This is a genomic window from Streptomyces sp. NPDC058092 (assembly GCF_042884935.1).
Taxonomy (GTDB): Bacteria; Actinomycetota; Actinomycetes; order Streptomycetales; family Streptomycetaceae; genus Streptomyces.
The window spans coordinates 1-230,686 of the sequence record NZ_JBHVSY010000004.1; the positions used below are offsets into that span (position 1 = coordinate 1).

The 230,686-nt window shown below is 69.7% G+C and carries 184 protein-coding genes, 1 tRNA gene, 2 rRNA genes, 11 pseudogenes and 1 riboswitch (1 of these 199 cut by a window edge); of the genes and pseudogenes, 136 read left to right on the top strand and 62 right to left on the bottom strand.

From position 1 onward, the window contains the following. The 3 genes from ACFVV1_RS08380 to ACFVV1_RS08390 form a co-directional block, all read left to right on the top strand. Positions 1-73 (top strand): 23S ribosomal RNA (locus ACFVV1_RS08380); the annotation flags it as partial. 77 nt (positions 74-150) lie between these two features. After that, positions 151-267, top strand: a 5S ribosomal RNA gene (rrf, locus tag ACFVV1_RS08385). A 226-nt stretch (positions 268-493) separates the two neighbouring features. Next, positions 494-566 (top strand) — tRNA-Thr (locus ACFVV1_RS08390). Between the two features lie 158 nt (positions 567-724). Here ACFVV1_RS08390 and ACFVV1_RS08395 read toward each other — a convergent pair. Continuing rightward, on the bottom strand, positions 725-3,340 hold the full coding sequence (locus ACFVV1_RS08395) for a SpoIIE family protein phosphatase (RefSeq protein ID WP_389986419.1): 2,616 nt from the start codon (positions 3,338-3,340) through the stop codon (positions 725-727). 413 nt (positions 3,341-3,753) lie between these two features. On the opposite strand from ACFVV1_RS08395, the gene ACFVV1_RS08400 reads away from it, so the two are divergent. The 8 genes from ACFVV1_RS08400 (at position 3,754) to ACFVV1_RS08435 (ending at position 17,632) form a co-directional block, all read left to right on the top strand. Next, a complete protein-coding gene (locus ACFVV1_RS08400) occupies positions 3,754-9,219 on the top strand; it encodes a HAMP domain-containing protein (protein ID WP_389986422.1) in 5,466 nt (1,821 codons plus the stop codon). A 244-nt stretch (positions 9,220-9,463) separates the two neighbouring features. Further along, positions 9,464-10,141 carry a two-component system response regulator gene (locus tag ACFVV1_RS08405; protein WP_389986425.1) on the top strand — a complete coding sequence of 226 codons (678 nt, stop codon included), beginning with the start codon at positions 9,464-9,466 and terminating at the stop codon, positions 10,139-10,141. Positions 10,142-10,426: 285 nt separating this feature from the next. After that, positions 10,427-13,210 carry a DNA translocase FtsK gene (locus ACFVV1_RS08410; RefSeq protein WP_389986428.1) on the top strand — a complete coding sequence of 928 codons (2,784 nt, stop codon included), beginning with the start codon at positions 10,427-10,429 and terminating at the stop codon, positions 13,208-13,210. A 203-nt stretch (positions 13,211-13,413) separates the two neighbouring features. After that, positions 13,414-14,214, top strand: a complete 801-nt coding sequence (locus ACFVV1_RS08415) for a helix-turn-helix domain-containing protein (protein WP_389986431.1) — start codon at positions 13,414-13,416, stop codon at positions 14,212-14,214. Positions 14,215-14,366: 152 nt separating this feature from the next. Beyond that, a complete protein-coding gene (rimO, locus tag ACFVV1_RS08420; RefSeq protein ID WP_383758914.1) occupies positions 14,367-15,851 on the top strand; it encodes a 30S ribosomal protein S12 methylthiotransferase RimO in 1,485 nt (494 codons plus the stop codon). Beyond that, positions 15,848-16,633 (top strand): CDP-diacylglycerol--glycerol-3-phosphate 3-phosphatidyltransferase, encoded by a 786-nt coding sequence (gene pgsA, locus ACFVV1_RS08425; protein WP_389986434.1) that lies wholly within the window; start codon positions 15,848-15,850, stop codon positions 16,631-16,633. Before rimO ends, pgsA begins: the two co-directional genes overlap by 4 nt. Then, positions 16,630-17,139: a CinA family protein gene (locus ACFVV1_RS08430; RefSeq protein ID WP_389986437.1), complete on the top strand. Its 510-nt coding sequence runs from the start codon at positions 16,630-16,632 to the stop codon at positions 17,137-17,139. The genes pgsA and ACFVV1_RS08430 overlap by 4 nt, the downstream gene beginning before the upstream one ends. A gap of 109 nt (positions 17,140-17,248) precedes the next feature. Then, the gene (locus tag ACFVV1_RS08435; protein WP_018105285.1) at positions 17,249-17,632 is read left to right on the top strand and encodes a helix-turn-helix domain-containing protein; all 384 of its coding nucleotides are present in this window, start codon (positions 17,249-17,251) and stop codon (positions 17,630-17,632) included. 860 nt (positions 17,633-18,492) lie between these two features. Here ACFVV1_RS08435 and ACFVV1_RS08440 read toward each other — a convergent pair. The 3 genes from ACFVV1_RS08440 to ACFVV1_RS08450 form a co-directional block, all read right to left on the bottom strand. Beyond that, positions 18,493-19,257 (bottom strand): SDR family NAD(P)-dependent oxidoreductase, encoded by a 765-nt coding sequence (locus tag ACFVV1_RS08440; RefSeq protein ID WP_389986441.1) that lies wholly within the window; start codon positions 19,255-19,257, stop codon positions 18,493-18,495. Positions 19,258-19,293: 36 nt separating this feature from the next. Next, complete coding sequence (locus ACFVV1_RS08445) at positions 19,294-20,094, bottom strand: DNA-formamidopyrimidine glycosylase family protein (RefSeq protein ID WP_389986444.1); 801 nt, start codon at positions 20,092-20,094, stop codon at positions 19,294-19,296. A 93-nt stretch (positions 20,095-20,187) separates the two neighbouring features. Next, the gene (locus ACFVV1_RS08450; RefSeq protein ID WP_389986447.1) at positions 20,188-24,867 is read right to left on the bottom strand and encodes a DEAD/DEAH box helicase; all 4,680 of its coding nucleotides are present in this window, start codon (positions 24,865-24,867) and stop codon (positions 20,188-20,190) included. Between the two features lie 81 nt (positions 24,868-24,948). Here ACFVV1_RS08450 and ACFVV1_RS08455 point away from each other — a divergent pair, with 81 nt between their 5' ends. From ACFVV1_RS08455 to ACFVV1_RS08465, 3 genes are all read left to right on the top strand, one after another. Next, positions 24,949-25,818 carry an AraC family transcriptional regulator gene (locus tag ACFVV1_RS08455; RefSeq protein WP_389986450.1) on the top strand — a complete coding sequence of 290 codons (870 nt, stop codon included), beginning with the start codon at positions 24,949-24,951 and terminating at the stop codon, positions 25,816-25,818. Between the two features lie 112 nt (positions 25,819-25,930). Next, a complete protein-coding gene (locus ACFVV1_RS08460; protein WP_389987302.1) occupies positions 25,931-26,713 on the top strand; it encodes an AzlC family ABC transporter permease in 783 nt (260 codons plus the stop codon). After that, complete coding sequence (locus tag ACFVV1_RS08465) at positions 26,710-27,015, top strand: AzlD domain-containing protein (RefSeq protein WP_266749078.1); 306 nt, start codon at positions 26,710-26,712, stop codon at positions 27,013-27,015. The genes ACFVV1_RS08460 and ACFVV1_RS08465 overlap by 4 nt, the downstream gene beginning before the upstream one ends. Positions 27,016-27,116: 101 nt before the next feature. On the opposite strand, the gene ACFVV1_RS08470 is transcribed toward ACFVV1_RS08465, so the two are convergent. Beyond that, positions 27,117-27,356, bottom strand: coding sequence for a hypothetical protein (locus tag ACFVV1_RS08470; protein WP_389986453.1), 240 nt, complete (start codon positions 27,354-27,356; stop codon positions 27,117-27,119). 264 nt (positions 27,357-27,620) lie between these two features. Continuing rightward, a complete protein-coding gene (locus tag ACFVV1_RS08475; RefSeq protein WP_389986456.1) occupies positions 27,621-28,535 on the bottom strand; it encodes a hypothetical protein in 915 nt (304 codons plus the stop codon). A gap of 79 nt (positions 28,536-28,614) precedes the next feature. Here ACFVV1_RS08475 and ACFVV1_RS08480 point away from each other — a divergent pair, with 79 nt between their 5' ends. The 6 genes from ACFVV1_RS08480 (at position 28,615) to ACFVV1_RS08505 (ending at position 33,435) form a co-directional block, all read left to right on the top strand. Then, a complete protein-coding gene (locus tag ACFVV1_RS08480; RefSeq protein ID WP_389986459.1) occupies positions 28,615-28,809 on the top strand; it encodes a DUF3046 domain-containing protein in 195 nt (64 codons plus the stop codon). Positions 28,810-28,990: 181 nt separating this feature from the next. Continuing rightward, entirely contained in the window at positions 28,991-30,163 is a 1,173-nt protein-coding gene (locus ACFVV1_RS08485) for an AI-2E family transporter (RefSeq protein WP_389987305.1), read from the top strand. A gap of 310 nt (positions 30,164-30,473) precedes the next feature. Further along, positions 30,474-31,601, top strand: a complete 1,128-nt coding sequence (recA, locus tag ACFVV1_RS08490) for a recombinase RecA (RefSeq protein WP_389986462.1) — start codon at positions 30,474-30,476, stop codon at positions 31,599-31,601. 3 nt (positions 31,602-31,604) lie between these two features. Next, a complete protein-coding gene (recX, locus tag ACFVV1_RS08495) occupies positions 31,605-32,333 on the top strand; it encodes a recombination regulator RecX (RefSeq protein WP_389986465.1) in 729 nt (242 codons plus the stop codon). A 162-nt stretch (positions 32,334-32,495) separates the two neighbouring features. Beyond that, positions 32,496-33,236 carry an iron-containing alcohol dehydrogenase gene (locus tag ACFVV1_RS08500; protein WP_389986468.1) on the top strand — a complete coding sequence of 247 codons (741 nt, stop codon included), beginning with the start codon at positions 32,496-32,498 and terminating at the stop codon, positions 33,234-33,236. Continuing rightward, positions 33,172-33,435 (top strand): hypothetical protein, encoded by a 264-nt coding sequence (locus ACFVV1_RS08505; protein WP_389986472.1) that lies wholly within the window; start codon positions 33,172-33,174, stop codon positions 33,433-33,435. The genes ACFVV1_RS08500 and ACFVV1_RS08505 overlap by 65 nt, the downstream gene beginning before the upstream one ends. Positions 33,436-33,682: 247 nt before the next feature. Here the strand turns inward: ACFVV1_RS08505 and ACFVV1_RS08510 are convergent, their stop codons facing one another. From ACFVV1_RS08510 to ACFVV1_RS08520, 3 genes are all read right to left on the bottom strand, one after another. Next, positions 33,683-35,266 carry an MFS transporter gene (locus tag ACFVV1_RS08510; RefSeq protein WP_389986475.1) on the bottom strand — a complete coding sequence of 528 codons (1,584 nt, stop codon included), beginning with the start codon at positions 35,264-35,266 and terminating at the stop codon, positions 33,683-33,685. A gap of 192 nt (positions 35,267-35,458) precedes the next feature. Further along, complete coding sequence (locus ACFVV1_RS08515; RefSeq protein ID WP_389986478.1) at positions 35,459-35,938, bottom strand: MarR family winged helix-turn-helix transcriptional regulator; 480 nt, start codon at positions 35,936-35,938, stop codon at positions 35,459-35,461. Positions 35,939-36,132: 194 nt separating this feature from the next. Continuing rightward, a complete protein-coding gene (locus ACFVV1_RS08520; RefSeq protein WP_389986481.1) occupies positions 36,133-37,587 on the bottom strand; it encodes an MFS transporter in 1,455 nt (484 codons plus the stop codon). A gap of 160 nt (positions 37,588-37,747) precedes the next feature. Here ACFVV1_RS08520 and ACFVV1_RS08525 point away from each other — a divergent pair, with 160 nt between their 5' ends. After that, positions 37,748-38,395 (top strand): TetR/AcrR family transcriptional regulator, encoded by a 648-nt coding sequence (locus ACFVV1_RS08525; protein ID WP_389986484.1) that lies wholly within the window; start codon positions 37,748-37,750, stop codon positions 38,393-38,395. 94 nt (positions 38,396-38,489) lie between these two features. Here ACFVV1_RS08525 and ACFVV1_RS08530 read toward each other — a convergent pair whose 3' ends face one another. The 9 genes from ACFVV1_RS08530 to ACFVV1_RS08570 all read right to left on the bottom strand — a co-directional run bounded on the left by ACFVV1_RS08530 (position 38,490) and on the right by ACFVV1_RS08570 (position 45,814). Further along, the gene (locus ACFVV1_RS08530) at positions 38,490-39,128 is read right to left on the bottom strand and encodes a hypothetical protein (RefSeq protein ID WP_389986487.1); all 639 of its coding nucleotides are present in this window, start codon (positions 39,126-39,128) and stop codon (positions 38,490-38,492) included. Positions 39,129-39,496: 368 nt separating this feature from the next. Next, positions 39,497-39,904, bottom strand: a complete 408-nt coding sequence (locus tag ACFVV1_RS08535) for a rhodanese-like domain-containing protein (RefSeq protein WP_389986490.1) — start codon at positions 39,902-39,904, stop codon at positions 39,497-39,499. Then, positions 39,901-40,422 (bottom strand): cysteine dioxygenase, encoded by a 522-nt coding sequence (locus tag ACFVV1_RS08540; protein WP_389986493.1) that lies wholly within the window; start codon positions 40,420-40,422, stop codon positions 39,901-39,903. Before ACFVV1_RS08540 ends, ACFVV1_RS08535 begins: the two co-directional genes overlap by 4 nt. A 103-nt stretch (positions 40,423-40,525) precedes the next feature. Then, positions 40,526-40,633, bottom strand: coding sequence for a putative leader peptide (locus ACFVV1_RS08545; protein ID WP_389986496.1), 108 nt, complete (start codon positions 40,631-40,633; stop codon positions 40,526-40,528). 11 nt (positions 40,634-40,644) lie between these two features. After that, the gene (locus ACFVV1_RS08550; protein WP_389986499.1) at positions 40,645-42,258 is read right to left on the bottom strand and encodes an FAD-dependent monooxygenase; all 1,614 of its coding nucleotides are present in this window, start codon (positions 42,256-42,258) and stop codon (positions 40,645-40,647) included. Positions 42,259-42,467: 209 nt separating this feature from the next. Next, entirely contained in the window at positions 42,468-43,379 is a 912-nt protein-coding gene (locus ACFVV1_RS08555; RefSeq protein ID WP_389986502.1) for an amino acid ABC transporter permease, read from the bottom strand. Beyond that, entirely contained in the window at positions 43,376-44,041 is a 666-nt protein-coding gene (locus ACFVV1_RS08560) for an amino acid ABC transporter permease (protein WP_389986505.1), read from the bottom strand. The genes ACFVV1_RS08555 and ACFVV1_RS08560 overlap by 4 nt, the downstream gene beginning before the upstream one ends. 72 nt (positions 44,042-44,113) lie before the next feature. Beyond that, positions 44,114-44,959 carry a glutamate ABC transporter substrate-binding protein gene (locus tag ACFVV1_RS08565; RefSeq protein WP_389986508.1) on the bottom strand — a complete coding sequence of 282 codons (846 nt, stop codon included), beginning with the start codon at positions 44,957-44,959 and terminating at the stop codon, positions 44,114-44,116. A 69-nt stretch (positions 44,960-45,028) separates the two neighbouring features. Next, complete coding sequence (locus tag ACFVV1_RS08570) at positions 45,029-45,814, bottom strand: amino acid ABC transporter ATP-binding protein (RefSeq protein ID WP_389986511.1); 786 nt, start codon at positions 45,812-45,814, stop codon at positions 45,029-45,031. A gap of 335 nt (positions 45,815-46,149) precedes the next feature. Here ACFVV1_RS08570 and ACFVV1_RS08575 point away from each other — a divergent pair, with 335 nt between their 5' ends. Together ACFVV1_RS08575 and ACFVV1_RS08580 are read left to right on the top strand one after the other, a co-directional pair. Next, on the top strand, positions 46,150-46,842 hold the full coding sequence (locus tag ACFVV1_RS08575; RefSeq protein ID WP_389986514.1) for a response regulator transcription factor: 693 nt from the start codon (positions 46,150-46,152) through the stop codon (positions 46,840-46,842). A 15-nt stretch (positions 46,843-46,857) separates the two neighbouring features. Then, positions 46,858-48,252: an ATP-binding protein gene (locus ACFVV1_RS08580; RefSeq protein WP_389986517.1), complete on the top strand. Its 1,395-nt coding sequence runs from the start codon at positions 46,858-46,860 to the stop codon at positions 48,250-48,252. Between the two features lie 33 nt (positions 48,253-48,285). Here ACFVV1_RS08580 and ACFVV1_RS08585 read toward each other — a convergent pair whose 3' ends face one another. Further along, positions 48,286-49,284, bottom strand: coding sequence for a TAXI family TRAP transporter solute-binding subunit (locus ACFVV1_RS08585; RefSeq protein ID WP_389986520.1), 999 nt, complete (start codon positions 49,282-49,284; stop codon positions 48,286-48,288). A gap of 181 nt (positions 49,285-49,465) precedes the next feature. Between ACFVV1_RS08585 and miaB the strand changes: the two genes are divergently transcribed. Both miaB and ACFVV1_RS08595 read left to right on the top strand, forming a co-directional pair. Beyond that, positions 49,466-50,959, top strand: a complete 1,494-nt coding sequence (miaB, locus tag ACFVV1_RS08590) for a tRNA (N6-isopentenyl adenosine(37)-C2)-methylthiotransferase MiaB (RefSeq protein ID WP_389987308.1) — start codon at positions 49,466-49,468, stop codon at positions 50,957-50,959. Positions 50,960-51,049: 90 nt separating this feature from the next. Then, positions 51,050-51,763, top strand: a complete 714-nt coding sequence (locus ACFVV1_RS08595) for a class III extradiol dioxygenase subunit B-like domain-containing protein (RefSeq protein ID WP_389986523.1) — start codon at positions 51,050-51,052, stop codon at positions 51,761-51,763. Between the two features lie 94 nt (positions 51,764-51,857). On the opposite strand, the gene ACFVV1_RS08600 is transcribed toward ACFVV1_RS08595, so the two are convergent. Beyond that, complete coding sequence (locus ACFVV1_RS08600; protein WP_389986527.1) at positions 51,858-52,130, bottom strand: antitoxin; 273 nt, start codon at positions 52,128-52,130, stop codon at positions 51,858-51,860. A 316-nt stretch (positions 52,131-52,446) separates the two neighbouring features. Between ACFVV1_RS08600 and miaA the strand changes: the two genes are divergently transcribed. The 6 genes from miaA to hflX all read left to right on the top strand — a co-directional run bounded on the left by miaA (position 52,447) and on the right by hflX (position 60,539). Beyond that, complete coding sequence (gene miaA, locus ACFVV1_RS08605) at positions 52,447-53,385, top strand: tRNA (adenosine(37)-N6)-dimethylallyltransferase MiaA (protein WP_389986530.1); 939 nt, start codon at positions 52,447-52,449, stop codon at positions 53,383-53,385. 107 nt (positions 53,386-53,492) lie between these two features. Next, a complete protein-coding gene (locus ACFVV1_RS08610) occupies positions 53,493-53,930 on the top strand; it encodes a hypothetical protein (RefSeq protein ID WP_389987311.1) in 438 nt (145 codons plus the stop codon). Between the two features lie 128 nt (positions 53,931-54,058). Beyond that, positions 54,059-54,931, top strand: a complete 873-nt coding sequence (gene dapF / locus ACFVV1_RS08615; RefSeq protein ID WP_389986533.1) for a diaminopimelate epimerase — start codon at positions 54,059-54,061, stop codon at positions 54,929-54,931. A 221-nt stretch (positions 54,932-55,152) separates the two neighbouring features. Beyond that, a complete protein-coding gene (locus ACFVV1_RS08620; protein ID WP_389986536.1) occupies positions 55,153-57,312 on the top strand; it encodes a RelA/SpoT family protein in 2,160 nt (719 codons plus the stop codon). 108 nt (positions 57,313-57,420) lie between these two features. Further along, positions 57,421-58,875, top strand: a complete 1,455-nt coding sequence (locus ACFVV1_RS08625) for a M1 family metallopeptidase (protein WP_389986539.1) — start codon at positions 57,421-57,423, stop codon at positions 58,873-58,875. 143 nt (positions 58,876-59,018) lie between these two features. Then, on the top strand, positions 59,019-60,539 hold the full coding sequence (hflX, locus tag ACFVV1_RS08630) for a GTPase HflX (RefSeq protein WP_389986542.1): 1,521 nt from the start codon (positions 59,019-59,021) through the stop codon (positions 60,537-60,539). A gap of 118 nt (positions 60,540-60,657) precedes the next feature. On the opposite strand, the gene ACFVV1_RS08635 is transcribed toward hflX, so the two are convergent. Both ACFVV1_RS08635 and ACFVV1_RS08640 read right to left on the bottom strand, forming a co-directional pair. Continuing rightward, entirely contained in the window at positions 60,658-61,080 is a 423-nt protein-coding gene (locus tag ACFVV1_RS08635) for a hypothetical protein (protein ID WP_389986545.1), read from the bottom strand. Between the two features lie 199 nt (positions 61,081-61,279). Next, positions 61,280-62,500 carry a trypsin-like serine peptidase gene (locus ACFVV1_RS08640; RefSeq protein WP_389986548.1) on the bottom strand — a complete coding sequence of 407 codons (1,221 nt, stop codon included), beginning with the start codon at positions 62,498-62,500 and terminating at the stop codon, positions 61,280-61,282. 329 nt (positions 62,501-62,829) lie between these two features. Here ACFVV1_RS08640 and ACFVV1_RS08645 point away from each other — a divergent pair, with 329 nt between their 5' ends. The 5 genes from ACFVV1_RS08645 to ACFVV1_RS08665 all read left to right on the top strand — a co-directional run bounded on the left by ACFVV1_RS08645 (position 62,830) and on the right by ACFVV1_RS08665 (position 71,097). After that, positions 62,830-64,209 carry a diaminobutyrate--2-oxoglutarate transaminase family protein gene (locus ACFVV1_RS08645; RefSeq protein WP_389986551.1) on the top strand — a complete coding sequence of 460 codons (1,380 nt, stop codon included), beginning with the start codon at positions 62,830-62,832 and terminating at the stop codon, positions 64,207-64,209. A gap of 29 nt (positions 64,210-64,238) precedes the next feature. Then, positions 64,239-66,128, top strand: coding sequence for an IucA/IucC family protein (locus ACFVV1_RS08650; RefSeq protein ID WP_389986554.1), 1,890 nt, complete (start codon positions 64,239-64,241; stop codon positions 66,126-66,128). Positions 66,129-66,172: 44 nt separating this feature from the next. After that, entirely contained in the window at positions 66,173-66,979 is an 807-nt protein-coding gene (locus ACFVV1_RS08655) for a GNAT family N-acetyltransferase (RefSeq protein WP_389986557.1), read from the top strand. A 78-nt stretch (positions 66,980-67,057) separates the two neighbouring features. Continuing rightward, on the top strand, positions 67,058-69,088 hold the full coding sequence (locus ACFVV1_RS08660; protein WP_389986560.1) for an IucA/IucC family protein: 2,031 nt from the start codon (positions 67,058-67,060) through the stop codon (positions 69,086-69,088). 38 nt (positions 69,089-69,126) lie between these two features. Then, a complete protein-coding gene (locus ACFVV1_RS08665; protein ID WP_389986562.1) occupies positions 69,127-71,097 on the top strand; it encodes an ATP-dependent DNA helicase in 1,971 nt (656 codons plus the stop codon). A gap of 109 nt (positions 71,098-71,206) precedes the next feature. Here the strand turns inward: ACFVV1_RS08665 and lexA are convergent, their stop codons facing one another. Further along, positions 71,207-72,001, bottom strand: coding sequence for a transcriptional repressor LexA (gene lexA / locus ACFVV1_RS08670; RefSeq protein WP_093898912.1), 795 nt, complete (start codon positions 71,999-72,001; stop codon positions 71,207-71,209). A gap of 603 nt (positions 72,002-72,604) precedes the next feature. On the opposite strand from lexA, the gene nrdR reads away from it, so the two are divergent. The 4 genes from nrdR to ACFVV1_RS08690 all read left to right on the top strand — a co-directional run bounded on the left by nrdR (position 72,605) and on the right by ACFVV1_RS08690 (position 78,674). After that, on the top strand, positions 72,605-73,117 hold the full coding sequence (gene nrdR / locus ACFVV1_RS08675) for a transcriptional regulator NrdR (protein WP_389986566.1): 513 nt from the start codon (positions 72,605-72,607) through the stop codon (positions 73,115-73,117). 159 nt (positions 73,118-73,276) lie between these two features. Beyond that, a complete protein-coding gene (locus tag ACFVV1_RS08680) occupies positions 73,277-76,171 on the top strand; it encodes a vitamin B12-dependent ribonucleotide reductase (protein WP_389986569.1) in 2,895 nt (964 codons plus the stop codon). Between the two features lie 1,409 nt (positions 76,172-77,580). Next, positions 77,581-77,793, top strand: coding sequence for a hypothetical protein (locus ACFVV1_RS08685; protein WP_389986572.1), 213 nt, complete (start codon positions 77,581-77,583; stop codon positions 77,791-77,793). Between the two features lie 119 nt (positions 77,794-77,912). Beyond that, the gene (locus ACFVV1_RS08690; protein WP_389986575.1) at positions 77,913-78,674 is read left to right on the top strand and encodes a GNAT family N-acetyltransferase; all 762 of its coding nucleotides are present in this window, start codon (positions 77,913-77,915) and stop codon (positions 78,672-78,674) included. A 410-nt stretch (positions 78,675-79,084) separates the two neighbouring features. Here the strand turns inward: ACFVV1_RS08690 and ACFVV1_RS08695 are convergent, their stop codons facing one another. Beyond that, positions 79,085-79,621, bottom strand: coding sequence for a TerD family protein (locus ACFVV1_RS08695; RefSeq protein WP_389986578.1), 537 nt, complete (start codon positions 79,619-79,621; stop codon positions 79,085-79,087). A gap of 152 nt (positions 79,622-79,773) precedes the next feature. Then, positions 79,774-80,730 carry a DUF1152 domain-containing protein gene (locus ACFVV1_RS08700; protein WP_389986580.1) on the bottom strand — a complete coding sequence of 319 codons (957 nt, stop codon included), beginning with the start codon at positions 80,728-80,730 and terminating at the stop codon, positions 79,774-79,776. Between the two features lie 89 nt (positions 80,731-80,819). On the opposite strand from ACFVV1_RS08700, the gene ACFVV1_RS08705 reads away from it, so the two are divergent. Further along, positions 80,820-81,425, top strand: a complete 606-nt coding sequence (locus ACFVV1_RS08705) for a YdbC family protein (RefSeq protein WP_389986583.1) — start codon at positions 80,820-80,822, stop codon at positions 81,423-81,425. A 113-nt stretch (positions 81,426-81,538) separates the two neighbouring features. On the opposite strand, the gene ACFVV1_RS08710 is transcribed toward ACFVV1_RS08705, so the two are convergent. Further along, complete coding sequence (locus ACFVV1_RS08710; protein WP_389986586.1) at positions 81,539-82,207, bottom strand: TetR/AcrR family transcriptional regulator C-terminal ligand-binding domain-containing protein; 669 nt, start codon at positions 82,205-82,207, stop codon at positions 81,539-81,541. 168 nt (positions 82,208-82,375) lie between these two features. On the opposite strand from ACFVV1_RS08710, the gene ACFVV1_RS08715 reads away from it, so the two are divergent. The 6 genes from ACFVV1_RS08715 (at position 82,376) to ACFVV1_RS08740 (ending at position 89,295) form a co-directional block, all read left to right on the top strand. Further along, positions 82,376-83,986: an ABC-F family ATP-binding cassette domain-containing protein gene (locus ACFVV1_RS08715; protein ID WP_389986589.1), complete on the top strand. Its 1,611-nt coding sequence runs from the start codon at positions 82,376-82,378 to the stop codon at positions 83,984-83,986. A 25-nt stretch (positions 83,987-84,011) separates the two neighbouring features. Beyond that, positions 84,012-84,671: a histidine phosphatase family protein gene (locus ACFVV1_RS08720; protein ID WP_389986592.1), complete on the top strand. Its 660-nt coding sequence runs from the start codon at positions 84,012-84,014 to the stop codon at positions 84,669-84,671. A 12-nt stretch (positions 84,672-84,683) separates the two neighbouring features. Further along, positions 84,684-85,586, top strand: coding sequence for an ADP-ribosylglycohydrolase family protein (locus ACFVV1_RS08725; RefSeq protein WP_389986595.1), 903 nt, complete (start codon positions 84,684-84,686; stop codon positions 85,584-85,586). A gap of 233 nt (positions 85,587-85,819) precedes the next feature. Next, entirely contained in the window at positions 85,820-87,577 is a 1,758-nt protein-coding gene (locus tag ACFVV1_RS08730) for a DUF4153 domain-containing protein (RefSeq protein ID WP_389986598.1), read from the top strand. A gap of 326 nt (positions 87,578-87,903) precedes the next feature. Continuing rightward, positions 87,904-88,614 (top strand): ribonuclease HII, encoded by a 711-nt coding sequence (locus tag ACFVV1_RS08735; protein ID WP_389986601.1) that lies wholly within the window; start codon positions 87,904-87,906, stop codon positions 88,612-88,614. 60 nt (positions 88,615-88,674) lie between these two features. Continuing rightward, positions 88,675-89,295 carry a hypothetical protein gene (locus ACFVV1_RS08740; protein ID WP_389986604.1) on the top strand — a complete coding sequence of 207 codons (621 nt, stop codon included), beginning with the start codon at positions 88,675-88,677 and terminating at the stop codon, positions 89,293-89,295. Positions 89,296-89,362: 67 nt separating this feature from the next. On the opposite strand, the gene ACFVV1_RS08745 is transcribed toward ACFVV1_RS08740, so the two are convergent. Both ACFVV1_RS08745 and ACFVV1_RS08750 read right to left on the bottom strand, forming a co-directional pair. Then, a complete protein-coding gene (locus ACFVV1_RS08745) occupies positions 89,363-90,001 on the bottom strand; it encodes a hypothetical protein (protein ID WP_389986606.1) in 639 nt (212 codons plus the stop codon). A 217-nt stretch (positions 90,002-90,218) separates the two neighbouring features. After that, positions 90,219-92,387 carry a RecQ family ATP-dependent DNA helicase gene (locus ACFVV1_RS08750; RefSeq protein ID WP_389986609.1) on the bottom strand — a complete coding sequence of 723 codons (2,169 nt, stop codon included), beginning with the start codon at positions 92,385-92,387 and terminating at the stop codon, positions 90,219-90,221. Between the two features lie 110 nt (positions 92,388-92,497). Between ACFVV1_RS08750 and ACFVV1_RS08755 the strand changes: the two genes are divergently transcribed. The 6 genes from ACFVV1_RS08755 (at position 92,498) to ACFVV1_RS08780 (ending at position 100,988) form a co-directional block, all read left to right on the top strand. After that, complete coding sequence (locus ACFVV1_RS08755; RefSeq protein WP_389986612.1) at positions 92,498-93,790, top strand: DUF4192 domain-containing protein; 1,293 nt, start codon at positions 92,498-92,500, stop codon at positions 93,788-93,790. Between the two features lie 652 nt (positions 93,791-94,442). After that, positions 94,443-95,207, top strand: coding sequence for an NUDIX domain-containing protein (locus ACFVV1_RS08760; protein WP_389986615.1), 765 nt, complete (start codon positions 94,443-94,445; stop codon positions 95,205-95,207). A 111-nt stretch (positions 95,208-95,318) separates the two neighbouring features. After that, positions 95,319-97,082, top strand: a complete 1,764-nt coding sequence (locus ACFVV1_RS08765) for an ATP-binding cassette domain-containing protein (protein WP_389986618.1) — start codon at positions 95,319-95,321, stop codon at positions 97,080-97,082. A 160-nt stretch (positions 97,083-97,242) separates the two neighbouring features. Next, positions 97,243-98,130: a FadR/GntR family transcriptional regulator gene (locus ACFVV1_RS08770; RefSeq protein ID WP_389986621.1), complete on the top strand. Its 888-nt coding sequence runs from the start codon at positions 97,243-97,245 to the stop codon at positions 98,128-98,130. Positions 98,131-98,454: 324 nt separating this feature from the next. Continuing rightward, the gene (locus ACFVV1_RS08775) at positions 98,455-100,002 is read left to right on the top strand and encodes an RNA polymerase sigma factor (protein ID WP_389986624.1); all 1,548 of its coding nucleotides are present in this window, start codon (positions 98,455-98,457) and stop codon (positions 100,000-100,002) included. A gap of 155 nt (positions 100,003-100,157) precedes the next feature. Further along, complete coding sequence (locus ACFVV1_RS08780) at positions 100,158-100,988, top strand: serine protease (protein WP_389986627.1); 831 nt, start codon at positions 100,158-100,160, stop codon at positions 100,986-100,988. A gap of 101 nt (positions 100,989-101,089) precedes the next feature. Here the strand turns inward: ACFVV1_RS08780 and ACFVV1_RS08785 are convergent, their stop codons facing one another. Then, positions 101,090-101,323 (bottom strand): hypothetical protein, encoded by a 234-nt coding sequence (locus ACFVV1_RS08785; protein WP_024489001.1) that lies wholly within the window; start codon positions 101,321-101,323, stop codon positions 101,090-101,092. A 436-nt stretch (positions 101,324-101,759) separates the two neighbouring features. On the opposite strand from ACFVV1_RS08785, the gene ACFVV1_RS08790 reads away from it, so the two are divergent. From ACFVV1_RS08790 to ACFVV1_RS08815, 6 genes are all read left to right on the top strand, one after another. After that, the gene (locus tag ACFVV1_RS08790) at positions 101,760-103,880 is read left to right on the top strand and encodes a type IIA DNA topoisomerase subunit B (RefSeq protein ID WP_389986630.1); all 2,121 of its coding nucleotides are present in this window, start codon (positions 101,760-101,762) and stop codon (positions 103,878-103,880) included. A 128-nt stretch (positions 103,881-104,008) separates the two neighbouring features. After that, entirely contained in the window at positions 104,009-104,527 is a 519-nt protein-coding gene (locus ACFVV1_RS08795) for a DUF1453 domain-containing protein (protein ID WP_389986633.1), read from the top strand. After that, positions 104,524-105,687 (top strand): sensor histidine kinase, encoded by a 1,164-nt coding sequence (locus ACFVV1_RS08800; protein ID WP_389986636.1) that lies wholly within the window; start codon positions 104,524-104,526, stop codon positions 105,685-105,687. The genes ACFVV1_RS08795 and ACFVV1_RS08800 overlap by 4 nt, the downstream gene beginning before the upstream one ends. Continuing rightward, positions 105,684-106,361 carry a response regulator gene (locus ACFVV1_RS08805; RefSeq protein ID WP_389986639.1) on the top strand — a complete coding sequence of 226 codons (678 nt, stop codon included), beginning with the start codon at positions 105,684-105,686 and terminating at the stop codon, positions 106,359-106,361. The genes ACFVV1_RS08800 and ACFVV1_RS08805 overlap by 4 nt, the downstream gene beginning before the upstream one ends. Positions 106,362-106,492: 131 nt before the next feature. Next, positions 106,493-106,936 (top strand): DUF485 domain-containing protein, encoded by a 444-nt coding sequence (locus tag ACFVV1_RS08810; protein ID WP_389987314.1) that lies wholly within the window; start codon positions 106,493-106,495, stop codon positions 106,934-106,936. Beyond that, positions 106,933-108,525, top strand: a complete 1,593-nt coding sequence (locus tag ACFVV1_RS08815) for a cation acetate symporter (protein ID WP_389986642.1) — start codon at positions 106,933-106,935, stop codon at positions 108,523-108,525. Before ACFVV1_RS08810 ends, ACFVV1_RS08815 begins: the two co-directional genes overlap by 4 nt. 47 nt (positions 108,526-108,572) lie before the next feature. Here ACFVV1_RS08815 and ACFVV1_RS08820 read toward each other — a convergent pair whose 3' ends face one another. Both ACFVV1_RS08820 and ACFVV1_RS08825 read right to left on the bottom strand, forming a co-directional pair. Continuing rightward, the gene (locus ACFVV1_RS08820; RefSeq protein WP_389986645.1) at positions 108,573-109,256 is read right to left on the bottom strand and encodes a response regulator; all 684 of its coding nucleotides are present in this window, start codon (positions 109,254-109,256) and stop codon (positions 108,573-108,575) included. Continuing rightward, positions 109,253-110,959, bottom strand: a complete 1,707-nt coding sequence (locus tag ACFVV1_RS08825; RefSeq protein ID WP_389986648.1) for an ATP-binding protein — start codon at positions 110,957-110,959, stop codon at positions 109,253-109,255. Before ACFVV1_RS08825 ends, ACFVV1_RS08820 begins: the two co-directional genes overlap by 4 nt. A 131-nt stretch (positions 110,960-111,090) precedes the next feature. Between ACFVV1_RS08825 and ACFVV1_RS08830 the strand changes: the two are divergent. Then, a pseudogene (locus ACFVV1_RS08830) lies at positions 111,091-111,252 on the top strand (LacI family transcriptional regulator); the annotation flags it as partial. 102 nt (positions 111,253-111,354) lie between these two features. Here ACFVV1_RS08830 and ACFVV1_RS08835 read toward each other — a convergent pair. Next, a complete protein-coding gene (locus ACFVV1_RS08835) occupies positions 111,355-112,668 on the bottom strand; it encodes a citrate/2-methylcitrate synthase (RefSeq protein ID WP_389986651.1) in 1,314 nt (437 codons plus the stop codon). A 134-nt stretch (positions 112,669-112,802) separates the two neighbouring features. Here ACFVV1_RS08835 and ACFVV1_RS08840 point away from each other — a divergent pair, with 134 nt between their 5' ends. Both ACFVV1_RS08840 and ACFVV1_RS08845 read left to right on the top strand, forming a co-directional pair. After that, complete coding sequence (locus ACFVV1_RS08840; protein WP_389986654.1) at positions 112,803-113,969, top strand: citrate synthase/methylcitrate synthase; 1,167 nt, start codon at positions 112,803-112,805, stop codon at positions 113,967-113,969. Between the two features lie 21 nt (positions 113,970-113,990). Continuing rightward, positions 113,991-115,112: a CobW family GTP-binding protein gene (locus ACFVV1_RS08845; protein WP_389986657.1), complete on the top strand. Its 1,122-nt coding sequence runs from the start codon at positions 113,991-113,993 to the stop codon at positions 115,110-115,112. Between the two features lie 53 nt (positions 115,113-115,165). Here ACFVV1_RS08845 and ACFVV1_RS08850 read toward each other — a convergent pair whose 3' ends face one another. Beyond that, positions 115,166-117,619 carry a DNA topoisomerase (ATP-hydrolyzing) subunit A gene (locus tag ACFVV1_RS08850; RefSeq protein ID WP_389986660.1) on the bottom strand — a complete coding sequence of 818 codons (2,454 nt, stop codon included), beginning with the start codon at positions 117,617-117,619 and terminating at the stop codon, positions 115,166-115,168. Between the two features lie 279 nt (positions 117,620-117,898). On the opposite strand from ACFVV1_RS08850, the gene ACFVV1_RS08855 reads away from it, so the two are divergent. The 4 genes from ACFVV1_RS08855 to ACFVV1_RS08870 all read left to right on the top strand — a co-directional run bounded on the left by ACFVV1_RS08855 (position 117,899) and on the right by ACFVV1_RS08870 (position 123,045). Next, positions 117,899-119,281, top strand: a complete 1,383-nt coding sequence (locus ACFVV1_RS08855; RefSeq protein ID WP_389986663.1) for a M16 family metallopeptidase — start codon at positions 117,899-117,901, stop codon at positions 119,279-119,281. Positions 119,282-119,307: 26 nt separating this feature from the next. Continuing rightward, positions 119,308-120,690: a M16 family metallopeptidase gene (locus tag ACFVV1_RS08860; protein WP_389987317.1), complete on the top strand. Its 1,383-nt coding sequence runs from the start codon at positions 119,308-119,310 to the stop codon at positions 120,688-120,690. Positions 120,691-121,089: 399 nt separating this feature from the next. Beyond that, positions 121,090-121,257, top strand: a riboswitch (cyclic di-AMP (ydaO/yuaA leader). 12 nt (positions 121,258-121,269) lie between these two features. After that, entirely contained in the window at positions 121,270-122,085 is an 816-nt protein-coding gene (locus tag ACFVV1_RS08865) for a M23 family metallopeptidase (RefSeq protein ID WP_389986666.1), read from the top strand. Positions 122,086-122,331: 246 nt separating this feature from the next. After that, positions 122,332-123,045, top strand: coding sequence for a GntR family transcriptional regulator (locus ACFVV1_RS08870; RefSeq protein ID WP_389986669.1), 714 nt, complete (start codon positions 122,332-122,334; stop codon positions 123,043-123,045). 155 nt (positions 123,046-123,200) lie between these two features. Here the strand turns inward: ACFVV1_RS08870 and ACFVV1_RS08875 are convergent, their stop codons facing one another. After that, the gene (locus tag ACFVV1_RS08875; protein ID WP_266749172.1) at positions 123,201-123,482 is read right to left on the bottom strand and encodes an HPr family phosphocarrier protein; all 282 of its coding nucleotides are present in this window, start codon (positions 123,480-123,482) and stop codon (positions 123,201-123,203) included. 172 nt (positions 123,483-123,654) lie between these two features. On the opposite strand from ACFVV1_RS08875, the gene ACFVV1_RS08880 reads away from it, so the two are divergent. The 11 genes from ACFVV1_RS08880 to ACFVV1_RS08930 all read left to right on the top strand — a co-directional run bounded on the left by ACFVV1_RS08880 (position 123,655) and on the right by ACFVV1_RS08930 (position 139,661). Continuing rightward, a complete protein-coding gene (locus ACFVV1_RS08880) occupies positions 123,655-126,627 on the top strand; it encodes a GNAT family N-acetyltransferase (protein ID WP_389986672.1) in 2,973 nt (990 codons plus the stop codon). A gap of 141 nt (positions 126,628-126,768) precedes the next feature. Next, positions 126,769-127,365 (top strand): DUF5998 family protein, encoded by a 597-nt coding sequence (locus tag ACFVV1_RS08885; RefSeq protein WP_389986676.1) that lies wholly within the window; start codon positions 126,769-126,771, stop codon positions 127,363-127,365. After that, the gene (locus tag ACFVV1_RS08890; RefSeq protein WP_389986679.1) at positions 127,365-128,552 is read left to right on the top strand and encodes an alkaline phosphatase family protein; all 1,188 of its coding nucleotides are present in this window, start codon (positions 127,365-127,367) and stop codon (positions 128,550-128,552) included. The genes ACFVV1_RS08885 and ACFVV1_RS08890 overlap by 1 nt, the downstream gene beginning before the upstream one ends. 221 nt (positions 128,553-128,773) lie before the next feature. Continuing rightward, positions 128,774-129,424 (top strand): thymidine kinase, encoded by a 651-nt coding sequence (locus tag ACFVV1_RS08895; RefSeq protein ID WP_389986682.1) that lies wholly within the window; start codon positions 128,774-128,776, stop codon positions 129,422-129,424. 94 nt (positions 129,425-129,518) lie between these two features. Beyond that, positions 129,519-129,902 (top strand): hypothetical protein, encoded by a 384-nt coding sequence (locus ACFVV1_RS08900; RefSeq protein ID WP_389986684.1) that lies wholly within the window; start codon positions 129,519-129,521, stop codon positions 129,900-129,902. A 135-nt stretch (positions 129,903-130,037) separates the two neighbouring features. Then, positions 130,038-130,532 carry a nucleotide exchange factor GrpE gene (gene grpE, locus ACFVV1_RS08905; RefSeq protein WP_389986687.1) on the top strand — a complete coding sequence of 165 codons (495 nt, stop codon included), beginning with the start codon at positions 130,038-130,040 and terminating at the stop codon, positions 130,530-130,532. A gap of 107 nt (positions 130,533-130,639) precedes the next feature. Then, the gene (locus ACFVV1_RS08910) at positions 130,640-132,214 is read left to right on the top strand and encodes an Hsp70 family protein (RefSeq protein ID WP_389986690.1); all 1,575 of its coding nucleotides are present in this window, start codon (positions 130,640-130,642) and stop codon (positions 132,212-132,214) included. A gap of 27 nt (positions 132,215-132,241) precedes the next feature. Next, on the top strand, positions 132,242-134,884 hold the full coding sequence (locus ACFVV1_RS08915; RefSeq protein WP_389986693.1) for a hypothetical protein: 2,643 nt from the start codon (positions 132,242-132,244) through the stop codon (positions 134,882-134,884). Then, entirely contained in the window at positions 134,881-135,969 is a 1,089-nt protein-coding gene (locus ACFVV1_RS08920) for an ATP-binding protein (protein ID WP_389986696.1), read from the top strand. The genes ACFVV1_RS08915 and ACFVV1_RS08920 overlap by 4 nt, the downstream gene beginning before the upstream one ends. A 5-nt stretch (positions 135,970-135,974) precedes the next feature. Beyond that, a complete protein-coding gene (locus tag ACFVV1_RS08925; protein WP_389986699.1) occupies positions 135,975-137,405 on the top strand; it encodes a hypothetical protein in 1,431 nt (476 codons plus the stop codon). Positions 137,406-137,408: 3 nt separating this feature from the next. Then, complete coding sequence (locus ACFVV1_RS08930; RefSeq protein WP_389986702.1) at positions 137,409-139,661, top strand: hypothetical protein; 2,253 nt, start codon at positions 137,409-137,411, stop codon at positions 139,659-139,661. 3 nt (positions 139,662-139,664) lie between these two features. Here the strand turns inward: ACFVV1_RS08930 and ACFVV1_RS08935 are convergent, their stop codons facing one another. Next, positions 139,665-142,274: an NACHT domain-containing protein gene (locus ACFVV1_RS08935; RefSeq protein ID WP_389986705.1), complete on the bottom strand. Its 2,610-nt coding sequence runs from the start codon at positions 142,272-142,274 to the stop codon at positions 139,665-139,667. A gap of 90 nt (positions 142,275-142,364) precedes the next feature. After that, entirely contained in the window at positions 142,365-143,228 is an 864-nt protein-coding gene (locus ACFVV1_RS08940; RefSeq protein WP_389986708.1) for a hypothetical protein, read from the bottom strand. Positions 143,229-143,280: 52 nt separating this feature from the next. Between ACFVV1_RS08940 and ACFVV1_RS08945 the strand changes: the two are divergent. Then, positions 143,281-143,645: pseudogene (locus ACFVV1_RS08945) on the top strand (thymidine kinase); the annotation flags it as partial. 44 nt (positions 143,646-143,689) lie between these two features. After that, on the top strand, positions 143,690-144,562 hold the full coding sequence (locus ACFVV1_RS08950; protein ID WP_389986711.1) for a PaaX family transcriptional regulator C-terminal domain-containing protein: 873 nt from the start codon (positions 143,690-143,692) through the stop codon (positions 144,560-144,562). A 20-nt stretch (positions 144,563-144,582) separates the two neighbouring features. Here the strand turns inward: ACFVV1_RS08950 and ACFVV1_RS08955 are convergent, their stop codons facing one another. Next, positions 144,583-145,368 carry a VOC family protein gene (locus ACFVV1_RS08955; RefSeq protein ID WP_389986714.1) on the bottom strand — a complete coding sequence of 262 codons (786 nt, stop codon included), beginning with the start codon at positions 145,366-145,368 and terminating at the stop codon, positions 144,583-144,585. A gap of 233 nt (positions 145,369-145,601) precedes the next feature. On the opposite strand from ACFVV1_RS08955, the gene ACFVV1_RS08960 reads away from it, so the two are divergent. After that, positions 145,602-146,429: a sulfurtransferase gene (locus ACFVV1_RS08960; protein ID WP_389986717.1), complete on the top strand. Its 828-nt coding sequence runs from the start codon at positions 145,602-145,604 to the stop codon at positions 146,427-146,429. A gap of 164 nt (positions 146,430-146,593) precedes the next feature. On the opposite strand, the gene sepH is transcribed toward ACFVV1_RS08960, so the two are convergent. Further along, on the bottom strand, positions 146,594-147,649 hold the full coding sequence (sepH, locus tag ACFVV1_RS08965) for a septation protein SepH (RefSeq protein ID WP_389986719.1): 1,056 nt from the start codon (positions 147,647-147,649) through the stop codon (positions 146,594-146,596). A 497-nt stretch (positions 147,650-148,146) separates the two neighbouring features. On the opposite strand from sepH, the gene ACFVV1_RS08970 reads away from it, so the two are divergent. After that, the gene (locus ACFVV1_RS08970; protein ID WP_389986722.1) at positions 148,147-149,172 is read left to right on the top strand and encodes a hypothetical protein; all 1,026 of its coding nucleotides are present in this window, start codon (positions 148,147-148,149) and stop codon (positions 149,170-149,172) included. Between the two features lie 13 nt (positions 149,173-149,185). On the opposite strand, the gene ACFVV1_RS08975 is transcribed toward ACFVV1_RS08970, so the two are convergent. Both ACFVV1_RS08975 and ACFVV1_RS08980 read right to left on the bottom strand, forming a co-directional pair. After that, on the bottom strand, positions 149,186-150,508 hold the full coding sequence (locus ACFVV1_RS08975; protein ID WP_389986725.1) for a D-arabinono-1,4-lactone oxidase: 1,323 nt from the start codon (positions 150,506-150,508) through the stop codon (positions 149,186-149,188). Beyond that, a complete protein-coding gene (locus ACFVV1_RS08980; RefSeq protein ID WP_389986728.1) occupies positions 150,465-151,712 on the bottom strand; it encodes an MFS transporter in 1,248 nt (415 codons plus the stop codon). The genes ACFVV1_RS08975 and ACFVV1_RS08980 overlap by 44 nt, the downstream gene beginning before the upstream one ends. Positions 151,713-151,865: 153 nt before the next feature. Between ACFVV1_RS08980 and ACFVV1_RS08985 the strand changes: the two genes are divergently transcribed. Then, positions 151,866-152,993: a ferrochelatase gene (locus tag ACFVV1_RS08985; protein ID WP_389986731.1), complete on the top strand. Its 1,128-nt coding sequence runs from the start codon at positions 151,866-151,868 to the stop codon at positions 152,991-152,993. Between the two features lie 33 nt (positions 152,994-153,026). Further along, positions 153,027-153,845: an inositol monophosphatase family protein gene (locus ACFVV1_RS08990; protein ID WP_389986734.1), complete on the top strand. Its 819-nt coding sequence runs from the start codon at positions 153,027-153,029 to the stop codon at positions 153,843-153,845. A 79-nt stretch (positions 153,846-153,924) separates the two neighbouring features. Here the strand turns inward: ACFVV1_RS08990 and ACFVV1_RS08995 are convergent, their stop codons facing one another. After that, complete coding sequence (locus tag ACFVV1_RS08995; protein ID WP_266749192.1) at positions 153,925-154,098, bottom strand: hypothetical protein; 174 nt, start codon at positions 154,096-154,098, stop codon at positions 153,925-153,927. A gap of 376 nt (positions 154,099-154,474) precedes the next feature. On the opposite strand from ACFVV1_RS08995, the gene ACFVV1_RS09000 reads away from it, so the two are divergent. The 4 genes from ACFVV1_RS09000 (at position 154,475) to ACFVV1_RS09015 (ending at position 158,040) form a co-directional block, all read left to right on the top strand. Beyond that, a complete protein-coding gene (locus ACFVV1_RS09000; RefSeq protein WP_389986739.1) occupies positions 154,475-155,128 on the top strand; it encodes a response regulator transcription factor in 654 nt (217 codons plus the stop codon). Positions 155,129-155,134: 6 nt separating this feature from the next. Next, positions 155,135-156,364 (top strand): sensor histidine kinase, encoded by a 1,230-nt coding sequence (locus ACFVV1_RS09005; RefSeq protein WP_389986742.1) that lies wholly within the window; start codon positions 155,135-155,137, stop codon positions 156,362-156,364. Between the two features lie 404 nt (positions 156,365-156,768). Beyond that, positions 156,769-157,065, top strand: coding sequence for a DUF4193 domain-containing protein (locus ACFVV1_RS09010; protein WP_003965732.1), 297 nt, complete (start codon positions 156,769-156,771; stop codon positions 157,063-157,065). Positions 157,066-157,077: 12 nt separating this feature from the next. After that, positions 157,078-158,040, top strand: a complete 963-nt coding sequence (locus tag ACFVV1_RS09015; RefSeq protein ID WP_389986745.1) for a hypothetical protein — start codon at positions 157,078-157,080, stop codon at positions 158,038-158,040. A 3-nt stretch (positions 158,041-158,043) separates the two neighbouring features. Here ACFVV1_RS09015 and ACFVV1_RS09020 read toward each other — a convergent pair whose 3' ends face one another. Further along, positions 158,044-158,499, bottom strand: a complete 456-nt coding sequence (locus tag ACFVV1_RS09020; protein ID WP_389986747.1) for a DUF3093 domain-containing protein — start codon at positions 158,497-158,499, stop codon at positions 158,044-158,046. A 58-nt stretch (positions 158,500-158,557) separates the two neighbouring features. On the opposite strand from ACFVV1_RS09020, the gene ACFVV1_RS09025 reads away from it, so the two are divergent. The 7 genes from ACFVV1_RS09025 to ACFVV1_RS09055 all read left to right on the top strand — a co-directional run bounded on the left by ACFVV1_RS09025 (position 158,558) and on the right by ACFVV1_RS09055 (position 165,374). Beyond that, positions 158,558-159,142: a PaaI family thioesterase gene (locus tag ACFVV1_RS09025; RefSeq protein ID WP_389986749.1), complete on the top strand. Its 585-nt coding sequence runs from the start codon at positions 158,558-158,560 to the stop codon at positions 159,140-159,142. Beyond that, positions 159,142-159,675: a dUTP diphosphatase gene (gene dut / locus ACFVV1_RS09030; protein ID WP_389986752.1), complete on the top strand. Its 534-nt coding sequence runs from the start codon at positions 159,142-159,144 to the stop codon at positions 159,673-159,675. Before ACFVV1_RS09025 ends, dut begins: the two co-directional genes overlap by 1 nt. Before the next feature lies 1 nt (position 159,676). Further along, positions 159,677-160,450, top strand: a complete 774-nt coding sequence (locus ACFVV1_RS09035; protein ID WP_389986755.1) for a DUF3710 domain-containing protein — start codon at positions 159,677-159,679, stop codon at positions 160,448-160,450. Positions 160,451-160,797: 347 nt separating this feature from the next. Further along, positions 160,798-160,887 (top strand): K(+)-transporting ATPase subunit F, encoded by a 90-nt coding sequence (gene kdpF, locus ACFVV1_RS09040; protein WP_037777601.1) that lies wholly within the window; start codon positions 160,798-160,800, stop codon positions 160,885-160,887. A 7-nt stretch (positions 160,888-160,894) separates the two neighbouring features. Continuing rightward, the gene (gene kdpA / locus ACFVV1_RS09045; RefSeq protein WP_389986758.1) at positions 160,895-162,559 is read left to right on the top strand and encodes a potassium-transporting ATPase subunit KdpA; all 1,665 of its coding nucleotides are present in this window, start codon (positions 160,895-160,897) and stop codon (positions 162,557-162,559) included. Continuing rightward, complete coding sequence (kdpB, locus tag ACFVV1_RS09050; protein WP_389986761.1) at positions 162,556-164,682, top strand: potassium-transporting ATPase subunit KdpB; 2,127 nt, start codon at positions 162,556-162,558, stop codon at positions 164,680-164,682. Before kdpA ends, kdpB begins: the two co-directional genes overlap by 4 nt. Before the next feature lie 23 nt (positions 164,683-164,705). Then, complete coding sequence (locus ACFVV1_RS09055; RefSeq protein ID WP_389986764.1) at positions 164,706-165,374, top strand: potassium-transporting ATPase subunit C; 669 nt, start codon at positions 164,706-164,708, stop codon at positions 165,372-165,374. Here ACFVV1_RS09055 and ACFVV1_RS09060 read toward each other — a convergent pair. After that, on the bottom strand, positions 165,349-165,936 hold the full coding sequence (locus ACFVV1_RS09060; RefSeq protein WP_389987338.1) for a hypothetical protein: 588 nt from the start codon (positions 165,934-165,936) through the stop codon (positions 165,349-165,351). The two genes, ACFVV1_RS09055 and ACFVV1_RS09060, sit on opposite strands and share 26 nt — an antisense overlap. On the opposite strand from ACFVV1_RS09060, the pseudogene ACFVV1_RS09065 reads away from it, so the two are divergent. From ACFVV1_RS09065 to ACFVV1_RS09085, 5 genes and pseudogenes are all read left to right on the top strand, one after another. Further along, positions 165,914-166,271 (top strand): annotated as a pseudogene (locus ACFVV1_RS09065) (ATP-binding cassette domain-containing protein); the annotation flags it as partial. The gene ACFVV1_RS09060 and the pseudogene ACFVV1_RS09065 sit on opposite strands and share 23 nt — an antisense overlap. 177 nt (positions 166,272-166,448) lie before the next feature. After that, entirely contained in the window at positions 166,449-168,992 is a 2,544-nt protein-coding gene (locus tag ACFVV1_RS09070) for an ATP-binding protein (RefSeq protein ID WP_389986767.1), read from the top strand. Positions 168,993-169,062: 70 nt separating this feature from the next. Beyond that, a complete protein-coding gene (locus ACFVV1_RS09075) occupies positions 169,063-169,755 on the top strand; it encodes a response regulator (RefSeq protein WP_389987320.1) in 693 nt (230 codons plus the stop codon). A gap of 229 nt (positions 169,756-169,984) precedes the next feature. Beyond that, positions 169,985-170,401 (top strand): OB-fold nucleic acid binding domain-containing protein, encoded by a 417-nt coding sequence (locus tag ACFVV1_RS09080; protein WP_266749209.1) that lies wholly within the window; start codon positions 169,985-169,987, stop codon positions 170,399-170,401. Positions 170,402-170,404: 3 nt separating this feature from the next. Next, positions 170,405-171,175, top strand: a complete 771-nt coding sequence (locus ACFVV1_RS09085) for a DUF3159 domain-containing protein (RefSeq protein ID WP_389986770.1) — start codon at positions 170,405-170,407, stop codon at positions 171,173-171,175. Positions 171,176-171,297: 122 nt separating this feature from the next. On the opposite strand, the gene ACFVV1_RS09090 is transcribed toward ACFVV1_RS09085, so the two are convergent. Together ACFVV1_RS09090 and ACFVV1_RS09095 are read right to left on the bottom strand one after the other, a co-directional pair. After that, the gene (locus tag ACFVV1_RS09090; RefSeq protein ID WP_389986773.1) at positions 171,298-171,975 is read right to left on the bottom strand and encodes a potassium channel family protein; all 678 of its coding nucleotides are present in this window, start codon (positions 171,973-171,975) and stop codon (positions 171,298-171,300) included. After that, on the bottom strand, positions 171,975-172,643 hold the full coding sequence (locus tag ACFVV1_RS09095; protein WP_072485889.1) for a TrkA family potassium uptake protein: 669 nt from the start codon (positions 172,641-172,643) through the stop codon (positions 171,975-171,977). Before ACFVV1_RS09095 ends, ACFVV1_RS09090 begins: the two co-directional genes overlap by 1 nt. A 328-nt stretch (positions 172,644-172,971) precedes the next feature. Between ACFVV1_RS09095 and ACFVV1_RS09100 the strand changes: the two genes are divergently transcribed. From ACFVV1_RS09100 to ACFVV1_RS09115, 4 genes are all read left to right on the top strand, one after another. After that, positions 172,972-173,637, top strand: coding sequence for a GntR family transcriptional regulator (locus tag ACFVV1_RS09100; RefSeq protein WP_389986776.1), 666 nt, complete (start codon positions 172,972-172,974; stop codon positions 173,635-173,637). 114 nt (positions 173,638-173,751) lie between these two features. Beyond that, positions 173,752-174,816 carry a 1-aminocyclopropane-1-carboxylate deaminase gene (locus tag ACFVV1_RS09105; RefSeq protein WP_389986779.1) on the top strand — a complete coding sequence of 355 codons (1,065 nt, stop codon included), beginning with the start codon at positions 173,752-173,754 and terminating at the stop codon, positions 174,814-174,816. Positions 174,817-174,929: 113 nt separating this feature from the next. Beyond that, positions 174,930-176,978, top strand: coding sequence for an APC family permease (locus ACFVV1_RS09110; protein ID WP_389986782.1), 2,049 nt, complete (start codon positions 174,930-174,932; stop codon positions 176,976-176,978). A gap of 152 nt (positions 176,979-177,130) precedes the next feature. Next, the gene (locus tag ACFVV1_RS09115) at positions 177,131-178,459 is read left to right on the top strand and encodes a class I SAM-dependent RNA methyltransferase (protein ID WP_389986785.1); all 1,329 of its coding nucleotides are present in this window, start codon (positions 177,131-177,133) and stop codon (positions 178,457-178,459) included. A 763-nt stretch (positions 178,460-179,222) separates the two neighbouring features. Here ACFVV1_RS09115 and ACFVV1_RS09120 read toward each other — a convergent pair. Then, entirely contained in the window at positions 179,223-179,819 is a 597-nt protein-coding gene (locus ACFVV1_RS09120; protein WP_389986788.1) for a TetR/AcrR family transcriptional regulator, read from the bottom strand. A gap of 147 nt (positions 179,820-179,966) precedes the next feature. On the opposite strand from ACFVV1_RS09120, the gene ACFVV1_RS09125 reads away from it, so the two are divergent. From ACFVV1_RS09125 to ACFVV1_RS09150, 6 genes are all read left to right on the top strand, one after another. Beyond that, positions 179,967-181,532 carry a class I adenylate-forming enzyme family protein gene (locus ACFVV1_RS09125; protein ID WP_389986791.1) on the top strand — a complete coding sequence of 522 codons (1,566 nt, stop codon included), beginning with the start codon at positions 179,967-179,969 and terminating at the stop codon, positions 181,530-181,532. Between the two features lie 32 nt (positions 181,533-181,564). Beyond that, entirely contained in the window at positions 181,565-182,758 is a 1,194-nt protein-coding gene (locus tag ACFVV1_RS09130; protein WP_389986794.1) for an acyl-CoA dehydrogenase family protein, read from the top strand. 23 nt (positions 182,759-182,781) lie between these two features. Beyond that, a complete protein-coding gene (locus ACFVV1_RS09135; protein WP_389986797.1) occupies positions 182,782-183,471 on the top strand; it encodes an aspartate/glutamate racemase family protein in 690 nt (229 codons plus the stop codon). An 82-nt stretch (positions 183,472-183,553) separates the two neighbouring features. Continuing rightward, the gene (locus tag ACFVV1_RS09140; protein ID WP_389986801.1) at positions 183,554-184,879 is read left to right on the top strand and encodes an MFS transporter; all 1,326 of its coding nucleotides are present in this window, start codon (positions 183,554-183,556) and stop codon (positions 184,877-184,879) included. Between the two features lie 64 nt (positions 184,880-184,943). After that, entirely contained in the window at positions 184,944-186,188 is a 1,245-nt protein-coding gene (locus ACFVV1_RS09145) for an amidohydrolase family protein (protein WP_389986804.1), read from the top strand. A 29-nt stretch (positions 186,189-186,217) separates the two neighbouring features. Continuing rightward, positions 186,218-187,483 (top strand): amidohydrolase, encoded by a 1,266-nt coding sequence (locus tag ACFVV1_RS09150; RefSeq protein ID WP_389986807.1) that lies wholly within the window; start codon positions 186,218-186,220, stop codon positions 187,481-187,483. Positions 187,484-187,757: 274 nt separating this feature from the next. Here the strand turns inward: ACFVV1_RS09150 and ACFVV1_RS09155 are convergent, their stop codons facing one another. The 3 genes and pseudogenes from ACFVV1_RS09155 to ACFVV1_RS09165 form a co-directional block, all read right to left on the bottom strand. Continuing rightward, positions 187,758-188,354: a family 1 glycosylhydrolase gene (locus ACFVV1_RS09155; protein ID WP_389986810.1), complete on the bottom strand. Its 597-nt coding sequence runs from the start codon at positions 188,352-188,354 to the stop codon at positions 187,758-187,760. A gap of 986 nt (positions 188,355-189,340) precedes the next feature. Beyond that, entirely contained in the window at positions 189,341-189,916 is a 576-nt protein-coding gene (locus ACFVV1_RS09160; RefSeq protein WP_389987323.1) for an ABC transporter permease, read from the bottom strand. Positions 189,917-190,042: 126 nt separating this feature from the next. Beyond that, positions 190,043-190,402: pseudogene (locus ACFVV1_RS09165) on the bottom strand (hypothetical protein); the annotation flags it as partial. A 703-nt stretch (positions 190,403-191,105) separates the two neighbouring features. Between ACFVV1_RS09165 and ACFVV1_RS09170 the strand changes: the two are divergent. Further along, positions 191,106-191,960: an alpha/beta hydrolase family protein gene (locus tag ACFVV1_RS09170; protein ID WP_389986813.1), complete on the top strand. Its 855-nt coding sequence runs from the start codon at positions 191,106-191,108 to the stop codon at positions 191,958-191,960. A gap of 117 nt (positions 191,961-192,077) precedes the next feature. Continuing rightward, on the top strand, positions 192,078-193,478 hold the full coding sequence (locus ACFVV1_RS09175; RefSeq protein ID WP_389986816.1) for a carboxylesterase/lipase family protein: 1,401 nt from the start codon (positions 192,078-192,080) through the stop codon (positions 193,476-193,478). Between the two features lie 39 nt (positions 193,479-193,517). On the opposite strand, the gene ACFVV1_RS09180 is transcribed toward ACFVV1_RS09175, so the two are convergent. Next, the gene (locus tag ACFVV1_RS09180; protein ID WP_389986819.1) at positions 193,518-194,702 is read right to left on the bottom strand and encodes a PucR family transcriptional regulator; all 1,185 of its coding nucleotides are present in this window, start codon (positions 194,700-194,702) and stop codon (positions 193,518-193,520) included. A 101-nt stretch (positions 194,703-194,803) separates the two neighbouring features. Here ACFVV1_RS09180 and ACFVV1_RS09185 point away from each other — a divergent pair. Beyond that, positions 194,804-194,998: pseudogene (locus ACFVV1_RS09185) on the top strand (RHS repeat-associated core domain-containing protein); the annotation flags it as partial. A 622-nt stretch (positions 194,999-195,620) separates the two neighbouring features. On the opposite strand, the pseudogene ACFVV1_RS09190 reads toward ACFVV1_RS09185, so the two are convergent. After that, positions 195,621-195,752 (bottom strand): annotated as a pseudogene (locus tag ACFVV1_RS09190) (hypothetical protein); the annotation flags it as partial. Between ACFVV1_RS09190 and ACFVV1_RS09195 the strand changes: the two are divergent. Continuing rightward, a pseudogene (locus tag ACFVV1_RS09195) lies at positions 195,752-195,829 on the top strand (VapC toxin family PIN domain ribonuclease); the annotation flags it as partial. The pseudogenes ACFVV1_RS09190 and ACFVV1_RS09195 overlap by 1 nt on opposite strands. A gap of 841 nt (positions 195,830-196,670) precedes the next feature. Beyond that, on the top strand, positions 196,671-197,357 hold the full coding sequence (locus tag ACFVV1_RS09200) for a hypothetical protein (RefSeq protein ID WP_389986822.1): 687 nt from the start codon (positions 196,671-196,673) through the stop codon (positions 197,355-197,357). A gap of 1,133 nt (positions 197,358-198,490) precedes the next feature. Here the strand turns inward: ACFVV1_RS09200 and ACFVV1_RS09205 are convergent. The 7 genes and pseudogenes from ACFVV1_RS09205 to ACFVV1_RS09235 all read right to left on the bottom strand — a co-directional run bounded on the left by ACFVV1_RS09205 (position 198,491) and on the right by ACFVV1_RS09235 (position 203,252). Further along, on the bottom strand, positions 198,491-198,895 hold the full coding sequence (locus tag ACFVV1_RS09205; protein ID WP_389986825.1) for a hypothetical protein: 405 nt from the start codon (positions 198,893-198,895) through the stop codon (positions 198,491-198,493). A 303-nt stretch (positions 198,896-199,198) separates the two neighbouring features. Beyond that, positions 199,199-201,493, bottom strand: coding sequence for a hypothetical protein (locus ACFVV1_RS09210; RefSeq protein ID WP_389986828.1), 2,295 nt, complete (start codon positions 201,491-201,493; stop codon positions 199,199-199,201). A gap of 13 nt (positions 201,494-201,506) precedes the next feature. Beyond that, positions 201,507-201,966, bottom strand: a pseudogene (locus ACFVV1_RS09215) (hypothetical protein). Between the two features lie 304 nt (positions 201,967-202,270). After that, entirely contained in the window at positions 202,271-202,405 is a 135-nt protein-coding gene (locus ACFVV1_RS09220) for a hypothetical protein (RefSeq protein WP_389987341.1), read from the bottom strand. A gap of 97 nt (positions 202,406-202,502) precedes the next feature. Then, positions 202,503-202,658: pseudogene (locus ACFVV1_RS09225) on the bottom strand (FtsX-like permease family protein); the annotation flags it as partial. Beyond that, on the bottom strand, positions 202,588-202,884 hold the full coding sequence (locus ACFVV1_RS09230; RefSeq protein ID WP_389986831.1) for a hypothetical protein: 297 nt from the start codon (positions 202,882-202,884) through the stop codon (positions 202,588-202,590). The gene ACFVV1_RS09230 and the pseudogene ACFVV1_RS09225, both read right to left, overlap by 71 nt. A 26-nt stretch (positions 202,885-202,910) precedes the next feature. Further along, entirely contained in the window at positions 202,911-203,252 is a 342-nt protein-coding gene (locus ACFVV1_RS09235) for an HTH domain-containing protein (protein ID WP_389986834.1), read from the bottom strand. 172 nt (positions 203,253-203,424) lie between these two features. Here ACFVV1_RS09235 and ACFVV1_RS09240 point away from each other — a divergent pair. Continuing rightward, positions 203,425-203,874 (top strand): annotated as a pseudogene (locus tag ACFVV1_RS09240) (LysR substrate-binding domain-containing protein); the annotation flags it as partial. Between the two features lie 509 nt (positions 203,875-204,383). Here the strand turns inward: ACFVV1_RS09240 and ACFVV1_RS09245 are convergent. Together ACFVV1_RS09245 and ACFVV1_RS09250 are read right to left on the bottom strand one after the other, a co-directional pair. Next, positions 204,384-205,070, bottom strand: coding sequence for a DUF4232 domain-containing protein (locus ACFVV1_RS09245; protein WP_389986837.1), 687 nt, complete (start codon positions 205,068-205,070; stop codon positions 204,384-204,386). A 271-nt stretch (positions 205,071-205,341) separates the two neighbouring features. After that, a complete protein-coding gene (locus ACFVV1_RS09250) occupies positions 205,342-206,031 on the bottom strand; it encodes a hypothetical protein (protein ID WP_389986840.1) in 690 nt (229 codons plus the stop codon). 294 nt (positions 206,032-206,325) lie between these two features. Between ACFVV1_RS09250 and ACFVV1_RS09255 the strand changes: the two genes are divergently transcribed. Both ACFVV1_RS09255 and ACFVV1_RS09260 read left to right on the top strand, forming a co-directional pair. After that, positions 206,326-206,907, top strand: coding sequence for a DUF4232 domain-containing protein (locus tag ACFVV1_RS09255; protein ID WP_389986843.1), 582 nt, complete (start codon positions 206,326-206,328; stop codon positions 206,905-206,907). A 688-nt stretch (positions 206,908-207,595) separates the two neighbouring features. Then, complete coding sequence (locus ACFVV1_RS09260; protein WP_389986846.1) at positions 207,596-208,441, top strand: lysophospholipid acyltransferase family protein; 846 nt, start codon at positions 207,596-207,598, stop codon at positions 208,439-208,441. 85 nt (positions 208,442-208,526) lie between these two features. Here ACFVV1_RS09260 and ACFVV1_RS09265 read toward each other — a convergent pair. Further along, positions 208,527-208,763: pseudogene (locus tag ACFVV1_RS09265) on the bottom strand (GNAT family N-acetyltransferase); the annotation flags it as partial. A gap of 389 nt (positions 208,764-209,152) precedes the next feature. Here ACFVV1_RS09265 and ACFVV1_RS09270 point away from each other — a divergent pair. From ACFVV1_RS09270 to ACFVV1_RS09285, 4 genes are all read left to right on the top strand, one after another. Further along, on the top strand, positions 209,153-210,460 hold the full coding sequence (locus tag ACFVV1_RS09270; RefSeq protein WP_389986849.1) for an LCP family protein: 1,308 nt from the start codon (positions 209,153-209,155) through the stop codon (positions 210,458-210,460). Between the two features lie 364 nt (positions 210,461-210,824). Continuing rightward, positions 210,825-211,514, top strand: a complete 690-nt coding sequence (locus ACFVV1_RS09275; RefSeq protein ID WP_389986852.1) for a 4'-phosphopantetheinyl transferase — start codon at positions 210,825-210,827, stop codon at positions 211,512-211,514. A gap of 108 nt (positions 211,515-211,622) precedes the next feature. Beyond that, a complete protein-coding gene (locus tag ACFVV1_RS09280; RefSeq protein WP_389986855.1) occupies positions 211,623-212,744 on the top strand; it encodes a P1 family peptidase in 1,122 nt (373 codons plus the stop codon). An 88-nt stretch (positions 212,745-212,832) separates the two neighbouring features. Beyond that, on the top strand, positions 212,833-213,399 hold the full coding sequence (locus ACFVV1_RS09285) for a hypothetical protein (protein ID WP_389986858.1): 567 nt from the start codon (positions 212,833-212,835) through the stop codon (positions 213,397-213,399). A gap of 232 nt (positions 213,400-213,631) precedes the next feature. On the opposite strand, the gene ACFVV1_RS09290 is transcribed toward ACFVV1_RS09285, so the two are convergent. Beyond that, entirely contained in the window at positions 213,632-214,516 is an 885-nt protein-coding gene (locus ACFVV1_RS09290; protein ID WP_389986861.1) for an SIS domain-containing protein, read from the bottom strand. Positions 214,517-214,701: 185 nt separating this feature from the next. On the opposite strand from ACFVV1_RS09290, the gene ACFVV1_RS09295 reads away from it, so the two are divergent. From ACFVV1_RS09295 to argF, 15 genes are all read left to right on the top strand, one after another. Further along, on the top strand, positions 214,702-215,502 hold the full coding sequence (locus ACFVV1_RS09295) for a DeoR/GlpR family DNA-binding transcription regulator (RefSeq protein ID WP_389986864.1): 801 nt from the start codon (positions 214,702-214,704) through the stop codon (positions 215,500-215,502). A 261-nt stretch (positions 215,503-215,763) separates the two neighbouring features. Continuing rightward, positions 215,764-216,936 (top strand): Gfo/Idh/MocA family protein, encoded by a 1,173-nt coding sequence (locus tag ACFVV1_RS09300; protein ID WP_389986867.1) that lies wholly within the window; start codon positions 215,764-215,766, stop codon positions 216,934-216,936. A gap of 375 nt (positions 216,937-217,311) precedes the next feature. Further along, positions 217,312-218,313, top strand: coding sequence for an MBL fold metallo-hydrolase (locus tag ACFVV1_RS09305; RefSeq protein ID WP_389986870.1), 1,002 nt, complete (start codon positions 217,312-217,314; stop codon positions 218,311-218,313). After that, the gene (locus tag ACFVV1_RS09310; RefSeq protein WP_389986873.1) at positions 218,285-219,214 is read left to right on the top strand and encodes a hypothetical protein; all 930 of its coding nucleotides are present in this window, start codon (positions 218,285-218,287) and stop codon (positions 219,212-219,214) included. The genes ACFVV1_RS09305 and ACFVV1_RS09310 overlap by 29 nt, the downstream gene beginning before the upstream one ends. Then, on the top strand, positions 219,211-219,423 hold the full coding sequence (locus ACFVV1_RS09315; protein WP_389986876.1) for a hypothetical protein: 213 nt from the start codon (positions 219,211-219,213) through the stop codon (positions 219,421-219,423). The genes ACFVV1_RS09310 and ACFVV1_RS09315 overlap by 4 nt, the downstream gene beginning before the upstream one ends. 104 nt (positions 219,424-219,527) lie before the next feature. Further along, positions 219,528-219,926, top strand: a complete 399-nt coding sequence (locus tag ACFVV1_RS09320; RefSeq protein ID WP_389986879.1) for a cell division protein SepF — start codon at positions 219,528-219,530, stop codon at positions 219,924-219,926. 202 nt (positions 219,927-220,128) lie between these two features. After that, a complete protein-coding gene (locus tag ACFVV1_RS09325) occupies positions 220,129-221,424 on the top strand; it encodes an AAA family ATPase (protein ID WP_389986882.1) in 1,296 nt (431 codons plus the stop codon). After that, positions 221,421-221,789 carry a nucleotide pyrophosphohydrolase gene (locus tag ACFVV1_RS09330; RefSeq protein WP_389986885.1) on the top strand — a complete coding sequence of 123 codons (369 nt, stop codon included), beginning with the start codon at positions 221,421-221,423 and terminating at the stop codon, positions 221,787-221,789. The genes ACFVV1_RS09325 and ACFVV1_RS09330 overlap by 4 nt, the downstream gene beginning before the upstream one ends. 124 nt (positions 221,790-221,913) lie before the next feature. Continuing rightward, entirely contained in the window at positions 221,914-222,486 is a 573-nt protein-coding gene (locus ACFVV1_RS09335; RefSeq protein ID WP_389986888.1) for a DUF6099 family protein, read from the top strand. 75 nt (positions 222,487-222,561) lie between these two features. After that, entirely contained in the window at positions 222,562-223,485 is a 924-nt protein-coding gene (locus ACFVV1_RS09340) for an LLM class F420-dependent oxidoreductase (protein ID WP_389986891.1), read from the top strand. Between the two features lie 70 nt (positions 223,486-223,555). After that, positions 223,556-224,536 carry a homocysteine S-methyltransferase gene (gene mmuM, locus ACFVV1_RS09345; RefSeq protein ID WP_389986894.1) on the top strand — a complete coding sequence of 327 codons (981 nt, stop codon included), beginning with the start codon at positions 223,556-223,558 and terminating at the stop codon, positions 224,534-224,536. 185 nt (positions 224,537-224,721) lie between these two features. Further along, positions 224,722-226,221 carry a 3' terminal RNA ribose 2'-O-methyltransferase Hen1 gene (locus ACFVV1_RS09350; protein WP_389986897.1) on the top strand — a complete coding sequence of 500 codons (1,500 nt, stop codon included), beginning with the start codon at positions 224,722-224,724 and terminating at the stop codon, positions 226,219-226,221. Next, a complete protein-coding gene (locus ACFVV1_RS09355; protein WP_389986900.1) occupies positions 226,218-228,800 on the top strand; it encodes a polynucleotide kinase-phosphatase in 2,583 nt (860 codons plus the stop codon). The genes ACFVV1_RS09350 and ACFVV1_RS09355 overlap by 4 nt, the downstream gene beginning before the upstream one ends. A gap of 176 nt (positions 228,801-228,976) precedes the next feature. Further along, on the top strand, positions 228,977-230,209 hold the full coding sequence (locus ACFVV1_RS09360) for an arginine deiminase (protein WP_389986902.1): 1,233 nt from the start codon (positions 228,977-228,979) through the stop codon (positions 230,207-230,209). A 109-nt stretch (positions 230,210-230,318) separates the two neighbouring features. After that, on the top strand, positions 230,319-230,686 hold the 5' end (the start) of the coding sequence (gene argF / locus ACFVV1_RS09365; protein WP_389986904.1) for an ornithine carbamoyltransferase. It continues 640 nt past the right edge of the window; the window shows 368 of its 1,008 coding nt (coding positions 1-368); its start codon is at positions 230,319-230,321; the stop codon falls past the right edge of the window.

Sequence of the window (230,686 nt, forward strand, 5' to 3'; positions counted from 1 at the left end):
GTTGATAGGCCAGATGTGGAAGCCCGGTAACGGGTGGAGCTGACTGGTACTAATAGGCCGAGGGCTTGTCCTCAGTTGCTCGCGTCCACTGTGTTTGTTCTGAAATAACGAACGGCCGTGTTGTTCCGGTGTTGGTTAATTTCATAGTGTTTCGGTGGTCATTGCGTTAGGGAAACGCCCGGTTACATTCCGAACCCGGAAGCTAAGCCTTTCAGCGCCGATGGTACTGCAGGGGGGACCCTGTGGGAGAGTAGGACGCCGCCGAACTCCTTTTACGGAAAGCCCCGTGCCCTTGTGGCACGGGGCTTTTCTGCGTTCACTGCCCGAGCCGCGCCGTCGCGCCCGGCTCGGGCAAGGCATGCCTGGCCGGCCTGTGCCGTAGTGGGAGAGAGGTCGCGGGACCAGTGAGACTCCGTCAGAATCCAGTGTGGGCAGTGGTTCTGAGCATCCCTGATCTCAGGGTATGCTTTACCTCGTTGCCACAGCGCAGCAGGCCCCAATAGCTCAGTCGGTAGAGCGTCTCCATGGTAAGGAGAAGGTCTGCGGTTCGATTCCGCATTGGGGCTCAGGCAAGATGAAAGGCCCTCACCATCCGGTGAGGGCCTTTCGCATGTCTCGATGCTTTTGTGCTCACTGCCCGGCGGCGTGGGGACGAACGCGATGCTCTGCTCTTCGAGGTCATGGGCCGAAGTGGCTCAGAGGCTCAGGCCCCGATGAAGTGCGGTCAGGTGGTGGGTGGTTCGGGGACGCGCATGGCGAGGATGGCCATGTCGTCGGCGGCCGGCTCGGCGGCGAAGCGTTCGACCGCGCGCAGAATGCGTGCTGCCACCGCGCCGGCCGTGAGTCCCGTGCAGGTGGCCAGCACGTCCGCCAGGCCGTCGTCGCCGAGCATGCGGGTGCCCTCACGGCGTTCCGTGACGCCGTCGGTCACGCACAGCAGGACATCGCCCGGGGCGAGGGTGACCGTCTGCTCGTACAGTTCGAGGTCTTCGATGACGCCCAGCAGCGGCTGAGGTTCGGCGGCTGCCTCGACCGAGCCGTCCTGGCGCAGGCGCAGCGGCAGGGGGTGGCCCGCGCAGACCACCTTCAGCAGAGCGCTGCCGTCCTCCTGCGGCCACAGCTCCCCGTACAGGAGGGTCAGGAAGCGGCTGCGGGCGCCCTCGTCGAGGATGGCGGCGTTGAGGCGCTCCAGGACGGCCGGGCCGCCGAAGCCCTCGCGGGCGAGGAGGCGCAGGGCGTGGCGGGCGAGACCCGTGACGGCCGCGGCCTCCGGACCCGTACCGCAGACGTCACCAATGGCGAATCCGTAGGCGCCGTCGCGGATCGGGAAGACGTCGTAGAAGTCGCCGCCGACCTCGTTGCCCTCGCCTGCCGCGCGGTAGATGACCTCGATCTCGACATTGGGGACCTCGGGCAGCCCTGGCGGCAGCAGGCTGCGCTGGAGGGACTGACTGATCGCCGTGCGTTCCGAGTAGAGGCGGGCGTTGTCGAGTGCGAGGGCGGCGCGTCGGGAGAGGTCCTCGGCCAGTTCCAGGATCTCCTGCCGGAAGTGGTCGTCGGAGGGCTTTCCGAGCGTGAGCATGCCGATGACACGGTTTCGGGCGACGAGCGGCAGGACCACGGTCTCTCCGCCCACCGCCGCGGCGGTGGCGAGCGTCGTATGGATGCCGGCGCCGAGCCCGCCGGGTTCGCCGAGGCCGAGCGTACGCATCGAGGCACGCAGGGCAGCCTGGTGGGCGGCCTCGGACGGGGCCGCCCAGACGCGGGCTCCCGGGGTCGGCACCGGGTCCGGAGGAGCGATCTTCGAGAGCAGGGCCTTGAGGCCGTCGATGCGCTCCTCGTCCTCGTGCAACACATAGGAGAGGTACGGCTCCGAGGACTGGTCGGCGATTGTGTAGACGGCGCACCAGGTGGCCAGGGTGGGGACCGTCATCTGGGCCATCAGGGCCAGGGTCTGGTCCCGGTCGAGGGTGCCCGCGAGCAGGTCGGAGGCCTCGACGAGGAAAGAGAGGGAACCGCGGCGCAGACGCTCCAGCTCGCCCAGGCGGGCCGACTCGACGGCCAGCGCGATGCGGTCCGCGGCGAACTGCAGGCGCAGGGCCTCCTCGTTGGAGTAGCGTCCGGCCGCTTCCGCAGCGACCCCCAGCGAGCCCGTGAGACGTCCTTCGACCTTCAGCGGGACGGTGACGACGGAGCGCATCCCGGTCCCGCCGAGCAGGGGGACGGCGCCGGGAACGTTGTCGAGGTCTTCGTGGACGGCGGGCATCCGGGCGGAGCCGTAACGTCCGGTGCCTGCCTCCACCGGGACCCGGGCGAAACGCTGGCGGGCGGAGGGCAGGCCGGTCGTGGCCCGTACCTCCAGTTCCGTTTCGTCGTCCGTCGCCAGCAGCAGGAAGGCCGAATCGGCGTCGAGCATGTCGCGGGCCCGTTCGACGGTGCGCTGGAGCAGGCCGTCGAGGTCGTCGGGGGCCGGGGAGCCGATGAAGATCTCGAACGGATCCGTCTTGTGGCCGTCGGCGTTGGCATCGGACACCGGTGCGCGGACCGGGGACTGGAGCACGGCGCGTTCGTAGTCGCGGACGAGCAGACAGACCGTGGACGGTTCGCCGCGGGTGTCGCGGACCCGGAGGTGTGAGGCGTAGACGGGGATGGTGCGGCCGTCGGCGCCCCGGATTCCGTAGCTGCCCTCCCAGCGCGAGAGCCGCAGTGCCTCGACGATTCCGGTGTTGGTGCCGGGCGTCTGCGGCCAGGCGGTGAAGTCGGTGAGCTGTTTCCCGGTGACCTGATCGGCGGTGAATCCGAAGAGGAACGCGGCGTCCTCGTTCCAGGCGGCGATGGAACCGGTGCTGTCGATCTGGACGACGGCCACTCGGACGCGCTCGTCCGCGACCGGGAGCAGCCCGACGGGGAGCAGGGGGCCGGCGGAGCGGATGCCCACCGGGCGCTCGGGAAGATCGAGCTGGAACCAGACGTGTTTGTGGGTGGGCGAATACTCGACGCCCCACCGGGAGGCGAGCGCAGCGCAGAGCAGCAGCCCGCGGCCGTTCTCGCGGTCCGGGCTGCCGAAGTCCAGCCTTGTGCTCTGGAGCGGGATCTCGCGTTCCGGATAGTGGTCGGAGACCTCGACCCGAACGCCGTCCTCCGTACGCAGGCACAGCACGTCCGCTGCCGTGCCCGCGTGCACCACGGCGTTGGTCACGAGCTCGCTGGTGAGGACGACGGCGTCGTCGACGACATCCGTGTATCCCCAGCCCTGGAGGGTGTCACGGACAAAGGCGCGGGCGGTCGCGACGGAGCGCCCGACCGGGTCGAAGGTGGCAGCCGCGCGCGCGGTGATCACAGCACTCCCCATATGGTGTCTCGTCGCTTCCCCGAGTCCTGTGCCCGTTTCTCGCCGCTTCGATTCGCCTGCCAGGCTAGACGCTCGGTCTCGGTACCGGGTACACGAGGGCCGACTTCGGGCAGCAACGACCAGTAACAGTCACAGGACCGTACAAGTGTGGGCTTCCCAACAGGGGTATGTGGAACAACCGTTGGAGGCTGCACCCCGATCAGGTCGGGCCTGGTACGTTTCAACGATTTGACGTCCGCATGGTCACCCGTCGACGGTGGGCAGTTGCGGTAGTCAATGAGGAACTGGGCAGGGTCCCAGTCAGGGCCCGAACGATACGGTCAACCCCTGCGGGAGGGATCACGGTGGAGTCTGGCGTGGCGGCGCGGGGAACAGGCACGCGCACAAAAGGCGGACAGCCCGTGAAAAAACAGCGCAATGGAACCATTGACGTCGACGCGGCGGCGCTCAACAGACTCATGGCGGGCCTGGTCGCGATGCGCGACGGGAACTTCCGCAGGCGCCTGACCGTCTCGGGCGACGGCGTGATGGCGGAGATCGCGGCAGTCTTCAACGAGGTCGCCGACCGCAACCTCCACCTCACCGGAGAGCTGGCCCGGGTGCGGCGGGTGGTCGGACGTGAGGGGAAACTCACCGAGCGGCTGGAGACGGGCGCCTGCGAGGGCTCCTGGGCCGCCGCCATCGACGCCTCCAACGAGCTGGTCGACGATCTGGCCCGGCCGGTCTCGGAGGTCGGGCGGGTGCTGTCGGCGGTCGCCGACGGTGATCTCGAACAGCGCATGGAGCTGCGGTCGCACACGGCCGACGAGACGGTACGGCCGCTGCGCGGCGAGTTCCTGAAGGTCGCCCGGACGGTCAACAACCTGGTCGACCAGCTGTCGGCGTTCACCGAGCAGGTGACGCGGGTCGCCGTCGAGGTGGGTACCGAGGGCAAGCTGGGCGGGCAGGCCCAGGTGCGCGGGATGTCCGGGTCGTGGAAGGACCTCACGGACTCCGTGAACACCATGGCGTACCGGCTCACGGCACAGGTGCGGGACATCGCCCTGGTGACGACGGCGGTCGCCAAGGGGGACCTGTCGCGGAAGGTCACCGTCCATGTGGCCGGCGAGATGCTGCAGCTCAAGAACACCGTCAACACGATGGTCGACCAGCTGTCGTCGTTCTCGTCCGAGGTGACCCGGGTCGCCCGAGAGGTGGGCACGGAGGGCGAGCTGGGCGGGCAGGCGACCGTGCCCGGTGTGGCCGGGGTGTGGAAGGACCTCACCGACTCCGTCAACACGATGGCCGGCAACCTGACCTCCCAGGTGCGCGGGATCGCCGAGGTGACCACGGCCGTCGCCAACGGCGACCTGTCACAGAAGGTGACGGTGAGCGCCCGCGGCGAGGTCGCGCAGCTGGCCGAGACCATCAACCAGATGACCGAGACGCTGCGCACCTTCGCGGACGAAGTGACCCGGGTGGCCAGCGAGGTCGGTGGCGAGGGGCTGCTCGGCGGCCAGGCTCAGGTGCCGGGGGCCGCCGGTACCTGGAAGGACCTCACCGATTCGGTGAACACGGTCTTCCGGAACCTGACGACCCAGGTACGCGACATCGCGCAGGTGACCACTGCGGTGGCCAGCGGTGACATGACGCAGAAGGTCACCGTCGACGTGGCCGGCGAGATGCTGGAGCTGAAGAACACCGTCAACACGATGGTGGACCAGCTCCAGTCCTTCGGTTCGGAAGTGACCCGGGTGGCCCGGGAGGTCGGCGTCGAGGGCCGGCTCGGCGGTCAGGCGGAGGTGCCGGGGGCGGCGGGGACCTGGAAGGACCTCACGGACTCGGTGAACACGGCGTTCCGGAACCTGACGGGGCAGGTGCGCGACATCGCGCAGGTGACGACCGCGGTCGCCAACGGTGATCTCTCGCAGAAGGTCACCGTCGATGTGGCCGGCGAGATGCTGGAGCTGAAGAACACCGTCAACACGATGGTGGCGCAGCTGTCGTCGTTCGCCGATCAGGTGACGCGGATGGCGCGTGACGTGGGCACGGAGGGCCGCCTCGGCGGCCAGGCACGGGTCGACGGCGTCTCCGGTACGTGGAAGGAGCTCACCGACTCCGTCAACTTCATGGCGGGGAACCTGACCTCCCAGGTGCGCCAGATCGCGCAGGTGACCACGGCGGTGGCGCGGGGCGACCTGTCGCAGAAGATCGATGTGGACGCGCGCGGCGAGATCCTGGAGCTCAAGAACACCATCAACACGATGGTCGACCAGCTCTCCGCCTTCGCCGACCAGGTGACCCGGGTGGCCCGCGAGGTGGGCACCGACGGGCGGCTCGGCGGCCAGGCACAGGTGCCCGGTGTGGCCGGTGTGTGGCGTGATCTGACCGATTCGGTCAACGGCATGGCGGGGAACCTCACCGCCCAGGTCCGCAACATCGCGCAGGTCGCCACCGCGGTGGCGCGCGGTGACCTGTCGCAGAAGATCGATGTGGACGCGCGCGGTGAGATCCTGGAGCTGAAGAACACCCTCAACACGATGGTGGACCAGCTCTCGAACTTCGCCGAGCAGGTGACGCGGGTCGCCCGCGAGGTGGGTACGGAAGGCATCCTCGGCGGCCAGGCCGAGGTGCAGGGGGTGTCCGGTACGTGGAAGGATCTCACCCAGTCCGTCAACGGCATGGCGAACAACCTGACCCTGCAGGTCCGTAACATCGCCGAGGTCACGACCGCGGTGGCCAACGGCGATCTCTCCAAGAAGATCACGGTCGATGCCAAGGGCGAGATCCTCGAACTGGTCACGACCGTCAACACGATGGTCGACCAGCTGCTGAACTTCGCCGACGAGGTGACGCGGGTCGCCCGCGAGGTGGGTACCGAGGGCATCCTCGGCGGCCAGGCCAGGGTGCGCGGTGCGACCGGTATCTGGAAGGACCTCAGCGACAACGTCAACCTGATGGCCAACAACCTGACCAGTCAGGTGCGGAACATCTCCCGGGTCTCGTCCGCGGTCGCCAACGGCGATCTGACGAAAAAGGTCACCGTCGAGGCGCGCGGCGAGGTCGCCGAGCTCGCCGACACCGTCAACACGATGGTGACGACGCTGTCGTCGTTCGCCGACGAGGTGACGCGGGTGGCCCGCGAGGTGGGTACGGAAGGTGAGCTGGGCGGCCAGGCACGCGTTCCGGGGGTCTCCGGTACGTGGAAGGACCTCACCGAGTCCGTGAACTCGATGGCGTCCAATCTGACCGGTCAGGTGCGGCAGATCGCCACGGTGACCACGGCCATCGCCAAGGGCGACCTCACCAAGAAGATCGACATCGACGCGCGCGGCGAGATCCAGGAGCTGAAGAACACCATCAACACGATGGTCGACCAGCTGTCCTCGTTCGCCGAGCAGGTGACCCGGGTGGCCCGCGAGGTGGGTACGGAGGGCCAGCTGGGCGGCCAGGCCCGGGTCCGGGACGTCGACGGCACCTGGCGCGACCTCACCGAGTCGGTGAACGAGATGGCCGGGAACCTCACCCGTCAGGTGCGGGCGATCGCGGCCGTCGCCACCGCGGTGACCCGCGGCGACCTCAACCTCAAGATCGATGTGGACGCGGCCGGCGAGATCCAGGCCCTGCAGGACAACATCAATACGATGATCGCCAACCTGCGCGACACCACGGCCACCAACAAGGAGCAGGACTGGCTGAAGGGTAATCTCGCCCGGATCTCCGGCCTGATGCAGGGGCGGCGCGATCTCGACGACGTGGCCTCGCTGATCATGAGCGAGCTGACGCCGGTCGTCTCCGCGCAGCACGGTGCGTTCTTCCTGGCCATGCCGACCGGTGACACCGACGCGGTGGGATCGGACAGCGACAAGGACAGCTCGTACGAACTCCGTATGAGGGGAAGCTACGGATATTCGGCGGGATCGATGCCGACATCCTTCCGGCCCGGTGAGACCCTTATCGGCACGGCGGCGGAGGAGAAGCGGACCATCCAGGTGGACAACGTTCCGCCGGGTTATCTGAAGATTTCCTCCGGGCTCGGCGAGGCGCCGCCTGCGCATGTGATCGTGCTGCCGGTGCTCTTCGAGGGGAAGGTTCTCGGTGTGATCGAGCTGGCCTCGTTCCAGCCGTTCACGCATATTCAGCGGGACTTCCTCAACCAGCTCGCCGAGATGATCGCGACGAGCGTCAACACCATCAGCGTCAATACGAAGACCGAGAAGCTCCTTGAGCAGTCGCAGGAGCTGGCCGCGCAATTGCGGGACCGGTCGCAGGAGTTGGAGAACCGGCAGAAGGCGCTCCAGGCCTCCAACGCCGAACTGGAGGAGAAGGCCGAGCTGCTGGCCCAGCAGAACCGGGACATCGAGGTCAAGAACACCGAGATCGAGGATGCCCGGCAGGTCCTGGAGGAGCGCGCCGAGCAGCTCGCGGTCTCGATGCGTTACAAGTCGGAGTTCCTGGCGAACATGTCGCACGAGTTGCGTACGCCGCTCAACTCGCTGCTCATTCTTGCCAAGCTGCTCGCGGACAACGCCGAGGGGAATCTCTCGCCGAAGCAGGTGGAGTTCGCCGAGACGATCCATGGGGCCGGTTCCGATCTGCTTCAGCTGATCAATGACATCCTCGATCTGACGAAGGTCGAGGCGGGCAAGATGGACGTCAGCCCGACCCGGATCGCACTGGTCCAGCTCGTCGATTATGTGGAGGCGACCTTCCGGCCGCTCACCGCGGAGAAGGGGCTCGATTTCTCCGTACGGGTCTCGCCGGAGCTTCCCGCGACCCTGCACACGGACGAGCAGCGGCTGCTCCAGGTGCTGCGTAATCTCCTTTCCAACGCGGTGAAGTTCACCGACAGCGGGGCGGTCGAGCTGGTGATCAGGCCGGCCGGCGAGGATGTGCCGAACGCCATCCGCGAGCAGCTCCTGGAGGCCGGCTCGCTGCGTGATGCCGACGCCGATCTGATCGCCTTCTCGGTCACCGACACCGGTATCGGGATCGCGTCCAGCAAGATGCTGGTGATCTTCGAGGCGTTCAAGCAGGCGGACGGTACGACCAGTCGCAAGTACGGCGGTACGGGGCTCGGCCTGTCCATCAGCCGGGAGATCGCCCGGCTGCTGGGCGGCGAGATCCACGCGGCGAGCGAGCCGGGCCGCGGCTCGACCTTCACGCTGTATCTGCCGCTGCACCCGAGCGAGTTGCCGCCCCAGGGGTATCCGCAGATCGGCCCGGGGCCGGGTGAGGCACATGGTGCCGCGGCCGAGGAAGTGCTGCTTGCGGAGGCCGGTCCGAGCGCTGACCCGATGGCCGCCGCGCAGGATTCGGCCGGTGTGCCGGGTGGCTCCGATGCCGTTGGTGGCGCCGGTGCCGCTGGTGCCGCCGGGCTGATGCGGCGTCGCCGCATGACCCTGTGGGGCGCCGAGCGACGGCCCGTGCTGCCGCCCCGCGCCGCCGATCCGCAGGAGCCGTGGGCGCTCGGCGGGCAGGCGGAACCGGAGGTGCGCAGAGCGTTCCGGTTCCACGGCGAGAAGGTCCTGATCGTCGACGACGACATCCGTAACGTCTTCGCGCTCACCAGCGTGCTGGAGCAGCACGGTCTTTCGGTGCTGTACGCCGAGAACGGACGCGTAGGCATCGAAGTCCTGGAACAGCATGATGATGTGACGGTCGTACTGATGGACATCATGATGCCGGAGATGGACGGCTATGCGACGACGACGGCGATCCGCCGGATGCCGCAGTTCGCCGGCCTGCCGATCGTCGCGCTGACCGCGAAGGCCATGAAGGGCGACCGGGAGAAGGCGATCGAATCCGGCGCTTCCGATTACGTGACCAAGCCTGTCGATCCTGATCACCTCCTTTCCGTAATGGAGCAGTGGATGCGCGGAGAGTGATCATTAGTTGCGAGAATTGCCGTGATTCGTTGATCGACTGTGCTCGCAGGAGTGTGAGAACGCGCTGTACGGGGAACCTTCTCGTCCCCCACCGCGTTTCTGCTGTGTGCACAGTGACATCGCGGTGACAGGGTGTGGTGACGGGCGGGGTGCAGCTACCATGACCGGCACAAGGACGGACGGCGTAAGGGAGTCGTCCCCTGGGGCGGCGCCCGGTGCAATTCCGGGGCGAGGAGGGCGGGCCATGATGCAGAAGGCCAAGATCCTCCTGGTCGATGACCGGCCGGAGAATCTGCTGGCGCTGGAGGCCATCCTCTCTGCGCTCGATCAGACACTGGTACGGGCATCGTCAGGGGAGGAAGCGCTCAAAGCGCTGCTCACGGACGACTTTGCGGTCATTCTGCTGGACGTCCAGATGCCGGGCATGGACGGTTTCGAAACCGCCGCGCACATCAAGCGGCGGGAACGGACCCGGGACATCCCGATCATCTTTCTCACCGCGATCAATCACGGTCCGCATCACACCTTCAGGGGTTACGCGGCGGGCGCGGTGGACTACATCTCGAAGCCGTTCGACCCGTGGGTGCTGCGGGCCAAGGTCTCGGTCTTCGTCGAGCTGTACATGAAGAACTGCAAGCTGCGCGAGCAGGCAGCGCTGCTGCGGCTCCAGCTGGAGGGCGACAGCAACGGCGGCGCGGGCCACGAGAAGGAGCCCGCAGGGCTGCTGGCCGAGCTCTCGGCGCGACTCGCGGCCGTCGAGGAGCAGGCCGAAGCGCTCTCCAAGCAGCTCGACGACGAGTCGACGGACGCCGCGGCTGTGGCCACCGCCGCCCATTTGGAACGCAAACTGACCGGCCTGCGCCGGGCACTCGACGCGCTGGAGCCCGGCACCGGAAGCGGTGCGACCGTGCTCCCCTCCTGACGTCGTACCGCGCGCGACCCACCACGGGAGCGGTCCGGCGGCCCGACCTCCGGCCGGAAACGGGTGGTTGCCCGGATCCTCGGCCCAACTGCCGTGCCGTCCCGGCTGTTCGACGGTTCGCCAGTTTGATGGGTCGGCCTCTTGGCGGGTCGGTGGGTCGGTCTGGGCGTCCGGTGGCGTGGAGGCGTGAGAGCGCGTCAGTTTCCGGCCTCTGTCCAGCGACACGGTCGGGTGAAGCGGCAGGCGCACGTGTTCACGGCCGTCGACACCGGTAACCTCGGCACCATGGCCTCACGTACGTCCGGCAAGGGTTCCCAGGGCACGGCGGGCACCGCGAAGAGCGTCGGCCGTACCGCGGGGCCGGCCAAGAAAGCCGCGCCCGCGAAGAAGAGCGCGCCCGCGAAGAAGACCGCCGCGAAGAAGACCGCGCCCGCGAAAAAGGCCCCCGCCAAGAAGGCGGCCGCGCCCAAACCGGTGCCGTCGCCCACCGGCGGTGTGTACCGCCTGGCGCGCGCCGTCTGGCTCGGCGCGGCCCACGCCGTCGGCGCGATGTTCCGCGGCATAGGGCGCGGCGCCAAGGGACTCGACCCCGCACACCGCAAGGACGGAGTCGCGCTGCTGCTGCTCGGTCTCGCGCTGGTCGTCGCCGCGGGCACCTGGTCGAATCTGCGCGGGCCCGTCGGCGATCTCGTCGAGATGCTCGTCACCGGAGCCTTCGGCCGGCTCGATCTGCTCGTGCCGATACTGCTCGGCGCCATTGCCGTGCGGCTGATCCGCTACCCGGAGAAGCCCGAGGCCAACGGACGCATCGTCATCGGACTCTCCGCCCTCGTCATCGGGGTGCTCGGACAGGTCCACATCGCGTGCGGATCGCCCGGCCGGGACGACGGCACCACGGCGATGCAGGACGCGGGCGGGCTCATCGGCTGGGCGGCCTCCAAACCGCTGATCTACACCATGGGCGAGGTCCTTGCCGTACCGCTGCTGTTGCTGCTCACCGTCTTCGGGCTGCTCGTCGTCACGGCAACCCCGGTGAACGCCATTCCGCAACGGCTCCGGCTGCTCGGCACCAAGCTGGGCATCCTCGACCCGGTGTACGACCCCGAGGCGGACGAGGAGAACGACGACGAGCGCTACGACGAGCAGTGGCGCGAGGCGCTGCCCGCCCGCTCCCGCCGCTCCTCCGCACGCCGTTCCGAAGCGCCCGCGGAGTACGACCCCGACCAGGCGGAGGGCGACGCGCTCGCCAGGCGCCGCCGGCCGCGCAGGCCCTCCGTGCAGCCCGCGATGAACCGCACGATGGACGCGGTGGACGTCGCGGCGGCCGCGGCCGCCGCGCTCGACGGGGCCGTGCTCAACGGCATGCCGCCCTCGCCGATCGTCGCCGACCTCACCCAGGGCGTCTCCGTCGAGCGCGAACGCCCGGGCTCTTCGGTGCCGGGCGCCCGGGAGGGCGAGCCCGCCACCGGGGGAGGGAAGCCGGAGAAGGGGGCGGCGCCCTCGGGCGGCGTACCCGATCTGACGAAGCCCGCGCCCGACCGCTCGCAGTCCCAGCCGCTGCCGGCCCGTGCCGAACAGCTGCAGCTTTCCGGCGACATCACCTATGCGCTGCCCTCGCTCGACCTGCTGGAACGCGGCGGGCCGGGCAAGACCCGCAGCGCCGCCAACGACGCGATCGTCGCGGCCCTGACGAACGTCTTCACCGAGTTCAAGGTCGACGCCGCCGTCACCGGCTTCACCCGCGGACCGACGGTCACCCGGTACGAGGTGCAGCTCGGCCCCGCGGTGAAGGTCGAGCGGATCACCGCGCTCGCCAAGAACATCGCGTACGCCGTCGCCAGTCCCGACGTCCGGATCATCTCCCCGATCCCGGGCAAGTCGGCGGTCGGCATCGAGATCCCCAACACCGACCGGGAGATGGTCAACCTCGGCGATGTGCTGCGCCTCGCGGACGCCGCCGAGGACGACCACCCGATGCTGGTCGCGCTCGGCAAGGACGTCGAGGGCGGTTATGTGATGGCCAACCTGGCGAAGATGCCGCACGTGCTGGTGGCCGGCGCGACCGGTTCCGGCAAGTCGTCCTGCATCAACTGCCTGATCACCTCGGTGATGGTGCGGGCGACGCCGGACGATGTCCGGATGGTGCTGGTCGACCCCAAGCGGGTCGAGCTGACCGCGTACGAGGGGATCCCGCACCTGATCACGCCGATCATCACCAACCCGAAGCGTGCCGCCGAGGCGCTCCAGTGGGTCGTACGGGAGATGGACCTGCGGTACGACGACCTGGCCGCGTTCGGGTACCGGCACATCGACGACTTCAACCAGGCCGTTCGCAACGGCAAGGTCAAACCGCCGGAGGGCAGCGAGCGCGAGCTCTCGCCGTACCCGTATCTGCTGGTGATCGTCGACGAGCTCGCCGACCTGATGATGGTCGCTCCGCGCGACGTGGAGGACGCCATCGTCCGCATCACCCAACTGGCCCGCGCCGCCGGCATCCACCTGGTGCTCGCTACCCAGCGTCCCTCGGTCGACGTCGTCACCGGCCTGATCAAGGCGAACGTGCCCTCCCGGCTCGCCTTCGCCACGTCCTCGCTGGCCGACAGCCGGGTCATTCTCGACCAGCCCGGCGCCGAGAAGCTCATCGGAAAGGGTGACGGTCTGTTCCTGCCGATGGGTGCCAACAAGCCCACCCGTATGCAGGGCGCCTTTGTCACCGAGGACGAGGTCGCGGCCATCGTCCAGCACTGCAAGGATCAGATGGCGCCGGTCTTCCGCGACGACGTGGTGGTCGGCACCGCCAAGAAGAAGGAGGTCGACGAGGACATCGGCGACGACCTGGATCTGCTCTGCCAGGCCGCCGAACTGGTCGTCTCCACCCAGTTCGGATCCACCTCGATGCTCCAGCGCAAGCTGCGGGTCGGCTTCGCCAAGGCCGGCCGGCTGATGGACCTGATGGAGTCGCGGAACATCGTCGGGCCGAGCGAGGGATCCAAGGCGCGCGACGTCATGGTGAAACCGGACGAGCTGGACGGGGTGTTGGCACTGATCCGCGGGGAAACCGCTTCGTAGGTGAAGTCGGGCAACCGTTTCGCCGGGTCGTACGTCAACTTGGAGGGAGGGACGGCAGGATTGTCCTTCCAGGGGTGGCCCGGAGCATCGGACAGCGTTCGAGTCCGATGGCGTACAAAGTCCTTCCTCCCGGTTGCCTCACCCTTTCGTACCCCCCCTAGACTGAACACCCAGCAGGTGGCTCACGCTCGAAAGGCGCCCCCGTGTCCATCGGCAACTCCCCCGAAGACGACCGGCCTTCGATCGGTCGAGTGCTTCAGCAGACTCGTATCGCCGCAGGTCTCACGGTCGAAGAGATCAGTTCGTCCACCCGGGTGCGCATCCCCATCGTGCACGCGATCGAAGAGGACGACTTCTCCCGCTGTGGCGGCGACGTGTATGCGCGCGGCCATATCCGTACCTTGGCGCGTGCCGTCGGGATCGATCCGGAACCGCTGGTTTCGCAGTACGACGCCGAGCACGGCGGCCGTCCCGCACCCACGCCCGCGGCGCCGCTGTTCGAGGCCGAGAGAATTCGTTCCGAACCCCGTCGGCCCAACTGGACGGCGGCCATGGTCGCGGCGATCGTCGCCGTCGTCGGTTTCGTCGGCTTCACCTTCTTCAAGGGCGGCGACGACGGCCCCTCGACCACGCAGGTCGCGGAGGGCTCGACGCCCAACACGAAGAGCCCCGAGCAGAAGACCAGCAAGCCCGTCGATCCCAAGCCGGTGCCTTCCGACGGTGCCATCGCCGCGGCACCCAGGGACAAGGTGACGGTGAAGCTCAGCGCCAGTCAGGGCAAGAGCTGGATCTCCGCCAAGGACCACAACGGGCGGCTGCTGTTCGACGGCCTGCTGCTCCAGGGCCAGTCCAAGACCTTCCAGGACCAGGAGCGGGTCGACCTCGTCCTCGGTAACGCCGGGGCCATCGAGCTCTTCGTGAACGGCAAGAAGGTCGAGGAGAAGTTCCAGCCCGGTCAGGTCGAGCGGCTCTCGTACACGAAGGGCGACCCGGCGGTCGGCTGACCCGTATACGTTCCCGAGCGGTACCGGCAGCGGTATCAGCAACACAGCGAGCGCCCGGCAATCCTGCCGGGCGCTCGCTGCCTTTGTTACTCGGTGTAACGGGGGAACCCTGCACGCCAGGGCGGGTGCCGGGACAAAGTAGTCTTGAGCCCATGCCCGAACGCCGTACCGTCGCCCTTGTCACTCTTGGCTGCGCCCGTAACGAGGTGGACTCGGAGGAGCTGGCAGGCCGCTTGGCAGCGGACGGCTGGGAGCTCGTCGAGGATGCCTCCGACGCGGATGTCGCCGTCGTCAATACCTGTGGATTCGTCGAGGCCGCCAAGAAGGACTCCGTCGACGCCCTGCTCGAAGCCAATGATCTGAAGGACCACGGCAGAACACAGGCCGTGGTCGCCGTCGGCTGCATGGCCGAGCGCTACGGCAAGGACCTCGCCGAGGCCCTGCCCGAGGCGGACGGTGTCCTCGGATTCGACGATTACGCCGACATCTCCGACCGCCTCCAGACCATCCTCAACGGCGGCATCCACGCCTCGCACACCCCGCGCGACCGCCGAAAGCTTCTGCCGATCAGCCCGGCCGAGCGGCAGGACGCCGCCGTGGCGCTGCCGGGACACGCACAGGAGGCCGCGCCCGCCCCCGCGCCCGAGGACCTCCCCGAGGGAGTCGCTCCGGTCTCCGGGCCGCGGGCGCCCCTGCGTCGGCGGCTGGGCACCAGCCCCGTCGCCTCGGTGAAGCTCGCCTCCGGCTGCGACCGCCGCTGCTCCTTCTGCGCCATCCCGTCCTTCCGCGGCTCCTTCATCTCGCGGCGCCCCTCGGACGTGCTGGGGGAGACCCGCTGGCTGGCCGAGCAGGGCGTGAAGGAAGTCATGCTGGTCTCCGAGAACAACACCTCGTACGGCAAGGACCTCGGCGACATCAGGCTGCTGGAGACGCTGCTGCCGGAGCTCGCCGACGTCGAGGGGATCGAGCGGATCCGGGTCAGCTATCTGCAGCCCGCGGAGATGCGGCCGGGCCTCATCGACGTACTGACCTCGACCCCGAAGGTCGCGCCGTACTTCGACCTGTCCTTCCAGCACTCGGCCCCCGGCGTGCTGCGGGCAATGCGCCGCTTCGGAGACACCGACCGCTTCCTGGAGCTGCTGGACACCATCCGTGGCAAGGCGCCGCAGGCCGGTGCCCGCTCCAACTTCATCGTGGGCTTCCCCGGCGAGACCGAGGCCGACCTGGCCGAGCTGGAACGCTTCCTCACCGGTGCCCGGCTCGACGCCATCGGCGTCTTCGGCTACTCCGACGAGGAGGGCACCGAGGCGGTCGGCTACGAGAACAAGCTGGATGCCGACGTCATCGCGGAGCGGCTCGCGCACATCTCCCAGCTGGCCGAGGAGCTGACCTCGCAGCGTGCGGAGGAGCGCCTCGGGGAGACCCTTCAGGTGCTGGTCGAGTCCGTCGACTCCACCGAGGACGAGCCGCGGGCGGTGGGGCGCGCGGCGCACCAGGCACCCGAAACGGACGGCCAGGTGCTCTTCACCGCACGCGAGGGCCTCGTGCCCGGCCGTATGGTCGAGGCAAAGGTGGTGGGCACCGAAGGAGTGGACCTGGTGGCCGAGTGTTCCGAACTCGTGGAGGCGGCCAGATGACGGGAGTCCCGGCATCCGCGGCAGGCGGCTCCGGTGCGAAGCCGGTCCGCGGCGGCAAGCTGGGCACTGCGGCCGTCAACCAGGCCAGTCTGTGGAACATCGCCAATCTGCTCACCATGCTGCGACTGGTGCTGGTGCCCGGTTTCGTGCTGTTGCTGCTGCACAACGGCGGCTACGACCCGGCCTGGCGGTCATTCGCCTGGGCGGCGTTCGCCATCGCCATGATCACCGATCTGTTCGACGGTCATCTCGCACGCACATACAACCTGGTCACCGACTTCGGGAAGATCGCCGACCCGATCGCGGACAAGGCGATCATGGGTGCGGCGCTGGTCTGCCTGTCGTATCTCGGCGATCTGCCCTGGTGGGTCACGGGCGTGATCCTCTTCCGCGAGATCGGCATCACGCTGATGCGGTTCTGGGTGATACGGCATGCGGTGATTCCGGCCAGTCGCGGCGGGAAGATGAAGACTCTGGCGCAGGGTACGGCCGTCGGGATGTACGTCCTGGCGCTGACCGGTCCACTTGCCACCCTGCGCTTCTGGGTGATGGCGGTGGCTGTCGTGCTGACGGTCGTCACCGGGCTCGACTATGTGCGCCAGGCTGTCGTACTGCGGCGCAAGGGGCTTGCGGCGGAGAGGGCCGCTGCGGAGGCGGAGGCGTCTGGGACGCCTGCAGGGGCTGACGGGGCTGACGGGGCTGAAGCGTCCGGGGCTGTCGAGGGCGCGCGGCCGGTCTCCGGGGCCTCGGGCGCTCATGGCCCGACGGAGGCCGAGCGGTGACTGCCGCGGCCCGGGTGCTGGAGCTGCTCGTGGAGCGCGGTGAGACTCTTGCCGTTGCCGAGTCGCTGACCGGCGGTCTGGTCGCGGCGGAGCTGACGTCCGTACCAGGTGCTTCGCACTCCTTCCGCGGGTCCGTGACGGCGTACGCAACGCCCTTGAAGCGCGAATTGCTGGGTGTGGACGGCGCCCTGCTGGCGGCGCGCGGTGCGGTCGATCCCGACGTGGCGCGGCAGATGGCGACAGGTGTGCGCCGCGTTCTCGGGGCAGACTGGGGAATGGCCACCACAGGGGTCGCCGGCCCCGAGCCGCAGGACGGCAAGCCCGTGGGCACGGTCTATGTTGCGGTGGCCGGGCCGGACGGCGCGGTGAATGTGACCGCGTTGCGGTTGAACGGCGGGCGCGCGGACATCCGTAGTGAGAGCGTACGGAGCGTGCTCGCACTGCTCTTTGCCGAACTCGGCAAGAATGCAAGGGCACAGGATACGGAACAGAACGGGGGGAATTGATGTTTGCAGCCCTGAGTGAACACGACATCGCTCCCCGCACGGCCGCGGCGCAAGGCGGTACGGTGGGGCGTGAAGGATGCGGCTACGCGGTCCGAGGAGGGAGCCACCGATGATTCTGCTCCGTCGCCTGCTTGGTGACGTGCTGCGTCGGCAGCGCCAGCGCCAAGGCCGTACTCTGCGCGAAGTCTCCTCGTCCGCCCGAGTCTCGCTCGGCTATCTCTCCGAGGTGGAGCGGGGGCAGAAGGAGGCATCTTCCGAACTGCTCTCCGCTATTTGCGACGCGCTTGACGTACGGATGTCCGAGCTCATGCGTGAAGTGAGCGATGAGCTGTCGCTGGCCGAACTGGCCGAGTCGGCAGCAGCCAGCGATCCGGTGCCAGTGCCGGTACGCCCCATGCTCAACTCCGTCTCCGTGACGTCGGTGGCAGGTGTGCCGACGGGACGGGTGACCATCAAGGCGCCCGCGGAAGCGGTGGATGTGGTCGCCGCCTGACCCACGTGGTCCGGTGTGAAGCGGAAGCCCCGGTCGGCCCCACAGCGGGTGGCTGGGGTTTTTGCGCGCCCTGGGGCGTGCTCGGGAAGGGGCGCGGTCCGTTCTGGATGCGGCCCGGGAGTGTCTGGGCGAGACTGCGAATAAGAGGCCTGGAGCAGGAGGTCAGGAGGACCACGGGTGGACCGACACGGTTCCGGGGTGGTCCGACCCGGTACGAGGCGGCCTCGCACGGTCCGAGGTGGTCTGACAACAGTCTGTCGTGACTCACCTGAAGTCTCTCGAAGCGGCCCAATGCGGGCCGCACTGGCCTGTACCGGGGTGCCTGAGTGCCCCCGGCTCAGGTGGAGCCGTGATCCGGAGCAAGCCCGGATCTGCCGGGTGGAGAGCGCACAACGGTCTGCGGCTGCGCATTGCGCGCCGGTGGTGCACCGGTGCGCCCTCCCGCCGGGCGAGCACGCCGGACTAGGTTCGGCCGGAGGAGGCAGCCATGGTACGGCGGTGGGTGCCGGCGCTTGTTCTCGGCGGGGTGTGGTGGTGGGCCGTGCTGCGGCTCGTGCTGGAACCGGCCCATGCGGGGCTTGTCGAGGGCGCGGTGGCGGCGGGCGGATGGGGGCTGAGTCTCCTGCCCGTGCATGTCGCCGCGACCGCTGGGCCGAAGGCGGCGAGCGGGGCGGATGCGGGACGGTGGTCCGCTCTGGCGTTGCGGTGTGCTGGACGGTGGTCCGCTCCGGGGTTGAGGTGTGCGGGTTGGTGGTCCGGTGTCGGGGTGCGGTGGCTGGGGCGGTGGTTCGCTGTTGGGATGCCGTGCGTGAGCCGGTGGTCCGCTGTCCTGATGCCGTACGTGGGCCGGGTCCGGCGTACTACCAGGGCATGGCTACGCCGCCGTTCGGGCGGAGGATCTGGCCGGTCATGAAGGCCGAGGCATCGGAAGCGAGATGGAGCACGGTGTGGGCGACGTCCTCGGGCTCGCCGACCCGGCCGAGCGGGGACATCCGCGCCATCGTTGCCTCTGCCCGGTGTTGCCGGTCCGCGTCGTGGCGGGCGGTCATGGGCGTACGGATCCAGCCCGGGGCGATGGCGTTGACGCGGATGGAACGCGGTCCCAACTCGGCCGCGAGGGTCTTCGTCAGCTGGACGACCGCCGCTTTGGCCGTGCTGTAGCAGAGCAGCCCCGGGCTCGCGGCGTCGACCGCTCCGGAGGCCATGGTGATCAGTGAGCCGGGTGCGCCGCGCGCGATCATGGTGCGGGCCACTTCCTGACAGGCGTACATAACGCCCTTGAAATTGACGGAGAGCACGCGATCGAGATCGTCGTCCGTAGTCTCCAGGACGCTGCTCGTATGCATGATTCCGGCGATGGCGGCCAGGATGTCGAGGTCGCCCGCGGCGGCCACCGCGGCCCTGACCCGACCGCGGTCGGTGACATCGAGGATGTGGACGCGGGATGTTCCACCCGCTTCGGCGATCAGGTCCCGGGTCTCCAGCAGGCCCTTCTCGTCGCGGTCCGCACAGTGAACGGTCGCGCCCGCCGCCGCGAGCAGGACGGCGCTCGCGCGGCCGATGCCGCCCGCAGCGCCGGTGATGAACGCGGAGCGGCCCGTGAGGTCGTACGCGGTGAGGGACATGACCGGACGGTACGACTGGATCTGACGGCCCGTCAACTAGCTTGTGGGGCCCGATTGGCAGCGCGGACACCAGTAGGCCGGGCGGGCGTCCTGGTCCGCTGTGCGGATGGGCGTGCCGCAGCGTAGGCATGGGCGGTTGGTCCTGCCGTAGACCCAGAGCCGTTCGCTCGGACCGTGTCTGCGGGGCGCGGCGCTGGTGGTCGTGCGCATCGGGCGGTCGCGGTTGGCTTCGAGGAGCTGCTTGGCCGTGGTGACGAGACGCGCGGCCGTGGGGGAGGCCAGGTCGCCGACGGGGAGCCAGGGGGTGGCCCGGGCGAGGAAGCAGAGCTCGGCCTTGTAGATGTTGCCGATTCCGGCCAGATTGCGCTGGTCCAGGAGGGCTTCGCCGAGGGGGCGGGCGGGGTCGCTGAGGAGATTGTGCAGAGCGGTGTCGGCGTTCCAGTCGGGGCCCAGCAGATCGGGGCCGAGATGGCCGACCGCCTGCTCCTCGTCCCGGGTGCGGAGGAGTTCGAGGACGGGGAGCCGGTAGCCGACGGCGGTGTGTTCCGCGTTGGCGAGGACGGCGCGGATCTGGTGTGCGGGGCCGCCGCGCCAGCGCTCACCCGGGGCGTAGACGCGCCAGGCGCCGTCCATCTGCAGATGGCTGTGGAGGGTCAGACCGCCCTCGACACGGGTCAGGAGGTGCTTGCCGCGCGAGATGACGTCCAGAACTGCCCGGCCGGTGAGGTCGGCGGTGGCGAACCGGGGGACGCGCAGGTCGGAGCGGGTGAGAACCCGGCCCGCTAGTGCGCTGTGCAGACGATTGGCGGTCTGCAGGACGGTGTCTCCTTCGGGCATGCCTCCATGATGCGGGGTCGGGTGGGGAGTGTGGGTGGTATGGCATGGTGCGAGCGGTCGCTTTGGCGTACGGGGGCAGGGCGCGCCGGTGGTTCAGGCGCGTAGGCGGAGTCCCCTCGGGGTGGCCAGGAAGCCCGCCGCTTCCAGCGTGCGGCCGAGCGGGGAGGTCAGGGACGAGGTGCCGTTGGTGCGCTCCACCGTGACCGTACCGAGTGCTCCCGCGCGGGCGGCTGCCGCCAGGGCCCCGGCTGCCGCGAGGAGTGCCGGGTCTTCGGGGTCGGTGTGCCAGGCCAGCAGCGTCTTGCCGCCGCGCTCCATGTACATCGCCAGTTCGCCGTCGACCAGCACCACCAGGGCGCCCGCCTTGCGGCCGGGCTTGTGCCCGGCGCCGTCCGGCGGCTCGGGCCAGGGCAGCGCCGCGCCGTAGGCATTGGCCGGGTCCGCAGCCGCGAGGATCAGGGCATGGGGTGCGGCGCCCGGCTCCGTACGGTCACGGGCGGTGGACGTGGCCCGCAGCCGGTCGACCGCGCCGTCCATCGCGAACTGGGCCGCTCCCAGGCCTTCGACGACATAGCCGCGCCGGGCCTGGCCGTTGTCCTCGAAGGCGGAGAGGACGCGGTACGTGGCGGAGAAGCCGCCCTCGACGCCCTCGGCCTGGACCGCACCGCGGGTCACCACCCCGTGGCGGTCGAGGAGCGTGCGCGCCAGGGCGTGCGCACGGTGCGTGGGGTCGGGTTCGGTGGCGGGCAGCAGGGACCAGCGGCCCGAGACAGTGGGCGGGCCGGTGCGGGACGCGGGCCGGGCGGCGGCGAGCGAGCCGTAACGCCCGCGCGGAATGCTCCGCTTGGCGCGGTGCGCGGTCGACCCCGCCGTGCGCCCGGATCCGAGGAGCGAACGCAGCGGGGCGAGCGTGTCATTGGTGAGCCGGCCGGACCAGGCCAGGTCCCAGACGGCATCGGCCAGTTGCGGATCGGTGCAGTCGGGGTGCGTGGTGGCGCGGACCTGGTCGGCGATCTGCCGGAAGAACAGTCCGTACCCGCCGCTCAGGGCTTTCAGGACGGATTCGTGCAACGCGCTGAATTCGAGCGGGTGCGGGGGCGGGAGGAGCAGGGGTGCGCTGTCGGCGAGGTAGAGGGACAGCCAGCCGTCCTTGCCGGGCAGGGCACCCGCGCCGGCCCAGACGACCTCGCCGGTGGTCGTCAGCTCGTCCAGCATCGCGGGGGTGTAGCCCGTGACCCGGCCAGGCAGGATCAGTTTCTCCAGGGCCGACGCCGGGACGGGCGCACCCTGCAACTGCTCGATGGCGCGGGCCAGTCCGTCGATTCCGCGCAGGCTGTTATTGCCCATGTGCTGCCACTGGGGAAGAAAACCGGCGAGGGCGGCGGGCGGCACCGGCTCCAGCTCATGGCGGAGCGCGGCGAGGGAACGGCGGCGCAGTCGTCGCAGCACGGTGGCGTCGCACCACTCCTGGCCGATGCCGGCGGGGTGGAACTCGCCCTGGACGAGCCGGCCGGTCGCGGCGAGACGTTGCAGTGCCCCGTCCGTGACCGCGGTGCCGAGGCCGAAACGGCCGGCGGCCTCGGTGGAGGTGAACGGGCCGTGTGTACGGGCGTATCGCGCGAGGAGGTCGCCGAGGGGGTCCTTCACCGGTTCGGTGAACGCCTCGGGGACGCCGACCGGGAGGGCGGTGCCCAGCGCGTCGCGCAGCCGTCCCGCGTCCTCGATCGCGGCCCAGTGGTCCGCTCCGCCGATCCGGACCCGGATGGCGCGGCGGGTGGCGGAGAGCTCCGGAGCCCATGGTGGCCGGGCGCCGCGCGCGGCCAACTCCCGGTCGGTGAGCGGTCCGAGAACCCGAAGAAGATCCGCGACCCCTTCGACGTCCTTGATCCGGCGGTCCTCGGTCAGCCACTGGAGTTCCTGTTCCAGCTCGGACAGGACGTCGGCGTCGAGCAGCTCGCGCAGTTCTGCCTGGCCGAGGAGCTCGGCCAGCAGGTGGGAGTCGAGGGAGAGGGCGGCGGCCCGCCGCTCGGCGAGGGGCGAGTCGCCCTCGTACAGGAACTGGGCGACATAGCCGAACAGGAGGGAGCGGGCGAAGGGCGAGGGTTCCGGCGTGGTCACCTCGACCAGCCGGACGCGGCGTGCTTCGAGGTCGCCCATGAGTTCCGTCAGCCCAGGGACGTCGAAGACATCCTGGAGGCACTCGCGGACCGCTTCCAGGACGATCGGGAACGAGCCGAACTCGGAGGCGACCTGAAGCAGTTGCGCTGCGCGCTGGCGCTGCTGCCAGAGCGGGGTGCGCTTTCCGGGGCTGCGCCGGGGCAGCAGCAGGGCGCGCGCCGCGCACTCGCGGAACCGGGAGGCGAACAGGGCCGAACCGCCCACCTGGTCGGTGACGATCTGACTGATCTCGCCCTGGTCGAACGTCACATCCGCAGCGCCGACGGGTGGTTGCTCGCTGTCGTACGAGGGGGCCGGCAGCGGTGTCGGATCCTGGGCGGGGTCCTGCGTCGGATCGAAGTCCAGGAGGTCCAGGCCCATCAGATCGGCATCGGGCAGCCGCAGCACTATGCCGTCGTCGGCATGCATCACCTGGGCGTCCATGCCGTACCGCTCGGCGAGGCGGGCGTTCAGCGCGAGCGCCCAGGGGGCGTGCACCTGCGCGCCGAACGGGGAGTGGACGACGACGCGCCAGTCGCCCAGCTCGTCACGGAAACGCTCGACGAGGATGGTCCGGTCGTCCGGCACGTGACCGCAGGCGCGGCGCTGTTCGTCGATGTACGACAGGGTGTTGTCGGCGGCCCAGGCGTCGAGCCCCGCGGCGAGCAGACGCTGTCGTGCGTCTTCCGGTGACAACCCGCCGATCTCGCGGAGAAACGCACCCAGCGCACGCCCCAGCTCCAGTGGACGGCCCAGTTGGTCGCCCTTCCAGAACGGCAGCCGGCCGGGAACCCCGGGCGCGGGCGACACCAGGACACGGTCGCGGGTGATGTCCTCGATCCGCCAGGACGTGGTGCCCAGCGTGAAGACGTCACCGACCCGGGACTCGTACACCATCTCCTCGTCCAGCTCACCGACGCGACCGCCGCCCTTCTTGGGGTCGGCGCCGGCGAGGAAGACCCCGAAGAGCCCGCGGTCGGGGATGGTGCCCCCGGAGGTGACGGCGAGCCGCTGGGCGCCGGGGCGGCCCGTGACCGTACCGGCCACGCGGTCCCAGACCACACGCGGGCGCAGCTCGGCGAAGGCGTCGGACGGATAACGGCCGGCGAGCATGTCCAGCACGGCGGTGAACGCCGATTCGGGCAGGGCGGCGAAGGGGGCCGCGCGGCGGGTCACGGCCAGCAGATCGTCCACCTGCCAGCTGTCCAGGGCGACCATGGCGACGAGCTGCTGGGCCAGCACATCGAGAGGGTTGGACGGGATCCGGAGCGCCTCGATGGAGCCCTCGCACATCCGCTCGGTGACCACGGCCGCCTGCACCAGATCGCCCCGGTACTTCGGAAACACCACTCCGGTGGAGACCGCACCGACCTGGTGCCCGGCCCGGCCGACCCGTTGCAGTCCGGAGGCGACCGACGGCGGCGACTCGACCTGGACCACCAGGTCGACCGCTCCCATGTCGATGCCCAGCTCCAGACTGGAGGTGGCGACCACAGCAGGCAGCCGCCCCGCCTTGAGATCCTCCTCGACCTGGGCGCGCTGCTCCTTGGAGACCGAACCGTGGTGGGCGCGGGCGAGCAGCGCGGGGGCGCTCTTCGCCGCGCCCGACTGGGCCATGATCTCGGCCGGGGAGTGTGCCTCCGGCAGCGACGGGTCGAAGGTGTGCTCGTCGAGCATGGTGCCGGTGGCCCGCTCGTACGCGATCTCGTTGAGCCGGTTGCACAGCCGCTCCGCGAGGCGGCGGGAGTTCGCGAAGACGATGGTGGAGCGGTGCTCCTGGATGAGATCGACGATGCGTTCCTCGACATGGGGCCAGATCGACGGCTTGTCCGCCTGGCCTGCCTGGTCGGGGTCGGTGGCGGGGGAGCCGCCGAGTTCGCCCAGATCCTCGACCGGCACGACCACCGACAGGTCGAACTGCTTGGTGGACGGCGGCTGGACGATCTCCACCTTCCGCTGCGGGGAGAGGAAGCGCGCCACCTCGTCGACCGGCCGGACCGTCGCCGACAGGCCGATCCGTCGTGCGGGCCGGGGCAGCAGCTCGTCGAGACGCTCCAGCGATACGGCGAGGTGGGCGCCCCGCTTCGTACCCGCCACGGCATGCACTTCGTCGAGAATCACCGTCTCGATGCCGGACAGTGCCTCCCTGGCCGATGAGGTCAGCATCAGGAACAGTGATTCGGGCGTGGTGATCAGGATGTCAGGCGGCCGGGTCGCCATCGAGCGGCGTTCGGCGGGCGGGGTGTCGCCGGAGCGGATTCCCACCCGGACCTCGGGCTCGGGCAGTCCCAGACGCACCGACTCCTGGCGGATGCCGGTCAGTGGTGAGCGGAGGTTGCGCTCGACGTCGACCGCGAGGGCCTTGAGAGGGGAGACGTAGAGCACGCGGCAGCGCTTCTTCGCCTCGGCCGGCGGCGGGACGGACGCCAGCCCGTCCAGCGCGGCGAGGAACGCGGCCAGGGTCTTGCCGGAGCCGGTCGGCGCGACGACCAGCACGTCCGAACCTTCGCCGATGGCGCGCCAGGCGCCTTCCTGCGCGGCCGTGGGCGCGCTGAAGGCACCCGCGAACCAGCTGCGGGTCGCAGGGGAGAACGAGTCGAGCGCAGAGCCGGCCATGTCCCCCATCGTGCACCCCGCCACTGACAACGGCCGTGACGACCACCGGCGACCACGTTCCGGAGCTGCGAGAATCTGCCCATGGTGGCCATACCCGAGTCGGGATCGGGGGAGTGGGCGAGGCACTGGCAGTACGCGGAGCTGCCCGACCTCGATCTGCTGCGTGCCCGGTACGTGCGCCACACCTTTCCGCGCCACAGCCACGAGGGCTATGTCTTCGGCACCATCACCCGCGGGGTGGAGGACGTCGGGCTGCCGGGAGGCACCGTCCACGCGGGCCCCGGCGACGTCGTCATGATCAATCCGGAGGTGCCGCACACCGCCCGCGCGGGGGTTCCCGAGGGCTGGGTGTACGCCACGCTGTACCCGTCAGCGCGGGTGATCAACGACATCGCGGCGGATACGACGAGTCTGCGTGGCACGGTCGGCTTCACCGAGACCAGCGTCGTCGACCCGTACGCGGCCCGGCTGATCGGCGAGGTCCACCGGGCCGCCGAGGAGGGCAACGCACTCGCCGCCGACACCGTCCTGCGGGTCATGGTCGTGCGGCTGCTCAGCCGGCACGGCAGTGTGCTGGCCCTCCGCGAGCCCCGCTCGGCGGGTGCACGGGATGCGGCGCGGGCCCGCGCGGTACTGGAGGGCCGCCTGGCGCAGCCGCCCACACTGGACGCGTTGGCCGCGGAACTCGGCACCAACCCGTTCGCGCTGCTGAGGGCCTTCAAGAAGCAGTACGGGATGCCGCCGCACGCCTGGCTCACCGATGCCCGGGTGCGGGCCGCGCGTCGGATGCTCGACGCGGGGACGGCGCCTGCGGAGGCGGCCGCCGAGGTCGGCTTCACCGATCAGCCGCATCTCAATCGTCACTTCACCCGGATCGTGGGGGTGCCGCCGGGCGCGTACCAGCGCGAACGTGCAAGAACGTACAAGACCGGTCGGGATCTGCCCACGTAGCGTTCCGGTCGTGGCAGAACAGACAACACTCCCAGAGGGCGCCGGCGAAGCGGCCGGCGCACCCCACGGCAGCACGACCGTCCCCGTAGTGCGGCAGGACGCGGCAGAGACGATGTCGGAGGCTGCCGGGGCGACATCGGACGAGGCCGCGGCGAAGTCGGACACGGCCGTCGTGCGCGACGCGCTCGGAGTCGGTATAGCCGTCGGGCTCTCCGGCTTCGCCTTCGGCGTGACCTCGGCCGGCTCCGGACTGAGCCTGTTGCAGACCTGCGTGCTCAGCCTCGCCGTCTTCACCGGCGCCTCGCAGTTCGCCCTCGTGGGCGCTCTCGCGGCGGGCGGCAATCCGTACACCGCGGCTGCCGGGGCCTTCTTCCTCGGCGTACGCAACTCGTTCTACGGCCTGCGGCTCTCGCAGCTCCTGGCGCTTCCGCGCGCGCTCCGTCCCTTCGCCGCCCAGTGGGTCATCGACGAGACCACCGCCGTGACACTGCCGCAGCCCACCCGGCGGGCCGCGCGGATCGGTTTCGCCGTTACCGGGCTTACCCTCTACGTGCTGTGGAACCTGACTACGCTGGTGGGGGCCCTCGGCGCCAAGGCGCTCGGCGACACCGACGCCTGGGGACTGGACGCGGCGTCGCCCGCGGTCTTCCTCGCCCTGCTCGCGCCGATGCTGAAGAGCACCACGGAGCGCATCACCGCCGGAATCGCGGTTCTGCTCGCGCTCGGACTGCTGCCCGTACTGCCCGCAGGCGTCCCCGTCCTGCTGTCCGCGCTCGCCGCACCCGCTGTTCTGTTTCTGAGCGGACGCCGGAAGGGAACGCACCGGGACGCGGAAACGAGCCGGTGCGACGCTGCGACGGACCGGTGCGACGCTGCGACGGAGGAGAGCCGATGAACATCTGGATCGCCATCGGGCTGACCGCCATCGGCTGTTACCTGGCCAAACTGCTCGGCCTGCTGGTGCCGGCCGGTGTGCTGGAACGCCCGCTTGCGCAGCGTCTCGCCGCGCTCCTGCCCGTGGCGCTGCTGGCCGCTCTCACCGCCCAGCAGACGTTCGGCGACGGGCAGCACCTGGCGCTGGACGCCAGGGGTGCGGGGCTGGCAGCGGCGGCGCTCGCACTGGTCCTGCGCGCGCCCTTCCTCGTGGTCGTAGGGGCCGCCGTGGTCGTCACAGCAGGGGTACGCGCCCTCGGTTAGACACTGCTGAGGTACGTCCGAGGCACGTTGGTAAGGGGCTCGGTCCTATAGAGCCGAGCCCCTTACACACGCGACACGCAAACAAGCACCCGTCGACCGGCTCAGTGCACCGCGAGGCCCATCGGCGCGGCCTCGGCCACGTCCAGCCGTGCCGCGTCCTTCTCCGGTCGCAGGAAGCAGACGGCGAGCACACCGGCCACCGCCACCAGCCCCGCCATCAGCGGATACGCCGAGCGGTAGCCCGTGGGCACGGAGACCGCCGCATCCACCATCCGGCCCGTGACCAGCGGAGACAGGATCCCGGCGAGGGCGTAGAAGAAAGTCGGCGCACCCAGCGCCACCCCGCGTTGACCGGCCGGTGCGATCCGGGCGGCGGCCGTCTGAGAGACGGTGCGGCCATCTGAGAGACGGTGAGGATCACATTCGTCAACGCCATTAGCCCGACCATCAGCGCGATCTTCACGCCGACCGATTCCACCTCGGCGAACACCGTGATCGCCAGAGCGGCCACACACATCAGGAGACCGCCGCCGAGTCCTACGGGCAGCCTCGGCGCAGTTCCGTACCGACACCGCCACGGACGCCGGCACGGTAGGCGCACGTTCTCAGTCCAGGCTGCGTCCATGGGCCCGCAGTGTCAGGAGCGCCTTGAGCGTCACGATGGGCCGTCCTTCCAGAGCCGTCCCCGGCGCCCACTGCCGCCAGTTCACCGGCCAACCGCCGTCCGCCTGCTGCTCGGCCGCGAGATGATCGAGCGAGCGGGCCAGCTCCTCGTCGGTGAACCAGCTGCGGGCGAGCGAATCGGGTGTGCGGGCGTAGTCGTACGGGAAGTGCTGCTCGCCCGGTGCGTATCCGGCAGCCACCGGGTACTCCGCGTACCGCTCCGGATCCAGTACGGCGAGCCGCTGCTCCCGCACCAGCCGCCCGAGCCGGTCGGCCGCCGCCTCCGCCCGGGCCCGGTCGGGGGCGCCGTCCAGGAAGGCGAGCGCCGCCTCGATCTCGTACGGATGCGACCGGTCCAGGGCGTCGACCGCCGCCCAGCAGAAGTCGGTCGCCCGGAACAGCCAGGCATGCCACACCGCATTGCGGTGCAGGAGCCCGACGACCGGGCCGGTGGCCAACAGCTCCGCCGGCGGGTCGTCGACGATCGGGATGAACGGTGCGGCCGGATAGCCGCGCTGTGACGGCAGGAGAGCGGGCAGCGCCCCCTCCTTCGTGGACACCGCGGTCAGGAAGCGGCAGATCCGCTCCACCCGCGGCCCGTCGCAGCGGCCGATGGAGTCGAGGACATTGAGCGCGTGGGCGGTGTGCAGTGGCTGACTGACGGGGCCACGCAGATCGGGTTCTAGAGCGTGCCCGTATCCGCCGTCCTCATTCAGATAGGCGGCGAGTGCGGTCTCCACGGCGTCCGCACTTCCTTTCAGGAAGTGATGCGCGAACCGCCGCTGTTCTAGGACACGGGCCGTGAGCCAGATGAACTGCTCGGCACGGTTGAGGGGACTTGCTCCGGTTCCAGCCATGGACCGACCGTAGGGCGGTAAGTGCTCTCGGCAGGGCGTAGCGGCCCGGCTGCACTCTCAGGAGCGGGATACTGAGGTCATGCGGTTGACGATTTTCTGGGAACGGATGGCGGACCACTTCGGCGCGGGGTACGCCGATTCCTTTGCGCGCGATCACGTGATGGCCGAGCTCGGCGGGCAGACGGTGCGCCAGGCGCTGGCCACCGGCTGGGACGCCAAGGACGTCTGGCGAGCAGTCTGCACGGCAGTCGACATCCCCGCAGACAAGCGCTGACCTCCGGCTCGTCAGCGGCCGGACCTGTGCTGTTGTCCGGGGCGGGCGGCTGCTTGTCACAGCCGTAGGCGAGACTGGAGCGGTGTCACCGACAGACGAGACAGCCCAGACCCAGACGCCGCTCACCCAGCCCACCCCGGCCGCCCCGTTGGCCGCGCCGTCCGGCACCGGGCCCGCCCGCATGCCGGCGTGGCTGCCGCGCGCGATGGTGCTCGCCCTGGCGCTCTACGCCTGTTTCAGGCTCGGCAGCTGGGCGTTCGACCAGCTCATCGGGCTACTGATCAATGTGCTGATCGCGTTCTTCGTGGCGCTTGCCATCGAGCCCGCGGTGAGCCGGATGTCGGCGCGCGGCATGCGCCGCGGCCTCGCAACCTTCCTGGTCTTCCTCGTGGTGCTGATCGCCGCAGCCGGTTTCGTCGTGCTGCTCGGCTCGATGCTCGCGGGCCAGATCGTCGACATGGTCGAGGAGTTCCCGAAGTATCTGGACTCGGTGATCAACTGGGTCAACCAGAACTTCCACACCGAGCTCTCCCGGGTCGAGGTCCAGGACAGTTTGCTGCACTCCGACTGGCTGCAGAAGTACGTCCAGAACAGTGCGACCGGAGTGCTCGACATCTCCACCACTGTGCTCGGCGGGCTGTTCCGTCTTCTGACGATCTTCCTGTTTTCGTTCTACTTCGCCGCCGACGGCCCCCGGCTGCGGCGGGCCCTGTGCTCCGTACTGCCGCCCGCCAGGCAGGCCGAGGTGCTGCGGGCCTGGGAGATCGCGGTCGACAAGACCGGTGGCTATCTCTACTCGCGCACCCTGATGGCACTCATCTCCGGGATCGCGCACTACCTCCTGCTGGTGATCCTCGGCGTGCCGTACGCGCCCGCGCTCGCCATCTGGGTCGGCTTGGTCTCCCAGTTCATCCCCACGATCGGTACGTATCTGGCGGGCGCCCTGCCGATGCTGATCGCGTTCACCATCGACCCTTGGTACGCGCTGTGGGTGCTCGGCTTCGTCGTGGTCTACCAGCAGTTCGAGAACTATGCGCTGCAGCCCAAGCTCACCTCCAAGACCGTCGACATCCATCCGGCGGTCGCCTTCGGATCGGTCATCGCGGGTACGGCGTTCATGGGCGCTGTGGGTGCGCTGATCGCGATCCCGGCCGTCGCCACGCTCCAGGCGTTCCTCGGCGCCTACGTGAAGCGGTACGACGTGACGGACGACCCGCGGGTGCACGGCCGCCACCAGCAGCGTGGTGAGACGGCGCTCACTCGGCTGCGCCGGTCCTGGCGGACCGCCGAGAGCAGCGAGGCCCGCGGCGGACAGGGCAGGACTCCGGAGCCGGAGGCTCCGGAACGCGCCTGACCGCCTCACCGGTGGGGCCGCCTCGGCGACAGCCCGTCATGCCGGCCGGCCGCCCGGGTCCTGGATCTGCGGACGGCCCCGTTCCCCTCTCATGGGCGTGCCGGTTCGGAATCCTTCAGGGCTGACCGGCCCGGCGCGGTGCGCTTGACAGCAAAATCGAACATCCATTCTCATGGGAATCTGGCCGGGTTTCCCCGGGCCCGACCGTGGAGTTGTCCACAGGCCGGGAGGACGTCGAGGCCCATTGTCAGTGGCAGGGGTTAGCGTCTTTGACGTGAAGCGATCGACTCAAGCAAATCGGGTGGAACCCATGGCAGGAACCGACCGCGAGAAGGCGTTGGACGCCGCACTCGCACAGATTGAACGGCAATTCGGCAAGGGCGCGGTGATGCGCCTCGGTGAGCGGCCGAACGAGCCCATTGAGGTGATTCCCACCGGGTCGACTGCCCTCGACGTGGCCCTCGGCGTCGGCGGCCTGCCGCGCGGCCGTGTGGTGGAGGTCTACGGACCGGAGTCCTCCGGTAAGACGACGCTGACGCTGCACGCCGTGGCGAACGCGCAGAAGCTCGGCGGCTCGGTGGCCTTCATCGACGCGGAGCACGCCCTCGATCCCGAGTACGCGAAGAAGCTCGGCGTCGACATCGACAACCTCATCCTGTCCCAGCCGGACAACGGCGAGCAGGCGCTGGAGATCGTGGACATGCTGGTCCGCTCCGGCGCCCTCGACCTGATCGTCATCGACTCCGTCGCGGCGCTCGTGCCGCGCGCGGAGATCGAGGGCGAGATGGGCGACTCGCACGTGGGTCTGCAGGCCCGCCTGATGAGCCAGGCCTTGCGGAAGATCACCAGCGCGCTCAACCAGTCCAAGACCACCGCGATCTTCATCAACCAGCTCCGCGAGAAGATCGGTGTGATGTTCGGCTCGCCGGAGACCACGACCGGTGGCCGGGCGCTCAAGTTCTACGCCTCGGTGCGTCTGGACATCCGCCGGATCGAGACGCTGAAGGACGGCACCGACGCCGTGGGTAACCGCACCCGCGTCAAGGTCGTGAAGAACAAGGTCGCGCCGCCGTTCAAGCAGGCCGAGTTCGACATCCTCTACGGCCAGGGCATCAGCCGTGAGGGCGGTCTGATCGACATGGGCGTGGAGCACGGCTTCGTCCGCAAGGCGGGTGCCTGGTACACGTACGAGGGTGACCAGCTCGGCCAGGGCAAGGAGAACTCCCGCAACTTCCTCAAGGACAACCCCGATCTTGCCAATGAGATCGAGAAGAAGATCCTTGAGAAGCTGGGCGTCGGAGTCAGGCCGGATGCCGATGCGGCCGAGACCGGTGCGGATGCGGCGGGCGGCGCCACGGCTCCGGCCGACAGCGCGAAGTCGGTGCCCGCTCCGGTCGGCAAGAGCAAGCCGGCCAAGGCCGCGGCGGCCAAGAGCTAGACCGTGACGCGTCGTACGGAGTGGCCGGTCAGCGCCGACGACCATGGCGTCCGTCCCGGTCCTGAATTCGCCGCCGGACACACGGCCGGGTCCGAGGGCGCGTACGAGCCGGAGGCCGGTCCCGGTCACGGCGGCTCGGGCGCCGGATTCGGCGAGGGGGCGGGTCGTCGTGCCCGCTCCCGCTCCAGGAGCAGCGGCTCCCCTTCCTCGTCGAGGGCCGAGAAGGGGGAGCCGCGAGACCCGGTCGAGCAGGCGCGCAACATCTGTCTGCGGCTGCTCACCGGGACCCCGCGCACTAGAAAGCAGCTTGCGGACGCCCTGCGCAAGCGGGAGATCCCGGATGAGGCGGCGGAAGAAGTGCTGTCGCGCTTCGAGGACGTCGGGCTGATCGACGACGCCGCATTCGCGGACGCCTGGGTGGAGTCCCGGCATCACGGCCGAGGGCTGGCCCGCCGCGCTCTCGTCCGTGAGCTGCGCACCAAGGGGGTGGACTCCGCAGTGATCGACGAGGCCGTCGGGCAGCTCGACTCCGATCAGGAGGAGACGACCGCCCGTGAGCTCGTCGCTCGCAAGTTGCGGTCCACTCGCGGCCTGGACCGCGACAAGCGGCTGCGCCGCCTCGCGGGCATGCTCGCCCGCAAGGGGTACGGGGAGGGAATGGCCCTGCGCGTGGTGCGGCAGGCGCTGGAAGAGGAGGGCGAGGACACGGAAGGATTGGACGAGCCCTTCTGACCGGCGGCTCCGACGGACGCTCGCGCGGGGTGGCGGACCGGCGGACGGAAATGACCACGACCGGGAGCGCCGCCGCTGCGGTGACCGTCCACGAGACGTTCCCTTCCCGGGTACTCCTGGGCCGCGGGGCACGACACGACACCTCGGCCGAGACCGGGCGGATTGGCGCCCGGCGGGTGCTGCTCGTCGCGAGCGGGGTCCCCCGGGGCGGCGGCCGACGAGCTCGCCGGGGCCCTGGGCACCCGCCTGGCGGGCCGTTTCGACCGGGCCGAGGCGATGCGGGTCGCCGGGGAGACGGCGACGGACTGCGTGGTGGCGATCGGCGGCGGCTCGGCCATCGGTCTGGCCAAGGCACTGTTGGTACGCACCGGAATGCCGCAGGTCGCCGTCCCGAGCACGTACGCCGGATCCGAGGTGACACCGGTCCTGGGCGAGACGGAGAACGGAGTGAAGGCGACGCGCCGCGATCCGTCGATCGAGCCCGGGACCGTGGTGTACGACCCGGAGCCGACGTCGACGATGGCGCCGGGACTCACCCCGACGAGTTCGCTGAACGCCCTGGCCCACGCGGTCGAGGCACTCTGGGCTCCGAACGCGACCGCCGTGACCGACGCGCTGGCGACCGAGTCGATCGACGGCATCCTCACGGCTCTGCGAGGGGTGCTCGACGCCCCGTCGGCGCCAACCGGCCGCGAGCGGCTCCAGCAGTCCGCCTGGCTCGACGGCCTCTGCCTGGCCCGGACCCGGACCCGGATGAGACTCCACCATCAACTGGCGCACGCGCTCGGCGGCACGTTCGACCTGCCGCACGCGGAGCTCCACGCCATGCTCCTGGCCCATGCTCCTGGCCCACGTCCTGGCCTTCAACCATCCCTCGGCCCCGAAGGCCGCCGCCCGCCTTGAGCGGATCACCGGCGACGACCCGGTCACCGTCATCGGCCGGCTCGCCCGCGGCCATGACGGCCCGACCACGCGCGGAACGCTGGGCGTTCCGCGCGACGGCCTGCGTGCCATCGCCGAACGGGTCGCCGCCCGGCCCTACCCGAACCCGTGCCCGCCGGAGGCCGGTGCGTTCGTCCGGCTCCTCGACGCCGCCTGGTGAACGACCGCGCGGGCCGGGACCATCGGGGTGGTCCGGGCCCGCGCGACGGTCCCGGAAACGGGAACCACGGGCGATGCTGATGCCCTGCGTATCCCGGATGTCCTGAGGGGCAGCGGTACGGCAACGAATACGCCTCGGGCGCGGAGTGGGCGAGGCGGCCGCGACGGTCCTGTCCGGCCTGCGTGAAGCGGCCGGCCGGACAGGGGACGGACGGTGCCTGCACGGGGCGGGCGCCGTCCGTCGGCGTTCAGTGCTGCGCGGCCGCCGAGACGCGACGGAGGCCGGCCGCCGCGATGACGGCGCCCAGCAGGCAGAGCACACCGGTGACGGTGACGGCTGTGTGTACACCGTTCATGAACGCCTGGCCGCTGCCTTCCACGACGGCAGCCCGGAGCCGGTCAGGTATGTCGGGCGAGACCGGAGCGACCCCCATCGCCACCGCGTCCTTGGCCTCCGCCATCCCGGCAGCCACACGCGCCGGGACGCCCGCCGCGGTCAGTTCTCCGGTCAGCGTCGAGCCGACCCGGCTGCTGATCAGCGAGACGAGTACGGACGTCCCCAGCGCGCCGCCGATCTGCAGGGCGGTGGCCTGGATGCCGCCCGCCACGCCGCCGTCCTCGACGGGGGCCTGGCCGACGATGGCGTCCGACGAGGCGGCCAGCACCATGCCGACGCCGAGGCCGAGCGCGACGAACGGCGGCCACATCGTGGCGTAGGAGGAGCCGGTGTCCCAGGTCAGCATGGTGAAGGCGGCGGCGGCCTGGAGCAGCATGCCCAGCGGCATGGAGAGCCGCGGCCCGAAACGGGCGGTCAGCGCCGCCCCGAGGGGAGAGGCCACCAGGGAGGCGAGGCTGAGCGGCAGCGTGCGCACACCGGCCTCGACGGGGGTGAAGCCCCGCACGTTCTGCAGGTAGAGCATCACGAAGAAGATCAGGCCGAGCATCACGAAGAAGTTGAGCGCGGTGATGACCGTACCGGTGGTCAGCGCGCGGCTGCGGAACAGCCGCATCGGCAGCAACGGGTGCGCGACACGGGTCTCGAACCAGCCGAAGGCGACCAGGATCAGCACACCCGCCCCGACAGACCCCAGGGTGCCCGCCGAGGACCAGCCCCACGTCTCGCCCTTGACGACGCCGAAGATCACGCACAGCAGACCCAGCGCCAGCAGGACGACGCCGGCGACGTCGAAGCGGTGCCGGCCGGTCGAGTTCTTGCTCTGCGGCAGCACAGCGGCGCTGACCAGCACCGCGATCACGCCGATGGGGGCGTTGATGTAGAACACGGACTCCCAGTTGACGTGCTCGATCAGCAGGCCCCCGACGATCGGCCCGAGCGCCGTCGAGACCATGGCCCAGATGCCCACGGCCATACCGAACTTGCGCGGCGGGAACACCGCACGCAGCAGGCCCAGCGTGTTGGGCATCAGCAGACCTCCGAAGAAGCCCTGTACCGCCCGGAAGGTGATGACGCCCTCGACGGAGCCGGACAGACCGATGGCGACCGATGCCAGGGTGAACCCGACGACACCGGTCATGTAGTACGTACGCCGTCCGAAGCGGTCGCCGAGCTTGCCGCCCAGAATCAGCGAGGCCGCCAGAGCGAGCAGATAGGCGTTGGTCACCCACTGCAGGTCCGCGGTGGACGCCTTGAACGCGCGGCCGATCTCCGGATTGGCGATCGCCACGACGGATGCGTCGAGCTGGACCATGAAGAGGCCGAAGGTGACCGCGAGGAGGGTCAGCCAGGGGTTGGAGCGCCTGCCGCGGGGCTGCGACGCCTCCGGTGGGGAGGCGGCGGGCAGGGACGAGTGATCCACGGTGGTGGACGGCATGGAAGTGCCTTGTCTGTCTGGAGTGCGGTGGGAACCGGAGTGCTACGGGAAGCAGGGAAGGGCGGGAGCGCGCCACGCCCGGCCCGCCGGGGCGGACGGAGCGGGTCTGTCTCCGGGCACGGGAGATCCCCACGGGCACGGAGACAGCCGTGCGCGCGGTCGGTCGCGTCCCCCGGCAGGGGGATCGCGGGGTTACTCGGCGGCGGGCACGGGGCGCAGATGACGCGTGAGCGACGTCAGCGCGCCGAGGGCCGAACCGAGTGCGTCCATCTCACCGTCGGTGAGGGACTGGAGAGCCTGGGACATGTGGGCGCCCTCGAGGCGCCGGACCTCGGCCAGCTCCCGCCGCGCCCTTGAGGTCGGATACAGATGGGCGATCCGCTTGTCCCCGGTGTCCTGCCGGCGCTCCAGCAGTCCCTGCTCGGTGAGCTGGGAGACGAGGGCGCTGACGTTGTTCGGCCGCATCAGCAGGGCGTCGGCGGCCTGGCGCACGGTGGCGCCCTCCTGCTGCGATACGAAGCGCAGCAGCGCGAGTTGCCCCTCGGGCGGCTTGGGCCGCGCGAAGTCCTGGGCGACCCGCCGGTCGAGAGCCCGGTTCAGCGCGGGCAGGCACGCCGTGAGCGCAGCGGCCACACGGTCGAGGTCCTGGGCGGACGCGCGGGAATCGGACATGGCTCGAATGGTAGATCTGAAAACATAGGTATGTCAAAGGATATGTCTGGGGCGCAGTCCTCGTGCGGCAACGCACGCTCCTGTTCCCCGGAGTTTCCCGGCCGGTGTGGCGGGTGGTACTCAGCGGCCGACGCCGCCCCGGCAGGCGTCGGCCCCCGGGGCGGCGTCGGCCGCCGAACGGGCCGGCAGCCGGATCAGACTTCGGCCGCGGCCTGCTCGGGCGCGGCGGCCTTGCTCCGGCCGTCGACGCCCGAGGCGGCGCGGGCGGCCGGGATGACGCTCGCGATGACCGCGGCGACCAGTGCGATGCCGCAGCCGATCACCAGGCCGGTACGGAAGCCGCTCTCGGAGGTGAAGCTGTGTCCGCCCATGGTGACCGTCATCTGGGAGAGGACCACGCCCATCACGGCGGCGCCGACCGACGTGCCCAGTGAACGCATGAGGGTGTTGAACCCGTTGGCGGCGGCGGTCTCGGAGAGCGGTACCGAGCTCATGATCAGCGCGGGCATCGATCCGTAGGCGAGGCCCACGCCGCTGTTGATGACCATGAGGGCCAGCATGAGGCCCCACGCGGAGCCCATGAGGACGAGCGACAGGCCGTACCCGGCGGCCAGCACCAGGACACCGCAGATCAGGGTGAACTTCGGGCCGCGGGCGTCGGTGAGCTTTCCGCCGAACGGCGAGACGATCATCATCATGATGCCGCCGGGCGCCATCCACAGGCCGGCGGCGAGCATCGACTGACCCAGGCCGTAGCCGGTGGCCTCCGGGAACTGGAGCAACTGCGGCACGACCAGCATGCTCGCGTACATGCCGAAGCCGACGAAGATCGAGGCGACGTTGGTGAACAGCACCCGGGGGCGGGCCGTGGTGCGCAGGTCGATCAGCGGCTCCCGCGTGCGCAGTTCCCAGGCACCCCAGGCCAGCAGGATCACGACGGCGGCGGCGAACAGTCCGAGGGTCGTCGCCGAGGCCCAGCCCCAGTTGGCGCCCTTCGACACGGCGAGCAGCAGGCAGACCAGTCCGGCGCCGAGTCCGACCGCGCCGAGGGCGTCGAAGCGCTGACCCTTGGCGCCGGCCGGGACGTCGGGGATGACGAACCAGATCGCGACGGCGATCGCCACGGCCAGGACGGTGGAGCCCCAGAACAGCACCCGCCAGTTGGCGTACTGGGCGACTGCCGCGGCGATCGGCAGGCCGAGCCCGCCGCCGATGCCCATGGAGGCGCTCACCAGCGCGATGGAGGAGCTGAGCTTCTCCGCCGGGACCACGTCGCGCAGCAGGGCGATGCCCAGCGGCACCATGCCCATGCCCATGCCCTGCAGTCCACGCCCGATGATCATGGGGACGATGGAGGAGGCGAGGGCGCAGACCAGTGAGCCGGCCACGAGCGGCACGGAGCACGCCAGGAGCATGCGGCGCTTGCCGATCAGGTCGCCGAGGCGTCCGCAGATCGGTACACAGATCGCCCCCGCCAGCAGGGTGACGGTGATCACCCATGCCGCGTTCGACGGCGAGGTGTGCAGGATCTGGGGCAGCTCCGCGATGAGCGGCGTGACCAGTGTCTGCATGATCGCGGCGGTGATGCCGGCGAGGGCCAGCGTGGCGACCACGCCACCGGCGCGGGCCGTGGGCTGGGGGGCGTCCATTCGGGACTCCATAAGTGAGGGGCTGCCGGGCATCATTCGCTCGCCCGGAGCCAAAAGTAAACATCTGCTTACATGGAAGCTAGGGCAGGGAGGGGAGTGAGGTCAACATCTGTTTACATGGTGGCGCGGGCGGTACCGTTCGAGCAGAGAGAGGACAGCCATGAAAGCCAGCAGTTCCCAGGCAGCTCCCGCGCCCCTGGCGCCGACGGACAACAGCCCGCCGCCCTCCCGGCGAGGTGCCGGCGCCAGGACCCGTGGGCTCCTGCTCGACGCGGCCCGCCGACGCTTCGCGTACGACGGATACGCGGCCACGACCGTGCGCGACATCGCTGATGACGCCGGTGTCAACGTCGCGCTCATCAACCGTTACTTCCAGTCCAAAGAAGGCCTCTTCGAAGCCTGTCTGAAGGCGGTCATCGACGAACTCGTCCACGCGGCGGGCACGGTGGCCGACCTGGCACAGATTCCGGAGATCATCGTCAGTCACACCGCGGGCGTGCTCGCCACGGACGGTCCCAGGGACGCACTCCTGCTGCTGCTGCGTTCCTCCGGCGACGAGCGCACCGAGCAGATGCGCACCGGCCTGCTGCGCACGTTCAGTGAGCGGCTCGCCTCGGCGGCCGGCTGGCGGCCCGAGGACCCCGACGATGACGGGCTCCTCCTGCGGGCCCAACTCGTTCTGTCCGTGGCCTTCGGCATCACGGTGCTGCGCGCCTCTCCCGGTCTGGAGCCGCTCGCGTCGGCCACATCGCAGGACCTCACGGGGCCACTGCGCGATCTGGTCGACGCGCTGCTCACCCGTCACTGAGGCGCGGCGCGGCGCCGCGTCCCGGTCACGGGCCGGGCCGCCGCCCTCGTACCCTCATCGAATGCCGCGCCCGGGGCGTCCGTCCGGTCGCGGATCACTGCCCGGCGCGGGCGGCGCGGGCGATGGTGGCGTCGATCAGCGCGAGCGCATCCGCGGCGGTGCGGCCGGGGCAGCGGTTCCACGGTCCGATCAGACCGGTCCAGCCCCGGGACCGGAGTTCGGCGACAAGCCAGGCGCCAGCCCGGTCCACGGTGTCGAGGGAGCCGTAGCCCAGGCGGTGGGCGGTGAGCAGAGCGCCGCAGACGCACCGGGCGCCGCGGGCGTTGCGGAGCCGGTACGGGGTGTTCTGCCAGCCCCACTCGGTCAGGATCTGCCGTGCGCAGGCGAGATGGGTGGAGGGCCGCACCTCGGGCTGCCCGATGCGCCGCCAGGAGTGGAGCCGGTCGGGGAGGATCGCGCCGAGCCGCCCGGGGAGGGGCCGCTCGCGCGGCGCGGCGGCCGGCAGGGCCCGCACGGACTCGGCGATGAGCTGATCGACCGGTACGGACAGCAGGTCGCGCCAGTCGGCCGGCTGACGGTCCGCCGGCCGGTCCGCGGCGCCGGGGGAGGAGGGGGGTACGGGTTCGGCGGCGGTGAGGTCCCAGCCGGTGACGATCTGCTGCCAGGCCTCGGTGTCGTGGAGGTGAGCGGCCTGGGCATCGAGCTGGTCAGGGGTCAAGGTGGGCGTCGGCATGGGTGCGAAGTCTCCGTCACGTCGGTCCTTGGCGTTGAGCCGAATGTCCGTCGGGTACGGAGATTGCTCCACCGGAGCGCGGCGTTCGGGTGTATCGAGGCGGATTCGGGGCACCGGCGAGCGGGCTGCGGGGCCCGGCCCCGCACCCGGGCGGTACCGAGTTCATGGAGCGTCAGGCATGCTCTACGACGGTGCGCCCGCCCGCAGCCCGGGCGGATGTTCCCGTACGACGCGTGCGGTCCGGGCACGCCCATAGCCGGAGGGGGCAGTTCTCAGCGCCGGAGTCGGCAGTTCTCAGCGCCGGAGTCGGCCGTTCTCAGCCGGATGCTCCGCCGCCGACCACGTCCGTCCAGCCGCCGGACCCGTTCTCAGGCCTCGACCGGAAGCCCCGCCGCACGCCACGCCTGGAACCCGCCGATCACATCGGTCGCCCGATGCAGCCCCAGCTGTCGCAGGGACGCGACGGCGAGGCTCGACGCGTAGCCCTCGTTGCAGACGACCACGACCTGGAGGTCGTGGCTCACCGCCTCCGGGGCCCGGTGGCTGCCCTGCGGGTCGAGCCGCCACTCCAGCTCATTGCGTTCGACGACCAGCGCCCCCGGAATCAGTCCGTCCCGTTCCCGCAGCTCCGCATAGCGGATGTCGACGAGAAGCGCCCCGTCCGCGGTGGCGACGAGCGCCTCCCGCGGGCCGACCCGGACGAACCCGGCCCGGACCCGTTCCAGCAGCTCGTCGATCCCGACCGGTGTCGTACCACGCCGAGGGCTGTCGCTCACTGCCAGTCCTCCGGCCGTTCGACCTGCTCGAGACGGAGTACCGCACCGGTGCGGCTGTAGCGCCGGATCTGCGGCAGCGGCGGGTAGTACGCATGGACGGAGACGGCGTGTTCCGCGCCCGATTCGTTCAGCACCTCGTGGACGTGGTGGCGGCCGAACGCCCTGCCCTGGCCGGTGGCCAACTGCCGGGAACGGTCGATGCCTTCGGTGAGTTCGAGCGTCTTCCAGCCGTCGGTGGGCAGCCGGGCGGCTAGCGACAGCTCCTTGAGGGCGCCGACCGCGGTGGTGAAGGCGCCGATCGAGTCGGCGTGGTCGTGCCAGCCGGTGCCGGTACCCGGCGGCCAGCCGATCAGCCAGGCCTCGCTGCCGCCCGGCCCTTCGAGCTGGACCCAGGTGCGGCCTTCGGGATCGAGAGGAAGTGAGGCGATGATCGCGGCGTCGACGGCGACACGGCGGACGAAATCGAGCAGCTCCGCGGCCGTCGGACCGGAAGCACCATCGGCGGCGGAGGAGGACATGCGTACAGAGGGTGACGAAGGGGCAGACACAGAGACCGTCCTGAGGGTTCGCGCGGACGCACGACCGTGCGGCAGAGCGCACGGCGTGGCAGGAAGAGGCGATTCAGCAGGACGGACGACACATGCAGCCCGCATAGCGGACGAGGTCCATATGGACCCTCCGCCACAGGCGCACATCGGTGTCGATCACGTTCCGGAGTACACCATGCACGTCCGCATCGGTCAATTGATGCCCGCAGTCTGGTCGGAGCGCACGGAGGCGCGCGCCGCCCCGCCCCGCACCGCGTCCGCCGCCGCGAAGAGCTCCCGGGGCCGTACCCCGCCGAAGGACGCCACGAGATGACCGTCCGGCCTGATCAGCAGCACGGTGTGGGCCGACGCCCCCGGATAGCTCTCGGTCACCAGCAGCTCGCCCTTCACCGGCAACGCGTCGACAGCCGCGACCAGCCGCGGCATGACGCCGGCGCTCATCCAGTGACGCCGGTCCCACACCCCCGTACCGGGCGCCACCAGGACCACCAGCAGATGCCCCTGACCCAGCCGCTCGCGCAGCCGCACGGTCGTGCCGTCCGGAGCCGTCACCCGCACATCGGTGACCGGCGCACCGGGGGGCGTACCCACGGAGGTGTGCGCCTCGGCGCGTGGGGGCGCAAGGGGTGAGTGCGAGTACGAGGGGGGCGCACCGAGGGGGCCACAGCCCAGATGTCCGTCGGTGAGCAGCGAGTCGTGCCCCCGTGCGCTCCCCGGGACCAGGGTCCGCAGACCTCCGCCGCCACGCAGTATCGGCAGCGACTGGTCCGCGGCGCGCAGCCGTGCGGCGACCGCGGCCCGGCGCTCGGCCTGGTAGCTGTCGAGCAGTACGTCGGAGGCGCCGTGGTGCCAGGCCTGGGCGAGTTTCCAGGCCAGGTTCTCGGCGTCCCGCAGCCCCTCGTCGAGCCCCTGGGTGCCGAGCGCGCCCAGCAGATGGGCGGCGTCCCCGGCCAGGAAGGCCCGGTCGGCCCGCCAGCGCAGGGCGAGCCGGTGGTGCAGCGTGTACACACCCGTGTCCAGCAGTTCGTACGGCGGTGTCTCGCCGCACCAGCCCGCCAGCGTGTCCCGGATCCGGGCGATCAGGGCGTCCGGCGTGACGAGCTCGCCGCGCGGCGGCAGCAGCCAGTCCAGCCGCCAGGCGCCGTCCGGCAGCGGCCGTGCGGTCACCTCGGCGCCGCCGGTCCGCCACGGCGGCAGCCGGTGCAGCACGGCCTGTCCCGGCCAGGGAAGCTCGGTGTGCAGCGCTGCGACGGCATGCCGTTCCACCGCCGTACGCCCGGGAAAACGGATGTCGAGGAGCTTGCGTACGGTGGACCTGGCGCCGTCGCAGCCCACCAGGTAACTCCCGCGCCACCAGGTCGGGTTCGGCTTCCTGGTGTGCACCGTGACCCCGGCCGGGTCCTGCTCCAGCGTGTCGATCCGGCTGTACGGGGCCACCTGGACCAGCTCCTGAGCGGCCACCGCGTCCCGCAGCCCGCGCGTCAGGACGTGCTGCGGCAGATGAGTCGGGGCAGGCAGCGGATCACCGTCGGGGGAGTCCACGCCGAGCGCCAGCTCACGCACCACCTGCTTGCGCCGCATGGACCGCCAGCCGGACCACCGGATGCCCTCGTGCCGCAGCGCCTTGCAGCCGAGCCGTTCCGCCAGGGCGGCGGTGTCCTCGCGCAGCACCACCGTACGGGCCGGACGCGTCTCGTCCTTGGCCGGGTCCTCGTCGAGAAGGACGGAGGGGACGCCCTGCGCCGCGAGAGCGAGCGACAGCGTCAGGCCGACGGGCCCGGCGCCGACGACGATCACCGGGTCCACGACGAGGCTCCTCGAATGCGTGCAGGCAATGCAGGCGAAGAGAGCCAAACGGGCTTAGGGGGCGGAGGAGATGTGGCGGCGGGGGCTCGGTGCGCGATCACAGAAGGTATGCAACCTACTGCCGGTGCTTGCGTCAAGCGACCCCGGAACGCGGCGAGGGGCGGTGGCGGATGTGCCACCGCCCCTCGGGGACGCAGATCGACGAGCCGTCAGACGGCGCGTCCGTCATCGACGACGAGCGCCGGAGCACCGATGGTCTCCAGGCCGCCCCCGGGCCCGGCACCGACCACGGCACCCGTGCCCTTCTTCGTGCGCCGGAGCCACCGCTCCAGCCAGCTCGCGAACGACGTGAGTGCGAAGTTCACGACGACGTAGAGCACGGCGACGATCGTGAAGCACGCGATGGTGTTCGCGCCGTAGTTCGCGCTCATCGGACGGACCGAGGACAGCAGCTCGGGGAAGGTCATCATGGCGCCACCGAGTGCGGTGTCCTTCACGATGACGACCAGTTGGCTGACGATCGCCGGCAGCATGGCCGTCACAGCCTGCGGCAGCAGCACGAACACCATGGTCTGGCCCTTGCGCATCCCGATCGCCTTGGCCGCGTCGGTCTGGCCCTGCGGCAGGGAGTGGATCCCGGCCCGCACGATCTCGGCGAGTACCGAGAAGTTGTACAGCACCAGACCGGTCACCACGGCGTACAGGGGACGCACGTCGGTGCTGATGTTCGTGTACTCGGCGTACACCGCGTTCGCGACGATCATCAGGATCAGCACGGGGATGGCGCGGAAGAACTCCACGACGACGCCGGCCGGCACCCGCACCCATCGGTGGTCCGACAGCCTGCCGATACCGAACAGGGCGCCGAGCGGCAGCGCGATGATCAGGGCGAAGAACGCCGCCTTGAGCGTGTTCTGGAGGCCCGGCCAGATGTACGTCTGCCAGGGCTGGGGGCTGGTGAAGAAGGGCTTCCACTTGATCCAGTCGAGCTGGTGCTTATCGGCGAGGCCGACGTACACCCACCACACCACGGCAGCGGCGCACAGGACGAACAGCAGCGTGTACAGGATGTTGCGCTGCTTGGCGCGCGGTCCCTGGGCGTCGTAGAGGACGGAAGTCATCGCTTCACCGCCACCTTCTTGCTCACCCAGCCGAGGATCAGGCCGGTCGGGAGGGTCAGAACGAGGAAGCCGAACGCGAAGACCAACGCGATCAGGACCAGCTGGGCCTCGGCCTCGATCATGCCCTTCATCAGGTACGCCGCCTCGGCGACCCCGATCGCCGAGGCGACCGTGGTGTTCTTCGTCAACGCGATCAGCACGTTGGACAGCGGGTTGACCACCGCGCGGAACGCCTGCGGAAGGACGATCAGACGCAGCACCTGCGTGAAGCTCAGCCCAAGGGCACGCGCCGCCTCCGCCTGGCCCACGGGGACGGTGTTGATGCCGGAGCGCACGGCCTCGCACACGAAGGCGGCGGTATAGGCGATCAGGGCGAGCACCGCGAGCCGAAAGTTGATGTCCTTGAAATCGCTGGCACCGAGGCTGATGTTCAGGGTCTGGAAGAGACCCAGCGACGAGAACACGATGATCACGGTCAGCGGAATGTTCCGGACCACGTTCACATAGGCGGTAGCGAAGCCGCGCATCAGGGGGACCGGGCTGACCTTCATGCCGGCCAGTAGCGTTCCCCATATGAGGGAGCCGAGGGCGGAGTACACGGTGAGCTGCACCGTCACCCAGAAGGCCCCCAACAGGTCGTAACCTTCAAGAAAGTCGAACACGATCTCCCGCGCTTCCGCGTGTAGGAGGGCATGGCGCGCCGTTCACGAACGGCGCACCCGGTCAACCCTGCTTCACTTGACGATGTTGCCGATCTTCGGGGCGGGGTCGTTCTTGTAGTTCGCCGGGCCGAAGTTGTCCTTCACGGCCTTGTCCCAGGAACCGTCCGAGACCATCTTGGTGAGCGCGTCGTTGATCTTCTTCTTGAGGTCGGCGTCGCCCTTCTTGAGGCCGATGCCGTAGTTCTCGTTGGTCATCTTGAAGCCGGCCAGCTTGAACTTGCCCTGGAAGTTCTTCTGCGCGGCGAAGCCGGCCAGGATGGAGTCGTCGGTGGTCAGCGCGTCGACGACCTTGTTCTCGAGACCCGTCAGGCACTCCGAGTAACCACCGAACTCCTGGAGGTCGGCCTTCGGTGCCAGCTTGTCATGGACGTTCTGCGCCGAAGTCGAGCCGGTGACCGAACAGAGCTTCTTCTTGTTCAGGTCCTCCGGGGACTTGATCGAGTCGTCGTCGGCACGGACGAGGATGTCCTGGTGCGCCAGCAGGTACGGGCCCGCGAAGTCGACCTTCTGCTGCCGCTCGTCGTTGATCGAGTAGGTGGCGGCGATGAACTTCACGTCGCCGCGCTCGATCGCCGTCTCGCGGTCGGCGCTCTTGGTCTCCTTGAAGACGATGTCCTTGGCGTCGTAGCCGAGCTCCTTGGCGACGTACGTGGCGACGTCGACGTCGAAACCGGTGTACTTGCCGTCCGGCGTCTTCAGGCCGAGACCGGGCTGGTCGATCTTGATGCCGATCGTGATCTTCTTGCCGCCGCCCGAACCGGCCGAGTCGCTGTCCTTGTTGTCGGAACCACAGGCGGTGGCGGTCAGGGCGAGAGCGAGCACGGCGGCCGAGGCGGCGGTGACCTTACGAAGCTGCATGGTGAAATTCCCTAGAATTGACGCGATGTGAGTGATCGGCCGGTCCGGGAACCGGCGGTGAAGGATCAGTCAGTGGTGAAGGATCTTCGACAGGAAGTCCTTGGCCCGGTCACTGCGCGGGTTGCTGAAGAACTGGTCGGGCGTGGCCTCTTCGACGATCTTTCCGTCCGCCATGAAGACGACCCGGTTCGCCGCCGAGCGCGCGAAGCCCATCTCATGGGTGACGACGACCATCGTCATGCCGTCCCGGGCGAGCTGCTGCATGACCTCCAGCACCTCATTGATCATCTCCGGGTCGAGCGCGGAGGTCGGCTCGTCGAAGAGGATCACCTTGGGGTCCATCGCCAACGCGCGGGCGATGGCCACGCGTTGCTGCTGACCACCGGAGAGCTGGGCAGGGTACTTGTCGGCCTGCGTCGCCACGCCCACCCGGTCCAGCAGCGAACGGGCCTTGTCCTCGGCGGCTTTCTTGTCCGTCTTGCGGACCTTGAGCTGGCCCAGCATCACGTTTTCGAGCACCGTCTTGTGCGCGAAGAGATTGAACGACTGGAAGACCATGCCGACATCAGCGCGCAGCCTGGCCAGCTCCCTGCCCTCCTCGGGCAGCGGCTTGCCGTCGATCGATATGGCGCCCGAGTCGATCGTCTCCAAGCGGTTGATCGTGCGGCACAGCGTGGACTTCCCGGACCCGGAGGGCCCGATGACGACCACGACCTCGCCACGGGCGATGGTCAAGTCGATGTCCTGGAGCACATGCAGCGCGCCGAAGTGCTTGTTGACGTTGCTCAGTACGACAAGGTCGTTCGCCGCGGGTGCGGCATCCTCGGCGCCCTTGGTCACTGAAACTCCGCTCATCGGCTTCATGCTCCGTCCTCCTCGGTTGGGAAGGACCCTAGTGACGCGGTGCGACCAGCGTCATTACATCTGAGCGGAAATTGAGGATAACGATCCGGCGGCAACCGGACACTCCGTGTGAACAGGGCGGCGGGTGCGGTACCCGGGGCGTACCGGGTGGATAACAGATGGCTCGATGCGATGGGCGGGCCCTTGACTGACGTACCCGTCATCGGAGTGGATGCCCTGGTACGCCATGACGTGAAACACCTCGGAACGGGGAAGTGACGCAGGGCATACGAGGAACCGCACCGACATCGCACCTTCGGGACATCGCACCTTCGGAAAGGGGGGTCATGAGACTGCTGCTCGTCGAGGACGACAACCACGTCGCGGCCGCCCTGTCCGCGATCCTTGCCCGGCACGGCTTCCAGGTGGTGCACGCGCGCAGCGGCGAGGAAGCGCTGCAGGCCCTGCTGCCCGCGGACACGGAGCCCTTCGGCGTCGTGCTCCTCGACCTCGGGCTGCCCGACCAGGACGGCTACGAGGTGTGCGGGAAGATCCGCAAGCGCACCTCGACCCCGGTGATCATGGTGACCGCGCGCGCCGATGTCCGGTCGAGGATCCACGGTCTCAACCTCGGGGCCGACGACTACGTGGTCAAGCCGTACGACACCGGCGAGCTCCTCGCCCGGATCCACGCCGTCAGCCGCCGCAAATCGGCCGGCGAGGACACCGTGCCCACGCCCGCCGCCGCTCTGCGCCTCGGACACGTCCACATCGAGCTGCCCACCCGCCGGGTCAGGGTCGACGGGTCGGAAGTCCAGCTCACCCGCAAGGAGTTCGACCTGCTCGCGCTGCTCGCCCAGCGCCCCGGTGTGGTCTTCCGCCGGGAGCAGATCATCAGCGAGGTGTGGCGCACGAGCTGGGAGGGGACGGGGCGCACGCTCGAAGTGCACGTCGCGTCCCTGCGTTCCAAACTGCGGCTGCCCGCACTGATCGAGACGGTGCGCGGGGTCGGCTACCGCCTCGTCGCCCCGTCCGCGTAGAGGCGTACGTCCCAGGTGCGCACCCGGCTGCTTCCCCTGCTCATCATTCTCATGGCGAGCGTGCTGCTCGCCCTCGGCTTCCCGCTGGCCGTCAGCGTCGCCGCCGCCCAGCAGCAGCGCGTCGTCATCGACCGCATCGACGACACGGCACGCTTCGCCGCGCTCGCCCAGTTCATCGCCGAGCGGACCCCCGGTCACGAGGAGCGGCGGCGCACCCTGCGCAGCGAACTCGACACGTACGCATCGGTGTACGGCATCCGCGCTGGTGTCTTCTACCGCGACAACGGCGCCATGGCGAAGGCCCCGGCCACCTGGCAGCTCCCGATCGAGGGGGAGGGGAGAGAGGCCTTCGGGGAGGCGCTCCTGGGGCGGCGCAGTCACGATCCGCCGCAGGTCTGGCCCTGGCAGCGCGGCAGGGTCGTCGTCGCCTCACCCGTCGTACGGGACGGCGATGTCGTCGCCGTCGTGGTCATCGACTCGCCCACCGACGAAATGCGTGCGCGCACGCTGCGCGGGTGGTTGCTCATCGCGGCCGGCGAAGTGGTCGCGATGCTGGTGGCGGTCGGTGCGGCGATCCGGCTCACCGGCTGGGTGCTGCTGCCCGTGCGGACCCTGGACGCGGCCACCCATGACATCGCCAGTGGCCGGATGAGATCCCGGGTCGTGGCTTCCGGGGGACCGCCGGAACTTCGGCGCCTGGCCCGTTCGTTCAACGAGATGGCCGACAACGTCGAGGATGTGCTGGAGCAGCAGCGCGCCTTCGTCGCCGACGCCTCGCATCAGCTGCGCAACCCCCTTGCCGCGCTGCTGCTGCGGATCGAGCTTCTCGCGCTCGAACTTCCCGAGGGCAACGAGGAGATCGCCTCCGTGCGTACGGAGGGCAAGCGCCTCGGTCAGGTCCTGGACGACCTGCTCGACCTGGCGCTGGCCGAACACGCCGCGGCCGACCTGCAGCTCACGGACATAGGCGCGCTCACCGCGGAACGCGTCGCGTCCTGGCGGCCGGTCGCCGAGGAGAAGGGAGTACGGCTCAGGGCGGACGGCTCGTCCGCCGTGACGGCCTGGGCGGACCCCATCGCACTGTCGAGCGCCCTCGACGCCATCATCGACAACGCCCTGAAATTCACCCCGGCCCACGAAGAGGTGCTCGTCACGGTCGCCGCCGGTCGCGATGACGTCACGGTCGTCGTCGCCGACCGGGGACCGGGCCTCACCGCACAGGAAATGGAGCGCGTCGGCGACCGTTTCTGGCGCAGCGCCCAGCATCAGAACGTGCAGGGTTCCGGCCTCGGGCTCTCCATCTCCCAGGCCCTCCTGGCCGCGGGCGGTGGCACCATCGGTTATGCCGCCCACGAGCCGCACGGGCTGCTGGTGACGGTGTCGGTGCCGCGCCAGGGCCCACAGGGCTGAGCGGGGGCGGGGAAGTGGCCGGCGGCACGGGGATCAGGGCTTGACCGAGCGGTAGTAGCGCTTGGCCCCCTCGTGCAGCGGCAGCGGATCGGTGTAGATCGCCGTGCGCAGATCCACCAGCTGGGCCGCGTGCACCTCGCGCCCGATCCGGTCCCGGCTGTCGATCACGGTCCGGGTGAACGCCTCGGTCATCGCCGGATCCGTACGGTCCGTGGTCACCAGCACATTGGCGACCGCCACCGTCGGCACCGCCTGTCCCTGCTGTGCCTCGTGGTACGCGTCGGCGGGCATCATGGCCGACCGGTAGTGGCGGGCGGACCCGCCCACGGCCTGAAGCTCCTTGATCAGCGCGGCCTCCAGCGGCACCAGCCGGATCGCGAACCGGTCCGACAGTTCCTGCACGGCGGAGGTGGGCAGTCCGCCGGACCAGAAGAAGGCATCGATTCGGCCGTTCTCCAGCTCCTTCGGCATGGTGTCGATGCCGTTGGGAACCGGCGTCACATCGTTCGCGGGATCGAGACCGGCGGCCGTCATCAGCCGGTCGGCGACCAGCCGTACGCCGGAACCCGGCTGCCCCACGCCGACGCGCTTGCCGACCAGGTCCGAGACCTTCCGCACCTTCGAGTCCCGGGGCACGACCAGCTGTATGTAGTCGTCGTACAGCCGCACACAGCCCCGCAACCGGTCGGCGCCGGGCCCGCCGCCATGCAGATAGGTGGCGAGGGCATCGGCCGTGGCGATGGTGAAGTCGGCCTTCCCGGTCGCCACCCGTGCGATGTTCTGCTGCGAGCCCTCGCTGGTCTGCAGCCGTATCGACACCCGGGGCAGGTCCTTGGCCAGGTCCCCCTTGAGCCGCTCGCCGTAGCGCTGGTAGACCCCGCTGCGTACGCCGGTGCTGAAGGTCAGCGTGCCGCTCGGCGCAGGTTCCCCGAGCGGGAGCAGCCACCACAGCAGCAGCCCGAGCGCGACGACGAGGGCGGCGCACGCCTGCAGGGCGCGCAGCCGGCCGATACGGGACAGTGCCTGGAGCATGGCGGCGATCCTGCCAGCCCGTCCCGGCGATGACCAGGGCAGGACCCCGGCGGTCCGGGGCCGCGGCCTCCGTACCGGGGCCGGGAGGCCGTGCCGCGGGCCGACGAGGTATTCATCATCGCGGCCCGGCCGGAGCCCTTACCCTGGACGGGTGAGCGGCAACGACGTGGCTGGTGGAGTAGTGGACGGTTTGAAAACGTACGAGGTGCGCACCTACGGGTGCCAGATGAACGTCCACGACTCGGAGCGGCTGTCCGGGCTGCTGGAGGACGCGGGTTACGTACGTGCCGCGGAGGGCTCCGACGGCGACGCAGACGTCGTCGTCTTCAACACCTGCGCGGTCCGGGAGAACGCCGACAACAAGCTCTACGGCAACCTCGGCCGGCTCGCCCCGATGAAGACCAGGCGGCCCGGCATGCAGATCGCCGTCGGCGGCTGCCTGGCACAGAAGGACCGCGACACCATCGTCCAGCGGGCCCCCTGGGTGGATGTCGTCTTCGGTACGCACAACATCGGCAAGCTGCCCGTGCTGCTGGAGCGCGCCCGCATCCAGGAAGAGGCGCAGATCGAGATCGCCGAATCCCTGGAGGCATTCCCCTCCACGCTTCCCACCCGTCGCGAGTCCGCCTACGCGGCGTGGGTCTCCATCTCCGTCGGCTGCAACAACACCTGCACCTTCTGCATCGTCCCGGCGCTCCGCGGCAAGGAGAAGGACCGCCGCACCGGCGACATCCTCGCCGAGATCGAGGCACTGGTCGCCGAGGGCGTCTCGGAGATCACCCTGCTCGGCCAGAACGTGAACGCGTACGGTGCCGACATCGGCGACCGCGAGGCCTTCTCCAAGCTGCTGCGCGCCTGCGGGAAGATCGAGGGCCTGGAGCGGGTCCGCTTCACCTCGCCGCACCCCCGCGACTTCACGGACGACGTGATCTCGGCCATGGCCGAGACGCCCAACGTGATGCCGCAGCTGCACATGCCACTGCAGTCGGGCTCGGACACCATCCTCAAGGCGATGCGGCGTTCGTACCGGCAGGAGCGCTTCCTCGGCATCATCGAGAAGGTGCGCGCCGAGATGCCGGACGCCGCCATCTCCACCGACATCATCGTGGGCTTCCCCGGCGAGACCGAGGAGGACTTCGAGCAGACGATGCACGCGGTCCGCGAGGCGCGCTTCGCCAACGCCTTCACCTTCCAGTACTCCAAGCGCCCCGGAACCCCCGCCGCCGAGATGGCGGGGCAGATCCCCAAGGAGGTCGTCCAGGAGCGGTACATGCGCCTGTCCGCCCTCCAGGAGGAGATCTCCTGGGAGGAGAACAAGAAGCAGGTCGGCCGGACGCTGGAGATCATGGTCGCGGAGGGCGAGGGCCGCAAGGACGGCGCCACCCACCGCCTCTCCGGCCGCGCCCCCGACAACCGCCTGGTCCACTTCACCAAGCCGGACGAGGACGTGCGTCCCGGCGACGTGGTCACCGTCGAGATCACCTACGCCGCCCCGCACCACCTGCTCGCCGAGGGCGCCCCGCTGGGCGTACGGCGGACCCGGGCCGGGGACGCCTGGGAGAAGCGCACCACCACCGAGGCCGCCAAGCCGGCCGGAGTGATGCTGGGCCTGCCCGGTATCGGCGCCCCGGCGCCCCTGCCGGCCGCGGCGGCCCCCGGCTGCGGCTGCGACTGACACCGGCGAGGGGAACGGGCCGCGGCGACGGCGCGGGACGGGCGACGGCGGGAGATGAGCGCGTCGCGCCCGACCAGTACGCTGCCCACCATGCTTGTCGCCGCCGCTGTCTGCCCCTGTCCGCCCCTGCTGGTACCCGAGGTCGCCGCCGGTGCCGCGCCCGAGCTCGACGCGCTGCGGGACGCCTGCGCCGACGCCCTCGGCGTGCTCGCCGCGGCCCGGCCCGACCTGCTGCTCGTGATCGGGCCCGCGGACCTCGCGGGCCGAGGACCGCACCCCGAGGGGGCCACCGGCTCCTTCAAGGGCTTCGGAGTCGATCTCGACGTGCGGCTCGGGCGCGATCGCGGAACCGTGGCGGACCGCCCCCTTCCGCCGTCTCTGGCCGTCGGCGCCTGGCTGCTCGCCCGTGCGCAGTGGGCCGAGGCGCCGGTCGAAGGGCTCGGTGTGGGGGAGCCGCTCGAAACCGACCGCTGTACGAGTACGGGGCAGGATCTGGCCGCCAGGGCGGAACGGGTGGCGCTGCTGGTGATGGGCGACGGCAGTGCCTGCCGCACGGTCAAGGCCCCCGGCTACCTGGACGACCGCGCCGAGGCGTTCGACGCGGCGGCCGCCCATGCGCTGGGCACCGCCGACCCCGGCGCGCTGATCGCGCTGGACGAGTCGCTGGCGTACGAGCTGAAAGCGGCGGGCCGGGCACCCTGGCAGGTGCTCGCGGGCGCGGGCGAAGGGGCGGGCCTGCGCGGACAGCTGCTGTACGAGGACGCTCCGTACGGTGTGGGCTACCTGGTCGCCACCTGGTCCTGACCGTCCGCCCGGGCCCGCACCCGGGCGGATACGGACGACGGCCGTGGAGCGTCGCCGCTCCACGGCCGTCCGTCGGACTTGGTTCGGTTGGTGTTCACGAGGTGGGCGGCGTACCAGGCGGCGTACCGCCTTCGTCGTGCTTGGCACCACCCTCGTCGTGCTTGTGGGTCAGGCGCTCGACCACGTCCTTGGCCTTCTTCGTGCCGGACTCGATCTTGTCGCTGTACTTGCCCTTGGTTTTTTGGTCGACCGTCCGTGCGGCCTTGTCGAGCCCTTGGTCGATCTTGCCCCCGTGCTGATGCGCGAGGTCGCCGACCTTTTCCTTGGCGGGGCTCAGCTTGGCCTTCAAATTGTCCAGGAAGCCCATCGGGCACCTTCCCTGCTGGGGGACTCGGTCGGGCGTCCTCCTGCGGCCTCGCTGCCGGCCGCCTCGCGGGGCAGCCCTGGGGGCGAACGGCAAACCGTAAAAAAACGCCCGTATTCACTTACGAATTCTACTGGTACCGCCGAAGATCCGCGCCGTCCGGAGCCGAGCCGGAGCCGAGCCGGAGCCGAGCCGGAGCCGAGCCGGGGCAGAGGCGGGGCGGAGGCGGGGCGGAAGCGGGAACGCCGGACGACCCCTGTTCGCAGCCCGTCACGTCACTCATTCGGGAAGAGGGCCGGAGGTTTGCGAGACTGGGGCGGTGAGAAGCTCAGCTCCCGCATCGCGGGTCATCACCGTCGTCGGTCCCACTGCAGCCGGAAAGTCCGATCTGGGGGTATTTCTTGCTCAGCAGCTCGACGGCGAAGTGGTCAACGCCGACTCCATGCAGCTCTACCGGGGGATGGATATCGGCACCGCGAAGCTGACGCTCTCCGAGCGCGGAAACGTTCCGCATCACCTGCTGGACATCTGGGACGTCACCGAGACCGCCAGCGTCGCCGAGTACCAGCGGCTGGCCCGAGCGGAGATCGACCGGCTGCTCGCCGCGGGCCGCACCCCCGTCCTGGTCGGCGGTTCCGGGCTCTATGTGAAGGGCGCCATCGACGCCCTGGAGTTCCCCGGCACCGACCCCGGCGTCAGGGCCAGGCTGGAGGAGGAACTGGTCGAGCGTGGGTCCGGGGCCCTGCACGCCCGGCTCGCCGCCGCCGACCCCGAAGCGGGCCGGGCCATCCTGCCGAGCAACGGCCGCCGCATCGTCAGGGCCCTCGAAGTCATCGAGATCACCGGCAAGCCCTTCACCGCCAACCTCCCCGGTAACGATGCGGTGTACGACACCGTCCAGATCGGCGTCGACGTGGCCCGTCCCGAACTCGACGAACGCATCGCCCTGAGAGTCGACCGGATGTGGGCGGCCGGACTCGTGGACGAGGTGCGGGCCCTGGAGGCGCACGGCCTGCGCGAGGGACGCACCGCGGCCAGGGCGCTCGGCTACCAGCAGGTGCTGGCCGCGCTGGCCCAGGAGTGCACCGAGGACGAGGCGCGCGCCGAGACCATTCGCGCCACCAAGCGATTCGCGCGCCGCCAGGACTCATGGTTTCGCCGCGACCCGCGGGTCCACTGGCTCAATGGCGCCGCGGAGCACCGCGGGGAACTCCCGCACCAGGCGCTGGCGTTGGTCGAACGAGCGGTTACAGCCTGATCACGTGATGGCATCGGGACGCCCTGCCCGTCATTTCGGCGACCGGGAGCGTGCCATCATCGAGCATCGATCGACCAGTGGAGTCCGAGTTGGGAGGGCGCGTGGCGATGGAGGCCGGCCCTCGCGACACAGAACAAGACGCACCGGACACGCTGCACGACGCAGGAAGCTTGAGCCCCGACGGGCCCGACGAGCTCGAAACGACCCCCGAGGTCGAGGTCGAGCTGCGGCCCGCGCGGCGTCTGCGCATCTGGCAGCTCGCACCGATCGTCATGCTCGCCGCCGTGGGATCGCTGATGTTCGCGTTCCCGCTGGCGTTCGAGTTCGGCGACGGCGGCGCGGTCGTCGCCATGCTGGGCCTGCTGATCAGCTGCTGCGCCGCGGGCTGGGGCATGATGGCCGCCCGCCGCGTGGGATACACCTGGCCCGGGCTGCCGCAGAGGGGCTCGGGCGAGAGATCCGACTGGCGCGTGATCGCCCTGTACGTCGCCGTGTGCGCCGCAGTGGTCGCACTGGCCATCTGGCGCGTGGCCCGGCTCCGCTGAGGGACGCTGCGGCTCCGTCGGTGGGAAGCGCGGCCGCTGTCCGGCGCTTTGTTCCCCGGCCTCTCCCTCATGCCCCGTCGCACGGCCCGGTTTCGTCGGCTGTCGCTGCTGCCTCGTACAGTTGCTCTGTGAGCACCTCGCAGATCGCCTTCCTCAAGGGGCACGGAACCGAGAACGACTTCGTGATCGTTCCCGACCCGGACAATGCCGTCGACCTGCCCATGCCCGTCGTCGCCCGCCTGTGCGACCGCCGGGCCGGTATCGGTGGTGACGGGCTGCTGCACGTCGTACGGTCCGCCGCGCACCCGGAGGCACGGGCCATGGCGGACGAGGCCGAGTGGTTCATGGACTATCGCAACGCCGACGGCTCCATCGCCGAGATGTGCGGCAACGGCGTACGGGTCTTCGCCCGCTATCTGCAGCGTGCCGGGCATGTCGAGGAGGGCGACCTCGCCGTCGCGACCCGCGGCGGCGTGAAGAAGGTGCACATTGCCAAGGGCGGCGACATCGCGGTCTCCATGGGGCGCGCGCTGCTCCCCGAGGATGGCGTCACGGTCAGCGTGGACGGCCGTGACTGGGACGCCCGCAATGTGAACATGGGCAATCCGCACGCGGTCGCCTTCGTCGACGACCTGGCGCACGCCGGTGATCTGCTCTCGGTACCGCCGTACAGCCCCGCGGCCGTCTACCCCGACGGCGTGAACATCGAGTTCGTCGTGGATCGCGGACCGCGCCACGTCGCCATGCGGGTCCATGAGCGCGGCTCGGGCGAGACGCGCTCCTGCGGTACGGGCGCCTGCGCCGTGGCCGTCGCCGCGGCCCGCAGGGACGGCGCCGACCCCGCGGAGACCGGTACTCCGGTCACGTACACGGTCGATCTGCTCGGCGGCACCCTCGTGATCACCGAGCGGCCCGACGGCGAGATCGAGATGACCGGCGCCGCCGTGATCGTCGCCGAAGGCGTGATCGACCCGGCCTGGCTCGAAACGTTGATCGGCTGAGGCCTTTCGTTTGGAGCAGGCCGGACCAGGGAGCGGTGCCGGGGCACGCGAGCCCGGCATGATCCAAACGAAGGGCCCTGGAGCTTCGCTCGAATGGGTGATCCGTTTCACGCTGAGCGAGAGCCGGACTCCGCCACGTGGTGGGCTCGGTAGCATCAAGCACCGGCCCGGAGGCGCGACCGCACCTTCCCACCGCCGGTCGACGTTGCCGGAGGTGCCCCATGAGTGCAGAGGCCACCAACCCAGGTGCTCCCATCCGCAGACGGGGCCGTCCCCGGATCGATTTCCGCAGGCTCGGCCGCGTCGCGCTGCTCGGCCCTGTCTCCCGCGACCGGCTGCCCGACGCGATCGGCCATGTCGCCGAGGCCCACCGGGCCCACCACCCGGATGCCGACCTCTCCGTCCTGCACCGGGCCTACGTACTCGCGGAGTCCTCGCACCGCGGGCAGATGCGCAAGAGCGGCGAGCCGTACATCACGCACCCGCTCGCCGTCACGCTGATCCTCGCCGAGCTCGGCGCCGAGACCACGACACTCACCGCCTCGCTGCTCCACGACACCGTCGAGGACACCGAGGTGACTCTCGATCAGGTGAGGGACCAGTTCGGCAAAGAGGTCTGCTACCTCGTCGACGGCGTCACCAAACTCGAAAAGGTCGACTACGGAGCAGCAGCCGAACCCGAGACCTTCCGCAAGATGCTGGTCGCCACCGGGGACGACGTCCGTGTGATGTCGATCAAGCTCGCCGACCGGCTGCACAACATGCGCACCCTCGGCGTGATGCGCCCCGAGAAACAGGCCAGGATCGCCAAGGTCACCAGGGACGTGCTGATCCCGCTGGCCGAACGGCTCGGCGTACAGGCGCTCAAGACCGAGCTGGAGGACCTCGTCTTCGCGATCCTCCACCCCGAGGAGTACGAACACACCCGCGCGCTGATCGCCGCCGCATCGGCACAGCCGGACGCCTCCGGCGCCGCGGCCCTCCAGAACCCGCTCGCGGCCATCGCCGAGAACGTCGGGGCGGTGCTGCGGGAGGCCGGTATTCCGGCAGAGGTCCTCATCAGGCCGCGCCACTACGTCTCCGTGCACCGGGTCAGGACCAAACGCGGCGAACTGCGTGGCACCGACTTCGGCCGGCTGCTGGTCCTCGTCGGGGAGGACGCCGACTGCTACGCCGTGCTCGGCGAACTGCACACCTGCTTCACCCCGGTGATCTCCGAGTTCAAGGACTTCATCGCCGCCCCCAAATTCAACCTGTACCAGTCACTGCACACCGCGGTCGTGGGCCCCGACGGGGCGGTCGCCGAAATCCTCATCCGTACGCACCGGATGCACAAGGTCGCCGAGGCCGGCGTCATCGCCCTCGGCAATCCGTACGCCGCGGACAGCGGCTCCGGGCCCCAGACCGCCGAACCCGCGGACGGAGAGCGCGCCGACCCGACCCGTCCCGGCTGGCTCTCCAGGCTTCTTTCGTGGCAGCAGTCCGCCCCGGACTCCGACACTTTCTGGACCACGCTCCGCGCCGACCTCGCCCAGGACCGGGAGATCACGGTCTTCCACACCGACGGCGGCACGCTCGGCCTGCCCGCCGGAGCCAGCTGTGTCGACGCCGCCTACGCGCAGTACGGGGACGAGGCACACAGCTGCATCGGCGCCCGGGTCAACGGCCGGCTCGCCACCCTCGGCACCGTCCTGAACGACGGCGACACCGTGCAGCTGCTGCTCGCCGAGGACGTCGGGTCCGGTCCCTCGCCCGACTGGCTCGACCACGCCCGCACCCCCGCCGCCCGCATCGCCATCACCGGCTGGTTCGACGCGCATCCCGAGGACGCCCCGAGTCCGCACAGCAGCAGGCCCGCGGCGCCCAGGCCGCCCGGACCACAGCTCCAGGCAACCGCCGACCCCGGCGGCGACAGGGCCGAGGCCCGCACCGCGAACGCCGTGGTGGACCGGCCGGACGCCACCGTACGTCTCGCGGGCTGCTGCACCCCCGTACCCCCCGACGCCGTCACCGGTTTCGTCGTGCGCGGCGGCGCCGTCACCGTGCACCGGCTGGAATGTCCCGCGGTTTCCCGGATGCAGTCCGTCGGTCGGGTGCCGGTCCCGGTGACCTGGGGCGACGCGGCCGGATGCCGGGTCACCCTGGTCGCCGAGTCCTTCGGACGGCCCCGGCTGCTCGCCGACCTCACCGAGGCGATCGCGGCGGCGGACGCGGCGATCATCTCCGCCACCGTCGAACCACCCAGCGAACAGCGCGTCCGCCACACCTACACACTGCAGCTCCCCGACGCCGCCGGACTGCCGGCGCTGATGCGCGCGATGCGTGAGGTACCCGGGGTGTACGACGTGAGCCGCGCCCAGCACCCGACAGCCGCCGTCTGACTCCCCGTACGGCTCCGCCGCGCAGCGCCATCTGCCACGGTGATCTCGTTCGAGTGGCGCGGCGCGCGCCGCACCTGCCCGGGTGGGAGTCGCTGATAGCGGTAGTTCATGCCGTTCATCTCCCGCCGTCTGCGGGCCGCTCTGCTGGCCACCGCATCGGCCACCCTCGTTGCCGCCGCCCTCCCCTCACCCGTGCCGCTCGGCATCGGCGATCCACTCTTCCCGCACCTCGGCAATCCCGGGTACGACGTCCTCGCGTACGACATCGGACTGACCTACCACGGCAGCAACAGCAAACCGCTGGACGCCGTCACCACAATCGACGCGAGGACCACCGAACCGCTGGACCGGATCAACCTCGACTTCACCCGGGGCACAGTCCGTACGGTCGAAGTCAACGGTCTGCGCGCCGACTTCGCCGTGGCGGACGAGGACCTGGTCATCCAGCCGCCCGGCCGGCTCCCGGCAGGAGTGCCGCTGCACATCACCGTCCGGCACACCAGCGACCCGCGCGGCGACCGAAACAGCGGCGGCTGGCTGCGCACCGCCGACGGACTGGCCATGGCCAATCAGGCCGACGCCGCGCACCGGGTCTTCCCGAGCAATGACCACCCCGCCGACAAGGCCTTCTTCACCTTCCGGATCACCGCACCCAAGGACCTCACGGTGGTCGCCAACGGCCTGCCCGCGGGCACGGTCCGGCACGGTGCCGAGACCACCTGGACCTACCGGACCGAACACCCCATGGCCACCGAACTGGCCCAGGTCAGCATCGGCCGTTCCACCGTCCTGCGACGCACCGGGCCGAACGGACTTCCGGTGCGCGACGTGGTGCCGAGCGCCGACCGCAAGCGGCTGGAACCCTGGCTGGCCAAGACACCCGCTCAGCTGGAATGGATGGAACAGCAGGTCGGCCGCTACCCCTTCGAGACGTACGGACTGCTGGTCGCCGCCACCGACACGGGCTTCGAGCTGGAGACCCAGACGCTCTCGCTCTTCGAACGGTCCCTGTTCACCCAGACGGCCTACCCCGAGTGGTACGTCGAGTCGATCATGGTGCACGAGCTCACCCACCAATGGTTCGGCGACAGCGTCTCCCCGCACGCCTGGTCCGATCTGTGGCTCAACGAGGGACACGCCACCTGGTACGAGGCCCGCTACGCCGAGGAGCACGCCGGCAAGTCGCTGGAAGGCCGCATGCGCGAGGCGTACATCAAGTCCGACGGCTGGCGCGCCGCGGGCGGCCCGCCGGCCCGCCCCGACATTCCGGCGCCCGGACAGAAGCTCAGCCTGTTCCGGCCGGTGGTGTACGACGGCAGCGCACTGGTCCTTTACGCGCTGCGCCAGGAGATCGGCGAGAGCGCGTTCGACCGCCTGGAGCGGACGTGGGTGACGAAGCACCGCGACTCGAACGCCGCCACTGCGGACTTCGTCCGGCTGGCGTCACAGACCGCGGGCCGCGACCTGACCCGGTTCTTCGACGGCTGGCTGTACGGCACGAAGACCCCGGCAATGCCGGGGCACCGGGACTGGCACAGCGCCAAGCCCGCCGGACAGCGATAAACCCGAGTGACGGGCCCCACGGACCATGCCACTATCGTCGGGTCGCCGCAGCGGCCCGACCGTGGATTCCCGACAGCGGGAATCATCGGGAGAGGTTACGCGTTGTGACTGATGTAACGGACTTCAATCGACGTAAGGATCCAATGACCTCCTCTTCTTCCCTTCCCCAGGACGCGCAGGAAGCGCAGAGCGCCACGGAGAATGTCACCGAGAGCCTCACCGAGAGCCTTCGGGCCGACGCCCTGATGGAAGAGGACGTCGCCTGGAGCCACGAGATCGACGGAGAGCGGGACGGCGAGCAGTTCGACCGTTCGGAGCGCGCCGCGCTGCGGCGTGTGGCGGGACTCTCCACCGAGCTCGAGGACGTCACCGAGGTCGAGTACCGGCAGCTGCGCCTGGAGCGTGTGGTGCTGGTCGGCGTCTGGACCTCGGGGACCGCGCAGGACGCGGAGAATTCCCTCGCGGAGCTGGCCGCACTGGCGGAGACGGCGGGCGCTCTGGTGCTCGACGCCGTCTTCCAGCGCCGCGACAAGCCCGACCCGGCCACCTACATCGGCTCGGGCAAGGCGCTGGAGCTGCGCGACATCGTCCTCGAATCAGGGGCCGACACCGTTGTGTGCGACGGTGAGCTCAGCCCCGGTCAGCTGATCCACCTGGAAGACGTCGTCAAGGTCAAGGTGGTCGACCGGACCGCCCTGATCCTCGACATCTTCGCCCAGCACGCCAAGTCCCGGGAGGGCAAGGCGCAGGTCTCGCTGGCACAGATGCAGTACATGCTGCCGCGGCTGCGCGGCTGGGGTCAGTCGCTCTCCCGTCAGATGGGCGGCGGCGGTTCCAGCGGTGGTGGTGGTATGGCCACCCGTGGTCCCGGTGAGACCAAGATCGAAACGGACCGGCGTCGGATCCGCGAGAAGATGGCGAAGATGCGCCGGGAGATCGCGGAGATGAAGACCGGCCGCGACATCAAGCGCCAGGAGCGCAAGCGCAACCGGGTGCCGTCGGTCGCCATCGCCGGCTATACCAACGCGGGCAAGTCCTCGCTGCTCAACCGGCTGACCGGTGCGGGCGTCCTCGTGGAGAACGCCCTGTTCGCCACCCTGGACCCGACCGTGCGCCGGGCCGAGACGCCGAGCGGCCGGATCTATACCCTGGCCGACACCGTCGGCTTCGTACGGCATCTGCCGCACCACCTCGTCGAGGCGTTCCGCTCCACGATGGAGGAGGTCGGCGAATCCGACCTGATCCTGCACGTGGTGGACGGCTCGCACCCGGTACCGGAGGAGCAGCTCGCCGCGGTGCGCGAGGTGATCCGCGAGGTGGGTGCGGTGGACGTGCCCGAGGTCGTGGTGATCAACAAGGCGGATGCAGCCGATCCGCTGGTGCTGCAGCGGCTGCTGCGCATCGAGAAGCACGCGATCGCCGTCTCGGCGCGCACCGGCGCCGGTATCGACGAGCTGCTCGCCCTCATCGATACGGAACTGCCCCGGCCCTCGGTCGAGATCGAGGCGCTCGTCCCGTACACCCAGGGTGGACTCGTCTCCCGGGTGCACGCCGAGGGCGAGGTGATCTCCGAGGAACACACGTCGGAGGGCACCCTGCTCAACGCGCGGGTCCATGAGGAACTCGCGGCCGAGCTCTCCTCGTTCGTCCCCGTGGCGCACTGACGGCAGCGCGGTACGGCTCAGTACGGACCGATGGCCCGTTCCCCTCGTCGGGAGCGGGCCATCGGGCGTTCGGCCATCGGGCGTTCGGGCTTCGGACTTTCAAGGATGCCGGTGGCTGTTACCGGCTGCCGAACTTCTCGCTCATCGTGGTGAAGACGTCCTGTGCGCCCTTGCCCAGACGGGGTCCGGCGAGCCAACCCGAAGTCACGGGGCCGATGGAGATGTTGGAGACCAGCCCGAGCTTGCCGTCGGGGCCTTCACTGAACCAGGTGTCCTTGTCCCAGTTCTTCCACTCGCCGTTCTTCCACTTCGCCGGGTCGACGCCATGCTTCTTCAACGTCTCGGCCAGACCGTCGGACAGGGAGCCGCCGGAGTCCTTGCCACTGGCGGAGCCGGCGGCGGGCTTGTCGGCCGCGTTGTCCTCGCTCGGACCACAGGCCGTGGCCGTGAGCGACAGCGCGGCGGCAAGGCCGGTCGCGGCGAGCAGCGGACGTATGGAGCGCGTGGAAAAGAGTCCCCCTGAAATCTCCAAGATTGCCATGAACGTGTCATGCGAGACCGCGGCCGGACCAATGGCCGCCGCAGACACAGGCCCACCCTATGACGGTGCGGTCCACGCTCCGTGTCACGCGGACACCGCCCACCCGGAGCACGGGAAGGGCCCCCGGCGGGCAACTGCCACGCCAGGGGCCCCGATGGACCGTCACCGTTACCCGGACCGGTCCGGGTAACGGTCCTCGTCACTGTCCTGCGTACTTCTTGCTGACCGATTCGTAGACGTCCTTGGCTTCCTTGCCGAACCGCGGCCCGGCCAGCCAGCCGGCCGTCACCGGGCCGATGGAGGTGTTCGAGACCAGCGCGGGCTTGCCGTCCTGGCCCGCCGCGACCCAGCCACCACCGGAGGCACCGCCGGTCATGGTGCAGCCGATGCGGTACATCGTGGGGTCCTGCGCGGTCAGCGAGAGCCGGCCCGGCTTGTCAGCGCACTGGAACGCCATCTGACCGTCGTACGGCGGAGCGGCCGGGAAACCGGTGGCCGTCATGCTGTCGATCTCCGGCACGGCCGGGGCCTTGAAGTCGACGGGCAGCGCGGAGCCGACCGTCTCCTCCAGGGACTTGCCCGTCGAGCCCTTCTCCGGCGTGACGTGCAGCACCGCGAAGTCGTACGGGGCGCCCTGCCCGCCGACCGAGGAGCCCTGCGAGATCCACTGGTCGGACGTCTGCGCCCACTGGCCCCACCACACGCCGTAGGGCGCGATCTCCTGCTTGGTCGCCTTCTTCAGCTCGGCGGTCGACAGACCGCTGTTGTTGTACGACGGAACGAAGGCGATGTTGCGGTACCAGCCGCCCTTCTTGCCGGCGTGCACACAGTGTCCGGCGGTCCACACCAGGTTGGACTTCCCGGGGTGCGCCGGGTCCTTCACCACAGTCGCGGAGCAGACCATGGAACCCTCGGGGCTGTCGAACAGCAGCTTCCCGGACTCCGCGGCGTTGGCGTGGTACGGCGTCCGGACGCCGGTGGCCTGGACCGGTGCGGGCGTCGGGTCCGTCACGCCCACATCGCCCGAGATGTCATTGTCGACCGGCTTCTCCGGCGACTTGTCGGCATCCCGCATCCGGTCCGGGTCCCAGAGGCCCTCGATGATCGGATTGACGTAGTCCTTGGCCTCGCGCAGCCACTTGTCCCTGTCCCAGTTCTTCCACTCGCCGTTCTTCCACTGGTCGAGGTCGATCCCGTGTTCCTTCAGCCGGTCCTTCAGATCGTCCGGAATGGTGATCTTGCCGTCCGAGGACTGGCCGGCCGGGCTGCTCGGCTTGTCGTCGGCATTGTTCTCGTCCGGCCCGCAGGCGGTGGCGGTGAGTGCGAGGACCGCGGCGACCGCGGCCACGGCGAGCGCCGAGGAACGCGTGCGGCCTGCGCTCCCCCGACGGGTGGTGGGAACTGGTCGAATGAGTCGCATGTGGTGATCCCCCTGGGACTTCGTAACTCAACGCTTCTGTACTGCACTTCGGCACTGCTCCGAGCCATCTGCTCCGAACGTCCGGCGGACATCCGGAAAACTGCCCGAGCCCTCCGTGCGGCCCCCACTATGCCGGTGCCGATGGGGACGGTACGCAGCAGGGCCACGGTTCCGCCCCCGCAAGGATCTTCGGATATACCCGTGATCCGCTGCGACCGGCGTCGTTGGTACGTGCGAGGGATTCGAGGACAGCGTTCATCCCCGCAGTCCGTCCGTACGCCGACGTACTGACGTGCAACGCAACTGTTACAGCAGGAGGACCAACAGCCGTGGCCGTGACCGAATCAGCTCCGGTGGCAGCACCGGCGGTGCACGAGGGGATCCTGCGCCGCCAGTCGCTGCGGGAATCCGCCGCCCGTACCTACGCGCGTTCACTGCCGATCGTGCCGGTACGGGCCCGTGGGATGACCATCGAGGGCGCGGACGGGCGGCGATACCTCGACTGTCTCTCCGGGGCCGGCACCCTGGCGCTCGGGCACAACCACCCGGTGGTCCTGGAGGCGATCAGGAATGTGATCGACTCGGGCGCACCGCTGCACGTGCTCGACCTCGCGACCCCGGTCAAGGACGCCTTCACCACGGAGCTGTTCGCCACCCTGCCACGGCAGTTCGCCGACAACGCCCGGATCCAGTTCTGCGGACCGGCCGGTACGGACGCCGTGGAGGCGGCGTTCAAACTGGTCCGTACCGCTACCGGCCGCAGCGGACTCCTCGCCTTCACCGGCGCCTACCACGGGATGACGGCGGGCGCCCTGGCCGCGTCGGGCGGTGCCGAGGACGTACGGGTGACGCGGCTGCCCTTCCCGCAGAACTACCGCTGCCCCTTCGGTATCGGCGGTGCGCGCGGCGCGGAGACGGCCGCCCGGTGGACCGAGAGCCTCCTGGACGATCCCAAGGGAGGCGCACCCGCGCCGGCCGGAATGATCCTCGAACCGGTGCAGGGGGAGGGCGGCGTGAACCCCGCCCCCGACGACTGGATGCGCCGGATGCGCGAGATCACCGAGACCCGGTCCGTCCCCCTGATCGCCGACGAGGTCCAGACGGGCGTCGGCCGCACCGGTGCCTTCTGGGCGGTCGAACACAGCGGGATCGTGCCCGATGTGATGGTGCTCTCCAAGGCCATCGGCGGTTCCCTCCCGCTCGCGGTGATCGTCTACCGTTCCGAGCTCGACACCTGGCAGCCGGGCGCCCACGCCGGCACCTTCCGGGGCAACCAACTCGCGATGGCGGCCGGTACGGCCACCCTTTCCTTCGTGCGGGAGAACCAGCTCGCCGAGCGTGCCGCGACGCTCGGCGCCCGGATGGTCGCACGCCTCCAGGGGCTGGCCACGGACCACCCGTCCATCGGAGACGTCCGCGGACGGGGCCTGATGATCGGAGTGGAACTCGTCGACCCGGAAGCCGCTCCGCAGGGCGGCAGCCCCGAGCCACCGCCCGCCCCGGCCCTCGCCGTTGCCGTCCAACAGGAATGTCTGCGCCGCGGGCTCATCGTCGAACTCGGCGGACGCCACTCGACCGTCGTACGGCTCCTCCCGCCCCTCACTCTCACCGACGAACAGGCAACAGCGGTCGTGGACCGCCTCGCCGACGCCCTGGCAGCCGCCGAGCGCCTGCCGCACCGCCGGAACACGACCGGGTCGATCCGCTGACCCCGGACACCATCACAAGGAAGACCGCCGTGAACCCCACACCCGCGCCCCAGGCCGACGGCCCTCCCCCCACCCAGCAGCGAGGACAGGACGCACACACCGGCAACCTCGTCGTCGAGCACACCACCGTGCCGCGCCAGAAGGCGGCACCGCACGACGAGCAGTACGCCCCGAAGTGCACGAACACCGGCGCGGCATCCGCCGACCTCCTCGACCATCCGGATCCGCTGCGCGCCGCCGACACGGCGGGTGCCGAGAATCTGCTCCGCTGCTGGGTCCGGGAGACCGACCTCCCCCGGCCGGTCGGGGACACCCTCCGGATCCCCCTCCCCGCAAGCGGAGCCGCGCTAATCGTTCCCGTCGTCTACTGGTCCGCCACGGGCTGGCACCGCTTCGGCACGCCTGCCCTGGAGGGGGCGCCCGAAGGAGCGCCGGCGGCCGATGCCGTCACGGTCGCCGCTCTCCTGGGCCGAGAGGCCGACCACCACGAAGGCGCCGACATGGTGGCCCGGGTCGCCGACTCGGTACGGCGGACCGCCGGCTTCATCGCCGAACGGCGCCGCACTCCGGACGCTCCGCCAGAAGCGGACTTCTTCCTCACCGCCGAGCAGTCACTTCTGCTCGGACATCCGCTCCACCCCACCCCCAAGAGCCGCGAGGGCCTCTCCGACTCCGAATCCCGCCGCTACTCACCCGAGTTGCACGGCTCCTTCCCGCTGCACTGGATGGCCGTCGACCGGTCCGTGCTGGCCACCGACTCCGCCTGGACCGACGGAGGCCGTCCCGTGCCGGCCACGGAACTGGTCACCTCCCACGCCGGCGGAATGCCGCTCCCCGACAACACCGCACCGATTCCGCTCCACCCCTGGCAGGCCCGTGAACTCGGCCACCGGCCCGAAGTAGTCGCCCTGCTCGGCGCCGGACTCCTTCACGACCTGGGTCAGCACGGGAAGCACTGGCACCCCACCTCCTCCGTTCGTACCGTGCATCGGCCCGGTGCCGAGGTCATGCTCAAGCTCTCCCTCGGCGTCCGCATCACCAACTCCCGTCGTGAGAATCTCCGCAAGGAACTCCACCGCGGAGTGGAGGTCCACCGGCTGCTCCGCAGCGGACTCGCCGCGCAGTGGCACGCCGTCCACCCGGGCTTCGACATCGTCCGCGACCCCGCCTGGCTCGCCGTCGACGGTCCGGACGGAGAGCCCGTCGCAGGCCTCGACGTGATGCTGCGCCACAACCCGTTCGGCCCGTACGACGACGCCGTCTGTATCGCCGCGCTCACCGCCCCGCGCCCCTGGCCCGGTCGGGCCGGCATGCGGTCACGCCTCGCCGAGATCGTTCTCTCCCTGGCCGCCGCCACCGGAAGAGCCGTGGGAGCCGTCGCCACCGAGTGGTTCCTGCGCTACCTCGACCGCGTCGTGCGCCCCGTGCTCTGGCTCGACGCCCACGCGGGCGTGGCGCTCGAAGCCCACCAGCAGAACACCCTGGTGCTGCTCGACCCGCACGGCTGGCCCGTCGGCGGCCGGTACCGCGACAACCAGGGCTACTACTTCCGGGAGTCCCACCGCGCAGCACTGGAGCACCGGCTCCCCGGCATCGGATCGGTCAGCGACACCTTCGTCTCCGACGCGGTCACCGACGAACGCTTCGCCTACTACCTCGGCATCAACAATGTGTTCGGCCTGATCGGAGCCTTCGGCGCCCAGCGCCTCGCCGACGAACACGTGCTCATCGCCGCGTTCCGCCGGTTCCTCGGCTCGGCCACCGACCTTGGCTCTCCGCTGCCCGCACATCTGCTGGACAACCCCCAACTGCGGTGCAAGGCCAACCTGCTGACCCGGCTGCACGGCCTCGACGAACTCGTCGGGCCTGTCGACACCCAGTCCGTGTACGTCACCATTGCCAACCCCCTGTATGTCTGAAGGACCATGAACGCCGCCTGAACCGCCGAGAGGAGAGCAACACCGTGGCTCCCGCCGATGCGCACACCGACGCCGGTCCCGGACCTGCCCCACAGACCGACACGGGCGCCGAGGACACCCTGGATCTGCCGCTCTCCGAAGAACTCCTCGCCGTGTTCGGGGAGGACGCACCGGCCACCGCCGCACAGCCGCTGCCGCTGAACGGGCCCGCGTCATCCGCACCGGATGACGCGGGCCCGGCCGCGGGCACGCAGCCGACCGTGAACAGGACGGCCTCCTCCGCTCTGCTCGACCACCCGGCCGACTGGGGACCGGTGGCCACCCCGGCCGGTGTGTTCCAACTCGTCCCCGTGCGGCTGGAACGCGACCTCGCCGTGATCAGCCGCTGGATGAACGACCCGGCGGTTGCCGCGTTCTGGGAGCTCGCCGGGTCCGAAGCCGTCACAGCCGCTCATCTGCGTTCTCAGTTCGACGGTGACGGACGCAGCGTCCCGTGCCTCGGCGTGCTGGCCGGCATCCCCATGAGCTATTGGGAGATCTATCGCGCGGATCTCGATCCGCTGGCGCGCCACTACCCCGCTCGCCCGCACGACACCGGAATCCACCTTCTCATCGGTGGCGTGAACGACCGTGGACGCGGCGTCGGTACGACCCTGCTCCGGGCCGTCGCCGACCTCGTACTCGACAACCGCCCCCTGTGCGCGCGGGTTGTCGCGGAGCCCGATCTGCGAAACACCCCCTCCGTCTCCGCCTTCCTGAGTGCCGGCTTCCGCTTCTTCGCGGAAGTCGAACTCCCCGACAAACGAGCTGCCCTGATGGTCCGCGACCGAACCCACCGTGCCCAGCTGTGAACGAACTGAACGCACTGAACGAACCGCTGCAACGCGTACACCGCTCGAACCCCATCGGTTCCACCCGGAGGAGTCCCCGTGCCGAAATATCCTGCGAGCCATGATTCAGCGGAGTCCGAAGCGCTGCCCAGCACGCCAGAACTGAACCGGACGGTCTGGGACGGAGCCGCCGCCCGACTGCTCGCGAAGATGCTCGGTCAATTCGCCTACGAGGAAGTCATCGAGCCACTCGGGCAGGTCGGCGGCGGCGATACGTACATCCTCACGCTCGACGACGGTGGAACGCTGAGTTTCAGAGCCCGGCGGGGTGTGTACGGCGGTTGGCACATCGCCCCCGAGTCGATCCTGGAGACGTCCTGGGGCGCCCGGGAGGCACCGGCCGGAGCGACAGGCGCGAGCGACCGGGACGCGCCGGCAGCACGGCCGCGCTACAGCGACCGGGAGGCACCCACAGAATCGACGCGCGACAGCGGCCGCGGCGCGCCCGCCGATCCGCTGCAGGACCGGAACGCCGTGCCCGTCCCCGTCCGCGGTCCGCGGCAGGACCGGAACGCCGACGCCGTCCCCTTCCGAGATCCGCTGCAGTTCCTCGCCCGCGCTCGCCACCTCCTCGGGATCGACGGCGCCACCCTCGGCCACCTCATCCGCGAGATCACCACCACCCTCGCCGCCGACGCCCGGATCGACCACACCGCGCTCTCCGCCGCCCGGCTGGCCGACCTCGACTACGCCGAGCTGGAAGGGCACCAGACGGGCCACCCTTGGCTCGTGGCCAATAAAGGGCGCCTCGGCTTCTCCGCCACCGACGCCGCCCGCTACACGCCCGAGGCCCGCAGGCCGGTCCGGCTGCCGTGGATCGCTGTTTCCACCCGGATCGCCGCCTACCGCGGAGTGCCCGGCCTGGCGGCTCCCGAGCAGTTGTACGCACAGGAACTCGACCCGTCGGTCCGCGACTCCTTCGCCGCCGTGCTCCGCACCCGCGACCTCGACCCCGACGGCTACCTCTGTCTTCCCGTGCACCCCTGGCAATGGGATGAATGGATCGTTCCGGTCTTCGCCCCGGCCATTGCCGCAGGCGACATCGTCCCGCTCCACGCCGACGCGGACCTCCGGCTTCCGCAGCAGTCCATCCGCACCTTCGCCAATGCGACCCGCCCCGACCGGCACACCGTCAAACTGCCCCTGTCGATCCTCAACACGCTGGTCTGGCGAGGCCTTCCGACCGAACGCACCCTCGCGGCCCCCGCAGTCACCACCTGGGTCCAGGGCCTGCGCGACCGGGACACCTTTCTGCGCGACACCTGCGGCGTCATCCTGCTCGGCGAGGTCGCCTCCGTGACCGTCGAGCATCCGCTCTACGACCACCTCCCCGAGACGCCGTACCAGTTCAAGGAGATCCTCGGCGCGATCTGGCGAGAGCCCCTCCAGCCCCGGCTCGCGCCGGGCGAGCGGGCCCGGACGCTCGCCTCGCTGCTCCACACCGATCCCCAGGGCCGCGCCTTCACGGCCGAGCTCGTCGCCCGCTCGGGACTGACCCCCACCGCCTGGCTGACCCGGCTCTTCGGGGCGCTGCTCCCGCCGCTGCTGCGCTTCCTCTACCGCTACGGCACCGTGTTCTCCCCGCACGGCGAGAACGCCATCGTCGTCTTCGACGAACAGGACGTACCGGTGCGCCTGGCGATCAAGGACTTCGTGGACGATGTGAACATCAGCTCCCAGCCGCTGCCGGAGCACGAGTCGATGCCGCAGGACGTACGCGACATCCTCCTCACGGAGGAGCCCTCCTTCCTCACCCAGTTCATTCACGCCGGACTGTTCATCGGTGTCTTCCGGTTCCTCTCCCCGCTGTGCGAGGAACAGCTCGGAGTTCCGGAGGCCGATTTCTGGTCACTCGTGCGGGCCGAGATCCTGCGGCATCACGCCCGTTTTCCCGAGCTCAAGGAGAGGTTCGAGTTGTTCGACATGCTGACGCCCCGCATCGAACGTCTCTGTCTGAACCGCAACCGTCTGCATGTGGACGGATACCGGGATCGCCCCCGGCGTCCGCACGCGGCGATCCACGGGACTGTTCCGAATCCGCTCCACCCCTCCGTCCGAGTCCGGGAGTGATCGCCGTTGTCAGTGGTGCCCCGTAGGGTGGTCGGGCTATGACGAAGCCATCCCTCCCCGAGCTCCTGCACGCCGCCGTGACCGCCGTCGGCGGTACGGAACGGCCTGGCCAGGCCGCCATGGCCGCGGCTGTTGCCGAGGCCGTCGACGACAACGCCCATCTGCTCGTCCAGGCCGGTACCGGCACGGGCAAGTCCCTCGGCTACCTGGTGCCCGCGCTGGCGCACGGGGAGCGCGTCGTGGTGGCCACGGCGACCCTGGCGCTGCAACGCCAGCTCGTGGAGCGCGACCTTCCGCGTACGGTCGACGCCCTGCATCCGCTGCTGCGCAGGCGCCCCCAGTTCGCCATGCTCAAGGGCCGGTCGAACTACCTCTGCCTTCACCGGCTCCATGAAGGTGTGCCGCAGGACGAGGAGGAGGGGCTCTTCGACCAGTTCGAGGCTGCGGCGCCATCGAGCAAGCTCGGTCAGGATCTCGTCCGCCTGCGGGACTGGTCGGGCGAGACCGAGAGCGGCGATCGTGACGACCTCACCCCGGGCGTCTCCGACCGTGCCTGGGCGCAGATCTCGGTCTCCTCCCGCGAATGCCTGGGCGCAAGCAAGTGCGCGTACGGCGCGGAGTGCTTCGCGGAGCTGGCCCGTGAGCGTGCCAAGCTCGCCGACGTCGTCGTCACCAATCACGCCCTCCTTGCCATCGACGCCATCGAGGGCGCTCCGGTGCTCCCGCAGCACGAGGTACTGATCGTCGACGAGGCGCATGAGCTGGTCTCCAGGGTCACCGGAGTCGCCACCGGCGAGCTCACCCCCGGCCAGGTCAACCGTGCCGTGCGCCGAGCGGCGAAGCTGGTCAACGAGAAAGCCGCCGACGCCCTGCAGACCGCGTCGGAGGGCTTCGAGCGGGTGATGGAGCTGGCGCTGCCCGGCCGTCTGGAGGAGGTCCCAGAGGACCTCGGCTACGCACTGCTGGCGCTCCGCGACGCCGCGCGTACGGTGATCTCGGCCATCGGCGCCACCCGCGACAAGTCCGTCCAGGACGAGGACGCCGTCCGTAAGCAGGCTTTGGCTTCGGTGGAGACGATTCACGGCGTCGCCGAGCGCATCACCCAGGGCTCGGAGTACGACGTCGTCTGGTACGAGCGTCACGACCGTTTCGGCGCCTCCGTGCGGGTCGCCCCGCTCTCCGTCTCCGGACTGCTGCGCGAGAAGCTCTTCGCCGAACGGTCCGTCGTCCTCACCTCGGCCACGCTCAAGCTCGGCGGGGATTTCAACGGAGTGGGGGCGTCGCTCGGACTCGCTCCCGAAGGCACCGTGGGCGACGACATTCCGCAGTGGAAGGGGCTCGACGTAGGGTCGCCGTTCGACTACCCGAAGCAGGGCATCCTGTACGTCGCCAGGCATCTGGCCACGCCCGGTCGCGAGGGTTCCCGCACCGACATGCTGGATGAGCTCGCCGAACTGGTGGAAGCGGCGGGCGGGCGTACCCTCGGGCTGTTCTCGTCCATGCGGGCGGCCCAGGCCGCCGCCGAGGAACTGCGCGGCCGACTCGACAAGCCGATCCTGCTGCAGGGCGAGGAGACCCTCGGAGAGCTGATCAAGAACTTCGCGGCCGATCCCGAGACCTGCCTCTTCGGCACGCTGTCGCTCTGGCAGGGCGTCGATGTGCCCGGGGCCAGCTGCCAGCTGGTGGTGATGGACCGGATCCCGTTCCCACGCCCCGACGACCCGCTGATGAGCGCGCGCCAGAAGGCGGTCGAGGGGGCCGGCGGCAATGGGTTCATGGCTGTCGCGGCGACGCACGCCGCGCTACTGATGGCTCAGGGCGCCGGCCGACTGGTACGGGCCACGGGCGACAAGGGCGTCGTCGCGGTGCTCGATCCGCGGCTGGCCAACGCCCGGTACGGCAGCTACCTGCGTGCCTCGCTGCCCGACTTCTGGTACACCACCGACCGTAGCCAGGCGCGCCGCTCACTCGCGGCCATCGACGCGGCGGCCAAGGCCAACGGCCAGTAGCCCGTCCGCCCCGGGGCCCGGTGTCCGTGGGCCCGGGGCGGACGGTGGCACAGGCAGGCCCCGGGATCGGCGCAGTGGATCCCGGGGCCCGGTCGGAGTCGGCGAGCCTTCACACCCGCCGCAACACCGCCACCACCTTGCCGAGGATCGTCGCCTCGTCGCCAGGGATCGGCTGGTACGCGGAGTTGTGGGGGAGCAGCCACACGTGGCCGTCCTCCCGCTTGAAGCGCTTGACCGTGGCCTCGCCGTCCAGCATGGCTGCCACGATGTCGCCGTTCTCCGCGACGGGCTGCCGGCGCACGGTGACCCAGTCGCCGTCGCAGATCGCCGCCTCGATCATCGAGTCACCGACGACCTTGAGGACGAACAGCTCACCGTCACCGACCAGCTGGCGGGGCAGCGGGAAGACGTCCTCGACCGATTCCTCGGCGAGGATCGGGCCACCCGCTGCGATCCGGCCGACGAGCGGCACATACGAAGCCGCGGGCTTCCCGGTCGTATCGGTGGGCTGCGAGCTGGGCTGGTCCGAACCACGGACCTCGTACGCCCGCGGGCGATGGGGGTCGCGACGGAGGAAGCCCTTGCGCTCCAGGGCCATCAGCTGATGGGCGACGGAGGACGTGCTGGACAGGCCCACCGCCTGACCGATCTCCCGCATCGAGGGCGGGTACCCGCGCCGCTGCACGGAATCCCGGATCACCTCGATCACGCGCCGCTGCCGGTCCGTGAGCCCCGAGCTGTCCGCCCGGATTCCTGGAGGTCGGCCGGGCAGCGAGCGCGCTGGGCGCACGGGTTCCGGTCCCTCCGTGTTCGTGACTGAGTCATTCATGGCATGCACCGGCTCGAGTCGGCTCTGGGAGCGGTCCTGGGCAGTGATGGTGGCACTGTCTGCGGTGGTGGTCACGTCGGCCCCTCTCGAATGGTCTCCCTAGCTGGACAACGGTAGTAGCTTTCGAAAGGTTGCGCCAAACACACGTTCGAGTGAAAAACTAATAAAAGTCTGTCGTGTGTTCACTGCTGGGTGTATGCGCGACGCCGACGCGGCCAGGGCCCCGTTCGCGGCGGCCGGTCGGGCCGACCGTTTGGCCCGGGCCGTCGGCCCGGGCGGCGATTCAGGTCATTACGCTAGCGTCCGCCGGTGCGGCGTCGCCACGCGGGGTCGCCTTCCGGTCGTCGTTCGGGGCCGAGGAGGCTGTGGTCCGGTTCCGGCGGGGGCGTTGTCGGGGTCCGACAGGCGGGGCCCCGCAATCCTGGCAGCCGCGCGGTTCCCGTAACCTCGTGCTCGGCCGTACGCTGCCTGCTGGCCACCCGCGAAGCGCGACACGCGCTAGGGCCGAATGCGCGACCAAACCCAAGATCTAGTGGTTGGATTGCTCCAGCCGCCCAGAAGTTGTGGTCCCCGGTCCGCCGGGAGTGCGGCCATCGCCTATGCTTGAGACTGCTTCGAGGGGCCCTGACGGGCCTCGAAGAGGCTATTCAGTCGTGCTGTGAAGGAGGGTTGGGAGCCATGCACTGCCCCTTCTGCAGGCACCCCGACAGCCGGGTCGTCGACAGTCGAACCACCGATGACGGCACGTCGATCCGCCGTCGCCGTCAGTGCCCCGACTGCTCCCGCCGTTTCACGACGGTGGAGACCTGCTCGCTGATGGTGGTCAAGCGCAGTGGTGTGACCGAACCCTTCAGTCGTACCAAGGTCATCTCCGGCGTGCGCAAGGCATGCCAGGGGCGGCCGGTCACCGAGGACGCCCTCGCCAAGCTCGGCCAGCGGGTCGAGGAGGCGGTGCGTGCCACCGGCAGCGCCGAGCTGACCACCCATGACGTGGGTCTGGCCATCCTCGGCCCCCTGCAGGAACTCGACCTCGTCGCGTACCTGCGTTTCGCGTCCGTGTACCGGGCGTTCGACACACTTGAGGACTTCGAGGCCGCCATCGCGGAGCTCCGCGAGCGGCGGCCTCCCGTGGCGGAACGCGGGACCGGCGAGACCCTTGAGGTCCCCGTGCCCGCCGTCGCCGTCGACTGAACGACACCGGCCGATCGACACGGGTCCGTGGATCGGCGGCAGGCGGCTGTATAGACCTGCTCCGTGTGCTGTGCGCGGCACACGAAGCATCAGAGACAGACTGTGTCCCGGGAAGTTCTGGGCACTTCAGGGCGTTTTTGCCCACATATGGGAGGCGGCATGACAGAGACGGCGAGCGGCCCGGCACGAGGTTCCCGAGCCAAGGGATCCAAGTCGAGCAAGGGTCTGCGTATCGAGCGCATCCACACCACCCCCGGCGTGCATCCGTACGACGAGGTGACGTGGGCGCGCCGTGACGTCGTCATGACCAACTGGCGCGACGGTTCGATCAACTTCGAACAGCGTGGCGTCGAGTTCCCCGACTTCTGGTCGGTGAACGCGGTCAACATCGTCACCAGCAAGTACTTCCGCGGGGCCGTCGGCACCCCGCAGCGCGAGACCGGTCTGCGACAGCTCATCGACCGGATCGTGAAGACGTACCGCAAGGCCGGCGAGGAACACGGCTACTTCGCCTCTCCCGCGGACGCCGAGATCTTCGAGCACGAGCTGGCGTACGCCCTCCTGCACCAGGTCTTCAGTTTCAACTCGCCGGTCTGGTTCAACGTCGGTACGCCCCAGCCGCAGCAGGTCTCGGCCTGCTTCATCCTGGCCGTCGACGACTCCATGGAGTCGATCCTCGACTGGTACAAGGAAGAGGGCATGATCTTCAAGGGCGGCTCCGGCGCCGGCCTGAACCTCTCCCGTATCCGCTCCTCCAAGGAGCTGCTGTCCTCCGGCGGCAACGCCTCCGGACCGGTCTCCTTCATGCGCGGTGCCGACGCCTCCGCCGGAACGATCAAGTCCGGTGGCGCCACCCGACGCGCGGCCAAGATGGTCATTCTCGATGTCGACCACCCCGACATCGAGAACTTCATCGAGACCAAGGTGAAGGAAGAAGAGAAGATCCGCGCCCTGCGCGACGCTGGCTTCGACATGGACCTGGGCGGCGACGACATCACGTCCGTCCAGTACCAGAACGCCAACAACTCGGTCCGGGTGAACGACGAGTTCATGAAGGCCGTCGAGTCCGGCGGCAAGTTCGGGCTGCGTGCCCGGATGACCGGTGACGTCATCGAAGAGGTCGAGGCGAAGTCCCTCTTCCGCAAGATGGCCGAGGCCGCCTGGGCCTGCGCCGACCCGGGCATCCAGTACGACGACACGATCAATCAGTGGCACACCTGCCCGGAGTCCGGCCGGATCAATGGCTCGAACCCGTGCAGCGAGTACATGCACCTGGACAACACCTCGTGCAACCTGGCCTCGCTGAACCTGATGAAGTTCCTCAAGGACGACGGCAAGGGCAGCCAGTCCTTCGAGTCCGAGCGCTTCGCCAAGGTCGTCGAGCTGGTCATCACCGCGATGGACATCTCCATCTGCTTCGCCGACTTCCCGACGCAGAAGATCGGTGAGAACACCCGCGCCTTCCGTCAGCTGGGCATCGGTTACGCCAACCTCGGCGCCCTGCTGATGGCGACCGGCCACGCGTACGACAGCGACGGCGGCCGCGCTCTCGCCGGTGCCATCACCTCGCTGATGACCGGCACCTCGTACAAGCGCTCCGCGGAGCTCGCGGCGGTCGTCGGTCCGTACGAGGGCTACGCCCGCAACGCCGAGCCGCACCAGCGCGTCATGAAGCAGCACGCCGATGCCAACGCCGTGGCCGTCCACATGGACGACCTGGACAACTCGATCTGGGCCGCCGCGACGGAGGCCTGGCAGGACGTCGTCCGCCTCGGCGCGAAGAACGGTTTCCGCAACGCGCAGGCCTCGGTCATCGCACCCACCGGCACCATCGGTCTCGCGATGTCCTGCGACACCACCGGCCTCGAGCCCGACCTCGCCCTGGTCAAGTTCAAGAAGCTCGTCGGCGGCGGCTCGATGCAGATCGTCAACGGAACCGTCCCGCAGGCCCTGCGCCGCCTGGGCTACCAGGAGGAGCAGATCGAGGCGATCGTCGCCCACGTCGCCGAGCACGGCAATGTGATCGACGCCCCCGGTCTCAAGACCGAGCACTACGAGGTCTTCGACTGCGCGATGGGCGAGCGTTCCATCTCCGCGATGGGCCACGTGCGCATGATGGCCGCTATCCAGCCGTGGATCTCCGGCGCGCTCTCCAAGACGGTCAACCTGCCGGAGACGGCCACCGTCGAGGACGTCGAAGAGGTCTACTTCGAGGCGTGGAAGATGGGCGTCAAGGCGCTCGCGATCTACCGCGACAACTGCAAGGTCGGCCAGCCACTCTCTGCGAAGACCAAGGAGAAGGAGAAGGCCGAGGTCACGACCAAGGCCGAGGAGACCATCCGCAGCGCGGTCGAGAAGGTTGTCGAGTACCGCCCGGTCCGCAAGCGCCTCCCCAAGGGCCGTCCCGGCATCACCACCTCCTTCACGGTGGGCGGCGCCGAGGGCTACATGACTGCCAATTCCTACCCGGACGACGGTCTCGGCGAGGTCTTCCTGAAGATGTCCAAGCAGGGTTCCACCCTCGCGGGCATGATGGACGCCTTCTCCATCGCCGTCTCGGTCGGTCTGCAGTACGGCGTCCCGCTGGAGACGTACGTCTCGAAGTTCACCAACATGCGCTTCGAGCCGGCCGGCATGACGGACGACCCGGACGTGCGGATGGCGCAGTCGATCGTCGACTACATCTTCCGCCGCCTCGCGCTGGACTTCCTGCCCTTCGAGACCCGCTCGGCACTCGGCATCCACTCGGCCGAGGAGCGTCAGCGCCACCTCGACACCGGTTCGTACGAGCCCTCCCTGGAGGACGACGAACTGGACGTCGAAGGCCTGGCCCAGTCCGCCCCGGTGCGGACGGAGCCCCTGAAGGCGGTGGCCCCTGTGCAGGAGGCCGAGAAGCCGGCGCCGAAGACGGCGCACACCTCGGCGGAGCTCGTCGAGATGCAGCTGGGCATCAGCGCGGACGCACCGCTCTGCTTCTCCTGCGGTACGAAGATGCAGCGCGCCGGATCCTGCTACATCTGCGAGGGCTGCGGTTCGACCAGCGGTTGCAGCTGAAAATGAGCGGAATTGCGGCTGATGCAACATTGAGCATCCGCCGCTGAGGGCGCTGTGCTGCACTTGAGAGAGGGTGCCGACCATCGGTCGGCACCCTCTCCTGCGTCTTGGACCCGCGGAGACAAGGGGCGTCGCGTAAGCGATGCATCGATGTTGCGTTCAATGCATCGTGACGAGAGCAGCTGATCCACCAGTTTCAGCGTCCTTGGTGCGGCCTCTGGGGTCGTGCATCTCGATGCGGTTCCAGACGTGTTCGAGGCGATGTCGGACGGCTGGGCCATGCAGCAGCGGACCCGGTTCCTGAAGGCGCGGACGATCCAGTCCCGTATCGATCCCGTATGGTGCTTCGCGGTTTTCACCCACGAGTACCCGTGGCAGTGGCAGGCCGCAGAGGTCGAGGCGTTCATCGACCACCTGCGGTCGGGACAGCGGCCCATCGTGGTCTCGACTCGTGGTCTCGACCGCCCGGGGCTGCCAGAACGCCCTACGGCTGTTCATGGAGTACATCACCGACGCCCGGTATGCGTGGCCGCGCGAATGCGAAGACAATCCGTAGGCCCGGCAGTACGGCCGGTGCGGCGTCTTCTACGTCCGGCGGGGCAGGTCGTCCAAGGGCAGTCCGCCCCGGCGGGCCGTGCTCACCGTTCCGGAAACGGACTGGATCGTTTCCGTGCTGGAGCAGTGGCTCGATGAGGTCCGGCCCGTCTTCAGCCCGGGGAAGTTTCCGGTGATGTGGGTCACCGAGCGTCAGAGCCGCCTCCCATCGCCAGGCTGATCCGTCCTTACGCGTCCTGGCCGGTGCCGCGTCGGGCCCGTGGCCGCAGCAAAGGGCGGGCTTCCGCGCCGAGCGTCCGCAAGTCCGCCCGCTCCCGTATCCTCATCACCGTCAGGTTCCTGAACCGGCTCGACGAACAGCAGTTGAGCCTGGTCACGATCACACTGGCGCATATGGATGCCTGGCCGGACGCCGGTACTACCGTCCAGCTTCGCCGCCCCGACTTCCTGCACTGGGCCGATAGCCGCCGCCTCGCCCCGAAACTCCACGTTCCGTGGCTCGGCAGCCAGGAGGACCCCGGTGACATCCTCGATGGCCAGGAACGGTGGCGACTGCTCAGGCGCTGCCTCACCGAAGAGGCCATTCCGCTGCACCGGCGAGCCGCTGGCTCTCTCGTCCTGCTGTACGGCCAACGGCCACAGCACATTGTCATGCTCACCCGTTCCCTTGTCATGACACGCGGCGGGGACACGTACCTCACGCTCGACCGCCACCCTGTGCTGTTGCCGCCTCCGCCTCGGCGGGACTTGTCCAGTGGCTCGCCGAGGCTGAGCCGTTCGGCCGCCGCCCCGTCATCCGGGACCACGAATCGGGTGGTGAGCTGCTGTTCCTCGGCCTTCGCCCCGGATCGCGCATGGACTACGGCTGCCTCACCAACCAGCTGAACGCCTTCGGAATCCGCGTCCGACCGGCGCGCAACAGTGCCTTGTGCTCGTTGGCCGCTGATCTCCCCGCCCCGGTGGTCGCCGAGCTGCCCGGCGTCCGCATAACCACCGCAGTCCTCTGGGGCAGACTCGGAAAGCGGGGCTGGTTCACCTTCCTCGCGGCACGTTCCGACGACGGGTGACAGCAGCTCGACCCCTATGCGGATCCCGAAGGCGAAGTGGCCTGGGGCCCCTGGGAAGTGTCCCCCCCGTGGGGGTAATTCGAAGGCGGCCATGGTTCACGGCTGCATAGGCTCCCTCCATGCCGAGCTCAGAACTTCAGCGGGTCAACGCCTTCCTGTCCACCTTCGCCCGCCGCCAGGCCGCGCACATCGTCGACCTCCCTGGCGGGTTCGCTGTATATGACGACGCCTTCGCCCATTCCCGCGCGAACAACCAGGTCATTATCGACACGGCTGTCGATTCCGAGGCGCTGCCCGCCATCGCGGAGGAGGCACTGGGGCATCTGCCACACCGAATGATCTCCGTCCTTGACGACGAAGTCGGAAGGGCGTGCGCAGAGCCGCTGATCCGGGCCGGATACACCCACTCCACCTATCTGGTCATGCTGCACGCAGGCCCGGTGCCGGCCGGCAGACCTGCGGAGGAGATGGACCTCGACGCGATACGTACTCCACTCACCCGGCGATGGCGGGGCTTCCTTCCGGATGCCGACGACGAGGTCATACGCCACCTCGTGGACCGACGCGAGGCTCGCCGCCGCGGGGCCGACGTCGTTCACTTCCTCGGTGCCCGCACGGAGGAGGGCGAGGTCGCCTCATGGGCCGACCTCTATCTGGACCCGGCAACCGGCACAGCCCAGATCGAGGACCTGATCACCTCCGAGGCCCACCTCAGGCGCGGTTACGCCGACGCCGTCCTGACCACCGCCCTGCGCCTGGCCGCCGACGAGGACTGCGGTACCCGGTTCCTGACCGCCGATGCGGCGGACTGGCCGCGCCACTGGTACGAGCGCCGCGGCTTCTCCGTCATCGGCAACTCGCACTGCTTCGAACGCGGCTGATTGCGAGACAACCCGATTCCGTGCCTAGCCGTCTCCATCGACGATCCTGCGGGCGGGCCGAGAAACTTGCCGAGCAACTCGTGGCGGGCGACCCACGGCAGGCTGCCGAAGTCTGCGGTGGGTGGCCAGAGTTCGCAAGCCGGGCCGGCTACCCCTGGCCGCGGCGGCGGCGAGTCTGAACACGGGGAATAACGCACGCCGGTGATAAGCGATCTCCACCAGTACGCCGGGCGCCATCGCGTGGGGCACCCCGGCCGATCCAGCACGCGCGCCGACGTAGTGGGCGCGGCTAGCTGATCAGCGGCTCGTACGAAGGGGACCGACCAACGATCGGTCCCCTTCGTCGTGCCGCAGTTGCCAGGACCGGGACCGTTCGGCCGGATGCCGTGCGGACCGTGTCCCGCGAGGCGTCAGGCTCCGGGCTTACGGCTTCCCATCATTCCGGCGAACGAATCGGGGTCGCCGTCGAAGCCCCGGACCGTAGCGTGGAACTCCCAGACACCGGAGGCGCTGCGGACGAACTCTGCGACGGTTGCCGCGGTGGCGGCGCCGATCGCGGAGAAATCGTCCTCCGCCAGATTCGTGTAGCCCTCCCGGACCTGTACACCGGTATTCGCTATCTCGGCGAATGTCCTGTGGCCGTCGCGCTGCTGAATGGCGACTCCGACGACGACCCGGGTGTAGGCGGTCGACAACCGGCCCAGTTCCAGCGTCATCACCTCGTCGAAACCGAATCCCTGGCCGGTCCTGCTGTCGCGGTTGAGGGTGATGGTGCCGTCCGGCGAGCGGCTGTCGAAGTGCACGAGATACGCGGGACTGCCATACGGCGCATCCGCGAGGTAGGTCGCCGCGATGATGTCGAGGTCATGGGCCGGGGCACCCGGAGGACTGGGATCCCATTTGAGCCTGACTTCGACCTTCTTGATGTCCTTGTTGGGCGTGCTCATCGGACTTCCCTCCTTGGTTCGCCGCTGGGTCGTCGGGCCGTTCACCACTCGATCATGTCCGTAACGGACCGTGGATCCAACCGGCTTGGCCGGCGACGACGGAATCGGGCCACTGTATCGATCGACGGTTCGGCGTTCGCCGGTTCGCTGGTTCAGTGTGGAATACGGCGAGGCGGTCGCTGCCGGACCTCCTCGCGGAAGGCCTCGATGGCGCTGCTGACCTGACGGATGAGATGGGTGTGCTCGATGCGGTCGAGATAGAGGCAGTTGCGGGCCACTCCGTCCAGTTCGAAGGCGAAGCAGAGCGTCATCAGAGGGTTGATGAACAGTTCGCTGCCACGGGTGCGCGAGGTGAACTGCACGTCCCCGAAGGCTCCTTGGGCGGCTGCGGCAATCGACCCGTTGACGATGCTGGGGTGATCGGGGGTGTGGTGGTGCGCGTGCGCCACCGCGTCGACGAAGAGGGCGCCTTCTCGAGTATTACGGGATACGGAGAACGCGCCGAGGCATGAACCGTCGCGTTCGAGAGCGGCGATGTTCTCCAGCACGAGGCCGTGACTCACCCCGTGATACGCGTCGACGCCGAAGCCGATGGACACAACCAGGCGTTCCGGTACGTCGATCGGGGCGAGCGCGGCGACGCTGGCGAGGTCCTCCTCCGGAGTGCCGAGGCCGGATTCGTCGCCGTGCATCAGGATGTCCGTACCGCCGTCGACCAGGACGACCGCATCGATGTCGTACTTCTCGATCAACGCCCGGTAGGCGGCTCGCAGCGGTTGCACGCCCACTCGGGAGAAGGCATGCACATTGCTCGGGTAGCCGTGCAGGGCGAGCCACTGGGCGAGAGTGCGTTCCGGGAAGTAGGCCTGATGGAGGGCTGTTTCGGGGGTGATGACGGCGACGTCCGGCGCGAGCCAGGCATCGAGGGGCAGTCCTTCGAGAGCGCTGAAAGACAGATTGGCGAGTTGGACCTGCTTGCCCTGGTGGATCAGGGAGAGCGCGATGGGGAGTCCCGCATAGATGTCGAACCCGCCTCCGGCCCCCGCAACGAGGATGCGTTGCGCGGATTCGAGTCGGGAGAACAGGGGGTTGGTGTGCAGCGAGGCCATGGAGATCATTCTGCGTTTCACGGCGATTGGTTCGGGTGTACTCCATCAGAGCGTGACCCGCGCCATGTTCGGCACCGTACGATGGCGCGGTGCTGGTCAAGTGGATTCGTTGCACCGTGGTGGACCGTCGAGGTTTTGAACGGGGACAGCGAAAGTGGGCGGGGCTGCTGGGTGAGCCGGGATTCAGGGGACAGGGCGGCGGGTGGAGCCGAGGGCGTCCTGAAGTGGCGCATGTCTTCGCCTTCTGGGAGAACCGCGTCTTCTACGACTCGTTCATGGCGCGTGCCCACGACCGGCTGGCCGCCGAGCAGTCCGGCACGTACAGCAGCATCCAGGTCAAGCTGTTCGAGTACCGCTTCGATGTGAAGACCGGCTTCGAGCCGCGCTTCACCGATGCGGATGTCGTCAGGGTGGCGCACAGCAAGGTGCACGAGGACCGGGTCGAGCATTTCGCATTGATGCAGGAGAGGGTGTGGAACCCGGCGATGGCCGGATCTCCGGGGATGCTGCGGGGTGTGTTCGGGGAGGCGCCGGGGCACGAGTTCCTTGTGTTGTCCATGTGGCAGTCGAGCGCCGAGCGTGGCAAGTACCGGGCGGGGAGCATCGAGCGGCTGACGCAACGGGCGCAGACCGAGGACGATGTGGCGGCCGTGGCGGGAGACGTGGTGCAGCTCGAGCCGTCCTGGACGGTGTGATCGGCCGTACGGATGGTGCGGGGCGGCCGGGCGGGGCGGGCGATCGGCCGAGCCGGGTTCGATCGGATGACCGGTGCGGTCGAGGTTGTGCACGTGGGCGATTCGGCCGCTGATCAGGCGGGTTCGGCCGAGGTGGGCGGGGTGTTGAAGACGCCCGCTCGGGCAGCTGCCAGCGCCGCGTCCGCGGCTTGGTCGGCCAGCCTCTCGTCGATGGGTTCACGGGTGATGAACAGCCTGAAGAACAAGGGTGAGGTCACTGCCCTGACCAGCGCTCCTGCGTCCGTGCGCCGGTCCAGTTCGTCGCGCGCGACAGCCCGCGCGACGATGGCCTCGCAGCGGGTGAACCGCTCAGCATAGAAGCCGCTCAGCGCCTCGGCGGCGCGCCGGGACTGGAAGGCCGCGGCGATGAACGCGGTCGGCGCGGCCGCTGCGGCGGGGTCGGTGAAGGCGGCGGCTGTCGTGTGCGCCAGGGCGCGAAGATCTCCCGCCAGGGTTTCGGTGTCGGGCGGTGTCCAGCTGTTCTCGCCGGCCAGGTCCAGGGCATCCACGACCAGTCCTTCGAGGTTTCCCCAGCGGCGGTAGAGGGTCGTCTTGTGGATGCCGGAATGCTCAGCGATGTATTCGACGGAGAGGCCCGGGTAGCCATGTTCGACGAGCCCGGTGAGGACGGCATCCCGGACCGCCGCGCGGGTGCGAGCGGTGCGACCTCCGGGGCGACGGGTACCGGGGGCGAGCGGGGCTGCCGGAACGGCGGTCTCCGGGGCTGCTTTTCGTCCAGTCAATTGCTACTCCTGTTGCGTTAGTGCGTTCCAGTGTGCCACACTCATGCTTAATGCGACAGCGATTGCGTTTATGTACAGTCGCTGGGCGGCTCGGGGCTGTTCTCGGCAGTTCCCTGCTGGTCGGTGTTGTTTCCGCTGCCTGTTGGCTGTCCGAGTTCGGAGGTGCCCGTGCCCACACAGATTTCACTGCGCGATGTCACCGTGACCCGCGGTGAAAGGCTGCTGCTCGACGATGTCTCACTGACCGTGCGCCCAGGTGAGCGGATCGGCATCGTGGGGGAGAACGGCGCGGGGAAGACGACTCTGCTTGGCCTGCTCGCCGGCTTGGAACGGCCGGATTCCGGTGAGGTGTGCACGGCGGCCGACGGCGGGACGGGGCTGCTGGCGCAGACGCCAAGGCTGCCGCCGGACAGCACAGTCCAGGACGTGATCGACGATGCCCTTGCGGAACTGCGGACCATGGAGCAGAAGTTGCGAGAGGCCGAAGCGGAACTCGGTACGGCCGGCCGCGCCGCTCTCGCCGCCTACGGAGACCTGCTCACGGCGTTCGAACTACGCGGGGGATACGAAGCGGACGCGCGTGTCGACAAGGCGATGCACGGCCTCGGTCTGGCACGCATCGGGCCGGCCAGGCGGCTCGGCAGTCTCTCCGGCGGCGAGCAGGCGCGGCTCGGCATCGCCTGCCTGATCGCGGCGTCCCCCGAGGTGATGCTGCTCGACGAACCCACCAATCATCTGGACGGAGCCGCTCTCGACTGGCTGGAGGGCGCATTGCTGTCCCATCCCGGCACGGTGATCGCCGTGTCCCATGACCGGATCTTCCTTGAGCGCGTGACCACAGCGGTGCTGGAGGTCGACTCCGACCGTCGGACGGTCGTGCGCTACGGCGGTGGATACGAGGGATTCCGGACCGAACAGGCCGCCGCACGGCGACGCTGGGAGCAGTCCTATGCGCAGTGGTGCGAGGAGACGGCGCACCTGGAGGAGTACACATCGACCACCGCTCACGATGTCGCGGCCGGCCGCGACATCAAGGACAACAACAAGATGGCGTACGACCGGGCCGCGGGCCGGGTTCAGGCCTCGGTGTCCGGGCGGATCCGCAATGCCCGCAAGCGCCTGGAGCGGCTGAGGGAGGAGTCCGTCCCCAGGCCCCCGGACCCGCTGCGCTTCACCGCTCGGCCCACGGCAGGTGCGACCGAAGGGGAGCTGGTGTCCCTGACGGGTATACGGGTCGGTGATCGGCTCGCAGTCGACCGGCTCTCCGTGGCGGCGGGCGACAGACTGCTGATTCACGGCGGCAACGGAGCGGGGAAGTCGACTTTGCTCCGCGTCATGGCGGGCGTGCTCGAACCGGAAGCGGGCCGCGTGGTCCGGCGGGGCGGAATCGGCTACCTCGCGCAGGAGACACCTACGCACCGACCCGCGGAGCGGGTGCTCGCGACATTCGGCCGGGGCCTGCCACTCACCGACGACGAGCAGGCAGAACTGCTGCTCTCGTACGGACTGTTCCGGTCTCGGGATCTCCAGCTGTCGGTAGGATCGCTGTCCGCCGGGCAGCGCAGACGTCTCGCCCTCGCCCGACTGCTGGCCAGGCCCGCGGACCTGCTGCTGCTCGACGAGCCCGCGAATCACCTGGCCCTCGGACTTGTGCAGGAGCTGGAAGAAGCGCTGGCTTACTGGCAGGGCGCGCTGGTGGTGGTCTCCCATGACAGGGCGCTGCGCCGCCGCTTCACGGGCGACATCCGTCGGATGGAGTCCGGACAACTGCTCGAATGAGCCGCAGTCGATCTAGGGTCGGTACATGGCACGACCGCAACGCATTGTCCTCGTACGGCACGGGGAGTCCGAGGGCAACGCCGATGACACGGTGTACGAGCGTGAGCCGGACCATGCGCTGAGGCTCACCGCGACAGGGCTGCGGCAGGCCAGGGAGACGGGCGTGCGGCTGCGCGAGCTGTTCGACGGCGAACGGGTCAGCGTGTACGTCTCGCCCTACCGCCGCACGCACGAGACCTTCCGGTCCCTCGGGCTGGACCTCGAGCGGGTGCGGGTGAGGGAGGAGCCGCGGCTGCGGGAGCAGGACTGGGGGAACTGGCAGGACCGGGAAGACGTGAGACTGCAGAAGGCGTACCGGGATGCTTACGGGCACTTCTTCTACCGCTTTGCACAAGGCGAGTCCGGGGCCGATGTGTACGACAGGGTCGGGGCCTTCCTGGAGAGTCTGTACCGGAGCTTCGAAGCCCCTGACCACCCGCCGAATGTTCTGCTGGTCACGCACGGGCTGACCATGCGTTTGTTCTGCATGCGCTGGTTCCACTGGTCGGTGGCCGAGTTCGAATCGCTGTCCAATCCGGGCAACGGCGAGACCAGGGCACTGATACTCGGAGAGGACGGGCGCTACACCCTTGACCGGCCGTTCGAACGCTGGCGCACCCCTGAGCCGTACGGCATCACCGGATAGAGTGGAAGAGCGATGACAACCGCTGATTCTGCCTCCGAGCAACGTCTCGAACGCGCCCTGGCCAGCCTGCGTGGACTGGCTGTGGGAGACGCCCTGGGTTCCCAGTTCTTTGTGCCGGCCAACTATCCGCTGCTGAAGCAGCGCGGACTCCCACCCGGCCCCTGGCAGTGGACGGACGACACCGAGATGGCCTCCTCGGTGCTGGCCGTTCTGGTGAGGCACGAGCGAATCGACCAGGACGCGCTCGCCCGTTCCTTCGCCGACCACCACGACTTCGACCGCGGATACGGCCCTGCCGTGAACCGGCTGCTCCGGCTGGTGCGGGAAGGCGGCGACTGGCGGGAGCTGGCGTCCGCGCTGTTCAACGGACAGGGCTCCTGGGGCAACGGATCGGCGATGCGCATCGCGCCGCTCGGTGCCTGGTATGCGGACGACCCGGAGCAGGCCACACACCAGGCCGAGATCTCCTCGTACCCCACGCATCAGCATCGCGAGGCGGTCGTGGGCGCGATGGCCGTTGCGGCCGCTGCCTCGCTGGCGGCGGCGCCCGCGGGACCGCCCACCCCGACAGAACTTCTCGACGGTGTGATCGGGCTCGTACCGCGCAGTGCGGTCGGCGCCGGGCTGCGCCGGGCGCGCGACATGCTCGACTACGGCGATGCCGGGACGGTCGCCGCGGTCCTCGGCAACGGCCGGCGCACCAGTGCACATGACACCGTTCCGTTCGCCCTCTGGTCGGCGGCGCGAAGTCTCGGCGATTTCGAGCAGGCCTTCTGGGTGACGGCCCAAGCAGGCGGCGATGTCGACACGACCTGTGCGATCGTCGGCGGGATCGTCGCGGCGGGCAAGTCGGGCGCACCGCCTGCCGACTGGTCGGCACAGACGGAGGAGCTGCCGGACTGGCTCCCGCGGTAGGGCGAAGGGCGACGACGGCGGCGCCGACAATGCGGTGCGTCGATCGGACCGCGCGACTGTCACGGTACTGCCACAGCCCTTTCTCGCACGGCCGGTAACCGTAAGGGGAAGTTACTCTTTCGGCCACGTCGCCCTCGGTGATCATCCTGACGGGCGCGCACCGAAATGAGACGCCGGGGTGCCCCGCGCTGCCCAGTGGCGGTGCGTGCAGACCCCGGTGGGGGAGGGGTCCCATGTCCGATCACACGTCAGCAACACCTCGGCCGGAAGATGTCCCCGAGGGACCCGAGCGGTCTGAGGGGTCCGAGCTGTCGGAGCGGGCCGGGAGGTCCGGGACGGCCGCGATGTCGAAGGCTCCGATGCCGGAGTCCCGCGGCGCAGCCGCCGAGCCGCCGAAGGTGCCGGCCTACGCGCAACAGGATGGACAACAGCGCCCACCCAACCCCTGGCAGCAAGGCAGACCCCAGGCCTCGGCGGTCTCGCGACTTCGCCCGGCCAAGCCCGCCGCCATCCGGAGCGCGACACTCTGTTCCGTCCTGGGCACCGCGATACTGAGCGCCGTCCTGTTGGGTGACGGCCTCGGCCCGAACCTTCTGATCGTCGCGGTTCCCGCAGCGCTCTCGGCGTACTTCGCCGCACAGGCGGCCGGTCGCCGGCTCCGTCCATGGACAGCTGTCTGGGCGGTCGGCGGCCTTGCGCTCCTCGCTGTCCCGGCCCTTCGGGACGCCGGATGGCCCACCTTCCTGGCCGTCGTATCAGCTGTCGCACTGGGCTCACTCGCCCTGCACGGCAGTCGCAGCTGGCTCGGGGTGTTTCTCGGCTCACTGGGCCTGTTCAGCTCCATCGCCGACGGCCTGGCCTGGGGCCGGCGAGGAGTGCGCGAACGGATGGCAGGCTCCCGGGGCCGGCTCGGAGTCGTATTCCGCACCACTGGTGTGGCGGTCGTCCTGCTCATCGTGTTCGGGGCACTGTTCGCAAGCGCCGATGCCGCCTTCGCCGATGTGCTCGGCAACCTGATTCCGGATGTGTCGGTGGGCGACAGCCCCTGGCGTTTGTTCCTCTTCGCGATCGGCCTGGTCGGTGCGCTCGCCGCCGCGTACAGCGCAGCCGCACCGGTGCGGTGGGACGGCGTCACCGTTCGTCCGGGGAAGGCTCGCGGACGGCTGGAATGGGCACTTCCGCTCATCGTGCTGAATCTGCTGTTCGCCGTTTTCATCGCCATCCAGCTCACCGTGCTGCTCGGCGGATACGACAAGGTGATGGCCGAAACCGACCTGAGCTACTCCCAATACGCCCGTCAGGGTTTCTGGCAGCTTCTCTGGGCCACGCTCCTCACGCTGCTGGTGATCGCGATCGCCCTGCGCTGGGCTCCTCGCGGAGGGGGAAGCGAACGCACTCTCGTACGGAGCGTGCTCGGCACGCTGTGCCTGCTCACCCTCATAGTCGTGGCGTCCGCACTGAGGCGTATGGACCTGTACGTCGATGCGTACGGTCTGACACGGCTGCGTATATCCGTGGCTGCGGTGGAACTCTGGCTCGGCGTGGTTCTCGTCCTGATCATGGCGGTCGGCGTGTTCGGTGCCCGCCTGCTGCCGCGCGCCGTCGCCGCCAGCGCAGCCGTCGCCGTGCTCGCGTTCGGACTGCTCTCGCCCGATGGGCTGATCGCGGAGCAGAACGTTCAGCGGTACCGCAACGACCACTCGATCGACATCGACTACCTCCGGGGCCTCTCGGCCGACGCCGTACCGGCCCTGGACACGCTGCCCGAGCCACTGCGCTCCTGCGCCCTCAAGGACATCGAACGGTCGCTGCGATCCTCGGACACCCCGTGGTACGCCACCAGCTGGGGCGAGGCGCGGGCCCGGGACATTCTGAGAAAGCGGAGTTCGAACGACCTGGCACAGAGCTGCGACGCTTCGCGTACGAGCAGCGGTGGCAGCGACCGCGGCGGTGACGAAGACGATCAGTACGACCCCTACGACCCGTACTGATGTGAGCCGGGACGGACGGATCTGGCCCGACAGGTGCAGGCGGTGCACCGTTCCGCGCTGCGTTCCGTGCTTCACGAATGTGACGCAGGCACCAGGGAGCGCCTCCAGTCCGTGATCCTCAGCGGAGTTCTCCCGGCTTCGGCACAACGGTTCGCGAGCGCCGACTGCGTGCGTACGACTCGTTGGACGCGTGTACCGCAGCAAACTGAACACTGAAGGCCACGACCGTGCCGCAAGCCGTTCCGCGGCTCGGCGTGCGGCCGGGGCGGCCGGCGGGCGCCCCGGGGTGTTGTCGGCGTACCCATCGGCGTACGCTGACAGGCGCCATGCCGTACGAACCACCCACGCACACCGTCGAGCGCTCACTGCGCGCGACCACTGGTGCCAAGACCGTCGCCGGTGTCGACGAGGTCGGACGCGGAGCGTGGGCGGGACCGGTCACTGTGTGTGCGGCCGTCACCGGCCTTCGCAGACCTCCCGCCGGACTCACCGACTCCAAGCTGATCAGCCCCAAGCGCCGCGCGGAGCTCGCCCCGTTGCTGGAGCGCTGGGTCACCGCGTTCTCTCTCGGAGATGCTTCTCCGCAGGAGATCGACGGCTTGGGCATGACAGCTGCGCTCCGCCTCGCCGCCGTGCGCGCCCTCGAAGCCCTGCCGGTCCGACCCGACGCGGTGATACTCGACGGCAAACACGACTACCTGGGAGAGCCCTGGCAGGTCCGCACTGTGATCAAGGGCGACCAGTCCTGTATCGCGGTCGCGGCAGCTTCGGTGATCGCGAAGGTTCGACGGGACACGATGATGGCCGAACAGGGCGCGGCTTCCGGCGAGTACGCCGCCTTCGCCTTCGACGCCAACGCCGGCTACCCGTCGCCCGTGCACCGGGCCGCGCTGGAGGAGTGGGGGCCCACGCCCCTTCACCGCCTTTCGTGGTCCTACCTCGACGCGCTGCCCAGGTGGCAGCACCTCAAGAAGGTCCGCTTCTCCGCCGAGGCGGCTGCACTGGAAAGCGGGGGCCAACTCGGCTTCGACTTCTGATCGCGCACATGTACCCACCCGCTGACGCCTTGCGCGTCGGCGTTTGATAGACAACCACCCATGCCTCTCACCCCCGAGGAGCCTCAGATTCACGAGAGCGCCCAGGGTCCCCGCGTCACTCCGGCCACAGGCCGCACCGCGTCGACCCCCCGTCCTGTACCCGGTCCGCGTTCAGCGGCCATGCCGCGCCCGGGTCGCCCGGGACCCGGCCCCGCGAGGCCCGCGCCCCCGGCGCAGCGTCCGCACTCCACCTCCGGCCAGCCGCAGGCGGCCCGGTCGGAGAATCGTTCCGCACCGCAGATCCAGCTGATCCCCGCCTCGGCCGCCGGTGCGCTCGACGCCGCCGACGAAGCGGTGGATCTGCTGCTCGACTCCGGACGCGCACCGGGCGACATCCTGGTGCTCACCACCGGGGAACAGCACCCGTGGGCTGCGCATGAACTCACCTTCGGTGAGGCCGCCTACTGGGCGCAGCACGAAGCCGGCGACGATGTCTTCTTCGCCGGTGCCGCAGCCACGGAACGGCTGAAGCCCCGGCCCGTAGTGGTCGTCGCTGTCAACGGCGACGGTGGTGACGCCGTTGCCGGTGTGCTGTCCGGTGCCCGTGAACGAGCAGGTGCCCTGCTGATCGTGTGCGGGGACCCGCAGCGGATCAACGCAGAGCTCGGCGCCGGGGTCTGATCCGTAGAGGACAGAGGACCGTGGTGACCCGGCTGCCCGAAAGGGCGGCCGGGCCCGCGGCCACGGGTCAGCGTGCTGCGGTGCGCCGCAGCGCCTGAGCCGCACCGCCGCCGGTGCGCAGCGGGACCGGATTTGGGTCCAGCGACGTTTCGGCGAGCGCGGACGGCTGCGATGTGGAGTTGGGCCGACGGCCGCCCCGGCCCTCGCCCAGCACCTGCCAGCCGCCGCGGGTCAGCGTGATGTACGCACCGCACCGCAGACCGTGCAATGTGCACGCGTCCCGCAAACCCCACATCCATGCCCCGTCCTCCTCCGTCCAACGCTCGTCGCCCTCACGGCAGTAGAGCAGTACCGCGGTGCGGACAGGCGTGCGGCGGCGAAGGTCGTGCGGAATCACCCGGCGCATATGCGCCAGCAGCGCGTTGCGGAACTCCCAGCCGTCCGCGGTTGTGGAGCGGCGGGCGAACGAGGCGCTGGCGGTGAGGCGTTCCTCATGGTCGAGTACGGCGACGACAGCGGTTTCCGGTGCGGGCCGGTGCCGGGCGTGCAGGCCGCTGACCACCTCGCGGGGGTTGCGTAGCAACGGTATGCCCGCTTCTGCCCACTCGGCCGGTTCGAGCATCCTGGCAAGGCGGTTGGCGGAGTCGACGGATGCCGAAGACGCCGATATCGAAGTGGCTGCGGACGGAGCGAATCCGAAGGTCACGGTCCTCCCTTCGCATACGCGCCCACGGTGCGGGCAGGGTCGAGTGAGGGCGCACCGCGGCACAGCCCTTCAGGGCCGCGAAAGGGCCGCGCGGGGAGCGAGTCCAATTCTTCCTGGCGTATCGGCGGGCGGCAACGAGCAATTGGCGCAGCTGACGGGAATCAGCCGGAATGACTCTGATATCCCTGCCCATGCCGTGCTCGGATGACGCCTCCCTTTACGCCTGAACGGCGAGGACCAGCGGAAACACCCCCTGCGCCCCGGCCCGGCGCAGCAGTCGCGCCGCCACGGCCAGTGTCCAGCCGGTGTCCGAGAGATCGTCCACGAGCAGAACGGGACCGCCCGCCGTGGCCAAGGCGTCGGCCAGCTCGGGCTCCACGACCAACGCTTCATGCAGAGCCCGAACCCGCTGTGCGCTGTTGGTCTGCGAGATCCGTACACCATCGGCCGGCGCATAGGTGACACTGCCCAGCAGGGGCATCCGGCCGACTTCGGCGATGCGGCTGCCGAGCGACTGGATGAGCTGCGGCTTGCTGTGTGAGGCGATGGTGACCACTCCGACCGGCCGGGGTGCGGTGTCCTCACCCCCGGAGGCCCAGCCCCCGGGACCCTTGGCCCAGTCGGCCAGCACGCTCACGACCGCGTTCGTCACGTCGTCCGGCACGGGGGCGTCTGCCGTCTGCGCCGCCAGTATCGGACGCAGCCGGTTGCCCCAGCCGATGTCGGAGAGCCGACCCAGCGCACGGCCGGGGAACGACAGTTCTCCCGCAGGAATACGGCCCTTGAGGTCGACACCCACAGCGGCGAGACCGGTCGGCCACATCTTGCGGGGCTCCACCTCCACGCCGGGCCTGGCGAGTTCGCCCCGGGCACCGTCCAGTGCCGCACCGGACACGTGGTCGTCGAAGCGGGCTCCCGCGCAGTTGTCGCAACGTCCGCATGCGGTTGCATTCTCGTCGTCCAGCTGGCGGCGCAGGAACTCCATCCGGCAGCCGGTCGTCGTCGCGTATTCGCGCATCGCCTGCTGCTCGGAGGTTCGTTGGCGGGCCACCCAGGCATAACGTTCGGAGTCGTACACCCAGGGCTCACCTGTGGCGATCCAGCCGCCCTTCACCCGCCTGACGGCGCCATCGACGTCGAGAACCTTGAGCATGGTCTCCAGCCGGGTGCGTCTCAGGTCGACCAACGGCTCCAGAGCCGGCAGCGAAAGCGGACGGCCCGCCTGGGCGAGAGCATCGATCGTCCGCCGGACCTGCTCCTCGGGAGGGAAGGCAACCGATGCGAAGTACTGCCAGATCGCCTCGTCCTCCTTGCCCGGGAGCAGCAACACCTCCGCATGCTCGACGCCGCGCCCCGCGCGCCCCACCTGTTGGTAGTAGGCGATGGGGGAGGAGGGGGAGCCGAGATGAACGACGAAGCCCAGGTCGGGCTTGTCGAATCCCATGCCCAGCGCGGACGTTGCCACCAGGGCCTTGACGCGATTGGCAAGGAGGTCGTCCTCAGCCTGCTGGCGGTCGGCGTTTTCGGTGCGGCCGGTGTAGGACGCCACCGTGTGCCCGCACTGGCGCAGATACGTGGTGATCTCCTCGGCGGCCGCGACCGTCAGCGTGTAGATGATCCCCGAGCCGGGGAGCTCCTTGAGGTGATCGCCCAGCCAAGCCAACCGGTGTGCGGCATTGGGCAGTTGAAGGACGCCGAGGCTGAGGCTCTCCCGGTCCAGCGGGCCGCGCAGTACGAGAGCATCCGTACCCGCGCCGGTGCCCAGCTGCTCCGCGACATCTGCGGTCACCCGCGCGTTCGCGGTGGCCGTGGTCGCCAGCACGGGTACGCCGACGGGCAGATCGGCCAGCATGGTCCGCAGACGTCGGTAGTCGGGCCGGAAGTCATGGCCCCAGTCGGAAATGCAGTGCGCCTCGTCGACCACGAGGAGCCCGGTCGCGGCGGCAAGCCGGGGCAGGACCTGGTCCCGGAAATCGGGATTGTTGAGCCGCTCGGGACTGACCAGCAGCACGTCCACCTCCCCGGCCGCAACTTCGGCCTGGACGGTGTCCCACTCCTCGGTGTTGGACGAATTGATCGTGCGGGCGCTGATTCCTGCCCGGGCCGCCGCCGCGACCTGGTTGCGCATCAACGCCAGCAGCGGCGAGACGATCACGGTCGGCCCGCTGCCCCGCGCCCGGAGCAGCGATGTCGCGACGAAGTACACGGCGGACTTGCCCCAGCCGGTTCGCTGGACGACCAGGGCCCTGCGCTTGTCGGCGACGAGTGCCTCGATGGCCCGCCACTGGTCCTCCCGCAGCCGTGCAGCGCCTGAGGTGTCGCCGACGAGTCGGGCAAGTACGGAATCGGCCGAAGCCCTGAGCTCTGCGCGGTCTGCGTTGGTCATGCCCCCATGCAACCCGATGACTGCGGCAAACCGCGAACGACCCCGCACCCCTGTGGATAAAGTTATCCACAGGGGTCGCGGAATTTGGCCGCCCGCGGGACGGTCATGCCATGAACCAGCACCACGAATCCACCGGTCCGGTCGACGAGCAGCAGATCACCCTGCGGGGGCCTGCCGAGCTCGCCGACGCCCTCCCGTATCTCATGGGGTTCCACCCGAACGACAGCGTGGTCATGGTCGCCCTGCACGGCGGCCGGGGCCGCTTCGGAGGGCGGCTCAGGCTCGGCATCCCTCAGTCACCCCAAGAATGGGCGTCCGTCGCCGAGCAGCTTGCCGAGTGCCTGATCAAGGGAAGCGAGCGGCGTGGGGAGCGCCCTGACGCGATCGTCATTTTCCTCTGCCAGGATCCTGCCCAAGGCGAGAGCGGCAGCCAGACGATGGAGCGGCTGCGTCCCCTTGCCCAGCGCCTGCGTATGGCCTGCGGTGCCCTCGATGTACCCGTACTCGAAGCACTCTGCATCGCTGGCGGCCGGTACTGGTCGTACTGCTGCCCGGACAAGCGCTGCTGCCCGGCCGAAGGGAACCAGATGGCTCTGCCCGGCACCTCTGTGATGGCGGCCGCCGCTGCGTACGCGGGCATTCAAGTGCGCGGAACGCTGCGGGAGATGGAGGCCAGGCTCGAACCACTGAACACCGAGGCGGCGGCAGACCAGCAACGGGCACTCGACTCGGCCGGTGCCGACCTGCTGCCGAAGATCCTCGACGAGGCGGGACGCAAGGACGTGGCCCGGGAGACCTTGGGACTCGCCCGAAGGCTCTTGAAGCGTCTCAGGGAGGCGCCGGCGGCGGCGCCCTCCGCTTCGGACATCAATGACGACCGGGTGATCAGCAATGACGAGGCCGCTGCGGTGATCCTCGGACTGCAGGACCGGGAAACCCGCGACAAGGCCGCGGAATGGATGGAAGGACCCGAAGCCGATTCCGCGTTGCGGCTCTGGCGGGCGCTGTCCCGTCGCTGTGTCGCGCCGTACGAGGAGCACGCCGCGGCGCCGCTGACTCTGGCCGGGTGGGTCTCCTGGTCGACAGGTGATGAACCGGGTGCACGGGTCGCGCTGGGTCTAGCTCTGAGGGTGGATCCTGGGTACACCTTTGCCCAGCTCCTTCACGAGGCGTGCAACCAGGGTCTCGACCCGGAGACGCTGCGCCGCTGTCTCCGGGGCGAGCGCAATGTCCGGACGGGCCGGCGCCCACGCCCGGACCGGACGCGGCCCCGCACCGTACGCCCGACCGCCACTCGGCGCAGGAAGACCTCTTCTGGCTCCACTCGCCCCGAAGCAGTTGTTGCCCGACGCCGGTCCGGGCAAGTCTCCCCGAGCCGTCGAGGGTCCAGGAGTGGTCGATGACTGCCACCCCTCGTCGCTCTGCGACACCTCTCATCGGCGGTCCGGCACCGAGATCCCCGCTCCCCACCGTGCGGGGAGCGCAGGCCCGGAGGGTGTCGGCGTGCGCAGCTTCGCGGGCACGCTCCCGCCGGGTCACCCCGCACCGCCCCACGCCTGACGGCCGTGGGCCGTACTGGGGCGGGCGGTGCCGTGGTCGTTGCCGACGGCCCTCGGCCGGGGCTGTGGCCGGTCGGTGCTTCGTACGACACCGGCTTGAAGCGGCACGCAATCCACCGGGACGAAGTCGGTGTCCCGAGGGCTGACCGTGGTTCGACGCCCGTGCCGCAAGGGATGACGCAAGAGGAATCGAGGTGGTGCAGGACTCGGTGATCTCCCGGGCGTCGGTGGTCGGCGCCCGGCGATCCTCACCCATCGGCGACGCGGTCGCGAGCGGCCCAGTGCTTGCCGCCCGGACAGACCCGGGAGCGTTAGCCGGGGCCAGCCAGGACACCGGCTCACGACGGGCGAAGAGCACGGAGAAGTTCACGTTGAAAGTGGTCGTGCCGAAGTAGTCGGGCGCAGTAGGCGTGCCGAAGTGCGCGGCAATCGTAGTCATGCCTACGAGAACGGCGAAGGGAGTGTTTATCGTCAGGCAGACGACTATGATCACCGCATGCCGCCCTACGACCCGTCGACCTTCCCGCCCTTCGCTGTCACCGTCGACCTGGTTGTGCTCACGGTGCGCCGTCATGCGCTCTGTGCGCTGGTGGTGCGTCGAGGCGAGCCGCCATTCCAGGGGCGATGGGCGCTGCCCGGCGGCTTCGTCAGAGCCGATGAGGATCTCGGAGCCGCAGCAGCGCGCGAACTCGTCGAGGAGACCGGACTGTGCGCCCAGGACCCTGCAGCCCCGACGGTCGGCACCGGTGCCCATCTTGAACAGCTAGCCACCTACGGTGACCCCGGCCGTGACCCCCGGATGAGGGTCGTCAGCGTCGCTCACCTCGCCCTGGCCCCCGATCTGCCGGCGCCGCGGGCCGGCGGCGATGCGAACAGTGCGCGTTGGGCACCGGTCGAGGATTTGCTCGGGCCGGAGAGCGGGTTGGGTCATGAGAGCGAAGACCAGATCCCGCTCGCCTTCGATCATGCGCAGATCCTTGCCGACGGCGTGGAACGGGCGCGTTCCAAGATCGAGTACTCCTCTCTGGCCACCGCTTTCTGCCCGCCGGCGTTCACGGTCGGTGAGCTTCGGAGGGTGTACGAGGCGGTGTGGGGCGTCGTTCTCGACCCGCGGAACTTTCACCGCAAGGTGACGGGTACGCCAGGCTTCCTCGTGCCTGCCGGCGGAACGACCACTCGGCAGGGCGGTCGCCCTGCCCAGCTTTTCCGGGCCGGCGCGGCCACAGTACTCAACCCGCCGATGCTGAGGCCGGACGTCTGACACGGCGGAACGCCCGCAAGGTCGATGCTGCACTAAAAGTTGGATATGTCGCGTTATCTTGCTGCGGTACCGCCCTGCCGTCGAGCGGTCTCACCTTCCGCGAGAGAAGCGATGCTCCAGGCCATCGGACTCACCAGTGCTCCCCGCCGCGGCCTTCCGGCCGCCGTGCGCGACCTCACCTTCGAGGCCCGACCAGGCCACGTCACCGCGCTTCTGGGTGCCCCCGGCTCGGGTAAGACCTCCGCCCTCCGTCTGATGCTCGAACTCGACCCGGGGCGGGGGGTCACCTACTTCCGGGGCAGACCGCTGCACCGCATTCCGCACCCGGCACGGGAGGTGGGAGTGCTCCTCGGGGACGTACCGGGTCATCCCGCCCGCACCGTCCGCGGTCAGCTCCGTATGCTCTGCGCCGCCGCAGGTGTACCGGCATCCCGGGCCGACGAACTGCTCGAGGTCGTAGGTCTCGCCGGACTCCGGGATCAGCGTGTCGGCACACTCTCGCTCGGCATGGACCGCCTGCTCGCCCTGGCTTCGGCGCTGCTCGGCGACCCGCACACGCTCATCCTCGACGATCCCGCAGAAGGCCTCTCTTCGCGTGAGGAGTGCTGGCTGCACGGCCTGCTCCAGGCGCACGCCACCCAGGGCGGCACCGTTCTCTACACCACGGCCGATCCCAAGGAAGCCGCGCGGACCGCCGACCATGTGGTCACCATCGACGGCGGACGTCTCGTCGCCGACCAGAGCGCCGGCGCCTTCTCACAGACCCGTCTCCGCCCCCGGGTCGCGATCCGGACTCCGCACGCAGCCCGCCTCGCTGCCGTCCTCACCCGTGAGGCCCGAGCGGCCAGGCGCTCGGTCGAGGTGGTCGCCGAAGCAAGCTGCCGTCTCTCCGTCTACGGTTCCACCTGCGCGGAAGTCGGCGACGCGGCATTCCGGCACGGGCTCCCGGTGCACCAACTCGCCGACGAGGTGGCCGACGCCGGTCCCGCACATCCCGCAGAGCCCACGGATCCAGCAGACCCCGGCGAAAGGGAGACCGAACCGCTACCGGCCGCGCAGGCATCCGGCCCGGAGCTGCTCCCGCCGATCCGCCGCCGCTCGGCCCGCGGCCCGCTCCACCCGCTGCGATACGAACTGCGCCGCCTCTTCGGCGTCAGAACGACAACCTTGGTCATGGTCGCCGTTCTTGTCGCCTCAGTCGGGCTCTCCCTCCTCCTCGCCCGCTCCGGCCATGCTCAGCTGCCGAAGTTGCTGGCGGGCTGGCCGTCGCTGCTGCCGCTGCCACCCGCGGCAGTCGGGGCCGGACTGATCGGCGCCCTCTCCTTCGGCGACGAGTTCCGCTACCCCGCGCTTGCGGCGGGGCGAGGCACCGTCCCCCGGCGTCTGGGATTGCTTCTCGCCAAGCTGGTGGTGTCAGCAGGTGTCGCCCTGGTGCTCGCCGTGATTGTCGTGCTGGCGTCCGCCGAAACCATTCACCTGGTGTACGGCGACGATTTGATCAAGATGCCACCGAATTCGGCATTCCTGGGTGCGGGTTGGGCGGGACTGACTGTCGGCTGCGCCTGGGCGGGCCTCTTGGCCGCCGGAGTGTTCAGGGTGACGACGGCCGGAGTTGCCGCCGTACTCGCCGTTCCCGTACTCGTCGTTCCGTTTGTCCAGCATGTGCTGGCGGGGTCGGCCTCCCGTCCGGTCGCCGGACTTCCGGGCAGGCTTCGCGAGCTGGCGTGGCCGCGCTGGCCGTACGAGACGGATCGATGGGTGGCGGCTGTCGTGCGCGTGGTGGCACACCCCGTGGGTACCGCGCTGTCATTGTCGTTGTCGGCCCTGATCTGTGCGTATCTGTTCACCAGCCTTCGCAGCAGGGTTCGTTGGTGATCACGGGGTTGCATCGGACCGCTCCGGGCCTGGCAACTTCCTTGAAGGTGCCCGATTTCCACCAATAAGGCGTCAATTGGGGGGCGGGTGCCGATCACCCTTTCGTGTGCTTTTCACCAAAGACCTCAAGGGTCGGGTGAGCTGCGCCGACAAAGGATGCGTGAGTACCCTTGCGCACACCATGATGACCGCCGCCCGCTCCGCCGATTCCGGCCTCGCCGGCCCGGGTGAACTCGACCGCTACCCGTATGCGGAGGCGCCGGCCGGCGAACGTGCCCCTCTTCGCTCCTGGGACGGTCCCGATGCCGACCTCGGCCGGGCGGGCCGACGGGGCTCGGCCAGTCGGGGCCGCGGCCTCCACGGCCAACTTGTTCAGCAGCTGGGCCAGATGATCGTCTCCGGTGATCTGGGTGCCGACCGGCCCCTCGTGCCGGAAGAGATCGGTCAGCGTTTCGAGGTCTCTCGCACCGTCGTACGCGAATCGCTGCGCGTTCTTGAGGCCAAGGGCTTGGTCAGCGCCCGGCCCAACGTGGGTACCCGGGTCCGCCCCGTCAGTGACTGGAACCTACTGGACCCCGACATCATCGAATGGCGCGCCTTCGGCCCTCAGCGCGAGGACCAGCGCCGCGAGCTGGGCGAGCTCCGGTGGACGATCGAACCGCTCGCGGCCCGTCTCGCCGCAGGTCATGGTCGCGAGGACATTCAGCAGCGCCTCGGCGACATGGTCGAGATCATGGGCCACGCGCTCGGACAGGGGGATGGGATCACCTGCTCCCGGGCCGACGCGGAATTCCACTCCCTGCTCATCCAGGCAGCGGGCAATCGCATGCTCGAGCACCTCTCCGGCATCGTTTCCGCGGCGTTGCAGGTCTCGGGTGGTCCTGTCACGGGCTGCGACCGCCCCACCGAGGCGTCCCTCGGCCACCATGCACGCATCGTCGACGCCCTCGCATCGGGCGACTCGGCCGGTGCCGAGGCGGCCATGCGTCAACTGCTCGTCGTCCACCCCGAGGTGGAACGGGTGGTGCCCGCCCCCCGCGAGCACTGAGCGCAGCACGGCCAGGGTGTACGAACCACGTGTCGCCGGGCCCCCATGGTCCGGCGGCACAATTGTGGTGGGATGGTACCCATGGTCACGTTCGTCGCAAATGAGGTGTGACTCGGGCCACGCGGATTGGGCGTAACACTCCTCGAAACAGTGCGATGACTTAAGAGGTGACCGCCGCGGAAGGAATACAGCAGCCATTCAGTGCGCTGTGCAGTTCTGAGGCCAAACCCGCGCCGTCGGTACATTCCCAGCCCGGCGGTCGTCGGTTCCAGCCCTCTCAAGGGCCGGACCGGAAGCCGTTTCCATCGTTCCGAGAGGTTGTTCGTGTCGGCCAGCACATCCCGTACGCTCCCGCCGGAGATCGCCGAGTCCGAGTCTGTGATGGCGCTCATCGAGCGGGGAAAGGCTGATGGGCAGATCGCCGGCGATGACGTGCGTCGGGCCTTCGAGGCTGACCAGATTCCGCCAACCCAGTGGAAGAATGTTCTGCGCAGCCTCAACCAGATCCTCGAGGAAGAGGGTGTGACGCTGATGGTCAGTGCCGCGGAGCCGTCCAAACGTGCCCGCAAGAGCGTCGCAGCAAAGAGCCCGGTCAAGCGCACCGCCACCAAGACTGTCGCGGCCAAGACGACCGTGACCAGGACGGTCGCGGCCACTGCCGCCCCGTCGGCAGAGACCGTGGACGTGGTGGCTGACGACGCTACCGCGGCCGGCCCTGCGAAGAAGGCAGCAGTCAAGAAGACGGCTGCCAAGAAGACCGCCGTGAAGAAGACGGTGGCCAAGAAGGCAACAGCAAAGAAGTCCGGAAAGCAGGACGACGAGCTCCTCGACGGCGACGAGGCGGCCGAAGAAGTAAAGGCCGGCAAGGGCGAGGACGAGGAGAGCGAGGGCGAGAACAAGGGCTTCGTCCTCTCCGACGACGACGAGGACGACGCACCTGCGCAGCAGGTCGCCGTCGCCGGCGCCACCGCCGACCCGGTCAAGGACTACCTGAAGCAGATTGGCAAGGTTCCCCTCCTCAACGCCGAACAGGAGGTCGAGCTCGCCAAGCGCATCGAGGCGGGTCTGTTTGCCGAGGACAAGCTGGCGAACTCCGACAAGCTCGCGCCGAAGCTCAAGCGCGAGCTGGAAATCATCGCCGAGGACGGCCGCCGCGCCAAGAACCACCTGCTGGAGGCCAACCTCCGTCTCGTGGTTTCGCTGGCCAAGCGCTACACCGGCCGCGGCATGCTCTTCCTGGACCTGATCCAGGAAGGCAACCTTGGTCTGATCCGCGCGGTCGAGAAGTTCGACTACACCAAGGGCTACAAGTTCTCCACGTACGCCACCTGGTGGATCCGTCAGGCGATCACCCGCGCCATGGCCGACCAGGCCCGCACCATCCGTATCCCGGTGCACATGGTGGAGGTCATCAACAAGCTCGCCCGTGTGCAGCGCCAGATGCTCCAGGACCTGGGTCGCGAGCCCACGCCGGAGGAGCTGGCCAAGGAACTCGACATGACCCCTGAGAAGGTCATCGAGGTCCAGAAGTACGGTCGCGAGCCGATTTCCCTCCACACCCCACTGGGTGAGGACGGGGACAGCGAGTTCGGCGACCTGATCGAGGACTCCGAGGCAGTCGTCCCGGCCGACGCGGTCAGCTTCACGCTTCTCCAGGAGCAGCTGCACTCGGTGCTCGACACGCTCTCCGAGCGTGAGGCCGGCGTGGTCTCGATGCGCTTCGGTCTCACCGACGGCCAGCCGAAGACGCTGGACGAGATCGGCAAGGTCTACGGCGTGACGCGCGAGCGCATCCGTCAGATCGAGTCGAAGACCATGTCGAAGCTGCGCCACCCGTCGCGTTCGCAGGTGCTGCGCGATTACCTCGACTAGGTCGTAGGAGTACACGGACCAGGTCGCAGAAGAACACAGACCGAGGGCCCGGATCCCGCAGGGGAGCCGGGCCCTCGGCCTATCTGCGGGTGCGATCCATGGCAGGTCGGATGACTCTGGGTGGGAAATGGTTCACCACAGAGTCAGGAGTGCGCATGTCCCGTACCGTCTTCCACACCATGACCGGGGTGCTCGCCCTGGTGGCCGCCACGGCCGCGGTACCGCCCGGATCCTCCGCTCCGGCTGTTGCGGACAGCATCGTCATCGGTGGTCAGCCCGCACACGTCAAGGACAGCCCCTGGGTCGTGGCGCTGTCCAGTCGGGACCGGTTCGGAGACACGCGTGCCGGCCAGTTCTGCGGCGGCGTCGTGGTCGCGCCGAAGAAGGTGCTGACCGCTGCGCACTGCCTGAGCAGGGAGGCGCTCGGAGTCGATGTCGGCAAAGTGCGCGATCTGCGGATCATCTCGGGCCGGGACACCCTGCCTGGGACCGGCGGGAAGGAGGTACCGGTCGAGGCGGCATGGAGCAATCCGCGATTCGACCCCCTCACGAACGCGGGGGACCTGGCGGTGCTCGCTCTGGCCGACGCACTGCCCGCGACGAGCGTGATCCCGATGGCCGAATCCGGTGACACGGCATACGAGCCGGGTACGGGTGCCGTCGTCTACGGGTGGGGTGACACGACCGGTAACGGCGACTATGCGTCGTCACTCCGCGCCGCCCAGGTGAGCGTTCTGCCGGACAGCTTGTGCGCGCAGGCGTACCCGGGCGGCAGGGATGGCACGTACGACGCCTCAGCGATGCTCTGCGCGGGCGAACTGCGGGGCGGGTGCGACGCGTGCCAAGGCGACAGCGGAGGGCCGCTGGTGGCCCGTGGGCGGCTCATTGGGCTGGTGTCCTGGGGGGACGGTTGCGGAAGGGCGGGGAGTCCCGGCGTGTATACCCGGATCTCGGCCGCCATCGGCTGGATGCCGGACGGTAACTGAACGACAGCACCGCGTAGGTACGAGAACGGGCGGCTTCCTCTTGGGAAGCCGCCCGTCGGCCATTCCGGAACCTGGCCCTGGCTCGTCGTGGATGCGAGGTGTCAGTGTTGTTCCTCTTCGGCGGCTTGGGCCTGCACGGCCGTCAGCCGGTCCGTCTCATCCTGTATTTCCGCGGCGATCTTCTTGAGTTCCGGCTCGAACTTGCGACCGTGGTGGGCGCAGAAGAGCAGTTCACCGCCGCTGATCAGGACGACGCGCAGATATGCCTGGGCGCCGCAACGGTCACAGCGGTCTGCTGCGGTCAGCGGGCTCGCGGGGGTCAGAACAGTAGTCACGTCGCCTCTTCTCTAGCTCGACGAGCTGTCGTACCAGGGTCAACATCCAACCAGGCCGAAAACGTTCCCGCTCGTGGCTTTTCTTCGAAACTTCTTCTCGAGATGGCTGTCTGTTGCCGGTTGGCGGCGAATGTGCCGTATTGCGTAGCGCTACGGTTTCGCGTTGCTTGTCTTGTGTGGATCCTCCCGGCCGGCTTGCCGGTTTGTTCATGAGGACGTGCCCGGAGCCTAAATGGTTCATGCCTGGAAGGGAACGTGATGTGCGCGTCACTCCTACGAGGGATCGAACGTGTATGCGAGGCTGGACTAGTGTGAGGGTTCTCGGAGGGTGGCGTTACAACCGCTCTACCAGGCCTCGGTACCCTCTCAGCGGCGACCGAAGCCGAGCCCGTTACCCACTTGGGCCTCAAATGAAATTCAGCGAGGAGCGAACCGCGTGACCGCCGATACGTCCGTGCCGTCCACTGCGCTGCTGACCGGAGCAGACCGAGACGGTTCCAACTACACCGCGCGGCACCTGCTCGTACTTGAGGGGCTCGAAGCGGTTCGCAAGCGTCCCGGGATGTACATCGGGTCCACAGACAGCCGCGGCCTCATGCACTGCCTCTGGGAGATCATCGACAACTCCGTCGACGAGGCTCTGGGCGGCTACTGCGATCACATCGAGGTCGTCCTCCACGACGACAATTCCGTGGAGGTCCGGGACAACGGACGCGGTATCCCGGTCGATGTCGAGCCCAAGACGGGCCTGTCCGGTGTCGAGGTCGTGATGACCAAACTGCACGCCGGTGGAAAGTTCGGCGGCGGCTCGTACGCCGCGTCCGGCGGTCTGCACGGCGTGGGCGCCTCTGTGGTCAACGCGCTCTCCGCCCGGCTCGACGTCGAGGTCGACCGCAACAGCGCGACCCACTCGATCAGCTTCCGCCGCGGAGTCCCGGGCATCTTCACCGAGCAGGGGCCGGACAGCCCCTTCGACCCGGCCAACGGCCTGCTCAAGGGCAAGCGGGTACCGAAGGCACGCACCGGAACCAGGGTGCGTTACTGGGCGGACCGGCAGATCTTCCTCAAGGACGCCAAGCTCAACCTGGAGACGCTCCACCAGCGGGCGCGGCAGACGGCCTTCCTCGTCCCCGGTCTCACGATCGTCGTTCGCGACGAGCGTGGCCTCGACGGCCAGGGCAAGACCGAGGAGACCTTCCGCTTCGACGGTGGAATCAGTGAATTCTGCGAGTACCTCGCCCAGGACAAGGCGGTCTGTGACGTCATGCGTCTGACCGGCCAGGGCACATTCAAGGAGACCGTCCCGGTCCTGGACGAGCGCGGTCACATGACGGCGACCGAGGTCACCCGTGAACTCGTCGTCGACATCGCCATGCGCTGGGGCACCGGATACGACACGAATCTCAAGTCCTTCGTCAACATCATCGCCACCCCCAAGGGCGGCACCCATGTGACCGGATTTGAACGCGCCGTGACCAAGACGGTCAATGAGGCACTGCGGTCGGCCAAGCTTCTCCGCGTCGCCGAGGACGACATCGTCAAGGACGACGCGCTGGAGGGCCTCACCGCGGTCGTCACCGTACGGCTGGCGGAGCCACAGTTCGAGGGCCAGACCAAGGAGGTGCTCGGCACCTCGGCGGCCAACCGGATCGTTGCCGGCGTCGTTTCCAAGGAGCTCAAGGCGTTCCTGACTTCGACGAAGCGCGATGCCAAGGCCCAGGCCAGGGCGGTCCTGGACAAGGCGGTGGCAGCTGCGCGCACGCGCATCGCGGCCCGCCAGCACAAGGACGCACAGCGTCGCAAGACAGCGCTGGAGTCCTCCTCGCTGCCGGCGAAGCTCGCCGACTGCCGCAGCGACGACGTGGACCGCAGCGAGCTCTTCATCGTCGAGGGCGACTCCGCGCTCGGTACGGCCAAGCTCGCGCGGAACAGCGAGTTCCAGGCGTTGCTGCCGATCCGAGGAAAGATCCTCAATGTCCAGAAGTCGTCCGTCTCGGACATGCTGAAGAACGCCGAGTGCGGTGCGATCATCCAGGTCATAGGAGCCGGGTCGGGGCGAACCTTCGACATCGACGCCGCCCGCTACGGGAAGATCGTCCTGCTGGTGGACGCCGATGTCGACGGTGCGCACATCCGCTGTCTGCTGCTGACCCTGTTCCAGCGCTACATGCGGCCCATGGTGGCGGCGGGCCGGGTCTTCGCCGCCGTACCCCCGCTGCACCGGATCGAGCTGGTCCAGCCCAAGAAGGGCCAGGACAAGTACATCTACACGTACTCCGACAATGAGCTGCGCCAACGGCTGTTGGAACTGCAACGGAAGAACGTCCGGTACAAGGACTCGATCCAGCGTTACAAGGGTCTGGGCGAGATGGACGCCGACCAGCTGGCGGAGACCACGATGGACCCCCGGCATCGCACCCTGCGGCGGATCAACATCGGTGATCTGGAATCGTCGGAGCACGTCTTCGATCTGCTGATGGGCAATGACGTGGCACCGCGCAAGGAGTTCATCGCCAGCTCGGCCGCCACCCTGGACCGCTCGCGCATCGACGTCTGAGCGTCGCCGTCTCCACCCGTGGGTGGAGACGGCGACTCCACCCGTGATCAACCTCTGAGCCGATCCCCTGACCCGGTCGCTTCCGTAGCGTCGAAGGCGTTCAACCTTCCCGCGTCTCGGAGGCAGCCATGTCCGGGCTCGTCAATGTCCTGGTGATCGTCGCCGTCATCGCTGTTGTCGTGGTCCGCCAGTGCTCGGCACGGCGGATCTCCGATGGCAAGCGCTGCTGGATCCTGCCGGGCATTCTCCTCGTCGTGTCGCTGCGCGAGCACGGACTGGTGGATCCGCGTCACGAGGCGCTGTCGGTGGCCGTCCTGGGCGCGGAGCCGGCGGTGGGGCTGGTCACCGGGGCCGGCTGGGGCTGGACTTCGCGGCTGTGTCGCGAGGCGGATGGTTCGCTGTGGACCAAGGGAACAAAAGCCACCGTCTTTGTCTGGGCAGAGGGACTGGTGCTGCGTGCGGCTCTTTTCGGGGCTGCCGCGCTGGTGGTAATACATCAGGGCAGCGCCGCACTGATGTCCGCTCTCGCGGTGACGTTGGCGGCGCGCAGCCGGGTGTTGATGTGGCGGGCCGGGCAGATGCGTCCGGCGTACGGTGGTTCTGCCGACGGGATGTCGACGCGGCCGGCGTGGAAGGACCGCGTGTGACTGCCACGATCTGGACGAGCTGGCCGTCCCGGGAAGCTCTCTCCGCGAGGAATCGCACCCGCCCGCGGGCGTTGTTCGCCTGGTCCGTCAGGGCGGTTCTGCTCACCGCCATGCTCTGGGGCACATTCACCAGCGGACGGTTCGGGCCCGGGGAGGTGGCGCTCGGACTGGTGGGCGTTGTGGGCTGTGCCGTTGCCGCCTGGGCGTTCTTCCGGACCAGCCTGGAGCACCGGCTGTGGCCGTCGCTGGCACTTCTCGCGCTGCTGATGGTGGCGGCACTCGGGGCGCAGCAGGCCGGGGCCGGAGTGCCGGCGGTGATTCTGTGGTGCGGTTGTGCTGTCTCTGCTCTGGAGAGGTTGCCGCTCGCGGCGAGCCTCCCGGCCACGGCCGTCGCGCTCGGCGCGTACGCAGCTGTCAACGCCGACGGCTGGCTGAACACGGCCATAACGACAGGGGGCCTCTGTCTGGCGGGCTACGTTCTGCGACTGGACGCAGAGGCCCGGGGCAGTGCTCAGAGACTCCTCGCGCAGGAGCGGGCGGCCCGCGCGGCGGAGGCCGAGACGGCTGCCCTGGACGAGCGGGCCAGGATCGCCCGCGAAATCCACGACGTGCTCGCCCACAGCCTTTCGGCGCAGCTGGTGCATCTGGAGGCGGCGCGGCTGCTGATCGAGCGGGAACCCCCGGGGGAATTCCGGGACCGGGTACTGGAGCGGGTGGTGGCGGCACGTTCCATGGCACGTGAGGGGCTCACGGAGACCCGTCAGGCGCTCTCGGCGCTCCGGGGGGAGGCGTCCCCGGTGGAGGATTTCCTACGGCAGCTGGTGGCCGCGGAGCCCGCCGAGGTCAGCGTGGCGGGGGAACAGCGGACGCTGACCGCGGAGGCGTCGCAGACGGTCCGGAGGGTGGCGCAGGAGGCCCTGACCAATGTGCGCAAGCACGCGCCGGGGGCCAGGGTCCTCGTACGGCTGGAGTATCTGCCGGATGAGATCGCCCTGGAGGTCGCAGACGCGGGTGGACGCAGACCCGAGGACGAGCTCGCTGTCAGCGGCTCCGGATACGGTCTGCTGGGGATGAGGGAGCGGGCCGAACTCCTGGGCGGGACGCTGGAGGCCGGCCCCGGCGAGGAGGGTTTCGTGGTGACTCTGCGGGTGCCCGCGTGAACGCGCGGGTCGTGGTCGCCGATGACCAGTCGGTTGTCCGCGAAGGAATCGTGATGCTGTTGGGGCTGCTGCCCGGCATCGAGGTGGTCGGATCGGCGAAGGATGGTGAGGAGGCCGTCGCGCTCGTGGCCGAACTGGCACCCGACGTGGTTCTGATGGATTTGCGGATGCCCCGCTGCGACGGGGCGGAGGCAACACGGCGGATCCGCAAGGATTATCCGGGTACCCAAGTGGTGGTGCTCACGACCTTCGCGGATGACGACTCGCTCTTCCCCGCGCTGCAGGCGGGGGCTCGGGGCTATCTCACGAAGGACGCCGGGGGTGACGAGATCGTGCGGGCCATCCAGGCCGTGCTGTCGGGCGAGGCCGGACTCTCGCCTTCCGTACAGCGTCGTCTGCTGGAGCGCGTCACCACGCAGCCCCCGCCGCCCGGCCCGGGCCCAGAGCCACAATTGCCCGACGGTCTGACAGCACGTGAGGTGGAAGTACTGGTCCTGATCGCGGAGGGACTGTCCAATCTGGAGATTGCCCGCAGACTGCACATTTCGCAGGCCACCGTGAAAAGCCACATCAACAACCTCTTCGCCAAGGCCGGAGTACGCGACCGGGCACAGGCCGTTCGTTATGCGTACGTTCGGGGCCTCGCACAGTCGCCCGGGGCGACCTTCACCTGAAGAGGTGAAGACCGGCGAATGAAGTGCCCGGGATCTTCCCGATCTGCCCATTCTTGGGTACGCGGCCGAAGTGGTCCGTGGACAAGGGGAGTTGTTCGGTGGAGAAGGAAGCAGGGCGTGAGGCCGCAGCAATGCGGCTCGACGACCCGTGGTACGACGCGCTGGCCTCCGGCTGGGGCGAGCTGGATGGTGCGGGGAGCTTCGCTCCCGCCGGGCGTCCGGGGCCGGCTGACCCGCAGCGCGGCCACAGTGCGGCCGAGATCTATCTGGAGGTGCAGCGCAGCGAGGCATTCCAGGAAGTGCGCCGTCGGTACCGGCGGTTCGTCATCCCGGCCACCCTTGCTTTCCTCGTCTGGTACCTCGCCTACGTCGTCGTCGCGATCACCGCACCCGGACTGATGGCCCGTCCGGTGGCCGGAGCGGTCAATGTCGCGATGGTCGTGGGGCTCGGGCAGTTCCTCACGACGTTCCTTCTCACCGGGGCGTACGCGCGGCACGCGCGGCTGCGCAGGGACCGGGCCGCGCTCGATCTGCGGTGGGAGACACAGGAGATGACGCGGGGGATCGCGCGTTGAACGGGAACCACCAGACGCTGGCGCTCCTGCTGTTCAGCGCCTTCATCGCAGTGACGCTCGCCATCACCACGTGGGTGAGCCGTAACCGGCACGGTTCGGCCGAGGAGTTCTACGCGGGAGGTCGGCTGTTCTCTCCCATGGAGAACGGTTTCGCCATCGCCGGGGACTACATGTCGGCCGCGTCCTTCCTCGGCATCTCCGGGCTGATCGCCCTCTTCGGCTACGACGGCATGCTCTACTCGGTCGGGTTCCTCGTCGCGTGGCTGGTCGTCCTGTTGCTGGTCGCCGAACTGGTCCGCAACTGCGGCCGGTTCACGCTCGCCGACGTGGTTGCGGCGCGGATGGCGGAGCGCCCGGTCCGGATCGCCGCGGGTACCTCGTCCGTCACCGTCTCCGTGCTCTATCTGGTGGCACAGATGGTGGGCGCGGGAAGCCTGGTCGCGCTGCTCCTCGGCGGTACGAGTGGTGCCGCCCGTTCCTGGACCGTCATCGGTGTCGGGGCGCTCATGGTGATCTATGTGTCGCTCGGCGGGATGCGCGCCACGACCTGGATCCAGATCGTCAAGGCAGTTCTGCTGATGGTGGGTGCGGTCGTGCTCACCGTGCTCGTCCTGGTCCGCTTCCACGGCGACTTCAACGCTCTGCTCAACTCCGCCGCCGAACGGAGCGGGCACGGAAGCCGGTTCCTCTCGCCCGGCCTCCGGTACGGCGGAACCTGGACGGCACGCATCGACTTCATCAGCCTGGGCCTGGCCCTGGTACTCGGTACGGCGGGGCTGCCGCACATCCTGTCGCGGTTCTACACCGTGCCCACAGCCCGCGCAGCCCGCCGTTCGGTCGTCTGGTCCATCGGGCTCATCGGCAGCTTCTACCTGATGACGATCGCGCTCGGATTCGGGGCGGCGGCACTGGTCGGTTCGGCCGAGGTGCGGGCGTCGAATTCTGCGGGAAACACCGCGGTTCCACTGCTGGCCCTGGAGCTCGGCGGCGGCGAAGGATCCACCGGGGGGACGATTCTGTTCGCCGTGGTCGCCGCCGTCGCCTTCGCGACCATCCTCGCCGTCGTCGCGGGGATCACCCTCGCCTCGTCCGCCTCCGTGGCCCATGACCTCTACGCCTCGCTCAGGCGCCCGGGCTCCAAGCAGTACAGCGAGGTCACCGTGGCCCGGGTCGCCGCAGCCGGGATCGGCGTGGCCGCCATCGGGCTCGGCCTGGTCGCCCAGGACCTCAATGTGGCGTTCCTGGTGGGGCTCGCCTTCGCCGTCGCCGCTTCGGCCAATCTCCCGGTGCTGCTGTACTCCCTGCTCTGGCGGAACTTCACCACCCGCGGAGCGGTCTGGTCCGTCTACGGCGGGCTGATTCCCGCCGTGCTGCTCGTACTGCTCTCCCCGGTCGTCTCCGGCAGCCCGAACTCGCTCTTCCCCGGCGCCGACTTCCAGCTCTTCCCCCTGGAGAACCCCGGCCTGGTCTCCATTCCGCTGGGCTTCCTGGCCGGCTGGGTCGGCACGGTCACCTCCACCGAACCGCCCGACGCCGCCAAGCATGCGGAGACCGAGGTCCGTGCGCTGACCGGGGCGGGGGCGGTGTAGCCGCCTGCGCCGTACCGGCGGTGCCTTCGCCGTACCGGCCGGGGCTTTCAGGCCTGACCGCCGGTGGACCAGGTGTAGCGGTGTTCCGGGCGGCCCGTCTCGCCGTACCGCAGGGTCAGCCGCACTCTGCCGGTCCTTTCCAGCAGCTTGAGATAGCGCTGGGCGGTCTGCCGGCTCATCCCGGCGCTCTCCGCGATCTCCTGCGCGGAGAGCGGCCCCTCGGCGCTGCGGAGCGCCTGGCGGACCAGTTCCGCCGTGGTCGGTGAGTGCCCCTTGGGCAGGTCGGATTCGCCCGCCGCCCACAGGGCACCGAAGAGCCGGTCGACTTCGCCCTGCTCGGCCTCTCCGCCGCGTTCGAGGGTGTGGCGCAGCGCCGCGTACGCCTCCAGCTTGGTGCGCAGCCCGGCGTAGGTGAAGGGCTTCACCAGGTACTGCAGCGCGCCGTGTCGCATGGCCTCCTGGACGGTGGCGACGTCGCGCGCCGCCGTCACCATGATCACATCGGTGTGGTGACCGAGCCTGCGCAGGTCCCGCACCATCGGCAGACCGTTGCGGCCGGGCATGTAGTGGTCCAGCAGGACCAGGTCCACGCGCTGTTCCTCGATCGTCGCGAGGGCTTCGGCGGCGGAGTGCGCCAGGGCGGTCACCCGGAATCCCGGCACCCTGGAGACATAGGCCGCATTGACCTTCGCGACCCGGATGTCGTCGTCCACGACCAGGACCTCGATCACTGAGCTTCTCCCGCGATGCCGGTGTTCGGTTCCGTAGTTTCCGGTTCGGTCGTTTCCGGGTCGGTCGGTTCCGGGTCCGTCATGTCCGGATCGGCGAGGGCCTCCGGCAGTACGACGGTGAACTCGGCGCCGCCGTCCGCGGCCCCGTCGACCGTCACGCTGCCACCCTGCCGTTCCGCCAGCCGCCGCACCAGTGCGAGTCCCAGGCCGCGCCTGCCGTGGGCCGGGAGCTCCTTCGTCGACCAGCCCTCCGTGAAGATCAATGCGCGTTGCGAGGCCGGAACCCCCGGGCCGCTGTCACGGACCCGCAGCACCACCGTCCGGCCCTCGGCGTGGAGGCCCACCTCGGTCCGGGCGTCGTCCGTTCCGGCCGCCGCGTCCAGTGCGTTGTCCACGAGATTGCCGACGACGGTGACCAGCCCGCGAGGGTCCACGAGCCGGTCCGGCAGCAGGGTCCCGGGCGCCATGCGCAGGGCGACGCCGCGCTCCGCCGCAACCGTGGCCTTGCCGACCAGGAGCGCGGCCAGCAGCGGGTCACGCACCTTCTCGGTGACCTGCTCGGCCGTCGCCCGGTGGACGCCGACGACCTCGGCGACGTACTCCATGGCGTCCTCGTGCATGTCCAACTCCAGCAGCCCCAGGAGGGTGTGCAGCCGGTTGGCGTGCTCGTGGTCCTGGGCCCGCAGTGCGTCGATCAGGCCACGGGTGGAGTCGAGTTCGCGGCCGAGATGTTCGAGTTCGGTGCGGTCGCGGAGGGTGGCGACGGCGCCGCCGTCATCGGTCGGCATCCGGTTGGCGAGCAGGACCCGGGTGCCCTGCACCGTCAGCAGATCGTCGCCGAGCACCCGGCCGGCCAGTACATCCGCGGTCCGCCCCTCGCCGAGCACGGTGTCGAGCGGGCGGCCCGCGGTCTCGGGGCCGAGCCCGAGCAGCCGCTGAGCCTCGTCGTTCATGAGCCGGATGCGGCCGTGCACGTCGAGTGCTACGACCCCTTCCCGGATGCTGTGCAGCATCGCCTCGCGCTCCGCGAGCAGCGCGGAGATGTCGGAGAAGGCGAGGTCATGGGTCTGCCGCTGGAGGCGTCGGGAGATCAGGTAGGCGGCCAGCGCCCCGACCGCGAGCGCCCCGCCCGCGTACGCGAGCAGTCCGGGAATCGCCGCGAGCAGCCGGGCGCGGACACTGTCGTAGGCGATACCGACCGAGACCGCGCCGACGATCCGGTTCGCCTCGTCGCGCAGCGGTACCTTCCCGCGGGCCGAGCGGCCGAGTGTGCCGCTGTCGATCTCCATGACGTTCCGGCCCGCGAGTGCGTCGCTCGGGTCGGTGGAGACGACCTTGCCTATCTGGTCGGTTTCGGTGTGCGACCAGCGCACCCCGCGCCGGTCCATGACGACGACGTACTCGGCGCCGGTGGCGCGTCTGATCCGCTCGGCCGCGGACTGCACGGGACCGGTGGAGACCGGAGCCGTGGCGAGCAGCGCCTCGGCGATCTGCGGCTGGGCCGCCGTGCTCTGCGCGATGGCCAGTGCGCGCCGCATCGCCTGGTCGTCCAGCTGGGCGCTGAGGGGCGCCAGGAAGAGGCCGGTGGCGAGTACGGTGACGCCGGTGGCGATGGCGAGCTGCATCAGCAGGACCTGGGAGAAGACCCGCTGCGGCCAGCCGAGCCGGCGCGCTCTTCTGACGGCGGGCGGTGGGGCGCTCATCGTATGAACGGTAGAGGGCATTCCGGTGCTTTCCGAAATTCCCTCCGCGATTTCTCTGTGTGATTTCCCTCTGCTCTCCGGGACTCTCCTCGTTCTCACTGGCATGCCATCCACTTGCGTCTCTTGCGCGCATGACGCGACGACTTGCTCAGGCGGCGCAGAAGGTATACGAGCGCCCGACCCAGGTGCGCGGCGATCGGGCCCGGCTGGTCGGCCTGGTCCTGCGCGAGTTGCAGAGCCCGATCTTCCCCGCCTTCGCCGAGGTCGTCGGCGGCGCGTTCGCTCAGCAGGGGCGGCGCGTTCGCTCAGCAGGGCCTGAAGCTGCTCTCCGCGCAGATCGGGGGTCGTACGGTGCCGTCCGACGAGCTGTTCTGTCGCGACTTTGCGCCGACTGTCTATCGCAGTGGTTCTCCCGTGACGGTCGGGAGCGGCTGAGGGGGCCGGGGGCCTCCGTACTGGCCAGTGGGACGCATGCGCAGCGGCCTTTCCCCGTACTCCTCCAACGCATGCGCGATCCAGCCGGCCGTACGGGACACCGCGAACACCGTCTCGCCCGCCTCCGCGGCCATGCCTGAGGAGACCGAGAGCACGGCGAGCGCCAGGTCGACATTGGCGTGCAGGGGCGCGTGGCGGGCGGTCGTGGTGACGACGTCGCGTGCCGCGGCAAGCGCCGGAGCCGCCTGCGGAATGTCCGCGAGCAGGTCGAACAGCGTCCGCGCCCGCGGGTCCTCGGAGACGTAGAGGCGATGGCCGAGCCCTGGCACCCTGCGTCCGGTACGGAGATGGTCCGCGACCACCGGGACCGCGCTGCCCCGCTCCAGGACCTCGGTCAGCATCCGGTGCGCCAGACCGCTCGCTGCCCCGTGCAGGGGGCCCTCCAGGACTCCGAGGCCCGCGGAGACCACCGCGTACGGATGGGCGTGGGCGGACGCGGCGACCCTGGCGGCCAGTGTCGACGCCGCGAGATCATGGTCGATCAAGAGGGCGAGGGCGGTGTCCAGCGCGGCGATTGACGGCTCGTCGGCGGGTTGGGCGGTGAGCTTCGGCCACAGTCGCCGGGCCAGCCCGGCCCTGCTTCCGTCTGCCTCCTCGTCAGCCACATCGCCCGTCGACGATGTGCCGCCGGCCAGGGGCAGCGCTTCCACCAGGGTCGGGATCAGGCTCCGCGCACTGGCGAGCACCGCCCCGGGCGAGAGATCGAAGCGCAGCGGATCCGCGGTCGCCGCGGCGATCACGGCCACCCGCAGCCGGTCCGTGGAGCCGCTGTGCGCGGGCAGCGCGTTGACCGCCCGGCGCGCCGCGGCCAGTGCCTCATCGGGTGCGGTGAAGCGGATGCCGGGCCGCAGATCGCCGGTCCAGAGCCATTCGGCAACCTCCTCGTAGGCGTACCGCCTGGCCAGTTCGGTCGCGTCGACGCCACGGAAGTAGTACCGGTCGCCCTCGATCAGCGTGATTCCGGTACGGAAGACCAGATCGGCGGTGGGGGAGGGGTCCCGGCGCCCGGTGCGCCGGGCCAGCGCATCGACCTCCGCCGCGTCGAATGTGCTGCCGCGTCCGCCGGGAGCGCGCCTGCTGCTCAGTTGGCCCCGGCTGACGTAGGCGTACACCGTCTCGGGCTTCACTCCGAGCCGCTCGGCCGTCTCCCTGGTACTGAGCCGCTGCGCGGCCGTCGCGCCGGGGCCGTCACCGGATGCTGCTTGATCCTTCATGTCGCCAACCGTATCCATATTGATTCAATCAACATTGACAGCATTGAAGTCAACCATAGAGAGTCGAATCAATATTGATGAGCCGCCTTCGAAGCGTCTTCGACGCACCTTCGAGACGCTCACGGAGGAAAGAGATGCCGACCATGACCAGCGGAACCCGAACCCCGCTCGACGTACCGCGAGGGCTCGCGGGCGTCGTCGTCACCGACACGGCCCTCGGCGATGTCCGCGGACGCGAGGGCTTCTACCACTACCGGCAGTTCTCGGCGATCGACCTCGCACAGACCCGCAGCTTCGAGGACGTCTGGTACCTGATGTCCGAGGGCACACTGCCCGATGCCGCGGCCCGTGCCGAATTCGCCGCCCGCACCGCCGCACTGCGCCATCTGCCCGCAGAAGTCCGTGCGGCCCTGCCGGCCATAGCCCGCGCGGGATCCGCTTCCGGGCCCCTGGCCGGCCTGCGCACCGCCCTCTCGCTCCTCGGCGCCTCGGCCGGTTTCCGGCCGGTGTACGACATCGACGCCGGCCGGCGCCGGAGCGACGCCCTGGCCGCCTGCGCCGCCGTCCCCACCGTGCTCACCGCCCTGCACCGGCTCGGCCAGGGCCTCGAACCGGTCGAGCCGCGCGACGATCTGCCCCACGCGGCCAACTACCTGTACATGCTCACCGGTTCGGTACCGGACGCCGCACGGGTCAGGGCCGTGGAGCAGTACCTGATCTCCACCGTCGACCACGGCTTCAACGCCTCGACCTTCACCGGCCGGGTCGTCGCCTCCACCGGCGCCGATGTCGCAGCCTGTCTGGTGGCGGCCGTCGGCGCACTTTCCGGACCGCTGCACGGCGGAGCGCCCAGCCGCGCCCTCGACACCCTGGACGCCATCGGTACCCCCGGCCGCATCGACGGCTGGATCCGCGAACGGGTGCTCGCGGGCGAGCGGATCATGGGCTTCGGCCACCCCGTCTACCGCACCGAGGACCCCCGCTCACGCATGCTGCGGGGCATCGCCCAGGGCTTCGGCGGCCCGCTCGTCGACTTCGCCGTCGAGGTCGAACGGCAGGTCGAGGCGATCCTCGCCGAGCTCAAGCCGGGCCGTGAGCTGCACACCAACGTCGAGTTCTACGCCGGAGTCGTCATGGAGCTGTGCGGGCTGCCGCGCGAGATGTTCACTCCGACGTTCTGTACGGCGCGGGTGGTCGGCTGGAGCGCCAATATCCTGGAGCAGGCAGCGGACTCGAAGATCATCCGCCCGGCGGCCCGTTACGTCGGTCCGCCCCCACCGCAGCCGGTCCCGGCGCCCTGACGTCCCCGAGGAAGGTCCCTGTTGAATCCGTCGTACCCGCCCCGCAAGCAGCAGATCCCGGTCATCGTCCTTGCGGGGTTCCTGGGATCCGGTAAGACGACACTGCTCAATCACCTCCTCCGTAACCGCGCGGGAAACCGGATCGGCGTGATCGTCAACGACTTCGGCTCCATCGAGATCGACGCCATGACGGTCTCGGGGCAGGTCGGCTCGACGGTCTCGCTGGGCAATGGATGTCTGTGCTGCGCGGTCGACGTGAGCGAACTCGACACCTTCCTGGAGACGCTGACGCGGCCCGCCGCCCGCCTCGATGTGATCGTCATCGAGGCCAGCGGACTGGCGGAGCCGCAGGAGCTGGTACGCATGCTCCTGGCCAGCGACAATCCGGACATCGTGTACGGGGGTCTGGTGGAGGTCGTCGACGCCGCCGAGTTCGACGCCACCCGAATGCGCCATCCGGAGATCGACCGCCATCTCGCCGTTGCCGATCTTGTCGTGCTGAACAAGACCGACCGGGTCGGGAGCGAGGAACAGGCCCGAATCCGGGACGTCATCGCCGCGACCGGCGGCGCGGCGGCAGGCGGCAACGCGGCCGCCGTCATCTGCGCCACGTACGGACGCATCGACCCCGAGCTGCTCTTCGACCCGGCGCTGCGGCCGGACGGTGAGGAGAGGGAGCGCCAGCTCACCTTCGAGGATCTGCTCCTGGCGGAGCGGGCCGAGGAAGAGGCCGACGCCGGGCACGGACATCATTTGCATGCCGCGTACGAGAGCGTCTCCTTCACCTCGGACGTACCGGTGAATCCCCGCCGGTTGATGGAGTTTCTCGACTCCAGGCCGCAGGGTCTCTACCGGATCAAAGGGTTCGTCGACTTCGGCGCGGGCGACCGCGGCAACAGATACGTCCTGCACGCGGTCGGCAGATTCCTGCGGTTCGACCCGCGGCCGTGGGCACGCGACGAACCGCGCCTCACCCAGCTGGTGCTGATCGGCTCGGGCATCGACCCGGAGCAGCTGCACAAGGAGCTGGCCGACTGCCGCGAGAGCACCGCTCCGGCACCGGACACGACGCAGGACGCCGCACATGAGCGAAGCATGTGGGGCGTCCTGCGGTACGTACAACAGCCCGACGACGACGCATAGCACTGGGCCCCGTCGCCCGGCCGACTTCCTGCACCGCTGCCCGGCCGGGCCGGCTAGACGGGGCCGGCGACCACCGCGACCGGCTTGACCAGCGGCGTCCCCGAACCGTCGCGTCGCGGGTCCGGCTCCGGCAGCTCGGCCGGCGTGCCGTTCTGCTGCGCGGCCCGGGCAGGCGTCGCGCCCGCCCAGCCGAACACCAGAACGTCCTCGCCCTTGAGGAATCGCTGACAGCGCACCCCGCCGGTGGCCCGGCCCTTGCGCGGATACTGGTCGAACGGGGTGAGCTTGCACGTCAGCACCGAGTCGTCCAGCGTGCCGTGCGAGCCCGCCACCGTGAACACCACCGCGTCCACCGCCGGATCCACCGCGGTGAACGAGATCACCTCGGCGTCCGCCACGAGCTTGATGCCCGTCATGCCTCCCGCGGGCCTCCCCTGCGGCCGTACCTGCGCCGCCTGGTAGCGCAGCAACTGCGCGTCGGACGTGATGAAGACCAGGTCCTCCTCGCCCGTACGCAGTTCGGCCGCGCCGACGATGCGGTCACCGTCCTTGAGGGTGATGACCTCCAGCTCGTCCTTGTTGGCCGGATAGTCCGGCACCACCCGCTTGACGACCCCCTGCAGGGTGCCGATCGCCAGGCCGGGCGAGGCCTCGTCGAGCGTGGTGAGGCAGATGACCTCCTCGTCGCTCTCCAGCGTGAGGAACTCCGAAACCATCGCCCCGCCCGACAGACTGGGCGCCGCGTGGGTGTCCGGCAGCTGCGGCAGATCGATCACCGCGAGCCGCAGCAGCCGCCCCGTCGACGTCACCACACCCACATCGCCGCGGGCCGTCGCCGGCACGGCCGACACGATCACATCGTGCTTGGCACGCTTGGCGTCCTCGGCGAAGACGATCGGATCGTCATGGGCGGTACGGGCCAGCAGGCCGGTCGACGACAGCAGCACCCGGCACGGGTCGTCCGCGACCTCCAGCGGCACCGAGGCGACCTGCGAACCGGCCGACTCCAGCAGTACCGTACGGCGGTCGGTGCCGAACTTCTTGGCGACCGCGGCCAGTTCGGAGGAGACGAGCTTGCGCAGCTCGGTGTCCGAGTCGAGGATGGCGGTCAGCTCGTCGATCTCGGCGTTGAGCCGGTCCCGCTCGCTCTCCAGCTCGATCCGGTCGAACCGGGTCAGCCGGCGCAGCGGGGTTTCCAGGATGTACTGCGTCTGGGTCTCGCTCAGCGAGAAGTGCTCGATGAGCCGCTCCTTCGCCTGCGCCGAGTTGTCGCTGGACCGGATGAGCCGGATGACCTCGTCGATGTCGATCAGCGCGACGAGGAGTCCCTCGACCAGGTGCAGCCGGTTGCGGCGCTTGGTCCGGCGGAACTCGCTGCGCCGGCGCACGACCTCGAAGCGGTGGTCGAGGTAGACCTCCAGCAGCTCCTTGAGGCCCAGGGTGAGCGGCTGACCGTCGACCAGCGCCACATTGTTGATGCCGAAGGACTCCTCCATCGGCGTCAGCTTGTAGAGCTGCTCCAGCACGGCCTCCGGTACGAAGCCGTTCTTCACCTCGATGACCAGGCGCAGTCCGTGCGAGCGGTCGGTGAGGTCCTTGACGTCCGCGATGCCCTGGAGCTTCTTCGCCGAGACCAGGTCCTTGATCTTGGCGATCACCTTCTCCGGGCCGACGCTGAAGGGCAGTTCGGTGACGACCAGGCCCTTGCGGCGTGCCGTGACGTTCTCCACGGCGACGGTGGCGCGGATCTTGAACGTTCCGCGGCCGGCCGCGTAGGCGTCCTTGATGCCGCCGAGGCCCACGATCCGGCCGCCGGTCGGCAGGTCGGGACCCGGAACGAACCGCATCAGGGTCTCCAGGTCCGCGCCCGGATGCTTGATGAGATGGCGGGCGGCGGCGATGACCTCGCCCAGGTTGTGCGGCGGCATATTGGTCGCCATGCCGACCGCGATCCCGGTCGTGCCATTGACCAGGAGGTTCGGATAGGCGGCGGGCAGGACGACCGGCTCCTGCTCCTGGCCGTCGTAATTCGACTGGAAAGCGACGGTGTCCTCGTCGATCGACTCCGTCATCAGTGACGTCGCGTCGGCCATCCGGCACTCGGTGTACCGCATGGCGGCCGGCGGGTCGTCGTTGCCGAGCGAGCCGAAGTTGCCGTGTCCGTCGACGAGGGGGAGCCGCATGGAGAACGGCTGTGCCATCCGCACCAGCGCGTCGTAGATCGACGCGTCACCGTGCGGGTGAAGCTTGCCCATGACCTCGCCGACCACGCGGGCGCACTTCACATAGCCGCGCTCCGGGCGCAGGCCCATCTCGTTCATCTGGTACACGATGCGGCGGTGCACCGGCTTCATGCCGTCGCGGGCGTCCGGCAGGGCCCGTGAGTAGATCACCGAGTACGCGTACTCGAGGTAGGAGCCCTGCATTTCGTCGACGACGTCGATGTCGAGGATCTTCTCCTCGAAATCGTCCGGCGGCGGCGGGGTCTTCGTGCTGCGGCGGGCCATCGCTGCTGCGACTCCTTCACGGATTCTGACGGATTCTGTCCGGGCAACCTCAGGTTCTGACGCCGACCATTGTGGACCGCCGCACTGACATCGCCGACCTCGACCCGTCCCAAGAGGCGTTCCCGGCCCCTGCCGAGGGGTTTCACACCCCGTCCCGCAGGGGATGCGCCCCTCTTTCACGCGAACTTCCGCGGTATGGGAACTTCGGCAGGTGTCTGCGCGCTTGCTTACAGTGGCAGGTCTCGCAGGAAATCCATTATCGCGATCGAAGGGACGTACATGCCCATGGGTCACACGGCCACAGCCCAGGCCGGCTCCGGCGGCTTGTCAGCGACCGAGCACCGTCTGGCCAACGGCCTGCGCGTGGTGCTCTCCGAGGACCATCTGACCCCGGTTGCCGCGGTCTGCCTCTGGTACGACGTCGGCTCGCGCCACGAGGTCAAGGGACGCACCGGTCTGGCTCACCTCTTCGAGCACCTGATGTTCCAGGGCTCCGGCCAGGTGAAGGGGAACGGACACTTCGAGCTGGTGCAGGGGGCCGGCGGTTCGCTCAACGGGACCACCAGCTTCGAGCGCACCAACTACTTCGAGACGATGCCCACGCACCAGTTGGAGCTGGCCCTCTGGCTCGAGGCGGACCGGATGGGCTCGCTGCTCGCCGCGCTCGACGAGGAGTCCATGGAGAATCAGCGCGACGTCGTCAAGAACGAGCGCCGCCAGCGCTACGACAACGTCCCCTACGGCACGGCGTTCGAAAAGCTGACGGCACTGGCCTACCCCGAGGGCCACCCGTACCACCACACGCCCATCGGCTCGATGGCGGACCTGGACGCCGCGACCCTGGAGGACGCGCGCACCTTCTTCCGTACGTATTACGCACCCAACAACGCGGTGCTCTCGGTCGTCGGTGACATCGACCCCGAGCAGACGCTCGCCTGGATCGAGAAGTACTTCGGCTCCATCCCGTCCCACGACGGCAAGCAGCCGCCCCGGGAGGGCACGCTCCCCGAGACCATCGGCGAGCAGCTGCGTGAAGAGGTGCACGAGGAGGTCCCGGCACGGGCGCTGATGGCCGCCTACCGGCTGCCGCACGACGGCACCCGCGAGTGCGACGCGGCGGACCTCGCGCTCACCGTGCTCGGCGGCGGCGAGTCGTCGCGGCTGCACAACCGCCTGGTCCGCCGTGACCGTACGGCCGTGGCGGCCGGGTTCGGGCTGCTCCGGCTGGCCGGTGCGCCCTCCCTCGGCTGGCTGGACGTCAAGACGTCCGGCGGCGTCGAGGTGCCGCAGATCGAGGCCGCGGTCGACGAGGAGCTCGCCCGGTTCGCCGCCGAGGGCCCCACGCCCGAGGAAATGGAGCGTGCGCAGGCCCAGTTGGAGCGCGAGTGGCTGGACCGGCTCGGTACGGTAGCGGGCCGCGCCGACGAACTCTGCCGGTTCGCCGTGCTGTTCGACGACCCGCAGCTCGCCCTGACCGCCGTACAGCGGGTGCTCGATGTCACCGCTGAAGAGGTCCAGGCGGTCGCCAAGGCCCAGCTGCGCCCCGACAACCGGGCGGTGCTGGTCTACGAACCGGTCGAATCGGCCGAGCCCGCGGAATCACCGGACACCGATGAGACCGAAGCCGACGACACCGACGCGCACGAAGGAGCGGACAAGTGACCGACGCTGCCGCGACTGGAGTTTCGATGCAGTTCCACCCGCAGCCGGCCCCCGGCGTCGCCCGCCCGTGGGCCTTCCCCGCACCGAAGCGCGGCGACCTGCCCAACGGCCTCACGGTGCTGCGCTGCCACCGTCCCGGCCAGCAGGTCGTGGCGGTCGAGATCGTCCTCGACGCCCCGCTGGACGCCGAGCCCGAGGGCCTCGACGGCGTGGCCACGATCATGGCGCGGGCGCTGTCCGAGGGCACCGACAAGCACACGGCCGAGGAGTTCGCCGCCGAGCTGGAGCGCTGCGGCGCCACCCTCGACGCGCACGCCGACCACCCCGGCATCCGGGTCTCCCTGGAGGTCCCGGCCTCCCGGCTGGCCAAGGCGCTCGCGCTGGTCGCCGAGGCGCTGCGGGCGCCTGCCTTCGCCGACAGCGAGGTCGAGCGGCTGGTACGCAACCGGCTCGACGAGATTCCGCACGAGCAGGCCAACCCGGCCCGGCGTGCCGCCAAGCAGCTCTCCAAGGAGCTCTTCCCGGCCACGGCGCGTATGTCGCGCCCGCGCCAGGGCACCGAGGAGACGGTGGAGCGGATCGACTCGTCGGCCGTGCGTGCCTTCTTCGACGCCCATGTCAGGCCGTCCACGGCAACCGTCGTGGTCGTCGGTGACCTCACCGGCATCGACCTGGACGCCCTGCTCGCCGATACCCTCGGCGACTGGTCGGGCGACACCGCCGAGCCCCGTCCCGCCCCGCCGATCACCGCCGACGACAGCGGCCGGGTGGTGATCGTCGACCGTCCGGGCGCGGTGCAGACGCAGCTGCTGATCGGCCGGATCGGCCCCGACCGGCACGACAGCGTATGGCCGGCGCAGGTGCTCGGCACGTACTGCCTGGGCGGCACGCTCACGTCCCGGCTGGACCGAGTGCTGCGTGAGGAGAAGGGCTACACGTACGGGGTGCGGGCCTTCGCCCAGGTGCTGCGGTCGTCTGCCCCGGATTCCGCCTCGGGGGCGACCGGTGCCGCGATGCTCGCCATCAGCGGATCCGTCGACACGGAGTCCACCGGACCGGCACTGAAGGACCTGTGGACGGTCCTGCGAACCCTGGCCGCCGAGGGGCTGACCGATGAGGAGCGCGAGACGGCCGTGCAGAACCTCGTCGGTGTCGCACCGCTGAAGTTCGAGATGGCGGCCTCCGTCGCCGGCACCCTCGCCGACCAGGTCGAGCAGCACCTCCCGGACGACTACCAGGCACACCTGTACGCCCGGCTCGCGGAGACCGGCACGGTCGAGGCGACCGCGGCGGTGGTCAACGCCTTCCCGGGCGACCGGTTGGTCACGGTCCTCGTCGGTGACGCGGCGCAGATCGAGGCGCCGGTCCGGGCTCTGGACATCGGAGAGGTGTCGGTGGTCGCCGGCTGACGGGCGTACCTGTCGCGGACGCGGGAGGCGGCCGAACAGGCCGGCCGGCCCGTTGCCCACGATGACGGTTCACCTGTGACAGCCCACCGGTCGCCTGTCACATCCGGCCGGCACCGGCCCAGCACCCGCTGAGGCCCGGCCGGCACCGGACGCGCGGGCCGAGCACGGCAGCACCAACCGGTCCGCCGACCCGCCATATATCCACATACGGGACAAGAGGAAGACCCCTGTGAGCGAGATCTCGCCGGGGTCTTCCTTTTTGTCCGTTCTAGTGGAGAGGTTGCCTGTCTGCCCTGTGGGATGCGCTACAAAACGGCCTGTCCGTTTGGTGAATGAAAGTGACCCCGCTTAGCGTCGGCCGGGCTGTCCGTCACTCGTATGCCGCATCCGCGACGTACCGGACAGTCATCGCCGAGTCCCCGTCAGGCGCGAGCCTGGGGAGCCGGGGACCCACGAAGTCCCTGGGGTGAATCGGATGCCTGAGCCTCACCGAGGCCGGGGCGTCCGTAGGAGACCTTCCTGCTCCGAACCCGTCAGCTAACCCGGTAGGCGAGAAGGAAGGAAAGGATCAGCCACTTCATGGCGTTCACCCGTGCCACCGGGAAGCATCGTGCCCCGAGCCGACTGACGCGCAGGAGCGCGAAGATCGCCGGCGTCGCGGCCCTGGCCACCACCGGCGTCGTCGGCGGCGCGGCCTCGCCGGCCCTCGCCGCGGACACCGGGGTCACCTCCGTCAGCGAGACCGGCCTGAACCAGGTCATCGCCATCGACAGTGCCCTCGCCGACCAGATAGAGGCCCAGGCCGCCGCACAGCAGCACCAGGCCGATGCCGCGGCGAAGGCGAAGGCGGAGGCCCAGCGGAAGGCCGAGGCCGAGAAGCAGGCCGAAGCCAAGAAGAAGGCGGATGCCGAGGCCGACGCGAAGCGCGCGGCCGAGGCGCGCGCGGAGAAGGCGCGTGCCGCCCGGTCCGCCGAGCGCACCCGCCTGGGCGCCTTCCAGCTCCCGGTCGCCGGTTCGTACGTCACCACCGGCTACAAGTCCAGCGGCTCGCTCTGGTCGTCCGGCAGCCACTCGGGCATCGACTTCCACGCCGCGTCCGGCAGCTCCGTCGTCGCCGCCGGTGCCGGTACGGTCGTCGAGGCCGGCTGGGGCGGCGCGTACGGCAACAACATCGTGCTCCGGATGACGGACGGCACGTACACGCAGTACGGCCACCTCTCCTCGATCGGTGTCTCCGTCGGCCAGAGCGTCGGCGCGGGCCAGCAGATCGGCCTCTCCGGCTCGACCGGCAACTCCACGGGCCCGCACCTCCACTTCGAGGCCCGGACGACGCCGTCGTACGGCTCCGACATGGACCCCGTCGCATACCTGCGCGCCCACGGCGTCAACGTCTGACCGACGCCGCCCGTCCCACCCGCAGCACCTCTTCGAAGGCCCCGGCGCACACCGGGGCCTTCGCCGTGCCCGGCCTCCGCGCTTGCCCGTGGTACCGCCTGCAGGACCTGCCCGCCGAGTCGCCCCGTGGCCAAAAGATATTCATGAATTTCCACCCGGCATCGGAAATGCGGCCGCATTGCAATAGAGTCGCACAACAGGCGTCGGTCGGCCGCGTTTCGCGGGGATCAAGACGGAGGTTCGGACATGCGCATTCCCGCGCATTCGGTATGCACGGCAATCCGTGACGACATCGTCTCCGGTGTCTTCGAACGCGGCAGCCGGCTCACCGAGGAGTTGCTGGCGCGTCGTTACGGGGTCTCCCGTGTCCCGGTACGGGAAGCTCTGCGCACCCTGGAGTCCGAGGGCTTCGTGGTCACCCGGCGGCACGCGGGCGCCTGCGTCGCCGAGCCCACCCAGGAGGAGGCCGCCGACCTCCTGGAGGTCCGGATGCTGCTGGAGCCGCTGGCCGCCGCGCGCGCCGCGCAGCGCCGCACCGAGGCGCATCTCAAGGTGCTGCGCGGTCTGGTCAGGCTCGGCCAGGAGCGGGCCAGGCGGGGCGAGGGGGAGGATCTGCGCCCGCTGGGCGGCTGGTTCCACGAGACGTTGGCGCAGGCCTCCGGCAGCCCCGGCCTGATCGCGCTGCTCACCCAGCTCCGGCACAAGATCGCCTGGATGTACGCGGTCGAGCAGCCGGCCCGCCCGGCGGATTCCTGGGCCGAGCGCGGAGCCGTCGTGGACGCGGTGGCGCGCGGTGACGCGGCATGGGCCAGGGCGCTGACCGCCCAGCACGCCGAACGGGCCGCGGCCGCGCACCGGCTGCGCCGCATCGACCGGCCGGACCGTGCGCCCGCGGCCTCACGCACCGGCCGGGTGAGGGCCTCGCAACATTCCGTAAACACCACGGGCATCCGGCATTAACAATTACGCCGTATACAAAGAGTTGTCATTCCGTGGAGCTTTCTTCGGGCTGCCCGAATTATCTTCGCTCTTCATTTTTCACTAAGTTTCGCCCGGGAAAACGAAAGAGCCGCGGACCCGGTCAAGGGTGCCGCGGCTCTTTCGCAGGAAATGGGTCAGACGGTCTCCGGCAGCTCATCGAGCCCCTCGGCAACCAGCTTCGCCAGGCGGTCCAGGGCGGCTTCCGAATCGTCGGCCTCGGATGCGAGCACGATCTCCTCGCCGCCGTGCGCGCCGAGACCGAGCACCGCGAGCATCGAGGCGGCGTTCACCGGATTGCCATCGGCCTTGGCGATCGTCACGGGGACGCCGGAGGCCGTGGCGGCACGGACGAAGATGGAAGCGGGGCGGGCGTGCAGGCCCTCGGCCCATCCGACGTTGACGCGGCGCTCAGCCATGGTTCTGCCCTTCAGGAATCAATGGTTGTCTAGACCAGTCTCTCATGTGGTGCGCGGTGTTCCGGCCGACCCGCGGCAGGCCCGCAGCCCGTGCTGTACCGCGGCTCGGCCCCCTCAGACTGCCCCGGCCCCAGGACCTACGCGACCGCTGACGGAGCCGTAGTCTTTGCGCATGCAGCCCTCGTCGCAGCAGAGTCCGCATCACGTGTACCCCGACCACTGGGAAGCGGACGTGGTCCTCCGCGACGGCGGAACCGCGCGGATCCGGCCCATCACCACGGACGATGCCGAACGACTGGTCAGCTTCTACGAGCAGGTCTCCGACGAGTCGAAGTACTACCGCTTCTTCGCTCCGTACCCCCGTCTGTCCGACAGGGACGTGCACCGCTTCACCCATCACGACTACGTCGACCGGGTGGGGCTCGCGGTCACGGTCGGCGGCGAGTTCATCGCGACCGTCCGCTACGACCGGATCGATGAGCGGGGCAGACCCGCCTCCGCACCCGCCGACGAGGCCGAGGTGGCGTTCCTCGTCCAGGACGCACACCAGGGCCGGGGTGTGGCCTCCGCGCTCCTCGAACACATCGCCGCCGTCGCCCGCGAGCGCGGCATCCGCCGCTTCGCGGCCGAGGTGCTGCCCGCCAACACCAAGATGATCAAGGTGTTCCGGGACGCCGGGTACACCCAGCAGCGCAGCTTCGAGGAGGGCTCCGTCCACCTCACCCTGGACCTCGAACCCACCGCCGAGTCCCTCGCCGTCCAGCGCGCCCGTGAGCAGCGGGCCGAGGCGCGTTCCGTGCAACGGCTGCTCGCCCCCGGCTCCGTCGCCGTCATCGGTGCAGGCCGCACTCCCGGCGGGGTCGGCCGCACGGTCCTGCGCAATCTCCTCGGGGCCGGCTTCACCGGTCGTACGTACGCCGTGAACCGCGCCTTCGCCGCCGACCAGGGCACGATCGACGGGGTCCCCGCCCACCGTTCGATCGGCGAGATCGGCGAACCGGTCGACCTCGCGGTGGTCGCCGTCCCCGCCGACCGCGTTCCCGAGGCCGTCGCCGACTGCGGCGAGCACGGTGTCCAAGGGCTGGTCGTCCTTTCCGCCGGATATGCCGAATGGGGCGCCGAGGGCAGGGAGCGGCAGCGTGAACTGGTCCGCCAGGCCCGCTCGTACGGGATGCGGATCATCGGACCGAACGCCTTCGGCGTCATCAACAACGCCGACGCCGTCCGGCTGAACGCCTCCCTCGCCCCCGAGCCGCCCGCTCCCGGACGCATCGGTCTCTTCACCCAGTCCGGAGCGATCGGCATCGCGCTGCTCTCCGGGCTCTACCGGCGCGGCGCCGGCCTCTCCACCTTCATCTCCGCGGGCAACCGCGCCGACATCTCGGGCAACGACTTCCTGCAGTACTGGTACGAGGACCCGGACACGGATGTTGCCCTGCTGTACCTCGAATCGCTCGGCAACCCTCGCAAGTTCACCCGCCTCGCCCGGCGCACAGCTGCCGTGAAGCCCGTGGTCGTCGTGAAGGGCGCCCGGCACAGCGGCTCCACCCCGCCAGGCCATGCGGTGCCGGTCAGCCGGATCCCGGACGCGACGGTCTCCGCGCTCATGCGGCAGGCGGGCGTGATCCGCGTCGACACGGTGACGGAAATGGTCGACGCGGGTCTCCTCCTCGCCGACCAGCCGCTCCCCGCGGGCCCACGGGTCGCGATCCTCGGCAACTCCGAGTCGCTCGGCCTGCTCACGTACGACGCCTGCCTGACCGAGGGGCTCCGCCCGCGTCACCCCCTCGACCTCACCACCGCCGCGACCCCGCAGGACTTCCGGGACGCCCTGGCCGAGGCCCTCGCCGACGAGGGCTGCGACTCCGTGATCGTGACGGCGATCCCGTGGGTGGGCGAGGACGGCGAGGCGGAACCGGGCGACGGAGAGGTACTGGCGACCGCCCTGCACGCGGCCGCGGCCGCCGGTCCCGCCAAGCCGGTGGCCGTCGTCCACGTGGAGATCGGCGGCCTGGCGGAGGCTCTCGCCGCGGCCACCAGCACGGTCGCGCAGCCGCGCCCTTCGAAGCAGCCCTCCGCGGCCGCGACGTCGCCGCGCGCCGGAGCCGCCGCCACCTCGACCGGCGCCGCCCCGGCGCACACCCCTTCAGCGCCCGGCCCCGCCCCGGCGCACACCGCTTTCGCCCCCGGTGGCGGCGCGGTCACCGCAACCACGGGCACGGACAGCAAGGACGGCCCCGGACCCGCCCCCGGCTCCTGTCCCCGTACCGGCCGGATCCCCGCCTACCCCGCCGCCGAGCGAGCCGTGCGCGCCCTGGCCGAAGCGGTGAGGTACGCGCAGTGGCGACGACAGGCCGCCGTGCCCGGCAAGGTGCCCGAGTTCCTCGACGACACCATCGACGAACAGGGCGCCGCCGACCTGATCGACGCCCTGCTCGGCCCGGACCCCGACCCACGGGGCAGGCCGCTCGCGCACGACGAGGCGCGCGAACTCCTGGGCCGCTACGGCATCGCCGTACGGCCGACGCTTGCGGCCCCCGACTCCGAAGCCGCCGTCGCCGCGGCGGCGCGGCTCGGCTATCCCGTGGCGCTCAAGACCACCGCGCCCCATCTGCGCCACCGCGCCGACCTCGGCGGGGTCCGGCTGGACCTCGCCAACGAGAGCGCGCTGCGCCGGGCCTACGGCGAACTGACCGACCTGCTCGGCAAGCCCGCGGAACTCCGGCCGGTCGTCCAGGCCATGGCACCGCGCGGCGTCGACACCGTGGTACGGGCCACGATCGACCCGGCAGCGGGCGCCGTCGTCTCCTTCGGGCTCGCGGGCGCGCCCTCCGAACTCCTCGGCGACACCGCCCACCGCCTCGTTCCGGCCACCGACCGCGACGCCGCGGAGCTGATCCGGTCCATCCGGGCGGCCCCGGTGCTGTTCGGCTGGCGCGGCGCGGCACCCGTGGACACCGCGGCGCTCGAAGAGCTGCTGCTGCGGGTGTCCCGGCTGGTCGACGACCACCCCGAGGTGGTCTCCATCGCCCTGGAACCGGTCGTGGTCGCCCCCCAGGGGCTGACCGTTCTCGGCGCGAGCGTCCGGCTCTCGCCGCCCCCGGTCCGCACCGATCTCGGCCCTCGCCGCCTCCCCAACTACTGACCGGCCACCGACCGGAACGGCACCGCTTCGTCCCCGGCCGCCGGACGGGGACGAAAGCACCGGTCCCTTGTCCGCGCGGGCACCGGCCGCCCTGCCGGACATCGTCCCCGGCAGTCATCCGCCCCCCGTAGGATGGTCCACATGGCTAAGACCGGTACGACGACCCAGGGGCTGCGCGCGGCGATCGAGCGCAGTGGCTACTACCCGGCCCTCGTGGCCGAGGCGGTGGAGGCCGCCGTGGGCGGTGAGCCGGTCGCTTCGTACCTGGTGCACCAGGAGACCACCTTCGACTCCAACGAGGTGCGCCGCCACGTCACGGTCCTGGTCCTGACCGACACCCGCTTCATCGTCAGCCACACCGACGAGCAGAACGCGGACACCAGCTCCCCGACGCCGTACGCCACCACCTCCACGGAGTCGGTCAAGCTCGACCGGATCTCGTCGGTCGTGGTCAGCCGCGTTGTCGCCAACCCGGAGAAGTACGTACCGGGCACGCTGCCCCGCGAGGTCGTCCTCACCATCGGCTGGGGCGCGGTCTCCCGCATCGACCTGGAGCCGGCCGCCTGCGGCGACCCCAACTGCGAAGCCGACCACGGCTACACCGGCAGTTCCACCGCCGACGACCTGAGCCTGCGGGTCAGCGAGGCCGGTGACGGCCCGGACACCGTGCGCCAGACCCTCGCGTTCGCACAGTCCCTCTCCGAGGCCACGGCCGCGACCGCGGCGTCCGGCCGCTGATGGCCCAGCCGGCCTGGCAGGATCCCGTTCTGCTCCCCGTCGACACCGCCCCCGTCCCGGAGTACGGCAGCGGCTCGCTCTCCGATCTGCTGCCCACGCTTGCTGCCGGACAGGGCGTGCCCGGCTTCACCGCGGCGATCCCTGAACTCACCCCCGCCGACCGGAACTGCGTGTTCCTCATCGACGGGCTCGGCTGGGAGCAGATCAAGGCACACCCGGACGAGGCACCGTTTCTGCACTCCCTGCTCCCCACCTCGCGGGGCGGCACCGGCCGCCCGATCACGGCGGGCTTCCCGGCCACCACGGCGACGTCACTGGCCTCGGTCGGTACCGGACTTCCGCCCGGGGAGCACGGCCTTCCCGGTTACACCGCGCGCAATCCGGAGACCGGCGAGCTGATGAACCAGCTGCGCTGGCAGCCCTGGACCCCGCCGAAGGCCTGGCAGCCGTACCCCACCGTCTTCACGCTCGCCGACGCCGCGGGGGTGCGCACCGCCCAGGTCTCCGCCCCCGCCTTCGAGCAGACCCCGCTCACCAAGGTCGCGCTCAGCGGGGGCTCGTTCCTCGGCCGGCTGTCCGGCGAGGAGCGGATGGACGTCGCCGCCCAACGGCTCGCCGCGGGTGACCGGTCGCTCGTGTACACGTACTACAGCGAGGTCGACGGCAAGGGCCACCGCTTCGGGGTCGACTCCGACGCCTGGCGCGGGCAGCTGATGTACGTGGACGGCCTGGCCCGGCGCCTGGCCGAACAGCTCCCGACCCGCTCGGCGCTGTACATCACCGCCGATCACGGCATGATCGACATCCCCTTCGACGAGCAGTCCCGGATCGACTTCGACGAGGACTGGGAGCTGCGCGCGGGCGTCGCCCTGCTCGGCGGCGAGGGCCGGGCCCGTCATGTGTACGCGGTCCCGGGCGCCGAGAACGATGTGCTGACCGTCTGGCGGGAAGTGCTCGGCGAGCAGTTCTGGGTGGCGAGCCGGGACGAGGCGATCGCGGCCGGCTGGTTCGGCCCGAAGATCGACGAACGCGTACACGGCAGGATCGGCGATGTCGTCGCCGCGGCCCACGACGACGTGGTGATCACCGCGTCGGTCAATGAGCCGCACGAGTCCGCGATGGTGGGCATGCACGGCTCGATGACCCCCGTCGAGCAGCTCGTCCCCCTGCTCGAAGTACGCTCGTAGCCGCGTTTTCCCCGCCACAGTCCCCCTTGGACTGCTTTGCCCCGCCCGAAAGGTGCTCAGCCCCTCATGCCCGAGCTTGTGTTCTTCTCCGGAACGACGGACTGCGGAAAGAGCACCCACTCGCCGGGGTATTCGCCATGGCATGGACCCGTCACCTGGCGCCGGCCGGGTGGCGCGCTGTCTCTGGAACCCCACTCGCCGCGAAAGGCCGCACTCCGCTGATGTCCGAATTGGTGTTTTTCTCCGGAACTATGGATTGCGGCAAGAGTACTTTGGCACTCCAGATCGGACATAACCGCTCGGCCCGGGGGCTTCAGGGCGTGATCTTCACGCGGGACGACCGGGCGGGCGAGGGGAAACTGTCCTCGCGACTGGGCCTGGTCACGGGGGCTGTCGAGGCCACCGAGGGTATGGACATCTACGGGTATCTGGTCGATCAGCTGTCCAAGGGCGGCAAGGTCGATTATGTGATCGCCGACGAGGCGCAGTTCCTCTCGCCGGAGCAGATCGACCAGCTGGCGCGGGTCGTGGACGACCTCGGGCTGGATGTCTTCGCCTTCGGTATCACCACCGACTTCCGCACCAGGCTCTTCCCGGGCTCGCAGCGGCTGATCGAGCTGGCCGACCGGATCGAGGCCCTCCAGGTGGAGGCCCTGTGCTGGTGTGGAGCCCGGGCCACCCACAACGCGCGCACGGTGGCTGGGGAGATGGTGGTCGAAGGTGCCCAGGTGGTCGTCGGCGACGTCAACCGTCCGGTGGGCGAGATCGGTTATGAGGTCCTGTGCCGCCGCCATCACCTCCGCCGGATGACTGCTGCTTCAGCCCGCGCGGGCGCGCTGTCCCCCGACGTCCTGCCGGTCACATCCGCTTGACGGCGAGATTCCTCCTTCGGTTTCGGGTCTCTGCGGGCCCACTGTGCTTTACGCTCGACCCACGACCTGTGCGTTGGAAAAGGTGGAGGGCATCGTGGACCCGATTGCACCTGAACTGCTCATGGCCTTTGCGGGAGGCACCGCGGGCGCGGCGGGGGAGCAGATCTGGACATCGCTGCGAAACCTGGTCAGGCGGCGGCCGTCGGACGGAGAGCCGTACGGCGAGGGCGAGTTGACGGCCCTCGCCGAGGCGGCTGACAGCGCGGAGCGTGCCACGGCGTTGGCCGAGGTACTGGCTCTCCGCGCCCGGCAGGACCCCGCCTTTGCCGAGGCGCTCGCGGCCTGGCGTCGGGAGGCCGAGGCACTGGAGGGCACGCGGACCGGTGCGGGCGACGTGAGCAACGTGATCTCCGGGGGCACTCAGAGCAATGTCGTCCAGGCGCGGGATGTTCACGGTTCCATCAATTTCGGTGGCTGACGAGGTCGTGCATGGCTGGGTGGTGGTGCACGAGAGGACCGGGCGCGAGCCGGGCAACGCAGCTGTTCCGGCCCGGCAGGCGATCGCGACAGGTTCCACTGACGCGCCGTGCCCCTTTGGTCTACTGTGAGCGACGTGTCGGAACCTGTCGAACCCTGCGCGCATGCAGGCGAGTTCACCGCAGCACTCGCTCGTCAGCAACAGCTCGCCGAGCGTCGTGAGGAGATCGTCACAAGGCTGCACGACGAGGTCGAGCGGCTGCGCCGGGGCGAGATCGAAATGGCGCTCGATCTCGTGCGCCACTCCCTGATTCGGCTCCACGACCAGATCCTGCGCCAGGCCGAACACGTCACCGGCCCGCTCGGCGTCGACGAACTACGGGCCCTGCTGACCGCGCTGGCCGACGAGGCGGCGGACACCGTGGCCAGGACCGGCGTACAGCGGTACGTACCCCGGCCCGGCGCGGCATTCGACATGGCGTTGCAGCGTCCGGTGGGCCGCGCCGCCGCCGAAGGGCCGGAGGCGGACCGGACGGTGGCGCGCGTAGTGGCGGCCGGATTCGTTCAGGGGGAGCGGGTCGTTCGCAAGGCCGACGTCGTGGTTTCCCGGTGGGAGCCGGATGCGCCATGAACGTCTCCGTCTCCGGTGGGCTCAAAGGGCATGGCTTACAAGGACAACTGGCGAGACAACATACGGGACGGGCGCAACGCGCGGCCGTCCCGGCGGCGGGAGACCGTATGGCCGTATACGGCATCGACCTGGGGACCACCTACTCCTGCGTTGCACGGATCGACGACGTCGGCAGACCGACCGTACTGCGCAACCTCGAAGGGGCGGACACCACGCCGTCCGTCGTCTACTTCGAGAGCGCCGACAGCGTCGTCGTGGGACAGAGCGCCAAGGACGCCACCGTCCTCGACCCCGAGCACGTCGTGCAGCTCATCAAGCGGGACATGGGCGATGTGGTGCCGCGCGAGTTCCACGGCCGCACCTACACACCCGAGGAGATCTCCGCTCGCATCCTGCGCAAACTCGTCGAGGACGCCAAGGCCGCCGGCGGCGACGAGGCGCGCGACGTGGTGATCAGCGTGCCCGCCTACTTCGGGCTCGCCGAGCGGGACGCCACCCGTAAGGCCGGCGAGATCGCCGGACTGCGCGTCCTCGACGTGGTCGCCGAACCCATCGCGGCCGCGCTCGACTACGGGGCCCTGGAAGGAGACGAGGAGCGCGGGGACCGGGCCATCCTCGTGTACGACCTGGGCGGCGGCACCTTCGACACCACCGTGCTCACCCTGCGCGGGCGCGAGCTGACCGTGCTGTGCACGGACGGCGCGAAGGAACTGGGCGGCAGCGACTTCGACGACCGCATCGTCGTGCACTTGGTGGAGCGGTTCCGCGAGCGCTTCCCGGACGTCGACGACCCGCTGTCCGACCTCCAGTCCGAGACGCAGCTGCGCAAGGACGCCGAGGAGGCGAAGAAGGCGCTGTCCTTCCGCGAGCGCTACACCGTCCGCGTCATGCACCAGGGCAGGGTCGAACCGGTGGAGCTGACCCGGGGGCTGATCGAGGAGCTGACCCGCGACCTGCTCGACCGCACCGTCGACATCACCCGCCGCACCGTCGAACTGGCCGCGGAGCGGGGCGTATCGTCCTTCGACGATGTGCTGCTCGTCGGCGGCGCCACCAAGATGCCCGCCGTCGCCGCCGCCCTGCGCACCCAGTTCGGCTTCGAGCCCAGGCTGCACAACCCCGACCTCGCGGTGGCCCGCGGCGCCGCGCTCTACGCCCTCGACCGGGCCACGTACATCTTCTCCGGCGGCGAACTCCCTGCCGGCCAAGCACCGGACGTGTCGGAGACCGGCCTCACCCACCGCCCGTACGAAATCTCCACCGTCGCCTCGCGCGGCTACGGCATCCAGGTCACGGACATCGACACCGGCCGGGAGTACGTCACCCACCTCGTGCACGCCAACGACACTCTGCCTGCGTCGGTGACCGACGACTTCTACACCCTGCGCGACGGTCAGCGGGAGGTCCGGATCCAGGTAATGGAACAGGCGGGCGCGGTGGAGTCCGCGGAGCCGGAGCACAACACCGAAGTCGCGCAAGGCACGTTGAAGATCCCACCCGGCAAACCCGCGCGCTGGCCCTTCCAGTGCGTGTTCACGCTTGACACCTCCGGGCTCCTCACCGTCGTCGCCACCGAGCGGGAGACCGGCGAGCAGATCGAGATCTCCCTTCAGATCGGAGGTCTGTCCCAGGAGGCGGTGGACGAGGCGCGGGTTGCGATGAGCCGCCAGCGGGTCGGCTGATCGCGGGCAGGACGGGGGAACAAGGCCGTGGCCTTCGACGAGGAGCGCTACCGGCGCGAGGTGCTCGACGCCGGGTTGCCCGTGACCCAGGACCTGCGCACGCGCTACCAGCTGCCGCAGCGCCTCACCGGGCCCGCGGTCGCCGAGGCGGTCGCCGCGGTCCGCGCCTGCTGGCGCCGCAGCAGGTCTCGGCTCAAGTACCGTGCCGTCATCGAGCAGTTGGAGGCCGGGTACCTCATCCACCGGCCGCTGTTGGACGCGGCCGCCGCCGGCGACCCGGGACGACTGCGGGCTGCCCTCGCAGCGCACGGCCGACGCGCCGAATCCGAGCGGGCCGGGCTGCGCGCGGCCCTGGAAGAGGCCACGGGCGGACTCGGCATGCTCGCCGAGAGCACGGTCGCGGAGATCGCCGCCGCCCACCGGGTCCGCGAGGACCGGGTACGGGACCTGCTGCCTGTCCTCGGGCTGCGTATCGCCGAGCCCGACCCATTGCCCCGGTCGGTGCCGCACGCCGCGTATGCGCGCTGCGCCGGCCACCTGGAGGTGCTGGGGCTGCGGCACCTCGGCGACTTCCTCGCGACAAGCACGCCCGGCGGGCGGACCGAGCAGCCCGTACGCGTCTTCGACGCGCCCCCGGTCGACCCGCCGAGCGTCGAGGCGGCGGCGCGCCGCTGGGGACGGCTGCCGCACGGCGCCGCGCACACAGCGGCCCAGGCCGTGACCGCCGCCGTCCGTGGCGTGCTGACCGAGCAGGGTCCGGAGGGACTCGCCCGGATCCTGCTCCATGAACTGGCGCTGCCTCTGCGGACGCGGTATGCCGCCCGCGCGACCCCGGCCACGCTCCTCGCATACGCGGTGGGAGAGCTGTCCGTCGCCGCGGACGACGCGCGGCGACTGGTGTTCGCGGTGCTGCACGAGGCGGCCGGGGACCCGGTGTCGGAGCGGCTGCACCGGCTGGCCGCGGACGGGCGGCTCGCCGAGGCGGCGGCCGTGGCGGACCGGTTGCCGCCGGACTCGCTCGCCGAGGATGTGCGCACACTGGCCGAGCATGTGCGCGGGAAACTCGCCGAGGCGCGCGGCCTGGTGGACCACGCGCGCCGACTGCCGCCGGCCGAGGCGGACCGGGCCTGGGACCTGCTGGAACAGGCGGAGGAGGCAGTCCGCGATCTGCCGGGAATCGACGCTGTGCGCCGCGGCCTCGCGGTCTGCCCGGTGTCCGGCCTCACCGCGACCCGGGACGGCGAGGGCGTCACCGTCCGGTGGCGGCCCTCGTCGTCCACGACGGGCGAGCCCGAGTGCGTGCTGCTGCGCAGCGAGCAGCGCCCGCCACGCGACGCGGCCGACGGCACGGTGCTGCCGCTGACGTCGCCGCGTGCCACCTCGTACGTGGACGCCTCACCCCCGGCCTGCGTCCCGCTGTACTACGCGGTCGCCGTGCGCCGGGCCGCCGAACCCGGCAGCGCGCCCTCGCCGCTCACGGTGGGCGGGCCCGTCGTGCACTGGCCCGAGGTCACCGATGTCCACCTGCGCCCCGGGGACCGTCGGATCACCGCCGGCTGGACCTGCCCCGACCGTGCCCGGTCCGTCGAGGTCGTCCGCACCGCGCCGGATGGCGAGGAGGTGCGGGTCGCCGCCCGCCGCGACGGCTTCACGGACGGCGGGCTCGCCAACGGCACGACGTACGGCTACCGCGTCCGCGTCGCCTACCGCACCGACGACGGACTGCTCGTACGCACGGAGGGCGTCCGGCGCACCGCCACGCCGCTCGCGCCGCCCGAGCCGGTCACCGACCTGGACATCCGCCTCGTGGACGGCCACCTCCTGGCGCGCCTCGACCCGCCGCCCGGCGGCGAGGTGCGCCTGTACGGCTTCGACGACGTGCCTCCGTGGCCGGCCGGCACCCGGCTGCGCACGGCGGAGCTCCCCGGGGGTCCGATCGTGGCGCAAACTGCCGAGGAAGGGCTGCGGTTCGCGCCGCCGGGCCGGCCCACCGTGGTGCTCGCGGTCACGGTCGCCGGAGAACGCGCCGTCACAGGAGCACACGCCATGGCCGTCGCGTCGGCGCTCGGCACCCTCACGCTCACCCGGCACGGCGGCACGGACGTGGCCGTCGTCTTCGACTGGCCGCCGGACAGCGGCAACGAGGTCGAGGTCACCTGGCGGACCCCCGGCGAGGCGGGCGAGCAGCGGCGCGCCGTCACCCGCGCCACCTACCGGCACGAGGCGGGCGTACGGCTGCCGGTCGCGGACGGCGCCGGGGTGGAAGTCGAGGTGCGGCCGATCGCCCAGCTCGGCGGGCTGCCCGCATACGGCCCGCCGAGCGCGGCGGTACTGCCACCACGCGCCGACGTCGACTATCGGCTGGAGCGGAAGGGCCTGCCCGGACGTCGCACGGTAACCGCCGTGTTCACGGCGCGCACCACCGTACGAGCCGAGCGGCTGCTGCTGGTGCGGTCGCGCGGCCCGGTCTGGCCGCTGGAGCCCGCCGACGGGGACGTCCTCGCGGAAGCCGCCGACGTGACGCTCGGTCCGGGGCAGGACGCGAAGCTGTCGGCGCGCCTGGCCCGCGGCCCGGGCGGCCGGCTGCGCTGCTTCGCCGTCGGCGAGGCGCTCGTGCTGCGCGACCCGCCGCAGCACACGCTCAAGATCACCCAGAGGGAGTGGACATGAGAATGCCGTGGCGCCGCACCTGGGTGTGCCCGCACTGCTTCCGGAGTATCTCCCGAGCGCAGATCGCGTACGTCTGCGCGAGCGGCGCCGCCTGCGCCCAGGACCGGGGCCTCGCCTCGGCCAACCCACGGGCCGGTTCGGCGGTGTGCGGCACCTGCGGCCGCACCACCACCCGGCTGCGCTGCACCGCCTGCGCAGGCCGACTGCCTGAGGGCTATCTGAGCACTCCCGGAAAGCTGGTGGCGCTCGCCGGACCGGTCAGTTCCGGCAAGAGCACCTACATCGGCGTCCTCGTGCACGAACTGCTGCACCGCCTCGGCGCCGAACTCGACGCCGCGCTGCTCCCGTGCGACGACGACACGATGGCCGACTACCACGATCGGTACGAACGGCACCTGTACGAGGAGCAGCACACCGTCCCCAAGACCGCCGAGCATGACGCCGGCCGCCCCCTCGTGCACCGCCTCAGCCGCACCCGGCGGGGCCGTTTCGGACGTGCCGGCAAGCGGGTGCTGACCTTGGTCTTCCTCGACACCGCGGGCGAGCACTTCGCCTCACGCGACCGTATGGAGGCACAGATGCGCTACTTCGTCGCGGCCGACGCCGTCGTCGTCCTCGTCGATCCGCAGGACCTGCCCGGCGCGCCGGTGAAGGACGGCGACGGGGTGCCGGGCCGGTCGGGCGACGTACTCGCCCGGGTGCTGGGCCACCTCGGCGGCGGCGGGAAGGTGACCGTGCCGGTCGCGGTCGCCCTCACCAAGGCCGACCTCCTGTGGCCGCACCTGCCGGACAACTCCCCGCTGCACCGCACCCGCCGCCCCGGCCCCGTCTTCGACGCCGACGACCGAGCCGCCGTCCACGCCGAGCTGCAGGCCCTGCTGCGGCGCTGGCAGGAACACCAACTCGACGCGCGGCTCCACCAGTTCTGTACCGACTACCAGCTGTTCGCGCTGTCCACGCTCGGTACCGCGCCCCGGCAGGGCGGCGACCTCGGACTCGGTGGCCTCGTACGCCCGCACCGGGTGGAGGACCCCCTGATGTGGCTGCTGCACCGCTTCGGCGCCCTCGACCGGGGACGGGGGTGACGCGTATGGCAGGACAGGCCCACTACACGTCCGCCCCGCCCTCGTCCGACGCACCCCACGGCGGCTTCCGCTTCACCGCCGTCTCCCCGACGGCCCGCCCCGCACTCGATGTCCTGCGCCCGCTGACGGGGTACGCGCGGCCTCCGGGCCCGGACCGACACCGCCACTTCCCCGTGGCCTTCGCCTACGATCGGCCGGACGACGACGCGGCCGTGCTGACCCGCACGCGCTTCACCGGCCAGGACTACACCGGCCGCTGGGGCAACCACTTCTGCCACGCCTTGTACGCCACCCCCGACGAACTGGCCGGTCTGCGCCCCGTCGAGCTGTGGGACACACCCCACTGGGCCCCGACGCCGGCGCACGACGACGGCCAGGACCTGCCCGACGTCACCCAACTCGTCCCCGGCAGCGCCGTCGGACCCGACCGTGTGGCCCGCTTGCTGGCCGGCATCGGCGACCCCGGCGTCCGCCTCCTGGAGCGGCTGCTCACCGCGGCCCTGCGGGCGCTGGTCGGCGAGGGCCCCGGTGCCACCCTGGTCTCCGCGGATCCGGACCGTGTCGTCGACTGGATCGCCGCCGTCTCCTACACCCTGCCCGCCGGCCTGGCCGCCCGACTGACGTTCACGACCTACACCGCGCGGCCGGAGGACGACCACCGCCATCTGACCGGGACTGGGCCGGAGACCGCGGAGCGGGCACCGGGTCCGGTGTTCCACCTCGACCGACTGACCTGGGGCGGCTGTCCGGAGCCGAGCCCGACGGCACGGTTCCTCGCGGGCGCGTTGGCAAGCGGGCGCCTCGACGTCCTGGACGCCGTCGCACAACTGTGGGACGCGGGCCCCGCGGACGGCGTCGAGGGGGGCGTACGGCGGCTGCGGACCGGGTGCGCGCTGCTCGCGCCGGACGGCGATGCGGGGGCCTTCGGCGGGGAGGGCTCCCGGCTCGTGGGCTTCGTACGTGCCGTTGCGGAGCTGCGGCCGGAGGAGGCGCGACTGGCGCCCGAGCGCCTGACGGCCGCCGCCGCGTGCCATCTCGCCGACGGGACGGCACCCCTCGGCGACGTACGGGCCGCGCTCGCTCCGCTGCCCGAGCCGTACCGGCCGGCCGTCCTCGCCGGGCTGCTCGCCGCCCTCGAAGCCTCCGCCGAACTGCGGACCGCCGCCCTGGACGCGCGGGCGTGCGCCTCCCTCGCCTCCCTCGCGGACGAAGCACCGGACGTGCTCGCCGCCACCCCCGGCACCGCGCTGCACGTGCTGCGCCGGGCACCCGGGGAGCCGCGGCCGACCGCGCTGCGGATCCTGCGGCTGTACCGGCGGGGACTGTGGGAGGAGACGGAGACCTACGAGGCCCTGCGTGATCTGGTGCGGGCCGAGGAGCCGGAGCGGGCGCCACGGCTGCTGTGGCGACGCGGGTCGGCCCGGGAGAAGGAGTGAGCCGTGGCGAACCCTGTAATGCTGCTCCTGGCGATCATCCTGTTCGTCGTCCTGATCGTCGGCTACGGCATCTTCATCACTCTGCCCAAGCTGGTGTGGACCCAACTGCACACCGTCTGGCGGACCTTCGGGCGGGCAGCACACTCCCCACCCGACCCGCACGGCGAGCCGGCCACCCCCGTCTACCTCCGCGTCACCGCCCCGCGCGACCTGCGTGCGACCTGGTGGGACGGACTCGAGCGGCACGAACGGCTGATGGGCGACGCCGAGCGGTTCCTGGTCGACCGGGTGAGCGACGCGTTCCGCCGGTCGCAACAGCGCGGGACCGGCGGGCAGGGCTGCCTGATGCTCTTCCTGCGCCCGGCTTTCCTGCTGACGGCCGTCGCCGTCGTGCTGACCGCGACCGCGCTGAACATCCTTCCGTTTCTGTTCGCGCTGCTGGCGTGGGCGCTGGGCTGTTCACTGTGGACCCTGTGGTGGGTGGTGTGGGCGGCCGTCGCGCGGACGGGGCGCGCGCTGCGCAGCGGCCCGGCGCCGTGCCCGTACACCGGCTGCGGGCGCACCATCCACCGCCCGGTCCGGCTGTGTCCGACGTGCCGAGCCGGCCACCGGCAGCTGCTGCCCAACCGGTACGGCGCCTTCTCCCACCGCTGCCGTTGCGGCACCCGCCTGCCCGCCGTCCTCGGCGCGCGCCGCCTGGACGCGTGCTGTCCGCACTGCGGGAAGGCGCTGCCCGCCGGATATGAACAGGCGCGGGTCGTCGTGCTCGTCGGGGGCTCGGGGGCGCAGCGCGGCGGAGTGCACCGGCAGGGGCAGGCCGAGCTGGGCGCCACGCCCGGGGCCGAGCCGCCGCTCGTGCGCACCGACGGGGCGCCCGTCCTGTGGTACGACCCGCCTGGTGACGCGTACGGCAGTCAGGAGTCGGTGGCCGCGCTGGACGTCCTGCGCCGGGCCCACGGACTGCTGCTGGTGGTGGACGACCCCGCCGCGCACAGCGACGCCGTGTACGCCGTGACCCGGGTCCTGCACGTCCTCACCGCCCTGCCGGCACGCCGCCGTCCGCACCGTTTCGCACTGCTGTACACCCGAGCCGTACAGGGCGACGACACTGCCGTGCGCGCGCAACTGGACGCGGCCGGCGGCGGCCATCTGCTGCGCGCGCTCGACGCCACGGGCATTCCGGTGCGCTGCGTTCCGGCCTCGACTCTCGCGGGGACGCTGTGGTGGCTTGCCGGTACGTCCGGTACCGCGGGCTCCGGGGAGAGCATGGCGCCTCCGCCCGTGCGCCGACCCGAGAACACGACGTTCCGCTTCCCCCGGCACCGCGCCGCCCGCCACACCTTTCTGCTCACCCACCTCGCCGGGTACCTGGTCGTACCGCTCGCCCTGGCTCTCCTGCAGACGGGTGTGCTGCCGCCGGCCGCTTTCTTCGGTCTGCCCGGGACGTACGACAAGTGGCGGCATCCGCTGACCGGTTCGGTCCGCCAGATCGACCTCACCGCGGCCGCCACCCGGGACTGGCCGAAGCTCAGCGCCGGTTACTCGGCGCCGGGACATCCGCCGTCCGCCGCTCTGCCGGGCCACGCGGGCTACTGGTCGGTCAAGGGATCCCCGCAGAAGGACAACTGGCTGAGGATGGACTTCGGGATACCGCTGCCGCTGAGCGAGGTGTCGGTGGACTTCGACCCGGACAGCGTCAAGTCGTTGTTCGCGCCGGGCGTCGACGTGGAGGGCCAGGTCGGTGCCCGCACCATCGACTTCCGGGACATGCGCCGTCACGAGCAGAAGCAAGGTGCCTACTTCAAGAAGACGTACGGCTACGACATTCCCGTCCCGGACACCGTCGACTCCGTCCGCATCGGCCTGTACTCCCTATTTGACAAGGACAAAGACGACAAACAGCGGCTTCGCCTGCGCGAGTTCAACATCCGCTGGAGCAGCTCCGACGCCCTGCGCCTGCACCCGGCGGACGGCGGCCGGCTCGCCATGGAGAACGCCACCGCACGCGACCTCGCCATCACCATCCGGCCGCCCCTGCTGCCCGCGGGCTGGCAGGCCACCCTCGTCGGACGGCCGCCCCGGATGATCGGGGCCCACGACACGTACGAGGCACGCTGGCGGATCACGGCTCCCAAGGGGACCACGGGCCGCGCCCCCATCGCCTACGCCGTCGACATCAGCGAGGACGACCAGACGGTGACGGCACGCTGCCTGGCCCTCCTCACGGCGTCCGCGGACGCCGAGCCGCTCTGCTGAGGCTCAACGGCCACCGGACGGCGATGTCCAGCAGGGCCCCGCGAAGTCGGCCAGGACCGCGCCGAGTCGGGGATCCACACGCGACGAGAGGCCGAGTGGCAGGACGAGGAACCAACCCTCGCCCATGCGGGAGCGGCGGGGCGGGCGCGGGGCGCCGGCGAGCAGTCGGACCTGGAGTGCGTAGAAGCGCGCGTCCCGGCCCCGGACGATCGCGCGGCGCACGGTGATCTCCTCGACGTGCCGCCACTCGTAGGAGCGTCGCCTGCGCCCGATCACGGAGGTGACGCCGTCCCGGGTCAGCTCCAGCTCCAGTCGCTGCCGCGGCATGAGCAACCCGGCCACGGTGATCACGGCGCCGATCACGGGGAGGAAGAGCAGCGCCAGCCAGGCGGTGAAGTCCTGCCACTGGCCGCTCACGGTGAACCGCACGATGAAGACGCCCAACAGGGAGCCGAACACCGCCCAGTGGGCCAGTGGCAGCCTCCTGGACCGACCGCGGAGGTGGTAGCGGTCCGCGGTGCGTTCCACGGTGAAGTGGCCTGAGTCCGCGAGCGCGGGCATGCGGTCCGGCTCGGGGCCGGACGAACCGCCACCCTCGCCCCGCTCTTGAGCGCGCCGTCCCGCCAGATGCTCCTGGAGTCGCCGGTTGCGGAAGCGATAGGTGCCGCCCGACAGCTGGAGCAGGCCCGCCGTGCGCGCGTCCTTGAGGAACGCCATCAGGGACCACGGCACCCGTCGGGTCGCCGCGAGCGAGCACTTGGCGAGGATCCAGCGGCTCCACGGGCTGAGCAGCACGAACATCGACGAGGCACCCGCCCAGCCCCCGAACGCCGGCCACCACCCGTCGCTTCCGCCGAGCCAGAAGAACGAACCCGCACCGGCCCCGATCAGCGGGGCCACCAGCGTCAGCATGGTGACGAGGGCGGACTGTTCGCCGCGCAGGAGTTCGTCGGGAGTGGCGGCGTCCACGGTGTCGGCCGGAGCCGCGTACACGATGGTCAGCAGCGCGGGCAGCACGCCGCCGACCGAGAGCCAGACCAGGACGGGGTCCGGTGACACGAAGACGTACAGGGCGAGCAGGAGGACGACGAGCGCGGGACCGCCCACGAGCGCCGCAAGGCGGACCTGCGGACCCACCCGCGAATTACGGTCGAAGGAACGGAGGGCGTGGATGAACAGCAGAGGGTTGACGCTGCGCCGCGGCTCGGCGATCCGCTGCCCGAACCAGGAGGCGGTCACGGACCGTGCGATGGCCGCGAAGAGGACCCCGCCGGACACCTCCCCCGTCACGCTGAGGTCACCCAGCAGGGAATCCTCCGCGTAGCCGGACATGCCCGCCTTGATGACGAGGGAGAGCAGGATGCCGGCCGCAAGCAGCGCGGGCAGCGCGAGCAGTCGGGGCAGTGGCGCCGAGTGCAGCCGCCACCAGGCCAGTTCGGACTCCTCGCGACGGCTCAGCAGCAGCGCCAGGTACGAAAGCCAGGCACCGGCCCGTTCGGCGTCCCAGGTGCGGGGTGGGTGCAGCCGACCGGGGTTCGGGGGCCGCGGCGGAAACGCGGCGGGCACGATCCGGTCGAGCAGGTGTGCCTCGACGGCATCACGGGTCGGGAACCGCACCCGGTCCACCAACTCCCGTGGATCCGCCGGATGCTGCTCATAGGACCGGCGTACCAGCCACACCATCAGCGGACTGGTCAGGGCCCAGGCCACCGGTGCGGAGGGTTCCTTCTGAAGGGTCTCCAGCAGGCGCGCCCAGGCCGCTGCGCGGGCCGGTGGCCGGGCTCTGCGGAGGTAGCTCGCCACCTCGTCGGGGCGCAGCGGCAGCGACTCGATCACCGTCGCGTGCCGCAGACCCTTGCCCTCCTGGTCGAGGCGCTCGTACTCGGCCGTGCGGGACATCAGTACCGCGTCCTGCACGCCGTCGAGGCCGGCATTGAGCGCGTCGAGTACCTCGGCGCGGCGGTGTCCGGGCAGTTCGTCGAGGCCGTCGAGGACGGGCAGAACCCGCCGCTCAAGGACGAGCCGGCGGGCCGGGTGGACGCCGTCCACGGGCGGCAGACCGGGGTGGTCCTGGCGCAGCCGGTCCACCAGCCAATCGGAGAGCGACTGCCGCCGGGTGTCCCAGGACTCCAGCGACAGCACAAGCGGGACCGGCACGTCGTCCTCGCCCTGTGTGAGCCGCCGGGCGAGGAGTTCGAGGGTGAGCAGGATGGACAGCACGGTCTTGCCGGATCCGGCGGTGCCCAGCACGACCAGCCGCCGCCGCGGCCGGAGCCTGAGGAAGGTCCCGGCGATCGTGTCGGTCCCGGAGCCCGCGGGCACGTACTCCCCGGCGGACGCCACTCGTCGGCTGGGTGTCCAGCGCACGGGCAGTGGCTCGGGATCGGTCATGCCCCAGGCGTCGGCCTCGGCCCGCCACCGGTGCAGAAGACTGCGTGCGAGCCTCCGCTCGGCCGTGGCCAGCGGAGCGTTGTCATCGGGCGGCGGGGGCTCCACGCGCAGGGTCAGATTGAGATCACCTTCGAGAATCCCGATCTGGATCAGATACTCGGCTGTGCAATCGACCGCGGTGTTGGTGATGTGCGGCTCACCGGAGTCCATCTGCCTCGCCATGTACGCCCGCCCCCGTCGTCGCCCTTCCCGCTCCGCCTTCCCGGTCCGCTCCGAACACGGAGCCGAGCCAAGGGACTTCAGTCGCCCGGCTCAGGATTCCGTCGGGTCCCCGTGGAGACGTACCGTGCCGAGGATCTTCATGATCGTCGAGTCCGGCAGCTCGTTCTTCACGCCCGTGGCGCCGTAGAGGCTCCACGCGACGAAGTCGCCCGCGGAGTTCTTGAAGCCGAACGTGATGGCCTTGCCGTCGCTCGCGCACTTGCCCTTCTGGGGCGTGTTTCTGGACCGGGCCCAGGCGATGCTGCCCTTGATGCCGGACTTCGTCGTGTACGGCCTCGCCGCCTTGTCGTGGATGATGCTCTTCGTGTCCGGCTGCGTATAACCGCCGTACACCCACCGTTCCACCTGGCCCAAGGCGGCATCGCCGGTGCTCCTGGCGCCACTGGCACCCTTGGTGCCTGTCGCCGCCAGCGCGGTGCTCGTGCTTTTTACGCGCCCGTTCTTCATGTCGTTGGACACGCACCAGCTTTCCTGGAGGACTGCCGGTGCGCCCATGACGATGATGACCTTGCCCCAGTTGTCGGGGTCGCTGTAGTCGACCTTGCTGTCCTCGAAGCCGATCAGCAGACCCGGCGACTTGACGTCCCAGTCCGGCGGTACGTCGAAGGCCGTCCCCCGCTTGGGGTTGATGACGACCTTCCAGCCCGGGACGGTCGGCCTTTCGGTCTCGCTGCCGCGCGGGTTGTCGGACGCCGGCGCCGAGGCCGTCGTGCTCTTCGAGGCAATCGCCGGCGCTTTCGTGTTCCTGCTGCCGCCGTTGGCGTTGACGTCCCTGTCGCTGCCCAGGAGCAGGAAGCCCGTGACGCCAACGGCTACGACCACGGTCGTGGCCGCAGCGATCGCGGCGGCCTTCGCCCGGTTCCCGCCGCCCCCGGGCGGCTGTCCTGACCACATGGTCGGTAACCGTAGTCCCTGGCTTTCCTGAGGGGGAGCCCTTCGGCAGGTGATCGACCAACTCGCCCGTGTCGTCGACGACACGGGCATGGACGTCTTCGCGTTCGGTGTCACCACCGACTTCCGGACCAAGCTGTTCCCCGGATCCCAGCGGCTGATCGAACTGGCCGACCGGGTCGAGGCCTTCCGGGGCGAAGCTCTCCGCTGGTGCGGTGCACGGGCCACGCACCACGCCCGTACGGTCGGCGGTGAGATGGTCGTCGAAGGCGCCCACGTGGTCGTGGGGGACGTCGACCAGCAGGCGGCGAGGTCGGTTACGAGGTGCTCTGCCGACGCCACCACCAGCGCAGGACGACCAGCGCGAGTGCCCGCGCGGGCTCCCTCCCGCCGGATGTGCTGCCCGTCACCTCCGCCTGAACCCGTCCCTCCGGGCGTCCGGCACGGATGCTTAGGATGACGCTGTGAACACGGTGAGCGGAACAGAGGCCGAGTCCGAACCGGGCCCACTGGGCAAGGTGCAGCCGCGGCAGCTGATCGTGACGGTCTACGGGCTGTACGCGCGTGACACCGGCGGCTGGATGTCCGTGGCCTCGCTGATCCAGCTGCTCGCCGACCTCGGCGTCGAGGCGCCGACCGTACGGTCCTCGGTCTCGCGGCTGAAGCGTGCCGGACTGCTCGAGGCCGAATCGGTGTCCGGAGCGGCCGGGTACCGGATCTCGCCCGAGACCGAGCGGATTCTGCGCGACGGCGATCCGCGCATCTTCGCGGCCCGAAGGGCCACCGTGGACGAGGGCTGGGTGCTGGTCGTCTTCTCCGTACCCGAGTCCGAACGCGCCAAGCGGCACACCCTGCGCACCCAGCTGACCCGGCTCGGTTTCGGTTCCGTGTCCGCCGGCGTGTGGATCGCACCGGGACATGTGCACGGCGAGGCGGAGGACATGCTGGCCCGGCACGGGCTGCGCTCGTACGCCGACCTCTTCCGGGCCGACTATCTCTCCGTGGCCGGGGGCGGGAACGGGGACCTGCCCGCGAAGGTGCGCTCCTGGTGGGACACCGTCCGGCTGCAGCGGCTGTACGTCGCATTCCTCGCGGCACACCGTCCGGTGGCCGAGCGGATCGCGGGCGGCAGCCCGGTGACGGACCGCGAGGCGTTCACGACGTACATCAGGGTCCTCACCGACTGGCGCCGGCTCGTCTACCTCGACCCCGGTGTCCCGCGTGAACTGCTGCCGGCCGAGTGGAGCGGAGCCGAGGCGTCCGAGCTCTTCGACGAGCTGCACACCCGGCTGGCCGACCCCGCCCACCGGCATGCGGAACGGTCCCGGACCGGCTGACCGGCCCCGCGCCCGGTGGCTCAGCGAGCGGCCGACCGTACGATCGTGAACATCGCGCCCTCCGGGTCCGCCACGGTCGCCATCCGGCCGTTCGACCCCTCCCGGGGCGGCTGCAGAACGTATCCGCCGAACTCCACCACGCGATGCGCCGCCTCGTCGGTGTCGTCGACCTCGAAGTACGTCATCCAGTGCGGGCCGCGGTCGCGCGGCAGGGCGTGGCCGACACCGTGCAGCGAGGCCACCGGACGGCCGTGCAGATGGAGGGTCTGGTAGTCGAAGTCGGCCGAGACGACCGCCTCCGCCTCATAGCCGAAAACCGTCTGGTAGAACTTGCAGACCGTCGACGTCTCGCGGGTCACCAGCTCGTTCCACACCGGTGTGCCGTGGGTGCCCGCGAGCGCCGTGCCGAGGTGTGCGGCGGCCTGCCAGATTCCGAAGACCGCGCCGCTGGGGTCGGAAGCGATGGCGAGCCGGCCCGCCTCACCCGCTTCACCCGAGTCGAGTGGCCCGACGGCGACCGTGCCACCGCAGGAGCGGATCAATTCCGCCGTGGCGTCGGCGTCGTCGGTGGCCAGATAGGTCGTCCAGGCGACCGGCAGATGGCGGTCGGGCGGCAACTGCCCGATGCCCGCGACCACTTTCCCGTCGATCAGCGCGCGGACGTACGGACCCAGCTGGTCCGGGCCGGGCACGAACTCCCAGCCGAACAGCCGGGCGTAGAAGTCCTGGGTCGTGCTCAGCCCGTGCACGAGCAGACTCACCCAGCAAGGTGTTCCGGGCGCGCGCCGGGCGGCAGCCTCCGTCATCGTCACTCTCTCCTCGGACCATCGTGGTGGCCGTACGGGCGGAACGGGGCCGGTGTGCCGTCATGCGGTACAGGATGTGTACGCCCCGTGGAGATGTTTGCACCACCCGGCGCACGATGTGCCCCGGCCGCGCCGTGCCTTCCGGGATCTCGACGGCGGGGGGCCGATTTGGTGTGAAACGTCCGTATGGGTGTGGTTACGGGTGGGGAGGCTCCTGCGCGAGGATGGCACCCATGAAGCCCATCATCACTGCATCCGAATGCGCGAGCGAGTCGGCGGGGCCACGTCCGCCGGTGCTCCTGGACGTACGTTGGCAGCTGGGCGGCCCGCACGGCCGCCCCGACTACGAGGCCGGGCACATCCCCGGTGCGGTCTTTGTCGATCTGGACGCGGAACTCGCCGGTCCGGCAGGCAGCGGCGGCCGTCACCCGCTGCCCGACCCGGAGGAATTCGGTGCGGTGATGCGCCGGGCCGGTGTCTCCCGGGACGCTCCGGTGGTCGTCTACGACGGTGGCCAGGGCTGGGCGGCGGCCCGCGCATGGTGGCTGCTGCGCTGGACGGGGCACGAGGACGTCCGGGTCCTGGACGGCGGCCTCGCGGCCTGGCGGGGGGATCTCGAGACGGAGATCCCGACGCCGGCCGAGGGCGACTTCCGGCCGGTCCCCGGTGCGCTGCCGTTGCTGGACGCGGACGGGGCGGCGGCGCTGGCCCGCTCGGGGCTGCTGCTCGACGCACGGGCCGCGGAGCGCTACCGGGGCGATGTGGAGCCGATCGACCGGGTGGGTGGCCATATCCCGGGTGCCGTGTCGGCGCCGACCTCCGAGAACACGGGGGGCGACGGCCGGTTCCTGCCCGCTCCATCGCTGGCGGCCCGCTTCAAGGGCCTCGGCGCGGACCGGGCGCCGGAGGTCGGCGTCTACTGCGGCTCCGGTGTCTCCGGCGCCCATGAGGTGCTGGCCCTGGCCGTCGCCGGGATCCCCGCGGCGCTGTACGCGGGCTCCTGGTCCGAGTGGTCCGCGGACGAGTCCCGCCCGGTAGCCAAGGGTCCCGACCCGCAGTAACGGAGCCCGCACCGGCCACCGCGACCGGAACCGCCGTAACAGGATCCGGTCGCACGGGGTGCACGCGGTGCGAAGAGCGGTGCACCCGGCGCGCCGGACGCATACGGCACGAGGGCCCGTACGCAACGGCGTACGGGCCCTCGTCATGCTGCGGTCACCCCGCCTCAGTCCTGCTTCTTCCGGCGCGTACCGAAGACGATCTCGTCCCAGCTCGGTACGGCGGCCCGGCGGCCCGGCCGGACGCCGTCCGCCTCGGCCTGGCGGTCCGTCGTACCGGTCAGCCGGTCGCGATGACCGGCCACCGCCCGCGGCATCAGCACATCCGCATAGGCGGAACCTGCGGAGGCCGCCGCGGCCGGCGGCTCGTCGGCCTCCGGCTCCTGCGTGGCGGGCTCGATGGCGGGCGGCTCGGGCGGCGCGGGACGCTCCGGCACCACCATGTCGCCGCGGAAGCTCGGCACCGCCTCCAACAGGCTGGTCAGCGAATCGCGCTCACTGGCCGAGATGCCACCGATGTGCTCCTCCGGCTCGGGCATCGGGACCGGGGGGCGCTCCATCTGGCGGTCCAGGGCGCGGTCCAGTGGCCGGTCCCGGGGCAGCCGGGCGATCCGGGGCACGAACGGGAAGCTCGGCTCGGGCGCGGCGACGTCGTCGGTCTCGCCGATCAGCGACCGGGCCTCGTCGTCCACGGCCTGGACCAGCCGGCGCGGCGCGTCGTACGTCCAGCTCGCCGAGTGCGGCTCGCCCGCGACCCGGTAGACCAGCAGGACCTCCCAGGTGCCGTCGTCACGGCGCCAGGAGTCCCACTGGACGGTCTCCTTGTCGGCGCCGCGCAGCAGCAACCGCTCCTGCACCGCCTCGCCGAGCTGGGGGCCGGTGTTCTCGCCGGGACGGCGTACGGGAGTCTTCCGGGCCCGCTCGGCCATGAAGGCGCGCTCCGCGAGCACGGGGCCCTCGAAGCGGCGGACACGGTCGACCGGAATCCCGGCGAACTGGGCGACCTCCTCCGCGGAGGCACCTGCTCGTATCCGGGCCTGGATGTCGCGGGGGCGGAGGTGGCTCTCCACCTCGATCTCGATCTGGCCGAGCCGCGCGCGGTCGTTGCGCACGGCGGCTCGCAGCCGCTCGTCGATCGGAAGCGTGTACTCCGTGCTGTCCGCAGCCTTGAGCACCAGTCGTGTGCCGTCGTTGGAGACGGCCACGACACGCAGTTCGGGCATGGGGACCTCCCGGGTGGTGCCTGCCGACGTCACGTGCGTCGCTGCTTCCGCTAGTCGAGTGTGGCCTGCCCGGGTGCAGCCTGCCACAACATTGCCGTGTTGCCCGGCGTGTCGGGCGTGAGCCCTTGATCGCCGGTATGACACGGTGACCTATTGTGCAACACAAAGTGACCGATGGTCGCCTCGTGTAGCCAGTCCCCGTGCGATGCCGTGGCGCCGCCGGATCGAGTGCCTCCTTCGGCCCCCTCCCGAAGATCCCGGACACCCACATGGGAGTCCGGCCTCAGGGCTCGCCACAGTACTCCATTCGGGCCATGTGGGTGGACCGCCGCGCCGCCGAACTTCTCGTGAGGTGCGGGAGCCGAGTCGCCCGTACGGGTGCGGGGCGCCCTTCGTGCGTGTCCTGCTTCACAGAATCTCCCGAAGCGGAACTATTCACTTCGCTCACATGTCCCTTCCTGTTGCATGGTGGGAGAGATGTCAATCAAGGGCTGGAAATGGTGCAGAAGCCGGAAAGTGACATAGAACCCAAGGAAAGGCGTATAGATCTGAGCCTGCCTCAGGTGGCGGGCAGTGCCGTGGCGGCGGTCGCGGCAGCGGTGGCGGCCTCTCAGCTGGGCGTGTACGGAACGATCCTCGGCGCCGGAGTGATGAGCGTCGTCGCCACCTGCGGCGGTTCGCTCTTCCAGCACTTCTTCCGCCGCACCGGGGAACAGATCCGCGAGGTGACGGTCCAGGCGAAGCAACCGGGCCGTGAGGTGACCGTACAGACGCGTGGGACGAGCGACCCGCGTGCGGCGCAGGGGGCGCGACGACCACCGGCCGGAACGCCTGACGGAGCCATGGACGCGACCACGATGATGCGCGCCGTGGACGCCGCGACTGTGCGCGGCGAGACGGACGCCACGACCGTGCTGCGCAACGTGGCGGACGATCCGGACCGTACGCGGCTGCTGAGGCCGCTCGACGGGACGCGGTTGCTCACCACGGTCCGTCCGGAGCCGGACGAGGAGTTCTCCGAAGCCACTACCCACGGCACCCGTATCCGGGGCTGGAAGCGGTCGGCGCTCGGGGCGGCCGTGGTCTTCGCCGTGACGATGGCCGGGATCACCACGTTCGAGCTGGTCTCCGGCAATGACCTGAGCGGCGGTCAGGGAACCACCGTCGGCTCCGTCGTACGCGGGGAGCGGGGCACCGGGTCGAACGACCCGGCACCGTCGACCGGCACCGACCCCGGCCAGGAGCGGAGCCCGGGCCAGGAGAGCGGCGCGACACCCGGTACGGACTCACAGGGCGGGCAGAGCCGGAACCCGGACTCCGGTCAGGGCGACCGTTCCCCGGCCGATCCGACGCCCAGCCCCACGCCGTCCGGCAACACCGGACAGACGAACCCGTCCCCGGCGGCCACGCCGTCCCCGGCGGTGCCCGTCCCCGGCGCCAGCGCCGACCCGAACCCCACGGGTGCGGGCGTCGCCCCGGCGCAGGGAGACCGCACCACCACGGGCACGGGCACCGGACAGTGAAGGCCCGCGCCGCTCAGTCGCCCAGCACCCGGCGCAGATAGTCGTTGCCGAACAGCCGGTCCGGGTCCAGCCGGTCGCGTACGGCGGTGAACTCGCCGAACCGCGGGTACACCCCGGCGAGGTACTCGGCGTCGCGGGTGTTGACCTTGCCCCAGTGCGGGCGGCCGGCGTGGGCGGTCATGATCCGCTCGACGGCCGTGAAGTACGCCTGGTAGGGCGTGCCCTTGTACAGATGGACGGCGATGTACGCGCTCTGACGGCCCGAGGCCGTGGAGAGCGCGATGTCGTCCGCGGGGGCGGTGCGCACCTCCACCGGGAAGCTGATCCGCAGCGGCGAACGCTCCACCATCGCCTTGACCTCGCGCAGCGCCTCCACGGCGGCCTCGCGCGGCAGCGCGTACTCCATCTCCACGAAACGGACCCGGCGCGGACTCGTGAAGACCTTGTACGGGATGTCGGTGTACGTACGGGCGGACAGGGCACGACTGGAGAGCTTGGCGATCGACGGAATGGTGGCGGGGACCGTCCGACCGAGCGAACACGCCACCTGGAAGATCCCGTTGGAGAGGAGCTCGTCCTCGATCCAGCCGCTGACCCTTCCGGGCGGGGCGGCGGGGCCCGCGCTGCGGTTGTTGCGCTTGGTGTTGCAGTTGCCCGTGTGCGGGAACCAGTAGAACTCGAAGTGCTCGTTGTCGGCGACCAGCTCGTCGAAGCCGGCCGTGACCCGGTCGAAGCTCATCGGTTCCTCACGGGCCGTCAGCAGGAAGACCGGTTCCACGGCGAAGGTGAGCGCCGTGACGACACCCAGGGCGCCGAGCCCGATCCGGGCGACGGCGAAGATGTCGGCGTTCTCCTTCTCGGAACAGGTCAGCACCGTGCCGTCGGCCGTGACCAGTTCGAGGGCGCGGATCTGCGCGGATATGGACGCCGAGTCGCGGCCGGTGCCGTGGGTGCCGGTCGAGGTGGCCCCGGCGACCGTCTGCTCCATGATGTCGCCCATGTTGGTGAGCGACAGGCCCTCCCGTGCCAGGGCGGTGTTCAGCCGCTTCAGCGGAGTGCCGGCCTCGACGGTCACGGTCATCGCCTCGCGGTCGATCTCCCGGATGCCGGTGAGGAGATCGGGGCGGATCAGTACGCCGTCGGTGGCCGCCGCCGCGGTGAAGGAGTGTCCGGTGCCGACCGGCTTCACCCTCAGGCCGTCCTCGGACGCCCGGCGCAGCACTTCGGCGAGCTCCGCCACGGAGGCGGGGCGCGCGGTCCGTACCGGACGGGAGCTGACATTCCCCGCCCAGTTACGCCACGCGTTCGTCGTCGTCCGTGCGTCGGTGTCGGTCATCTTCCGCGCGCCCTTCCGTAGGAACCGGCCCGCCGAGCCGGCGATACCCCAGGAACGCCACCGCGGCCGCGAGCGCTCCCGCCACGGCGGGCACCGCGTACCCCGCCTCGGCTCCGGACGCGTCGACGACCCAGCCGGCGGCCGAGGAGCCGAGCGCGACACCGACGGCGAGCCCGGTGCTGGTCCAGGTCATGCCCTCGGTCAGTTTCGTGCGCGGTACGTGCTGCTCGACGAGGGCCATGGTGGTGACCATCGTCGGTGCGATGGCGAGGCCCGCGACAAAGAGCGCCACGGCCAGAAACGGGAGGCTCCCGGCCAGTTGGAGGGGGATCATACTCACGGCCATCGCGCACACGCCCACCAGCCACCGGGTGGACGCCTTCCCCTTGAGGCGCAGCAGGCCGAAGACGGCGCCGGCCAGGCAGGAGCCCAGCGCGTACACGGCCAGCACGAGGCTCGCCACGGCCTTGTGGCCCTGTTCCTCGGCGAACGCCACCGTCACCACGTCGACGGCCCCGAAGATCGCACCGGTCGCCACGAACGTCACCACGAGCACCTGGAGGCCCCGGGCGCGCAGCGCGGTGCCGTCGGTGTGCTGCTCGCGCGGATGCGGCACCGGCTCGGTGGCGCGCTGCGCGGTCAGCCAGAAGACACCGACCAGCAGGAACCCTGCGGCGAGAAGCGGCCCCGCCTCGGGGAACCAGGCGGTGGACAGGCCGATCGAGATGATCGGCCCGAAGATGAAGCACACCTCGTCGACGATCGACTCCCACGAGTACGCGGTGTGCAACTGCTGCGGCGAACCGCGGTAGATCTCCGCCCAGCGCGCCCGGATCATCGAACCCACGCTGGGAACGCAGCCCGCGCCCGCCGCGAAGACGAAGAGCGACCAGTCCGGCAGCCGCTGCTGCGCGCAGATCAGCAGACCGGCCACCGCCGCCAGCGCGACGAAAGCGGCGGGACGCAGAACGCGGCGTTGCCCGTGCCGGTCGACGAGCCGGGAGATCTGCGGCCCGATCACCGCCGCCGACATCGCCAGCGTCGCGGAGAGCGCACCGGCGAGCCCGTAACGGCCGGTGAGCTGCGAAACCATGGTCACCACGCCGATGCCCATCATGGACAGCGGCATCCGGCCGAGGAATCCGGCCGCCGAGAACCCCTTGGTGCCGGGGGCGGCGAAAATCGCGCGGTAGGGACTGGGCAAGGAAGGCTCCGGAACAGCGTGATCGCACGCGCCTGTAATGCGTGAATGTGGCCGGTACAGCTTACGGTCGGGGTGGCCGGTCCGACACCGGGGCCGGCCGGGGAACCGACGTCGGTGGGAGGGCTGTCCGAGGCGAGTGGCAGGATCGCTGTCATGTCCGATCTGCGCGATCCCGCTCCCTACGACGCCCTGCTGCTGCTCTCCTTCGGCGGCCCCGAAGGCCCGGACGACGTGGTCCCGTTCCTGGCCAACGTGACCCGTGGCCGCGGCATCCCCGAGGAGCGGCTGAAGGAGGTCGGCAAGCACTACTTCCTGTTCGGCGGCGTCAGCCCGATCAACGCCCAGAACAGAGCCCTGCTGGACGCCCTGCGCAAGGACTTCGCGGCACACGGACTCGACCTGCCGGTGTACTGGGGCAACCGCAACTGGGCGCCGTACCTCACCGACACCCTGCGCGAGATGATCACGGACGGGCACCGCCGCGTCGCCGTCCTCGCCACCAGCGCCTACGCCTCGTACTCGGGCTGCCGGCAGTACCGCGAGAACCTCGCCGAGTCACTGGCCACCCTGGAGGCCGAGGGCCTGCCCGTGCCCCGGGTCGACAAGCTCCGGCACTACTTCAACCATCCCGGTTTCGTACGGCCCATGGTGGACGGTGTCCTCGCCTCCCTGGCCGATCTCCCCGAGGACGTACGGGCCGGAGCACACCTCGCGTTCACCACGCACTCCATCCCCACCACCGCCGCCGACACCTCCGGCCCCATGGCGCAGCACGGCGACGGCGGCGCCTATGTCGCCGAGCACCTGGACATCGCCCGCCTGATCGTCGACGCGGTGCGCGAGGAGACCGGCGTCGAGCACCCCTGGCAGCTCGTCTACCAGTCGCGCAGTGGCGCCCCGCACATCCCGTGGCTGGAGCCCGACATCTGCGACCACCTGGAGACGCTGCACGGAGACGGCGTCCCCGCAGTGGTGATGGCCCCCATCGGTTTCGTCTCGGACCACATGGAAGTGCTGTACGACCTCGACACGGAGGCCACCGCGAAGGCCGCGGAGCTCGGGCTTCCGGTGCGCAGGTCCGCGACCGTGGGCGCCGATCCGCGGTTCGCCGCGGCCGTGCGCGACCTGGTGCTGGAGCGCGCCGCCACCGAACAGGGGCGTGGCGCGCAGCGGTGCGCGCTGGGAGCGCTCGGCCCGAGCCATGACCTCTGCCCGGTCGGCTGCTGTCCGGCCCGGGCCTTCAAGCCCGCCGCCGCGGGCGCCGACAGCCCGTACGCGTAGCCCCTGCCGTATGCCTGGAGACCCTGGAGCGCCGTGACCGACCCGAACCTGTCCGAACTGCTCGACCTCGCCCTGGAGGCCGCCCGCCGCGCCGGTGCGCTGCTGCGCGACGGACGCCCCGCCGACCTCGGGGTGGCCGCGACCAAGTCCAGCCCGATCGACGTCGTCACCGAGATGGACATCGCTGCCGAGAAGCTGATCACCGGCTTCCTGACCGAGCGCCGCCCCCAGGACGGCTTCCTCGGCGAGGAGGGGGCCAGCGCCGAGGGCAGCAGCGGTATCCGCTGGGTCATCGACCCGCTCGACGGCACCGTGAACTACCTGTACGGACTGCCCACGTGGGCCGTCTCCATCGCCGCCGAACGGGACGGCGAGCGGGTCGTGGGCGTGGTGGAGGCCCCGATGCGCGGTGAGACGTACCGGGCGGTGCTCGGCGGCGGCGCCCACGCGAAGGGCGGCGTGTACGGCGAGGGCGCCGCACTGCGCTGCCGGCCCGCGCCGCCGCTCGACCAGGCGCTCGTCTCGACCGGCTTCAACTACGTCGGCCACGTCCGTGCGCACCAGGCGGACGTGGCCCAGCAGCTGATCCCGCGGCTGCGCGACATCCGGCGCAGCGGTTCCGCCGCCGTGGACCTCTGCGATGTGGCCGCGGGGCGCCTCGACGGCTACTACGAGCGCGGGCTCCACCCGTGGGACCTGGCGGCCGGTGACCTCATCGCCCGCGAGGCGGGGGCGTACACCGGCGGCCGTCCCGGGCTACCCGCCGACGGAGACCTGACGGTCGCGGCGACGCCGGGTGTCTTCGAGCCGCTGCAGGCCCTGCTGGAGGAGCTCGGCGCCTGGCACGACTAGAACCGGTCGTCCGGGTCCTCCCGGCGCGCGAGAAGGGCCCCTGAGCCGTATCCGGCATCAGGGGCCCTTCTCGCGCGGCTCAGGCGCTGGTGGCGCCGATTTCGACGCCGTGCTCGGCGGCGAGGCGGTGCAGGTCGTCCAGCTCGCCCTGCTCGACATCCGCGAGGAAGTCGTCGCCCGTCTCCCGAGCTTTCGTGAGGTCGGACTCGGTGGTCTTGATGCGTTGCAGCAGACCGGCGGTGAAAGCGTCCATAATGCGCCCCCTCATCGTGGGTCGGTGGCACGGGGGTGTGCCCGGGTTTCCCTCCGCACGGAGGCGGTAGGGCGGGTGATCACGCGCTCTCCGGGGACGGAGTGGCCTGTGGCACGCCACATTCGAGGCGTGATCGCGGGTGTGCATGCGTCCTCCCCGGCACCAAGCTCAGAGAAACCTCAACTGGCCCGGAAATCCTGTGGATTCCCCGGGGCCCGGGCGGGCGAGCGTCGTCTTACCGCCGGTTTATACGCGTTGCGGGCAGGATGGAGCAGCACAGACCGATGCTGATGAGCGGCCCGCATCACGGACCGTGGGCACATCGAGACGTTCTGAAGTTACCTATGTACTGAAGTTTCTAAGGAAGGACAGCGCCGTGCGCGTACTCGTCGTGGAGGACGAGCAACTGCTCGCCGATGCGGTGGCCACCGGATTGCGCCGTGAGGCCATGGCCATCGATGTCGTGTACGACGGTGCCGCGGCCCTGGAGCGCATCGAGGTCAACGACTACGACGTCGTGGTGCTGGACCGGGACCTCCCCCTGGTGCACGGCGACGACGTCTGCCGGCGGATCGTCGAGCTGGGCATGCCCACCCGGGTGCTCATGCTCACCGCGTCCGGGGACGTCAGCGACCGGGTGGAGGGCCTGGAGCTGGGCGCCGACGACTATCTGCCCAAGCCGTTCGCCTTCAGCGAGCTCACTGCGCGGGTACGGGCCCTGGGCAGGCGTGCGACGGTGGCGCTGCCGCCCGTCCTGGAGCGCGCCGGGATCAAGCTCGACCCCAACCGCCGCGAGGTCTTCCGGGGCGAGACCGAGATCCAGCTCGCGCCGAAGGAATTCGCCGTGCTGGAGGTCCTGATGCGCAGCGAGGGCGCGGTCGTCTCGGCCGAGCAGCTGCTGGAGAAGGCCTGGGACGAGAACACCGACCCGTTCACCAATGTCGTCCGCGTGACCGTCATGACGCTGCGCCGCAAACTCGGCGAGCCGCCGGTGATCGTCACCGTGCCCGGCTCCGGCTACCGGATCTGACGGCCGATGCCCACCGTCCCCGCGCCGCCGACGACGCCCCCGAAGCCCACTTGGGAGCCCAAACAGCAGGAGCCGCCCTACTGGCTGCGCCCGACCATCCGGATACGGCTCACGCTGCTGTACGGCGGCATGTTCCTGATCGCGGGCATCCTGCTGCTCTCGATCATCTACATGCTGGCCGCCCAGGCCCTCCATGTGGGCAGCGAGCTACCGTTCAAGATCGTGAGCGGCCAGGTCACCAGCGACGTCTGCAACTTCAACGAGAAGTCCACGCCCGACGCCTTCAACGCGGCCATGAACACCTGCGTCAACCACCAGCGCCAGCGTGCGCTGGACACCCTCCTGAACCGGTCGCTGCTGGCCCTGGTCGGCCTCAGCGTCATCGCCTTCGCCTTCGGCTACGCCATGGCGGGCCGGGTGCTCTCCCCGCTGGGCCGGATCACCCGCACCGCCCGCCGGGTGGCCGGAACCGATCTGTCCCGCCGGATCGAGCTGGACGGGCCGGACGACGAGCTGAAGGAGCTCGCCGACACCTTCGACGAGATGCTCGACCGCCTGGAGCGGGCCTTCACCGCCCAGCAGAGATTCGTCGGGAACGCGTCGCACGAACTGCGCACCCCGCTCGCCATCAACCGCACGCTGCTCGAGGTCCATCTCTCCGATCCCCAGGCCCCGCCGGAGCTGAAGCAGCTCGGCAAAACGCTGCTGGCCACCAACGAGCGCAGCGAGCAGCTGGTCGAGGGCCTGCTGCTGCTCGCCCGCAGTGACAACCAGATCGTCGAGCGCAAACCCGTCGACCTCGCCGAGGTGGCCTCGCGCGCGATCGACCAGACGCGCGGCGAGGCCGAGGAGCGCGGCGTGGAGATCCGCGGCGAGCGGGCCCCCGCCGTCGTCCAGGGCAACGGCGTCCTGCTGGAACGGATCGCGCTGAACCTCGTACAGAACGCCGTGCGCTACAACGTCCCGGAGCAGGGCTGGGTGGAGGTCACCACCGAGCTGCAGTCCGGCCAGGCCGTGCTGGTGGTCTCGAACACGGGACCCGTGGTGCCCGCCTACGAGATCGACAACATCTTCGAGCCCTTCAGGCGGCTCCGTACGGAGCGAACGGGCAGCGACAAGGGGGTGGGGCTCGGCCTGTCCATCGCGCGGTCCGTGGCGCGCGCTCACGGCGGCCGTATCCTCGCAGAACCCCGCGAGGGGGGTGGTCTTGTGATGCGTGTCTCACTTCCGGCCTGACGGGCCGGGCGGAGCGATCCGCACGCGAATTGCTTTGTTCGCTTTGAGCGGAATTTTCGGGACCTGCGCCCAGAGCGGGCGTGTGTGATCGATCACAGGAGCGAATTCAGGCACGTCAACGCTCCGTGATCAGGGCCTTCACCGGAAAACCCACAAAAGTCGGGGTTTTCGGGGCCCGATATCACGGGAAGTACACGGGGTGGCGCCCGTGAAGCGCGAGACCGGGACCGTGTACGGTCCCCATCGCCACCCAAGCCGATCGCTCGCGAGCGGTCCTTTTGGGTGTCGATTGAGTAACAGACCTTGATGTGAGGCAAAATCTCCGCCTCGGGTCGGGCACAAGTCCGGCCTCTCACGCGTTACGAGCGCTGAGACACCGCAGACACCCAGAGGGGGAGAGCGACATGGCAACGGATTACGACACCCCACGCAAGACCGATGACGACGTCGACCAGGACAGCCTTGAAGAGCTCAAGGCACGCCGGAGCGACAAGACGGCGTCCGCCGTCGACGTCGACGAGTTCGACGCGGCCGAAGGACTGGAACTGCCCGGCGCAGACCTGTCCAACGAAGAACTGGCCGTAAGGGTCCTGCCCAAGCAAGCCGACGAGTTCACGTGCATGAGCTGCTTCCTCGTGCACCACAGGAGCCAGCTTGCACGCGAGAAGAACGGCCAGCCGATCTGCCGCGACTGCGACTAGGTCGAGCCGACCGTGGCAGGCGACACACCGTTCCGGAAGCGACGCTTGCGGCGCAAAAGGTCGTCGGAGGCGAATCAGGGCGGCACAGGCCCGGCAGAAGGCGTAGCAGCGCCTGCTGAGCGGGCCGCCCTGCCACCCTCCCCGGGTGAGCGGGACGGCGAGCGGGGCCGGTGGGCCTCGCTCGAAGCGGTCACGGCAGCCGAAGGAAAAGAAGAAGTCGACACGGCCGATGGGGCCGGACAGGTCGACAGGACGGAGCCCGTGACCGGGGCAGGCCGTCTGAGTTCAGTGAAACGGGGAGCACGCAAGGGCGGGGAGAGCGCCAGGGCCGCGATCGGTCATATCGCCGACCTGATCATCCAGAACGCTCCCCGCATCCCTGTGCGCGATCTCGCCACCCTGCGCAAGCAGTTCCCTGGCTTCGGGCCCGAGGAGCTCGCCGACAAGCTCATAGCAGGGGCGAGCAGAGCCACCGCAACCGTCGGCGCCGGTATCGGCGCGGCGGCCATGATGCCCGTACCGCCCGCCATGCTCGCCGAGCTGGCGGCGGAGATCAGCGGTGTGGCCGCGATCGAGATGAAGCTCATCGCCGAGCTGCACGAGGTCTACGGGCTGCGCCCACCGGGCGGGATCACCCAGCGTTCCGGCGCCTACCTCACGTCCTGGACGGAGGAGCGCGGCATCGACGTCACCCACCCGGCGACGGTCGACGCGGCGCTGGGCGGCCGGATGAAGCGTGAGCTGCGCCAGCAGATCGCGAAGCGCATGGTGCGCGATCTGCCGAATCTCGTCCCGTTCCTGGTCGGCGCCGCCGTCGGCGCGATGATGAACCGGCGCGACACCAGAAAGCTTGCCGAACGGGTCAGGAAGGACCTGCGCAAGCGCCAGATCCCCTGGGACCGGCTTCCGCAGCAGCCTCCGCCGGAGAGGCCGGGCCTCGGGCGGAAGGAACTGCCGGGCGAGCCGGAGCCCTAGGGTCTAAGCCCCTACCGCACTGAGCGCCGCGACCAGGGCCTGCGGCTCGCGGGTCGACAGATAGACGTACGGCGTCGGGTCCTGCGGGTCGGTGACCTCCACCCGGACCGCCGTCGGGATGTAGCTGCGCAGCAGCATGAACGCACGGGCGTCAGCCTTGTACGAGCGCCACGCGCGGGCCTCCTCCGCGTCCAGCACCTCGGCCTCGCCGAGCGCCGTCAGCGGGATCCGCGCGTCACCGGCCACCAGGGCACCCGCGACCACGCGGATCCTGGCCGAGCCGTACGAGCTCACCGCGACCGCCGACAGGGCCGTGCCGCCCACCAGGCCGGCCAGCAGCGGCAGGGTGCCGAGCGGGAGCAGCATCAGGGCACAGGCGATGCCGACCAGGAAGGCGATGAGCCACCACGAACGGGGCGCGGTCAGTCGTTCGTCGAAGGGCGGGGTGGAAGGCTGCATGAACCCAAGCTTGGCACGGCGCGACCCCCGGGTGGCCGCGCGGGTAAGGTCTGCGCCTGTGAGTGGAACATCTGCGGCTCTGAAGCCCCCGGTCGGCGCGGTGAAACCGGTCCGACACCCCGAAGCCCCGGCCCCCGGCGAACTCCTCGGCGCGCACTACGAACACTGTTTCGGCTGCGGCGAAGGACAGCGGCACGGGCTGCACCTCCAGGCGCGGGCCGGCGAGGGGGTCGGTGTCACCGCCGAGTTCACCGTGCAGGCCGCCCACCAGGGCGCCCCGGGCCTGGCGCACGGGGGCATTCTGACCACCGCGCTGGACGAGACGCTCGGCTCGCTGAACTGGCTGCTGCGGGTGATCGCGGTGACCGGGCGGCTGGAGACCGACTTCGTGCTGCCGGTCCCGGTGGACACCGTGCTGCACCTCGACGCCGAGATCACCGCCGTGCACGGCCGGAAGATCTACTCCCGGGCGACCGGCCGGATCGGCGGGCCGGACGGACCCGTGGCGGTCCGTGCCGAGGCCCTCTTCATCGAGGTCAAGGTCGACCACTTCATCGAGAACGGCCGTCCGGCCGAGATCCGGGCGGCGATGGCCGACCCGGACCAGGTCAAGCGCGCTCGCGCGTTCGAGGTGAACCCCTGATGCGCCGTCCCGTGGACGTACTGATCCGCCGTGTCGACCCGGAGGTGCCGATTCCGGCCTATGGGCACCCGGGCGACGCCGGGGTCGATCTGGTGACCACCGAGGCCGCCGAACTTGCCCCGGGCGAGCGGGCCGTGCTGCCCACCGGGGTGTCGATCGCGCTGCCCGACGGGTACGCCGCGTTCGTGCACCCGCGGTCCGGCCTCGCCGCACGCTGCGGAGTCGCACTCGTGAATGCCCCGGGGACGGTTGATGCCGGGTACCGTGGAGAGATCAAGGTGATCGTCATCAATCTCGACCCGCGCGAGCCCGTGCGGTTCGAGCGGTTCGACCGGATTGCCCAACTGGTCGTTCAGCAGGTCGAGAAGGTGCGCTTCCACGAGGTGGCGGAGCTTCCCGGCTCGGCTCGCGGCGAGGGAGGCTTCGGTTCCACCGGAGGCCACACTTCCGGTGATGTTGATGGCGTCAGGGGCGGGAATACCCAGGGCGGGAACAGCTACGCTTCGGTCGTACCCGACCGGGAAGGACAGTGACGTGTTCGGACGTCGCAAGAAGAGTGGTTCCGCCGAGGACGTGGCGGACGAAGCGCGCGAGGCCGAGCAGGTCGTCGACGAGCTCGATGACGCCGATGGGGCCGACAGCGGCTCGCGTCGGGTGAATCTCCCGCCGGCGCCGCGGCCGGACGGACCGTGGGACATCACCGAGGTCTCCCAGCCCGGCGAGGGCCGGGTCGACCTGGGCGGCATCTTCGTGCCCGGCGTCGAGGGCATGGAGCTGCGCGTCGAGGTGGCCGGTGACGCGATCGTCGCGGCGACCGTGGTGCTGCGCGACAGCGCTATCCAGCTGCAGGCCTTCGCCGCCCCCAAGAAGGAGGGCATCTGGGGCGAGGTCCGCGAGGAGATCGCCTCGGGCATCACCCAGCAGGGCGGGATCATCGACGAGGTCGAGGGCCCGCTGGGCTGGGAGCTGCGAGCCCAGGTCCCCGTACAGCTCCCGGACGGGACGAACGGCGTGCAGCTGGTGCGCTTCGTCGGCGTCGACGGGCCGCGCTGGTTCCTGCGCGGAGTGATCTCCGGCCAGGGCGCCGTACAGCCGGAGGCGGCGGGGCTGCTGGAAACGGTCTTCCGGGACACCGTGGTCGTCCGCGGCGAGGGCCCGATGGCGCCGCGCGACCCGATCGTCCTCAAGCTCCCCGACGACGCTCAGATGGTGCCCGAGGGCGTCCAGCAGGAGAGCCAGGAGAACTCGAAGTTCTCCGGAGGCATGGGCCAGCTCCAGCGCGGACCCGAGATCACCGAGGTGCGCTGAGCCGAGCCGGACAGCCGCCCGGTACAGCTTCAGGCCGGTGGGCCGTACCCCCTTTCAAGGGGGTAGGCCCACCGGCCTTTCCGCTGCCCCGGGCCGGTTCCGGAGAGCGCACAAAAGGGGCGCGTATGGGGCGCGTATGAGGCACGTATGCGGGCCGTCAAGGGCCCGGCGTTCCCCGTAAGGAAGCCATCAACGCAGGCCGCGACGCCTTTGACGCGAGGTTTGCTCATGAGGTCCGAGAATCCGTACCTCATCTAGGAGCACACGATGGCCGACGTGGCCTTCGTCGTCACCACGATCGCGGTGTTCGCGTTGGTGGCTCTCATCGCCAAGGGGGTGGCCAAGCTGTGACCGCCGAAAACGTCGTCGGCCTCGTCGTGGCCGTAGCCCTGCTGGGCTATCTCGTCCTCGCCCTCCTGTACCCGGAGAGGTTCTGAGCCCGATATGAGCCCCGTCCTTGCCGGCATGCTCCAGGTCCTCGCGCTCGTCGCGGCGCTGGGACTTGCGTACCGACCGCTCGGCGACCACATGGCCGGCGTCTACTCCTCGAAGAAGCACCTTCGCGTCGAGAAGTGGATATACAAGGCCATCGGCGCCAACCCCGACACGGAGATGCGCTGGACCGCGTATCTGCGCGGGGTCCTCGCCTTTTCCGCGGTGAGTGTTCTCTTCCTCTATCTGCTGCAGCGGCTCCAGGGTGCTCTGCCCGGTTCGCTCGGCTTCGCCTCGATCGACCCCGACCAGGCGTTCAACACGGCTGCGTCGTTCGTCGCGAACACCAACTGGCAGTCGTACGCGGGCGAGCAGGCCATGGGCCATGTCGTCCAGACCGGCGGCCTCGCGGTGCAGAACTTCGTCTCGGCCGCCGTCGGCATCGCCGTCGCGGTCGCGCTCGTACGGGGCTTCGCCAGGTCCCGTACCGGTGAGCTGGGCAACTTCTGGTCAGACCTGGTGCGCGGCACCGTACGGATCCTGCTTCCGATCGCCGTGGTCGGCGCGTTGGTGCTGGTCGCCTGCGGTGCCATTCAGAACTTCGCCGGCATCCATGAGGTCGGCCAGTTCATGGGCGGCTCCCAGCAGTGGAACGGTGGCGCCGTGGCCTCCCAGGAGGTCATCAAGGAGCTGGGTACGAACGGCGGCGGCTACTTCAACGCCAACTCGGCCCACCCGTTCGAGAACCCCAACGGGCTGTCCAACCTGTTCGAGATCTTCCTCATCCTGGTCATTCCGTTCGCGCTGACGCGGACGTTCGGCCGGATGGTCGGCTCGCTGAGGCAGGGTTACGCGATCCTGGCGGCGATGGGCGTCATCTGGCTGGGCTTCACCACTCTGATGATGTGGACCGAGTTCGCTCACCACGGACCCGCCTTCGACATCGCGGGCGGGGCGATGGAGGGCAAGGAGACCCGGTTCGGGATCGCCGGTTCGTCGATCTTCGCCGTGGCCACCACGCTCACCTCGACCGGTGCGGTGAACTCGTTCCACTCCTCGTACACGGGATTCGGCGGCGGGATCACGATGCTGGGCATGCAGCTCGGCGAGATCGCGCCCGGCGGTGTCGGCTCCGGCCTCTACGGCATGCTGATCATGGCGGTCATCGCGGTGTTCATCGCGGGTCTGATGGTCGGCCGTACGCCCGAGTACCTCGGCAAGAAGATCGGCACCCGCGAGATCAAGCTCGCGGCCTGCTACATCCTGATCACCCCGGCGCTGGTGCTCTGCTTCACCGCCGCGGCGATGGCCCTGCCCACCCCGCCCCACTCGATGCTGAATTCCGGTGCGCACGGATTCTCCGAGGTGCTGTACGCGTACACCTCGGGTGCGAACAACAACGGTTCGGCGTTCGCCGGGCTGAACGCGGACACGCAGTGGTTCAACACGACGATCGGACTCGCGATGCTGCTGGGCCGGTTCCTGCCGATGGTGTTCGTACTTGCGCTGGCCGGCTCGCTCGCCGAGCAGAAGCCCGTACCGGCGACCGTGGGAACCCTGGGCACGCACAAGCCGCTCTTCAGCGGGCTGCTGGTCGGCACGATCCTGATCATCACCGGGCTGACCTACTTCCCGGCCCTGGCGCTGGGGCCGCTGGCCGAAGGGCTGGCGTCATGACCACCCGTACGAAGCAAGAGGACTCGATGTCCACTGTCACCCCCACCCGGGCACCGCACCAGGACACGCCCACGGGTCACCAGAGCGAAGGACGCGTCGGCGGGGGCCTGTTCGACCCCAAGCAGTTGCTGAAGTCCTTCCCCGACGCCGTACGCAAGCTCGACCCCCGGGTGATGGTCAAGTCCCCGGTGATGTTCGTGGTGCTGATCGGTTCGGTGTTCACCACCGTGCTGGCCTGCCTGGACCCGGGCGACTGGTTCGGCTGGGCGATCGCCGTCTGGCTGTGGCTGACCACGATCTTCGCCAACCTGGCGGAGGCGGTCGCCGAGGGCCGCGGCAAGGCGCAGGCCGACACCCTGCGCAAGGCCAAGACCGACACCGTGGCCCGGCGGATGACCGGCAGGAACGAGGAGCGGGTGCCGGGCACCGAGCTGCGCGTCGGTGATCTGGTGGTCTGCGAGGCCGGCGACATCATTCCCGGCGACGGAGACGTCGTCGAGGGTGTCGCGAGCGTGGACGAGTCCGCGATCACGGGGGAGTCGGCGCCGGTCATCCGGGAGTCCGGCGGCGACCGCAGTGCCGTCACCGGCGGTACGAAGGTGCTCTCCGACCGGATCGTCATCAAGATCACCACCAAGCCCGGTGAGACCTTCATCGACCGGATGATCGCCCTCGTCGAGGGCGCCGCCCGGCAGAAGACACCCAATGAGATCGCGTTGAACATCCTCCTCGCGTCCCTCACCATCGTCTTCCTGCTCGCCGTCGTCACCCTTCAGCCCTTCGCGATCTACGCCGGCCAGAAGCAGTCGATGATCGTGCTGACCGCCCTGCTGGTCTGCCTGATCCCGACGACCATCGGCGCCCTGCTCTCCGCGATCGGCATCGCCGGCATGGACCGCCTCGTCCAGCGCAACGTGCTCGCGATGTCGGGGCGTGCCGTCGAGGCCGCCGGAGACGTCTCGACCCTGCTGCTCGACAAGACCGGCACCATCACGCTCGGCAACCGTCAGGCCGCCGAATTCGTTCCCGTCAAGGGCACGACCGAGGCCGAGCTGGCGGACGCGGCCCAGTTGTCCTCCCTGGCCGACGAGACGCCCGAGGGCCGCTCGATCGTCGTGCTCGCCAAGGAGAAGTACGGGCTGCGCGAACGCCACCAGGGCGAGCTGCGGCAGGCCGAATGGGTCGCCTTCACCGCCCAGACGCGGATGTCGGGCGTGGACGTCGACGGACGCAGGGTCCGCAAGGGCGCGACCGGTTCGGTCGTCGCCTGGGTCAAGGGGCGGGGCGGCAGTGTCTCGCCGGACGCGCAGGCGCTCACCGACCGGATCTCCGAGGCAGGCGGCACGCCGCTGCTGGTGGCCCTGGAGGACGAGCACGGCGCCCGCGTCCTGGGCGTCATCCACCTCAAGGACGTAGTCAAGGAGGGCATGCGGGAGCGGTTCGACGAGCTGCGCCGGATGGGCATCAGGACGGTCATGATCACGGGCGACAACCCGCTGACCGCGAAGGCCATCGCCGAGGAGGCGGGGGTCGACGACTTCCTCGCCGAGGCCACGCCCGAGGACAAGATGGCCCTCATCAAGCGGGAGCAGGCGGGCGGCAAGCTCGTCGCGATGACGGGCGACGGCACCAACGACGCGCCCGCGCTGGCCCAGGCGGACGTCGGCGTGGCCATGAACACCGGAACCTCGGCCGCCAAGGAAGCCGGGAACATGGTGGACCTGGACTCCAACCCGACCAAGCTGATCGAGATCGTCGAGATCGGAAAACAGCTGCTCATCACCCGTGGTGCGCTGACGACCTTCTCGATCGCCAACGACGTCGCGAAGTACTTCGCGATCATCCCGGCGATGTTCGCGGTGGTCCACCCGGGCCTGGACAAGCTCAACATCATGCAGTTGTCCTCGCCCCAGTCCGCGATCCTGTCCGCCGTCGTCTTCAACGCGCTGATCATCATCGCGCTGGTCCCGCTCGCCCTGAAGGGCGTGCGCTACCGGCCCAGCAGCGCCGACTCGATGCTCCGGCGCAACCTCGGGATCTACGGGCTCGGCGGACTGGTCGCCCCGTTCATCGGCATCAAGATCATCGACCTGATCATCTCCCTCGTCCCCGGGCTGAACTGAATTTAGGAATCGGCTGACCTGCCATGAACAACTCCGTAGCAAACACCGCCCGGTTGCTCTGGGCCGGGCTGCGTGCCCTGCTCGTCCTCACCGTCGTATGCGGCGTGCTCTACCCGCTCGCCGTCACCGGGGTCGCCCAGGGCATCTTCCCCGACAAGGCCAACGGCTCCGAGATCAACGCGAACGGCAAGGCCGTCGGCTCCGAACTCATCGGCCAGCGCTACGACCTGCCGCTGAAGGAGGGGCAGCAGACCGCGGCCCCGGACCTCAGGTGGTTCCAGCCGCGCCCGTCCGACGGCCTCGGCACCAACAGCGTCAACACCCGGTACAAGCTGATCCTCTCCGGCGCGACCAACCGCTCCGGCGACGACAAGGAACTCATCGACCGGGTCACCGCCGCCAAGGCCGCCGTCGTCAAGGACAACTCCGTCCCCGGCCACCCCATCAGCCCTGCCGACGTGCCGGCCGATGCCGTCACCTCGTCGGGCTCCGGCCTCGACCCCGCCATCTCCCCGGCGTACGCAGAGCTCCAGGTGCGCCGCGTCGCCGAGCGCAACCACCTCGGTGTCGCCCAGGTGGAGAAGCTCGTCGAGCAGCACACGGACGGCCGGATTCTCGGTTTCGTGGGAGAGCCGCGGGTCAACGTCCTCCAGCTCAACATCGCGCTCAAGCAGCTGGTGAACAAGGGCTGAGAACCTCCAGGAGGCTCGGGGAGCCTGACGACACCTCGGTGCCGTCAGGCTCCTTCGGCGCTTCTTCGGGCTTCCTTCGGTGTTGGTTCCGCGCGCCCGTCCGGGCGGCCGGCGAGCCCAGGCTGCCCGGGTAGAGGTACTTCTCCGACGGGATGACCGTGCCGTCGGCCCAGGCCCCGAAGAGGCCCTTGAGGTCCTTGCCCGAGACCTTCGCCGCCAGCGCCTCGAACTGCCGGAACGAGGCGTTGCCGTACGCGTGGTCACGGGTCCAAGTCCTGAGCGTCCGGAAGAACGCGTCGTCACCCACCGTGCGCCGCAGGGCGTGCAGCAGGGTGTCGCCGTCCAGGTGGCCTGTGCGCGCCGGGTCGTAGGCGATACGGACGTCGTGGTGCGACACGTCGTAGCCGGAGTTGCCGTCGTCGGGGAAGTACGGGTCGCCGACGCCCGGACCGCCGATCGCGGCCGAGGCGGGGACGGCGGTCAGCGCGACGCCGCTCACGGCCGCGGCCACCAGGGCGGCAGGGGTTCTGCGGCGTCGGGGCGTGCCCGTGCGGTTGCGCACGGCGGACCCGCGCGAGCGTGAGGACCGGGTGGCGCTGCTGCTGTCCATGGTCGCCCTCGCCGACCATGCCGCTCAGTGCCCCGGAGATCTCTCCGGCGGCCGGCAGCAGCGCGTCGCGATCGCCCGCGCACCGGTTAATCGCCCCGCGCTGCTGATCGCGAACGTCTGACGGGGCAACTCGACGCGGAGACCGGGCTCGCGGTGGTGGAGCTGCTGCGGGCGGTGGTACGGAGCGAGGGGGCACCGCGCTGGTCGCGAGGCACGACGCGCAGCTGCTGGGGTCGGCGGACCGGGTGCTGGAGCTGAGCGACGGGCACATCGTCGAGCACGAGTAGCGGGGAGAGGGCGACGCCGCCCCGCCGGACCGGCCCGCCGGGCCCCGGTCCGGGCGTCAGAATCCTGTCAATTCGGTCCCTCACCGCACCCCCCGTCCTATATGCCGGGAATCCTCGGGGTAGCTTCGAACCGGCTGCCGCATCGGCCGCAGCCGGTTCAGAGAAGACAATGGGGCCATGGCACGCGGCAAGCTACGGATCTACCTGGGTGCGGCACCCGGCGTCGGCAAGACGTACGCGATGCTCTCCGAGGCCCACCGACGCGTGGAGCGGGGCACCGACTGCGTCGTCGCCTTCGTCGAACACCACGACCGCCCGCGCACCGAGGTGATGCTGCACGGCCTGGAGCAGATCCGGCGGCGCGAGATCGAGTACCGCTCCGCCGTCTTCACCGAGATGGACGTCGACGCGGTACTGGAACGCGCCCCGGCCGTCGCCCTGGTGGACGAACTGGCGCACACCAACGTGCCGGGCTCCCGCAACGCCAAGCGCTGGCAGGACGTCGAAGAGCTCCTCCAGGCCGGCATCGACGTGATCTCCACCGTCAACATCCAGCACCTGGAATCACTCGGCGACGTCGTCGAGGCCATAACCGGCGTACGGCAGCGCGAGACCGTCCCCGACGAGGTCGTCCGCAGGGCCGACCAGCTCGAACTCGTCGACATGTCGCCCCAGGCGCTGCGCCGCCGGATGGCCCACGGCAACATCTACAAGCCGGACCGGATCGACGCGTCCCTGTCCAACTACTTCCGCCCCGGCAACCTGACCGCCCTGCGCGAGCTGGCCCTCCTCTGGGTCGCCGACCGGGTCGACGAATACCTTCAGCAGTACCGCGGCGAGCACAACATCCGCACCACCTGGCAGGCCCGCGAACGCATCGTCGTCGGACTCACCGGCGGTCCCGAGGGCCGTACGCTCATCCGCCGCGCGTCCCGGATGGCGGCCAAGGGCTCCGGCAGCGAGATCCTCGCCGTCTACATCGCCCGCAGCGACGGACTGACCTCCGCCTCGCCCAAGGAACTCGCCGTCCAGCGCACCCTCGTGGAGGACCTCGGCGGCACGTTCCACCATGTCATCGGCGACGACATACCGTCGGCCCTCCTCGAATTCGCCCGTGGGGTGAACGCCACGCAGATCGTCCTCGGCTCCAGCCGACGCAAGGCCTGGCAGTACATCTACGGACCGGGCGTGGGCGCCACGGTCGCCCGCGATTCCGGCCCCGACCTGGACGTCCACATCGTCACCCACGAAGAGGTCGCCAAGGGCCGCGGGCTGCCCATCGCGCGCGGTGCCCGGCTGGGCCGGGTCCGGATCATCTGGGGCTGGCTGGTCGGGGTGGGCGGCCCGGCCCTTCTCACGCTGCTCCTGACCGGCCTGGACAGCGGCCCCGGGCTCGCCAACGACGTCCTGCTCTTCCTCTTCATGACCGTGGCGGCGGCCCTGATCGGCGGGCTGCTGCCGGCCCTCGCCTCGGCCGCCGTGGGCTCGCTGCTGCTGAACTACTGGTTCACCCCGCCCACCCATACGCTGACCGTCCAGGATCCGGAGAACTTCGTCGCCATCGTGATCTTCTTCGCGGTGGCTGTCTCGGTCGCCTCGGTCGTCGATCTGGCGGCCCGCCGTACCCACCAGGCCGCCCGGTTGCGCGCCGAATCGGAGATCCTCTCCTTCCTGGCGGGCAGTGTGCTGCGCGGCGAGACCACCCTGGACGCGCTCCTGGACCGGGTCCGCGAGACCTTCGGCATGGAGTCCGTCGCCCTGCTGGAGCGGCAGAGCGACGTCGATCCGTGGACCTGCGCCGGGAGCGTCGGGCCGGCCCCGGTGGCCCGGCCGGACGACGCCGACGTGGACATGCCCGTCGGCGACCACATGGCGCTCGCGCTCTCCGGCCGGGTGCTGCCCGCCGAGGACCGCCGGGTGCTCGGCGCGTTCGCCGCCCAGGCCGCCGTCGTACTGGACCGGCAGCGCCTGGTCGGCCAGGCGGAGCAGGCCCGGCGGCTCGCCGAGGGGAACCGGATCAGGACCGCGCTCCTCGCCGCCGTCAGCCACGACCTGCGTACCCCGCTCGCCGCCATCAAGGCCGCCGTCAGCTCTCTGCGCTCCGACGACGTCGCCTGGTCCGACGAGGACGAGGCGGAACTCCTGGAGGGCATCGAGAACGGTGCCGACCGCCTCGACCACCTTGTGGGCAACCTCCTGGACATGTCCAGGCTGCAGACCGGCACCGTCACCCCGCTGATCCGCGAGATCGACCTCGACGAGGTGGTCCCGATGGCGCTCGGCGGCGTCCCCGAGGGCAGCGTGGACCTGGACATCCCCGAGACCCTGCCGATGGTCGACGTCGACCCCGGGCTGCTGGAGAGGGCCGTCGCCAACATCGTCGAGAACGCGGTCAAGTACAGCCCTTACGGCGAACGCGTCAACGTGGCCGCCAGCGCGCTCGGCGCCCGTGTCGAGCTACGGGTGGCCGACCGCGGCCCCGGCGTCCCCGACGACGCCAAGGAGCGCATCTTCGAGCCCTTTCAGCGCTACGGCGACGCCCCGCGCGGCGCGGGCGTCGGACTGGGCCTCGCCGTCGCCCGCGGCTTCGTGGAGTCCATGGGCGGCACGCTGGACGCCGAGGACACCCCCGGCGGCGGCCTCACCATGGTGCTGACGCTCAAGGCGGCATCGGGATACGTTCCGGTCAGCCCCGACCTGTCCGCGCAGGTCACCTCATGACCTCGCAGGCCACCTCATGATCTCCGCAGCGTCCCGGGAGATCGCCGTACAGCAGAAAGGCAGGGCCCCCATGACCCGGGTGCTTGTGGTCGACGACGAGCCGCAGATCGTACGTGCCCTCGTGATCAACCTGAAGGCACGCAAGTACGAGGTGGACGCCGCGCCCGACGGCGCGACCGCCCTTCAGCTCGCCGCCGCCCGTCACCCCGATGTCGTCGTTCTCGACCTCGGACTGCCCGACATGGACGGCGTCGAGGTGATCAAGGGGCTGCGCGGCTGGACCCGGGTGCCGATCCTGGTGCTCTCCGCCCGCCACACCTCCGACGAGAAGGTCGAGGCCCTGGACGCCGGAGCCGACGACTACGTCACCAAGCCGTTCGGCATGGACGAGCTGCTGGCCCGGCTGCGCGCCTCCGTCCGCCGCGCCGAACCGGTCGGCCAGAACGGCTCCGACGACACGGTGATCGTCGAAACCGAGGGGTTCACCGTCGACCTGGCGGCGAAGAAGGTCCACCGCGAGGGCCGCGACGTACGGCTCACCCCCACCGAGTGGCACCTGCTGGAGGTCCTGGTCCGCAACAGCGGCCGCCTCGTCAGCCAGAAGCAGCTGCTCCAGGAGGTATGGGGGCCCTCGTACGGCACCGAGACCAACTATCTCCGGGTCTACATGGCGCAGCTGAGGCGCAAGCTGGAGGCCGACCCCTCGCACCCGCGGCACTTCGTCACCGAACCGGGGATGGGCTACCGCTTCGAGCGCGGCTGAACGGGGAGACCGTACGGGCCGGGCTCCGCGACCCTGGCGACCGGCCCGTACGGGAACCCCTGTGAGTGACCCGTTCGGGAACCCCTGTGAGTAACCCGTTCGAGAATCCGGGTAGGCGACCCCTTCGAGAACCCCTGTGAGTAACCCGTTCGATGACCCCTATGAGTGACCCGTCCGAGTGAGACCCGGGACACCCGCTCGGAGCACAGGAGACCGGTACCCTTCGGGTATGAGTGCTGTTCCTCGATTCGAGAAGCCCGGCAAGGCGGCGAAGCCGTCCGGCCGCTTCCGGCGGATGCTCGACCGTCTGTCCAGCTCCCAGGAGGACCTGGAGTCCGAGGAGCTGCAGGAGGACTCGCAGGCTTCGGGGTGCACGCGGATCTCCGAATGCACCGACCGGCAGATCGTCAAGGTCACTGGTACGTTGCGGACCGTCACCCTGCGGCCGCGCGCCGGAGTGCCCGCCCTGGAGGCGGAGCTCTTCGACGGGACCGCGCCGCTGGACGTGGTCTGGCTGGGCCGGCGCTCCATTGCGGGCATCGAACCGGGCCGCAAGCTCATCGCCTCGGGCCGGATCGCCATGAGTCATGGACGCCGGGTGCTGTTCAACCCCAAATACGAACTCCGACCACTCGGCAAGGAGTAGCCGGTGACGTCTCTCGACAAGCCGACGTCCGACACGGACCGCACCACCCGCACCGACCAGCAGGAGGCCGACGCGAAGGCGGTCACCGAGGCAGCGCTCTTCGAGGCGTTCGGCGGTGTCCGGGGAATGGTGGAGACAGTCCTTCCCGGGCTGCTCTTCGTCACGATTTTTACGATCAAGAAGGATCTGCACATCTCGGCCATCGCGGCCCTGGTGGTGTCCCTGGCCCTCGTCGCCGTACGGCTGATCCGCAGGGACACCGTCAAGCACGCCTTCAGCGGTGTCTTCGGCGTGGCCTTCGGTGTGGTCTTCGCGATGATGACCGGCAATGCCAAGGACTTCTATCTGCCGGGCATGCTCTACACGCTCGGTCTGGCCCTCGCCTACCTGATCACCACCCTCGCCGGGGTGCCCCTGATCGGTCTGATCCTGGGGCCGGTGTTCAAGGAGAACCTCTCCTGGCGCAGCAGGAACCCCGGCCGCAAGAAGGCGTACGCCAAGTCCAGCTACGCCTGGGGGCTGATCCTGCTCGCCAAGTGCGCGATCCTCTTCCCGCTGTACTGGTGGGCCGACACCACCCAGCTCGGCTGGATCCTGGTCGCTCTGAAGATCCCCCCGTTCCTGCTCGCGGTCTATTTGACCTGGGTCTTCCTCGCCAAGGCGCCGCCGCCCATCGATGTGTTCGCCGAGATGGAGGCAGCGGAGCAGGCCGAGAAGGCCCGCAAGGCGGAAGCGGAAGCGGCCGCCGCCGCGGCACCGCACCAGGAGTACTGAACCGCCCAGGACCCCAGGACAGCAGGACAGCAGGACAGCAGGAAGGGGCCCGGAACCGTTTCGTACGGTTCCGGGCCCCTTCCGTCTGCTCGCCGCCCTGTGCCGGTCAGCCGGTCAGCCGGTCAGTCGTCCGAGTCGCCCCGGCGCACCGACAGCAGGTCCTCCAGCTGTTCCTCGCGTGCCTGTGCGGCAACGAACAGCAGCTCGTCACCGGCCTCCAGCGTCTCGTCGGTGCCCGGCGTCAGAACGCGCTGCCCGCGGATGATGGTGACCAGCGAGGTGTCCTCGGGCCAGGCCACTGCGCCGACCTGGGTGCCGGCCAGCGCCGACTCCGGGGGCAGCGTCAGCTCGACCAGGTTGGCGTCGCCGTGGCTGAAGCGCAGCAGCCGGACCAGGTCGCCGACGCTCACCGCCTCCTCGACCAGGGCCGACATCAGGCGCGGCGTGGAGACCGCCACATCGACGCCCCAGGCCTCGTTGAACAGCCACTCGTTCTTCGGGTTGTTGACCCGGGCGACGACCCTCGGTACGCCGTACTCGGTCTTCGCGAGCAGCGAGACGACCAGATTCACCTTGTCGTCGCCGGTCGCGGCGATCACGACGTTGCAGCGTTGCAGCGCCGCCTCGTCGAGCGAGGTGATCTCGCAGGCGTCCGCCAGCAGCCACTCGGCCATCGGCACCCGCTCCACCGAAATGGCCGTCGGCGCCTTGTCGACGAGCAGCACCTCGTGCCCGTTCTCCAGCAGCTCGCCCGCGATGGAGCGGCCCACCGCACCGGCCCCGGCAATCGCGACACGCATCAGTGACCGCCCTCCTCAGGACCTTCGGCGAAGGCCGCCTCGACCTTCGCGATCTCGTCCGTACGCATCATCACGTGGACCAGGTCGCCCTCCTGCAGCACTGTCTGCGAGGTGGGCAGTATGGCTTCGCCCAGCCGGGTGAGGAACGCCACGCGGACGCCCGTCTCCTCCTGCAGCGTGCTGATCTTGTGGCCGATCCAGGACGGGGTGGTGTGCACCTCGGCGAGCTGCACACCGCCGCTCGGATCCCGCCACAGCGGCTCGGCGCCCGAAGGCAGCAGCCGCCGCAGCATCTGGTCCGCGGTCCAGCGCACGGTGGCGACCGTGGGGATGCCGAGACGCTGGTAGACCTCGGCGCGCCGGGGGTCGTAGATCCGCGCCGCGACATTCTCGATGCCGAACATCTCGCGGGCGACCCGGGCGGCGATGATGTTCGAGTTGTCGCCGCTGCTCACCGCGGCGAATGCACCGGCCTCCTCGATCCCCGCCTCGCGAAGGGTGTCCTGGTCGAAGCCGACACCGGTGACGCGCCGCCCACCGAATCCGGATCCCAGGCGCCGGAACGCCGTCGGGTCCTGATCGATGACGGCGACCGTGTGCCCCTGCTGCTCCAGGGTCTGCGCGAGAGCGGCTCCTACTCGCCCGCAGCCCATGATGACGATGTGCACCTTGCGCCTACCTCGCAGTCCTGGTCGTCCGGCTGACCTGCGAAAACACCCTGCTCACACTTCTTTCTCAGCTTGCCGGGCAAACAACGGGGCAACGGTCTGTCCCGTTGCCCAGGATGAGCTTATGCGGCCGGGAGTGCGAGGCCTCATCCGAGTGCGCTTTCGCCGCGCCCGTGCTGCGGACGGGATGCGGGCGCGACGCGGACGGGATGTGGACGGGATGCGTCCGCGATGCGGACGGGGAGGCCGCTGAGTGGAGCCGACCCGGTGGGGTCTCCCTGGACCGACTCTTGAACGCGACGAGTACAGACATCTAACATGTCAGTTCATGGAGACCTTGCGCCCCGTCCGACGAACCCTGCTGCGGGACACCGCGTACGAGGCGATCCGGGACGCCATCGTCCGCGGCGACATCCCGCCCGGTGCCCCCGTCCGCGATGCCGACCTCGCCGAACGCCTCGGCCTGTCCCGGGCCCCGGTCCGCGACGCGCTGTCCCGGCTTTCCGGGGAGGGCCTCGTCGAGTCCAAGCCGCAGAGCTACACCCGGGTGACCCGTCTGGTGCCGCGCGACGTACGGGACGCGGCGGCGGTCGTACGCGCCATGCAGGAACTGGCCGCCAGGACCGCCGTGCCCCGCCTCACGGATCCGGACATCGCCGCGATGCGGGAGGCGAACGACCGCTTCCGGGACGCGACCAGCCGCGGCGACGTGGCGGACGCGCTGCGCGCCGACGACCGGCTCCACGACGTCCTCGTCACCGCCTGCGGCAACCGCGCCGTGGCCGCCACCGTCGAGCGCTACACCCCTTTGATACGGCGCCTGGAGTGGCGGCAATTCGGCACGGCGAGCGCGGCGCACGGCTCGGCGGAGCTGCACGACCGGCTGATCGAGGCGTGCGTGGGGCGCGATGCCGACGGGGCGGCCCGGATCACCGCCGAGATCTGGCGGGCACTCGAAGAGCTCGCCGACGACCCGTCCGCCGAGAGGCTTTAGGACCACCGGTCCGAGCTCCAACCGGACGCACTGCCCTGCCCGCAGACGAACCGACCACCACCGTCACCTCCATCACCTCCATCACCACACCGACCCCCGATCAAGGGAGCTCCCGTGACGCCCACAGCCCCGTCCTCCCCCTCTTCCTCCCCGTCCTCCATCTCCTCGTACGACCGCTACCCCCTCCTCTTCGGTCCCTCTCCCGTCCACCGCCTGGACCGGCTCACCGACCACCTCGGCGGCGCGGCCGTCTGGGCCAAGCGGGAGGACTGCAATTCCGGCATCGCCTACGGCGGCAACAAGACCCGGAAGCTCGAATACCTCGTGGCCGACGCCCTGGCGAAGGGCTGCGACACGCTCGTATCGATCGGCGGCGTCCAGTCCAACCACACCCGCCAGGTCGCGGCCGTCGCCGCCCGCGCCGGCCTCAAGTGCGTACTCATCCAGGAGAGCTGGGTCGAGTGGCCCGACGCCGTCTACGACAAGGTCGGCAACATCCTGATCAGCCGCCTGGCCGGTGCCGATGTCCGCCTGGTGCGTGCCGGGTTCGGCATCGGTGTCAAGGAGAGCTGGGAGCAGGCGCTGCGCGAGGTCGAGGAGAGCGGCGGCAAGCCGTACGCCATCCCCGCCGGCGCGTCCGACCATCCGCTCGGCGGTCTCGGCTTCGCCAACTGGGCCTACGAGGTCGCCGAGCAGGAACGTGCACTCGGCGTGTTCTTCGACACCGTGGTCGTCTGCTCGGTGACCGGCTCCACCCAGGCAGGCATGGTCGCGGGCTTCGCCGCGCTCGAAGAGGCGGGCGCCCGTCCGCGGCGCGTGCTGGGCATCGACGCGTCGGCCGAACCCGCTCGTACCCGTGAGCAGATCGCCCGGATCGCGGCCGGCACCGCACGGCTCATCGGGGTGCGCCGCGAGCTCACCGTGGACGACATCGAGCTGGACGAGCGCTACCACGCGGGCACGTACGGCATCCCCGACGACACCACCCTCGACGCGATGCGGCTCGCCGCCCGTACCGAGGGCATGGTCACCGACCCCGTGTACGAGGGGAAGTCGATGGCGGGGACGGTCGACCTCGTGGCGCGCGGCGAGATCGCCCGCGATTCCACCGTTCTTTACGCCCATCTCGGCGGCCAGCCCGCGCTCAACGGTTACAGCGCCCTGTTCGCGGACGCCTGAGTGCAAGGATTTCGTTAAGGATTTCGTGGCTTTCTCGGCCGAGCGCAGGAGATTGCGGGGCCACGCGGCTGGTGGGTCTGCGGCTTCCATACGGAACGCTTACGATCCTCTGCGTGTCCAAACTGACCGACCTGCCCAAACGGATCCTGATCGGACGGGCGCTGCGCAGCGACAAGCTGGGAGAAACTCTCCTCCCCAAGCGCATCGCACTTCCCGTCTTCGCATCCGACCCGCTGTCATCGGTGGCGTACGCACCCGGAGAAGTTCTCCTGGTGCTCTCCGTCGCGGGCGTGTCGGCCTACAACTTCAGTCCCTGGATCGCGCTCGCCGTCGTGGTGCTGATGTTCACGGTCGTCGCCTCGTACCGGCAGAACGTGCACGCGTACCCGAGCGGTGGTGGTGACTACGAGGTCGCCACCACCAACCTCGGGCCCAAGGCCGGTCTCACCGTGGCCAGTGCGCTGCTGGTCGACTACGTGCTGACCGTCGCCGTGTCGATCGCCTCCGGGGTGGAGAACCTCGGGTCCGCGATCCCGTTCGTCGTCGAACACAAGACGGCGTGCGCGATCGCGGCCATCGTGCTGCTGACACTGATGAATCTGCGCGGCGTCAAGGAGTCCGGCAAGCTCTTCGCCATTCCCACATACCTCTTCGTGGCCGGCGTCTTCATCATGATCATCTGGGGCGCGTTCAGGGGCCTGGTCCTCGGTGACACCATGCACGCCCCGACCTCGGGTTACGAGATCAAGGCCGAGCACCAGGGACTGGCCGGCTTCGCACTGGTCTTCCTGCTGCTGCGGGCCTTCTCCTCCGGCTGTGCGGCCCTCACCGGCGTCGAGGCGATCAGCAACGGCGTGCCCGCCTTCCGCAAGCCGAAGAGCAAGAACGCCGCGACCACGCTCGCGATGATGGGCCTGCTGGCCACCACCATGTTCTGCGGCATCATCGGCCTGGCCATGGCCACCGATGTGAAGATGGCGGAGAACCCGGCCAAGGACCTGATCAACAACGGTGTCCCGGTCGGCTCGAGCTTCGTCCAGGACCCGGTGATCTCCCAGGTCGCGGCCGCCGTCTTCGGCGACCACACGTTCTTCTTCGTTGTCCTCGCCGGGGCCACCGCACTCGTTCTCTTCCTGGCCGCCAACACCGCGTACAACGGCTTCCCGCTGCTCGGCTCGATCCTCGCCCAGGACCGCTACCTGCCGCGCCAGCTCCACACCCGCGGTGACCGGCTCGCCTTCTCCAACGGCATCGTGCTGCTGGCGGGAGCCGCGATCCTGCTCGTCTGGATCTACGGAGCGGACTCGACCCGGCTCATCCAGCTCTACATCGTCGGTGTCTTCGTCTCCTTCACCCTCAGCCAGACCGGCATGGTCAGGCACTGGAACCGCCACCTGGCGACGGAGAAGGACCCGGCCAAGCGCCGCCACATGATCCGTTCCCGTGCGATCAACACCTTCGGAGCCTTCTTCACCGGCCTGGTGCTCGTCGTGGTTCTCGCCACCAAGTTCACCCACGGCGCCTGGGTCGCGTTGCTCGGCATGGTGATCTTCTACGGGACGATGACCGCGATCCGCAGGCACTACGACCGGGTCGCCGAGGAGATCGCGGCGGAGGAGACCCCGCTCGACGAGACGATGCGGCCCTCCAGGGTCCACTCGATCGTCCTGGTCTCCAAGCTCCACCGGCCCACGCTGCGCGCCCTCGCCTACGCCAAGCTGATCCGCTCCGACCGCCTGGAGGCGCTCTCCATCAGCGTCGACGCGGCCGAGACCAAGGCACTCAAGGAGGACTGGGAGCGGCGCGGCATCGACATCCCGCTGAAGATCCTCGACTCCCCGTACCGCGAGGTGACCCGCCCCGTCATCGACTACGTGAAGGGCCTGCGCCGGCAGAGCCCGCGCGACGTCGTGAGCGTGTACATCCCGGAGTACGTGGTCGGCCACTGGTACGAGCATCTCCTCCACAACCAGAGCGCCCTGCGCCTCAAGGGACGGCTGCTGTTCACCCCGGGCGTGATGGTGACCTCGGTCCCGTACCAGCTGGAGTCCTCCGAGGCGGCGAAGAAGCGCGCCAGGAAGCGCGCCGAGTGGAACGCACCGGGCTCGGTGCGCCGCGGCCCCGTGGAACGCAGGCCCAAGGAACCCGCGAACAAGGGCTGACCGCGTCAGTCGTGGCCGGCGCCAACCGCGGCCGACCCGCCACATGGGCTGACGGCGCCCGCCCGCTTGTGGTAAACGGCCGGACGACACCCACGTAGACTCGTGGGTTGTTGTCCGGCCGTTTTTCCCTTGATCTCTGGAGCCACCCCCTCATGCAGAACGAACCCACGTCGTCGCTGGTCGGGGAGGAGTACGAGGTCGAGGTCGGGCCCGTCGCACACGGCGGCCACTGCATCGCCCGCACCTCGGAGGGCCGGGTCCTCTTCGTACGGCACACGCTGCCCGGCGAGAAGATCATCGCCAAGGTCACCGACGGCGAGAGCGACTCGCGTTTCCTGCGCGCCGACGCGGTACGGATCATCGAGGCGTCCAAGGACCGCGTCGAGGCGCCCTGCCCGTACGCGGGTCCCGGCAAGTGCGGCGGCTGCGACTGGCAGCACGCCAAGCCCGGCGCCCAGCGCAGGCTGAAGGGCGAAGTGATCGCCGAACAGCTCCAGCGCCTCGCGGGCCTCACCCCCGAGGAGGCGGGCTGGGACGGCACCGTCATGCCGGCCGAGGGCGACAAGCTCCCCGCGGGTGAGGTCCCGGCCTGGCGCACCCGGGTCCAGTACGCCGTCGACGAGGACGGCCGCGTCGGCCTGCGCAAGCACCGTTCGCACGACGTGGAGCCCATCGAGCGCTGCCTGATCGCGGCCCCCGGCGTCACCGAACTCGGCATCGAGAAGCGGGAATGGCCCGGCATGGCCTCGGTGGAAGCCATCGCCGCCACCGGCTCCCACGACCGCCAGGTCATCCTCACCCCGAGGCCCGGCGGCCGACTGCCCCTCGTCGAACTCGACAAGCCCGTCTCGGTGATGCGCGTCGACGAGCGCGACGGCGGCGTCCACCGGGTGCACGGCAGGGCCTTCGTCCGCGAGCGTGCCGACGACCGTACCTACCGCGTCGGCTCGGGCGGCTTCTGGCAGGTCCACCCCCAGGCCGCCAACACCCTCGTCCGCGCCGTCATGCAGGGCCTCCTGCCCCGCAAGGGCGACAGCGCGCTCGACCTCTACTGCGGCGTCGGCCTGTTCGCGGGCGCCCTCGGCCAGCGCATCGGCGAGAAGGGCGCGGTCCTGGGCATCGAGTCCGGCAAGCGCGCCGTCGAGGACGCCCGGCACAACCTGAAGGACCTGGAGCGGGTCCGCATCGAGCACGGCAAGGTCGACCAGGTCCTGCCGCGCACCGGCATCACCGAGACCGACCTGATCGTCCTCGACCCCCCGCGCGCAGGCGCCGGCAAGCAGACGGTCAAGCACCTGACCGGCCTCGGCGCCCGCCGCATCGCCTACGTCGCCTGCGACCCGGCGGCCCTCGCCCGCGACCTGGCGTACTTCCGCGACGGCGGCTACAGGGTGCGGACGCTGCGGGCGTTCGATCTGTTTCCGATGACCTCGCACGTGGAGTGTGTGGCGATTCTTGAACCTGCCACAAAAAGCCTCTGACCTGCTGGTTCTTCTTGTTCCCAGGTTCTGGGCGGGTGGGGCCGACCTGTTTCCCGGGGTGCAGGACGTGAACGATGTGGCGAGACTGGGAACGGGCGGCTGACCTGCGGTTCTTTGGACGGTGTACAGCATGAGGATGCCTTGCCCCTCACTCCGAGAGTGTGGGCGTCAAACGTGCTGACGCTCGTTTGACGCCGGTTCCGACGAGGCGTCAGGTATCCCCGCCCGTACCGAGCGGGGACGGCCGAGCCGCTCGGGGGCGGATGCTCAGCTCCTGAGCCGCAAACGCTGCCCGCTACGGTTTTCTGGTGCCGGTCGGCGGAGCCTGGAGCTCGCTCCTGTAGTGGCCGGTGGTGTGGTCCGCTGCGGACAGATGACCACCGACGCCACCCGCTCTCCGGCCCGGCACGGAGTCGAGGTGGGCGTATACCCGCGTACCACACCGGATCAAGGGGGACATGGGCAGCGCCGTCGGTACCCAGTCCGTCCGCGAGCTGCCCCGGGGGACGGACGTGGTGAACGCCACGACATATGGCCACATTGCTGCCATAGGTGCGTACGTGCGATCAGCAAGATGAGAAGTTCGCCTGGGCAACTGGCGCCGCCGTGGTGCAGACCTACCTTGCGTCTTCGGTGCCAGGATGCGTACCAACCGTCGTTTCCCGCCCACAAAGCCCAATCGAATGCTTGATCTGTCGGCTGCCCGGGTGGGTGGTTCTGCCATCGGATGCCAGCAGCGCGGGAGACCCGCACCTGCGCTTCCTCAGGTCGGCGCGTCGAAGCCGCTGGCCCAGTACCGGCCGTGCAGACCCAGGTCGAGCAGCATGCGTACGACGTCTTCGGCCGGCATCGGCGGTGTCTCCTGCTCCGCCCACCACCGCAGGACGGCGATTTGTTCGCCCACCCAGACGCGGGCGAGGAGACCGGGGTCGATTCTCGGTTCGACCGCGTTGCGTTCTGCGCGGTCCCGGAACTCCTCGGCGGTCGCGTGCGCGAGGGTGTCCATGAACATCTGGAGCGGCTTGCCGTCGCCTTCGCCGCGCAGAACGATCCGGTAGACGTCGCGCTCGTCGCGGGCGTGCCGCAGCATCTCCAGGACGGGCTTGCCGGTGAAACCGACCGGGCTGTCTGCCATCGCGGGGCGCAGCCGCTCGGCGAGCTCGTCCAGGAGGTTGCCGGTCACCCGTGCGAAGAGATCCTCCTTGTCCCGGAAGTGGCTGTAGAACGTGGCCCGGCCGACGTCGGCGCGCTCGGTGATGTCCTCCACCGTGAGCGGGCTGAAACCGCGCTCCAGCACCAGCTCCACCAGGGCCGCACTCAAGGCCCTGCGTGTGCGCCGTGTGCGCCTGTCCTCGGCCATGGGCCCCCCTCGTCGCTCTGTGCCGTTGATCGCGGACGAGTCTAGGCGACTCTTGACACCTCACATGTTACCGAACAAGCTGTCTGGAAACGTTCAGCCTGTCTCCAACTGGTGGAGGCGTGCTGTTCCCGGCTCTGGAGTACGTCCATGAACCTCGGCACCTATCTCGCCCGCAGCGCCAGCTACTGGCCCGACGAGACCGCACTCGTCTGCGGAGACCGCACCTGGACCTTCGAACAGTTCGACCATGCCGCCAATCAGCTGGCTTCCGCGCTGATCTCCCGCGGCTTGCGTCCCGGCGACGCCGTCGCCTCCCTCGCCTGGAACCGGGGTGAGCTGGTGGAGGTCGAGTTCGCCCTCTACAAGGCGGGGCTGATGCGGGCGCCGATCAACGCGCGACTCGGCCGCGGGGAGATCGCCCACATCCTTCGCTATGCCCCGGTACGGATGCTGATCTTCGATGCCGCGCACCGCGAGGACGCGCTGGCCGCGATCGCGGAGGCGGGGACGGACTGCGTACCGGTACTGATCGATGCCGCTCCGGCCACCGACCATGATGTCCTCACCTACACCGACCTGCTGTCCGAGGGCGCCCCTGTTCCGGTTGCGGTCGAGGTCTCCGAGGACACCGCTGCGGTCCTGAACTTCACCTCTGGTTCCACCGGCGCCCTCAAGGCGGCCGTGCAGACCGTCGGGAACCGGCTGGCGAACATGCGCAAGCAACTGATGAGCGACGAGTCGCGGCCCCGCCCCGGCACCCGGTATCTCGCTTGTGGCCCGATCACCCACGCCACCGGAATGGGCCTGCTGGCCGGCGTCTTCGGAGGTTCGACCACCTACGTCCTGCCGGCCTGGAGCGCCGAGGCGTTCCTGGACGCGGTCGAGAAGGACCGCATCACCGCCACCTTCCTCGTCCCGGCGATGCTCAACATGGTGCTGGCCCACCCTGGGGTAGCTGATCGCGACCTGTCGAGCCTGACCAGCGTCCGTATCGGCGGCGCCCCCGTATCGCCCCAGCGGCTGCGGGACGCCGTCGCCCTGTTCGGTCCGGTCGTCGCGCAGGGGTACGGCCTGGGCGAGACCACCAGCGTTGTCGCGGGACTGACCGGCGCCGAGATCGCCCGGGCCGTCACCGACGACCCCGAGCTGCTCCAGTCGTGCGGCCGGGCCTCGTACGACACCGAGATACGGGTTGTCGACGAGGCCGGCCAGGAACTCGCACCGCGCGCCGTCGGCGAGGTGATCGTCCGCGGTCCCGACTGCGTCCGCGAGTACTGGCAGGAGCCGGAGCTGTCGGCCGAGGCTTTCCGGGGCGGCTGGGTCCACACCGGTGACCTGGCCTGGATGCGCGAGGACGGCTTCCTCTTCATCGTCGACCGAAAGAAAGACATGATCATTTCGGGTGGCTTCAACATCTACTGCACCGAGGTGGAGGGCGCCCTGTACGAACACCCCGCTGTCCGGGAGGCATGCGTCATCGGCATCCCCGACGAGAAGTGGGGCGAAGCGGTGAAAGCTGTCGTCGTTCCGCACGAAGGGCGAGGCGCGACAGAGGAAGAGCTGATCGAGTTCTGCGCCCGGCGACTGGACCGCCTCAAGAAGCCCCGGACCGTGGACTTCGTGGCCGAACTGCCCCACAACCGCAACGGCAAGCTCGACCGCAAGGCCGTCCGTGAACCGTTCTGGGCCGACGCCGCCCGCCGCGTGAACTGACCCGCCGCCCCGGAACGAGGAGAAACCCCCCCATGACGTTTTCCCTGCGCCCCACCTACGACGACCCGCACCTGGCTGCCCTCGTAGACAAGCTCCGCAACTACCTGGAAGGCGAGCTCGCCGACTACGAGCGCGACCGCGGCATCACCCCTGCCACCAGGCTCACCCGCGCCGACCTTGAACCCGTCTGGCAGCGCAGTCGCGAACTCGGCTTCTACGGCATCCACCTTCCCGAGGAGCACGGCGGCCAAGACCTCACGTACACGCAACTCGCCGCCCTCAAGGAAGAGATCGGGGCGAGCGGCCGGGTTCTGGGCCACAGCGTGCTCGGCGACATGGGCGGACCCCTGCGCGCCGGGGACATCCTGCAGCACGCCACCGAACGGCAGCTGAAGACCTACTTCCTGCCGGTGGTCCGAGGTGAACGCGCCTGCTGCTTCTCGCTCACCGAGACCGACGCAGGCTCCGACGTCCGGTCCATGCGCACCACTGCCCAACGCGACGGCGACAGCTACGTCCTCAACGGCCACAAGGTCTTCTCCTCCGCCGGCCCCTTCGCGGACTTCGCCATCGTCGTCGCCCGCATGGCAGGAACCGGCGAGGCCGAGGGTGACAAACCGCTCTTCTCGGCCTTCCTCGTCGACCTGGACAGCCCCGGCTGCCGGGTCGAGGACGGAGCCACGCCCATGTCCGGCGAGCACATCGAGAGCGACATCATCCTGGAGAACTGCCGCGTCCCCGCAGAAAACCTGCTGGGGGAGGAGGGCAAGGGCATGCGGATCGCCCTCGGCAGGGTCACCGTCAACCGGCTCCTGCACTGCCCCACCGCCCTCGGAGCGACCAGGCGGGCCCTCGACCTCACTCTGGAGCGCACCCGCCACCGCAAGGTCGCCGGCCAGCCGCTGCTGATGCTCCAGGCCATCCAGCACAAGGTCGCCGACATGGCCACCGAGCTCTACGCCGCCCGCTCCATGACCTACGCCGCGCTCGCGGCTCTCGACCAGGGCGCGGATGTCCGCACCGAAGCCTTCATGTGCAAGCTCTTCGTCGCCGAATCCGCCTTCCGCATCCTCGACGAGGCCGTACAGATCCACGGCAAGGAAGGACTCACCCAGGGCAACGAGATCGAGTACCTCTTCCGCAAGATCCGCATGTTCCGCATCCTCACCGGCACATCCGAGATCCAGCGCAACGGCATCGCGCACAGCCTCGCCTTCCTCGCCTGACACCGTCGAAAAGGATGTCCCCCATGACCACCCGGTGGAAGAAGGTCGGCATCGTCGGCGGGCTGGGACCCCTGGCCTGCGCGTACTTCTACGCCCGCCTCGTCGAACTGACCCCGGCCGACGGCGACAGCGGGCACCCCGAAGTGATGCTGCTGTCGAGCCCGGACGTTCCCAGCCGACTTGCTCACCTGTTGGAGGGCGGACTCAGCCCGGTCCCGGCACTTCAACGCGTCGCCCGACGGCTCGAGCGGGCCGGGGCCGAGGTGATCGCCGTTCCGTCTCTCACGACCCAGGCATTTCTCGACGAGATAGCGGCAGCGGTCGCCATCCCGGTGCTCGACATGCTGACGGCGGTAGCTGAGCAATTGCGCACCGCCGGCGTACAGCGACCTGCTCTGGCCGTCACCGACGGCACCCGCAGAGCCGGCCGTCTCCACCAGGCGCTGACCGCTGCCGGTCTGACCCCCGTCTATCCCGACCGGCACGACCAGGCGCGAATCCAGGAGTGCGTGACGCTGGTCAAGGCGGGCCGATCCTGTACGGCCCGGGTGCGATTGCGTTCCCTCGCGTCCGCTCCCTGGGCGGCGGCCGGGGACGCCTTCGTCATCGGTTGCACGGATCTGTCTCCGCTGCTGTCCGACCTTCCGCCAGGTGGCCATGACGTCGGTGACCTCTACGCCCGCGCCGTCCTGGCGCAGGCGGCCACCCCTTGAAACCACGGTTCGTGAAGCATCTCCTGTCCACCCTCACCAGCTCGGTGGCCTGACAAGGGCTGCATTCATTGAGAGGGATCCCATGACCACGGACACAGCTGTCGCGTCCTCCCCGCTCGGCCGAGGCAAACGCAGGAAGAACCTCACGTTGCTGACTGCGTCCACCGCCATGGACAACGCCGAGAGCAGCGTGGTGACCGTCTTGTTCCCCCTCATGCGTGAGGCGATGGGGCTCACCTCGTCGGCCCTGGGCACCATCGTCGCGGTGGGCAAGGTGGTCGGTATGGTCTCCGGCGTCCCCTGGGTCTTTCTCGCTCGGCGGTACTCGCGCAAGGTGGTCCTGGCCACCTGCTCCGGTTTCTGGGGCCTCTGGGTCATAGCCGCGGGTTTCTCCACCTCCTTCACGCAGTTCGTTCTCCTCTACGCCATCGCAGCAGCGGGCTTCGCCGGTGCCGGCCCCATCGCGCTGGAGATTCTCGGGGACATCTACGGCGACAGCCGTCGCGGCGGCGCGACCGGACTCATGTACGGCGGCGTCGCCCTCATCGCGGGCGTGAGCGCACCGCTCTTCGGCCTGCTCTCCCACAGTGCCGACGGATGGCGTTACGGGTACGTAGCCTCGGGCGCGATATGTCTGGTGGTCGGTCTGCTCGTCCTGATGCTGCTGGACGACCCCGACCAGGCCGATGACGAAACCCGCCCCGCTCTGGACGCCGTCGAGCGCAGAGCCCGATCCGTGCGCAGTGGTCTGCGGGAACTGTTCGCCACCGGGACTTTCCGCCTCATCCTCGTGCAGCGACTTTGCTCCGGCCAGAACGTCATCATGAGTTTCGGCGTGGTCTTCCTGGTCGAGGAACGCGGCTTTTCCACAGCGACCGCCTCAGTCGTCGCCCTTCCGTTTGCCGTCGGCTACCTCACCGGCACCGTCCTCGGCGGCCGGATCAACGACCGCGTGCACCACCTCCGGCCCCACAGCGGACGGATAGTCATGCTTCAGGTCAGTCAACTCGCCTTTGCCGTGGTCGCGTTCGCGACCACCCAGGTGGCCTGGGGCGGCGGCATCGCGGTCTACGCTGTGCTCTTCGCGCTTCTCGGCCTTCTCCAGGGCCAGGTCCCGATCGTCAACCGCCCGCTCATCATGGCGGTCGTCCGCCCCGAACTGCGCGCCCTCGCCTTCGCGGTCTCCGTCACGACCGTCGAAGCTCTCGCTTATGCCGGCTACGCGCTGCTCGTCGGCCACCTCGGCGACACCATTGGGCTGCAAAAGGCCCTGCTGGCCATCACCGTCCTGCTGACCGCCGCCAACGGGCTGGCCTCAGCAGCCCTTTACCGGCCCTACGCCCGGGATACAACCGCCATCGCCGTGCCGCGAACCACCAGCCTCAGTCCACGACCGCCCTCTCTATGAGTGCAACTCTCCCAGCAACCCGTCTGACCACTCGCACAGCGCATCGAAGGAAGTTCCAGTCCCGATGAATGACAAGACCTCGCACGACCTCGTCATCCGCAACGGCCAGCTCATCGACGGTACCGGCACCGCGCCCGTGCCGGGTGCCACGGTCCACGTCGTCGACGGCCGCATCGCCTGGGCGGGCCGGGAGAACGACGCGCCTCGGGCGCCGGGAGGAGCGGCCGTGATCGACGCCCAGGACGGCACGATCCTGCCCGGCTTCATCGACTGCCACGTGCATCTCGCCGCACCCGGCGGCGAGACGAGCCGCGTAGCACTCGCCGCGATGCCGACCTCCCTGCGCACGTATCTCACCACCCCGAGGCTTCTTGCCACGTTGATGTCGGGCGTGACCACGGCCCGAGACCTGGCGGGACTCGACGCGGGCTTCAAACAGGCGGTGGAGCGTGGCCTCGTCGTGGGCCCGCGTCTGCACGTTGCCGTGGCCATGATGTCGACCACCGGCGGCCACGGCGACTTCCGGATGCCCACCGACAACGGTCTGGTCGAAGCCTCCGTCAGCCGTATCGCGGACGGTGTGGCCGAATGCCGCCGCGAGGCACGAGACCTCCTCCGGCAGGGCGCCGACCTCATCAAGATCGCGGCCACCGGAGGAGTCGGCAGCCCCACCGACCAACCGGACGACGAGGGCTTCACCGAAGAGGAGATCCGGGCCATCGTCGGGGTGGCCCGCGCCCACCGCGGCAAGCGGGTCGCCGCCCACGCGCAGGGGCGCGGCGGAATCCTCAACGCCCTGCGCGCAGGCGTCGACAGCATCGAGCACGGCTACCAGCTCGACGACGAGATCATCGACCTCATGCTCGCCCGGGGAACCTACCTCGTGCCCACCCTCTCCACCGCCACCCACACCTTCGACCCGGCCACCACACCGCCGTGGACCCTGGCGAAGAAGAAGCAGTGGCAGGGACACGCCCTCGCCTCGGTTCCCCGGGCCATCGAGCGCGGCGTGAAGATCGCCATGGGCACGGACTGCGGTATCGCCGCACACGGAAACAACCTCCGAGAACTCGGCCACCTCGTCGACCACGGCATGGCACCCATGGATGCGATCCTCGCCGGTACATCGGTCGCCGCCGAACTCCTCGGCCTCTCGCACGAGATCGGAACCCTCGAAGCCGGCAAGCGCGCCGATCTCGTCATCGCAGCCTGCGACCCGCTCGCTGACATTCATGCACTGGGCGACGCCACGAACATCCCCGTGGTCGTCAAGGACGGCGAAGTCTTCAAGAACACCCTCGACCACTGACCCTGCGAAGCACACTGGAGAACGCGCCCATGTCCCTCGCCCGCACCGCCCTGGAACTCGCAGCAGCGCACGACTCCGCCGCCACCCACCACCTCTACCGGGATCTGCACGCACATCCGGAACTGTCGGGAGCCGAACACCGGACCGCAGCCCGGGTCTCCACGGAGCTCCGTGCCGAAGGTATCGAGTGCACGGAGGGAGTCGGCGGGACCGGGGTCGTCGGAGTGCTGTCGAACGGCCCGGGACGCACCGTACTCATCCGTGCCGATATGGACGCACTGCCCGTCACCGAGAACTCGGGCCTCCCTTATGCGTCCACTGTCGGCGGGGTCATGCACGCCTGCGGCCACGACGCGCACACCGCCATGCTGGTGGGCACCGCCCAAGCCCTGGCGCGCGGTAGACAACACTGGAGCGGAACCGTCGTCTTCGTCGCCCAACCCGCTGAAGAAACCGGCGAAGGAGCGCTGGCCATGCGCGACGACGGACTCCACGAGCGATTTCCCCTCCCCGACGTCCTCCTCGCCCAGCACATCAGCGCCGGCCCCATCGGACTCGTCGCTCACGTGGAGGGCCCTGTCCTCGCGGCGTCGGCCTCCATCGACATTGTTGTCCACGGGCGCGGCGGTCACGGCTCGCGCCCCGACACCACAACAGATCCCATCGTCATCGGCGCAGCGATCGTAGGTCGGCTGCAATCCATCGTCGCCCGCGAGATCGCGCCCCGGGAGACGGCCGTCGTCACGGTCGGCCGCTTCCGCGCCGGCACCGCCAACAACGTCATCCCCGCTACGGCCGAACTCGGACTCACCGTGCGATCAACTTCCCGCGAGCTGCAAGAGCAGATCCTCGCGGCGGTTCGACGCATCGTGCGCGCCGAATGCGAAGCAGCCGGCGCGACCACGGGACCCGAGATACGCATAGTGAAGTCGATGCCCGCGACCGTCAACGATGCCCGGGTGGCCCGGAGTGTGGCGGACATCCACACACGCATGTTCGGAAGCACTCGGATCATCGACCCGGGCCCGGCGATGGGAAGCGAGGACTTCTCCGAACTCGCGCTCACCCCCAACGGGCAGGCCATTCCCTACCACTACTGGTTCCTGCCCTCCACGCCCATCGCCGTCTGGGACGCAGCCCCCGGGCAGTCACCCATGGCGAAGTTCGGCAACGTGCCCAGCGCCCACAGCCCGAACTTTGCGCCCGACCCGGCGGTCCTCGACCACGGAGTCGCTGCAATGACGGGAGCCGTCCTGGCCGAGCTCACAGCCGACCCCGCCTTGAAGGCCGTCTGACCTGCAACTTCGTGGGGAGGCGCGCGCATGGGTAAACGCCGTCGCGGCCTAGTTGGAAGCTTCTCGACGCTTGGCTCTGGGTCAACTGCATGGCTCTGCCCACCATGGTGGTCGCGGAGGGATCTCGGTAGCGCGGACCGCGCGCCGGGGACCTCAGTTGTCGGAGCCCTCGGTGTGCTTCGGATCGGTAGACAGCGGTGAGGCCGCAGGCGTCCGGCGCGACTCAGTGCACCAGGGTGGTCCGTTCAGCGCGGGGTACGTGACCAACCCTCCCTCAGAGCCCCGGGCACGACCTCGCCGACCGGCCCTGACAACTACCCAGGCTCTCCCGCAGGTGCCAGTCCTCTCCCGTGGTCACGACACGATCGCGTCCCATGGCGCCGAGCCATGCGGCTGAGGGCTTGGGTGTCCGGGCGAAGGTCTCACGATCGACAGCGATCAGCCCGAAAGTAGGGGTGAAGCGACCCCACTCGTAGTTGTCCAGGGCGCTCCAGTGGAAGTAGCCGCGGACGTCGATGCCGTCGTCCATGGCGCTGGTGAGGGAGTCCAGAGCGCCTGAGGTGTACTGGATGCGGCGGGTGTCGTCGGCGGTGGCGATGCCGTTCTCCGTGACGATCAGCGGGACGCCGGGGGCCAGGGCGGCGCTGTCAAGCACGGCCTGGGGATAGAACTCCCGGCCCGAGAGGGTGTTTTCGGCTTCCTCGGGGACGGGCAGTGGGCCGTCCGGGCCGATGCGGGTGCGGGTGTAGGACCGCACGCCGAGCCAGTCGTCGCCGCGAGCCGCCTCCAGGAAGACGTCCTCCATCCGGTGGCGAATGGGTGCGGCGATCGCCTCCGCCCCGGGAAGCGGCTCGTACGCCTGATTGGCCACGGACCATCCTGTACGCACCTGCGGGGCACGGGACTTGACCGTTTCAACGGCGCGCGCATGGGTCCGTATCAACGCCTCGGATGTGGCCCCGTCCGGCAGTGGTGTCCCGGTTGCGGGCAGTGGCTCGCGGGAGAGCGAAGGGCCACGTCACGTGTCTCGGCCGGAGCGAGGGGGTACCGTGCGCTCACTCACACGGATGCGACCGGGAAGGCGGGCGCGGCGGAAGTCGGGGCCGTGCGGCAGCCGAGTTGTTCGCTGTCATGCTCCGGCGATGCCAGGCCCCGTGTTGACCGTGACGCTCATTTGACGCTCCAGGCCCCGAGATAGAGCCTCCGGATCCGAAAAGCCAGCTCTGACCTGCGGTTTCCTTCGCCCCGTTCGCTGCGACATCTTTCCGATGACGCACCATGTGGAGTGCGTGGCGATTCTGGAGCCGGCCGCGAAGGGCGTCTGACCTGCTGTTTCCTCTGGTTCTTCAGGCTGCTGGAAGGCCGCCGACCTGTTTCCGCGTGTGCACGACGTGGAACGTGTCGGGGGACCAGGGAGAGGGATTGACCTGCGGCTTCGTGAACGTCGTGCGAGACGGTGGACGCGTTGTCCCTACTCCGCGGGGCGTATGGGAAACCGTCCTGACGCTGGTTCCGACGGAGCGTCAGACGAGTAGCCCTCTGGTCCGCATGGTCGTCTGCCGCCCATGCCGTCTTTCCCCTGGGCAGATGGTGTCAGCGGAAGAGATCGGCGGGGCAGGGCTCAGCGACCGATCGTGCCGCGAGCGGCATGGACTCCGTTCTCGACGATTCCTCTGAGCCAAGAAAAGTCGTTCACAGCCACCCGCACCGCTTCCCGCTGCCGGCCCCCGTCCGGGCCTCCCGAGTCCCTCTCAAGAGGACCTGCCTGGACGGGGGCCTCGTCGCCTGTGCCTGTACGGGCAGCCCGACCCCGCGGGCCTGGCGGATCGGCCCCAGCGGCTCGCGCTCCGCCGGACGCTATTCGGTGCGCAGCGCCGTGGCCGTACGGGCCCTGGCCGCCCAGCCGGCCGGGATCAGCGCGCCCAGCACCGCGATCACGACCCCGCCCAGTCCCAGCAGGAGCAGCTGAACAGGCTCGTACACATCGAGGACCGGCGACGGCAGACTGGTGCCTACGGCACGCCCCATCACCGGCATGACGAGGCTGTGCAGCGCGTACCCTGCCGGCGCGCCGATCAGCTCGCCGATCACGCCGATCGCGGTCACCGAGGAGAGCACGAGGCTCATGGTCTGCCGCGGCGACATGCCGATCGCCTTGCAGACGCCCAGGTCGTGGATGCGTTCCCGGGTGTCCAGGACTACGGAGTTGAGTACGCCGAGGCCGGCCACGGAGACCAGCATCAGGGTGAGCAGCACCGCCATCGCGGACATGATGAGGATGACGCCCTCCTGCCCCGAGGGGGCGTTGGGCGTGGCGTCGCCGCCCAGCGGCTGTACGACCGCGGCGACCCTCTCGGCGTACTCGTCGCCGGAGACGCCGGACTTCACCTCGACGAGGAAGGTACTGGGCTCGGCCGACGCGAAGTCGGCCATGTCCGCGTGGATCTCCAGCTCGCTGCCCGAGGTGTCGAAGGACTCGCCCACGATCCGCAGGTTCGCGGTTTCCTTCTCGTAGGTCACCCGCACCGTGTCACCGATCTTGGTGCTGGTCCTGTCCAGGGGGAAGGCGCCTTCCCACACGACGCGTACGGTGCGACCGACGAGGGTGCGCAACACCGGCCACATCTGGAGGAGCAGATCCCGGTTGAGGTAGTGGGGCAGATCATCGCGCAGGCCCTCGTGCAGGACGGTGCGGTACAGGCCCATGCGCTGGCGAGGCTTGCTCATGTCGTACGAGGTCAGCCCCGACCACGCCATGTGCAGCGGCAGCTCCACGACCCCCTGAGTGGGGCCGTGCAACTCGTCCAGCGACTGCGGCAGACGCCGCCGGAACTTCTCCCGGTACAGCGCGAGGTCCTCGGCGACTTTGCCCGAGATGTCCATCGGCGCAGGTGCGGGATGCTGTGGGCCGGAGGGCATGACTCCATCATGGCGGCCGGAGAAGGTGGTGCGGGTCATGATGTGCGAGCCGGTGTGCGGAGTGAGCGTAAGCGGGCTCGGGCAGAGAGAGCTGGTCGGGGCAGCCTGATTCCGCACCGAGGAGGGAGGGACAGCCTGTTCGTCATGATGCTCGTTTGACGCCATGGTCGCCCGCAGGCGGGACAGCGAGCCGGAAAATGGGCTCTGACCTGGTCTTTTCCGAGACTCGCTCAGGACGACATTTTTCCGATGGCCTCGCACGCGGAGTGCGTCGCGATCCTTGAACCGGTGCGGGAAGACGCCTGACCTACGGTTTTATTGGTGTGCATTATGTGCGCTGTGGGTGTTACGGGCGATATCTTGACGCTGAAATGACGCTCGTGGCGCTCATGTGACGCTCGTTCTGATGGAGCGTCACATGATTGACCGTGCAGGTCATGCGGGGCGGACGGTGCGCGGGGCTTTCTCCGTTCCCGGCGTTCTCCTCTCGGGACCGGGCGGCGGGCTCTCTGTCGTAGCGGCGGAACCGAGCATGGCACCCTCACTGCGCTCAGGCCTCTCGGCATGTTGCACAAACTCCGACGTCGCTGCTTGCCGCGATTGCGCAGAGACGGGTCTCGAACCGTGCTTCAGGATGTGCGATCAGACAAGGCGTGAGCCGGATGAAACATCCAGTTCACCGTGACGACGTCGGGAGTCCGCTGTGCTCTGGAGAAAACTGCTCGTCCCCCTGACCTCGCTCCTGCTCCTGCTGACGGCCTCTGCCGGCACGGGAGCGGCCGCGGCGTCCACCGGTTCCCCCGCCGGTGCCAGTGCCGAGGCGGCCGCGGCCGACTACGGCGCTCCCGGCCCCTACACCACCGCGGTGGAGGTCGGGGTGGTGACCACCCTGTACTACCCGCGTGACATCGCGACCAGCGACCGCCGCCACCCCGTGATCGTGTGGGGAAACGGCACCTTCGCCTTCCCGGTCGTCTACCGCGACCTGTTGCTCCACTGGGCCAGTCAGGGCTTCATCGTCGCCGCCGCCAATACCCCGCAGTCCAACCTCGGCATCTCCATGCGCGCCGGGATCGACCTGCTCACCCGTCGCAACGCCGACCCCGGCAGCCCCTTCCACGACCGTGTCGACCTGGAGCACATCGGCGCGTCCGGTCACTCGCAGGGCGGCGCCGCCGCCATCGTCGTCGGCGCGGACCCGCGCATCGACACCATCCTGCCCATCCAGCCCGGGCCGCTCGCCGACATCGACGACGTACACGTACCCGCGCTCCTCCTGGCCGGGCAGAAGGACAGCATCGTCTTCCCCTTCCTGGTCAAGACCTTCTACAACGACGCCGACCACATACCGGCCATCTACGGGGAACTGCGCGGCGCCGATCACCTCACGGTCGTGGGCGACCCCGGCCCGTTCGCCGCGCCCACCACCGCCTGGTTCAAGGCACACCTGATGGGGGACCAGACGGCGCGTGCACAGTTCTTCGGGGCCGGCTGCGGGATCTGCACCGACAGCGGCACCTGGTCCGACGTCCGCCGCAACGGCCTCGCAAACCGGTGACCCGCTCCCGGAGATCCCTTCCGCCGTGACCGGCGGCCGTCCCGATCCACGCCGCCCGCCCCTGACGCTCCCGCGACCAGGGGCGGCCGGCCCCCGTTCGCACATGGAAGGACCGCCATGGACCTCATCGCGACCACCGGGCAGGGCAAGGTCCGAGGCCGTTTCCACAACGGGATCGCCACCTTCCTCGGCATCCCCTACGCCGCCCCGCCCTTCGGCGCCCACCGCTTCCGCGCTCCCGCCCCGGTCGAGTCCTGGGAAGGGGTACGAGACGCTCTGGAGTACGGGCCGACCGCCCCCAAACGCCCCTACCGCCCGCCCCTCGACCGGCTGATACCCGATCCGAGCATCGCCGGGGACGACTGTCTCAACCTCAACGTCTGGACCCCATCCGTCGGCGAGGGCCGGCTGCCCGTCATGGTCTGGATCCACGGGGGTTCCCTGCGCAACGGCTCGGCGAACCTGCCGCTCTACGACGGGGGCGCCTTCGCGCGCGACGGGGTGGTCCTCGTCTCCGTCAACTACCGGCTCGGCGTCGAGGGGTTCGGGGTCTTCCCCGACGCCCCCGTCAACCGGGGCCTCCTCGACCAGATCGCAGCCCTGATCTGGGTCCGCGACAACATCTCCGCCTTCGGCGGAGATCCGGCGAACGTCACCGTGTGCGGGGAGTCCGCCGGCGCGATCAGCGTCGCGGCCCTCATGACCAGCCCCGGCGCGGCCGGGCTGTTCCACCGGGCGATCCTGCAGAGCGGCCCGCCGCACACGATGTCGCGCCGCGAGGGCGCGAAGACCGTACGGTCGATGGCGAAGAGACTGCGGATCCCGGCCACCGCCGAGGCGTTCGCGGCGGTGGACCGAGACCTGCTGCTGGACGCGCAGGCCGCCGTCGTCGACCGGTCCGACCCCATCGGCGGCGGTCCCGGCTTCCACATCGTGGTCGACGGCGACGTGGTGCCCGCCGCCCCGCCCCTTCCCGAGGCCGACCTGCTGCTGGGCTGCAACCGGGAGGAGTACCGGCTGTGGTTCGTACCCGGCGGAACCGTGGACCGGATCAGCCGGCTCACCCTGCGGCTGGCACTGCTGAAGATCCGTGTCCCGCAACGCGTGGCACGCCTGTACCGAGCCACCCGGCCGCACGCCAAACCCGGTGAGATCCTGGGAGAGATGGCCACCGACCTGCTGCTTCGGGGGCCGCTCAACCGCCTCGCCGACTCCCGGCCCGCCCGCACCTTCGTCTACGAATTCTGCTGGCGCTCGCCCGTGATGGGACTCGGCGCGTGCCATGCGCTGGAACTCGGCTTCGTCTTCGACAACCTGCGCGCCGCCGAGGACCTGACCGGGCCCGGCGCGCCCCAGCCACTGGCCGACGCCATGCACCGGGCCTGGGTCGCCTTCGCCACTACCGGACAGCCGGGCTGGTCCGGCTGGAACGCGGACCGGCCCGTCATGGTCTTCGACCACCCCGGCGCCGGCCCGGTCCTCGCACCCCGGCACGAGGAACTCGGCGCCTGGCTCTGACAGATGACAGGCCGAGCGCTCGCCGACGCCGGCCGTGGTTCATCCGCTTTCCGCTGCTCCTGCGGATCCCTGCCATCCGGTGACCCCGCGGTGATCCGCGGGCCCGGCCAGGTCCCTGGCGACGAGCGCCGCCTGGATCAGCCGCGCCTGCGCGGGAACCGCGAGGTCGAGGCCCGTCAGCGCGCTCACTCGCTGCAACCGGTAGTCCAGGGTGTTGCGGTGGACGCACAGCTCCAACGCCGTCTGGCGGCGGTTGAGCCCCCGCTCCACGAACACGCGCAGCGTCTCAAGCAGGTACGGATGCTCCTCCAAGGGGTCGAGTTTGGCCGCCAGCCGCACCAGGCCGTCCCCGGGGCGCGCGAGCTGGTGCTCCAGCAGCACGTCGTCGAGGCGGTAGCACCCGGGCGGGCGTCCCAGGCGCCGGACGAGATCCAGCACGCGGCCGGCCTCCTGCGCCGCCGAGGAGATGGCCGCCGGTGCGGAGGAGCGGGCGGCGGCGGCGCGCACGGGCTGCCCCACGTCCTTCTCCAGCCGGGCCACCAGGCCCGGCACGTCGGACCTGCCCGGCAACAAGGCGATCCGAGCGACGTGGTCCATCAGCACAGGGATCCCGGTGAAGGCGTCGAGCGAGGACTGCACCAATCTGCTCGGCGGGTCGGACTCGAACGCGAAGGCAACCACCTCGTACTCACCCACCACGGCCACCCGCGCCACGCCCGCCAGCTCCTCGTACGGCCGTCCTGCCAGCAGGGCGCCGAGCAGGGCCCGCCGTACGCGCTTGTCCTCGCTGTGGAGGTCCTCCTGGGCGTTCTGGTGGGCGAGGACGACCGCGGGCAGCGCGGCGTGCAGGCAGGCGAGCAGCTTGCCGCCCGCCCCGGCCAGCTCACCGGGCTCCGCGACCTCGGTCAGCGTCTGCCACCACACCTCGGCGCCGATCAGGTACGCGGCGATCACCGCCTCCAGGGGGACGCGCTCCTCGGCCCGGCGCGCCGACCACTCGATGAGCCGGGTCAGATCGCCCGGCCCCATCGGACCCCCGCCGCCGCCGTCGCGCAGTGCCCTGAGCAACAGCGCGTGCACCGCCGCGATGGACCGCGCCACCTCGCCCTGGAGGGTGGCGCGGGGCAACGCCCCGTAGAACGGCGCCTCCGCCGCGCAGCGCGCGACCACGACGGCCGTGAGGTCACCGACCCGGGCGGCCATCCGGGCGTGCAGGTCCGACATCGGCGCATCGTCACACCGCCCCGGCCGTGCCGTCAATCGGAGCCCCGGGTCCGGCGGCGCGGGCAGTGCGTCGGGCGTGTCCCCGAACCGCTCCCGGCCGCCAACTCGTCGACGAAAGAGGCGACGTCACGTGGCACACCCGTAGCACTCTGTGGGGCACTACTGTCTGGACAGCGACAAGCTCGACGTACACACCGTTGCGCTTCCCCGGTCAGTACTTCGACTCGGAAACAGGACTCCACTACGACTACTTCCGCCACTACGACCCCGAATCCGGTCGACGGTGGCTGGCGCCCGGGGGTGAGCATCGACCGGTGATTCCGCACATCTGACGTCCTTGTTTCCGGCAGTGTGCGGGACTGCCGTCGACACCCGTCGAGCAGGGCCGACCCGTCTCGGCCGTGACGCTCGTTTGACGCTCCGGGCACATGCAGGCCGCTTCTCGGGAGAGGTCATACTGCGTCTGACCTCCAGGTTCCCTGAATGTCAATTCCGGTGGCGTGCTTCCGATGACCGCGCACGTGGAGTGCGTTGCCGTCCTTGAACCGGCCACGAAGAGCTCCTGACCTGCGATTTTGTTGCCGGAACGGGTCGCTCGACCTATTTCCCTACACTCCGGCGGGAGTTGGCCTGGGTGGACGAACGAGCCGGTTCAACCGCCGCCCCGTCCCACCGTCGATACCCCGCCAGGTATGGATCAACGACCCCGCCAAGCGAGGCCAAACCGAACAAGTGAGGCCAAATCGAACAGTAGAGTCCATAGCATCACATTCGTCTCATTTGCCTTAACAGGCACCGTCGCGACTGTCAGCCGATCGCGAGGGCGGCCGATGCGTCGATGAGGGCGAGTTGGCCCGGGCCGGCTCTCCGGGTCCGGGCCTGTTCCACGAAATGGCCGAGCTCCGCGCGCGTCAGAGGTCAGGAACGGACGTAGAGCGCGGACCGGCCCGCGTACTGCGCCTGCGAGCCCAGCACTTCCTCGATGCGGATGAGCTGGTTGTACTTCGCGGTCCGGTCGGAGCGCGACAGGGAACCCGTCTTGATCTGCCCGCCGCGACTTCCGCGCGGTACGCCCGCTGGGTCGCCACAAGGCGTTCCGGGTGCTCCCTGACGATCCCCCCCTCTGAAGTCGGTGGCGTGTGTCTGAGGCGTCGTCTTCGTTGGCCGTGACGCTCGTTTGACGCTCAAGGGCGCCCGCGAACCCGCCGATAGGGCGGAGAAAACCGGGCTGACCTGCCGTTTTCTCTGGGTGCGTTCCGGCCGACATGATCGCGATGACGCATCATGTGGAGTGCGTGGCCATCCTTGAGCCGGCCGCTAAGGGCTCCTGACCTGCGGTTTCGTGCCCCCGGTAGTACGTTCGACCTGTTTCCACCTGCGGAACGGGTCGAACGGGCGGCCCGCCCGTCCAAGCTTGCCTGACCTGCGGTTTCAGGGCGCGTCGAGGATCGTGCGAGTGACGACGGCGAAGCGGCGTTCATGATTCTTGACGCTCGGATGACGCTCCATCGAGGAGACTGACGCAGGGCCGCATTGGGCTGGCGACAAGGGAAACCGGGCGCCCAGCGGATGGCCGTCGTCCGCAGTGCCATCCGGTGCGCACTTCGTGATCTGTCACCGTCTGCTGACATACGCTTGCTGCGGTGACCGGTCCGGTGGCGGCAGGTCGAGGGTGGTCGCGGCTTGGGCAAGGGGCCTCTGTCCGACCGGGCCGGGTGGAGGCAGCCCCTGTGACGTTTGAGGCTGGGGGATCGCTTGGTTGGAGAGGGGGCGGATGGAGTTCCCCGCCGGGCGCTCCGCGAGGATCCCGGCCGCGCGTGAGGTACGGGGTTGCGGTGGGTTCAAGCGCGGATGGCAAACAGCTCCTGACGCCCGGTGAGATTTTGGCAGGGGTCCGCGGAATTCATACGGAGAGTTACGGTGCGTAACCTTTTACCTCTGCACTGCTCGATGGCGAGCCTGCGTGTGGTGGACCACATCGTCGACGGGCTCCGTGCTGTTGGACCGGAACAGGGGACCGTGGCGCGCGAACTGTTCTGGCTCGGGGCTTGCGCGGGCGAGGTGTTCGTCCGGCGGGCCGGCGCCGAGTGGGTGGACTTGACTCCGGTCCAAGTCTTCGATCGGAATGCGAAAAAAATGTGGATCGAGCGAATCGCTGAGGCCGTGAACTGGGAGCCGCTTCGGCTCGAGATTCCGTGGAGCAGCGTTGAGGAAGATCTCGGTACGGCACTGCCCGAGGATTACAAGAAGCTTGCCGAGGCGTTCGGCAAGGGAGAATTCTCGGAATTCTTGGATGTTTTCACCGTCGATAGCACGAGGCAGTTCGACCTGGCCAGAATCTGGAAGAAGTATCTCGACGGCGCCCCGGAGGGCGGGCCCGATCCGCTCCTCAAGCCCTATCAGATGTACCGGCCCGGTCGGCGGGGGCTCATTCCTTGGGCGTTCGGTGAGATGGAGTGCAACTACTTCTGGCTGGCGTCCGCGGAGGAAGATCCGGCGAGCTGGCCCATCGTCACGCAAGGCGATCCGTACCCCTGGCAACAAGTGAGCATGTGCACCTCCGAGTTCGTCTACCGAGTATTGACGGATCCGGAGTTCGAGCCGTTCTCGATCGCGAGGCTGTTTCCGGAGCCTGACTTCTACCCGATGGATTGAGTCGCGCAGCACTCTTGCGTTCGACGTGAGTTTTCCGTGACGGCGCCCAGGCCCCGTGGGGGCCGTCATGTGCGTCTCGGTATAATATCTGGCTGAATATGTAGAATGTCCGTCTTCTCGTGTCCCGGACTCGTGCTCCTGTACAACCAGCTCCCTTTGTATGTACGGGGATTCGGGAGCGGAACATGGCGGCCCATCGCGGGCGCCGATGGCGCAGGCCGCCGTGGTGTCTGTTGTCGTGGCGTTGAGCGGGTGCTCCGGAGACGGGGGAGTGCAGGAGCCTGCTGGGTCGCGACGCTCGTTTGACGCTCCTGACGGCCGACGACCTGCCTGCATAGCGGCGTAACCCCATCTGGCCTGGATGTTGTCGCCTGCGCGACCGCGGCCTCCTGAAGGTCAGCCGCGATGGCGGTGACGTGCAAGCGGATGTCACCGAGGCCGGCCGGTTCTACCTTCGGCGTGGTCACCATCCCGACGACCCGGCGTTTGCAGACGGAGTCGTCCAGGCGCTGTCCGCCGGGCCTCCGGGGTCGACGGGCAGCGGCGGGCGTTCCCCAGGCTACGGACCGAAAGCGCAGTCCGACGCCTTGCAGCGAGTGGCCCGTTGCCCGTGCCCAGCGGGCGAAGGCATGGCAGTTGGTCGACCCCTTTGTGAAGGCCCACAAGCCAACTCGCGGAGCCAGCGGCCGAAGACGGGCATCTCGGCGGTGCCTGTTCCCGCACGACTGAGTTCTCCTCATCGAGCTGTCGCTGCGATCAGGGACCATGAGGGGCAGCTGGTGATTCCGCCTGCGCTCCGCCGTAAATCACTCCTGATACTGCTGGCCCTGGCTGTCGAGGCGATCCGGCGAGGGTGCGAGGTGAGGGAAGGGCGGTTGTACTACTCGCGGCGCGAAGGCGGAGAGGACGTGCTCCGCTGGTCACACCGGCGCCGCCGACACCAGCATCGGGCCGCCGACTGCCACCGCCGCTGGAACAACGTCATGGCAGTGGCCATCGCATGACAGGAACCTCACGAGTCACGAACTACAGCTGCCGTGTCTGTGCGATCGCCGTCACGCTTCGGCCTGTCCGGCTGCCGTGGAGGATCGTGATTCGGGGGGCGGGTCCTCCCAGGTCGTAACTGGTCCCGCTCAGGAGACCTTTACTGAGGCGGGCAGCGTGCTGGGCACGACGGGCTCGTTCTGGCAATCGAGTGTGCTGGCCATGACGCGGGCCGAATGGAGGAGGAGCGTGAGGTGGTCTCGAACGGTCACACCGTCGGTGAGCGTGTCGGTCAGCTCGCCCGTCAGAGGGACTTCGCGCTCCTGTCCTGCCGGGGTATCCGGTACCTTGCACTGCACGTAGACCTGGTATCTGGCTTCCCTGTATTCATCGGCCCCGTAAACGAGCTTCACGTCCGAATTGACCTGCGTCAGACGAGGCTCCGAAAGGATTCCGTTCTTGGTCCCTTTGTCGAACGCAGTATCGAAAGGGAAGGGGGAGGGTTTGTACGTGAGGCCGATTTGCATCCCCGTGGAGATGTCGGTCCGGATCATGCACATATTCGACGCGACGTACCGGGTTGGCTTACTCTCGGGAGTCCACTTCCGGACTTGATCATGGTGGCGAGATCGGGCATCAGCCAGAGAGGCCGGGCTCCTGAAACGCAACTCTTCGGATCCTTCGACCCCACGGCCTATCTGTTTCAGCCCGGACGTGCCGAACAGTTCCTGGCATGCCTTGCGCTGTGCGGCAGCCACATCCGCATCTGTTTCATTCGTCGTTTCCGAGCAGGCGCTCACTCCGAGAGTCAAGGAACACATCAGGAGGATGTGGACAGGTGTAAGTGTCCGCATACGTCACCACCCCCGGGCGTCGTCGGTGTCGCTGAGCCGTCCGCCCCTGTTGTACGAGTCCTCGGCCGTCCCCATCAGTTTGCGGACCTCACCGCTCTCCATGTTGTGTGCCTCCACGTAGTTGAGGAGGGGCCCCATCGCGTTCTGCCGCCCTTCAGCCTTGGCCTTGTCGATTCCCTGGGCTGCTTCGTCGTGGTTCTCGAACTCATGGTCCTTGAGCCACTGCATGGTTTCGTTGCCGAACTGTGTGTTGGCAGCGCCGCCAATGGTCTCGATGGCCAGAGGAACAGCAACCACGGCTATTGGTCCAGCGGGAACTATCGCCGCCGTCGTGACACCCACCGCAACGCCGATCGTGGCCTCGGCAGCGAAGTCGCGCCATGCGCCCTGTTGTTCCAGCTTCAGGTTACGTTCGGTCTTGTCGTCCGCGAATTCTTTGCCTATGGCCTCGATACGGGATTCGTCCAGCATGCCGTGCATCTTGACGCTGTGCAGGCCGGCCGCGACGGCGGAGTCGCTGTCGTCGCCTTGAGCCGTCATGAGGCTCGACCCATAGACCTGTTGGGCCACGGAGAGGGTCGCGTGCGAATCCTCGTCGGCTCCCAGGGCCCGCATGAACTGCATGCTGCCCGTCTCGCCGAAACCACGGAGACGATGGGTGTCCTTCCCGAACAAGCCGTCTCGATCCACGAGATCGCCACTACCGCCCATGTTGTCCATGGAGTAGTTCAGGCTGTCGATATGGCCTGCCGCCATGTTGGTCAGGCTGTCGCGGATTCCGTCCTGCTTCTCGATCGCGTCGGCGGTCTTGTAATGGTCGACGACCTTCTCCATGAGCTCGGTTCGCTCGTCGCGCGCCGCGTTCTGCGCCTCGGAGCCCAGCTCTGGAATCGAGGGCGGCGAGGCATCGTACGCGTACCCGAGTGTTGCCGACTTCAGGGCGTGCCCGAGGTTCGTGTAGCCGGTCGTCTTGCCGTCGTCGTCGAGCGGCCAGGTGCGGGCGTCCTCGCTGTCCTTGTCGACCAGATAGTCCCAGTTGCTGACGGTGTCCAGGCCGTCCTTCTCGCCCTTGCCGGACGAGCCGTTGAAGAAGTCCAGGGAAGCCTTTGGGGTTGTGCCCAAGCGCCTCCATGAACCCGGCGACCGGGTCGTTGTCCGGCTTGTTGGTGTTCGGGGGGAGTCGAGCTGAGCCGTGTGGCCCGGGTTGCCCCAGAGCCAGTCCGGGCCGGCCCGCTTGTTGCTGCGTTCGAACGCGATCAGACTGTCGCCGTAGTCGTTGAGGAAGGCCCCGTCCCACTTCCCCTTGGTCATCAGACTGCTCATGACCTGATATCCGTACGGGGCACCCATGATCCCCGGATGCTTGATCCGGTCATCGCCCGCGGCGGTGATCCCGTCCTTCCACTCCTGCATGGCAGGCGAGTCGACACGTGACGCGGTGGCCAGCGTCAGGCCGAGATTGTCCTGCACCGTGGACAGGATCTTCGCGCGGTCGCCGGTCGGGGCGTCACCGTGGCCGGGATCGGCAAGGCTGCGCCAGAACTGGAGCGTGCCCTCCGGCCCCAGCTTCGTCGCGAAGCGTTCGGCGAAAGCCGGATTGTCCCGTTGGTACTTGGCGACCTCGTTGAAGTGCTTCAGCTGCGCGTCGGTCATCCCGTCGGCCTTGGCCGCGAGCTTCAGCATCGCATCCGCGTCCTCGATGCCCTGCTTGCGGTCCGCGTCCTCCAGGCCCTTGTAGCCGGCCTCGCTGAAGTTGTACTTCCCCGCCGCGTGCTTACGCAGGGCACGTGCGGCGATCCTGTCGATCTCGTCCGCCGCCGAGAGGATCCGGCCCACCTCGGCGGCAGCCGTGTCGACCTCGTCCTGGGTCGCCGGCTCGATCTTTGCTGTGCCGGCCGCCGCTCCGGATGGCACGGAGCTGACCGTCCCACCGTCCTCGTTGATGTGCACATTGCGCCTTGCCCACCGATCGATCGTGGTCTGAAGGTCTTCCTTGTGCTTCTTGAGATCGTCATGGGAGTCCTGCAGAATCTTGTGTACGCTGCGCGCCTCGGTCACCACATCGGTGAACTCCGCCGCGGTCTTGGTGACGAACTGCCGCGTGACACTGGCGTTCTGCCCTTCCCATTCGGCGGTCTCCGCCTGCATCCTGAGCTCCGAGGCGTTCACGCCACCGGTGCCCGCGGAGCCTTCGCCGGTGGCCAGGGACTGGAGCTTGGAGACCATCTGCCCCCAGTCGGCCACCGCCGAATGCAGCTTCCCCAGGCGCAGGTTGAGCAGTTCCGAGACCTTCAGCATGCTGCTTCCCCGTCTACTTCCAGTAATCCTGTATGCGTGACTCCAGTCATGGGCGTTCCCTCTGCATTCCGCATCTTGGTCGCGATCTGCACTTCGTCCTCGCCGTGCTGTGCTCGCGAGTAGTCGAGATGGTTGGAGATGTGGGCGCAGGCTTCCTTGAGCGTCCCGACCTTGGTGCTCCACGCGTCGTGGAGCTCGGTGAGGGCGGAGCCCATGTCCAGACCGTCGTTGAAGAGCTCGATGGAGGCGTCGAAGGTGTTCTGACGCGCATGATCCGCGTCAACGCGCAGACCCTCCCGCAGCGTTTAGGCGAGGTTGCCGAGCTTTCCCAGCTGGTCGTTGTGGACAACCAGATCCTTCTGGCTGCCCCCGCCACCGCCGCCTGAGGCAGCCGCCTGATTCAGTTGCATTTGCGACGCGCTACGTTTCGCCGCACCCTCGGCCTTCACCTGGTCCCACTCGTCCCATGCCATGCGACAGCCAGCTCCCCCGTGCGCGATCAGAAAGTCCGTGCGCACGCCAACGTATCAAGGAGCCCCTTCCGGCCTGACGGTATGGACCGGGAGGTCGGCGGCCCAGTGGGCGGGGTTGCCGAAGACGGGGGCGGTGGTTCTGCGCGGACATGAAGGAGACCGTGCCGCCCAGCAGCTGGCCCTCGGTGGTGCCGTCGCCCGCGACGGCCAGCAGCACACGGGCGTATCCGTAGAGTCAGGCAGCCGACGGCTGACGCCGTCGGCTGCCTTGGGCCGGTTCCAGAGGCTGGTGCTGACGGGTGATCTACTCGGTGTGCAGCACGGAGGCGTTGGTCATCCGGGCCGCCGGCCGGGCCGGGACCAGGGCGCCGAGGACTGCGATCGCCACACCCGCCAGGAGCATCGCGGTCAGCTGCGGCGCGTGCCACACGTCCTTCATATACGCGGGGAAGTCGGACCACCCCGACGTTGTCCACGACGAGGCGGTGCGCCACGATCCCGAGCGGGATGCCGAGCAGCCCGCCGAACGCGCCCGGCCCGGCGACCGAGGTCACCGTCATCACCACCACCTGCCGGGGGGTCATCCCGATCGACTTGAGCATGCCCAGGTCCCGGCGCCGCTCACGGGTGTTCAGGAGAACGGTGTTGAAGACACCGAGCGACGCGACGAGCGTCAGCAGCACCGTGAACACCGTCGAGAAAGGTGATGACGGTGGCGGTGCCGGCGTTGCCGGAGTCCATCACCGACGCATGCAGGCCCGAGTTGAGCGCCGCGACCGCCTCGGCGTAGGCGCGCGCGTCGGCGCCGGGGGCGAGCCGCACCATGTATTCGGTGGCGTGGGCGTCCGGTGCGAGTTGGGCGAAACTCTCCCAAGCGGCCTCCAGGGCCCGGGCGTTGCCCTCCATGAGCTGACCCACGACGGTCGCGGTGATCTTCCTGCCGTTCAGCTCCAGCGTGACCCGGTCACCGAGCTACTCCCACACCGCGGTCTGACGAAGTCGTGCTCCGCGGCCAGCCGCTCCGTGATCCGCACGATCGTGTGCTTCTGTTTCGGCGGCGCGTCCAGGTCCTCGCGCAGCATCGCGTCGATGAAGCCCTTCACCGGCTCCAGCACACTCGGCCGCGGCGGCGGCGACTTCCGCCTCGGCGGCAACGGCGACGTGATCGCCTGCCGCACTGTCCGCCGCGACACCTTGAACCGGGCGGCCAGCTCCCGCCCCGACAGCCCCTGCTCACGATGGGCCCGGCGGATCCTCTCGAACAGCACCTCAGGCGACCTGTGCACCAGCGGTCTCCCTGACCTGGACCGTGATCAACAAGCACAGCGTGACGGCCAAACGGCCCACCACCCCCGATTACTCCGAAATGTCACCCACCATCACACAAGCTGGCTTCCAAACCCACCGAAAATCCGCCGGTGCCGAATCCCGGCGGAAACGTGGCCCCTATACACCCCGATGAAATCACCCAGTGATCACACAGGCTGTCAGTGCCAGGGCCGTGTGCTCTGCGTGGGCAGTGCGCGCAGTGTGGGCCATCGTTCCAACAGGCGTACGGCCAGAGCCCCCGGGATCACCCTGGACGTGCGGGAGGCCGCCCAGGACCGCATCGAAGCCGATCTCCTGGACGATCGGCTCGACCTCGGCATCGCCTTCGCGGGCACCCACCTGCCGGGCATCGAGGCCACGGCGCTGTTCACCGAGGCCCTCAGCCTCGTCGTCGGCCCCCACCACTCCGGCACCGGCCATCCCGGCACCGGCCATCCCGGCACCGACCATCCCGGCCCCATGACCATCCACGATCTGCACAATCACCAACTTGCCCTGCTCAGCGGTGACGTCGCGACCAGGCGGCAGATCGACGAACACCTCGGCAAGTACCAGGGAAGCCCGCGGATCGCGGTGGAGGCCAACTCGATCAACGCACTCATCGAGATCGTCCAGCGCACCGCGCTGGCCACCGTCGTGACGGCCGCACCGCGTACGCCACGGGCGGCTTCACCCGCGACGGCTACTGGGGCGGCATCACGGTCGTGGACCTGTCCTTCGGCACCAACCGGCACCAACCGGCGCCTGACGGCCGGCGAACGCTCACTGGGCATGGCGCTGGCCATCCTCATCGACGCCACCGTTGTGCGCGGTGTACTGCTGCCGGCCGCGCTGTCCCTGCTCGGCGAGCGGGCCTGGAGCCGCAGGACCGGCGTGATCGGACGCACCTCATCGAGCAGGAAGCCTTCAGGGGCGGATGGGTCCTGATGCCCGCCTCCTAGGGTCCGCCCGGTGCCCGGGCGGGGCAGCCGGCAGGCTCGTGGGCATCCATGAGGGCCAGGCCGGTGCCCCGCCCCGAGAGCGGTGACGGGCTGTAGCCGGCGTCTCCGAGACGGCGGCTACGACCTGCGAGCGGTGTGCGCGGGGTGTCAGCCGACCTTGTTGGCGGGGCCGACCTCCAGCTTGGGACCGCTGTCGGAACCGTCGGTGGCGGGGAGCGAGCCCGCGGGCCACTGCACGGTCGCCTGATGCGTGTCGTTCGGGGGTGTGACGACGATCTGGGTGGGCCGGACGCCGGAGCCGCCCGAGTTGTTGACCGGGAACTGGATGTTGAAGGCGGCGGACTCGCCGGGCTTGAGGGTGGCCGGGTACGGCTTCTCGCTGTTGCGCGGAACCGACATGCTTCCGGCATTGGTCTTCAGATCGACGCCGGGGAAGCCGCTGACGCGACAGTTCTGCCCGCCCTTGTTGAAGAGCTGGACCGTGACGGTGCCGGTGTTCTTGCTGTCCGCGCCTGCGCTGTTGTCGGCGGCGGTGACGCGGAGGGTGGAGGTGGTGCAGATGGGTGTCTTGGAGCTGTTGCTGCCGCCCGTGCTGGAGCTGTCGTTGTTGCCTGTGCTGCCACCGGTGCTGGTGCCTGTGCTGCCGCCGGTTCCGGAGCTGTCGCTGCCTTTGCCGGTGGCGCCGTTGCCGTTGTCGCTCTGGTCGGCGGACGTACTCGCTACGGGAGTTGACGCGCCCGCCGCGGCGTCATCGCCGTTGCAGGCAGTGAGAGCGAGTGCGGAGACGAGCGTGATGCCGGCGAGAAGGCTCTTGGTGAGGTGCGTGTACTTCATGGGTCCCCCGGTGCGCGGTGTTCTTCGGTCGTCCGGCGTGGCCGCCGGGTGCTGTCCTGAACTGTGGGGGACGGCTGGGGCGTTGATCAAGTCGGCACGCCTGATTCGGGACTCTGGAACGATTCCATCCCCCTGGCCTGGGGAAACAAGTGGTCCTTGGAACGCCTGGATGGGAGGCCGGGATGGTGGACGCGGGGGTGCGTGGGGACGTGGTACGCCGGCCCGATTCCGGCAGGCCGGCGTACCACGTCACGTCACGCGGGCGATCCGGTCAGTAGTCGTAGTAGTCGTTTTCGATCACTCGGAAGCTGCCCCCTACTCCGTTGCTGACGAACACGCCCCCTTCGACGCGGTTCGGGAACACACCTTGGGTGGCGCCGCGGGGGCCGACGGTGGCGACGGGTGCGCCGTTGTCGCAGGTCGCCCCGCTGAAGACCTCGACCGTTCGCCGGCTCTCGTTGAAGATGTTGAAGCTGGTGGAGCCCAGGCCGCTGGCCACGCTGACGCAGCCGCCGGGGGAGGCGGAGTACGTGCGCTCGTTGAAGTGAATCCTGCCCTCGTCGTAGTCCCGGCCTCCGTGGCCCCGGCCTCCGTAACCGCGGTCCTGGTCGCCTCCGCGCTCGTCGCCGCCCCTGCCTTCGTCGCCGCCTCGGCCCTGATTGCCGCGGCCCTCGTTGTCGCCGCCTCGGCCCTGATTGCCGCGGCCCTCGTCGTCGCCGCCTCGGCCTTCGTTGTTGTTGCGGCCTTCGTTGTCACTCCGGCCTTCGTTGCTCTTTCCGGCGTCGCCTCTGTCCTTGGGGGCCGCAGCGGGGGCTGGGGCTGGGGCGGCGGCGGCCTGCCGGACGACCGGGGCGGCCTGGGGCGGCTCGGTCGTGGCGGCCGAGGTGAAGGTGCTGCCGGTGGCGGTCAGGGCCGCGGCGGCGGCGATGGCGGCAGTGAGGACGGTGGAACGTGTGGTCATGTCGTTTCTCCTGTCTCGGAGTGAGGTCGGCTGAGCAGCGGACCCGTGATTGAACGTACGTAGGGACTCCATGGCTGTCATATCGGGGCATACCGAAATGCCGGTGCCGGGGCATCGGCTGGGACGGCAGTCACTCGTATGCCATTCGGGTGCAACCTGACGTGCTGTCAATAGCGTCGTGTGTCGGTGAATTGATGCGCCGTTCGCCCGTTTGGGTGTTATTCGGAGATTTATTCACCCTGGAAGTGGCGTGTCGTTCATTGACTCAAATCCGGGCAGGCGTTGCCGGGCTCGGTGGCGCCTGAATTCCGCCATGCCCGAGCCTTTGATGCCGCCGAGGGTGCGGGTGCGGCGTCCGACGCCAGGACGGGTGACGGCGCGGGTGCGGCGTCCGCCGGGAGCAAGCGCGCTTCGGCTCCGTCCGCGCCCGTCTCCGGCTCGCGCTGTCACACCCCGGAGCTGACCGCGGGCTTCGGCGCAGACGGCGGCGGCATCCCGGACATGAAGGCCAACCAGACCGTGGCCGCAGTCCGGCTCGAGAACGTCGGCAGCGGAACGTGCACCCTCAAGGGCTTTCCCGGCGTCGACATCCAGGACAACATGAAGGCCGGACACGTCGTGTCGCTGCCGCGCTCCTCGAAGGCCGCTGCCGAGGTCACCCTGAAGCCGGGAGCGTACACCGGCTTCCTCATCACCCTGCTGCCCGCCGACGCCACCACGTCCAAGTCGCAGCGCATCGAACCGGGCATGCTCATCGTCACGCCGCCCAACGAGAAGGAGCACATCCAGCTCAAGTGGCCCTTCGGCGGCGAGATCCTCAACCAGGAAGGCGCCACGCACCCGGGCACCTTCGTCGACCCCATCGGCGCCGGCTGACTCCGACGGCCCGGTGACCGCACCCTATTCGGCTCGGCCCCGGTGACCGTGGGCAGCCCCGTGCCGAAGCCGTTGGCGGAGCCCGTTCCGGAGTTGACTGCGGTCCCGCGGACGTCAGGGGCGCCATCCTGAGCCCGCCCCGGGCCCTCACCTGCGGCCGCCAGGAGACCTCCGGTGCACCCGGCAGTACGTCCTCGGAGACCGGATGGTCACCGGAGCAGCACGGCGAGAAGGAGGGCGAACTCGACGCGGCAACTACTCCCCGCCGCCGGAAACACTGACCGACACCGATCCGGGGTGCCGGACTTCCCCCTCGATTCGCGCGGTATTCATCCGGCGCGCCAATACTCCGAGCGGCGACGAAAGGAAGAACCGTGCCCGACACCGGCGTCTCTGTTCAGCCCGGCCCTTCTTCCGTGGCAGCCTCCGCGGGCACCGGCCCCGCCGCGCGTCGGTGCACCGCGGCCCCGCGCCGACTGCTGATGGGTGCACCCAGCCACTTCGGCGTCGGGCGTTCTCGCAGGCCGGCAGGGTGTGTTGCCGCAGTCCGCCCACCGAATGGAGAACGGCAACCCAAGCTCTCGACAACCAAGGCAGCGGTCACCGGCAACCACGTGACCAGCACTTCGCCGCACGAAATCGTCGGCACCTACGGCCGCGACCGCCGCCCCTTCCTCGGGGAGAGCCGGTGAACCCCTGGGCGGTCGAGCCGGTCTGCACACCGGCTTGCGCGAAGAACGCGAGGAACGCGAAGAACGCGGCATCCGGCGTGCCGTTGCCCGAGGCGGTCCGCCGCTACGCATCCGTCGCCGGCACCGTCATCCACAGCGCGGCGGCGGGCAAGCGGTTGGCCGGCCCCGAAACCTTGCGCGCCGAGGCCGGGGCCGTCCTCACCGCCCTCGGGATACGACTGGACCTGGAGCAGGACATCGGCCTGGGACAGGAGCAGCGGCAGGGGCAAGGGCAGGAGTCGCTGACCGTACCCGGGCCGACCGGGACCCTGGTCGTGGCCAACCACATCTCCTGGCTCGACGTGGTCGTCCTGCTCGCGATCGAGCCCGTGACACTGCTCGCCAAGCGCGAGGTCGGCGCCTGGCCCGTCATAGGGACGCTGGCCCGGCGCATCGGCACCCGCTTCATCGATCGCGAGGGCCTGCGCGAGCTGCCGTCCACCGTTGCCGAACTGGCGCGGACGCTGCGTTCCGGGCAGTCCGTGATGGTGTTCCCGCAGGGAACCACCTGGTGTTCCGTACCCGGCGGCACGTTCCGGCGCGCCACGTTTCAGGCGGCCGTCGACGCGGGCGCCCCGGTACGGCCGGTGACGATCGACTACTTCCAGCAGGGCGTCCCCAGCACGGTCGCGGGCTTCCTCGGCGACGAGGGGTTCGCCACGTCCCTGCGCCGGGTCGTCGGCGCCCGGGAGCTGTCCGTACGGGTCACCACGCACCGTCCGCTGACCGGCGGCGACCGTCGCTCACTGGCGGCCGAGGCCCAGCGGGCCGTGTCGGGATCCAGGGCGCCCGCCCACGCCTGACTCGCTCCCGACCCGGCCGGTCGAGCTGCTGCGGCGTCGCTGGACCCGCCCTGGCCGTGGCTGACCTCTTCCTGGTGGCTGGTCTTCACGCCCTGCCGCACGCGTGGTCCCTGTTGATCGCCGCCCGCCTTCCGCCCGGCGGAAGCCCGAGCCGCAGATAGAAGCCCTCGGGGCCGTCCTCGCCCGGGTGCCAGGTGGCGGTGAGCCGGGTGCCGCCGCGGCGGCGGATTTCAGCGGCCACGGACTCGACCGCGAAGCGGCCGTAGCCGCGGCCCTGCTCATCCGCCGCGATATCGAGACGCCTGAGGCCCGAGCGGATGTCGGCTGAGGCGGCTGTTCCCCATGGTGATGGTTGTACAGTCCCGCAATACAGCAAGTGTGTCTGTGTGGGCGTTGGGTGCCCGGCGATGGTCTTCGATGCCTGTACCGCAGAGGGGACGAGGGGAAGTTCCGTGCGATCGAGCGGAGCTACGCGTCCGGTCGGGCCGGCATCGCCGTCCGCTACGGCGTCGACAGCGTCTGAGCGGCTGTTCTCCGCAGGTATGTAGGGTTCGTCCACCGCAAGGTGCGGGGACGAATTACGGGGCGAGCGAGCGGCCGCAGGGCCGGGCGCGGAGGGTCAGCGTGAGCAAGGAACGCAGGAAGCCGCGAGGCGGGGCGGGGCACAGGGCCGGCGAGAAGCCAGGGGGGCGACTCACGAGACGGGGCAAGATGTTCGTCCGCGGCGGGGCCGTGCTGGGCGTGCTGCTTCTGGTGGGGGGCGGCGTCGGCGCCTGGATCTATCAGAGCCTCGACGGGAACATCCACTCCGCCGACATCGACGACAAGCTCGGCGGCGACCGGCCGGCCAACATGAGCCCCGGTTCCAAGAACATCCTGGTGGTGGGCTCGGACTCGCGCGACGGCGACAACGGGAAATACGGCAAGGGTCTGACCACGATGCAGTCGGACACCCTGATGGTCATGCACGTGGCAGCCAACCGGAAATGGGCCACCGTCGTATCGCTTCCGCGCGATTCGTGGGTGGGAATACCGGCCTGCGACCGGGGCGACGGCACCCGGTCCACCCCGCATCACTTCAAGATCAATGAAGCCTTTGCCGTCGGCGGAACGAGTGGTGAGGTCGCAGGGGCCGCGGCCTGCACCATCCGGACCGTCGAACAGAACACCGGCCTGCGCATCGATCACTTCATGTCGATCGACTTCCAGGGATTCAAGGGCATGGTGAATGCCCTGGACGGCATAGAAGTCTGTCCCGAGACGGCGATCCACGACAAGAAGGCCCATCTCGATTTGGAGGCGGGGTGCCAGACGGTCAGGGACGAGAAGGCCCTCGGCTATGTCAGGACCCGCTACAGCGTGGGAGACGGCTCCGACCTCGGCAGAATAGGGCGTCAGCAGGAATTCATGGAGGCCCTGGCGGCCAAGGCGCAGAAGAAACTCACCAGTCCGGCCTCCTTGTACGGCTTCCTCGATTCGGCGACCAGTTCACTGACCACGGACAAGGAACTGGCAGGGCTCAAGCCGCTCTCCGGGCTCGCCTCCGAACTCAAGGGAATCCCGAGTGACCGACTGACCTTCCTGACCGTGCCGAATTACGCGCGTCAGGCGGATGTGCCCACCGACAAGGCCAATGTGGTGTGGCAATACCCGCAGGCGGCGGACCTCTTCGCTTCGTTGGCCGCGGACAAGGAAGTTGACAAGGAGTCACTGGAGGCCCGCAGCAAGAACCCCGTGTACGCCGCCACAATCCGTGTGCGTGTACTCAACGGGACGGGAAAGCAGGGGCAGGCTTCAAAGGTCGCGGAAGCACTGCGCATGGCGGGATACACCATCGTCGGCACGGGCAACGCCCCCAGCGGCACAGCAGCGACGGCGGTCACATTTCCGCAGGGACTCGATCAGCAGGCGAAGGCACTGGCCTCCCGGGTGCCGGGAGCGCGGGCGACCCAGGACTCCGCAGCCGCTCCTGGCTCGGTGACGTTGACCGTCGGCGACACATTCGACGGCATGCGCTGAACCTGACGGATGGCGGCGGCGCGCAGGCCGCGCCATGCCAGGTCCGGACCGGAGGCCGTGATCCGGTCCCACAGCGGGCGGGCCTGGAATCCGGACCGCCGGCCGGGCGACGCCGCCGGAGGAACCGGGCCTGCCGAACAGGCCGAACCCCGCGAGGAGCTGTGTCCTGCGCCGCCCCGCCCCGACTGCCGCCCGGGGAGCTCGGACACAGCTCCGGTTCGTCACGAGAGGGGCCGGTACGGGCCGTTCCTCTCATGAGAACGTCGTCCGAAGCACAGCCGGGCGCTGTCGGAACCCCGCATTCTTTGGGCAGGCTTCAGAGACGATGCAGAAGATGGATCAACCAGCCGGCACGAGGGAGAACATGATCGAGAAGATTCTGCCGCCCCAGGTGGCCGTGGCGGAGGCGTTCCACGACCCGGTCGACGCGGCTCTCTTCCCCGGCGAGGAAGAACTGATCCGCAACTCGGTGGAGTCCCGGCGCAAGGAGTTCATCACGGCACGCTGGTGCGCCCGCCGCGCGCTCGGCGAGCTCGGTCTCGCGCCCGTCCCCATCCTGAAAGGCGAACGCGGTGAGCCGATATGGCCGGGAGGCGTCGTCGGAAGCATGACGCACTGCGCCGGCTACCGAGCCGCCGCGGTCGCCCGTCGGGAGGACCTGCTCTCCGTCGGCATGGACGCCGAACCGCACGAGCCGCTGCCCGACGGGGTGCACGAGACCATAGCCCTGCCGACGGAACAGCAGCGCGAGCGCGAGTTGTGCAGGGCGGCCCCCGAGATCCGCTGGGACCGGCTGCTGTTCAGTGCGAAGGAGAGCGTCTACAAGGCGTGGTTCCCGCTCACCCACCGGTGGCTCGGCTTCGAACAGGCCGACATCGTGCTCCACTTGGACGGCACGTTCACAGCTGAGCTGCTGATCCCCGCCACGGAGCCGGACCCGGCCGCCTGGGCGACGGTGACCCCGACAGGCTTCCGCGGCCGGTGGCTGGTCACGGACGGTCTCGTGGCGACCGCGATCGTCGTCGAGAACGAGCCGGACACGCCCACCGGATAGCGCGACGAGCCGGACACGCACGCCGGGCAACACGAGGCAGCCGCGAACGACGAGCGTCGGCGCTCGCACCTCGTCCGGCGTGCGGGTCCACCCGTACCCTCTGACCGCATGAGTGAAAACCGTAAGCGCGCACGCGAGTTGGGTATCCCGCTGACCGGGGATCCGGGGCCGTGGAACGCGATCACAGACGTGCCCGGTGTCGAGGTCGGGTACGTCACCCTTGTCGAGGGCGACGACGTACGCACCGGAGTGACGGCGCTCCTGCCACGTGGCCGGGACGGAGTCGGTACGCCCTGCGCGGCCGGCTGGCACTCGTTCAACGGCAACGGTGAGATGACCGGAACGGCCTGGATCGAGGAGAGCGGATCGCTCGCCGTCCCGGTGGTCATCACCAACACGTACGCGGTCGGCCCGGTGCACCGGGGCGTCGTCGAGTGGGTGCGGGCCCACTGCCGCGGCATGGCACCGGAGTGGCTGCTGCCGGTGGTCACGGAGACCTGGGACGGCCACCTCAACGACATCCACGGCCAGGCCGTGCAGTCCCGCCACGCGGCGGCCGCGATCGAGGCGGCCGGGTCCGGCCCGGTCGAGGAGGGATGCGTCGGTGGCGGAACGGGCATGCGCTGCTACGGCTTCAAGGGCGGCTCGGGGACCGCGTCCCGGGTGGTCGAGTACGGCGAGGACCGCTACACCGTCGGCGCCTTCGTACAGGCCAATTTCGGCGCCCGGCGCGAACTGGTGGTGGCCGGAGTGCCGGTGGGGCGTGAGCTGTCCGGTCCGGTCGGGGCACCGGACCCGGAACCGGCGCCCGGTGGGGAGCGCCCGGTGCCGCCCGGCGCGGGCTCGGTGATCGTGGTCGTGGCGACCGACGCACCGCTGTTGCCGGGACAGTGCAAGGCGTTGGCCCGTCGGGTGACGCTGGGCCTGGCCCGCACCGGCACCACCGGCAGCCACTTCTCCGGGGACCTCTTCCTGGCCTTCTCCACGGCCAACCCGTCCGCGCTGACCAGCACGTTCCCCGAGGACGACGGCAGTGCACCGTACGAGTCGATGCGCTTCGTGCCGTGGGGCCGGATGGATCCCTTCTGCAGCGCGGTGGTCGAGTCGGTGGAGGAGGCGGTGCTGAACGTGCTCACCGGCGCACACTCGATGACCGGCCGCGCGGGCCACCACGTCCCGGCGCTCCCGCTGGACCGGGTGACGGAACTGCTGGCGGTGCGGGAACGGTGACGTGGTACGGCGGGCCCGGCCGGGGAAGACCGACGCGCGGCGCGGTGGTCACTGGTCTCGTACAGGTTCGTCGGCCATACTGCCCGCCGTGGAGCAGCGCATAGATCCGAACACTCAGCCCGGGTACGCCGCAGGGACAGACCCGGCGTACATCCCTGGTCTCACGGCCCCTGCCCCTGCCGGGAAGCCGGATACGAGCCAGGAGCAGAGAGACGAGCATACGGACCAGGAACGGACGGGCCAGGAGCAGGCAGACCAGGAACAGGTAGACCAGGAACAGGCGAACGAGCCGGTACTCGACTCCGTCGCCCCCGACGATGCCCTCGCGGAGACCGTCTCCGAGGATGCGGCGGCTGACGACAAGGAGGCGGTGGACGGCCCCGTATTCGAGGTGAGCGACCGTCGCGGCTCGATCACCGCGGACCACGACGGCGTCCGGTTCCGGCTGGACGACCAGGAGGCCGAGTTCCGCTGGGACGAGGTCGGCGCGGTCGAGGTGAAGACCCCTCGGTTCGGCCGCCGGTTCACCGTCACGGTCCACATGTCGACCCGTCGATGGTTCAACGCCGAGGTCGAGGCGCCGGCCAGGAGCGACCTCAAGAAGTGGGCGGAGGACCTCGACGCGGTCCTGGACGTCTACTTCGAGGAGTCCTGACCACGGCGGTGCCGTCCGAGAGGTCGGGCCGGCGGCCGTAATGGACGTCGGCCCCCTCACGGCCGCCCGGCCGCGCCACGGCGGGCCCCGAGCCGGGGCGCCGTCGGACGCCGCCCCGATGTGCCCCGCGGAGCACGTCGGGCACGTGGGGCCGGGCTGCCGCCGTGAGGCCGCGTCCGCCACCGGGTGCGCGGAGGCGGGAGCCGGGCCCCCGTCGGGAAGCCGCGGCCCGTCAGGCGTCCGCGAGGACCACCGAGCGGGTCAGGTGGCGCGGGCTGTCCGGGTCCAGACCGCGGGCGGCGGCGCGGGCGATCGCCAGCCGCTGGACGCGGACCAGCTCGGCCAGCGGGTCCAGGTCGCTCTCCACCCAACGGGCACCGGTCGAGAGCACCTGCTCCGCAAGCCCCTCGGGGGCGGTGCCGAACATCCAGGTCGCGGTGCCGGTGGTGGCGATGCTGATGGGGCCGTGACGGTACTCCATCGCCGGGTACGCCTCCGTCCAGGACAGCGACGCCTCCTTCATCTTCAGCGCTGCCTCGTTGGCGAGCCCCGCCGTCCAGCCGCGGCCGAGGAAGGTGAACTGGGTGCAGTCCAGCAGGCCTTCGGGCAGCGGCTCGGCCAGTGCGGTCTCGGCGTCGCGGACCACGGCGTCGGTGTGCAGACCGAGGTGCGCGCGGAGCAGGGTGAGCAGGGTGGTCGCGAACCGGGTCTGCACGACGGACTGCTCGTCCGCGAAGTCGAGTACGACGACCTCGTCGGCGGACGTCATGACCGGGGTCTTGGGGTCGGCGGTGATGGCCACGGTGCGGGTGACACCACGCAGCCGGTCGAGCAGCGCCAGCACCTCGGTCGTGGTGCCCGAGCGGGTGAGGGCGACGACCCGGTCGTAGCTGCGGCCGAAGGGGAACTCCGAGGCGGCGAAGGCGTCGGACTCGCCCTGCCCGGACTCCTCACGGAGGGCGGCGTACGCCTGGGCCATGTAGAACGAGGTGCCGCAGCCGACGACCGCGATGCGCTCGCCGGCGGCGGGCAGAGCGGAGGCCTGGGTCCGGGCCAGCTCGGCGGCGCGGCGCCAGCACTCCGGCTGACTGGCCGTCTCGATCTCGACAAATGACACTTTTGCACTCCGTACTCGTAGTGGGATGCTCGTTTGTGCACGTTACACAGGACGTGCGAGCATTATCAAGCATTTATCATGCAGGATGCTTGACTGGGCGGAGCCTTGTGCCACGCTTGCGCGTGTCCGGTGACCGTACCCAAGGGGATGGGTGCCTGAAGCCCGGGCTCGTAAGGAGAGTTCTCTTGTCCAGGGATGCCCGGTGGAACGCGCTGCTGGAGCTTGTCGGTAAGAACGGCCGGGTGGAGGTCGAGGACGCCGCCGCCAAGCTGGACGTGTCGGCCGCGACCATCCGCCGTGACCTGGACCAGCTCGCCGAGCAGCAGCTGCTCACGCGTACCCGCGGCGGCGCGGTCGCGCACGGTGTCAGTTACGAACTGGCCCTGCGCTACAAGACCGGCCGCCACGCCCCCGAGAAGCAGGCCATCGGCCGCGCCGTCTCCGACCTGGTGGCGGTGGGTGAAGTGGTGGGGCTGACCGGCGGTACGACGCTGACCGAGGTGGCCCGTTCGCTGGCGGTGCGCTCCGATGTCGTCGGTGACACCGCGGCGGGGATGGGCGGTCAGCCGACCCTGACCGTTGTCACCAATGCCCTCAACATCGCCAACGAGTTGGTGATCCGGCCGCAGATCAAGATCGTGGTGACCGGTGGGGTGGCCAGGCCGCAGTCGTACGAGCTGACGGGGCCGCTGGCCAGTGGGGTGCTGGGCGAAATCACGCTGGATGTCGCCGTGCTGGGCGTCAACGCGATCGACACCGAACGCGGTGCGTACGTCCATCACGAGGGCGAGGCCAGCATCAACCGGCTGCTCGCCCAGCAGGCGCAACGGGTGGTCGTGGCGGCCGACTCCTCGAAAATCGGCAAGCGGGCCTTCGCCAGGGTCTGCGATCTCGGGCAGGTCGACTTCCTGGTCACCGACAAGGGCATCACGCCCGAGGCGACCGCCCGTTTCACGGAGGCCGGCGTCACCGTCATCGCCGTCTGAACCGGTCGGACGAATCGGCGGGTTGCCACCATCGAGGTGGCGGCCCGCCTTTTCCGTGGGCGTGTGGGCGTGTGGGCACGTCGGCGAAACCGAAACCGGCGACGGCCTGTTCACTGTCACCAGAGCGCTAGTGTGGTGCCAATAAATGTTTGTTACCCCGGTAAAATGAACAACTCTTGCCATTCGGGTGCGCCTTCGTGAACGATGTGCCTGTCGCCGTAAAGGAGCGCCGCACCACCAGTACGGACAGAAGGGACCACCGTGTCAGACCTGCGACTCGGCGTCATCGGGCTCGGCCTGCGCCGTTCCATCGCGATGTCCGCCCACCACCCCGGACAGGGTTCGGCGATCACCGCCGTCTGCGACCTCGACCCCGAGGTGCGGCAGCGTGAGGCAGAGCGCTTCGGCACCGATGCCGCGGTCGAGGACTACAAGCTGCTCCTCGACCGGGACGACCTCGACGCGGTCATCGTCGCCACCCCGGACGACACCCACGAGACCATCGCCATCGACGCGCTCCGGGCCGGCAAGGCCGTCTTCGTCGAGAAACCGCTCGGTATCACCGTCGAGAGCTGCGACAACGTCCTGCGTGCCGCGTACGAGACCGGGACCCGGCTGTACGTCGGACACAACATGCGGCACATGGGCGTCGTGCGGCTGATGCGCGACATCATCGCCCGCGGCGACATCGGCGAGCCCAAGGCCGTGTGGGTGCGGCACTTCGTGGGCTACGGCGGTGACTACTACTTCAAGGACTGGCACGCCGACCGGACCCGTACGACCGGTCTGCTGCTCCAGAAGGCCGCTCACGACATCGACGTCCTGCACTGGCTGGCCGGCGGCTACACCCGGCGTGTCAATGCGCTCGGTGACCTCCTCGTCTACGGCGACCTGCCGCGCCGCGAGCCGGACACCCCGCGCCCGGCGAACTGGCTGCGCGAGTTCGACTGGCCGCCGACGGCCCGCAAGGACCTGCACCACATCGTGGACGTCGAGGACGTCTCGGTGATGAACATGCAGCTCGACAACGGCGTCGTGGCCGCCTACCAGCAGTGTCACTTCACCCCGGACTACTGGCGGAACTACACCGTCATCGGTACCGAGGGCCGTCTGGAGAACTTCGGTGACGGCCCCGGCGACGAGGTCAAGGTCTGGAACACCGGCCCCAGCGGATACCGCGGCGACGCCGACGTCACCTACCGGGTGCCGGATGCCGGTGGTTCGCACGGTGGCGGTGACACCCGGATCATGGAGGAGTTTTGCCGGTTCGTGCGCGACGGGGGTGTCACCGACACCTCGCCGGTCGCCGCGCGGATGAGCGTCGCCGCCGGCGTACTCGCCACCCGTTCGCTCCGTGAGGGCGGCGCACCGTACGACGTACCGGCCCTCGATCCGGAGCTCATCGCGTACTTCGAACGCGGTCAGGTCCGCTAGGAAACCGGCACGACCGGCACGACGGGCCCGAAACCTTTCGACGGCCCCTCGGTGGCCGCTCGACGACCTCCGGTGACCGTGCGTCCGGCACCGCCACCGGAGGTCTCGGTGCAGCAGTTTTCAGTCATGCTCGTGGGTATTCGGCTCATTCCGGTTTGGTGCCTGCTCGATGGTTGTCCGCCGCGCGGGGTGACGGCGCCGGGTGAATTAAGAGAAATCGTCCGGAAGGTGCCGTACGGGGATGCGGGGCGCCGGTCTCGTAGGGTCACCGAGCCGCCGCCGCTGAGAGGTGTGAGCGACGATTTTGCGCCAATGGAACATCATGGTGGCCGAGTGTGAACGCATGGCCGGATCGTGGTCGGCATAATCGCGTCCATGTCGATCACGGGTGGGGACGTCGTTGACCTGGGGCGGGGCCTGTACGCATGGCTCCCGCCGAAGCGGGGCTGGGGGCTGGCCAACTGCGGACTCCTCGTCTCGCCCCGTGGCGCGCTGTGGATCGACACCCCGTACGACACCGTGCTGGCCGGCCAGTTCCTGGCCGAGTCCACGAAGCGGCTGCCCGACGGCGTCTCCATCGACCGGGTGATCGTCACCCATGCGAACGGGGACCACTTCTGGGGCGCGGGTGTGCTCCCGGACGCGGAGATCATCGCGACCCGCGAGGCCCGGGAACACATCCATTACGAACCCACGCCGAAACAGCAGCACGCGCTCGTCGCCACCGGCGATCCGGCCACCCCGCTCGGGGCCTACCTCGGACGTCACTTCGGCCCCTTCGACTGGTCGCACACCGAGCCGGTGCAGCCGACCACGTACTTCACCGGGGAGCTGGAACTGACCCTGGGGGAGTACCCGGTCCAGATCTCCGCCCTGCCGTCCGCTCACACCACCGGCGACCTGATCGTCCATCTGCCCGCGCAGCGCGCGGTGTTCAGCGGAGACGTGATCTTCTCCTCCGCCCCTGCTCAGCCCGGCGATCACCCGGTGCACTGGGCGGGTCCCCTCAGCAATGTGATCGCGGCCTGCGAACGGGTGCTGGCCACCGGCGCCGAGACCGTCGTCCCCGGACACGGACCGGTCCTCGACCGGGCCGGGGTGCGCGATCACATCGTGTACCTGGAGTATGTGCGCGAGCGCGCCCACGCCTTCCACGCCGCCGGGGTCCCGGCTCTTGAGGCGGCCCGCCGGGTCATCGGCGAGGCGCGCTATCCGGAGCTCGGCCTCCCCGAGCGGCTGGTGGTGACCATCGGCAGCGAGTACCGGCAGCTCGACGGCTCCGAACTGCCCGGAGTGCTCCAGGTGATGACCGACGTCGCCGTGGTCGCCCAGGAAGTGGAGCAGTCCCGTGAGCCCGCGGGCCCCGCGGAGAAGTAGGCGGAGCAGTCCCGCAAGATCCAGACCCTGCTCAATCAATCCCAGCAGCTGCTGCACGAGCTCCAGCACGAGTACGACGACCCACGGATCCTGCAACTACCGGCCCACCGCGCTCTTCAGGTGCGGCAACGTACACACCCGCTACCGCGACGCCATCAACGACAGCCTCGCCCTGATCGAGCCGCACATCCTGCGGGCCGAGGTCGCCCGCGTCGCTCAGCGGCTCATCGGGGAATTCGCCGCCACCGGCAGCGGCGATCCGATCGCCCAGTACGCCCGACGGCTCCCGGTGCACGTCTTCGTCACCTGGTTCGGCGTCCCGCCGGGCGACAGCGAACGCATCGTCAACGGCATCGCCGGCATGTTCAACTCCGCCGAGGACGCCGCCACCGCGTACGCCGATCTCGTCGAGGTCGTCACCGAGCTGGTCGCCGACCGGCGTGCCCGGCCGCGCCGCGACCTCACCTCGTACCTCCTCGCCCATCCCGCCGATCTCGACCATGACGAGACTGTGCGTCAGATCACCCTGATCACGTGCGCGGGCCACGATCCGACGACCGATCCGATCGGCAACGCGCTCCTGCACATGCTCACCGACGCGCGCTACGCCGGCTCGCCGCACGGCGGCGCGATGACGGCGCACGAAGCGATCGACGAGGTCCTCCGGCAGGACCCGCCGCCGGCCAATCTCTCGGCCCACTACCCGCGCAACGACATGGAGTTCCACGGCGTCCGGCTGCGCGCCGGACAGCTGCTCCTGGTCTCCTGCGCCGCGGCCAACACCCAGTCCCCGCCCGGTCTTTCGGATCCCGGGATCCGCTCGGGGGCAGTGCCCATCCGGCCTGGTCGGCCGGTCCGCACCGGTGCCCGGCGAAACATCCGGCGCTGCTCATCGCGATGACCACGATCGAGCAGCTGACCAGTCAGCTGTGCGACGCGGAACTGGACGTTCCGATCAGCGGACCGAGGTGGCGGCAGGGGCCCTTCCACCGCGCCCTGGTCCGGCTTCCGGTACGTTTCACCCCCGTCGGCATGACCGCGGAAACGGACCGGCGTGAAGCCGCCGGGAGTGCGTCGGACGGGCCGTCGGCGGTGTCGATCAGCCCGTGAACCGTGTCGGTGGTACGCCGAACGGGTGAGGGACGAGAGAATTGCCCGATGAACAGCGAGCGCAGCCGGCGCAACGCCGACCGAAGCACAGACGGGGTGGTCCGGTGAGCAGGTACGACAGGTACGACGTCACGGACGAGCAGTGGGAGGGGCTTGCCCAGGTCGTACCTCTGCGCAGCCGCAACGAATGGCCGTCCCGGGTAGACCACCGAACGGTCCCCGACGAGAGCGCGGAAGCCGAACAGCGACGCCTCGTCGTGCTGCGGGTCCAGGTCTTCGCGGACGCGCGGGAGGTGGCGGAGTACCTCGTCGCGCAGGTCCCGGTGCTGCTCGACCTGACGAGCGCGGAGACGGATGTGGCCAAGCGCATCCTGGACTTCACCAGCGGGGTCGTCTTCGGGCTCGGCAGCGGAATGCACCGGGTCGACCGGAACGTCTTCCTGCTGTCCCCGATCGGCATGGAGGTCGAGGGGGTCGCGGCGGCGGGCGTACCCGGTTCGTAGAGCGGGCGTACCCGGTTCGCAGGAGGGCCCCGGGGTGAGTGGTGGCCGGTGGATGGTGTGTCGGTGGGCGGTGTGTCGGCGGGCCCAACCCCGTTCGTGGGAATGCCGTTCGGCCGGGTTGCCACGGCGGGCGTAGCCCGATCGTAGGAAGGTCGTTAAGGCGGAACGGTTCTCCGCCCCGAAGCCTGCTTACGGTCCGCCCATGACTGCATTCCCCCCGGAAACCACCACCCCTTCACCACTCGCCGGTACGTCCGTGCCTGATGGTGTCCACGCGGCTACCGGTACGGGCGCGACGTCCGTGCCCGACGGCCCCCGTCGCGCAGCCGTTCCGTCGGCCCGCCCGGCAGCCGTGCCGCGCTCCGGTGGTCCTGTCCGCTCCGCCGGCCCGGTCGTCACCGAACTACGGCTGTCCGCCTTCGCCTCGCACCGGGGCGCCACCTTCCCCATCGGCCCCGTCACGCTCTTCGCCGGACCCGGCGGCAGCGGCAAGTCGAGTGCCCTGCGGGCGTACGAGGCGCTGGCGCGGCTGGGCAGCGGTGACCCGCTCGACGAGGTGTTCCCCGACCCGGCGGGCTGCGTGCCGGAAGGGGCCGCGGCCGATGCGCAGGGCCGCCGGGGATTCCGGATCGGCTGCACGACGGACGGCCCGTCGGGCCCGGTGCGGCTCGACGTCGCCGTCCAGGCGGAGCCCACCCTCCGTATCGTCGGCGAACGGCTCACCGGCGGCGGCGAGATCCTGCTCACCACCGCGTTGCGCGACCCGGGGCGCTCGACGGTCCAGGCGGCCTGGTACACCGCGGGCGCGGTCCCGGTGACGCGTGCGCCGCTGCCGGACGACCGCCTCGGAACGGCGCTGCTGCCGCTGCGGGTTGCGGGCAGGACCGAGGGGCAGTTACGGGTCCTGGCCGCCGCAGAACAGGTGGTGGTGGCTTTGCGGTCGGTCTTCGCCTGCGAACCGCAGCCCTCGCGGATGCGCGCCCCGGTGCCGACGGGCGACGGCCGGCTGCGCCGGGGCTGCGACAACCTCGCCGCGGTACTGGAGCGTACGTACACGCAGTGCGGCCAACGGCATGCCCGGCTGGTCACAGCCGCTCACGCCGGATGTGCGGGGCCGGTGACGGAACTCGGCGTGGAGCGGTTGACGGACGGGTTGCTGCGCGCGGTGGTCGGGCGCGGCGGGGGCCGCCTCACGCCGGTCGGCCGGCTCGGCGACGGTGAGCTGAGGTACCTCGCGCTCGCCCTGGTGCTGCTCACCGGGCCCGGGGTGCTGGCGGTGGACGCCGCGGGCGAGGTGCCGTCGGCCATGCAGACGCTGACCGTGCTGGCCGACGGACTCGACCGGGACCTGGACGGACGGCAGTTGCGCGAACTGGTGGATCTGGCGGTGTCGATCGGGGCGGCCGGCCACCTCAGGCTGGTGGGCACGGTCACGGAATCGGGTGCGGTGCGGGCCCGGGAGACGCCCGGCGTGACGGTGGTAGACCTGGAGTCGTGACAGAACTTGATGTACGAGCCCTGCAGCAGCGGCTCGCCGCGTTCGCGGCCGCACGGGACTGGGAGCAGTACCACACCCCGAAGAACCTGGCGACGGCACTGAGCGTCGAGGCGTCCGAACTGGTCGAGATCTTCCAGTGGTTGACGCCGGAGCAGTCGGCGCGGGTGATGGAGAGGCCCGAGACGGCGCACCGGGTGGCGGACGAGGTCGCGGATGTTCTCGCGTATCTGCTGCAGTTCTGCGAGGTGTTGGGGATCGACGTGCTGTCGGCGCTGGCGGAGAAGATCGACCGGAATGAGACCCGGTTCCCGGTACCGGAGCCCCCGGACACCTCCGAACCCCGAGATCGTCACTCTTCGGAGTGATCAACTTATGCACATTCGATTTTGTGTCCACAGATTTCCGAATTCCCCTGGCTTTTCGGTGCTGGCACCCTCACTGTGGGTAATGGATGAGTTGAGCGGCTTTTCGTACGGACGGGGGTAACGCATGGAAGCGGAGCGGCTTGTAGGAGTCAGCAGACGTGCGCTGGCGCAGAGCCGGGGCACGCCGGACATCATCGCCGAGGCATGGCAGGCCCAGGCGCTCGCTCAGGCGATCGGCAGCCGGCTGGCGGCGGACGGGCCCAAGGAATTACGGGGCGAGGCCCGCGGGCTCAGCGAGATCGGTGGGAGAAGCAGCGGGTCGCTGGACCACCCGGCGGCGCGGGCCGGAGTGGCGCGGGCCGCGCAGCTCTCCGGGCTCGCCGAACCGCGGGCGACGCTGACGGGGCTGGGCATGCTGCTCGGGGAGGTGGGGATGGCTCTGGTCGGGGTGGCCTGCGAGACAGACGAGCAGGGGCTCTACTGGCAGTGCATGGAGGCGATCGACGCGGCCGACGAGTCCTTGGACCGGGTGCACGGAATGCTCCGGCGCCTTGACGAGCAGGAGCGGGAGCGGCAGCAGGATCTGGAGCGCGGCCGGGAGCGGGACGGCCCGTACGGCGCGGTCCGCGGACCGGCGGGCTCGGCGGGCGGGCCAGTCGTGACCGCACAGCACTTCGACGGTGACCGGTGGCGGTGACGGCGCCGAGGAGAGGGGAAGGAGGGAGGAGGGGATGGCAGGGATGACCGGCGTCCGGAGGTGCAGGATGGATGCATGGATCTTCGAATCTTCACCGAGCCCCAGCAAGGGGCCGACTACGACACCCTGCTCACGGTCGCCAAGGCGGCCGAGGACCTCGGCTTCGACGCCTTCTACCGCTCCGACCACTACCTCCGCATGGGGCCGGGCGACGGGCTGCCCGGTCCGACCGATGCCTGGATCACCCTGGCCGGGCTGGCGCGCGAGACCAAGCGGATCCGTCTCGGCACGCTCATGACCGCGGGTACCTTCCGGCTTCCCGGTGTGCTCGCCATCCAGGTCGCGCAGGTCGACCAGATGTCCGGCGGCCGCGTCGAGCTCGGCCTCGGTGCGGGCTGGTTCGAGGAGGAGCACAAGGCCTACGGCATTCCGTTCCCCAAGGAGAAGTTCGGCCGGCTGGAGGAGCAGCTGGCCATCGTCACCGGGCTGTGGGCGACCGGGACCGGCAAGACGTTCAGCTTCGACGGCAGGTACTACCAGCTGACGGATTCGCCCGCGCTGCCCAAGCCGGCGCAGGCCAGGATCCCGGTCCTGATCGGCGGTCACGGTGCCACGCGTACACCGCGGCTGGCCGCCCAGTACGCGGACGAGTTCAATATCCCCTTCGCGTCGCTGGAGGACAGCGAGAAGCAGTTCGGCCGGGTCCGGGAGGCGGCAAAGGTGGCCGGCCGCGGACCGGACGACCTGGTGTACTCCAACGCCCTGGTGGTCTGCGTCGGCAAGAACGACGCAGAGGTGGCGCGCCGCGCCTCCGTCATCGGCCGCGAGGTGGCGGAGCTGAAGGCGAACGGGCTCGCGGGCTCGCCCGCCGAGGTGGTCGACAAGATCGGTCAATACGCTGCGATCGGGTCGTCCCGGATCTACCTCCAGGTCCTGGATCTGGACGACCTGGAGCACCTGGAGCTGATCTCTTCCCAGGTCCAGACCCAGCTCACCTGAGCCGGGCGGTTCCGGCTCGCCCGAGCCGGGGTCCGGTCCCAGTTCACCGAGCCGGGGCATGGTCCGGCACATGAGGGAGTCACCTGTGCAACCCGTGCGGTCAGCCGATGCCCCGCCCGCCCGCGCCCTCGGGCAGGCCCTCTCGGAGGGGGCGCTTCTGCTCGACGGCGGTCTCTCCAACCAGTTGGAGGCGCAGGGCTGTGACCTGTCCGACGCTCTGTGGTCGGCCCGGCTGCTGGCCGATGGGCCGGGGCAGATCGAGGCGGCGCACACGGCCTATGTGCGGGCGGGCGCACAGGTGCTCATCACGGCCAGCTACCAGGCGACGTTCGAGGGATTCGAGCGACGGGGGATCGGACGGGCCCGGGCGGCGGAGCTCTTCGCCCGCAGTGTGCGGCTGGCGCGGCGGGCCGCGGGTGGGGTGGAGCGGGAAGTCTGGGTCGCCGCATCCGTCGGCCCGTACGGGGCGATGCTGGCGGACGGCAGCGAGTACCGGGGCCGCTACGGGCTCTCCGTCCGGGAGCTGGAGCGGTTCCACCGTCCCCGGGTCGAGGCGCTGGCCGCCGCCGGGCCCGACGCGCTGGCGCTGGAGACGATGCCGGACATCGACGAGGCCGAGGCGTTGCTGCGGGCGGTCGAGGGTTGCGGGCTCCCCGTCTGGCTCTCGTACAGCGTGGCGGGGGACCGGACCCGGGCGGGGCAGCCGCTGGGGACGGCCTTCGCCCTCGCCTCGGAAGACGACCGTGTCCTGGCCGTCGGGGTGAACTGCTGTGATCCGGCGGACGCGGACCGGGCGGTGCGGATGGCGGCGGACGTGTCGGGCAAACCGGTCGTCGTCTATCCGAACAGCGGCGAGCAGTGGGACGCCGGGGGCCGGGGGTGGGTCGGCGACGCCACGTTCGATCCGGGGAGAGTACGGGCCTGGCAGGAGGCCGGCGCCCGGCTGGTGGGCGGTTGCTGCCGGGTCGGCCCGGACACCATCGCGGAGCTGGCTGGGCTGCTCGGAAGAACGACCGCAGACGAAGGGCGGCGAGACAGAGGAGGCAGATGAAGGGAGACGAGGCAGATGGGGAGAGCCTGAGAGAGTCCCAGGAAGTCCAGGAAGTCCAGGGAGCCCGGGGAGTCCCAGGAAGTCCGAGGAAGACGAACGGCTGCGAAGGGAAGGTGGGACAACGGTGTCCGGACACAGGGAAATACGCTGGTGGGGCGCGTGCGAGCCGGACCATACTCGGATGTGTGTTCCTGACAATCAGCACGACCGGCAATCCGGAACGTCCCGCTACCGACCTCGGCTTCCTGCTGCACAAGCACCCCGAGAAGGCGCAGACGTTCTCCACCTCCCATGGCGCCGCGCATGTTTTCTATCCCGAGGCATCCGCCGAGCTCTGCACCGCGGCGCTCCTGCTGGAAGTGGATCCCGTGGCGCTGGTGCGGCGCGGCAAGGGCAAGGGCCGGGGCGGTGCTCCCGACGCGGCGCTCGCGCAGTATGTCAACGACCGCCCGTACGCGGCGTCCTCGCTGCTTTCCGTCGCGATGAGCACCGTCTTCAAGTCCGCGCTGAACGGGGTGTGCCGCGCGCTGCCCGAACGGGTACAAGCCCCGCTTCCGCTGCGCATCGAGGTACCCGCACTGCCGGCGCGTGGCGGCGCGGAACTGGTGCGCAAGCTCTTCGGGCCACTCGGCTGGACGAGCGTGGACGCCGTGGCCGTACCTCTGGACGAGCAGTTCCCGGAGTGGGGTGACTCGCGGTACGTCCGGCTGGTGCTGGAGGGCGAGTTGAGACTGGCGGACGCGTTGCGGCAGGTGTACGTCCTGTTGCCGGTGCTCGACGACGCCAAGCACTACTGGGTCGCGCCGGACGAGGTGGACAAGCTGTTGCGGGCCGGCGAGGGCTGGCTGGCCGCCCACCCCGAGCAGAAGCTGATCACCAGCCGTTACCTGTCCCGGCGTTGGGGACTGACCCGGGAGGCGATGCAGCGGCTCGAACTGGTGCGGCTCGCCGAGTCGGACGACCTCGATGTCGAAAGCATCGACAACGCGGTGGACGAGACGACCGACACCGAGGAGAAGCCGGTGCCGCTCGCCGAACAGCGGCGCACCGCGATCATCGACGCGCTGCGCGCCGCCGGGGCCGGCCGGGTCCTCGACCTCGGCTGCGGGCAGGGCCAGTTGGTGCAGGCGCTGCTCAAGGACGTGGGCTTCACGGAGATCGTCGGCGTCGACGTCTCCATGCGCGCCCTCACCATCGCCTCGCGGCGGCTGAAGCTGGACCGGATGGGGGAGCGGCAGGCCGGACGTGTCACGCTGCAGCAGGGCTCTCTCACGTACACGGACAAGCGGCTCAAGGGGTATGACGCGGCCGTGCTCAGCGAGGTCATCGAGCACCTCGACCTGCCGAGGCTGCCCGCGCTGGAGTACGCCGTGTTCGGTTCGGCCCGTCCGCGGACCGTGCTCGTGACGACGCCGAACGTCGAGTACAACGTCCGCTGGGAGACCCTCCCGGCCGGGCATGTGCGCCACGGCGACCACCGGTTCGAATGGACCAGGGCCGAGTTCCGCGCCTGGGCGGGTGAGGTGGCACAGCGGCACGGATACGAGGTCGGCTTCGTCCCCGTGGGGCCCGACGACCCCGAGGTCGGGCCACCCACACAGCTGGCCGTGTTCACGATGACCGCAGCCGATGAGACCGCGAAGCAGAACAGGAACGAGACCGTGAAGGAGGCGAAAGCCGCATGACCAGTACCTCGCGCACACTGCCGGTGACCGACCTCTCCCTCGTGGTCCTCGTCGGAGCCAGCGGTTCCGGCAAGTCCACCTTCGCGCGTAAGCACTTCAAGCCCACGGAGATCATCTCCTCGGACTTCTGCCGCGGCCTGGTAGCCGACGACGAGAACGACCAGAGCGCCAGCCGTGACGCCTTCGACGTCCTGCACTACATCGCGGGCAAACGGCTCGCAGCCGGGCGGCTGACCGTCGTGGACGCCACCAGCGTCCAGTCCGAGAGCCGCAGGCAGCTGGTCCAACTGGCCAGGAGTCACGACGTGCTGCCCATCGCGATCGTCCTCGACCTGCCCGAAGAGGTCTGCGTCGCGCGCAACGCGGCCCGCCCCGACCGCGCCGACATGCCGCGCCACGTCATCCAGCGCCACCGCCGCGAACTGCGCCGCTCGTTGCGGGGCCTGGAGCGCGAGGGCTTCCGCAAGGTGCACATCCTGCGCACCGAGGAGGAGGTGGAGCACGCCGAAGTGGTGCTGGAGCGCCGCTACAACGACCTGCGCCACCTCACCGGCCCCTTCGACATCATCGGCGACATCCATGGCTGCCGTTCCGAGCTGGAGGCCCTGCTCGGCAAGCTCGGCTACGTCGACGGCGCGCACCCCGAGGGGCGCACGGCGGTCTTCGTCGGCGACCTCGTGGACCGCGGCCCCGACAGCCCCGGGGTGCTGCGCCGCGTCATGTCCATGGTGTCGGCGGGCAACGCCCTGTGCGTACCCGGCAACCACGAGAACAAGCTCGGCCGCTACCTCAAGGGCCGCAAGGTCCAGCACACCCATGGACTCGCCGAGACCATCGAGCAGTTGGACCGGGAGGACGAGAAGGACCCGGCCTTCCGCGAGCAGGTGCGGGAGTTCATCGACGGGCTCGTCAGCCACTACGTGCTCGACGGGGGCAAGCTCGTCGTCTGCCACGCCGGACTGCCCGAGAAGTACCACGGGCGCACCTCCGGCCGGGTCCGCTCGCACGCGCTGTACGGGGACACCACCGGCGAGACCGACGAGTTCGGCCTGCCCGTGCGCTACCCGTGGGCGGAGGAGTACCGGGGCCGGGCCGCCGTGGTCTACGGCCACACCCCGGTGCCCAACACCTCCTGGATCAACAACACCATCTGCCTGGACACCGGTGCGGTCTTCGGCGGGAAGATGACCGCGCTGCGCTGGCCGGAGCGCGAGCTCGTCGACGTACCGGCCGAGAAGGTCTGGTACGAGCCGGTCAAGCCGCTGACCACCGAGGCACCCGGGGGCCGGGAGGGCCGGCCGCTGGACCTCGCCGATGTGCACGGGCGCCGGATCGTGGAGACCCGGCACATGGGGCGCATCTCGGTCCGGGAGGAGAACGCCGCGGCGGCGCTCGAAGTCATGAGCCGGTTCGCCGTCGACCCCCGGCTGCTCGGCTACCTCCCGCCGACCATGGCGCCCACCGCCACCTCGCACGAGGACGGCTATCTGGAGCACCCGGCCGAGGCCTTCGCCCAGTACCGGGCGGACGGTGTCGCACAGGTCGTGTGCGAGGAGAAGCACATGGGCTCGCGTGCGGTGGCACTGGTCTGCCGGGACGCGAACGCCGCCCGTGAGCGGTTCGGCGTGGGCGGCACCCCCCGCGCCTGCGACACCTCCGACGGTGAGGGAGGTCCGACCGGGGCGCTGTACACCCGCACCGGACGGCCGTTCCTCGACGACGCCGCCCTCACCGAGGTGATCCTCGGCAGGCTGCGCACCGCCGTCACCGCCGCCGGACTGTGGGAGGAGTGGGACACGGACTGGGTGCTGCTCGACGCCGAGCTGATGCCGTGGTCCCTCAAGGCGGCCGGGCTGCTGCGCACGCAGTACGCCGCGGTCGGCGCCGCATCCGGAGCCGTCTTCCCGGAGGCCGAGGCGGCCCTCGCGGCAGCGGCGGCCCGTGGGGTGGACGTGGGCAGTCTCGCGGACCGCCAGCGGGGACGGGCCGGGGACGCGGCCGCGTTCACGGAGGCGTACCGCCGCTACTGCTGGAGCACCCAGGGCCTGGACGGAGTGCGGCTCGCCCCGTTCCAGATCCTCGCCGTGCAGGGCCGCTCGCTGGCCTCCGTACCGCACGACGAGCAGCTGGCCTGGCTCGACCGGCTGGTCGAGCACGACCCGACGGGACTGCTCCAGGTCACCCGCCGGCTCGTCGTCGACACCGGTGACGAGGCGTCGGTGCGCTCCGGCGTCGACTGGTGGCTGGAGATGACCGGACGCGGCGGCGAAGGCATGGTCGTCAAGCCGCTCGCCGCGCTCGTACGGGACGACAAAGGCAGGCTGGTCCAGCCGGGCATCAAGGTGCGCGGCCGGGAGTACCTCCGGATCATCTACGGCCCCGAGTACACCCGCCCGCAGAACCTGGAGCGGCTGCGCGGCCGGTTCCTCGGCCACAAGCGGTCGTTGGCGCTCCGGGAGTACGCGCTGGGGCTCGAAGCGCTGGACCGGCTGGCCGACGGGGAGCCGCTGTGGCGGGTGCACGAGGCGGTGTTCGCGGTGCTGGCCCTGGAGTCGGAACCGGTCGACCCGAGGCTGTAGAAGGGGGCGGCAGCGGGTTTTCCGTGAGATCGACGATGAGATCAACCGTGAGATCGACGGTGAGATCAACAGAGAATCCAACGGTGGGATCCACGGAGAGACAGACAGTGGGATCCACGGGAAACCCGCTGGCGATTCACCGGGTGAACGGCGCTCCGCACGGTGAGGATGGAGATATGGGATTCCACGTCGACTCCGAGGCCGGGCGGCTGCGCCGCGTCATCCTGCACCGCCCCGATCTGGAACTGAAGAGACTCACCCCCGGCAACAAGGACGCGCTCCTGTTCGACGACGTGCTCTGGGTGCGCCGCGCCCGCCAGGAGCACGACGGCTTCGCGGACGTGCTGCGCGATCGCGGGGTGGAGGTGCACCTCTTCGGCGATCTGCTCCGTGAGGCGCTGGACATTCCGGTGGCCAGGCGGCTCGTCCTGGACCGGGTCTTCGAGGAGAAGGAGTACGGTCCGCTCGCCACCGAGCATCTGCGGGCCGCCTTCGAGGAGTTGCCCAGCGCCGAGCTGGCCGAGGCGCTGGTCGGCGGGATGACCAAGCGGGAGTTCCTGGACCGGCACAGCGAGCCGACCTCCGTCCGCTTCCATGTCATGGACCTGGACGACTTCCTGCTCGGCCCGCTGCCCAACCATCTCTTCACCCGGGACACCTCGGCCTGGATATACGACGGCGTGTCCATCAACGCGATGCGCTGGCCGGCCCGGCAGCGCGAGACCGTCCACTTCGAGGCGATCTACCGCCACCACCCGCTCTTCACCGGCCCCGAGGCGGGCGCCTTCCACCACTGGTCGGAGGGGCAGGACGACTACCCGTCCACCATCGAGGGCGGCGACGTACTGGTCATCGGCCACGGCGCCGTACTCATCGGGATGAGCGAGCGCACCACCCCGCAGGCGGTGGAGATGCTGGCCCGCGGGCTGTTCGACGCCGGTTCGGCGCACACGATCGTGGCGCTCGACATGCCCAAGCGCCGGGCGTTCATGCACCTCGACACCGTCATGACGATGATCGACGGTGACACCTTCACCAAGTACGCGGGGCTGGGCATGCTCCGCTCCTACACCATCGAGCCCGGTGACGGGCCGAGGGACCTGAAGGTCACCGACCACCCGCCCGAGCACATGCACGACGCGATCGCGCACGCCCTGGGCCTGGACTCGATCCGGGTTCTCACGGCCACCCAGGATGTGCACGCCGCGCAGCGCGAGCAGTGGGACGACGGCTGCAATGTGCTGGCCGTCGAGCCGGGCGTCGTCGTCGCGTACGAGCGCAACGCCACCACCAACACCTACTTGCGCAAGGAGGGCATCGAGGTCATAGAGATCCGCGGCAGCGAACTGGGCCGGGGCCGGGGCGGTCCCCGCTGCATGAGCTGTCCCGTGGTGCGCGACCCGGTGTAGTGGCGCGCGGACCGGACCTGAGGGGGATCGCCGTATAGCAATGCATAGTGTCGTATAGACTTCCATGGTCAGTGCACGTGCGATCCTCGCCCTACCCAGGAGCAGTCCCATGGCCATAGACCTCGCAGGCCGCCACTTCCTCAAGGAGCTGGACTTCACGGCCGAGGAGTTCCGCGGCCTGATCGACCTCGCGGCGGAGCTCAAGGCCGCCAAGAAGTCGGGGACCGAAGTACAGCGGCTGCGCGGCAAGAACATCGCACTCATCTTCGAGAAGACCTCGACCCGCACCCGCTGTGCCTTCGAGGTGGCCGCCGCCGACCAGGGTGCGTCCACGACGTATCTCGACCCCTCCGGCTCGCAGATCGGGCACAAGGAGTCGGTGAAGGACACGGCACGCGTCCTCGGCCGGATGTTCGACGGCATCGAGTACCGGGGTGACAGCCAGGCGGCCGTCGAGGAGCTGGCCGCCCACGGCGG

What these genes read in the sequence shown, in the direction of transcription:
- ACFVV1_RS08405 (WP_389986425.1), top strand. Translation starts at nt 9,464, where the DNA reads ATGATGCAGAAGGCCAAGATCCTCCTGGTCGATGACCGGCCGGAGAAT.
- ACFVV1_RS08410 (WP_389986428.1), top strand. Translation starts at nt 10,427, where the DNA reads ATGGCCTCACGTACGTCCGGCAAGGGTTCCCAGGGCACGGCGGGCACC.
- rimO (WP_383758914.1), top strand. Translation starts at nt 14,367, where the DNA reads ATGCCCGAACGCCGTACCGTCGCCCTTGTCACTCTTGGCTGCGCCCGT.
- pgsA (WP_389986434.1), top strand. Translation starts at nt 15,848, where the DNA reads ATGACGGGAGTCCCGGCATCCGCGGCAGGCGGCTCCGGTGCGAAGCCG.
- ACFVV1_RS08435 (WP_018105285.1), top strand. Translation starts at nt 17,249, where the DNA reads ATGATTCTGCTCCGTCGCCTGCTTGGTGACGTGCTGCGTCGGCAGCGC.
- ACFVV1_RS08440 (WP_389986441.1), bottom strand. Translation starts at nt 19,257, where the DNA reads ATGTCCCTCACCGCGTACGACCTCACGGGCCGCTCCGCGTTCATCACC.
- ACFVV1_RS08445 (WP_389986444.1), bottom strand. Translation starts at nt 20,094, where the DNA reads ATGCCCGAAGGAGACACCGTCCTGCAGACCGCCAATCGTCTGCACAGC.
- ACFVV1_RS08450 (WP_389986447.1), bottom strand. Translation starts at nt 24,867, where the DNA reads ATGGCCGGCTCTGCGCTCGACTCGTTCTCCCCTGCGACCCGCAGCTGG.
- ACFVV1_RS08455 (WP_389986450.1), top strand. Translation starts at nt 24,949, where the DNA reads ATGGTGGCCATACCCGAGTCGGGATCGGGGGAGTGGGCGAGGCACTGG.
- ACFVV1_RS08460 (WP_389987302.1), top strand. Translation starts at nt 25,931, where the DNA reads ATGTCGGAGGCTGCCGGGGCGACATCGGACGAGGCCGCGGCGAAGTCG.
- ACFVV1_RS08465 (WP_266749078.1), top strand. Translation starts at nt 26,710, where the DNA reads ATGAACATCTGGATCGCCATCGGGCTGACCGCCATCGGCTGTTACCTG.
- ACFVV1_RS08475 (WP_389986456.1), bottom strand. Translation starts at nt 28,535, where the DNA reads ATGGCTGGAACCGGAGCAAGTCCCCTCAACCGTGCCGAGCAGTTCATC.
- ACFVV1_RS08480 (WP_389986459.1), top strand. Translation starts at nt 28,615, where the DNA reads ATGCGGTTGACGATTTTCTGGGAACGGATGGCGGACCACTTCGGCGCG.
- ACFVV1_RS08485 (WP_389987305.1), top strand. Translation starts at nt 28,991, where the DNA reads ATGCCGGCGTGGCTGCCGCGCGCGATGGTGCTCGCCCTGGCGCTCTAC.
- recA (WP_389986462.1), top strand. Translation starts at nt 30,474, where the DNA reads ATGGCAGGAACCGACCGCGAGAAGGCGTTGGACGCCGCACTCGCACAG.
- ACFVV1_RS08505 (WP_389986472.1), top strand. Translation starts at nt 33,172, where the DNA reads ATGCTCCTGGCCCACGTCCTGGCCTTCAACCATCCCTCGGCCCCGAAG.
- ACFVV1_RS08510 (WP_389986475.1), bottom strand. Translation starts at nt 35,266, where the DNA reads ATGCCGTCCACCACCGTGGATCACTCGTCCCTGCCCGCCGCCTCCCCA.
- ACFVV1_RS08515 (WP_389986478.1), bottom strand. Translation starts at nt 35,938, where the DNA reads ATGTCCGATTCCCGCGCGTCCGCCCAGGACCTCGACCGTGTGGCCGCT.
- ACFVV1_RS08520 (WP_389986481.1), bottom strand. Translation starts at nt 37,587, where the DNA reads ATGGACGCCCCCCAGCCCACGGCCCGCGCCGGTGGCGTGGTCGCCACG.
- ACFVV1_RS08525 (WP_389986484.1), top strand. Translation starts at nt 37,748, where the DNA reads ATGAAAGCCAGCAGTTCCCAGGCAGCTCCCGCGCCCCTGGCGCCGACG.
- ACFVV1_RS08530 (WP_389986487.1), bottom strand. Translation starts at nt 39,128, where the DNA reads ATGCCGACGCCCACCTTGACCCCTGACCAGCTCGATGCCCAGGCCGCT.
- ACFVV1_RS08540 (WP_389986493.1), bottom strand. Translation starts at nt 40,422, where the DNA reads ATGTCCTCCTCCGCCGCCGATGGTGCTTCCGGTCCGACGGCCGCGGAG.
- ACFVV1_RS08555 (WP_389986502.1), bottom strand. Translation starts at nt 43,379, where the DNA reads ATGACTTCCGTCCTCTACGACGCCCAGGGACCGCGCGCCAAGCAGCGC.
- ACFVV1_RS08565 (WP_389986508.1), bottom strand. Translation starts at nt 44,959, where the DNA reads ATGCAGCTTCGTAAGGTCACCGCCGCCTCGGCCGCCGTGCTCGCTCTC.
- ACFVV1_RS08570 (WP_389986511.1), bottom strand. Translation starts at nt 45,814, where the DNA reads ATGAGCGGAGTTTCAGTGACCAAGGGCGCCGAGGATGCCGCACCCGCG.
- ACFVV1_RS08575 (WP_389986514.1), top strand. Translation starts at nt 46,150, where the DNA reads ATGAGACTGCTGCTCGTCGAGGACGACAACCACGTCGCGGCCGCCCTG.
- ACFVV1_RS08585 (WP_389986520.1), bottom strand. Translation starts at nt 49,284, where the DNA reads ATGCTCCAGGCACTGTCCCGTATCGGCCGGCTGCGCGCCCTGCAGGCG.
- ACFVV1_RS08595 (WP_389986523.1), top strand. Translation starts at nt 51,050, where the DNA reads ATGCTTGTCGCCGCCGCTGTCTGCCCCTGTCCGCCCCTGCTGGTACCC.
- ACFVV1_RS08600 (WP_389986527.1), bottom strand. Translation starts at nt 52,130, where the DNA reads ATGGGCTTCCTGGACAATTTGAAGGCCAAGCTGAGCCCCGCCAAGGAA.
- ACFVV1_RS08610 (WP_389987311.1), top strand. Translation starts at nt 53,493, where the DNA reads ATGGAGGCCGGCCCTCGCGACACAGAACAAGACGCACCGGACACGCTG.
- ACFVV1_RS08620 (WP_389986536.1), top strand. Translation starts at nt 55,153, where the DNA reads ATGAGTGCAGAGGCCACCAACCCAGGTGCTCCCATCCGCAGACGGGGC.
- ACFVV1_RS08625 (WP_389986539.1), top strand. Translation starts at nt 57,421, where the DNA reads ATGCCGTTCATCTCCCGCCGTCTGCGGGCCGCTCTGCTGGCCACCGCA.
- hflX (WP_389986542.1), top strand. Translation starts at nt 59,019, where the DNA reads ATGACCTCCTCTTCTTCCCTTCCCCAGGACGCGCAGGAAGCGCAGAGC.
- ACFVV1_RS08635 (WP_389986545.1), bottom strand. Translation starts at nt 61,080, where the DNA reads ATGGCAATCTTGGAGATTTCAGGGGGACTCTTTTCCACGCGCTCCATA.
- ACFVV1_RS08640 (WP_389986548.1), bottom strand. Translation starts at nt 62,500, where the DNA reads ATGCGACTCATTCGACCAGTTCCCACCACCCGTCGGGGGAGCGCAGGC.
- ACFVV1_RS08665 (WP_389986562.1), top strand. Translation starts at nt 69,127, where the DNA reads ATGACGAAGCCATCCCTCCCCGAGCTCCTGCACGCCGCCGTGACCGCC.
- nrdR (WP_389986566.1), top strand. Translation starts at nt 72,605, where the DNA reads ATGCACTGCCCCTTCTGCAGGCACCCCGACAGCCGGGTCGTCGACAGT.
- ACFVV1_RS08680 (WP_389986569.1), top strand. Translation starts at nt 73,277, where the DNA reads ATGACAGAGACGGCGAGCGGCCCGGCACGAGGTTCCCGAGCCAAGGGA.
- ACFVV1_RS08685 (WP_389986572.1), top strand. Translation starts at nt 77,581, where the DNA reads ATGGACTACGGCTGCCTCACCAACCAGCTGAACGCCTTCGGAATCCGC.
- ACFVV1_RS08690 (WP_389986575.1), top strand. Translation starts at nt 77,913, where the DNA reads ATGCCGAGCTCAGAACTTCAGCGGGTCAACGCCTTCCTGTCCACCTTC.
- ACFVV1_RS08695 (WP_389986578.1), bottom strand. Translation starts at nt 79,621, where the DNA reads ATGAGCACGCCCAACAAGGACATCAAGAAGGTCGAAGTCAGGCTCAAA.
- ACFVV1_RS08700 (WP_389986580.1), bottom strand. Translation starts at nt 80,730, where the DNA reads ATGGCCTCGCTGCACACCAACCCCCTGTTCTCCCGACTCGAATCCGCG.
- ACFVV1_RS08720 (WP_389986592.1), top strand. Translation starts at nt 84,012, where the DNA reads ATGGCACGACCGCAACGCATTGTCCTCGTACGGCACGGGGAGTCCGAG.
- ACFVV1_RS08725 (WP_389986595.1), top strand. Translation starts at nt 84,684, where the DNA reads ATGACAACCGCTGATTCTGCCTCCGAGCAACGTCTCGAACGCGCCCTG.
- ACFVV1_RS08730 (WP_389986598.1), top strand. Translation starts at nt 85,820, where the DNA reads ATGTCCGATCACACGTCAGCAACACCTCGGCCGGAAGATGTCCCCGAG.
- ACFVV1_RS08735 (WP_389986601.1), top strand. Translation starts at nt 87,904, where the DNA reads ATGCCGTACGAACCACCCACGCACACCGTCGAGCGCTCACTGCGCGCG.
- ACFVV1_RS08740 (WP_389986604.1), top strand. Translation starts at nt 88,675, where the DNA reads ATGCCTCTCACCCCCGAGGAGCCTCAGATTCACGAGAGCGCCCAGGGT.
- ACFVV1_RS08750 (WP_389986609.1), bottom strand. Translation starts at nt 92,387, where the DNA reads ATGACCAACGCAGACCGCGCAGAGCTCAGGGCTTCGGCCGATTCCGTA.
- ACFVV1_RS08755 (WP_389986612.1), top strand. Translation starts at nt 92,498, where the DNA reads ATGAACCAGCACCACGAATCCACCGGTCCGGTCGACGAGCAGCAGATC.
- ACFVV1_RS08760 (WP_389986615.1), top strand. Translation starts at nt 94,443, where the DNA reads ATGCCGCCCTACGACCCGTCGACCTTCCCGCCCTTCGCTGTCACCGTC.
- ACFVV1_RS08765 (WP_389986618.1), top strand. Translation starts at nt 95,319, where the DNA reads ATGCTCCAGGCCATCGGACTCACCAGTGCTCCCCGCCGCGGCCTTCCG.
- ACFVV1_RS08780 (WP_389986627.1), top strand. Translation starts at nt 100,158, where the DNA reads ATGTCCCGTACCGTCTTCCACACCATGACCGGGGTGCTCGCCCTGGTG.
- ACFVV1_RS08795 (WP_389986633.1), top strand. Translation starts at nt 104,009, where the DNA reads ATGTCCGGGCTCGTCAATGTCCTGGTGATCGTCGCCGTCATCGCTGTT.
- ACFVV1_RS08810 (WP_389987314.1), top strand. Translation starts at nt 106,493, where the DNA reads ATGCGGCTCGACGACCCGTGGTACGACGCGCTGGCCTCCGGCTGGGGC.
- ACFVV1_RS08825 (WP_389986648.1), bottom strand. Translation starts at nt 110,959, where the DNA reads ATGAGCGCCCCACCGCCCGCCGTCAGAAGAGCGCGCCGGCTCGGCTGG.
- ACFVV1_RS08835 (WP_389986651.1), bottom strand. Translation starts at nt 112,668, where the DNA reads ATGAAGGATCAAGCAGCATCCGGTGACGGCCCCGGCGCGACGGCCGCG.
- ACFVV1_RS08840 (WP_389986654.1), top strand. Translation starts at nt 112,803, where the DNA reads ATGCCGACCATGACCAGCGGAACCCGAACCCCGCTCGACGTACCGCGA.
- ACFVV1_RS08850 (WP_389986660.1), bottom strand. Translation starts at nt 117,619, where the DNA reads ATGGCCCGCCGCAGCACGAAGACCCCGCCGCCGCCGGACGATTTCGAG.
- ACFVV1_RS08855 (WP_389986663.1), top strand. Translation starts at nt 117,899, where the DNA reads ATGCCCATGGGTCACACGGCCACAGCCCAGGCCGGCTCCGGCGGCTTG.
- ACFVV1_RS08860 (WP_389987317.1), top strand. Translation starts at nt 119,308, where the DNA reads ATGCAGTTCCACCCGCAGCCGGCCCCCGGCGTCGCCCGCCCGTGGGCC.
- ACFVV1_RS08865 (WP_389986666.1), top strand. Translation starts at nt 121,270, where the DNA reads ATGGCGTTCACCCGTGCCACCGGGAAGCATCGTGCCCCGAGCCGACTG.
- ACFVV1_RS08870 (WP_389986669.1), top strand. Translation starts at nt 122,332, where the DNA reads ATGCGCATTCCCGCGCATTCGGTATGCACGGCAATCCGTGACGACATC.
- ACFVV1_RS08875 (WP_266749172.1), bottom strand. Translation starts at nt 123,482, where the DNA reads ATGGCTGAGCGCCGCGTCAACGTCGGATGGGCCGAGGGCCTGCACGCC.
- ACFVV1_RS08880 (WP_389986672.1), top strand. Translation starts at nt 123,655, where the DNA reads ATGCAGCCCTCGTCGCAGCAGAGTCCGCATCACGTGTACCCCGACCAC.
- ACFVV1_RS08885 (WP_389986676.1), top strand. Translation starts at nt 126,769, where the DNA reads ATGGCTAAGACCGGTACGACGACCCAGGGGCTGCGCGCGGCGATCGAG.
- ACFVV1_RS08890 (WP_389986679.1), top strand. Translation starts at nt 127,365, where the DNA reads ATGGCCCAGCCGGCCTGGCAGGATCCCGTTCTGCTCCCCGTCGACACC.
- ACFVV1_RS08895 (WP_389986682.1), top strand. Translation starts at nt 128,774, where the DNA reads ATGTCCGAATTGGTGTTTTTCTCCGGAACTATGGATTGCGGCAAGAGT.
- ACFVV1_RS08910 (WP_389986690.1), top strand. Translation starts at nt 130,640, where the DNA reads ATGGCCGTATACGGCATCGACCTGGGGACCACCTACTCCTGCGTTGCA.
- ACFVV1_RS08920 (WP_389986696.1), top strand. Translation starts at nt 134,881, where the DNA reads ATGAGAATGCCGTGGCGCCGCACCTGGGTGTGCCCGCACTGCTTCCGG.
- ACFVV1_RS08925 (WP_389986699.1), top strand. Translation starts at nt 135,975, where the DNA reads ATGGCAGGACAGGCCCACTACACGTCCGCCCCGCCCTCGTCCGACGCA.
- ACFVV1_RS08935 (WP_389986705.1), bottom strand. Translation starts at nt 142,274, where the DNA reads ATGGCGAGGCAGATGGACTCCGGTGAGCCGCACATCACCAACACCGCG.
- ACFVV1_RS08940 (WP_389986708.1), bottom strand. Translation starts at nt 143,228, where the DNA reads ATGTGGTCAGGACAGCCGCCCGGGGGCGGCGGGAACCGGGCGAAGGCC.
- ACFVV1_RS08955 (WP_389986714.1), bottom strand. Translation starts at nt 145,368, where the DNA reads ATGACGGAGGCTGCCGCCCGGCGCGCGCCCGGAACACCTTGCTGGGTG.
- ACFVV1_RS08960 (WP_389986717.1), top strand. Translation starts at nt 145,602, where the DNA reads ATGAAGCCCATCATCACTGCATCCGAATGCGCGAGCGAGTCGGCGGGG.
- sepH (WP_389986719.1), bottom strand. Translation starts at nt 147,649, where the DNA reads ATGCCCGAACTGCGTGTCGTGGCCGTCTCCAACGACGGCACACGACTG.
- ACFVV1_RS08970 (WP_389986722.1), top strand. Translation starts at nt 148,147, where the DNA reads ATGGTGCAGAAGCCGGAAAGTGACATAGAACCCAAGGAAAGGCGTATA.
- ACFVV1_RS08975 (WP_389986725.1), bottom strand. Translation starts at nt 150,508, where the DNA reads ATGACCGACACCGACGCACGGACGACGACGAACGCGTGGCGTAACTGG.
- ACFVV1_RS08985 (WP_389986731.1), top strand. Translation starts at nt 151,866, where the DNA reads ATGTCCGATCTGCGCGATCCCGCTCCCTACGACGCCCTGCTGCTGCTC.
- ACFVV1_RS08995 (WP_266749192.1), bottom strand. Translation starts at nt 154,098, where the DNA reads ATGGACGCTTTCACCGCCGGTCTGCTGCAACGCATCAAGACCACCGAG.
- ACFVV1_RS09005 (WP_389986742.1), top strand. Translation starts at nt 155,135, where the DNA reads ATGCCCACCGTCCCCGCGCCGCCGACGACGCCCCCGAAGCCCACTTGG.
- ACFVV1_RS09010 (WP_003965732.1), top strand. Translation starts at nt 156,769, where the DNA reads ATGGCAACGGATTACGACACCCCACGCAAGACCGATGACGACGTCGAC.
- ACFVV1_RS09020 (WP_389986747.1), bottom strand. Translation starts at nt 158,499, where the DNA reads ATGCAGCCTTCCACCCCGCCCTTCGACGAACGACTGACCGCGCCCCGT.
- dut (WP_389986752.1), top strand. Translation starts at nt 159,142, where the DNA reads ATGCGCCGTCCCGTGGACGTACTGATCCGCCGTGTCGACCCGGAGGTG.
- kdpA (WP_389986758.1), top strand. Translation starts at nt 160,895, where the DNA reads ATGAGCCCCGTCCTTGCCGGCATGCTCCAGGTCCTCGCGCTCGTCGCG.
- kdpB (WP_389986761.1), top strand. Translation starts at nt 162,556, where the DNA reads ATGACCACCCGTACGAAGCAAGAGGACTCGATGTCCACTGTCACCCCC.
- ACFVV1_RS09055 (WP_389986764.1), top strand. Translation starts at nt 164,706, where the DNA reads ATGAACAACTCCGTAGCAAACACCGCCCGGTTGCTCTGGGCCGGGCTG.
- ACFVV1_RS09070 (WP_389986767.1), top strand. Translation starts at nt 166,449, where the DNA reads ATGGCACGCGGCAAGCTACGGATCTACCTGGGTGCGGCACCCGGCGTC.
- ACFVV1_RS09075 (WP_389987320.1), top strand. Translation starts at nt 169,063, where the DNA reads ATGACCCGGGTGCTTGTGGTCGACGACGAGCCGCAGATCGTACGTGCC.
- ACFVV1_RS09080 (WP_266749209.1), top strand. Translation starts at nt 169,985, where the DNA reads ATGAGTGCTGTTCCTCGATTCGAGAAGCCCGGCAAGGCGGCGAAGCCG.
- ACFVV1_RS09090 (WP_389986773.1), bottom strand. Translation starts at nt 171,975, where the DNA reads ATGCGTGTCGCGATTGCCGGGGCCGGTGCGGTGGGCCGCTCCATCGCG.
- ACFVV1_RS09100 (WP_389986776.1), top strand. Translation starts at nt 172,972, where the DNA reads ATGGAGACCTTGCGCCCCGTCCGACGAACCCTGCTGCGGGACACCGCG.
- ACFVV1_RS09115 (WP_389986785.1), top strand. Translation starts at nt 177,131, where the DNA reads ATGCAGAACGAACCCACGTCGTCGCTGGTCGGGGAGGAGTACGAGGTC.
- ACFVV1_RS09120 (WP_389986788.1), bottom strand. Translation starts at nt 179,819, where the DNA reads ATGGCCGAGGACAGGCGCACACGGCGCACACGCAGGGCCTTGAGTGCG.
- ACFVV1_RS09125 (WP_389986791.1), top strand. Translation starts at nt 179,967, where the DNA reads ATGAACCTCGGCACCTATCTCGCCCGCAGCGCCAGCTACTGGCCCGAC.
- ACFVV1_RS09130 (WP_389986794.1), top strand. Translation starts at nt 181,565, where the DNA reads ATGACGTTTTCCCTGCGCCCCACCTACGACGACCCGCACCTGGCTGCC.
- ACFVV1_RS09135 (WP_389986797.1), top strand. Translation starts at nt 182,782, where the DNA reads ATGACCACCCGGTGGAAGAAGGTCGGCATCGTCGGCGGGCTGGGACCC.
- ACFVV1_RS09140 (WP_389986801.1), top strand. Translation starts at nt 183,554, where the DNA reads ATGACCACGGACACAGCTGTCGCGTCCTCCCCGCTCGGCCGAGGCAAA.
- ACFVV1_RS09145 (WP_389986804.1), top strand. Translation starts at nt 184,944, where the DNA reads ATGAATGACAAGACCTCGCACGACCTCGTCATCCGCAACGGCCAGCTC.
- ACFVV1_RS09150 (WP_389986807.1), top strand. Translation starts at nt 186,218, where the DNA reads ATGTCCCTCGCCCGCACCGCCCTGGAACTCGCAGCAGCGCACGACTCC.
- ACFVV1_RS09160 (WP_389987323.1), bottom strand. Translation starts at nt 189,916, where the DNA reads ATGGCCGACTTCGCGTCGGCCGAGCCCAGTACCTTCCTCGTCGAGGTG.
- ACFVV1_RS09175 (WP_389986816.1), top strand. Translation starts at nt 192,078, where the DNA reads ATGGACCTCATCGCGACCACCGGGCAGGGCAAGGTCCGAGGCCGTTTC.
- ACFVV1_RS09180 (WP_389986819.1), bottom strand. Translation starts at nt 194,702, where the DNA reads ATGTCGGACCTGCACGCCCGGATGGCCGCCCGGGTCGGTGACCTCACG.
- ACFVV1_RS09205 (WP_389986825.1), bottom strand. Translation starts at nt 198,895, where the DNA reads ATGATCCGGACCGACATCTCCACGGGGATGCAAATCGGCCTCACGTAC.
- ACFVV1_RS09210 (WP_389986828.1), bottom strand. Translation starts at nt 201,493, where the DNA reads ATGCTGAAGGTCTCGGAACTGCTCAACCTGCGCCTGGGGAAGCTGCAT.
- ACFVV1_RS09220 (WP_389987341.1), bottom strand. Translation starts at nt 202,405, where the DNA reads ATGAAGGACGTGTGGCACGCGCCGCAGCTGACCGCGATGCTCCTGGCG.
- ACFVV1_RS09245 (WP_389986837.1), bottom strand. Translation starts at nt 205,070, where the DNA reads ATGAAGTACACGCACCTCACCAAGAGCCTTCTCGCCGGCATCACGCTC.
- ACFVV1_RS09250 (WP_389986840.1), bottom strand. Translation starts at nt 206,031, where the DNA reads ATGACCACACGTTCCACCGTCCTCACTGCCGCCATCGCCGCCGCCGCG.
- ACFVV1_RS09270 (WP_389986849.1), top strand. Translation starts at nt 209,153, where the DNA reads ATGTTCGTCCGCGGCGGGGCCGTGCTGGGCGTGCTGCTTCTGGTGGGG.
- ACFVV1_RS09275 (WP_389986852.1), top strand. Translation starts at nt 210,825, where the DNA reads ATGATCGAGAAGATTCTGCCGCCCCAGGTGGCCGTGGCGGAGGCGTTC.
- ACFVV1_RS09280 (WP_389986855.1), top strand. Translation starts at nt 211,623, where the DNA reads ATGAGTGAAAACCGTAAGCGCGCACGCGAGTTGGGTATCCCGCTGACC.
- ACFVV1_RS09305 (WP_389986870.1), top strand. Translation starts at nt 217,312, where the DNA reads ATGTCGATCACGGGTGGGGACGTCGTTGACCTGGGGCGGGGCCTGTAC.
- ACFVV1_RS09315 (WP_389986876.1), top strand. Translation starts at nt 219,211, where the DNA reads ATGACCACGATCGAGCAGCTGACCAGTCAGCTGTGCGACGCGGAACTG.
- ACFVV1_RS09325 (WP_389986882.1), top strand. Translation starts at nt 220,129, where the DNA reads ATGACTGCATTCCCCCCGGAAACCACCACCCCTTCACCACTCGCCGGT.
- ACFVV1_RS09335 (WP_389986888.1), top strand. Translation starts at nt 221,914, where the DNA reads ATGGAAGCGGAGCGGCTTGTAGGAGTCAGCAGACGTGCGCTGGCGCAG.
- ACFVV1_RS09340 (WP_389986891.1), top strand. Translation starts at nt 222,562, where the DNA reads ATGGATCTTCGAATCTTCACCGAGCCCCAGCAAGGGGCCGACTACGAC.
- mmuM (WP_389986894.1), top strand. Translation starts at nt 223,556, where the DNA reads ATGAGGGAGTCACCTGTGCAACCCGTGCGGTCAGCCGATGCCCCGCCC.
- ACFVV1_RS09355 (WP_389986900.1), top strand. Translation starts at nt 226,218, where the DNA reads ATGACCAGTACCTCGCGCACACTGCCGGTGACCGACCTCTCCCTCGTG.
- ACFVV1_RS09360 (WP_389986902.1), top strand. Translation starts at nt 228,977, where the DNA reads ATGGGATTCCACGTCGACTCCGAGGCCGGGCGGCTGCGCCGCGTCATC.